The following is a 225,102-nucleotide window of genomic DNA, read 5'->3' as shown; positions in this document are numbered from 1 at the left end:
GAGCTGACCCAGCAGGGGAATGCCAGGCTCGAAATCCCGGCGCCGTTCTGGGACCGGCTCTACGCTGAATTGTGTCTCGTTGCGGCACATGCGCGCGAACTCGCGCGTCGCGCCGAAGCGCGGGTTCACTAAAGCGGTCACAGGGGCGTCACCGATACCGGTAACTTTACGTATCGGGGCATCCCCGGACTACGGCACGGCACTTTGCTGAGGCATTGGGACGATCGAACAGGGTCGAAAAAGAACAAGGGTCTTAGGCATGAATCTTCGCGACATCGGCCACGTTTCTGAGACCGCCGGCAAGACCTTCACGGTGACGCTGACGCTGAACGTGGAGGATGCGCAGGCGCTGTGGAGTGCCGCCGCGGACAAGGCGCTGCAGGCCGGGATGGCGCTTTCGGATGTGCTCGATACGATCGGGCCGCGCGAAGATCCCTCTGTCTCCGATTGCATCGCGATGCTGACCGCGCCAAACGCGGTCGCCGGCTGCGCGCTCGACGATTTCACCGTGCAAGTCGCCACCTCGGCCGAGCTGATCCAGCTCCCGCGGGATGCCGGCCGGCCGGTACTGTTATCCGTCGCCAGCTGAGCCCTCGGCTCGCCACTCCTCAAGTTTAGTAGGTTCAGCGCGTGGGGCGCAAAACGGAAGAGCCAGGCGGGTCGCGGACCAGCCTGGCTCTTGTCGTTTCGGGCCGCGGGGGAAAGGCGGCCTTCAAAGGGGGAGAAGAGACGAGCGGATCGCAGAGGGGATCGGAACGCCCACCCGTCTCTCTATCTTCATTATAGACGGGCCGCGAGTGAAGGACTGCTGCACAAGGGCGGGGAATCCCCGCTAAGTGCTTGTACGGAAGCGACATCATCCGGGCAAAAAGAAAGCGCCGGGACGGGGATGCCGCTCCGGCGCCATCAAGGCGGAAGAGACGCGCCGGCTCAGCCGATGCGCAGCAGATCGCCAGTCGGGACCTTGTTCCCGTTGATGGTGACCTGGACGACACCGTTCGACAATTCGACGTCGCTGACCTTGCCATAAGCGTGGGCGGTCGCGGTCACTGCGGTGCCCGACGCGTCCTTGCCGGCGAGCTCGAGCTTGTAGAGGCCCGGTTCGACCTTCTTGCCGGCCTTGGTAGTGCCGTCCCAGGTGAAGGCGCCGGCGGCGCCGGTCGCGTCGATCGGGAAGGTGTCGATGATCTTGCCCTTCTCGTCCTTGATCGTCGCGGTCATCGACGCGACATTGCGCGGTGCCGACCAGGTCCACTGCGCCGGGGTGGCTGCGCTGAGGCCCGAAACGGGCGAGTTGGTTTCGACCTGCGCGCCGATCATCGCGGAGGCCTGCATCAAATTCTGGGTGCCGAACGCGGCGAGCAGCGACTTGAGTGTCGAGGTCTGCTCGATCGACTGCTCGACCTGCGAATATTGCACCAGCTGCTGGGTGTATTGCGCGGTGTCCATCGGATCGAGCGGATCCTGGTTCTGCATCTGCGTGGTGAGCAGCTTGAGGAACATGTCGAAATCGGCGTTGAGCTTCGACGAAGCGGCGGCGGCCTTTGTGTCGGTCGTGGTCGACGCAGTGGTGGTCACGGTGGTCATGGCTGTTCCTCAGGCGAGAAGGTCGACCTGTCCGTCGCTGCGGACCGGGCGATAAATGGGTTCGGCGAGGGCTGCGTCGTCATCGGACGATGCGAACCGGCCGCGATTTTGCGATTGCTGCTGCTGGGCCTGCTGACCGCCACCGTCGCCGCCGCGATTCTCGAAGCGGAAGCTCTGCGCGTCGGTGCGGACGCCGGCCTGGTCGAGCGTGCGCGCGAGATCGGGTGCATCCTGACGCAGCAGGTCCATCGCCTGCGCGCTATCGGTGCGGACGGTCGCTTGCAGACTGCCCTTGTCGTCAAAGGCGAGAGTCACTTCGATCCGGCCGAGTTCGACAGGATTGAGGCGGATGCGCAGCGTTTCCTCGCCCAGTTCCACCTTCCGCGCAATCTCGACGCCAAGCGAATGGCCGAGATGCCCGGCGCGGGCCTCGATTACCGGCTCAGCGGAGACGGGGGCCGTTGCGCGGGCCGGATCGACGGGGGCTGAGCCAACGGCAGGCTGCGGCAGGATCGGTGCGGCTGCCTCGACCCTGGCGGTAGCCGCGGGCATGATTTCGGGCTGCGGCTGGCCGTCGGGGTTCGACTGCGAACCGGTGGAATCGCTCTTCATCGCGACGGCGCGCGCGAAGTCCGCGGTGCCGGTGCCGGTGCCGGGTGCAGCTTGCGCGGCATCCTGCCCCGGCGCGGCCAAGGCGGCGACCTTGCCGGTTTTCGATACGGTGGACCCGCCAGGCGCGCTTGTCGAAGCTTCGCGCGGTGTGGCCTGCTGCGGAAGGATCGGCTGCGGCACGGCGTTGATCGCGAGCGCCGCCGTCGGGACTGCCGGATTGGCATCGATCAGCGTCACGGGATCCGCCTCCGCCGCAGCAGCGCGACTGCGCACCGTCTTTTGCGGCTTTGACGACGGTGGGTTCTCCGCAGGCGCAGCGGTCGCCGGCGCGTTCGGCGGGGTATCGCCGTCAGGCTGCAGTTCGATATCGCCCTGGATCGGGACTGCCGGCGCTGCCACAGGCGCCGGCGCGGCAGGCGTCGTGGTCGCGGGTGCGATTGGCGCCGGGGCCGGCGCGGCGGTGGTGGGGGGCGCCGCCGCAAGCGGCGTGGGGGCGGGCGTGGTAATTTCGGGCGCGACCGCACTCGGATCGGTCTCGGCTGCGACAACGGGCAGCTCGACCATGACTGTATCGATCGCGGCAGCCGGCGCCGGTTCAGCGACGGGCAGCCTGGCCGCGGTGGCCATCAGCTCGGAAAGCGAAGTCGGCTGCTGGAGGCCGGGCAATATGCCGGGCGCCGGCATCGGCTGGGCCGGTGCCGCGAGCTGGGCCTGTTCGAGCAAAGTCTGCGCCAGCTTCGGACCGAAATTCGCAGGCGGCGTGACCGAGGCCTTGAGGGCCATCGGCTGCTGCGCAGCACCGCCGTCGAGGGCGAGCCCGAGCGCATCGACGAAACCGAGGCTCACGGCGCCATTTGCCGGCGCGGATTGCATCCCCGCGCCAAGCGGAAAGCCGAAGGGGTTGATCTGCATCCGGTCGCCTCTTGCTCGACCCGCAAGGGGCCGCTTTTCATTATAGGATGATTGTTGCGCGAACGGTCTCAACCGATCGTGCCGAGCGCCCGAATGCGTGCACGCGCGTGGATCTCGTTCTGCGACAGCACCACCGTCGCGGGTCGAACGCGCTCGATGATCGAGCGCACGAACGGCCGGATCGACGGGCTGGTGAGCAGGCAAGGGATCTCGCCGTCCTGCGCCAGCCGGTCATAGGTCTCGCGCACCGAGGCGATGAAGCGCTGGAGCGAGGAGGGCGCCATCGCGAGCTGGCGATCGTCGCCTTGGCCGAGGATCGATTCCGCAAACGCCTGATCCCATTCGGACGAGAGCGTCACTACCGGGATCGCCTCGCCGCGAACCTGCGACGCGCTGATCTGGCGGGCGAGCCGGCCGCGGACATGCTCGGTCATCTGGGTCAGATTGGCGGTCAGGGGCGCGGCCTCGGCGATGCCTTCGAGGATCGTCGGGATGTCGCGGATCGAGATGCCTTCCGACAGCAAATTCTGCAGGATGCGCTGGACGCTCGAGATCGAGACCTTCGAAGGGACGATGTCGGCGACGAGCTTCTCGGCGTCCTTGTGGACTTCGGTCAGCAGCTTTTGCGTCTCGGTGTAGGAGAGCAGATCGGCGATGTTGTCCTTGACCAATTCGGTCAGATGCGTGGTGATGATCGTGCCGCAATCGACCACGGTCAGCCCCCGGAAGCCGGCCTCGTCGCGCAGCTCGCGATCGATCCACAAAGCGGGCAGGCCGAATACCGGCTCCTTGGTCAGTTCGCCGGGCATGCCGACCGGACCGCCGCCCGGATTGATCAGCAGCAATTTCTCGAGCTTGATCTCGCCGCGGGCCGCCTCGGTCTCCTTGATCGTGATGACATATTCATTGGGCTTGAGGCCCATATTGTCGATGATTCGGACCGAGGGGAGGACGAAGCCGAAATCGGTGGCCATCTGGCGGCGCAGCGCGCGGACCTGATCGTCGAGGCGCGGCTCGCGCTGGTCGTCGTTGATCATCGGCAGCAGCGCATAGCCGATCTCGATGCGCACCGCGTCGAGCGCCAGCGTCTGCGAGATGGGCTGCTCGACCACGGCCTCGCGGGCCTGTTCCTGCACGGCGACGGCAATTTCGCGCGCCGCCTTGGCCCGCATGTTCTGGCTCATCTTCCACGCGGCATAGCCGGCAGCGGCAGCGAAGCTGGCGAAGGGCAGGAAGGGCAGGCCGGGCATCAGCGCCAGTGCGCCCATCAGGACCGCGACCATGCCGAAGGCCTTGGGGTAGCGGCCGAGCTGGTCGCCCAAAGTCGTGCCGGTCTTGCCCTTGATGCCGCCCTTGGAGACGAGCAGACCCGCGGCGATCGAGATGATCAGCGCCGGGATCTGGCTGACCAGACCCTCGCCGACGGTGAGCACGGTATAGGTGTGGAAGGCCTCGCCGATCGGCAGGCCGTGCGACGTGATGCCGATCGTCAGGCCGACGAGGATGTTGACTGCGGTGATCAGCAAGGCGGCGATCGCGTCGCCCTTCACGAATTTCGAGGCACCGTCCATCGAGCCGTAGAAGCCGCTCTCGGCCTCGATCTCGGCGCGGCGCTCGCGCGCCTGCTCCTCGCTGATCATGCCGGCGGAGAGATCCGCGTCGATCGCCATCTGCTTGCCCGGCATCGCATCGAGGCTGAAGCGCGCGGCGACTTCGGCAATGCGGCCCGCGCCCTTGGTGATCACCACGAAGTTGATGACGATCAGGATCATGAAGATGGTGAGGCCGATGATGACCTCGCCACCCATCAGGAACTCGCCGAACGCCCCGATCACGCCGCCCGCCGCGCCATGGCCCTCATGGCCATGCGTCAGGATCAGGCGGGTCGAGGCAAGGTTGAGGCCCAGCCGGAACATCGTCGCGATCAGCAGGATCGTCGGGAAGGCGCTGAGTTCCAGCGGCTTCTCGATGAACAGCGACGTCATCAGGATCATCACGGCGATCGTGATCGACAAAGCGAGGCCGAGATCGAGCAGCCAGCCCGGCATCGGCAGGATCAGCATGCCGATGATCGCGATGACCGAAGCGGCGAGCGCGAGGTCGCGGTTCAGGCCGAGGCGGTTCAAGATGTTGAGGACGGCGGGGGGCATGTGCGGACCCTGTTCGATTGCGGCTTCTGAAGCCCTCCCCATCAGGGAGGGAGAATGTCGGTGTTACGGCGCCGGGGCGACGGCGATGCCGGCCTCGATGAAGGTGCGCAGCTTGTTGCGCATCGTGCGCACCGAGATGCCGAGGATGTTCGACGCCGAGGTGCGGTTGCCGTGGCACCGCTCCAGCGTGTGGAGGATCAGCTCGCGCTCGACCTCCTCGACGGTGCGGCCGACAAGGCTCTCGATCTGCAGCCCGCCGGGTTCGGCGAGCTCGAGGTCGAGCAGGCGGGTGCCGTCCGAGCGGACGAGGTCGTCCGGCTCGATCGCGGTCCCCTTCGCGAGCAGGACAGCGCGGTGAATGCAATCCTCGAGCTCGCGGATGTTGCCCGGCCACGCATAGCGCGAGAGCAGCACCAGCGTCGCGTCGCTGAACGGACGGACGACGATGCCGTCGGCTTCGGAGAGCCGTTCGGCGAAATGCGTGGCGAGCTGCGCCAGATCGCCGCCGCGCGCGCGCAGCGGCGGAACCTCGACACGGACGAGGCCGAGGCGGACGAGCAGGTCGGCGCGGAAGCTGCCGGTATGGACCGCGGCTTCGAGGTCCATGCCGGTCGAGGCGATCAGCCGCGCGCGAAAGGGTACCAGTTCGTCGCCGCCGATGCGGGTGAAGCGTTGTTCCTGGAGCGCCGAGAGCAAGCGCGCCTGGATGGCGGGAGCGAGGCTGCCGACTTCGCGCAGGAAGATCGTGCCGCCGCCCGCGGTTTCGAGCCGGCCGATGCGCCGTGCGACCGCGCCGGGAAAGGCTCCGGTTTCATGCCCGAACAGCTCGGATTCGAGCACATCGGCGCCGATACCGGCGCATTCGACGACATGGAGCGGATTGGCACGGCCCGACGCTTCGTGGATCGCGCGCGCCATGACTTCCTTGCCGCTACCTTTCTCGCCGGTGACGAGGATGGGAGCGGCTGTCGGCGCCACGGCAGTGGCGAGCGCGAAAGCGCGGGCGAGGGCGGGGTGATCGCCGATGCGGACTGGTGCCTTGCGCTCGATCACCGAAGCGATCGCCGCGGCGATCAGCTCGCGCTGCGGGGGCAGCGGAACATAGTCGCGGGCGCCGGCGCGGATCGCAGCCACTGCGCGCTCGGCCGAGGCCTGGATGCCGCAGGCGAGCACGGGAATGGTGAAACGTTCGGCGCGGATGCTCGCCATGAAGCCGGCAATGTCGGCGTCGACGTCGATCATCACCATGTCGCCGCCGCCTTCGCGGAGAAAGTCGAGCGCCTGCGCCGGCGTATCGGCCATCGCCACGTCGGCGCCGGCGTCGCGCGCCATCTCCGCGGCGCGACGGAATTCGCTGCCCGGTGCGCCGACGAGGATCATACGGATAGTTCCGGGCATCAACGGTCCTGACGAACGATTTCAGTGAGCGTCACGCCGAGCGCGTTGTCGATCAGCACGACTTCACCGCGCGCGATCAGGCGATCGTTGACGAAGATGTCGACCGGCTCGCCGACGCGGCGATCGAGCTCGACCACGGTGCCCGCGGTCAGGTGCAGCAGCTCGCCGACGGGCATACGCGCGCGGCCGAGCACTGCCTGGACCTTGACGGGCACGTCATGGACCGCCTCGAGGCCTTCGGAGCCGGCAACGGCATGATCGCCGGTGGCAAAGGGCTCGAAATCTTCGAACACGGGGCCGCTCGCCTCTTCGGAATCTGCGGGGATGATGTCGTGGGGTTCGGTAGCCATCGTCATTTCCTTACGTGTTCATCCACTGGCGGATCACCGAGGCCGCTTCGGGCGGGCTCGCATGGATCGCATCGCCAATGCGCTTGAGGGCGGAGAGCTTGATGCGGCCGTCGACCTGGGCGAGCGCGATCTCCTGATCGAGCAGCGGCTGATCGGCGTTCATCGACTCGAGCTTCTTCATCGCGTCTTCGTCGCCGTCGGCGGCGCGCTCGGCGAGCGCGAGCATCTCGGGCGATTGACCGGTGATCGGCGTTTCGCCGGCCGGGCCCTGGAGCGCGGCCACTGCAGATTGCGGCATGAGCTTGGGCTTGATCATCCTGAGCGCGATCAGTCCGACCACGCCGATGATCAGGATCTGGAGGAGACCCCAGATCCGGTCCAGCGGAAGGCTCGAGAGGATGCCGGTTTCCTTGTCGGCGAGGCTGTCGTCATTGGCGAAGCGCATGCTCTCTACGACTACGCTGTCGCCGCGCTCGGCATCCATGCCGACCGCATTCTCGACGAGGCGCTGGATGCGCTGCATCTGCGGCTGGGGCAGGCCTTTCTCGCCACCGTCGACCATCACCGCGACGGTGAGGCGAGTGACCTTGCCGGGACCGCGCATCGTGACCGTCTTGGTCGAGCTGTTGTCGTAGGTGGTGTCTTCCGAGGTCTGGTTGCTGCGCGACTGGCGGCCGGTGCCCGGGGCGCCCGGCGGCTGCGCCTGGGTTTCGGGAAGCTGATTGCCCACCGACGCGGTCTTCGGCCCAGCATCCTGCTCGGTATTCTGCTCGCCATTCTCGACGCTGACCTGGCGCGAAATCACTTGCTTGTCGGGATCGAAGAGGTTGGATTCCTCGCGGGTCTGATCGCGATCGATCTGCGCGGAGACTTCGGCGCGGACCTTGCCCTGGCCGACGATCGGCTCGAGCAATGCCTCGACTTCCTCCCGCAGCTTGTTCTCGACCGCCTGCTGGCGTTCGTCGGCATCGGCGCCGCCGACCGAACCGGCTTCGCCGGCGCGGGCGAGCAAGGCGCCCGTCTGGTCGACGACCGATACGGCTTCGGGCGATAGCTCGGGGACCGAAGAGGAGACGAGATAGCGGATCGAGGCGATCTGCTCGGAAGAAAGGCGGCCCTTGGTCTTTACGGTCACCGCGGCAGTCGCCTTGCGGCTCTCTGCGGCGAACATCGCGCGCTCGGGCATCACGATGTGGACGCGCGCGGCGCTGACGTTCTGGATGGTCTGGATCGATTTGGAGAGCTCGCCTTCGACGGCGCGATTCTCGTTCATCTTGGCGCGGCTGGCGGAAACGCCGAAAGGCTGCTCCTCGTCGAGCACCTCATAGCCGATCTTGCCGCCCAGCTTTTCGCCGGCCAGCGACATGCGCAGCTCGGCGAGCTTGTCCTGCGGCGCCATCACCGAAGTGCCGTCGGCCGAAAGCCGATACTCGACATTCTGCCCCTTGAGCTTCTCGGTGATCGTCGCCGCGGCGGACGGATCGAGATCGGTGTAGAGATACCCCATCTGCGGATCGGAGCCGCGCGTCGCGACAAAAGCCAGGGCGGCGAACAGCGCAAGCGCCACACCCCCCATCAGCATCAGTCGCTTCGGGCCTAGCTGCCCGGCAAAATTCTTGATCGCTTCCAATGCCGCCCCGTGGTGTCGACCTGCGAAGGCGGAAATGCCTCCATGAGTGAATTATAGAGGGGCCGGGGGCGGCAGTTTGTGCCGGGTGGGAATTTTTTGCCTAGTGGTTTGAACTTACCCCCGTGCAAGGGCGGACGGGAAGTGGGCGCGACCCGGCGAAGGCCGGGAAGCCTTCGGAATGCGTGGAACAAGAAAAGGCCGGGCATCGAGCCCGGCCTTTTCTATCCACCCTGATCCCTCCCCGAAAGGGAGAGGAATGTCAGTTCGCGCCGGCGGCCGTTGGCAGCAGCGTCTCGAGCTCGTTCATGACCGCCTGGCGGCGGGCGTTCGCGTCGAGGGCGAGGCCGCCTTGTTCCCAGCCGATCAGCGCATCGCCGATCGCGACGGTCACATCGCCGATCACCATCAGGTTGAGCTTGCGGCGATCCTTGGACTGGCGCTCGGCGATGCGCGCCTCGATTGCTTCGATGAGGTCGGGATGGACCCGGATCTCGAGTTCGGTGCCGCGGGCGACCTGGCTGAGCGCCCGGCCGATCGCCGCGTCGATCGTCTCGGCAGGCGCGGTCTCGATCGCGCGGCCGGCCATCATGTCGGCGGCGGCGAGCGCGATCTCGGTGGCTTCGCCGCTGACTCGCTTCGACACGTCCTCGAAGCGCTCGTCGAGCGCCTCGATTCCGGCGTGGAGCGCATCGACCGCGCTGAGCAGCGCGACTTCGCGCTCGGCGCGCGCCTGGGCGATCCCGGCCTCGAAGCCTTCGGCGCGGGCAAGGTTCAGCTGTGCGTCCACGTCCGCGCGCAGCAAGGCGAGCTCGGCACGCAGCGCCGAGATCTCGAGCAGCATGTCGCCGCTCGGGATCGTCGCGCTCTCGCTCGCCGGAGTCGAGAAGATGCGGTCGAAGGCGAAGCGCTCGACGGTCTGGAAGTTCATGCCCATCTCAAATGATCATCGCATCGTCGGACTTGGGATCGACGAGCAGGATCTCGCCGCGATCGGCGAGGTTCTTGGCCAGCCGGACGAGCGAGGACTGCGCCTCTTCGCAATCGCGTGCGCGGATCGGGCCCATCGCCGCCATGTCCTCGCGCATCAGCTTGGACGCGCGCTCGGTCATCGCGCCGAAGAACATCTGTTTGAGCACATCCGGCGCACCCTTGAGTGCCAGCGCCATTTCGCGCTTGTCGGCATTGCGGACGATGATCGAGATCGCCGCTGGCAACAGATTGGCGAGATCCTCGAAAGTGAACATCAGAGCGCGGATACGCTCGGCGCTTTCCGGCGCCTTGTTGTCGAGGGCAGTCAGCATCGCCTCTTCGGTCGAGCGGTCGAGCGAGTTGAACAATTCGGCCATCGCCTCGTGCGGATCGCGCTTTTGCGAGCGCGACAGGTTCGTCATGAACTCGCTCTTCAGCGTCGCCTCGACCTGGTTGATCACGTCCTTCTGGACGGTCTCCATGCGCAGCATGCGCATCACCACGTCGACCGAGAATTCGCGTGGCAGCTCGGCGATCACCCGCGCGGCATGATCGGGGCGCAGCTTGGAAAGGATCACGGCGACGGTCTGCGGATATTCGTGCTTGAGCGCGCCGGCGAGCACGGACTCGCTGACGTTGGAGAGCTTGTCCCACATCGTGCGGCCCGAAGGACCGCGGATGTCTTCCATGATCTCCTTGACCTTGTCGCTCCCCAGGATCCCGCCGAGCAGCCGCTCGGTGGTCTCGTAGCTGCCGTGGAGCGAGGCCATCGATGCGACTTCGCCAGTGAACTGGATGAGCAGATGCTCGACCACCTGCGACGGAATGCGGCCGAGCCCGGCGATCGTGGAGGAAAGCTCCTTGATCTCGTCCGTGGTCAGCTGCTCCCAGATCGGCGCGCCATGCTGCTTGCCCAGCGCCAGCATCAGCGCTGCCGCGCGCTGCGGACCGCTGTACTTCTTCAGTTCGACCGGCTCGGCAATCGGCGCCATCAAGCTCATTCTGGACCCCTCGCAGAAAAATGCGGAGCTACGCACGGGAAAGTACGCAGTCTCGTCTATTATAGGAGCATGGGGGAAAGGTGCGGATCCGATGACAGTTAATTTATCAGGTAGCCTCATGGGGTTGAGCCTGTTGACGGGAGACTCTTCGGTCTTCTCGACGGCCTTCACTGCGATCCCGTATGACAGCAAGGCTGTCCGCCTCGCCAAGGCGCAGTTCACGCTCGCCGCGACCACCCCGCCGTGGAAGGAACCGACCAAGGGGACTTCGGTATCGGCCCAGCTCGCGTCGATCCTCGCGTCGAAGACGATCATCGACAAGACGAACAGCGGCACCCAGATCCTGCCCGACGACCTCAAGACCAGCTTCACTGCCTATAAGGCGCTCGAAAAGCTGCGCGTCCTCGCCGAGGCAGCCACCGTGAAGACCGCCTCCACGGCGCAGCGCGCCCAATATGAGAAGTCCTTCGCCAAGGGCCTCGCGGACCTGCAGGCCTATCTGACCACCGCGCCGTCCGACAAGGTGAACCTCTCCTTCGGCAAGCCCGCCTCGAGCGCGCAGTCCAGCAAGCTCGCCGCAACCAGGGCCTATGAGACCCAGGGCGAGGGGCTGGTCAAGCTGCGCTCGGACCCACTTCCCAATCTCACCGGGCAGGAGCAGTTCACCGTCAAGGTCGGCCGCGGGACGCTCAATGAGACGTTCACCGTCGATCTGTCGCAAGGCACCCAGCCGCCGACGCTCAACTCGCTGGTGTCTCAGCTCAACAGCGCGATCAGCTCGACATTGGTCTACAACACCGATGGAACGCCTAGGCTCGACGCCAAGGGCGAGCCGGTTACGCGCTGGTCGGCGCGGTTCGAGCCGGTCTATAGCGACGGCAAATGGGCGCTGAAGCTCGAGACGCCCGACGGCCTCGAGCAAGTGTCGCTCGACCAGATCGGCGCCAAGGATTCACTGGTAGTTGCGACCGGGCAGACCGCGCTCGACGCGCCCACCGCGACGCAGGTGTTTCGCCTCAACGATCCCACCGGCACCAATACCAAGGTGTCGATGGGCACGATCTCGGCGCTCGACCGCGAGGCGACCGCGCAGAACACGATGGCGGGCAAGACCACCACGATCACCACCACGGCCACCGACATGGACGGCAAGGTCAAGACCAGCACGACCAAGACGAGCAACGTCTACGCCAAGACCGACGCTGCCGCGATGGTCACCGACGGGCAGGGCAACAGCTATGTCGTCGGCACTACAGCGGGCGATCTCGGCGCCAACCAGTCCGACGGCGACAACAACCTCTTCCTCACCAAGATGGACGGGGTGGGCAATGTCGTCTGGCAGCGCAGCCTCGGCGCCAGTGGTTCCTCGACCGGCGCCGCAGTGTCGATCGGCGCCGATGGCAGCATCGTCGTCGCGGGCACCGTTACCGGCAGCTTCAACGGCGCGACTTCGGCCGATGGCGACATGGTCGTCGCCAAATATGCCGCCAATGGCGACGAGAAATTCTCGACCGTCATCCGCTCGGTCGGTACCGATGCTGCCAAGGCCGTGGCGGTCGGCGCCGATGGCTCGGTATATGTCGGCGGGCGCTCCGCCAGCGGCGGCGGCGACGCCTTCGTCGCGCGGATCGATGCCACGGGCAAGCTCGCGGAGCGCCGCACCATCGCCGGCGCGGGCTCCGACTCGATCAACGCCCTCGCGATGGATCAGGACGGCAATCTGCTGGCCGTGGTCAGCCAGGGCGGCAACGCCTCGGTGCGCAAGATGAGCGCATCGTCGCTGTCGACCGATCTCGCCAGCATCAATCTCGGCACCGCCGATGTCCGCGCGATCGCGGTGGCTGCCGACGGCACCATCGCGGTCGGCGGCGCGACCAGCTCGGCGCTCACCGGCGCGCAGGTCAACACGAAGAGCGCCGATCGCGACGGTTTCGTCGCGCGGATCGATGCCGGTTTGTCGGGCGCCAGCGTGACCTATCTCGGCTCCGCGGCCGACGATCAGGTCGACAGCGTCGCCTTCCTCGGCAACGAACTTTATGCCGGCGGCCGCACCACCGGCGATCTCGCCGCGCCGCGCCGTGGGCCGACCGACGGCTTCGTCGCGCGGATCGACGCCGCCACCGGCGCGATCGCGAGCACCAGCCAGTTCGGCCAGGCGCTGCTGCGTACCGAGCCGGTCCGCATCGCCGCCGACAAGGGCGGCGCGAATGCGATCTCCGCGCTCGGCTTCGGCCGCGGCACGATCAATCCCGCAGTGTCGGACAAGCTGACCACCCAGACGACTTTGCGCGCGGGCGACTTTTTCTCGATCAAGGCCGATAGCGGCGCGGTCCGCAAGGTCTCGATCGAGGCGGGCGACACGCTCAAGACGATTGCCGCGCGGGTGCAGGGAATGATCGGCGCCTCCAAGGGCACGGTCACCGCGACCATGCTCGACGGCGTCCAGCAGCTGCGCGTAACGATGAAGCCCGGCCACGATCTCGAGCTCATCCCCGGCGGCACCGATACCGACGCGCTCGCCAAGCTGGGTATCGAGCCGCAGCGGATCGCCACGCAGGCGATGCTGCCGAGCGGCGCACCCAAGGTCCGCCCGGGTGGCAATTTCGGCATGGACCTCAGCGAGGCGCTGAGCCTCTCAACTCTCGACAACGCGAAGATCGCAATGAAGAAGATCGAAGAGGGGATCTCGATGACGCAGACCGCCTATCGCTCGCTTTATTGGGACGACGGGAAGGCGAGGCTCGCCGACGGGGTCAAGAAACCCATCACCGGCACCCAATCGACTGCGCGCGAGAGCGCGCAGCTGGCCAATTACCAGGCGGCGCTGAACCGGCTCAATTCCGGCGCCTCCTCCACTCTGGGATTCTGATCGTCATGAATACGCCCCCGATCCTCGACGGCTTGCGCACCCGGATGCAGAACCTGTCCGAGCGGCAGCGCGTCGTCGCGCAGAACATCGCGAACAGCGAGACACCGGGCTACAAGGCCCGCGAGGTCTCCGAGCCGAGCTTCGCGGCGCTGATCGGCGGCAGTGGCGTGGTTGCCGCGCCGCGGGTGCAGCTGACCGAACGGATGAAGAGCCTCGGCGCGATCCAGCCGGCGGGCAGCGGGCTGATCTTCGACAAGGACATCACCGAGACCAAGCCCGACGGCAACAATGTGACGCTCGAAGACCAATTGCTCAAGATGGGCGAGATCCAGGCCGACTTCCAGGCGATGACCGGGCTGTACCGCAAGCAGATGTCGATGCTGAAAACCGCGGTGGGCGGCCGCGGCGGCTGATTTCGGACCGGGTAGAGTGGAAAGCGGTCGCTCGACTCATGCTTGGAAATCCGGGTCGAGCTTCAAAGGCGTAAGCGCCTCCAGACAATCGGGACCCGGCTGTTCCTCCGGCGCCTTTTTGAGTGCGGCAGAGATACAGGCACTGGCCCCGGCCACGACCTCCAGTCTCGCCGAATAGCGCCGCCCCAGGCACATTTCGACGAATTGGCCCTTGGCAATTATTTTGTCGCGATCGGGAAGTCGTAGCCATGGGAGTCCGGCGGTATCTTCGCCAGCAACCGGAGCAGCTCCATATCCGCCTTGTCGAGCTCTTGCACCGCGCGCTGCGTGCCTGCCTGAAGTTCCTGCAATTCGTCGATCGACTGCGCCCCACAGGGCGAACTCGATATCGCAAGTAGGCCAAGTGCCAATGCCGCGCACGACGGCCTGCCGGCGCGTGCGAGAGGGTGCGCGGCTATTGTAGCGCTGATTGATTTGCCCACCGCACCGAATGTAACAGGTGTCACAACGTCTGCATCCGGGGCAGAGGCGGCCTTCGCGCCGCGCTCAACATTATCCGCCGTCGGTTCCGGAAGAAGCTGCTCGCTCGCCTGCGTCGGGCGCCGCGGCATCGTCCAGGTGCCAGCCGCGACTGTCCTTGACCATGGCCCTGCCGCAGCCGATGCAGTGGCTGCGCACGAACGGGCCGTCATGCCGGGCGCGGCGCCTGTCGCGTTGGTGCAGTCCGAACAGACAACGCGGCAGTTGCAGGAGCTTCATCACCGATCTCCGGAACCCATGAAGGACTCCGTAGATCAGCATACATCGTCGAAGTGATTTCGTCTAATCGGCCGCAAGCACCGCTTCAACGCAGAATGCCGGCGGCGATTTCGCCTAGAGCCGCGCGTTGATCGAGATCGGGGCAGGGGCGTCCATGCCACCCAGTCCGCCGCACGCGCCATAAGTGGTGCTGCGGGTGCCGGTGAGGCGCTGCGCCTCGGCGGCGATCGCGCCCATCATCTCGACCGAGAGCTCGATCTGGCGCGACAGGATCTGCTGGTTGACCGCAGATGCGTCGCGCAGGTTGCGGCTGGCATCGGAAAGCTGGAGCCGGCTTTCCTCGTCGAGCTTCTCCGCCCAATTGGCGGACTCGCGCTTCAGGCGTGCGAAATCGGCTTCGATGCGGCCGGTGAGGCGGAGCTTCGCGTTAGCGATTTCGCCGAGTTCGGGCACATAGGCCTTGCGGGCGAGCTTCTCGCTCTCCTCTTCCATGAGGGCAGTGAGCGAGATCATCGCGTCGATGAGCTGAACGGTCATTATTTTCCCTGCTGGAGCTTGAGGATCGATTCGAGCACGGCGGGTGCAAGGCCGATGCCGCCGCGATTCGCCATCTCGGTGCCGAGCTTCTCGGCCAGCACGCCCTTGAACATCTCTTCGCCGGCGCCGCCGTTGATCTCGCCCTTGTCGACGCTTTCGAGCATCATCTTGGTCATCTGGCCGAGGAACATCGCTTCGAATTCCTTGGCGGTTTCGGCGTTCTTCGGGTCGACCTTGCGGACGGGAGCGGCAGCCGCGGTCGCTGAGAGGGCGTTGAGTTCGTTCATTACTGGACCTCGATCTCGGCCTGGAGCGCACCGGCGCTCTTTACGGCCTGAAGGATGGTGATCAGGTCCCGCGGGGACACGCCGAGCGTGTTGAGTCCGCTGACCAGCGACTGGAGCGAGGCGCCGTTGACCAAAGCGAGGCTGGCGCCGTTGCCGTCGTCGACCTGCACCTGGGTGCGCGGAACGACGGTGGTCTGGCCGTCCGACAGCGGCGCGGGCTGCGAGACCTGCGGGCGTTCGGAAACCGTGATGGTCAGGCCGCCCTGCGCGATCGCGACAGGCGTGATCCGCACATCGGCGTTCATCACGACGGTGCCCGAGGCTTCGTTGATGACGACGCGTGCCGGTTGGTCGACCTTGATCTCGAGGTCGCCGACGCGGGTGACGAGATCGATGACGTTGCCGACGAAGTTGGTGGTCGGCTGGAGTTGCACCGTGCCCGGATCGAGCACTTGCGCGCTACCTGGATATTTGCCGTTGATCGCGCCGGCGATGCGATCGGCGGTGGCGAAATCGGGGTTCTTGAGGGCGAGCTTGAGGCTGGTCGCCGATTGCAGCGAATAGGGCACTTCGCGCTCGACGATGGCACCGCCGGCGACGCGCGCCGATGTGGTCACGCCGCGGCTGACGCTCGCGGCGGCGCCCTGGCCCTTGAAGCCGGAAACGGCGACCTGGCCCTGCGCGACAGCGTAGATCTCGCCGTCGAGAGCGCGTAGCGACGACGCGATCAGCGTGCCGCCCTGCAGGCTGGACGCGTCGCCCAGTGCCGAGACCTGGACGTCGATCCGCGATCCCGAGCGCGAGAAGGGCGGCATGGTCGCGGTGATCGAGACCGCCGCGACGTTCTGCGTGCGCATGTTGGTGCCGCGGATGTTGACGCCCATGCGCTCGAGCATCGCCTGCATCGATTCCTCGGTGAAGGGTGCGTTGCGCATGCGGTCACCGGTGCCGGCGAGGCCGACGACGAGGCCATAACCGACGAGCTGGTTCTCGCGGACATTCTCGACATCGACGATGTCTTTGATCCGCGTCTGCGCAAGCGCATACGGGCTGGCGACCAACGCCAGCAGCGGGAGCAGGAACGAAGCGGCGATGCGCTGCATAAACCCTCAGACTAAGTGGAAAAACCGCGGTAACTTTCTTATAGAGGAAAGGTGGCCAATGCGGGCCGAGAGGACCTGATTTCGTGCGCATCGACAGCCTTACGCCGCTGATGGCACGCAGCCTGCTGGCGGCGCTGCCCAAGACCGCGCCCGGCTTTCCGGTGGCCGAAGAGGAGGCCGTCGCGCGGCCGATGCCGATGCAGGGCGCCGGCCCGAACCAGCCCGTGCCGTCGGTGGCGATGTTGGTGACGCTCGCAGCCGCCGATCCCTCGATCGAGCGGCGCCGCAAGCAGGCGGTGGATGCCGAGCGCGGCATCAACGCGCTCGACAAGCTCCACAAGGAGCTGGCGACCGGGACGCCCAGTGTCGAGCGGCTGCGCGAGATCGTCGAATGGTCGGAAAATCTGGAGCCGTCGGACGATCCGGTGCTGGCCGGCATCCTGTCCGACATCGATCTGCGCGTCCGCGTCGAACTCGCGAAGTTCGACGTTCAGGCCTGATTTCTACTTTTCCCCTCCCCCCAAGCAGGGAGGGGAGTTGATGTATCAGCGCGCCAAATCGAAGCGATCGGCGTCCATCACCTTGGCCCAGGCGCGTACGAAATCCTTGACGAACTTCCCGCCGGCATCGTCGGCGGCATAGACTTCGGACTGGGCGCGGAGCTGCGAGTTGGCGCCGAACACCAGATCGGTGCGCGATGCCGTCCATTTATGCGTGCCGGTCGCTCGATCGCTGCCGACGAACTCCTCGTCGCCGGTGTCGTCGACCTGCTTCCACGCCGTGCCCATATCGAGCAGGTTGACGAAATAGTCGTTGGTGAGCTGGCCCGGCCGGTCGGTGAGGACACCGTGCCGCTCCGCCTTGGGATGGTTGACGCCGAGCACGCGCAGGCCGCCGACCAGCACCGTCATCTCGGGCGCCGAGAGGTCGAGCAATTGCGCGCGGTCAACCAGCAATTCCTCAGTCGGCACGTTGAACTTGACCGAGAGATAGTTGCGGAAGCCGTCCGCCTTGGGCTCGAGCGGCTCGAAGCTTTCGACGTCCGTCCATTCCTGGCTGGCGTCACCGCGGCCCGAAGTAAACGGGACGGTCACGTCATGCCCCGCCGCCCTCGCCGCTTGCTCGACGCCGAGATTGCCGCCGAGCACGATCAGATCGGCGATGCTGACATTGCCGCGGAACCCCGCCTTGATGTCCTCATAGACGGCGAGCACCCGGGCGAGCGCGGCCGGCTCGTTGACTTCCCAATCCTTCTGCGGCGCAAGCCGAATGCGCGCGCCGTTGGCGCCGCCGCGCTTGTCCGAATTGCGGAAGGTCGAGGCCGAAGCCCAGGCAGTCTTGACCAACTGCCTGATGGTCAGGCCGGATTCGGCGATCTTGCCCTTGAGCGTGGCGACATCCGTGTCGCCGAGCGGCGTGCCGGCCGGGATCGGATCTTGCCAGATCAGATCCTCCTGCGGCACCTCGGGGCCGATGTACCGGCTCTTCGGCCCCATGTCGCGATGGGTCAGCTTGAACCAGGCGCGGGCGAAGGCGTCGGCGAAATAGCCCGGGTCGGCGCGGAATTTCTCGAGGATCTTCCGATACTCCGGATCGTCCTTGAACGCCTTGTCGGCCGTGGTCATCATCGTCGCGACTTTCTTGCCCGGAGTGTGCGCGGCCGGGGCGAGGGTCTCTTCGGGATCGCCGACCGGATGCCACTGATTGGCGCCCGCCGGGCTCTTGGTCAGCTCATACTCATGGCCGAGCAGCATATCGAAATAGCTCATGTCCCATTTGGTCGGCGTCGGCGTCCATGCGCCTTCGATCCCGGATGTGATGGTGTGGTCGCCCATGCCGCTCTCGTGGGTCGAGGCCCAGCCGAGGCCCATCTGCGCGAGGTCGGCGCCTTCGGGCTCGCGGCCGACCTTCGATGCGTCGCCCGCGCCGTGCGCCTTGCCGAAGGTGTGGCCGCCGGCGGTGAGCGCCGCGGTCTCCTCGTCGTTCATCGCCATGCGGCTGAAGGTTGCGCGCAAGTCGCGCGCCGAACCCCTGGTGTCGGGCTTGCCGCCCGGGCCTTCGGGGTTGACGTAGATCAAGCCGTGCTGAATCGCGGCCAGCGGCTCCTCGAGCGCCATGCCGGCCTCTTCGTCGATGCGAGTCTGGCCGAGCCATTCCTCCTCGGTGCCCCAATAGATGTCGCGCTGGGGCTCGAATATGTCCTCGCGGCCACCGCTGAAGCCGAACACCGGGCCGCCCATCGACTCGATCGCGACATTGCCGGTGAGGATGAAAAGGTCCGCCCAGCTGATCGCGGCGCCGTATTTCTTCTTGATCGGCCACAGCAGGCGGCGCGCCTTGTCGAGATTGCCGTTGTCCGGCCACGAGTTGAGCGGGGCAAAGCGCTGGCCGCCCGACGAGGAGCCGCCGCGGCCGTCGCCGGTGCGATAAGTGCCCGCGGCATGCCACGCCATACGGATGAAGAAGGGGCCGTAATGCCCGTAATCGGCCGGCCACCAGGGCTGGCTGTCGGTCATCAGCGCAGTCAGATCCGCCTTGAGCGCCTGATAATCAAGATTCTGGAATGCCTCGCGATAATCGAAGTCGGGGCCGTAAGGGTTGGGGGAAACGCCGTTCTGGGTGAGTATCTCGAGGCTGAGCTGCTCGGGCCACCAGTCGCGGCTGGTGCGGCCGAGCAATCTGCGGAGCGCCGCCGGCTGCTTTTGCGGATCGTTGATCGGGCTGCCTGTGGTCGGTGCGTCCATCGCTCGAATCCTTCTGTGGGAGATTGCCCGCAGGGTAGGTCGGCACGATGAATGACGGAAACGATTAAAACCGCTCACCGCAAGCGCGAAAATAAATGACGCAGTGCAGCGTCATCGCCTCGTCTTTGCGATCTTCATGACATAGCTGATCACTTCGGCGACTGCGGCATAATGCTCGATCGGGATCGGATGGTCGATCTCGGCCGAGGCATAGAGCGCGCGCGCGAGCGGGCGGTTTTCGACCAGCGGAATGTTATGCTCGGCGGCGACTTCGCGGATCTTCAGCGCGATCGCGTCGACGCCCTTGGCGACCACCACCGGCGCATTCATCGCGCCGTGATCATATTGCAATGCGATGGCGTAGTGAGTCGGGTTGGTGATGATCACGCTCGCCTTGGGGACGTTCGACATCATCCGGCCCTTCGCGCGCTGCATCTGGAGCTGACGGATCTTGCCCTTGATCTTGGGATCTCCCTCGCTCTGCTTATACTCGTCCTTGATCTCCTGCTTGGTCATCCGCATCTTCTTCATGAAGGCGAAGCGCTGCCAGGCGAAGTCGAACATCGCCAGCGCGCCGACCAGCAAGGCGATCGGGAAGAGCATCGCATAGACGATGTCGCTGGCCGCGGCGCCCATCGAGACGAGATCCGCGCCCACCAGCCGATCGATCGTCGCCGCATGCGGCCACGCGATCCACGCGCCGATGCCGACGACGAGGCAGAGCTTGGCGAGCGTCTTGAAGAACTCGACCAGCGATTGCTTGCTGAAGGTCCGCGTGAACCCGGTGACCGGATTGAGCTTGGACCATTTCGGCTTGATCCGGCTCGCCGACAGCATCGGCCGGCCCTGCAGGAAGCCGCCGAGCAAAGCGAAGCCGAACAATGCGGCGAGGATCGGAGTGAGGGTAGTGAAGATCGTGCCGAACAGCCCGGTCGCGAAATCCTGTGCGCCGACGGGCTCCATGCGGAAATCGTCGGCGCTGCCCCACAGGCGCACGAACAGCGATCCCATCGTCTGCATCGTCCACGTGCCGAGGCCCCCCATCACGACGAGCGCCGCGACGAACATCGCGGCGTGCTTCATCTCGGGCGCCATCGGCACTTCGCCGCGTTCGCGAGCGTCCTCCAGCTTCTTGTCTGTGGGATCTTCTGTCTTGTCTTCCTGGTCGGTATCGCCCGACATCACCAACCGCCCTGCATCGCGTCACCCATCGCAGTGGCGAAGACGGTGAGCATGGTGCCGATGGTGGCGGCGAAGATGGCGATGCCGAGCAGCAGGTTGAGCGGCTGGGCGATGAAGAAGACCTGGATCGCCGGGGCGATGCGCGCCGAGAGTCCGAGTGCGACGTTGAAGACGATGCCGTAGACGATCAGCGGCGCGGCGAGGCTGATGCCGAGCGTCATCGAGCGGCCGATCGCGGCGATCGCGAGCTGGGCGAAATCGTGCATCGGCGGAATGCCGCCGATCGGAAAGCTCTGATAGCTGTTGATGATCGACCCGAGCCATAGGTGATGGACCTGCATGCCCATGCACACGAGCGCGGCAGCGACCCCGACGAACTTGGAAAGGAGCGGCGCCTGGCTCGCCTGCATCGGATCGAAGATCACCGCGGAGGACAGGCCGACCTGCATGCTGACGATCGAGCCCGCCATCGAGATCGCGAAGAACAGGATCTTGACGATCATTCCCATCGCCAGCCCGGTCATCAATTCGGTGATGATGACGGCGGGGAGCACGGCGCCGCCCTGGAGCGCCGCGCGCGCAGGCTCGCCTAGCGCGCCGTAAAGCGCCGCCGACATCGCGAAGGCGATCATCAGCCGGATCCGGCCGGGGATCGAATCCTCGCCGAACACCGGCAGCAGCATCAGCACCGCGCCCACCCGGGCGAACACGATGAAGAAGGCGGAGACCTGGAATTCGAGATCGGGCGGCAGAATCATCCGGTGATGATCAGGTCGCTGATCTTGGCCATGAAGCCCGACAGCGCCTGCCCCATGGTGGGGAGCATCAGCAGGAAGACGAGGCCCATGGCGAGCAGCTTGGGCACGAAGGTGAGCGTGGTCTCCTGGATCTGGGTCAGTGCCTGGAGCAGACCGATGATCGTGCCGACGATCAGCGAGGTCAGCAGCAACGGGCCCACCACGGTGAGCACGAGCAGCAACGCCGCCTCGGAAAGCTGGATGACCTCGCTAGGCGACATACGTCAGATCTGCATCCGCATGATGTCGGTATAGGCGCTGACGACGCGGTCGCGGACGGCGACCATCGTGTCGAGCGCGGTCTCGGCGGCGCCGATCGCAGTGACCACGTCGATCAGATCGCCCTTGCCGGCGACCTGCATCGCCGAGGCCTGTTCGGCAACGCGCATCTGCTGGGCAGTGCCGGTGACGAGGTCCTCGACCATCGACCCGAAACCGCTCGCGCCGTCGGTCTTGCCGACGGGCGATTTGCCGAGGGCGTTACCGATCCCTGCGACCTTGCCATAGGCAGAAGTCGCATCAAGTGCTCCAATGGACATGGAAATTCCTCTTACTTGAGAAGGTCTATGGTGCGCATCGTAAGGCTCTTGGCGGCCTCGATGGCATTGAGATTGGCTTCGTAGCTACGCTGCGCCGCCTTCATGTCGGCGCTCTCGACGAGACCGTTGACATTGGGCTTGAGCACATAGCCTTCGCCGTCCGCGGCCGGGTGGCCGGGCTGATAGATACGCGTGAAATCGGAGCGGTCGTTCTCGATTCCCTGGACCTTGACTTCGGTGGCGCCGGTGGCGCGGTCGACCTCGGCTTTGAAGCTCGCGATGCGGCGGCGATAGGGATCGCCGCCGGGAGTCTGCGCGACCGAGTCCTGGTTGGCCAAATTCTCTGCGATGACGCGCATCCGGAGCGACTGGGCGCGAAGTCCGGAAGCCGAAACGCCGAGTGATGCCTTCAAGTCCATTTGGTCGAGCTCCACAACCGGCCGAGCGGCCATTTCCTCCATCATAGGCAATTCTTGCCGGGGGTGGGGCGGGGAGGCGGAAAAAACGTACCTAGGCAAAATTTGCCGGGTCCCGCGCCGGCTGTCGGGATTGCTTCCTATAAGACAGTCAGAAAGGGGCACGCATGTCCGTACTCGACGAAATCATGATCGACATGTCGATCGTCCTCGGCTCGGCCGAGATACCGATCCGGCAGATGCTCAAGATGAGCCGCGGGGCGATGATCCCGCTCGATTGCGGCCAGGACGATCCCAGCCTGGTCTATGTGAATGGCGAGCTGGTGGCGCGCGGCCGCATCCTCGTCGACGGCGAGAACATGTCGCTCGAAATCTCCGAACTCGTGAAGAAGTCGCGCAACTGATGGACATTCTTTCGATGCTGCGCACCTTCGGGGCGCTGGGTCTGGTGCTGGGCATGCTCGCCGGCGCGCTGTGGGTGGTGCGTCGCTACGACATCAAACTGCCTGGCCGCGTCTCGGGCAGCGGGCGCAAGCGCGTCGAGCTGGTCGAGCGCCTTGCGGTCGACGCCAAGCGTTCGATCGCATTGATCCGGCGCGACGGCTGCGAGCATCTGATCCTGATCGGACCCGAGGGCCATGTGACGCTCGAGACCGGTATCACGGCGCCCGTGCCGGTAGTCGCATCGGCTCCCGCAGAGCCCATGCCCGCCGCCAATTTTCAGGCTGACTTCGCCGCCTTCACCAACAACTTCGGCAAGCTCGTTGATCTCTCGCGCAGCAAGCTCGCAGCAGTGCGCGGCGCCAATGACGACGAATGCGACGACGGCCATGATGTCGACGACGACGGCGATGACGAGCCGACCGAAATGGCAGCTGCCGAAACAGCCACAGGCGACCTTCCCCAGACCGCGCCCCGCAAGCGCACCCGCCGTCCGCGCGATACCAAGCGCTGGAACCGCGCCGCGGTGCGCGAGGCGCTCAATGCGTAAACTTTTGATCGCCGCCATGGCTGCGCTCGTGTTGCTGCCGGTGGCAGCGCACGCGCAGGCGGCCGGCGGCACGACCATCAACCTCGGGGGGGCCACCGGCGCCGGCGGCCAGCTCTCGGCCAAGGCGATCCAGATGGTGCTGATGCTGACCGTGCTCAGCCTCGCTCCCGGGCTGCTGATGACGGTGACCAGCTTCACCCGAATCGTGGTGGCGCTGTCGCTGCTGCGTACCGGAATCGGCGCGCCAGGCGTGCCGCCCAACCCGGTGATCATCAGCCTCGCGATGTTCCTGTCGTTCTTCGTGATGGCGCCGACCTTCGAGAAGGCGTGGAGCGAAGGGGTCGACCCCTATACCAAGGGCAAGATCACCGAGCAGGTCGCTTTCGAGAAGACCGTCGCGCCGTTCCGCGTATTCATGCTGAGCCAGGTGCGCGACAGCGACCTCAAACTGTTCGCCGATCTGGCCAACAAGCCGATCACGAGCCGCGCCGAGGCGCCGCTGACGACGCTGGCGCCTGCGTTCATGATCTCCGAGCTGCGTCGCGCGTTCGAGATCGGCTTCCTGCTGCTGCTGCCGTTCCTCGTGATCGACCTCGCGGTGTCTGCGGTGCTGATGGCGATGGGCATGATGATGCTGCCGCCGCCGACGATATCCTTGCCGATGAAGATCATCTTCTTCGTGCTGGTCGATGGCTGGGCGCTGGTGGCGGGGTCGCTGGTGAAGAGTTTCGCGACGTAGCGAGTGGGCCGCACGCGCACTCGATACGAAAGGGCCTTGGGGAAAGCCGGGACCCTTTTCATTCGAGCACTGACGTGCACTCGGCGATCCTCCCCCTCGGGGCAGGATTGACGGCCTCTGCGTATCGCCGCTGGAAATGTAGGAAATGTTCTGCTTTCGTCCGGAGATGGACCGGCAACAGCTTCCGCATGTCATGGCGCCCGGTTTGCGCCGCCGGCCGGTATAGCGGTTGACTCGCAAATGCGAAAGCGAGTCAAGCGTCAGCAGGCCCGGTTCGCTTGACTCGGTTAAGATCGACGCAAAACCGTGCTTTTCGAGCCAACTAAAAGGTTGGTCTCGACCGCTGATCCAACCGCCCGGTTGGCTACCGACTTGCCATTCCCACGACCCTCAGCTGTCGAGGGTGCAGTGCTCGAGCCAGGGGCCGAGGTCGTTATAGGCGATCGGCTCGAGGAAGATCAGGCCGGCCTTGTCGTCGGTCGCCCAGCGCGTCGTGCAGCGGCGCGAGGGGAGGCCGGGGACCGACAGGATGATCTCGGTATCTTCGCGCGGCGGCTTGGGCATCGAAATGCGCGCGCCGCTCTGAGAGATGTTCTCGAGCGTCACGTCGATATGGCGGCCGAAGCAGCTGATCCGCGCGACGCATTCGACGTCGAAGCGCGGCGCGCGCGGCGCCGGGCCGCAGAAGCGCTCGAGGCTGGCTTTGGCTTGTGCGAGGATATGGTCGACGTTGATCGCCTCGGCGAACTCGACGCCGGCACGGCCCTCGCTGCTCCACGCGACGCTGCCTTGGAGCCGGTCGCCGTTACGCAGCTCGACCGTCACCCAGCTGCCATGACCGAGGGTATGGTGCGTCTCGAGCATCATGCCCGTCATCGAGATGTTGCGGATGCGGCACAGATGCTCGGCCGCGCCGCGGCTGAGCAGCTTGCCGACCAGCAACGTGGTGACCGTGCGCGGGGCGCGATCGGCGGCAAGCTCGGCTTCGGCGTTCTGGATCTGGGTCAGGTGCATGGCTGTCCCTCCTGGTCGATGGGATCCCCTCGCCGAGCCTTATTGGCATAAGGAAGGGAGGGCTGTGTCGTCCGTAAAATTACGCTCCGGGTCATGCCGGGTTGGCCTGCGTCACGGCGACTTTCCGGAGCACGCCGGCGCCGAATGCCTCGGGTCCGGCGTGCATGACGACTTTCCGGAAGGTCTCGAGATCGGGGATCAGCCCGTCGGGACCCGCCGCCATCGGCGTGCGATAGGTGCGCATGTTGATCGCGTGGAGCAGCAGCGGCATCCGTGCCGCGACGAACTCGGCCTTTTCGGCGGGAACTTCGAGCTGGATCTGGAACTGGACATAGCCCGACAGCCGGCCGTCGGCGAAGACCAGCGGTGCGAGTATCTTGCCCGCATCGACGAAAGTCTTGTCGGTCTCCGCCACATGTGCGGTCGCGGCCGCCGGCCCGGGGCCGAGGAGCATCACGGTCGCATAGGCAGCGCCGCCGCCGAGACCAAGGCCCGCGAGCAGAACGATGAGGAGGAACAGGATCTTTTTCATGTGTCCTCAGAATCTGAAGCTCGAATCGCTCGGCAGGGCCGAGGCCTCAGCCTTGAGCACCACGGTGATGCGGCGATTCTCGGGACGGTTGGGCTGGTCGGGATAGACCGGCCTGGTGGCGCCCATCGCGACGATCTCGGCGAAGCGGTCGGGCGTCATGCCAGAAGCGATCAGCGCCGACCGCGCGGCGAGGGCGCGTTCGCCCGACAACCGCCAATTGGCATCGCTCTGGATGCCGCCGGCGCCGTCGGTATGGCCTTCGATCGCGATCTGGGTGCCCGAGGTGCCGAGTTTGGCCGCGACCTTGGCGAGCATCGCACGGGCGTAGGGATTGAGCTCGGCGGTGTTGAGGCGGAACATCGACTGCTGGTCGGTATCCATCAGCGTGATGCGCAGCCCATCGCGGCCCGGATCGATCTGGACGTTCTTCTTCTGGCCCGAATCCCGCGACGAGGAATCGAGCGCGATCTGCAACTCGGAGGCGAGCACGCGCATCGACGCGTCGGGAACATTGGCGGTGCCGCCGCGTGCGGCGCCAGCGACGGCTGCCTCGCTGGTGGGCGTACCCTGTGCCTTGCTGCTGTCGGTGGAATTCTTGCGCGAACGGCCGCCGGCGCCTTCGGATGCGCCCTGCAGCGGAGTCGTGGGAGAGCTCTCGCCGACGGTGGGCGTGAAATATTGGGCGAGGCCCTTCAGCCGCTCCTTGTCGGGATTGGAGATCAGCCAGAGCAGCATGAAGAAGGCCATCATCGCAGTCACGAAATCGGCATAGGCGACCTTCCACGCGCCGCCATGATGTCCGCCGACGACCTTCTTGACCTTCTTGATGATGATCGGGCGATTGTTGCCGCCAAAGCTCGCCATGTCAGCAGCTTCTGAGCGCGGTGCGGATGCGGTTCTGCACCTCGCCGAGGCGAACATGGCTGATCGCGGTCAGCGAATCTTCGCCGCTGGCGATCCGATCGAGCAGGTTCACGCACTCGTCGGCATGCTGGATCAAATAGTCGAACGTCTGGAGTTGCTCGATATAGGAAGTTGCGAAATGCGCGTCGCCCACCAGGACTTCGGCGAGCCGCTCCAGCATGTCGCGCATCTCGCGCAGTTCGCCGGCCATCACGCTGTGGAGCGCGCCCGAATAGGGGTCGTAGCCGGGCATGGGCTCGACCGACGGCGATTGGGCGGGCACGGGCAGACACGACATCAAAACAGCTCCAGGTCTCCGCCGACGGGCGGCAGGGCAACGGGGACGGGTGGACGATCGGGAACGCGATCCGCGACCTTGGTGCAGCGGCTGCGGCCCTCTTGGGGAAGGAACTCGATCTTGCGCGCCGAAGTGCCGCCGACGTCGCTATGCGCAACCTCGATGCCTTCGGTCTTCATGAAGCGATGCGCGAACGCGGCGTTCGAAGAGCCGATCGAGCCGAGGCCCGAGACGATGTTGGCGCCGCCATATAAATGCGCGCGCAGCCGGGTGCGCATCGCACCCTTCTTCATCATCCCGTTGATCAGAAGCTCCATGGCGTGAACGCCGTAACGCTGCATGTCTCCGACCGAGACGCGGTGGTCCGCGCTGGGTTCGCCGAGAAGGAAGTGGTTCATACCACCCACCTTTGCGACGGGGTCGTAGAGACACGCCGCCACGCAGCTGCCGAGCAGAGTCGTGATGACGACGTCCGGCTCCGCCACGATGGCATTCTCGCCCTGGACGATCGCCACGCGTCGCATCAGGTCAGCTCGCCGAACACGCGTTCGATTTTTTCCTTGAGCGCGGCGGGCGCGAACGGCTTGACGACATAGTTGTTCACGCCGAGCGCGGCGGCCTTCTGGACGATCTCCTTGTCGGCCGAACCGGTGAGCATGATGAACACGGTCTTGCCGATCACTGGATCGGTGCGCACCGCCTCTAGGAACTGGAGACCGTCCATCTCGGGCATGTTGAAGTCCGAGATCACCAGATGGACGCGATCGGCCTTGATTGCCGAGAGCGCCTCGACTGCGCCCGGCTTGTCGCGCACGTCCTTGAACCCCAGATCCTGCAGCGCGCGACGGATCATCGCACGCATGCTGGTCTGGTCGTCCACGACCATCACCTTGATTGCTGCAGCAGCAGGCATCAGACGCTCCCAACCTTTTCACGGCATGCCTTGAGGATCGCCTCAGGCATGGCAGACAAACCAACTTCCTTCTCGACCGCGCCGAGCTCCACCGCCGCGCGGGGCATGCCCCACACGACGCAGGTGTCGCGGCTCTGGCTGAGTGTGCGGGCACCAGCCCGGCGCAACGCCAGCAGACCTTCGGCGCCGTCCTGACCCATTCCGGTCAGAATCACGCCCACCACCGAGGCGCCAAGCGGCGCCACCGAGCGGAACAGCACATCGACCGAGGGCCGATGGCCAGTGACGAGATCCCCGGAACGCAGTTTAATGCGCCCGGCGACACTGCCAGAGAGCTCCATGTGCGTTTCGCCCCCAGGTGCAATATAGACGGTTCCAGGCTGGACCGTCGCACCTTCCGTAGCTTCCATGACCCGAACCCGACATTCGGCGTCCAGGCGTTGCGCGAAGCTGCGGGTGAAGCTCGCCGGCATGTGCTGGACGATCAGCACCGGCGGGCAATCCGCGGGCAGCGCCGGCAGCAGCGAGAACAATGCCTCGACGCCGCCGGTGGAGGATCCGATCGCGATCAACTTGCCCGCACTGCCGCCGGCGACGCTGGGCTGCTGGGGGAGGCGGGCCGGCCCGGCGCGCGCGACCGAGCGTGCGGCGGTCTTGACCTTCTCGCACAGCAAAGCAGCGTCGCGCTCGATATCTTCGGGCGTACCGCTCGGCTTGGTGACATAATCGACTGCGCCGAGGCGCAGCGCCTCGATCGTGACTTCAGCGCCGCGCGCCGTGAGCGTCGAGCACATCACGACCGGCATCGGGCGGAGACGCATGATGCGCTCGAGGAACGACAGCCCGTCCATCCCCGGCATCTCGATGTCGAGCGTCAGCACATCGGGGTTGAGCTGCTTGATCATATCGCGTGCCGCGAACGGCTCGGGCGCCATGCCGACCACCTCGATCTCGGGATCGGCCGAAAGCATGCGCTTCAGCGTCGCCCGCATCGATGCGCTGTCGTCGACGATAAGGGTGCGTACCGGTCTCATCCCCTGGTCTCCGGCTTCGCGTAAATCGTATGGCCGCACGACTTCATCCGGCTCGCCGCCGGGCCGATCAGTCGTTCGGAATGGCCGATATAGAGATGACCGCCAGGCGCGAGCTGGTTGACGAAACGCTCCTCCAGCTCCTCCTTCGCAGGATCGCCGAAATAGATCATCACGTTGCGGCAGAAGATCACGTCATACTGGGCCTTTAGCGGCCACTTCTCAAAGAGGTTGAGCACCCGTGGGGTGACCATCTGGCGCGCCTCGTCGGCCATCACGAAGCCGCCCGGCGCGGGACGCATCCAGGTGCTGCGATAGGGCTCGAGAACCCCCGACGCGACATTGTCCGCATAGAAGCCGCGCTGGACGGACTCGACGACGTGCGGCGCGATGTCGGTCGCGAGCAGGCGGACGTCGGCAGTGCGCAGCCAGGTCGCCGACGTGCGATCAGGGCCCAGCAGGCACATCGCGATCGTGTAGACCTCTTCACCCGACGAGCAGCCGGCGGACCAGATCCGGACCGGCCCCTGTTTGCGCTTGAGCACCGGCAGGACCGTCTCACGGAAATGCTCGAAGTGATGCGGCTCGCGGAAGAAGTGCGTGTGGTTGGTGGTCAGCGCCACCACCATCGCATGCCGTTCCTGCGCGTCCGACTGGACCATCGCGACATATTCCGAGAACCGGCTGAGGCCATGCTCGCGCAGCCGCCGCGCCAGGCGCGACTGGACCAAAGTGGTCTTCGCTTCGCTCAGCTCGATGCGGGCGTCGCTGTGCATGATCGCGGCGATTGCGGCGAAATCGCGGGGCATGAGCTCCGCATTTGCCGCAGCCATCGCGTTGCCGCCGGCGAGCGCCACGGCGCCCCCGGCGCGGCTCACGCTGCCATATCCAGATGCTTGGTCAGGCTCAGCGCTTCGAGGTCGAGCAGCAGCACCATGGTGCCGCTCTCGTCGCGAGTGCCGTCCTTGGCGCGCGTGGTGATGCGCACCAGACCGTCGATCACGCTCGATTCGATCGTCTCGACCTCGGGGGCCGGCTGGATATCGCTGCGGCTGATCCCGACGATGTCGTTGACTTCGTCGACGAGGAAGCCCGCCTGCTTGCCCGCGATGCTGACGACGAGGATGCACGAGCGGGCATGGATCACGCTCGGCTCCCAGCCCAGCCGCTCGGCGAGGCCGACGACGGGGATCACGTTGCCGCGAAGGTTGCTGACGCCCTTGATGAACCGGGGCACGTTGGGGAGCGGAGTCGGTTCGTCCCATTCGCGGATCTCGATGAGCGCACCCATGTCGATTCCGAAAGTCTGCTTGCCGAGCGTGAAGGTGACGATCTTGCAGTCGCTCGCAGTTTCAGTCTTGGTGGTCATGCGGCCAGTCCTTTGGGAGTGTAGCGGTTACTGGAGGCGACGAGCGCCTCGATATCGAGAATGAGCGCGATCGAACCGTCACCGAGGATGGTGGCGCCGCCGAGCCCGCGGATCGGGTGGAGATTCTGGTCGAGACTCTTGATCACCACTTCGCGGCGGTCATCGATCGTATCGACGACCAGACCGACCTTGCCGTGCTCGCTCTCGACGATCACGACCAGCGAGTCCTCGACGAGACGATCGTCGTTGAGACCGAAAATCTCGGTCGCCCGCTTCACGGGGACATATTCGCCGCGCATGTCGATCACTTCGCTGTCGGGCGAAGTGCGCTTGACCTGGCCCGGCTCGGGCTGGACGGTCTCGAGTACATGGGCGAGCGGCAGGACGAAGCGCTGGCTGGCGAGCCGGACGATCATGCCGTCGAGGATCGCGAGCGTCAGCGGCAGAATCATCGTGAAGGTGGTGCCTTCGCCGGGAACCGAGTGGATCTCGACGCGGCCGCCAAGCGCCTCGACGTTCGAACGGACCACGTCCATGCCGACGCCGCGACCCGAGATGTTCGAGATCGTCTCGGCCGTCGAGAAGCCCGGTGCGCAGATCAGCTGGTCGATTTCCTCGTTCGAGAGGACGGCATCGGCCGAGATGATGCCCTTTTCGATCGCCTTGGACTTGACGCGTTCGCGATTGATGCCGCGGCCATTGTCCTGGACCCGCACGAAGATGCGGGCGCCCTTCTGCTCGGCTGACAGCTTGATCGTTCCAACGGGCGACTTGCCCGCGGCGATACGCTCTTCGGTGCTTTCGAGGCCATGATCCGCCGCGTTGCGGATCATGTGCGTCAGAGGATCGCCGATTTTCTCGATCACGCCCTTGTCGACTTCAGTCGTCTCGCCGACGGTCTCCAGCTCGATCTGCTTGCCGGTCTCGACCGAGAGGTCGCGCAGCATGCGCGGCACCCGGCTGAAGGCCTGCTTGATCGGCTGCGCGCGCAGCGACATGACATTGTCCTGGATCTGGCGTGTTAGGCGCGCCAGCTCGGGCAGTTCGACGCGTTGACGGTCGGCGGGCGACAGCCGGTCGGCGAGGATCGAATTGCGGATCACCAGCTCGCCGACCAGATTGAGCAGCAGATCGAGCTTCGACAAATCGACGCGGATCGTCTGCGACGCCTCGTTCACCTGCTTGGGTGCCGCGCTCTCCGTCGGGATCACCGGCGCGGGCGTCGGGGTCATCGGCGTGGCGGCGAGATCCGCCACCACTTGCTGGACTTGCGCGGTGAGGTCCTCGATCGAGGCAGTGACCGGCACGAACGGAATCAAATCCTCCACGGCCGGTTCCAGCTCGAGCACGGGTGCCGGAATGGGTTCGAACGCCGGGGCAGGGGCCTCGACTTCGTTGCGGGTGATTTCGATCAGCGAATCCGGGGAGACGAAGTCGAAGCAGTCGTCGATGTCGTTCCGGGGAACGTCGCCCGGCATGCTCAGCACCCAGGTGAAATAGGAGTCCTCGGGATCGAGATCGCGCAGCGGCGGCACATCCGACACGTCGACCGACTCGATCGTCGCACCGAGCGTCTCGAGCTCGCGGATGAGGAGCATCGGCTCGCTGGCATTGGCAAGTGCCGCGCGCGATGGCTTGAAGCGAATCGTCCAGCTCGCAACCGAAGCCGGCTCGGCCGGGGCATCGAAATCGTCGAGCGAGAAGGCGACCGGCATGAAGCCGAATTCGTCTTCCGCCGGCGCTACGGCGACGGGCGCGGCAGCAGGCGCAGGCGCAGGGGCAGGCGCAGCGGCAGCGGGCGCGCCGCCGTCTTCCGCGACACCCTTGTCGGCGAGCACCTTCTCAAGCGCGGCAAGCGCGGCGGCGTCGTTGGGACGCGGCGCCAGGCCCTTGGCGGTCTCGACATGGTCGGCGAGCACGTCGAACGAGCTCAGCATCACCTTCACGACGCCGGGTGTCGGAGCGATCTTGCCGGCGCGAACTTCGTCGAGCACGTTCTCGAACTTGTGTGCGAACGCAGTCAGATCGGCGTGGCCGAATGCGCCGGCGCCGCCCTTGATCGAGTGAACCGCACGAAACACGCCGGCGATCGTCTCGGCAGAGACGTCGCCGGCCTGCATCGCCGACAGACCCTGTTCGGCGGTGGTGAGACCTTCAGTGCATTCTTCGAAGAAGATTGCCTGGATTTCGTCGAGTTCGTCGCTCACGGGCAGACGCGGCGGATCGCCGCCCCCAGCTTGGTGGCTTCGAAGGGCTTGGTGATCCAGCCGGTGGCGCCGGCCGAGCGCGCGCGCTGCTTCTTCTCGTCCGAGAATTCGGTGGAGAGCACCAGGATCGGCGTGCCGCGGAACTGGCCTTCGGCGCGAACCGCCTCAATCAGCTCGAAGCCGTCCATCTTGGGCATGTTGATGTCGGTGATCAGCAAATCGGGCTGGACCTCGTGCATCCGCTCGAGGCCGTGCTGGCCGTCATTGGCGCTCTCGATGCGATAGCCCTGTGCGGTCAGCGACGTCTTGAGGAGCATGCGCATGCTCGCCGAGTCATCGACGGTAAGGATCAACTTGCTCACAGGACGTCTCCGGTTTCGAGTCCGATCGCGGCCGCCATGCGGCAGCTGGTCACGCGATTGACAAAGGCTTGGCTGGGATTGGCGATACGAAAGCGCTGGCCGTTAGCCATCGCCTCGTTGCGCGCGGCGACGAGGAGCTGGAGCACGGCCTGGCCGACGCTCTCGACCTCGGACGCATCGACTTCGATGGTGTCATCGAGGTCGGCGGCGAGGACGAAGCGGACGCGCAGGTCTTCCGCAGTGACGGTGGTGCCGTGCGCCGGCAGGCGCAGCGCGCGGTCATCCGCCGCCTCAGGCAGTGGCAGGGTTGAGTCCATTTTTCGCCTCGTCGAGTGCAGTTTCGAGTTGCTGGAAGCTCGGCGCATAGTCCGAGGGCGTCATGCGGCGGGCGATCTCGATCGCGACCTGAACCGGCTGGTTCTGGGCGTAAGCGACGATCGCTGTCTTTGCGATGAAGAAGGGTTTGGCGTCCGCCTCGATCGTCTCCATCAGCTTCGCGGCGAGCGGACCCACCACGCAATAAGCGAGAAGCACGCCGAGGAAGGTACCGACGAGTGCGCCGCCGATCATCGCGCCGAGGATCTCGGTCGGCTGATCGATCGAGCCCATCGTCTTGATGACGCCGAGCACCGCGGCGACGATGCCCAAAGCGGGCAGGCCGTCGGCCACGACCTGCAGCGCGTGCTGGGGTCCGGCCTCTTCGTGATGATGCTTCTCGATATCGGCATCCATCGCCGCTTCGAGCTGATGCGGATCCTCGAAGTTGACCGTCATCATGCGCAAGTAATCGCAGATGAATTCGATCAGGTGATGGTCCTTGAGAAGGCGCGGATAGGGCGTGAAGAGCGAGCTTTCCTCGGGCGCATCGAGATGCGGCTCGAGCATGGTCGCGCCGCCCTTCTTGAAGGTCGAGAGCACGGTGAACATCAGGGTCAGCAGGTCCTTATAGTCCTGCGCCTTCCATTTGCCGGCCTTGAAGGAACGCACGATGCCGCGGCCGGCCTTCTTCACCGTCGCCATCGAATTGGAGACGATGAAAGCACCGACCGCCGCACCCGCGATCGCCATCATTTCATGCGGCAATGCGTGGAGGATGATATCCATCTTCCCGCCAGCCAATATGAAGCTGCCGAAGACGCATCCGAGGATAATGAGGAAACCGACGCCGTTCAGCATGGTATTGCCGCTTTTCTTTCTCTGGTGTTTCCAGAATTATAGGAAGGATTTGGCAGATCGCGGCACACCGGGACCCGAATTGTTCAGGCGACCTGGCGATCCTGCCGATCGGTCGCCGCGAGAGGCAGCATGCTGCTCATGCGGAAGCTCCCGTGGCTAGAAGGGCGTTGTGGGCGGCAGGCGCGGGATTGGCCTCGCGCCTGGCGATCGGACGGAAGACGACGGCGAGCATCATCTGGCGGTCGCCCTGCCGCGGCGGCGGGGGCACCATCATGAACGAGTATTCGTCGGCGCACTTGAACAGATGCGGCGCGGCCTGGGTCATGCCTTCGAGCGATGGCGCCGCCTCGATTTCCTCGGTGCCCGGGAGCACCTTGTCGCTCAGGAAGCGATCGACGGGCATGAACACCGCGCTGTCGACCTGGACATAGTCGAACAGCTGGCCGAACTGGATGCCGACCGAGAAGCGGCAATCGCCCACCGGGATCGGCGCCATATAATAGCCGTCATGCGTCGGCGTTGCAGTAACGTTGCCGGTCGAAACTTCGCGCCCGTCCGCCACGATCAGCGGCAGCGAGATCGTCTGGTCGACGAAATCGGCATATTTGAGCGCCAGCCCGAAGCGTTTGTGCGCGAGCAGGCTGAGCTTGAGCGCCATGCCCTCGCCCTGCAGCTCGGCGGGCAAGTACATGCGGTCGGCACCCTTCATGTAGAAAAGGCCGCGCTGGCGCAGGCCCTTGCGCGCGATCTCGCTGTCGAACAGGGCGACCGTGTTGTCGACGCCGAGGTTCACGTCGTGCTCGAACTGGCCGAGCACTGCGAGTTCCTCCGCGACCGGCATATACATCAGCCGGCCGAGCACCGCGGCGGCGCCGCGGCGCCACATCGCGGCGTGATGGGCCGAAGCGGCCCGGATGGTGACATCGGCCTGGATGTGCGCGAAGCGGATTGCGCCCGCCTGGATGCGCTCGCGGATCGCCGACTGGCGCGACTTGATGCTGTTGCCCTTGCGGATCGCGGCGCCGTCGACGGCATAGTCGACCACCGAACCTTGCGCGGCGGTGCACAGCTGCTCGAGCACGGCGACGTTGGTGCACAGCGCTTCCAGCGTATAGCCGTCATAATGGTCGTGGCCGATAAAGCCCTTCTTGTCGAAGCCCGCGCGGAATTGCTCGCGCAGGAGCAGATAGCGTCCGGCGACATGAACGCCGAAGCTGCGCACGAGCAGCGCCTCGACTTCGTTCTGGACCGAGCCGTTATAGCCGAGATCGACCAGCATGAGCGTGTCGCCGGGTGCCGGATCGACCGTGCGGCGGACGTGCGCGACCAGCCGCCCGGCGAATGCATTCGACGCCTTCACGATGCGGCGCAGGCGCGACGGGATGGTGATGGCATTGGCGAACGCCGCCCCGCGGGTTGCAGCGTCGCCGCGCGGCAGCTTCTTGACGATCGTCTCGATCTCGTCCTTCGGCAGGAGCATCTGCTTGGCGACCACGAAGGGATCGCCCTCGACTTCGATTTCAAGATAGCGGCGGACCGCATTTTCGTCGACGAACGTCGAGGCAGTGGCAGTGAAGCGACTGATCTCCAGCGCCTGACCGGTCTGACCGCTGCTCGCCTGGTACATCAGCTGCGGCAGATAGCCGTCGCGCATCAGGAAAACGTGGTGGACCTTGCCGCCATGCTTCGCCTGCAGTGTCTCGGCCTCGTCTGCCAGCCAGCGATCGTAGCCATAGAGCACCGGGCCCAGGGTCGCGAAGCCGAACGCCTCGGCCGTGTCGGCAATCACCGGCTCCTCGAGCGAGAGCGCGGCGCGATGGGGCTGGTGGGTGAGGGCGACTTCGTTCGCCGCCGGGTGCAACATCGCGCCCACCGCGGCTTCGAGTCGAAGGCGCTGCTCGCTGCGTTCGGTGAACTGCTTGAGGTGGAGCGTGGGCACGCCGAACGGCGCGACTCCGTCCACATCGGCGCGCTTGTTGTCGCCGATGTGCAGGATCTCATGCGGCTGGACGGTCAATTCCTTGAGGATGAACTCGTACAGACCTTCGCTCTTCGCCTTGCCGTACGTGGCGGAACAGAAGACGCGGTCGATCATGCCGGCGACGTCTTCGCCCGCGGCGGCGGCGATCAGGCCGCGCAGCTGTTCGGGGTTCAGATAGGTGTCGGAGACGATGATGATCTGCAGTCCGCGCGCCTTGGCGGTGCGCATCAGCTCGACCGTCGGGCGAAAGGCGAAGCAATGTGCCGCCTCGGCCTGGATCTCGTTCTGCACGCCCAGCGTGCGGGCGTCGGTGCCGCCATTGGGCAGCAGCTCGCGATAGATTTCCTCGATGCTAACTTCGCCACGCTTGTAGCGCAGCTCCGCAGCGAGGCGGGCGCGCTCCTCGGCCCATTGGCGCTGCGTCACCGTGGTTTCGCAGAGCGCGCCGAATAGATCCTTGGGCGCGTGCGTGTCGCGCCACAAAAGGGTATCGAAGCAGTCGAGCGAGAGCAGCTTGATGCCGTCGCGCCCATCGAGAGCGCCCGGCAGTGCATGCGGAAGAATAGAATCGGCCAATGCAGTTTCCCTGGAAAATGCGTCCGCATCGGGTGGACGCATGATTCTTATAGGAAGAGCGAAGACCAGCTCGGCGAAATCTTCCTAGAATGAGACCGTCAGCAAAGGAGCCCGCATGACTCTCACTGCCTATCAGGTCGCCCGCAGCAGGGCGGAAACCCCCCGTTCGGCCGAATTTCGGCTGATGAGCGAGATCACCGGCGAAATGATGGACGCCGAGACCGCCGGTTTGAAGGGAGCGATGCTGATGCGGCCGCTCCACCGCAACCGCGAGATGTGGTCAGCCTTCGCCACCGATTGTGGTGCGACCGGCAACGGCCTGCCCAAGGAGTTGCGCGCCCAGATCATTTCGCTCGGTCTATGGGTCGAACGCTTCACCAGCGACGTTGTCGCCGGGCGCGAGCCGGTCGGCGAACTGATCTCGCTCAACCGCACGATCATGGAAGGACTGCGCGGCCAGCGTCTCGCGGCCTGAGCAGCACTTCCGAAATCAGAAAAGGGCGTCGCGGGAGGACCCGCGGCGCCCTTTTCCATGCCCTCAGATGCGCCGGGCAGCAGGTTTGCACTGCCTCGCTACAGGACGGCTATTGCTGATAGCCAAGCAGGTCTGCGGGCTGGCAATCCAGTTCGCGGCAGATCGCATCGAGAGTGGAGAAGCGAATGGCCCTGGCCTTGCCGGTCTTCAGGATCGACAGGTTGGCCAAGGTCAGGTCGACGCGCTCCGAAAGCTCTGTCAGCGTCATGCCGCGTCGCTGCAGCAATGCGTCGAGCGTGATCACGATCGGCATCAGACAGTCCCCTGCAGATCGTCGCGCATCGCGGCGCCGTGGCGGAAGACACGGGCGAGGATGAACAATGTCAGCGCAAGACCGAGCCCGCCGAGCGAGCTGCCCCCCTGAACGCTGAGTTCCTCGAGATGTTGCGACAGCCATGACACCACCGGCATCAGCAGCCACCCTGCGGCGGTCACGCCGAGGGCCAGCCAGCCCATGCGCGCGAGCCGATCGGCGTTCCCCGGCTCGAACGGATCGCCATCCTGCACGGTGCGGACAATGCGCCCGAGTTCTACCGCGAAGCGGAGGCTCATCACCAGCATTGCAATGCCGGTCGCGGCGCAGAACAGAATCACCGGCAAGGTGACCGAAGGGGCGGCGGCAAGCCGTTCGGCGAGGCTCGGGTTGGGAAAGAGGAGCAGCGCGACGAGCGCCACGGTCACCACGAGGATGGTGAGGGCAATGATGCCGATGGCAATGCGCAAGGCATGGCGCGAGATGGTCAGTAACAGGTCGCTGCGGCGATCGGGAGCCATGGGTTCATTCCTCTTCCCGGCAGTGCACCCTGCACCAAGCCTTCTCGATTATCGATAAACCGCGCACTTCATATCGTCAATCGATATTATTGAAATTCAATATGGAGAGCGCGTAGGTCCGACTATCTCTGCCGACGCGAGGGAGGACGAACGGAAAGGGGCACCGTGGCCTTCGCCGCGGTGCCCCTTGCTTTCCGGCCGATCAGGACCGGTCCTGAAGCTAGGCCCAGTCGCCCCCATTGGCCATCGCGGTCACAGGCAATGCCTTGACCGGCGAGACATAGCCCGAGGTCTTGGCGGCCGGCCTGGCCGGAGCGCTTGCCCGTGTCGCCACCGATCGTACGCCGGCGCCGATGTTGAACTTCGACGCCTGTTCGCCGAGCGCGGCGACTTCGCCGCTGAGGTTGCGTGCGGCGGCCGAAGTTTCCTCGACCATCGCGGCATTCTGCTGGGTCGCCTGATCCATCGTCCCGATCGCCACCGAGATCTGGGTGATCGCAGTCGACTGGGCCTGGTTGTCCGCGGCAATACCGCCGAGCAGGGCGTGAACCTCGCCCACGTCGCCCGAGATATCGGCGAGTGCGCCGTCGACCTTCTGCACCATCTCCACGGCGGCGACGATGTCGGTCTGGGTGGCAGTCAACTGATCGCGGGCGCGGCCGGCTTCCTCCTCGGCACGCATGGCGAGCGCAGAGACGAGATCGGCGACGACGGCGAAACCGCGGCCCGCTTCACCGGCACGGCCGGCTTCGACCGCGGCGTTCATCGCGAGAACGCGAGTCTGGAAGGCGATCTTGTCGAGGCCCTCGATCACGCTGTCGATACCCTTGGCGCTCTCGGCGACGCGCGTCATCGCCTGTACGGCTTCATCGGCAATCGCCCGACCGCCCGAGACCGTGCCGATCGCGCCATCGGCACGCCCCACCGTCTGGTTGGCGGCCTGGGCGGTCGCCTTGAGGCGCTGGTCCATCTGGGTGATGGCGGCGGCGGTTTGCTCGAGGCTCGCGGCATTGGCTTCGGTGCGCCGCGCAAGATCCTCGGAGGCCTGCGCGATCTCGCCCGAACCGGTGTGGATCGCCGAAGCGCTTTCTGTCACCGAGCCGATCAGGTCGCGCAGCGACGCGAGCGCCGCGTTGTAATTGGTGCGAAGCAAGGCATAGCCGGCGGGAAACCCATCGCCGATTTCGGCAGTGAGGTCGCCCTGGGTCAGCCGCTCGAGCTGGCTGCCCAGCCGCTGGACCGCTTCGTCCTGCTCGTGTCGGTTGCGCTGCTGCTCGAGCGCGGCGTCGCGGAAGGTGAGCATCGCCTTGGTCATGCGGCCGACGCAATCCTGATAGTCGGTGAACGCGATGTCGGAGGCGAGATCGCCGGCGGCAAGCGCTTCCATGCGTACGACAGTGGCGACATAGGGGTCGGCGATCGCGCTGCGATAGCGCGAGCACTGGATCGCGGCGCCGCCAATCAGGATGGCCACGATCGGCAGCGCTACGAAAGTCGGCGCCAGGAGCGCGACCAGGGTGGACAGGACCATCACGGCGAGTAGCGAATTGAACGCGGTCAAAAGCTTGCGGCGAATGGGCGCCACGGTCTGGAACCACTGCATGGTAAGTCTCCCTCTGCCTGACCGCCGGCATTTGCGACCCATGGTGCCGATTGCTCGGTTGGGCGGTCACGGGCGTCCTTGTTCGTTATAGGACATGAAACGGAAACATTCGCGGGGCGGGGAGCAATTAAGCTGGCTGGAGTTACCGGTCCTGGCTGCCCGCTATGTCGATCGGACGGAAAAGAGGCGCCGCAGCGATGCTACGGCGCCTCTTATCTGACGCGCGTCGGACAGGTCAGAAAGAAGTCCAATTGTCCCCTCCGGTGCTCGCCATCGCAGTCACCGGCAGCGCCTTGACCGACGAGACATAGCCCGTCGACCTGGCGGTCTTGGTTGGAGCGGCCGGGCGCGGGGAGCCAGCACGCCCGCTCGCGCCGACGTCGAATTTCGACGCTTGCTCGCTGAGCGCGGCGACTTCGCCACTAAGGTTGCGTGCGGCCGCCGAGGTTTCCTCGACCATCGCGGCATTCTGCTGGGTCGACTGATCCATCGTGGTGATAGCGATGCTGATCTCGCTGATCGCCGTCGACTGGGCCTGATTGTCCGACGCCATCTCGCCGAGCAGCTTGTGGACTTCGCTGACGTCGCCCGAAATGTCGGCAAGCGCGTGATCGACCTTCTGGACCATCTCCACTGCCGCGACGATGTCGGTCTGGGTGGCGGTCAGCTGGTCTCGGGCGCGGCCGGCTTCCTCTTCGGCGCGCATCGCCAGCGCAGAGACGAGATCGGCGACGACTGCGAAGCCGCGGCCGGCTTCACCGGCACGGCCGGCTTCCACGGCGGCGTTCATTGCCAGAACCCGCGTCTGGAAGGCGATCTTGTCGAGCCCCTCGATCACGCTGTCGATGCCCTTGGCCGAATCCGCCACGCGGGTCATCGCCTGCACTGCTTCGTCGGCAATCGCGCGGCCGCCCGAGACGGTGGCGATGGCGCCGTCGGCACGCCCGACAGTACGTCCCGCGGACGCGGCGGTCGCCTTGAGACGGCCGTCCATCTGGCTCACTGCCGCCGACGTCTCCTCGAGGCTCGCGGCATTGGCTTCGGTGCGCCGCGCGAGATCCTCCGATGCCTGGGCGATCTCGCCCGAACCGGTACGGATCGTCATTGCGCTTTCCATCACGGTGCCGATCAGGTTGCGCAGTTCGGAGACCGCGGCGTTGAAGTTGACCTTCACCGATTCGTACGCCGGCGAGAACGCGTCGTGGATCTCGCTGGTCAGGTCGCCCTGCGCCAGCTTGCCGAGGCTTGCCTCGAGCGTGTCGACCACGCGCTGCTGTTCGGCATCGGCGATCTTCTTGGCCGCGTCGGTCCGTTCCTTCTCGACTGCCGCCTCGCGGAACACCAGCACGGCCTTGGCCATCGCGCCGATCTCGTCGCCTCGATTGGTGCCGGGCACGTCGACTGCGTTGTTGCCTTCGGCAAGTGTTTTCATGCGCGCCTGGAGATTGGCGATCGGCGTGGTGATCCCGAGTCGGGAGACGACCTGACCGATGGCGATGGCGATGGCGATCGCAATCAGGCTGAAGATCAGCATCGTAGTTGAGGTGCTGCTCGCGGCGGTGGACAGCTTGGTCGAGAATGCCTGCGCGTCGGCGATGCGCCCGTCATTCGCTTTGATGAGTTCGCCCGCCAGCGTCATGGCTTTCTTGTCGAGCTCGGCGAGAATGGTCTGTGCGGCGTCCTTCTCACCGCGCGCAACATGGCTGATCGCTTCGAGGGCACCCTTGTGGATATCCTCGATCTCGGCGCGGTTCGCGTCGAGGTCGCGGGCAAGGCCGGGATCCAGCAGCTTGACTTCGTCGAGGATCTTCGCGGCACTCTGGTATGAAGTGCGCTCTTCCTCCACGGCATCGCGGCTTCCCGGAGACCCGCCCGGATACGTCATCACCCGATAGCTGGCATATAGCATCTGGCTGGCGAGGCGATTCACACGCGCAAGCCGCGTGGTGATCGGCAGCTTCTTGTCGACCAGCACCGAGTAATCTGCCGCAGTGCTGACAAGCGCGCGCGAACCGTAGAAGGATACGCCCAGCGTAACCAGGCCGAGCATCAACAAGAGGCTTAGAATCTTTACGGAAATCTTTATGCGGGCGAGGAGATCCGACATAGAATGTTCTTTCCTGTCAAGCTCGCCAGTCTTCGCTGCTCGCGATTGGGATTCACTATCTTATAGGGTGCCAGGTCGGCGGCCACGTGGATTACCCCTCCGGATTTCCCCTTAGTGACGGCCTTTGTCGGGCGTTGTCATGATCCGCGCCGCTTCTCCGTCTGCCCTGAGCTACCGCGCTACGGGGCGCGGTGTTACTCCTGCTAGGTACAAGACCTGACTGACCCTCTTACCTGCGCCGCAATAGCATTGCATGCCCGCGAGCAGGTCGCCGGGCTTGATCGTGAGGGCGCCGGTGCCCGGGACTGATCCGCTTGTCGTGGTGATTGTGCGGGAAGCTGCGATTCGCAGCACGCTGGTCGCGCGGCTGGCGATGAGCGGTGCCAATATGTGCACTGCGCAGCAATTCGACGAGCGGCATCCGGCATCGGCACGCGGTGTAGCTGCCATGCTCATCACCGACCGGGAGGCGATTGACGCGCATCCCGGCGGCGTCGCCGCACTGCTTCGCGATCCCCAATGGAGCAGGATCATCGTGCTGACGCGCGATGTCCCGGCCCAAAGCGAGGACCCGCGTCTTCTTTATGTCGACGCCGGCGAAGCCGCTGCCGCCATGACGTGCCTGCTCGCGGGCTGGCGGCGAGAGGATTGACCGAAGCTCAGCTCTTCGGGAACAGACCTGCCGCGAAGGCGATACGCAGCGCTTCCGACAGGCTGCGTACCTCGAGCTTCTCCATCAAATTGGCGCGATATATCTCCACCGTGCGCGGGCTGATGTCGAGTTCATAGGCGATGATCTTGTTCGATCGTCCCTCGATCAGTCCCTTGAGAACGTCGGTCTCGCGCGGGCTGAGCTTGGCGATCTTCGCCTCGGCCGCGTTGACCCGCGACGCCGCCTCATTGTCCTCCTCGAGGCGCGAGAAGGCGTTGTCGATCAGCTGGAGCAGAGTCTCGGCCTCATAAGGCTTCTCGATGAAATCGAGCGCGCCCGCCTTCATCGCCTGGACCGCGAGCCCGACATTGCCCTGGCCGGTGAGCACGATCGGGACGAAGCGGGGGCTGCTGTCCAGTGCGGTCAGCACGTCGAGGCCGGTGGCGCCGGGCATATGGAAATCGAGCAGCAGGACGCCCGGATCGAGTTCGCTCACGTCCTGGAGGAAGGCATCGCCCGAGCGGAAGCCTCGGACGATCAGATCCTGGCGCACGGACAACAAGCTGTGGAGCGACGCGCGGACGGCATCATCGTCATCCACGATGTAGATCGTTCTGCTCATGTTATTCCACACCCTCCTCTAAAGCAGGCAGAGTGAAGCGAAAACTCGCTCCTCCCTCGGGCCGGTTATCGGCACTCAATGTCCCGCCATGGGCCTCGATGATACGCTTGCTGATCGAAAGACCAATACCCATTCCGCCCCCGTTGCCTTTGGTGGTGGTGAAGCGCGAGAATAGATGCTCCAACACATGAGGGGGAATTCCGGGTCCGGAATCGCTCACCGCTATTTCGATCATCTGCTCGCTCAACTTGTGCGAAGAAATAGTGATGATGCGTTCCTGTTTTCCGGAGGTGCGCAGCGCTTCCATGGAGTTGCGGAGAAGGTTAACCAGAACTTGTTGTACTTGAATCCGGTCGGCGAAAATAAATGGTGCTTCGGGGTCAAGTTCATAGTTCACCCGAATGTGGAACTGCCCCGTTCCGACGAGCACGAGATCGGCGGCGTCGCGGACCGTCCGCTCCACTGACTCGGTCCGCATCTCGACTTCACCACGCGCCATGAAAGCCCGCATGCGGCGGATGATCTCGCCGGCGCGCTGGGTTTGCTCCGAGCCCATGCGCAGCAGATCGACGACGCGATCGGTGCCCTCGCCGCGCTCGATCAGCATCCGCGCAGCGGCGAGGAAGTTCGAAGTGGCGCTCAACGGCTGGTTGAGCTCGTGCGCGAGATCCGCGGCCAGCTCGCTCATCGCGCTCTGGCGCGAGACATGCGCGATCTCGGCGCTCAGCTCACTCAGCCGCTCCTCGGTGGCGATTTGGTCCGAAAGATTGCGTATGAAGCAGGTCAGCAGCGTCTGGCCGTCGCTTTGTGCCACGCCCGTACGAATCTCGATCGGAAATTTGCGTCCGTCTGCCGCTTCGGCGGTGCCGGTCATGACTTCGCCCACGATGCCGCTTCCGGTCTCCAGAAAGTGGTTGAGCGTAGCCATGTGGATGGCGCGGCGCTCCGCTGGCACCAGCATCGTCGCCGGGCGGCCGAGCACGTCGGTGGCGCTATAGCCCCACAAGGCTTCGGCGGCGGCGCTGAACTGAAGAATGGTGCTGTTCTGGTCGATCACCACCATCGCATCGGGAACCGTTTCGAGCACCGAACGAAGCTGCGCCTCGCGTCGGCGCAGGGCTGCCTCACGCTCGTCGCGTTCGGTGACGTCGAGGATCACGCCGACGGTGCGCACCAGATTGCCTTCGGCGTCGTAAAAGGCGCGCGACGAACCCTCTACCGCGCGAATGCCGCCCTGCGGTTGCAGGAAACGATAGCGGTAGCTGAACTTGTCGGCGCGATCGCGCACGGTGCGCGCCACCGTGTCGAGAACGCGCTGCACGTCTTCGGGCTCGACCTGGGCGCGCCAATCCTCGAAGTTGCTGATGGTGCCGGGAACGAGGCCCAGCCGTTGCTCCGTGCCGGGCGACCATTCGAGCCTGCCGCTCCGGACGTCCCATTCGAAGATGCCGAGCTCATGCGCCGAGGCCGCGATGGCGAGCCGCTCTTCGCTCACCTTCAGCGCTTCGACCGCGGCGACGCTCTGCGTGACATCGGCGACGTGGAGCACGATCACCGGCGATCGGCCCGGGCTTTCGACTCGCTGTGTGCGTTCCAGGATCGATATCTCGTGACCGTCCCGACACATCTCGAGCAGTTCCTCGCCGTCCTCGAGGCGCCCACGGGTCACTTCGGAGAGGCGGCATTGCGAGCGCAGGAGCGCGTATTTGTTCCGCCCCATCGCCTCGGCGGCGCTCCAGCCGTAAAGCTGTTCGCAGCCGCGCGACCAATGCATGATTTCGCCTTCGGGATTGGTGAGGACGACCGTGGTCTGCTCGAGCGCCTCGCTCAGCTCGACCATCGTCGCCTGGCCGCGCGCCACCCTTATCACCGCCCAATAAGCGATGAACGCGACGATCAGGATGTTGGTGAGCGCGACGAGCCCCTCGACTGCCAGAGGGGGCAGCATCGTGTGATGGCCCACGAGCTGCTCGAGGGCTGACGGAACGATCGGCAGTATGATCGCGGCTGGCAACAAGATGCGGATGGTGCGCCAGTCGCCGCTTCGCCGCATGAGCAGGCGAACCCATTCGAGCCTGCTGTGGAGAATGAGATAGGCCAGCGCGAGGAGAGACGTCGCGAAGGCGGAAGGCAGCGATACCGAGAACAGGCGTGTGGCGATGCTCCCCGGGGGAACAAAGACTGTTAAAACGCCCGCGACCCCGACGAGGCCAAGCGCCAGCGCCGCGAAGAAGGCGCCGGCTTCGCCCGAAAACCACTTGCGCACACGCCCGCCATAGCCGGCCAGTGCGAGAATGAGGAAGATTGCGCACGAATTTACGCCCGGCCGTCCGGGATGTTCGGCGTCATGCAGGGAAATCAGCGTGCCGAAGAGCAGCCGATCCACGCCGAAATCGAGGCCAAGGAGGGTCTGCGAAAGCGAAATTACCGCCATCGCGACGGGAATCAGCCACAGTGCCGCCGCCGTCCTGTCGCGGCCGGCTATCGACGCCAGGAACCCGAACGAAAGGAATGCGAAGCCGGCCGCGGTGAGTGGCCAGATCGGCGTCTTGTTGAGCCCGAACCCGCGCAGCAATGGCACGTCGAACAGCCATCCCGAGAACGAGATCAGGCTGCACAAGCTCGCCAGCGCAACAAGCAGTGTTGCGAGGTTTCTTGCCGAGGGCGGCTGCCTTTCGGTCAGCACGCCGGAACTGTTACTCACTCGCAAAATACCTGCCCCTGTACAGGGTAAAAGCGAAGCGCCCCTGCCTTAACACCGATTAATTCGTTGTGGAAAGCTCCGTACATCCACGATGGCCACTTATTCTTCGTGTCGAATTTTTCCATGGTATTTCAATAACGAAGCTGATGCTTGCTAAATTTTCTGTTTGCCACGATCAAGGCGCCGCGCCGCGGGCGTAACGAACAGGGAAGGAATCGCGCTTGTTTCGACCGGTCTTGATCTTCGCCAGCATGCTCGCGCTGGCCGGCTGTGCGGAAAATGACAGCGGCGCAAAGAGCGCGTCTTCCGAGCCGACGTCACCCGCGCCGGGCAGAGGCAAGGGCTATTCGCACGATCCCTTCCCTTCGACCTACCGCACCTATCCGGGCGCGCCGACCCTGGTGACCAACGTCACGATCTTCGACGGCGAGGGCGGCCGGATCGACAATGGCGCGGTGCTCTTTCGCGACGGCAAGATCGTCGAGGTCGGTCAGGCGCTGATCGCAGATGCCGGCGTGACGGTGATCGACGGGCGCGGCAAATATCTCACGCCCGGCGTGATCGATATCCACAGCCATCTCGGCGACTATCCCTCGCCGGGCGTCGAAGCGCTTTCGGACGGCAACGAAATGACGTCGCCGGTCACGCCCGAGGTTTGGGCCGAGCATAGCGTGTGGCCACAGGATCCGGGCTTCGCGCGGGCGCTTACCAATGGCGGCGTGACGACCCTGCAGATCCTGCCCGGATCGGCGAACCTGTTCGGCGGGCGATCGGTCACGGTGAAGAATGTCTACGCGCGCACCATGCAGGGAATGAAATTCCCGGGTGCGCCCTACGGCCTCAAGATGGCGTGCGGCGAGAACCCCAAGCGGGTTTACGGCAGCAAGGGGCGCGCGCCGGCCACCCGGATGGGCAACATTGCAGTCGATCGCCAGACCTGGGCCAAGGCTGTCGAGTATAAAAGGCGCTGGGACAAATATGAGGACAAGGGCGGCGAACCGCCGTCGCGCGATATCGCGATGGATACGCTGCGCGGCGTGCTCGAAGGCGAGATCCTCGTCCAGAACCATTGCTACCGCGCCGACGAAATGGCGGTCGTCATGGATATGGCCAAGGAGTTCGGCTATCGGGTGACGGCGTTCCACCACGCGGTCGAGGCCTATAAGATCGCCGATCTGCTGAAGGGCAATAACACCTGCGCCGCCGTCTGGGCCGACTGGTACGGCTTCAAGATGGAAGCCTATGACGCGGTCAACGAGAACCTCGCCATCCTCGAAAAGGAGGGGGCGTGCGCGATGATCCATTCGGACGACCAGAACGGTATCCAGCGGCTCAACCAGGAAGTCGCCAAAGCGCGCGCCTCCGGGGTCAAGGCGGGCTTCGATATCTCCGAGGCGCAGGCGTGGCGCTGGCTGGCGATCAACCCGGCCAAGGCGCTGGGCATCGCCGACAAGACCGGCAGCCTCAAGCCCGGCAAGATGGCCGATGTCGTGCTGTGGAACGGCAATCCGTTCAGCGTGTACACGCGGCCACAAATGGTGTGGGTCGACGGAGCATTGCTCTACGACGCCAATAACCCGAAGCTCCGGCCGGTTTCCGATTTCGAGCTCGGCCAGCCTGGCGAGGGGGATGTGAAGTGATCAACAAGCTGCTTCTTTCGGCGAGCGCGATGCTCGCTTTTGCCGCTCCCGCCGCTGCGCAGACGGTGGCGATCACCAACGCCAGGCTGGTGATCGGCGACGGTTCGGGACCTGCGGAAGGCGGCACGGTGGTGATCCGCGACGGTCGCGTCGTCGCGGCGGGCACGGGCGTGGTTGCGCCGGCAGGCGCACGCGTGGTCGACGCGGGCGGCCGCTGGGTGACGCCGGGCATCTTCGCGGGCTTCACCCGGATGGGAATCGTCGAAGTCGATGCGGTCTCGGGCACCAACGACAGCTCGGCGGGAAGCTCGCCGTTCAATGCCGCGCTCGACGTGGCGCCGGCGGTCAATCCGAAGAGCAGTCCTCTTGCGATCAACCGGCTCGAGGGCGTCACGCGCGCGGTTGTCGCGCCCGACAACAGCAACGGCTCGATCTTCGCGGGGCAGGGGGCGATCATCGATCTCGGCGTGGACATGGATCCGGTCACCAGGCCACGCGCCTTCCAGTTCATGGAATATGGCGAGGCGGGCGCACGCGCCGCAGGCGGCAGCCGGCCTGCCGCTTATGCCATGCTCAAGAACGTGCTGTTCGAAGTGCGCGATTATATCCGCAGCCCGGCAAGCTTTGCCGATCGTGGCAAGGATGCGTTGTTGACCCGCGCCGACGCCGAAGCGCTGGTGCCGGTGGTGCAGGGACGCGTGCCGTTGCTGGTCCATGCCGAACGCGGCTCGGACATCCTGACCTTGCTGATGCTCAAGAAGGAAGTGCCTGGGCTCCGGCTGGTGCTGGTCGGCGCCGCCGAGGGCTGGACCGTCGCGCGCGAGATCGCCGCGGCAGGGGTGCCGGTGATCGCTTCGGCGCTTGCCGATTTGCCCGAGAGCTTCGAGCAGCTGGCTGCGACTCAGTCGAACATCGGCCGGATGAAGGCGGCGGGCGTGCTCGTCGGAATCGGCACGATCAACCAGGATGAGGCGCGCCAGGCGCGGTGGGAGAAGCAATATGCCGGCAACCTCGTCGCATTGAGCAAGATGCCGGGTGCGAGCGGCCTCAGCTGGGGCGAGGCGTTCGCGACGATCACGTCGCGTCCTGCCGAGGCATTGGGAATGGGCGGCGAATTCGGCTCGCTGAGGGCGGGCCGGCACGGCGACGTAGTGATCTGGGACGGCGATCCGCTCGAGATCGGCAGCTCGGCGGTCAACGTCTTCATCGATGGTGTCGAGCAGCCGATGACCAGCCGCCAGACGCGGCTGCGCGATCGCTATTGGGATCCCAGGGAGGGTACGCTGCCCAAGGCGTATCAGCACTGACTTAGGGTCGTTGCGGAACCTTGATGATCGGCGCAGCATTGGCGGGACGTCGCATCGGCGACGGCGAATGGGAGAGATGCAAATGACGATGCGCATTGTCTGGCCGGTGCTTGCGGCGCTGGCGCTTGCCGGGTGCGGGTCTGCGGGCGACGAGCGCGGCGTGGCGAACGGCAATGCCGGTGCCGAGGCCAATGCCGTCGGCAACATGGCGGGCGGGGAGAATGCGCTCGCCGCGGTGCTCGCGATGTCCGATCGCCAGCGCAATGTGGTGTTCATCCGTGCGCTGATGGACGCAGGCATCGATTGCCAGTCGGTGGTCTCGTCCAGTCGCCTGCCCGATCAGGATGGCAAGCCGCTATGGCGCGCCAACTGCTCGGACAAGCGCTCGCACATGATCAGCATCACGCCCGACGGCACTGCTAACATCGTCAGCCGCACCGACCGCTGACAAAGAAAAGGGGAGGCGCCTTGCGACGCCCCCCCAGGCTGGCCGAATCCGGGCCGTAAGGTTCAGAGCGCCACTACGCCGCCGTCATCCTTGGTGATAACCGCCACCGCCGAACGGGGGCGGACACTGGCACCGGCGGTGCCGGTCGCCTGGCTGTCGGGCCAGTGGCCGCTCGGGGCGGCGAACGTGCCGCCGTCGCCGGGATGCTGGATGCCGACGAACAGCGTGCGGCCGTCCGGAGTCGAGTCGACGCCGGTGATCTCGCAGTCCAGCGGACCGACGAGAAAGCGCTTCAGCGTCGCCGCGGTCGGTGCGGCGCCGACACGGGTGGCCTGGGTCGCCGTCGCGCCGCCGGTGCCGGTGTTGGTGATCGTACGCGCGCCGCCGTCGCCGACGGTGCCCGGCATCGCCGCGAGCATCATGCAGTTGGTCACGTCGGTATAGGCGCCGTCGTCGGTCTGGATCCACAGCAGCGGCTTGACCAGGCCCGAAGCATTGGTCGGCCGGCTGAACCATAGGCCGTCGGGGCTCGAGAAGTCCTGGTCCGCAGTGAGGCCGGAGACGTTGACGTTCGCGGCATCGAGATCCGCGCCTGCGCCAAACAGATAGATGTCCCAGGTGAAGCTGGTCGCCTCGGTCGAGTCGTCGATTTCGCGCAGGCGGATGATGTGGCCGTTGGGGTTACCAAACTGCGCGCTGTTGGTCGGCCCGAACGGGTCGTTATAGTGGCGCGGATTGGCGGCGTCGGTGCCGTTCAGCGGACGGCCGGCGGCGTTGTTGTTGGTCAGTGTCAGATAGACATGACCGTTCGCCGGGTTGACCGCGGTCCATTCCGGACGGTCCATCGGAGTAGCGCCCACCACGTCGGCGGCGAGACGCGCATTGACCAGCACGTCGGCCTGATCGGCGAACGGATAGGCCGCGGCCGCCGCGGTGATGCCGTTTTGGCCGAACACCAACGGCACCCAAATGCCGGTACCGTCGGCATTGAACCTGGCGACATGGAGCGTGCCGGTGTCGAGATACTTGTCTCCGATCGCGAGGCGATCCGCAGCGGTTGCGTCGGCGGCCACCCAATTGGTCGCGGAGACGAACTTGTAGAGATATTCGCGCCGCGAATCATCGCCCATGTACCAGGCGGGCTTGCGGCCGGCGACGAACAGGCCGGGCCAGGCGCCTTCATGGCCGAGGCGGCCCAGTGCAGTGCGCTTGCGCGGCGTCGAAGTCGGGCTGTACGGATCGGTCTCGACGACCCAGCCGAACTGGTTGGGCTCGTTGCGGTAATCGGTGGTCGCCGATCCGCCTGCGGTCGCGCGCGCATCCCAGCGACGGAACAGCGTGTTGGTGCCGTCTGCCGGGACGACCGTCGACCAGCCATAGCTGCCGCTCGAGCTGGTTACGCCATAGCGGCTGAGCGCAGTGACTTCCTTGGCGGCCCGCAGCGCGTTGTCGCCGCTGCGCCGGAAATAGCCTGCCCAATTCTCTTCGCAAGTCAGGTTGGTTGCCCAGGGGGTGGTGCCGTTGGCGCAATTGTTGATCGTGCCGCGACCATCGGTACCGGCGGTCGAGAAGGGCGTCTTGAGCAGGTCCGAGCCACGCGCCGGCCCATTGAAGCGCATCGGCGTGGCGGGAGTGATGCGGCGGTTGAGGCTGCTGTTCTGCACCACCGTCCACGCCCGATTGGCGCCTTCGGTCACTTCGGTGACGCTCACGCCATGGCATTCCATTTCCTTGAGCGCCTCGGCCTCGGGCCGCACGCCGCCGACGCTCGTCGCACCGGCCGGATGAAGATATTGCTGAGTGATGTTCTCGTGGTTCTGCACGATCAGGCCGCGCGTCGAGCTGTTGTCGTCGCGCGCGGTGCCGGCGGCGGCGAGGCCGTACCAATAGAGCGCGTCGCCGTGATCGCCGATGCGCTGGGCGAAGTTGGCGTCGGTACCGTCGTTCTTGTAGGCGGGAACGCCGGCAGCGATCGGGTCGCCGGTGCGGTTGATCACCTGCACCTTGTAACCCGTCGGCACGCTGACGACGTCGAGCTTGTTCTTGGCGACTGCGGTGAAGCCGAGTTGTGCCGGGTTGACGGTGACCGTGGTCGTCGCGGTCGCGGCGGCCGAGCCGTTGGCGGCGGCGAACTGGAAGGTCAGCACCGTCGCATTCGCGACGCTGGGCGCTAGGAAAGTCACCGTGCTGCCGGTCGCGCCGTTGAGCGTGACCGCCGGGCCGCCGGTCTGGGTCCACGAGACCGCGGCGCCATCGCCGGCGGTGCCGGTCAAGGTCACCAGGCGGCCCGCGGTGGTGGTCGCGGCAGCGCCGGCGCTCACCGTTGGAGCGGGGTCGTTTTCGGCAGTAGCCGAGTCGCAGGCAGCGAGGACCGAGCTGCCGAGCGTCGCGGCGACGATCGCCGAGCCGCCGCGTAGCGTCTGCCGGCGCGAGAGGCGCCGCGCGGCCAGTTCGTTCAGCGTCAGGTTGTCGCTGTGATTGGTGTCGATATCGCCGTCGGTATAGCCAAAGGCATTGGGCGTCAGATCGTTCATGGAATCCCCCAGGCATGCGGGTCTCGGGCGACCCGGCGCACACTGCCTTTGGAAGGAGTGCTTTACCGCATGATGGAATGCGGGTTGCAGGTCGATGACTCTTCGCGGACCAGTTTGTGACGCTTTGCCCTCGGCGACCGCAGCGGCTAATCGGCAGGCGTCATGCAATCCGATGATCTCGAAACATCCGCTCCTGCGCCGAGCCTCGTCCACCGGCTGGTTGCGGTCGCGCGGCGCCGGCGCGCGGGCGCCGCAGGCACGCCTGCCACGACAGCCTGGCCACAAGGCCGCATCGCCGCGCTGGTCGGGGTGCTGATCGCGGCCGGGCCGTTGACGACGATCGCGGGGGCAAAGCTGCTCGCCGGCCAGCAGCGCGCCGCCGCGGCGAGGATCGAAGGGGACGCGTCACCGCGTATCGCGGCCGCCAAGGCGGCGACCGAGGCGCGCGCGCAGATCGATGCAGTGCTGCGCCGCGGGACGCTGGGCGCCACGATCGAGGCTCTGGCCCGGGCACTCCCCGCGGATGCGACACTGGTCCGCGCCGGGCGCACCGCACAAGGCGTGCTCGAGATCGAAGTGGCGGCTGCCGATCCGGACCGGCTCCGTGCCGCGCTGCGCCGCGCGCCGGCGTTCGCGCGGCTCCGCAACACCGGGCAGCGGCAGGCCGATGCGAAGATGATCGTTACGTTCGCAGGGGCCGCACCATGAAGATCCCGCCACTCGCGCTCGGGGCGGGGGCAGGGCTGCTCGTGCTTGCATTGCTCTCGCCCATGACCGGCAGAGCGCTGGGCGAACTAGCCGCCGCGCGTGCCGACCGCACACAACTCGCTGCGGCTGCAGCGTTGCCCAAACGCCGTACGCCGCTGGTCGCCGCGGGCCTGGCGCTCGCCGCGCCAGACACGGCGGCAGCCCGCGCGGCGATGATGGCCCGGCTCCAGCGGCTGGCCAGGGCCGGCGGCGTGCTGGTCGAGGAGACAGAAGCGATCGAGGCGCCCGAGGGGCTCGCGGCGCTGCGGATACGGGTGTCGGGGGCCGAGAAGGCCGTGCTCGCGCTGGCGGACGCCTTCGAGCGCGAACAGCCGCTGATGCGCTTCCGACGCTGGTCGATCGAACCGGTGGCAGGCGGTGTTCGTCTCGCCGCCGAAGCGGTGGCGGTGCAATGAGTGCGCGTCGCGTCGCGCTCGGCCTCGCCGGGGGATTCGCGGTGTTGATGCCGCTGGCGTTGCTCGTGCTGCGCGGGAACCCGCCGGACAAGGCCGCGGCCGTTGCGCCGCCGCCCGCACCGCTCGCCGCACCGGCAATGTCGCCGCCACTAGCCGCGGCCTATGAGCGTCCCCTGTTCGGGGCTGCGAACGACGCGGAGGATGCGACGCTGCCGGGCGATGCGCCGGCATTGGTGGGGATCGTCGGCCGGCTCGGTGCGGATGCGGTGGCGCTGGTGCGCACCGCCGACGGCGCGACGCGCGCCCTGCGGATCGGCGAAAGCGTCGATGGCTGGCAGCTCGCCAGCCTCGCGATCGATGCCGCCTTTTTCACCCGCGGCGCCCAGCGCGTCCGCGTGCCATTGCCCGTGAGTTAGTAGATCCCGTCGATCTCGACGGTCAGCCGCGGCGTGGGCGGCGCGAGCAGCAGGCTGGAACGGCGGGTATTGGCGATCTCGTCGGCGCGCAGCCGCGCATATTTGTCTTTCGCGGCAGCGGCCGCGTCGGCCGGATCGCGCAGGATCGTCGGCTTGAGGAAGATGAACAAGGTGCGCTTCTGCCGCGTCTCGCGCCGGCTCTTGAACAGTTCGCCGACGATCGGGATGTCGCCGAGGATCGGCACCTGCTGGCGCGAATCCTCCCGGTCGTCGGTGATCAGCCCTCCCAGCACGATCGTCTGGCCGTTGTCAGCGAGAACGGTGGTGTTGATCGCGCGGCGATTGGTCACGAGGTCGGAGGCTGCCGCGGTCTGCGCCGTTGCGATCGACGAAGCTTCCTGGTTGACCTGCAGCCGGATCGTGTCGCCGGCATTGACCCGCGGCAGCACGCGCAAGGTGATGCCGACGTCCTTGCGCTCAATTGTCGTGTAGGGCGCCACCGAAGTCGAATCGGTCAGCACCGATCCGGTGACGAACGGCACGTTCTGCCCCGAGACGAACTCCCCGGCGACATTGTCGAGCACCGTGATCTGCGGCGTCGACAGCAGATTGGCCCGGGTCGACGTGCCCAGCGCCTGGACGAGGATCGAGAAATCGTCGCCGATGCGGATATTGCCGGTGAGCCCGTTGCCGATCAGCGCACCGGCGGGCACATTGAGCGCCTTGAGGATCGAGCCGAGCGATGTCCCCGCCTGATCGAACGAAGTTCCGACGCCCTGCGGCTGGAGCGCGGCGCCGCTGGTGCCGAGCTGGACGCCGAGCGCCTCGGCATCGTCGCCGGTGATTTCAGCGATGGCCGCCTCGATCAGCACCTGCGGGCGCCGCACGTCGAGTTCGGTGATCAAATTCTCGATCGACGCGATCGCGGAGGGGGTGCCCCGTACCACCACGGCGTTGAGCTCGGGCGCGGGCTGAACGGTAAGGTCGGGCGTCGAGAAGCCCTGCGGCGTCTGCGCCGGCTGGTTCTGCATCACCGGTTGGGTCGCGGCATTCGCGGCCTGCATCGCATTGCCCAGCCCACTGCCGGTCGAGGCGGAACTGTTGGAGAGCGCCGTGATGCCCTGCGAACCGCCCAGCCGCGCGAACGGATTGCTGTTCGATCCCGAAAGGCTGCGCGCGATCGGATTGTCCGCCGCCTCGCCCTGGCCGAGCACACCGCGCAGCACGTCGGTCACGGTTTCGGCGTCGGCATAGTTCAGCCGGAACATCCGGGTGATCGGCGTCGCGCCGCCCGGCTGATCGAGCGATGCGGCGATCCGGCGCGCCTCGGCGACCGCGGCGGGGGTGCCGCGAATGATCACGGTGTTGCTGCGCGCATCGGCCGCGACGCGGGCTCCGGTGCCGCCCTGCGGATCGCCGAGGACGGTCTGGAGAGACTGGGCGACGTCGGCGGCGTTGCCGTTGCGCAGCGTGATCGTCGCGAAAGTGGCGCCGCTGCCGCCGTCCAGCTGGCGGGCGATAGCCTCTACCCGGCGGACATTGTCGGCATAATCGGTGATCACCACGGCATTGGGGCTGGTCAGCGGCTCGACACTGCCGAAAGTCGCGACCAGCGGACGGATGACTCGCGCGACGTCCGCCGCCGGCACGTTGGCGAGGCGAACCATGCGGGTTACCAGTTCCTGCCCGCCGGCGGCGCGGTTGGGCACGCCGCCGTCGCGCACCGCATTGGCCGCAGGGACGATCCGCCACGCACGGCCCGAACGGACCGCCGAGAAGCCGTTGGCGCGCAACACCGACTGGAACAACTCCCAGACGCCCGAGGGCGAAAGCGGGGTCGCCGACGTGACCGTCACCACACCTTTCACGGCGGGATCGAGGATCAAGGTGCGGCCGGTGATTCGCGAAATCTGATCGGCTACGTCGGCGAGCTCCACGCCGCGCATGTTGATCACGATGTCGCCCGGCTGGCCTTGGTCGGCCGCATTTTGTGCGACGGCGACGCTGTCGAGCGCGACGCCGGCAAGCGCGAGAGCGGCGAGAGTGGAGCGAATCTTGTGCACTATGGTCTCTTTATCGGAGCGGCACGGTAAGCGTCAGTCGCTTGCCGTCGCGGAGGATCTGGATCTGGGCATTGCCGCTCGCCTGAGCGGAGGCGAAGGCGGCATTGGCGGCGGCGGGATCGCCAAGCGAAGTCCCGTTGACCGACTGGATGACGTCTCCCGCGACCATGCCGGGCGGGCCGTTGTCGCCGATGCGAAAGCCGCCGCTGACCGGCGTCGCGTCGAAGCGCTGAAGGATACCGGCGGTGCTCGCGGGCGGTGCTGCAGGCGGGGGCGGTGCCCCGGGCGCCGGGGCGGTGCCGGGTTGCGGCGTCTGCGTTGCCTGGTTCTGCGCGGCCTGGCGCTGCTCGGGGGAGAGCGTCGGATCGGGAAAGGCGAGATACTCGCTGCGCCCGCCAACGGCGAGGATCACGCGGTCGCGCAGGATCGCCTCGATCGTCGCGCCGTTTACCGCTTCGCCGACATGGAAAGGAGTCGCTGCTGCACCGCTGACTGCGATGAACGCGGTCGACAGCGATGCAGGCATTGCGGCGATCACGCCCTTGAGCTCGAGCGGCAGGCTGGTGGCCTGCGCGGACTCGCCTGCGGACGCCTTGCCGAACGGCGCCAGCGCGATCGCAGGCGCGATGTCGGGCGCCACAGCCGGACCGCCGCGGCCGGAGGGCACCGTGATCGCGCCGGTGCCGGCATGGCCTGCCAGCCGCCAGGTGAGACCCGCAAGCGCCACGGCGACCGAAAGCACCACCAGCCCGGTAAATATATCGAGCGCGGTGCGCGTCTGACGCGGAGTGAGGGACAAAGCAGGGCTCATCCCTTGCGTCCGTCCACGAAGCCGTCGAGCGATGCAAGGGGCGTGCTTTCCTGCACCGGAAACACTTCGATGCGTACGCGCTGGATTTCGGGGTCGTCGGTGCCCCGCCGCGTCACGGCGATCCGCCATTGCTCGCCGAGCATCTCGACCCGATCGGCGCTGGCAGTGGGCATTCTGGTTTCGAGTTCGGCGAGCCGGTTTTCGGCGACCCACATCGCCGCGGTGCGTCGCTCGACCCCGCGCGTCGAATCGATGTGCGACTGGACGGTACGCATCAGGCCGACAGTGGCGATGGCGAGGACGGCGAGAGCAACGAGCGCCTCGATCAGGGAGAAGCCGTCGTCGTCGGCCACAATGGTGCTCCGGCGCAGGCCGGAGCCTTGGGTGGAGAGCGCACCGCTCGATCGCCAGAGCTCCGGCCTGCGCCGGAGCACAAGGAGAGGGAGCGCTGTCATGTCTTCGGCGCCGGCGCCGGGGCTGCGCGCGCGGTGAGGCCGTCATAGCTGACCAGCCAGCGCTGGTCGCCGCTCTCGACCACTGCGGAGAGGGGCCGTCCCGCACCATCGACGCCCAGGATCACCGGCGGACGGACGCTCAGTGTCACTACCATTCCGCCCGGCAGACGATGGAAACCCAGCGCGTCGTCGGTGCGCGCGGTCAGCTTGCCGTTGGCGCCGATGGTCGCGAAGCCATAGCCGTGCTTCTCGACAGTGAAGGCCATCATCCGATCGCCGAGCATCGCATCATCGGCTGCCGCCTGTAGCCGGGTGGCGAGGCGCCGCGCTTCGGTCTCGACGCTCGGGGCACGCGTCACGCTGCCGATGCCGAGCGTCACCGCTCCTGCCATCACTGCGATGACGACGAGCACGATCATCATTTCGAGCAGGGTGAAGCCCGCGTCGCGATCGATCGCGCTTCGTCGGGACCCCCGCATCGGGCTCAGCCCTTGCCGTCGATATCGGCGTCGACGCCTTCGCCGCCGGGTTTGCCGTCACGGCCAAGCGAGCGAATCGTGAAGGTCATCCCGTCGGACTGATAGGCATAGGGCTTCTGCCAGCCGTCGAGCGCCGGCGCCGAGAGATAGCCGCCCTGCGCCCAGCCGCCCGGCACCGGCGGTGCGGTGGGCTTCTCGATGAGAGCCTTCAGCCCTTGTTCCGAGGTCGGGTAGGCGCCGTTGTCGAGGCGGTACATCTTCAGCGCGCCCGTGATGCTGCTGATGTTGGATTTGGTCGTGGTGGCCTTCGCTTCGTCCGGCCGACCCATCACGTTGACGGTGACCAGGCCGGCGATGACCGCGATGATCACCAGCACGATCATCATCTCGAGCAGCGTGAAGCCCGCTTCGCCCTTGTTCAGGATTGTGCGGCGCTTGCTGTTCTGCCTAAGCAGTGCGATGTCACTAAATTGTTTCAAAACTATGCGCATCCCCGCCCCATGCGTCCTTCCCATGAAGCAAATGTGACAGCCTCCAGTCGCGCCCCAGGAGCGCCCGACGCGCCGGAATCGCTCGCCACGGGAGTGTGGACGCTGGCGGGCGATCGGCTGATCATAGCCGAGCGGGGTGGCCCTGCAACCATCGTCGTGCCGACCGGGCAGGTGCGCCTGCTCGCAGTGGACCTTCCGCTGGCGAGTCGCGCGAAACGGCTCGAGGCGCTGCCATTCGCGGTCGAGGAACTGATCGCCGAACCGGTCGAGTCGGTCCATCTCGCGCTTGGCGCCGAAGTGGCGCCGAAACGCTATCTGGTCGGCGTGGTGCGGCACGAATTGATGGCGGCGTGGGTCGACTCGGCGGAGGATGCCGGGCTCGGGCACGCCGCGATGGTCCCCGACGCGCTGGCGCTGCCACGGCCGGCCGAGGGCGAGTGGTCGGTCGATCTCGGCGCGGACCGGGCAGTGGTCCGCGCCGGCGACGGCACCGGCTTCGCGATTCCCCCGGCGATGCTACAGGCGGCATGGCAGGCCGCAGGACGCCCCGTCGCGCGCTCCTATGGCGCGCCGCTGCCTGCGGAGATGCTGGCCGCCGGATCGACGATCGAGCCCGCAACTCTTGCGGAGCGGCTGCTCGCGCCTGCGCTGGACCTGCGTCAGGGGCCTTATGCCCGCCGTCGTGCCGGGTTGCCCAATATCTGGCGGCGGCTCGGCTGGGTCGTCGCTTTGGGCGCAGCAGCGCATGTCGTGATCGCGACTGCCGACACGCTGATGCTGCGCACGATCGCGGATCGGCGCGAGGCCGATACGCGCGCGCTGGCAGCGGTCGCCGCGCCGGGTGCCAATCTCGGCGGCGATCTTGCCGCGACCATCGCCGATCTGCTGCCCACCGGGAGCAGCGCGCCACCCGATACCTTCCTGCCGCTGCTGAGCCGCGTCTCTGGCGCGCTGGGGCCGTTGGCGGGAGTGATCACCGTGCGCGCGATCAACTATCAGGCCAATGCCCTGACGCTCGATCTCGACGGGACCGATCCTGGCCTCGCGGGCCGTGTCGATGCCGCATTGCGCGCGTCGCGGGTGCGCGGCAGCGTTACCCGCTCGCCCGACGGCAGCATCCGCATTACGGCGAGTAACACATGAGAGTGGTGATCTCCCGTTTGCCGGCGCTCGACGCAGCGCTGATCCGCTTCGACACCTGGTGGGGCGGGCTCAGCCGGCGCGAGCAGATCCTTGTCGCGGGCGCCGGCGTGTTGCTCAGCCTGGTCGTGCTGGTCTTCGGCGTGGTCAAGCCGCTTCAGGCGGCGCGGGCAGATGCGCTGGCCGACATCCGCACCTATGAGACGCTGAGCGCGCGCATCCGCGCCGCCGGCACATTGACCACGACCCGCGTGCCGCGCCGGCAGGGTCCGCCCGCGCAGGTCGCCAGCAGCTCGGCTACGGCCTTCGGTCTGACGGTCGCGCCCGAGACGATTCCAGGCGGGGTGCGCGTCACCGTCGCCGATGTCAGTTACGACACGCTGCTGGCATGGCTCGCCGATTTGGGCGCGTCGAGCGACCTCAAGGTCCGGCGCCTCTCGATCCAGCGGCGGCCGACGGCGGGGCGCGTCTCGGCGAGCGTGGATTTGGGGGCATGAGCGAGACACTGATCCTGATCGACGACGCACCCGCGACCTTGCCGTACAGCTTCGCGCGCAAGAACGGCGTGTTGCTCCGTCGGGGTGCCGCGGGGGTCGAGTGCGTCCACCGCGCGAATGTGAGCCTCGACGCGCTCCTTGAAGTACAGCGGATCGCCCCCGCGGCGGCTTATGTGGCCGTCAGCGACGAGGCCTTCGATGCCGCGCTGAGCGCAGTCTACAGCGGCAGCGCGGGCGCCGCGGCCGATTTCGATCTCGGCGACATGGACCTCGCGGCACTCGCCGACAGCGCCGCATCGATCGACGATCTGCTGGATACCCGCGACGACGCCCCGGTGATCCGGCTGATCAACGCGCTGCTGCTCGAGGCGGTCAAGGAAGGCGCGTCGGACATGCATATCGAGACGCAGGAAAAGCGGCTCGTGGTCCGTTTCCGCGTCGACGGCGTGCTGCGCGACATGATCGAGCCGCCGCGCGCGTTGGCGCCGTTGCTGGTCAGCCGCATCAAGGTGATGGCCAAGCTCGACATCGCGGAACGGCGCGTGCCGCAGGACGGGCGGGTGACGTTGCGTATCGGCGGGCACGATGTCGATGCGCGCGTCTCGACCATCCCGACCCAGCATGGTGAGCGGGTGGTGATGCGCCTGCTCGAAAAAGGCTCGCTGCGGCTCGATATGGAAGCGCTCGGGATGAACGCGCGCGACCGCGCGGTGTTCAACCGGCTGCTCGAGCGTCCGCACGGCATGCTGCTCGTCACCGGGCCGACCGGGTCGGGCAAGACGACCACGCTCTATTCGGCGCTGAGCCGGCTCAATGACCGTAAGCGTAACATCATGACGGTCGAGGATCCGATCGAATATGAGCTGGCCGGGATCGGCCAGACCCAGGTCAATCCGCGCACCGACATGACGTTTGCGAGAGGTCTGCGCGCGATCCTGCGCCAGGATCCCGACGTGATCATGGTCGGCGAGATCCGCGATCACGAGACCGCGCAGGTCGCGGTGCGCTCGGCGATGACCGGCCATTTCGTGCTCTCGACGCTCCACACCAACAGCGCGATCGGCTCTGTGACCCGGCTGATCGACATGGGGGTGGAGCGCTATCTGCTGGCGCCGATGCTGGTCGGGCTGGCGGCGCAGCGGCTGGTGCGCCGGCTCTGCCCGAGCTGCCGGCGCGAGGATGTTGCGGGCGAGGCGGATTCGCTGTTGCTCGGCGGCGCGATCCGTCCCGGCGAGACGCTGTGGCGCGCCGAGGGCTGCGCCGAATGCCACAACGAGGGCTATCGCGGCCGGGCCGGGCTGTACGAAGTCGTCGCGGTGGACGAGCGGTTCCAGAAGATGATCCATGACGGCGTGTCGGAAGCCGATCTCGAGGCGCATGCCCGCAAGGACAATCCGAGCCTGCTCGACGACGGGCTGGCCAAGGTGCGCAGCGGGGTGACCACGGTCGACGAAGTCGCCCGCGTCGTGCGCGAAGAGGCCTGATGCCTGCTTACGCCTACCGCGCTGCCGACCGGAGCGGCGCCACGAAGCGCGGCATCATCGAAGCCTCGTCGCCCGCCGCGGCGCGTGCGCTGCTGCGCGAGCAGGCGCTGTTGCCTTTGTCGGTCGAGGTGGCGGGCGCGCGCGGCGCGTCGTTTGGAAGCATCCAGCTGCCCCGCTTTCGCCGCTCCGGCATCTCGTCCAAGGCGCTGGCGACGATCACCCGCCAGATCGCCACGCTCGCCGGATCGGACATCGCGATCGAGGAAGCGCTCCGCCTCGTCGCCACCCAGTCCGAACAGCCGCAGGTGAGTTCCTTGCTGGTCGACGTGCGCGGCGCGATTCTCGACGGGCGCAGCTTCGCCGCGGCGCTGGCGCAGCATCCCAAGGCCTTTCCCGAATTCTACCGCGCCTCGGTGGCGGCGGGCGAATCCTCGGGGCGGCTGCCGGACGTGCTCAACCACCTCGCCGAATTCGTCGAGAACCGGCAGGCCAACGGCCAGAAGCTCCAGCTCGCTCTGCTCTATCCGGCGCTGCTCGCTCTGGTCTCGGTGGGCATGATGGTGCTGCTGTTGATCTATGTCGTGCCCGACATCGTCCGCGTCTTCGTCTCGCGCGGCGCCGATCTGCCTTTGCTCACCCGGATGCTGATCGCGATCAGCTGGTTCCTGCAGAATTTCGGACTTTACCTGCTGCTCGCGTTCGCCGTGGCCGGACTGTTCGCGGCGCGCTGGATGCGCGTGCCCGCCAACCGGTTGCGGCTGCATCGCATGTTCACCGAGCGCCGGCCGTTCCGCCGCTTCAGCCGCCAGATCAACGCTGCGCGCTTCGCCGGCAGCCTGTCGACGCTGGTGGGGAGCGCAGTGCCTCTGGTCGAGGCGCTCCACGCGGCGGCGGCGGTGACTCCCAATCGCTGGGTGCAGGCAAAGGCGCTCGGCGTCGCCCAGCGCGTTCGTGAGGGCGTCAGCCTGCGCGCGGCGATGCAGGAGGCGGGGGTATTCCCGACGATGCTGGTCGCGATCGTCGCCAGCGGCGAAACCAGCGGACGGCTCGCGCCCGCTCTGGGCCGCGCGGCGCACGAGCTCGAGCGCGAGCTGGACGCGCTGGTGACGACCCTCGTCGCCTTGGTCGAGCCGCTGGTGCTGCTGGTAATGGGCGGGCTGGTGCTGCTGATGGTGCTCGCGATCCTGCTGCCGATCATCAACCTCAACAATCTGGTGACGATGTAGCCTAAAACCCTCCGCCGCTGCGCGAGGGAGGATTTGGGACTACATCTCGCCCTGGATCCGTGCCCCGGCCGGCAGTCCGACGAACGGCATCATCGTTGCGCCGTCCGGGGTGACCGAAATGTCGACCGCGCCGCTCTCCGCCAGCTCCAGCGTCACCAGCGTCCTGCGGCGTTGCGCCATCGGCGCAATGCGGACCAGGGTGCGGTTGCCGATGTGCTCGGCGGTGAGGATCAAGGCGGGCAGAGCCGAGGCCGCACCGCCATTCTTTCGGCGGCAGCTGCCGGGATCGGTGGTGGCGGTGCCGCTCAGCATCCGGCTTCCGCCGCCGATCGCGATCCGCTCCATCTCGACCTGCATCACCAGATCGCACGTGAAGGGCAGATTGGGCTGAAGCGCCTGGAGCAGGCTACCGTCGGCTGCGCCGCTCACCTTGTCGAGCAGCATACGTCCACCGAGATGCGCGAGAACGCGCCCGCCAAGATCGGTGTTCGGTCCGCTCGCCTTCCAGTCGGCCGCATAAGCGAGCGAGGTCAGCGCGCGGAGCGGCGCCATCTGCCATTCGAACTTCGCGCCGCCGGCAATGCCGACCTCGCCGTTCCAGACGGTCCCCGCCACGCCGGTGCGCCACGGGCGGTTCTTGAGCACCACGCTAGCCGGCAGCGTGAATAGCAAGGCGAGCAGATAGGCCCCTATGCCGAGGGCGACGAAGACGATAATACGCCGGCGTGCCACATCCCCCATATCCGGAGTCGGCAATGGACCGGCGGTCCCTGCTGCGCTTGCTGCAATCAGGCCTGGTCGCGTCAGCGGCATCGGTCGTGCTTCCCTCGCATGCATTCGCAACAGCCGGGAAGAAGGACAAGCGCCCGATCGCCCTGCTGGTGCCGCTCACCGGACCGCGAGCGCGGCTGGGGCTTAGCATGCGGCAAGCGGCGTTGCTCGCTGAAAACAGCCAATTTGTGCTGAGCTTCGACACCGGCGGAACGGCAGCCGGCGCCGCGGCCGCGGCGGGGCAGGCACTGCGCCGCAAGCCCGCCCTGATCCTCGGGCCGCTCTCGGCCGAGGAAGTGCCGGCGGTGAGCAGCAGCGTCGCGGGCCGGGTGCCGATCATCGCCTTCAGCAACGATGCCGTGCTGCGCGCGCCGGGCACCTGGATCTTCGGGATCACCGCACGGCAAGTTACCAGCGCGGTCCTGCGCTATGCCCGCTCGCGTGGCGTGAAGAGCGTCGCAGTGATCGACGATGGCAGCCCTTGGAGCGCCGCGGCGGCGCTGGCGGCGGGCCAGCTGGAGAGCGAAATCGGCGTGCAGGTGCGCGTGCTCGAAGTCAAAGCGGGGCAGCCGCTGCCTGCTGCCGGCGACGCGCCCGATGGCGTGTTGTTGCCCGGCAGCGGCGAGGCAGTGCTGGCCGCGGCGCGCAACCTCAAGGACAGCGGCATCCAGCTGCTCGGCACGTTGCAGGGCATCGACAATCGCCCGCAGGCGCTCGAGGCGCTCGACGGGGCGTGGATCGCCAGCCCGGATCCCGCCGCGTTCGGCACCTTCGCGAGCGAATTCGCTGCGCGCAACGGCGGCGATGCGGGGACGATCACGGCGCTCGCTTATGACGCGGCAGGAATCGCCAACGCGCTGCGCAATGCCAACACGCTCAATGCCGAGGGCCTGCTCGACGGCAAGGGCTTCCGTTGCGTGACCGGACCGGTGCGCTTCCGCACCGATGGTTCGGTCGCGCGCGACTTCGCGATCCTCGTGGCCCGGCCGCACGGCTATGAACCGGTGGCGGTGAGCTCGGGATCGTGAGCAGGCGCCCCGAAGCCGGCGAGGCCGGCTTCACGCTGATCGAGCTGATGATCTCGCTTGGGCTGTTCGCACTGATCGCAGTGGCGGGGCTAGCTTTGGTCGAAGGCATCATCAACGTCCAGGGGCGCACCGAAAAACGGCTCGACCGGCTCGCCGATTTGCAGCGGACGATGTTCGTCGTGTCGAGCGACGTCGAGCAGATCGCGGACGGCAGCCTCTCTGGCGGCGGCGCCAATCTCTCCTTCACCCGCGCGGCACCCGGCATGGGCGGCGCGGCGGTGCCGTTGCGCTACGGCGTGGCCGGCGGCGCGCTGGTCCGCACGGTCGGGCCTGTACCCCAGCTCGTGCTGGCCGGGGTGGCGAATGCGCGCTGGCGCTTTTGGGATGGGGCGTGGGTTGATCGCTGGCCGATCGACGAAGCCGGCAAGGACCGCTGGCCGCGCGCAGTGGCGCTCGAGATGCAGGTGGCGGGGCCGGGCGGCACCATGGGATCGCTGCGTCGGGTGATCGCCTTGCCGGTGCGGCCCGAGGAGCCGAAGCAATGACGCGCCGCCAAGGCGAAGAGGGCATGATCCTCGTCAACGTGCTGATGTTCGTCGCGATCGCGGCCGGGCTCGTGCTGCTGATGATCAATCGCGAGGAGCTGGCGCTCGATCGCGGGCTGCGCACCCGCGAGGCGGCACGGGCGCTCGCGATCGTGCGCGGCGGGGAGCTTTCGGCGCTGGTCGCGCTGCGCCGCGACGGCGAGCAATCGCCCGAAGTCGATCATCTCGGCGAGCCGTGGGCGAGGCTGTCGGAGAGCGGCGCGCCCATCGAGGGCGGTCGCTTCGATCTCGCAATCGCCGATGCCGAGGGACGCTTCAACATCAACTCGGTGCGCACCGGCGCGGTCGCCTCGACGATCCTGTTCCAGACGATCGGCAACGAAGTGGGGCTGACTGCGGACCAGATCGTCGCCGCGGTGGAATATGTCCGGTTGCGCGGCCCTGTCACCGACTTGCGGCCGTTGCGGATGGCGGGAATGGAGCCCAAGATCGCGGATCGGCTCGAGCGGCTGGTGACGGCGCTGCCCGGTACGACCACGCTCAACCTCAACGCCGCCGATCAGGAGATGTTGGCCCTGCTGTTCCGCGATCCCGTGGTCGCGCAGCGGCTGGTGGCAATCCGCGACCGGCAAGGGTTCCTTACCGCGAAGGATCTGACCGACCAGAATGTTTCGCTCCCCTGGGGCACGTCGTTCCGCTCGAATACCTTCTGGGTGCGTACCCGCGCCACCATCGGCGGAACCAGCCAGCAGGCCGCTACGCTGATCCAGCGCCGTCACATGCCTGACGGCGCAGTCGAGGTCGTGCCCGTCGAGCGCTGGCGCAACGCCGCGGTGCCGCCGGGAGCGCCGGCATTGCCTGCGGGGAAGAGCTGACCCCGTCGTCGTCATTCCGGTGAAAGCCGGGATCTCGTGCGGCTCTTGTCCCGCACCATCGCTGAGGTCCCGGCGTTCGCCGGGATGACGGATAAGAGCGGCCGGCCTTACAATACGATCCGGAACAGTGCGCCGCCGTCGGGCGCGTCGGTCACGTCGATGGTTCCGCCATGCGCGATGACGATCTGGCGGGCGAGGTTCAGCCCGACGCCGGTCCCGGTGGCGCGGGTTGTGAAGAAAGGCAGGAACACGTCCTGGCGCAAGCCCTCCGGCACGCCCGGACCATTATCCTCGATTTCGATCGCTACCGAATGCCTGTCGCCGGTCAGGCGCAGCGTGAGTTGCGGTTGTTCAGTGGCCTGCATTGCCTGCGCGGCGTTCTGCATCAGGTTGATCACCACTTGTGCAAGCAGGTCCGGATCGGCATCGAGCGCCAGCGTCTCGGGGATGATCGCTACCCTGAGCGGCACCTCGAATGCTTTGGTCGCGAAGATGCGCGCGAGTTCGTCAATCCACGGACACGCGGCGAAGCCCTGGCGCTTGATCTGGGGCGTTTGCGCCACCGCCCGATAGGCTTCGATGAAGTTGCTCAGCCCCTGCGCGCGGCGGGCGAGCGTCTCGACCGCCACCCGCGCATCGCCGACGCGCGGATCGGCGGAGAGATCCGGATCGCCCAGCAGGTCGGCGGCGGTTGCCGCGAGTGAGGTCACCGGGGTCAGCGAATTGAGAATCTCGTGCGTGAGCACTCGAACCAGATCAGTCTGCGCTGCCATCTCGACTGCGTCGAGCGTCCCCTGAATCGGCTGGACGCTGATCGCGCGGGTGCGCTGGCCGAGCCGTTCCAGCGTGGCGGTGCGCACCAGCATTCGCTGCGGGCGCCCGGCGATAGTGAGTATCAATAGCTCTTCTTGTTGCGAGTCGTTCGCGAGACGGCGCGCGAAGGTCGCTCCGTAAACGGCGAAATCTTCGGGTAACTTTCCATGCTCGCTGGTGAAGAGGCGCCGCGCTGCCTTGTTGGCGAGCGTGACATGGCCGGCGGCGTCGACGGTGAGCACCGCGACAGGCATGTCGTCGACGAGCGCGTCGAGGTAGCGCAATTCTCCGGCGATGCGGTCCTGGTCGGCACGAAAACGGGCGAGCACCTCGTTGAGCGCGCCGCCCAATTCGTCGAAGCCGGCACCGCCCTTCGCATCGAACTGGAACGCCGTATCGCCGAATTTGAGCGCTTCCAGAAAGCGCGCGACGGTGCGGTTGGTACGCGTGATGTGGCGCCACAGGCCCGCGAAGGTGGCGGCGACGATGGCGAGCGCGACGATCCGCGCCGCGCCGAGTCCTGGCGTCGCGAAGGCGGCGATGCACGCCAGCAGCACCGCGACCAAAGCGACGATCCAGGCGATCAGCCCGATCGTGAAGCGTTGATCAAAGCCCATGCTTCTCCATGCGCCGATACAGCGCGGCACGCGACAACCCGAGCTCGTGCGCGGCAAGCGAGATATTGTAGCCGTGCTTCCTGAGTGCCTCCTCGACCAGCCGTCTTTCGACTCGTTCGAGGTTGAGATCGTCGGGCGGGCGCGGCGCCACCACCGCGGAGGGCGCGATCCGCGGGGCGCTGGAGACGAGCGCGAAATCCTCGGGCTCGAGCGGCACGTCGCGGGCGAGGATCACCGCGCGTTCGAGCGCATGGCGGAGCGCGCGGACATTGCCGGGCCAGTCATGGCCGAGCAGCCCGGCACGTGCCGCGGCGCTGAGCTGGGGATGCGGACGCCCATAACGTTTGGCATAATGGTCGAGATAATGCTCGATCAGCTCGGGCACGTCCTCGAGCCGTTCGCGCAGCGGTGGCAAGTCGATCTCGACGGTGTTGAGCCGGAACAGCAGATCCTGCCGGAAGTGATTCTCGTCGCGCAATTTCTCGGGAGGGAGATTGGTGGCCGCGATGACCCGGATGTTGACCGGCACCGGCTTGTTGGCGCCGACCGGCGTGACCTGGCGCTGCTCGAGCACGGTCAGCAGTTTCGGCTGGAGCCGCAATGGCAGATTGCCGATCTCGTCGAGGAACAGGGTCCCGCCGTCCGCAGCCTGGATGCGGCCGACGCGATCGGTGCGCGCATCGGTGAAGGCGCCCTTCACATGCCCGAACAGCTCGGAATCGATCAGGTCTTCGGACACCGCGCCGAGATCGACGGTGAGCATCACCTGATCGGCGCGCAGCGACTGGCGGTGCAATTCGCGCGCCACCAGTTCCTTGCCGGTGCCGTTCTCGCCCAGGACGAGCACGTTGGCCTCGGTCGGCGCGGCGCGGCTGATCAGTGAGTGAACCCGCGCCATCGCCGGCGAATGGCCGAGCAGTGCCGTGCCGGCGGCGACCGACGCGGCTGAAACCGGGGCGGTGCCCTTGACCGCCACTGCGTTGCGCGAGCGGCGCAGCGACGCAGCGGTGCGCACCGTCGCGAGCAACTTGTCGTTCGACCACGGCTTGGAGACGAAATCGGTGGCGCCGCGCTTCATCGCCGCCACCGCGACCTGGACCCCGGCATGCGCGGTGATCATCACCACGACCATCTCGGGATCCACGCCAAGCAGTTTCTCGAGCCAGGCGAGCCCCTCGGCCGCGTCGGTCGCGCCGCGCGCGAAATTGGCGTCGAGCAGGACGACATCGGGCGTACGCGCCTCGACGAGCGGCAGCGCCTCGTCGGGGCTGCGCACCGTGGCCACGTCGGTGAACAACCGGCGCAGCAACAGCCGCGACGCCATCAATATGTCGTCGTCATCGTCGATCACGACGCAATAGTCGAATTCCGGCCCGCTCCCCATCCGTTCGCTCCCGTACAGCGGCTGTGCGAATTCGGACAATCAAAATACGTGCCAGGCTTTCGCGTGGGCGCTCCCAAGAGAGAAACTGGCACGGCTCCTGCTCATGGTTGGCCAACAGGGTAAGGTGGGATCACGCATGTCCGGGAACCAACGCGGAAAGTTGGCGCGAAATGCAGTGCTGCTGGCGGCACTCGCCGCCGCGATACTCGTGTTCGGCGGAAAGCCGCAGGCGACGCTCGACGTCGCGATACGCGCCCAAGGTGGCCACGCGATGCTTCGGCTCGGCTCCGCGTCGGTGCGGATAGCGTTCGATTCCGGACACGCCTGTCCGAATCCGAACGCTTGTGCAGGTTCGGTCCTGTGATCAGTCTCGCGCCGCGTCTCCGGGCTGTGCCTGGCACGGGCGTTGCTAAGTCATGGCCATGGACGTGGTTCGGATGCAGAAGAATGGGGGCGACCGCCCCGTCACCGGGAGCGGGATGGACGCAGTCGTCGAGACGCGAAAGCTGTCGACCAGGGCCAAGGCGGCATTGGGCGGAGCGGTGGCGCTGATCGGAGCCCTGCTGTTCTGGTGGTTCGCGCCCTCGGGTTCGAGCCAGACCGTCGGCGCCGATCAAGTCACGATTTCGACCGTGACGCGCGGCACCTTCGACGATTTCATTCCGCTCCGCGCCCGCGTCACACCCTTGCTCACCGTCTACATCGATGCCGTCGAAGGCGGCCGGGTCGAGAAGATGCTCGTCGAGGACGGCGCGACCGTGGCGCAGGGCCAGCCGATCGCCTTGCTGTCCAACGCTGAGCTCCAGCTCTCGACTCTCGCGCGCCAGACCGAGGTCGAGCAGCAGATCAACAACATGCGCAGCCAGGAACTCGCGCTCGCCCAGACCCGGCTCGCCAACGAGCGCGCCGTGCTCGAGGCCGATCTCGCGCTCGACAAGGCGCGGCGCCAGTACGAGCGCGAGAAGCCACTGGCGGGCAAGGGCTTCGTCACCGCCAAGCAATTTTCGGACACCGAGGCGGACTATCGCTATCGTGCCCGCAATCTCGCCGCGCTCCGGCGCAGCCAGGCGACCGACGCGCGGCTCCAGACCAGCCAGCTCTCGCAGCAGCAGGCCGCGGCGCAGTCAATGCAGTCGGGCCTGTCGATCGCTCGCGCCAATCTCGACGCCCTCCAGCTCCGCGCGCCGGTGGCGGGCCAGCTCTCGGGCTTCTCGGTCCAGGTCGGCCAGTCGCTCCAGCGCGGCGAGCGGGTCGGGCAGATCGACAGCCCGGGGCGCAACAAGCTGATCGCCGGCGTCGACGAATTCTATCTCGGCCGCGTCCAGCTCCAGCAGCGCGCCGGCCTCGATTTCGGCGGCAAGCGCTACGCGGCCAAGGTCACCAAAATCTACCCCCAGGTTCAGAACGGCCAGTTCCAGGTCGATCTGCAGTTCGTCGGCGCCGAGCCCGCGAACATCCAGCGCGGCCAGACGATGCAGGCGCGGCTCACGCTCGGCGATCCGGCGCCGGCTCTGCTCGTCCCGAACGGCGCCTTCTACAACGAGACCGGCGGCAACTGGATCTTTGTGGTCACCCCGGACGGCGGCAGCGCAGTCAAACGTCAAGTCCGCCTCGGCCGCCGCAATTCCGAATTCATCGAAGTGCTCGAGGGGCTCGAAGCCGGCGAGAAGGTGCTGACCTCGCCTTACACCGGCTATGCCGACAAGACGCGCCTGGACCTGACCAAATAATTCCAACGAAAGGGATTTTCATGCTGACGATGCGCGAGCTCTCCAAGGTCTACCGTGCCGACACGGTGCAGACGACCGCGCTGGACGCGATCGATCTCGACATCGCCGAAGGCGAGTTCGTCGCGATCATGGGGCCTTCGGGCTGCGGAAAATCGACTCTGCTCAACATGATCGGGATGCTCGATAGCCCGTCCTCGGGATCGTATTTGTTCAATGGCAAGGAAGTCGCCGGGCTCTCCGAGAGCAAGCTCGCCGATGTCCGCAAGGAGAGCATCGGCTTCATCTTCCAGAGCTTCAACCTGGTCGACGAGCTGAGCGTCCGCGACAATGTCGAGCTGGCCTTGCTGTACCACAATGTCTCCGCTTCCGAGCGCAAGCGCCGCGTCGACGAAGTGATGGACAAGGTCGGCATCGCCCACCGCGCCCGGCATCGGCCGAGCCAGCTTTCGGGCGGGCAACAGCAGCGCGTCGCGGTCGCCCGCGCGCTCGTCGCCAACCCCAAATTGATCCTCGCCGACGAGCCTACCGGCAATCTCGACACGCATCACGGCGAGGAAGTGATGCGGATGCTCCAGACGCTCAACGGCGAAGGCTCGACCATCGTGATGGTGACGCATTCGCCCGCGCACGCCGATTATGCCGGACGGATCGTCTCGATGCTCGACGGCCGCATCCTGCAGGAGCGGCGCCGGGCGGCGTGAAGAGGTCTCCTCGCTCGCTTGCGGGGAGAGGGGCGAAAAGGGGATACCGAATGTGGCGTAATTATCTGACGATAACGCTCAGGCTGCTCGCCCGGAACCGCGTCTATGCCGCGATCAACATCGGCGGGTTGGCGCTGGGACTGGCCGGCAGCCTGCTGATCCTCGGCTATGTTCGCTACGAGCGAAGTTACGACAGCTGGTTGCCGGACAGCGGCCGCGTATATCAGGTCCAGTCGGCGATCAACGTGCCGGGCCAGCCCGCCGTTCGCACGCAGGCGAGTTCGTTCCCGCTGCACGACGCGCTGCCGGCCGGATTTCCCCAGATCGAGGCGATCACCTCGGTCGCTCTGGGCAAGACCGTCACCGAGCATGACGGCCAACCGATGTTTCTCGAGGCGACGACGGTTGATCCAGAATTCTTCAAGCTGTTCGGCCTGCCTTTCGTGCAGGGTTCGGCGGCGACCGCGCTGCCGGACACCAATGCGATTGTGCTCACCCAGAGCGAAGCGATCCGCCAGTTCGGCACCCCTGATGCGCTGGGCAAGCTGCTGAGCCTCGGCGCCGGCCCCGGCAAGCGCGACTATCGGGTGAGCGGCGTGCTGCGCGATCTGCCGCGCAATACCAATCTGAAGCTGGGCATCGTCTTTCGCCGCGATCCGGGCCAGATCCAGTATCGCGGCTGGGGCAATTTCGACCAGCAACACTACGTCAAATTGCGCCCTGGCGCCGACGCGGCAGCGATCAACGCCGCGCTTCCCGCCTGGGAAAAGCGGGCGATCCCGATCGAGATCATCGAGGGAAAGCCGGCGACAATGTCCGACGTCATGGACTTCCGGCTGGTGCCGCTCGGCGACGTCCATCTCGGCGCGGTGCAGGAAAAGGCGATGACGCCCGGCGGTGATCCGCGCGCGCTGGCGACGTTCGCCGTCGTCGCCTCGCTGACGCTCGGCATGGCGGTGATGAACTTCGTCAATCTCTCCACTGCGCGCGGCACCCAGCGTGCGCGCGAGGTGGCGCTGCGCAAGGTGCTCGGCGCGTCGCGCCGCCAGTTGATCGTCCAGTTCCTCGGCGAGAGCGTGGTGATGGCCGCAGTCGCGATGTTGCTGGCGCTGACGATCGTCGAGCTGGCGACGCCGTGGATTGCCGCCTTGCTGGGCGCCGATCTTCACATCGCCTATTTCGGCGCGGGCGGCATGTTCTGGCCCGCATTGGGGCTATTCGCGGTCACCGGGTTGCTGGGCGGCCTCTATCCGGCATTTTACCTCAGCCGTTTTCAGCCCGCCAAAGTGCTCCGCGCCAACCAATCCTCGGTCGAGACGCCGGGCAACGGCCGGTTTCGGGCCGCGCTGGTGGTATTTCAGTTCGCCATTGCGATCGGGCTGATCGCCTCGACCTGGGTCATCTATTCGCAGACCCGCTATGTCGAGACGGTCGATCCAGGCTATCGCCGCGACGGGCTGATCCAGATCGCCAATGCCTGGCGCTTCACCCAGGGCTCCGAATATGAGGCCGCGCGCGTGGCGATGCTCGCGATCCCGGGCGTCACCGCCACCGGGCGTACCGAACTGGGCCTTGCCTCCTCGCTGAAGTCCCAGAGCCTGATGCGTTCGCAGGGCTCGAGCGAATATCTGTCGATGGGCGTGTTCGGAGTCGATGCCGCCTTCCTCCAGACGATGGGCGTCGACCTGCTCGCCGGCCGCTTGCTCGGTGATCGCTTTGGCGCCGATCGGATCAGCGGCCAGACGCCGGCCGCTCTGACGGAGCGCGGCATGAACGTCGTGGTCAACCGCGCCGCGGCGGCGAAGCTCGGCTATCGGAGCCCGCAGGCCGCGATAGGCCAGGTCGTCCAGATCGGGATCTGGGGCTTCAACATGGTTCCGGCGACGATTGCCGGCGTCGTCGAGGACACAAGGTTCCGCAGCGCGCGTGACGCGATCGAGCCGATGGTCTTCACTTATGATCCCGATCGCGCCAACACCGTGCTCGTCCGCTACGCTGCCGCGCATCCGGGCGAGGTGATGGCAGCGCTGAACAAGGTTTGGCGCAAGTTCGAGCCGGAAATCCCGTTCGAGGCGCGCTTTGCCGACGATATCGTCCGCGAACTCTATGCCACCGAGCGGGCACGGGGCGCATTGTTCGCCGCCTTCGCCGGACTGGCAGTGCTGATCGCCTGCCTCGGCCTCTACAGCCTCGCATCGTTCGCCACCGAGCGACGCACCAGGGAGATCGGCATTCGCAAGGTGCTGGGCGCAAAGGTGCGTGACATCGTGCGGCTGCTCGCCTGGCAATTCTCCAGGCCGGTGGTGCTCGCCAACCTGATCGCCTGGCCGGTGGCGTGGTGGGCGATGCGCGACTGGCTCAACACCTTCGACCAGCGCATCGCGCTGACGCCGGGACCCTTCGTGTTCGCGGGGCTGCTCGCGCTCGTCATCGCGATCGGCACCGTCGCCGGCCAGTCGCTGCGGGTCGCCCGCACCAATCCCATCCACGCGCTTCGCTACGAGTAGGAACCAGACCATGTGGCGCAATTACGTGACCGTCGGCCTGAGGGCTCTGGCCAAGAACAAGGTCTATGCCTTCATCAACATCTTCGGCCTGTCGCTCGGCATCGCCGCGTGCCTGTTGATCCTCACCTTCGTGCGTTACGAGTTCAGCTATGATAATTGGCTGCCGGGCGCCGCGAACGCCTATCAGGTTCAGGATTTCTACAAGCCGACGGCGAACGGCGGCGAGGAATATGAGCTGCAGATGACGAGCGTCGCTTCGCGCGTCGCCTTGCAGAAGGATTTCCCCCAGATCGTCAAGAGCGTCTATTTGGCGGACCGCGGTATCAATCTGATTTACAAAGGACAGGCCTATCGGCCGCGCGACGCCTATTTTGCCGACGGCAACATCTTCGAAATTCTCGAGATCCCATTTGTCCGCGGCGATCGCGCGCACGCGCTCGATGACCCCCATGGCCTCACGCTGAGCGAGACTGAGGCGAAGAAGTATTTCGGCAAGGCCGATCCGCTCGGCCAGACGATCACGGTGGTGAGCGACGATCTCAGGGAGGACTATCGCGTCACCGGCGTCTTCAAGGACCTGCCGAAGAACAGTCATCTCCGCCTCGACATGGTCGCGCGCTTCGATCTGCATAGCTATTATGCGAAAAATCCCGACTTTCTCACCTCGTGGAATTCGCAGGGCGGCTATGTCTATGTGAAGCTCCGCTCCGGAACCGACGTGAAGCAGATGGAGGCGCAATTTCCCGCCTGGGAGAAGCGCAACATTCCGAATGATCCTGCGGATGGCGGGCCGGTCACCAACCCGGGCACCGATCAGGATTGGCGCCTGACCAATGTGCGCGACGTGCATCTCGGCGAGGCGCAGCAGGCGGCATTGGCACCGGGAGGCGACAAGCGGACCATTCTCACTTTTGCCGTCGTTGCGCTGATGATCCTCGGCATGGCGTGCATCAACTTCACCAATCTGGCTACGGCGCGGGCATCGCAGCGTGCGCGCGAAGTCGCGCTGCGCAAGGTCCTCGGCGCCACGCGCAGGCAATTGATCGTGCAGTTCATCGGCGAGTCCATCCTTGTCGCCGGAATCGCGACATTGGTCGCGCTGGCGCTCGCCGAACTGGCGCTCCCGCCGCTCAACAACTTCCTCGATGCGACCATGGAGATCCATTATTTCGGCACAGAGGGGATCCTCGCGCCGGTGCTGTTGCTCGCATTGGTCGTCGGAGTGGCGGGTGGCGCCTATCCGGCGCTCTATCTCTCCCGCTTTCAGCCGGCGGTGGTGCTCAAGGCAAACAAGTCCGCTGCCGACGCCGAAGGCAATGGGCGCCTTCGCAACCTGCTCGTGGTGGGGCAGTTCGCAGTGTCGATCGGCCTCATCATCTGCACCACCATCGTCTATTCGCAGACGATCTACGCCCGCACGATGGACGCGGGGTACAAGCGCGACGGGTTGCTTCAGGTGCGCAGGCTCGACCAGCCGCAGGCGGAGGCCGTGGCGAAAACCTTCGCGGAAGAAGTTCTGCGATTGCCCGGTGTTTCGTCGGTCGCGCGGACTTCGATCGCCGTCAATCCGGGCAACAATTCGATGACCTCGGCGCGCCTGCCGGGCGCGACCGCGCAGGTCCAGCTCGGGGTCTATGCGATCGATCCCGGGGTGATCGACGCGCTCGGGATGCGATTGCTGGCCGGGCGTAATTTCTCCGAAGCGACGGCGATGGACGATGCGACGACGCCGTCACCGGTGGATTTCGCGGCCGAGCGTGCCCTGGTCGCGCGCGGCATCAATGTGATCCTTTCGGAATCAGCCGCGAAGCGGCTCGGCTTCGCGACTCCGCAGGCGGCGATCGGCAAGCAGGTTCAGGCCGGCTTCACTGTTCCCGAAGCTGGCAATTGGGTGCCCGCGACCGTCGTCGGTGTGGTCAGCGACGTGCGGTACCGAAGCGTCCGGGATCCGCTGCAGCCGATCCTCTATGTCTATCAGACGCGCGGCTATTCCACCTTGCTGGTTCGCCACGTCGGCGATGCGCGACTGGTGCGCGAGCGGGTGGAGGCGATCTGGAAGCGGCTTCTGCCCGAAATGGCATTCGACGCGCGGTCGGTCACCGAGACCGTCCACAACCTGTACAGCCGCGACGAGACGCGGGCGCAGCTGTTCGGGATGTTCGCGATCCTCGCGGTGGTGATCGGCTGCCTCGGGTTGTTCGGCCTCGCTTCCTTCACTGCCGAGCGCCGCACCAAGGAAATCGGTATCCGCAAGGTGCTCGGGGCGCGGACGCGGGATATCGTGCGGCTGCTGGTTTGGCAGTTCAGCCGGCCGGTGCTGATCGCCAATCTGATCGCCTGGCCGGTCGCGTGGTGGATGATGCGCGATTGGCTCAATCAGTTCGACGTCCGCGTCGGCCTCACGCCGACACCTTTCGTGCTCGCGGGCTTGCTCGCGCTGCTGATCGCGGTCGGCACGATCGCCGTGCACGCCTTCCGCGTCGCGCGCACCAATCCGGTCCATGCGCTGCGCTACGAGTAGGCGCGTCAGCGCAGGGCATGGCCGGGCGGGCGAGGGGGCAACCTCTCGCCCGCTTTCGTTTCGATGCCTGGAGCTTCACAGGCACATGCGGCGATTATCGGTCGCCTGCCGCTGGCATCTCGCTATCGTAGAAATGGTCGGGAAGAGAGGATTCGAACCTCCGGCCCCCACGTCCCGAACGTGGTGCTCTACCAGGCTGAGCTACTCCCCGACGGAGTATCGGTCCGGCGCCTCGACGAGGGCGAACCGATGCTGGAGCGGCGCCTATAACGATGGTGATTGAGTCGCGCAAGCGGCTGCGATCAGCCCCCGCGCGCGTCGAGCATCGCCTCGATGCTGGTGAATTTTTCGCGCGGGCTGCCGGCACGGGCGGCCGCAATTTCGGCGGTGTCGATCTTCTGCCAGTCGCGGAAGGTGACGACATCGACCTCGCGGTCGGCGAGCAGCGCGTCGAGTTCTGCGCGGCCCTGCTTGCCGGCGCCTTCGCCGATGTCTGCGGCGATCTTCTCGACAATCGCGAAGCCGTCGGGCCGGTTGGTGCCGATCGTTCCGGTCGGGCCGCGGCGCGCCCAACCGACCGCGTAGAGGCCCGGCAGCACCCGGCCTGCTTCGTTGGCGAAGCGGCCGGAGCGCTCGTCATAAGGCACCCCTTCGATCGGCGGGGTGCGATAGCCGATGCAGCTCACCACCAGCTGCGCGGGTATTGCATAGCGTTCGCCGGTGCCGCGCGCGCTGCCGTCCATTCCCAGCGCGGTCCGTTCGATCACTACGCGCTCGACCTTGCCGTCGCCCTCGATCGCGACCGGCATGGCGAAGAAATCGAAGACGATGCGGACCTGCTTGTCGGTGCGCGTGGCCGCCGCAAAGCTGCGCAAATGATTGACCGATTTCCGCTGGCCGGGATCCAGCGCCGCGTCGGCTTCGACAGGGGGCAGGTCGTCGGGATCGACTGACGGCGCAGCGCATTTGAGCGCGGCCAGCTCGCCCAGCTCCTTGGGGGTCATTGCGATCTGATGCGGTCCGCGGCGCCCGAGAAGCGTGATCCTGTCGACCTTGGCCAGCTTGAGTGCGGCCAAAGCGTGGCCGACAATGTCCGAACCGGCGAACTCGTCGTCGCATTTCGCGAGTATGCGCGCTACATCGAGTGCTACATTCCCATTGCCAACCACCACCGCCGACCCGTCGAGCGGGGGCGAGAGATCGGCATAGTCCGGATGGCCGTTATACCAGCCGACGAAGGCGGCCGATCCCACGACGCCGGGCAGTTCTGCGCCCGGGATCTCCAACAGGCGATCGTGCGGCGCGCCGGTCGCGAGCACCACGGCGTCGTAGAGGGTGCGCAATTCATCGATCGACACGTCCTTGCCGATCGTGACATTGCCGACGAAACGGACATTGTCGGTCAACGCGACTGCCTCGTAGCGCCGGGACACGCCCTTGATCGATTGATGGTCGGGGGCAACGCCGGTGCGGATGAGGCCGAACGGCACCGGCAGGCGATCGATGATGTCGACCCGTACCGAGTCGCCGAAGCTCTTCTGGCAGGCCTCTGCAGTATAATAGCCGGCGGGTCCCGAACCGATCACCGCGATATGCCGCATCCGCCATCCTCTCGCATTTTGGGACAGGGTAGCGTGACAATTCCGCAGGGCAACCCACTCGACCCCTGTGCAAAGTTGCTGCTAGGCCATGCCGCGTGAGCCCGATCGAAGCCGCCGCCACCCTGTTCGGGCTGATCAACGTGACGCTGGTGGTCCGGCGAAGCATGTGGAACTACCCGTTCGCGCTCCTCATGGTGTTGCTCTACGCGTGGATTTTTTTTCACCAGAAGCTCTACAGCGATGCGCTGCTCCAGCTCTTCTACGTCGTCGTGAACCTCTATGGCTGGTGGAACTGGTCGCGTTCGCGCGCCGACACTGGCGAGGTACGCGTCGAGCAACTCGACAACGCGGCGCGGCTCCGCTGGCTTGCCGGGTGCATCGCCGCGTCGGCGGCATGGGGCGCCTTGATGCACCGCTACACCGACGCCGCCTTTCCGTGGTGGGATGGCGGCATCGCGATGTTCAGCATTGCCGCGCAGATCCTCCAATCGAGGCGTAACTGGGAAAGCTGGGTGCTGTGGATCGCAGTCGATCTCGCCGCCGTCCCGCTATTCGCGATCAAGGGGCTTTGGCTCACCGCGGGGCTCTATCTCGTTTTCCTTGCCCTATCCGTCTGGGGCCTGATCCATTGGACCAAAGCCAAAGCATGACTCCGCGTACCATCTGCCTCCACGGCCCCGAGAGCGTCGGCAAGACCACGATGGTGCGGCGGCTGGCCCAGCATTTCGGCGGCGAACTGCTCGACGAATATGGTCGCGACTATGCCGAAACCCATGGGATCATGTTCACGATGCGCGATCTGATCGAGATCGCGCAGAACCACGACGCGGGCGCGAAGATGCTGCTCGCCGAAGGTGCGGATCCGTTGATCCTCGACACCGATCCGCTGATGACCGCGGTTTGGGCGGACATGCTGTTCGGCAAGCGGGACGCCTGGTTCGACGCGTGGACGGGAACCGCCGACTTCTATCTGCTGTTCGACATCGATCTGCCCTGGGTTGCCGATGGCACCCGCATCTTCGGCACGCCGCAACTGCGCCAGCGCTTCTTCGATCTCTCGAAGGCCGAGCTCGAGCGTCGTGGCGTTCGATGGGCACTGGTTTCCGGGCAGGGCGAGGCGCGCTATGAGCGCGCGCTGGCGGCGATCGACGCGGAAGCGCAGGCGCGCCGCCCGGCCTAGACCGTTCGCGCCCTCTTCGCATCGTGCGCCACCCCTGCTAGGGCCGCGCGATCATGGCGACCGAACTTTCAAAGATCCGCAACTTCTCGATCATCGCGCACATTGACCACGGCAAGTCGACCCTGGCCGACCGGCTGATCCAGCGCACCGGGGGACTCTCAGAACGTGAGATGTCTTCCCAGGTGCTGGACAATATGGACATCGAGAAGGAGCGCGGGATCACCATCAAGGCGCAGACCGTGCGCCTCGACTGGAAGGGCCATGTCCTCAACCTGATGGACACCCCCGGCCATGTCGATTTCGCCTATGAAGTCAGCCGCAGCCTCGCCGCCTGCGAGGGCGCGCTCCTCGTCGTCGACGCCGCGCAGGGCGTCGAGGCGCAGACGCTCGCCAATGTCTATCAATCGATCGAGCACGACCACGAGATCATCCCGGTGATCAACAAGATCGATCTGCCCAGCGCCGAGCCCGAAAAGGTCCGCCACGAGATCGAGGAGATCATCGGCATCGACGCCTCGAACGCGGTGCTCGCCAGCGCCAAATCGGGGATCGGCATCGAGGAGATCCTCGACGCGATCGTCGAGCGGATCCCCGCGCCCAAGGGCGATGCCGACGCCCCGCTCAAGGCGATGCTGGTCGACAGCTGGTACGATTCCTATCTCGGCGTCGTCATCCTCGTCCGGGTGATCGACGGGACGATCAAGAAGGGCCAGCAGATCAAGTTCATGGCCGCGGGCACGACGCATCTGATCGACCGGGTCGGCGCCTTCCGCCCCAAGATCGAGCAGCTCCCCGACCTCGGCCCCGGCGAGATCGGCTTCATCACCGCGCAGATCAAGGAAGTCGCCCAGGCCCGCGTCGGCGACACCCTCACCGACGCCAAACGCCCCACGCCGCACGCGCTTCCCGGCTTCAAGGAAGTCCAGCCGGTCGTCTTTTGCGGCCTGTTCCCGGTCGACGCCGCGGACTTCGAGAAACTGCGCGAAAGCATCTCGCGGCTGCGCCTCAACGACGCCAGCTTCAGCTTCGAGATGGAGACCAGCGCGGCATTGGGCTTCGGCTTCCGCTGCGGCTTCCTCGGCCTGCTCCACCTCGAGATCATCCAGGAGCGGCTGACCCGCGAATATGATCTCGACCTGATCACCACCGCGCCGTCGGTGGTCTACAAGATCAAGCTCACCCACAACAATGGCGAGATCGAGCTGCACAACCCGGCCGACATGCCCGATCCAACCAAGATCGAGGAGATCGAGGAGCCGTGGATCCAGGCAGTGATCTACGTCCCCGACGAATATCTCGGCTCGATCCTGAAGCTGTGCCAGGAACGGCGCGGCATCCAGAAGAACCTGACCTATGTCGGCGGCCGGGCACAGGTAACCTACGAGCTGCCGCTCAACGAAGTGGTGTTCGACTTTTACGACCGGCTGAAGTCGCTTTCAAAGGGCTATGCCAGCTTCGATTACGAACAGATCGGCCACCGCGCGGGCGATCTGGTGAAGATGGGCATCCTCGTCAACGAGGAGCCGGTCGATGCGCTGAGCATGATCGTCCACCGCGCCACCGCCGAAGTGCGCGGACGCGGCATGGTCGAGCGGCTGAAGGAACTTATTCCGCGCCATTTGTTCAAGATCCCGATCCAGGCGGCGATCGGCGGCAAGGTGATCGCGCGCGAGACGATCAGCGCGATGCGCAAGGACGTCACCGCGAAATGCTATGGCGGCGATGCCACGCGTAAACGCAAACTGCTCGAGAAGCAGAAGAAGGGCAAGGCGAAGATGCGCGAATATGGATCGGTGTCGATCCCGCAAGAGGCGTTCATCGCCGCGCTCAGGATGGGCGAGGAATAAGCACCCGAACGCCGCCCTTCGCGGTTGCGGCGGCGCGGATTTGCTGCGACGTGCCCGGCTCCGTTTAAAAGGGGAGTTCGAATGAAAAAGGCCATCCAGATTTTGTGCGTCGTGCTGATCGGCGTGACCGTGATGATCGGCTTTCGCTGGCATCGTTATGTCACGAGCTCGGACACGCCCTATGACGAAGTGGGCATCACGCTGAACGGCTACATGCCCGGCCCGTTGCGCACATGGGGCTGCCACAAGCTGAAGGAACGCTTCCCCGGCCAGCTGCCGCCTTATGGCTGCGCCGGCCCCGACGGGCGCAGCTGGGCCTGACGACCGCGCGGCCGGGCGGGGGTACCTCTCGCCCGGTCGCGCCTTACCGGCAGCGCGAATGTCCGGAACTGGTGGTTTGCTGACCGACCGCTTCCAGGAACTTAAGGCGGGATAGCTGCCGTTTCGCGGAAGCGCGGCCGGTCCGATGATGCGCCATCGGAGGCAGGTCACCGGCTTGGACGATTGCTTGTGCGGCTGACCTCGGCCAAGGCAACCCTCCGGCAGGAGAAAACACGTGCTCTTCCACACGATGGTTGGATCTAACGACATCGAGCGCTCTAAGCGCTTCTACGATAAAGTGCTCGGCGTCCTCGGCGTAAGTGGGGCTACGCTGAACATATCCAATAGCGGCCATACTCGCCTTTTCTACCGGCACGGGAATGGCACCAGATTCATTGTGACGCAGCCGATCAACAATGAGGCAGCGACAGTGGCAAACGGCAGCACCGTCGCGTTTTTGTGTGACTCGCCTGAGCAGGTAAAGCAGTTCCACGACGTCGCAGTCGCCAACGGCGGTACGTCGATTGAGGCGCCTCCTGGGTCTCGCAAGACGGCGCTGGGAGTGATTGAGCTAGCCTATTTTCGGGACCCGGACGGCCACAAGCTTTGTGGTATCCACATTCCTGCATGAGAACTCGAACCGCATAGCTGAGCAAGCCAAGCGCTCTCGCAGGTTGTATAACGCGGCCTCCAACCGTTTGTCTGCTAACATGCCGACGGCGAATGATCGTGAACGTCCGCGTGTGGGGCGTTAGCTGCCAGTCCGCTTTCTGCGCTCGGCCGCGCACGAATGCCCGCGATTGGCGGGAAGCACGTTGCCGCCGCGCGGGTCTTCGGCATACCATCGGCCATGGACAACGTCAGCACGCCCTGGTTCCCGCTTCGAGATCTGCCGCAACTACCCGTCGGCATCGAGATCGAAGGTAGCCCTGAGGAGGTCATACTCAGGTGTGTCTATTCGTTCTATGGGCATGAACAGGATCTGCTCATCGACATCGCCGCCGAGGTGTTTGGTTGTTTCAGCGAAACCGCCGGCCCGGTGACCCATATATCCGACGATTACCCGAGGCTGAAAAACCCGAAATTCGACAGATACCTATGGCCTTTGATGGAAGTCGAGAATTCTACCTGGCTAGCGCTTCACCGGGATAAGCTATGGTTTCCCGATCAGCCCTACAAACACTATCGGGTCGTTTCTGACGATGGGACTTTCGATGCTATTTCGGCGAACAGGATTTTTGCCCGATGGGTTCGCCCGAAGGATTGAGGCAGGGTTCCCCACCGGGGCGCCAGCTATGGTTCGCGGGCAGCGTTTCGCTTTCGCCAATGCGTCTTTGAGAGAGCCGAAGATGCCCTCTCGCGGGGCCGAGACGATCATCCACCATGGCTGCTATAAGGGAACCGGCACCTGTCAGACCCCCGCCATCGCGTTGGTCGCGGTGCCGAAGATGGTGGCGAGGTTCAGCCCGAGCGCCTGAAACGCCATGATGCAGGCGACCGCGATCAGCGCGGCGATCAGCCCATATTCGATGGCAGTGGCGGCGGTTTCGTCGCGGATTAGATTGCGCATGTCTGGTCCCCCTCTTGCGGGAATTGTCGGTCAGGAGGGGTTGCCGAGGGATTAACCTGCACCAATTGGTATTGCGGCTCTAAGTCTCGCTGCTTGCGCCTTCGCCGCTGCGGCGGGCCTTCCACTCGGCCCAGCTGTCCTCGCGCGCCGCAGCCTCCCACTCCAGCTGCGCCTCGGCAATGCGGCGCTCTGCGGCAGTCTGTGCGTGCTGCCGCTCGTCGAGCGTCTCACCGGGACCCATATTGGTGCGAGGCAGGGTTTCGCACAGAGGGAGGGCGGGGCGGTCCGGCTCTCCGCATTCTTCCCATACGGCGCGGCGGAAAAGGTCGAGCTTGCGGCTGAGCGGCGATGCGAACAGCGCCTTCGGGCCATATGCATGCTCGTCCTCCCCGGATGTCAAATGCTCGATGAGATCGAGGCCGAGGCCGCCGCAATCGAGGATGAGTTCGATGTGAGTCAGCTGGCGCAACGTGAAGTCGGCAGCGACGGTTCGGCCGGTCAGGCGATAGTATCGCTCCGACCGGATCTTGGCCTTGTAGCGCTTGAGGATTTCGGCGAACCACGCCTCCCTCCGCTTCTCCTGTTCTGGAGTCGCCGTCTGCTCCGATTGCGAGGCGTCGGCGCGCGCCCGACACACCGGACAATTCTCTTGCGCTTCCCGCGCCACCGTTGCGGGGTTCCGCGTGCCTGCGGCGAGCGCGCCCGCGCCGAACCTGCCGGGCAGATAGTGGCGCAGGATGAAGGTGATGAGGCGGTCATTGTACCAGCGCCGCTCGCCGCACTGCTCGCCCTTGTAGAAGATCGGGACGGGCACGCCCTCGCGCGCACGCTCGATGGCGATGTCGGCAAGGCTTTGAACGCCGTGCGCGAGGGCGGCTTCCCAAGCTGCCCGAAAGCTCTCCGAACCGGGGGCAAGCCGGAGTTGGTAGGCGCCGACCGACGCCATGTTCACGCGCTTCGCGGCGGCGAGCACCGAGCCCGTTTCTGCAAGCGCGGCGATGAAGGCGCGCTGACGCTCGGCTGTCCAGCCGTCGTAGCGGTACTTCCTCGGCACCGGCGTGAAATCCGGAACGATGAGGGTGGATGGGACCAGGTTTCGCATCCGCCATTATATAACCAAATCGGTTCGTGTAGGAAAGGATTTTGTTCCTTTTATGTTCAGCGTGTTGGGAAGCCCCTTCAATCCATTGCCGCCGGCATCCGCCCGGCGATTAGCCGTGGCCGGTCTGCCGCTCCTTGACCAGCGACAGGAACGCCTCAAGGTTCATCAGCCAGCCTTGCTGCGCCGGACGATAGGTGACGTGGAGCCGTGAAGGCAGGACCAGCTGAAGATGCCGAGCCTGCATCTCGCGCGTCTGGTTTTCGGAAATGCCCGGTTCGAGCGTGAGCAGATGCTTTTCGGGAATGCGGTCGGCTTCGGAGAGGATCTGCCGCCAGCGGTCCTTGGCGGTCGATTTGGCGCCGAGCATGGTCAGCCGCGAGGCGGGGAAGGCCGGATCGCGATACTGCATCGGCCCGGGGAACAGAAAATCGGGCTTGTTGCGGTTCTCGGTCGCGGCGCCACGGCGATGCTCGACGCCATGCGCGATGAATATCGCCTCGAGATGGTTCTCGAGCGCTTGCCCGGCGCGGGACTTGCGGCGGTTCTGCACACTGAGCGAGAAGGACAGGAATCCGTCCACATCCGCGCCGTCCGGCGCCATGAAGCCCGCGGCGATGCGCTCGGCCACGATCCGGCGTTCGAGGCGACGGAACAATTGCTCCTCGCGATCCATCCATTCGACCAGCACCCGATCCGGATCGTCGGGCGCAGAGAGGTGGGGCAGCGACGATCGCGCGAGTTCCGAGAAGGTGCGGGTCGGCGGCATGGTGAGCCCGAAAGGTTCGATGAGCGTATCGAGCTCTCTGGCGTCGGGCTCACCCGGCGCGATGCCGAGTTCGCTGAGAATATAGCGTGCGATGTAGTCCAGCTCGGCGTCGCTCGATCCTTCGATCGGCTGGAAGGTAAAGCCGAACATCGGCTGGTCGTGCAAACCGAACAACCAGAGGAGCTGGTTCTGGATTGTGCTTTCCGCTGGCGTGACGACGGCGAGCAGCGAGCCGTCGCGTGCGAGCGCGATGAACAGCATGTCGTCCGCCCGCATCATCTCGGTGACCGCGTTGGTCGAGTAATAAAGGTGGAATTCCGGCGCCCGCGGCTTGCCTTTCCGCACGTTGGACCAACTCATGAAACCGTCTTCGGTCAGCGCCTCCTGCTCGCCGGAGAGCCAGATGAAGCGCGTCGCCACGCCTCGGCGATCCTCGACGCCGAGCAATTGCCGCAGCGGCAGCGTACCCTGAAATTCGTGCTGGTTCGATTTCTCGGTGATCGTTTCGACAAGGGTCAGTCGCTTGGCGACGACTCCTGCGAACAGATCCGAAAGAAATCCACGCCGCATCAACTTCCCCTGATTTCGAGCCGCGGGACCTCCGATCTGATCCATTCCGCGCAGGATGCCAACACGTCTTCGATCGGCAATCGCGTGCGGCCTTTCAAGGCACACTCCCAGATCACCGCATAGCGCCAGTCGGTCTTCGCCAGCGTCGCCTCGGCTTTCGCATCGAGTTCCTGGTTGCGCGCGATCTTGGCGCGCCAGAACTCCTCGCGCGTCTTGGGCCATTTGAACAAATGGCAGTCATGCCCGTGCCAGAAGCAGCCATGCGCGAAGAGGACGGCGCGGTGGCGCGGCAGAACCACGTCCGGAGTTCCCGGAAGCGATTTGTCGTGCAGCCGGAACCGGAAGCCGCGCGCATGGAGCCCCTTGCGAAGCAACAGCTCCGGATTGGTGTTCTTGCCCTTGATGCCCGCCATCATCCGGCTGCGGACCGCAGCCGAGACCACGTCAGCCATGGGCGAACGCCGGCTCCCGATCGGGTCGCGAGACGGTGACGGGGGGTGTATGCCGGCCGTCCGGCCGCGCCAGCGCGGTTGCCAGATGGGGCTTCATCGCCTGGGCGAGGAATTCCACCACCGGCACGACCACGGCATTGCCGAACTGCCGATATGCCTGCGTATCCGACACCGGGATGTGCCAGCGGCGCTCGCCGCGGTCGAAGCCCATCAGCCGGGCGCATTCGAGCGGGGTGAGGCGGCGCGGACGCTTGCCGGGCTGCGCGATCAGGATCTCCGAGCCGTCCTTGTAATAACGGGCGGAAAGGGTGCGGGCGACGTCGCCCGGGCCGAACAGACTGTAACCAAAGCCATTGCCCTTCGACGCGTGCTTCGCCTTATACGCCTGGAGATAGTCCCAGAGGCGCGGGGTGAGGGTGTATTTGGGATCGACCTCGTCGTGCGGCTGCAAGATGCTGCCGAGCTTCGGGCCGTCGCCCGGGAGTTCGAGTGCCTTGAGATTGAATGCGGTCTTTTCGCGGAAGCCGACGATGAAGATCCGCTCGCGCTTCTGAGGCACCCAATGCTCGGAGCTGATCACGCGCGTCTGGACGTGATAGCCGAGCTCGTTCTCGAGCACGTTGATGATCGTCGCGAAGGTACGGCCCTTGTCGTGCCGCTCGAGATTCTTGACGTTTTCGAGCACGAAGGCGGCGGGGCGGTGGTGCGCGATGATCTGCGCGGTATCGAAGAACAAGGTGCCCTGCGTGTCGCAGAGAAAGCCGTGCGGGCGGCCTAGCGCATTCTTCTTGGAGACCCCGGCGATCGAGAAGGGCTGGCACGGAAAGCCGCCGAGCAGCACGTCGTGCTCCGGAACGCGCTGCGGATCCTCGGCGAAGGGGCGGATATCCCCGGCGAGCGGATGATTGTCGCGGAAATTGCGCGAATAGGTCTCCTGCGCCTTGGCGTCCCATTCCGAAGTGAACACGCAGTGCCCGCCGATCGCCTGGAAGCCGATCCTGAGGCCACCGATCCCCGCGAACAGATCGATGAAACGAAAGGCTGCGTCGTTGGATGCGGCGGGGGTCAGTTTGGCGATCATCTCCAGCGTTCGATAGATCGGCGCCTTCGGCTCGATCTCACCGCGTTCCCAGCGATATACGGTGCTGGCGGAATAGCCGAGCTCTCCGGCCAGTTCCTCCACGCTCATCCCGGTCTGCTGCCTGAGTTGGGAAAAGCTGAGCGGACCGTGCATCGAACACCTCTGGGACAATTTCTGGCATTTTGATCGAGAGGTTCACAGCGCGCAAGAACAAAAGAGGATCGTCTGCGCGCATTTCTGTGGATGGCGGGGCGCGTTCGGCCCCGATCCTCACCCCATCGCCGCCCGCAATTCCGCCATCCGCGCGTCGAGCGGCGCGATCCGCTGCTGGTCCTCGGGCGAGAAGAGCGGCAGCACGTCCATCCCCGGCTCCCAATAAGGCCGCGTGATCTCGCCGCGCTTCGCGACGAGCGCGATATATTCGCGGACCAGTTCCTCATGACCGTCGGGCGCCATGATGTTGGGCCGGAACGTGGTGGGATCATAAGGCGCGGAAGGATCGGGCAGGAACAGGACGCGGGCGGGTTCGCCGGGCTGTGGCGTGACGTCGAGCAAGTCGCCCGCGGGGCTGCGCCAGACGGCGTGGTGCTCGGCCTCGAACCAGCGGCCGGGCCAGCGCCAGATTGCCCAGCCATAGACCGCCTCGCCGCCATGGGCCTCGGCGTGGGTCACCGAATTGTCGAAGCAATAGGCCGGCTTCGACGCGGGGGCGGGGTGGACGGGGACGTAGCGGGGGGTCTCGGGCGAGATCGTCGCGCAAAAGGCGAGCGTTGCCGAATCGAGCTGTTCCGGAGGACCGAGGATCATGGCACCGGGCTAGCCCGCGCGCGGGGCCGCGTCCATGCGGGGCGCGATAGCTTTACGAAATGGAAGGTTCGGCGCGGCTAGGATCGCGCGCAATCGCGCCGGTGCGTCCGGCGAGCATGGAACTGGGGAGTGTCTATGGATCGGCTGCCGTTGATCGCGCCGCGTCCGCCGAAGCTGAGCCTGATGGGCGAGGCGCTGGCGGAAATCGAGGCGCGCGGAGTCTATTCGAACGGCGGGCCGGTGGTGCGCGGCTTCGAGGCGGCGGCGACGGCGCAGCTGTTTGGCGGGGCGGGCGACTGTCTCGCGGTGGGCAATGCGACTTTAGGGCTGATGCTGGCGATCCGCGATGCCGCGGGACCGCGCGCGGGGAAGGGCTGTTTCGCATTGATCCCGGGCTTCACTTTTGCGGCGACCGGGCACGCGGCGGAATGGGCGGGGCTGACTCCGCTGCTGTGCGACGTCGACCCTGAGGATTGGGCGGCGAGCGCCGAGGCCGAGGCGCGGGCGTTCGAGAAATATGGCGATCGGATCGCGGTGGTGGTGCCCTATGCGACCTTCGGGGCGGGGATCGATCTGGCGCGCTACCGGGACTATGCCGCGCGGGGCGTGGGCGTGGTGATCGATGCGGCGGCTTCGCTGGGTGCGCTGGATGCCGAGGGGCGGCAGTTCGGCGCGGGGGCGCCGTTCGCGGTGGTGTACTCGATGCACGCGACCAAGGTGTTCGCGACGGCCGAAGGCGGGCTGATCCATTCGGGCGACGCGGCGCTGATCGAAAAGCTGCGGCGGATGAGCAATTTCGGCTTTGCCGGCGGGCGATCGGCCGAGGGGCCGGGGATCAACGCCAAATTGCCCGAAGTGCTGGGGCTGGTGGCGCGGGCGAAGCTCGACGAGATCGAGGGCGTCGCAGCGCACCGGATGCGGCTCGACGCAGTCTATCGCGCGGCTTTGGGCGGGTTCGCGGCGGAGAAGGGATTCGAGTTTCAGGAACTGCGCGGTTCGCGGCCGGCGCTGCAATTCCAGTCGCTGCTGCTGCCGCGCGCTTTTGCCGGGCACAGGCGCGCGATCATCGAGACGCTGGCCGGGCAGGGGATCGGCGCAGGCAGCTATTTCAGTCCGCATCTGGGCGAGCAGCCCTGGTTCCGCGCGCACGGCGTGAGCGAGCCGCTGCCGGTGTGCGACGATTTGGGTGCGCGGGTGCTGTCGCTGCCGGTGACCGACGGGATGACCGAGAGCGATGTCGAACGGGTGTGCGCGGCGCTGATCGACGCGTGCGCGGCATCGGGGCTCAAAGGGCTGCCAAAGGCCGAGCGGCGCGGCGGGCATGTTCACGCGGCGCTGATCGTCGGCGGCGGGCCGGCGGGGACGGCGCTGCTGACCGCCGCGAGCAAGAGCGACGCGCTGGTGCGGCTCGCCGAGGCGGGGCTGGCTGTGGTCGAACGCGACGCAGTGCTCGGCCGCGGCGAGATCGGGACCTATGCGATCACTTCGGACAGCACCGCCGAGACGTTCCTGACTGCGGTCAAGGGCAATGGCCATGCGGGCATCGCGGCGCTGGAGGGGCATTCGTCGGGGCAGGAAGTCGCGATGCATGCCGGCAAGCTCGGGGTGCCGCTGGCGCGGACGACGCCGTTTCTGGAGGCGACCGGCGCCGAACTGGCGGCGATCGTCGCGGGGCGCGGGGGCATCGTGGCGACGCGCAGCGAGGTGGTCGAGGCGCGGCGCGTCGATGGAATCTGGGCAGCACGGGTGCGCAATCTGGTGACCGGGGACGTGCGGGTGATGCGTGCCAAAAAGCTGGTGATCGCCACCGGGGGCTATCAGACCCGCGCCAATATCTATGCCGAGAAGGTGGCGGGCGCCGCGCTGGGCGATCTTGCCGGCGAGCGGCTGATGAGCGGGGACGAGTTCCTGCGGATCGGCGGGCTCGACGCGTTGCGCGCACGGATCGCCGGGGTGCCCGCGCCGCAGATCGCGATCCTCGGCGGGTCGACCAGCGCGCTGGCGGCGGCCGCATTGATCCTCAAGGCGGCGCCGGCATTGCCGCTGGGGGCCGGGGCGCTCGCGCTCTACCACCGCCGGCCGCTGCGGCCTTTTTATCCTTCGGTCGAGGCGGCGCGGGCGGACGGGTTCCGCGATTTCGGCCCGCAGGACATCTGCCCGGTGAGCGGCTTCGTCTATCGGCTGGCGGGCTTCCGGCTCGAGGCACGCGAACTGGTGCTGCGGATGCTCGGCGTCGGCGGGCGTGCCCCCGATCCGCGGATGGCGCTGCGGCAGATCGGCGAACTCGAGGACGCGGCGGTGCGCGCCGAGATCGAAGGCGCGGACGTAGTGATCGGCGCGCTCGGCTATCGCCCGCGGGCGCTGCCCCTGTTCGACGTAGACGGGAATCGCATCACGCTCGCCGCCGATGCGCCCGGCCGGCCACGGCTGGTCGACCAGCAATGCCGGGTGATCGATATGGAGGGACGGCCGGTGCCCGGCGTGTTCGGGATCGGGCTCGCTTCGGGGCATGTCCCCGACGGACGGCTGGGCGGCGAAGCGAGCTTCAGCGGCAAGGCCAACGGGCTGTGGCTGTGGCAGAACGACATCGGCCAGATGATCGTCGAGCAATTGTTCGACGCGCAGGCGCAGGCGGTCGCATGAGCGTGCCCGCCGTCTCGGTGATCATGGCAGTATACAACGGCGCGGCTTTGCTGCCCGAGACGTTGGCGAGCCTGCGCGCGCAGACGCTGCAGGATTGGGAATTGATCGCCGTCGACGATTGCTCGACCGACGACAGCGTCGGCGTGCTCGAACGCTTCGGCGACCCGCGGGTGCGGGTGATCCGCTCGGCGAGCAATGGCGGGCCGGTGGTCGCGCGCAACCGCGCCTTTGCCGAGGTTCACGGGCGTTATGTCGCGGGGCTCGATCAGGACGATGTCAGTCTGCCCGAACGGTTCGCGCGGCAAGTGGGGTATCTGGACGCGCAACCCGACGTGGCGCTGGTGAGCTGCGCGACCGACTTTCTGGTGGAGGGCAAGCGGCTGCCCGGCCATTGGCCGCGGCCGCTGACGCCGATGCTGATCGACTGGCTGATGCTGGTGCAGAACCCGATCGCCTGGTCTTCGGTGATGTTCCGCGCCGATGCCGCGCGCCGGCTCGACCCGTTCGAGCGCCCGGCGATGCGCTATGTCGAGGATTTCGACCTTTATCATCGGCTGCGGCCGTTCGGTCGGATCGCGCAGATCGACCAAGTGCTGATGCTCTATCGCTGCCATGCCGGCGGCGCTTCGCAGATGTTCAACGCGACGATGCGGGCGCATGCCGAGCTGTTGCTGCGCGAGCGGCACGCGGCTTTGCTCGGCGATGCGGCGGCCGATATCGCCGGACTGCTCGTCCGCCATGTCATGGCGCGCGAACCGGTATCCGATGTCGAGACACTCAACCGGCTGTTCGACGGCATCGCGGCGCTGCGCACGGCGTTCGGCGGCGCGAACCCGCATGAGGATCTCGCCGCGGTCGATCGCGAGATTTCGCAGCTCTGGTGGCGCATCTGCCGGGCGAGCGTGCGCTCGGGATCGCTGCTGCTCCACCGCACGCTCGGCACCCGGCCGCTGCCGCTGGGGAAGGCGGCGGACCTCGTCGCCAGCCAGATGATCGGCGGAGTGCGCGCAGTGAAGCGCGGGCTGACCGGGCGCGGGTGACGGGATCCTCCCCTTTGCAGGGGAGGGGCAAGCAGGGGGCGCCAGCCGGGCCGTAGACCCATAAAAAGCGGTCAGTCTGCAAGCGCCCCAATAGCGGATATGCAGCATCGCCGCGCCGCTGCCCGAAAGCAGACATGCGTTCAGCGTGGGGGTGAACGGCCCGCTAGCCGCTTCATTAGCGGGCCAATCCACACTCCCAGAGTGAATTGAAGCGCCGCTTTCGCGGCGCTTCAATGTTCAGCTATTGAACGATATGGTACGCGAAACGCTCGACCCCCGCGGCGGGAGTGCCAGTTCCAAGCGCAACATTGAAACCAGTGCCTGACACCGTCGCGAGCGGCCAACGGCCTGCCATCAGAGTGGCGAAATCTGCAGTCGTCGCCTTCAAGAATATCTGAGCGTTTGGAGCGATGCCGCCGTGGTTCACATGCGTGGTTAGCCCCGCGGCGCAACTTGCCTCTGCGGTGAGCGGTTGCCGGGTGTACATGTTCCCCGCTGTATCACTTGCGCTGCTCAGTCCCGCAACCCCGATCGTGCCGACTTCGGTAGCAGAGTTGTCGAGCCAACGGTTATAGGCGCCGCCATCTTCAACGAGGAAGTGTTTGGATATGTCGCTGCCTTTGTTGTGGGAAACCAGCGAATCGATTACGCGATTGAGTACGACTCCATTTTGAAGCGTATTTCTCAGATTGTTTCCGGCCACCACCGCACGACGCACTGAATGAGGCGATAAGACCCTGATGCGAATCAGGCCTTGTTCCTCAACCGGATCAACCTCGGCCGAAGCAAAGTTGACCACCAGATTGTCCTTTACTTCCAAGTCGGTGCAATCGGCACCCTTCAGGTCGAACATAATACCGTCTGCTAGCGCATTCCCAGTTCCCGCCAAATGGTTACCAATTACCTTTGAGGAGCTATGGTCGCCCACTTGCGATACGCCAAAATAGATACCGGTTTGCGTAAGGTTATAAGCATTGTTGAAACTGATATCATTGTCGCTGCCATCGTAGACCGACACTGCACCCTTGCCTCCCCAAATTCGATTGCGAAGAACGCGATTTCTCGAACCGTTGATGCGGATCGCGTCAGTCTTTGAACCGATAATCACGTTGTCGGCAACGAGATGCTCCTCGCCATGGCCATAGAAGAGCTTCTCGTGTACTTTAGCGAAGCAATTACGCACCGTGACCCGATTCGCAGCCGCTAGTCCGAAAGTGCGGATGGCCGTTACGTACCGCGCGTCGCTACCCACCTCGCCGAAATCGGACTCGATAAGATGATCGCCGCCGCCGGACATGCGAATGGCGAAATAGGCGGTTTCGCCATTCGTGTGCGTCGTGGGCCCGCCAATGAAGCGGCCGGCGATCTTTGCGCGTCGGCAGCCGACCAGATAGATTCCGACCTTCGGCGGCGAGTCTATCGTCACGCCCTCCAACTCGAAATTATCGCCCTCAACGTAGAGAAGTCCCGGCATCTGGATGCGGTCGCCTTCGTCGAGATTGGCTGCGTTGAGGGCGCCATCGCCGATGAGAGCTCCGGCGCCACGAAATGTCACGCCGTCGGCCACGACTTTGAAGATATAGGGAGGATTGGGCTGAAAAGCGCCAGAGGTGGCGGTCAGGCTTCCATCGATCCGAACGGTCATCGGCTTGTCGATGACGATCGCATCGAGCAGCCCGGGTGTTGCAACTACATAATGTCCGTTTATGTGAAGGGTGCCACCTTGTAATGTGGCAAGAACGGCTGCCTTTAGCGCCACGAGATTTTGCTCTGGCGTGTTTCCAGGGCTGGCACCGTGGTCGCTGGCATCGACGTGGAAAGACATATTATGCTCCTGCTTTGGGAACATATAGAGAACAGCCGTAATCCTACATTGCAAGCCTCTTTGCTCGATCGTTCGATCGGGTGTGCTGGGGGAAGGCACTCCGGCTGAAAGCTGCCTGTCAGCTAACCACCCATAGTCGGTCGCTCAGCCCTTGCGCCGAAAGCGCTCGTTTATGGGCTCACGACCTAATCCGCGCGGGCGAATTTGGCCACCAACGCGTCGGGAAGCAGTCGGGCGGCGGCGGCCTTGATCTTGCCGGTCAAGGCGGGGGCGATGACATGGTCCTTGCCCGCGAGCATCGCTTCGTAGCCGGCGCGGGCGACCGTTGCCGGATCGGCCTTGGGCTCGCTCGCAGTGAGCGAATCCGGATCGACCCCTGCGCGTTCGAAGAAGCCGCTCTCGGTGAGGTCGGGCATCAGCGCCGTGATCGTCACGCCGCTGTCGGCGATCTCCTCGCGCACCGCCTCGGCGAAGTTGCGCAGGAAGGCCTTGGTTCCGGAATAGACCGCGAGCTTCGGCGAAGGGCCGAGCGCCACGACCGACGAGGTGATCAGCACCCGGCCCGACCCGCGCGCGACCATCGCCGGCAGGAACAGCTTGGACGACTGAACTATTGAAGTGACGTTCACGGCGATCGACTGGAGCTCGAGATAGAGATCGCTCTGATCGACAAAGTCCCCCCAGGCGCCGGTACCGGCATTGAGGCAGAGAAAGTCGGGCAGGCCGGCGAACCTTTCGGTCTCATGGAAGAGCTTTGCGCCGGCGTCGGGGGCGCCGAGATCGATCGACCATGCATCGACCTGTGGCGCACCCGCTGCGCGCAGCTCGGCGGCGGCGCGATCGAGCTTGTCGCGGTCCTGCGCGACGATGATCAGCCGATGGCCGTCCCCGGCGAAGCAGCGGGCGAGTTCGAGCCCGATTCCGCTGGATCCTCCGGTGATCAGGGCCAGACCCGGTTGCGTCATGCGAATATCCTTTCGCATTGCACAACCGGCGAGACAGGTGCGAGGTCCTTCGCGGTTACGCGACGGCCCGGATCAGGCCGTTTTGGCCTTGGCCCGCAGCACCAGGCAATAGCCGATCGTCACTGCCATCCCCGCCAGCACCGCGGCGCACCCGCCGATCACCGCAATCTGGAACGGGGCGAACGCCCAAAATCCGGCATAGAGGAGGCCGCTCAGCACCAGCGACCAGCCGCCGACCCGGTGGACGCGCCGGGCGAGGATGCTCGGCACGAAGGCCTTGGGCATCCGATTGCCGAACCAGGCGATCATCAGCCCGTTCATGCCGATCACCACGCGGGTGAGCGTGTCATTGTCGACATAGCCCATCTGGCGCGCGGCGGTCCCGCCGAGCGCCACCGCGAGGATGCCGCCGGCCCAGGCCAGGCTCCCGATCAGATCCTTGTTCATCGTGCAGTCTCCTTGCTGGCCTTCGGCGACTCGGCGCCGAGGCTGAAAGAATCGACGAAGCCCAACAGCGCTTCTTCGAGCACCGAGAGCTTCAGGTGATAGATCACGGATTTTCCGGCCTTTTCGGCGTGCACCAGATCGGCCTCCCTGAGCACGGCGAAGTGGGCCGACATCGTCGGTTTCGACACATCGAACTGGCCACTGAGCTCGCCCGCGCTCATGGGCCCCTTGCGCAGGAGCTGCAGTACCCGCCGGCGGGTGGGGTCCGACAACGCTTTGAAGACCTGGCTCATATTGCGATAATTAGCTAAACATCTAATTGAGTCAAGGGTGATGTTCGATCGGGCGGAGGGGTGGCGCAGGCCGAGGCGGCTCTGCTGCTTCTGGATGTGGTCCCAATCCTCCGGTTGCAGCCATGTAGTGCTCCTGGGAAAGCAGGAGCCCAAGGTCGTGCAGCCCTTCATTATCCTGGGCTCTGCCTTCGCAGGAGCACGCGTTGGGGACGGTCCTTGCCCTGCACGTGGCGCCTGCGTCATAGCGGTCGCGACGAGGAGGCGAGGCATGCGGGTCGACCGGCGCGAATTCCTGATCGGTACGGCCGCGACCCTAGCGCTGGCGCCGCGTGCCTTCGCGGCGCAGCGCGCGCCGCTGGTGCTGGCGGCGGCGAGCCTGCAGGAATCGCTGGGCGCCGCCGCCGACGCCTGGGCACGGCTTGGCCATGCCCGCCCGGTGCTGTCGTTCGCCGCGTCCTCGGCGCTGGCGCGGCAAGTTGCCGCCGGAGCGGCGGCGGACCTGTTCATCTCCGCCGACGCGCCGTGGATGGACGATGTCGCGCGCCGCGGGCTGATCGCGCCGGGGAGCCGGGCGAATCTTGTCGGCAACCGGTTGGTGGTGGTGCAGCCGTCGACCGCGCGACCGGCCGGGGCGGCGCCCTTGTCGCAATTGCTGGCGAACGGGCGGATCGCGCTGGCGGACCCGGCTTCGGTGCCGGCCGGGCGCTATGCGCAGGCGTCGCTGACCCGGCTGGGTCTGTGGAACGCCGTCGCGCCGCGGGTGGTGCGCGGCGAGAATGTCCGTGCGGCGCTGGCATTGGTCGAGCGCGGGGCAGCCGAATGGGGCGTGGTCTATGCCACCGATGCGCGCGCTTCGCGGCGCGTGCGGGCAGTGCGAATGCTCCCCGCGGCGAGCCACCCGCCGATCCGATATCCGCTGGCGCGGCTGCGGGCATCGACCAGCGCAGACGCCGAGGGGTTTCGACGATTCCTGCTTTCGGGGGCGGGGAGGGCGATCTTCGCGCGCTTCGGGTTCACGGCGGCGTGACATGCTGACGCCTGAGGAATGGGGGATCGTCGCGCTGTCGCTCAAGGTGGGCGGGGTGGCGGTGCTGGTCAGTCTGCCGCTGGCGTTTGCGCTGGCATGGCTGCTCGCGCGGGGGCGCTTTCCCGGCAAGGTGTTGCTCGACGCGGTGGTGCACCTTCCCCTGGTGGTGCCGCCGGTGGTGACCGGCTGGCTGCTGCTGCTCGCCTTCGCGCCCGCGGGGCCGATCGGCAGCTGGCTGGCGAGCTGGTTCGGCGTCAGCGTGCTGTTTCGCTGGACCGGCGCGGCGGTGGCGGCCGGGGTGATGGCGCTGCCGTTGATGGTGCGCGCGATCCGGCTGTCGATCGAGGGCGTCGACCGGCGGCTCGAACAGGCGGCGCGGACACTGGGCGCGGGGCGCTGGCGGACCTTCCGGACCGTGACCCTGCCGCTCAGCCTGCCGGGGGTGATCGCCGGCGTGGTGCTCGGCTTCGCGCGGGCGCTGGGCGAGTTCGGCGCGACGATCACATTCGTCTCGAACGTGCCCGGCGAGACCCAGACCTTGCCGCTGGCGATCTATGCCGCGCTGCAGACGCCCGGCGGCGAGGCTTTGGTGCTGCGGCTGGCGGGGGTTTCGGTGCTGCTCTCGCTGGCGGCGCTGATCGTCTCCGAACTCATCGCGCGGCGCGCGGGGCGGGGGCTGCATGTCCTTTGAAATCGATGTGGCCAAGCGGCTGGGCGAGGCCGAGATCGCCTGCCGGATCGAGGGCGGCGACGGGCTGACCGTGCTGTTCGGCCCCTCGGGCGTGGGCAAGACCAGCGTGCTGAATATGGTGGCGGGGCTGGTGGCGCCCGATCGCGGGCATGTCCGCGTCGGGGGCGAGGTGCTGTTCGACGCCGCGCTGGGCGTGGATCTGCCCTCCGAGCGCCGCCGGGCGGGCTATGTCTTTCAGGAGCCGCGGCTGTTCCCGCACCAGCGGGTGCGCGCCAATTTGCTCTATGGCTGGCGGGCGGGGCAGGGCACCGTCGATGTCGACGAGACGATCGCCTTGCTCGGGCTGGCGGGGTTGCTCGACCGCTGGCCGCGGACGCTCTCCGGAGGCGAGGCGCGGCGCGTGGCGATCGGGCGGGCGTTGCTGTCGAACCCGCGCTTCCTGCTGCTCGACGAGCCCCTGTCCTCGCTCGATCGGGCGCGGCGCGACGAGATCATGGCACTGATCGAGCGGCTGCGTGACGCGCTCGGGCTGCCGATCCTGATGGTGACGCACGATCGCGGCGAGGCCGAGCGGCTGGGGAGCCGGATCGTGGAGATTTAGCCCCTCCGTCACCCTGGCACTTCGGCCGGGGTGACGGTTACGGGTGCACCGCCGCCCCCAGCACCGCCGCCAGCGCCCGGTTCAGCGGCGTCGCGATGCCGTGCTTCTCCCCCAGCCGCACGATCACGCCGTTGCGCGCGTCCAGCTCCATCGGGCGGCCCGCGACGAAATCGGCGTGGAGCGAATTGACCGAGTCCGGATGCGCTTTCCGCGTCCATTCGACCACCTGGTCGGCGAGCTTGTCGGGCAAGGTCGCACCCTCGGCGCGGCCCACCGCGATGCACTCGCGGACAAGGCCGCGCATCACCTCGGCGATGCCCTCGTCGTTCGCGACTTCGGCCGCGCGGCGCGTGATCGCGCTGACGATCCCCGAACAATTGATCGCGAGCTTGCGCCACGCCGCGGTGGCGAAATCGGGAGTGGTCTGCGCATCGATCACCGTGCCGGCGAACAAGGCGACCAGCGCTTCGCCGGCCGCACCTTCGGGCACCAGGATCGTGCCGTCGCGGCGCTGGACGATGCGGCCGGGGGCGGTGCGCTCGGCGGGCAGGTCGATGATCACCGGCACCGTGCGTTCGGCGGGGACCGTCGGGAAGCGCTCGCTTTGCTCGACGCCGTTCTGGATCACCGCGAGCCGCGTGCCGGGACCCATCAGCCCCGGGAGCCACGCTGCGGCGGCGGCGCAATCATAGGTCTTGGTGGTGGTCAGCACCCAATCGACCGGAGTCGCCGCGGCGGGATCGGTGAGGATGCGCGGCGTGGCGCGGATCACGGCCTCGGGGGCCTCGATCTCGAGATCGGCGAGCGGGGTACGCGCGCAGACGATGACCTCGTGCGTTTGCGCCAGCCACGCGGCCAGCGTCCCGCCGATCGCCCCCGCGCCGATGACCGCGACCCGCGTCATCCGATACCGCCCAGATAGTCCATCTTGCCGAGCGGCACGCCCTTGTGGCGCAGGATGGCGTAGGCAGTGGTGAGGTGGAAATAGAAATTGGGCAGCGCGAAGCCGAGCACATAGCCGCGGCCCCTGAACTGGAAGCTGCGCGACGGGGTCTTCAGTTCGACATCGGCGTCTTCGCGGCCGTCGATCGACTCGCGCGGGACCGAATTGAGGAAATCGACCGTGGCGGCGATGCGCGCCTGGAGCTCGTCGAAGCTCGCTTCGGTGTCGGGCATTGCGGGAGCTTCGACCCCGGCGAGGCGCGACGCGGCGAACTTTGCGGCGTCGCTCGCACGCTGGATCTGTGAAGCGAGCGGCGCCATGTCCTCATAGAGCCGGGCGGTGAGCAGGTCTTCGTGCGCCACGCCGTGTTCGTCGGCATGGGCGCGGGCCTTTTCGAGGAACGCGGCCATCGCCTTGAAGCCGCGGAGGAAAGCGGGGACCGTCAGGTCGTAGAGTTCGGTTGCCATGCGGGCCAGATAAAGCGGCCGACCCGACTTGGCTACACCCACGAAAAAGCCGCCGCCCGGTCTCCCGGACGGCGGCTTTTCTGTTTCAGCGTCCGAGCCGCCGAACGAAAGCGATCACTCGCTCTCGTTCAGATACTCGCCGGCGTCCGCGTCGGTGCCGTGGCCCGAGGGGACCACGCTGGCCAGTGCGTCGTCGCCGGTGCCGCCGGCGTCGCGGGCCGAGCGGGCCAGTTCGGCTTCATGCTCTTCCTTGGCCGAGTTCGGCGCGATCAGCGTTGCTTCGTTCATGCGGCGCTGGGCCACCCGAAGCGCCGCGTCACGCGACGAGGCTGCGACACGCAGGCGGTTCATGCCCGCGCCGGTACCGGCGGGGATGAGACGGCCGACGATCACATTCTCCTTGAGGCCGAGCAGAGTGTCCTGCTTGCCCTGGACCGCCGCCTCGGTGAGGACGCGGGTGGTCTCCTGGAACGACGCCGCCGAGATGAAGCTGCGGGTCTGCAGCGACGCCTTGGTGATGCCGAGCAGGATCGGCTTGCCCTGTGCCGGGGTCTGACCCTTTTCGAGCTTGGCATTCTGCTCGTCCATTTCGTCACGATCGAGCTGCTCGCCCACCAGCAAGGTGGTGTCGCCGGACTCGATGATCTCGACCTTCTGCAGCATCTGGCGAACGATCACCTCGATGTGCTTGTCGTTGATCTTCACACCCTGCAGTCGATAGACTTCCTGGATTTCCGACACGAGATATTCCGCGAGCGGCTCGATGCCGAGCACTTCGAGAATGTCGTGCGGATCGGGGCTGCCGCCGATCAGGTTGTCGCCACGCTTGACGTAATCGCCTTCCTGAACGTCGATCACCTTCGATTTCGGCACCAGATACTCGACGACCTCGCCACCGTCCTCGGGCATGATCCCGATCTTGCGCTTGGCCTTATAGTCCTTGCCGAACACGACGCGGCCCGAGACCTTCGCGATGATCGCGTTTTCCTTGGGCTTGCGTGCTTCGAACAGCTCGGCGACGCGCGGCAGACCGCCGGTGATGTCGCGGGTCTTGGCGGACTCGCGGCTGACACGGGCCAGAACGTCGCCGCCATGGACCTGTGCACCGTCCTCGACCGAGAGCACTGCGCCTGCCGCCAGCATGTAACGGCCGGCCTCCTCGGCGCTTCCGCCGGTGAGGGTCAGGCGCGGACGCAAATCCTCCTTCTTGGCGGAGATGCCGCGATTCTCGGTGATGACGCGCTGGGCGATGCCCGTCGCTTCATCGACCTGCTCGGTCATCGTCTTGCCTTCGATCACGTCGACATATTTCACGATGCCGGGGTTCTCGGTGATCACCGGCATGGTGAACGGATCCCACTCCGCCATGCGATCGCCCTGCGAGACGATGTGGCCATCGTCGAACAGCACATACGCACCGTAGGGAATGCGGTGCACCGCGAGTTCACGGCCGTCCATGTCGACGATCGCCAGCTCGGCCGAACGCGAGGTGACCACGCGGCGGCCACGCTGATCGACGATCATGCGGACGTCGCGGAATTCGACCTTGCCGTCGATCGGCGCTTCGAGGTTCGACTGCTCGTTGAGCTGCGCCGCGCCGCCGATGTGGAAGGTCCGCATCGTCAGCTGGGTGCCGGGCTCGCCGATCGACTGCGCCGCGATGACGCCGACCGCTTCACCGATGTTCACCGGGGTACCGCGGGCGAGATCGCGCCCGTAGCACTTGCCGCAGACACCGATCCGCGCTTCGCAGACCAGTGGCGAGCGGATCTTCATCCCCTGGATGCCAGTGGTCTCGATCTGCGTGATCATCGCCTCGTCGAGCAAGGTGCCCGACGGGATGAGGACCTTGCCGTCCTTGTCGACCACATCCTCTGCCGTGGTGCGGCCGAGGATGCGCTCGCCGAGCGACGCGATGGTCGAGCCGCCCTGGACGATGGCACGCATCTCGAGCGCGCGCTCGGTACCGCAATCGTCTTCCATGATGACGCAGTCTTGCGACACGTCGACCAGACGACGGGTGAGGTACCCCGAGTTCGCCGTTTTCAACGCGGTGTCCGCGAGGCCCTTACGGGCGCCGTGGGTCGAGTTGAAATATTCGAGGACGGTCAGGCCTTCCTTGAAGTTCGAAATGATCGGCGTCTCGATGATCTCGCCCGAAGGCTTGGCCATCAGGCCGCGCATGCCGGCGAGCTGCTTGATCTGCGCCTGCGAACCGCGGGCACCCGAGTGGGCCATCATGTAGATCGAGTTGATGTCCTTCTCGCGGCCGGTCACCGGATCGCGCTTAACCGCCTTGATCTCGTCCATCATGGCGCTCGCCACCTGATCGCCGCAACGGCTCCAGGCGTCGATCACCTTGTTGTACTTCTCCTGCTGCGTGATCAGGCCGTCCTGGTACTGCTGCTCATAGTCCTTCACCTGGCCGCGAGTGTCGTCGACGAGACCCACCTTGGCGTCCGGAATGATCATGTCGTCCTTGCCGAACGAGATGCCCGCCTTGAACGCGTGGCGGAAGCCGAGTGCCATGATCGCGTCGGCGAACAGCACGGTCTCCTTCTGGCCGGTGTGGCGATAGACCTCGTCGATCACGTCGCCCACGTCCTTCTTGGTGAGGAGGCGGTTGACGGTCTCGAACGGCACCTTGTGCGACTGCGGGAGCGTCTCGCCGAGCAGCATGCGGCCCGGCGTCGTCTCGTAGCGCTTCATCGACATCACGCCGGCTTCGTCGGTCTGCGGCACGCGGCTGATGATCTTGGTGTGCAAGGTCACCGCACCGGCGTTGAGCGCCTGATGGACTTCCGACATGTCGGAAATCATCATGCCCTCGCCGGGCTCGCCTTCCTTCATCATCGACAGATAATAAAGGCCCAGCACCATGTCCTGCGACGGCACGATGATCGGCTTGCCGTTGGCGGGGGACAGGATGTTGTTGGTCGACATCATCAGGACGCGCGCTTCGAGCTGGGCCTCGAGGCTCAGCGGAACGTGGACGGCCATCTGATCGCCGTCGAAGTCGGCATTGAACGCCGAGCAGACCAGCGGATGGAGCTGGATCGCCTTGCCTTCGATCAGCACCGGCTCGAACGCCTGGATGCCCAGACGGTGAAGCGTCGGCGCGCGGTTCAGAAGGACGGGGTGCTCGCGAATGACTTCGTCGAGAATGTCCCAGACTTCCTTGCGCTCCTTCTCGACCCACTTCTTCGCCTGCTTGAGAGTCATCGACAGACCCTTGGCGTCGAGGCGGGCGTAGATGAACGGCTTGAACAGCTCGAGCGCCATCTTCTTCGGCAGGCCGCACTGGTGCAGCTTGAGCTCAGGCCCGGTGACGATCACCGAACGGCCCGAATAGTCGACGCGCTTGCCGAGCAGATTCTGGCGGAAGCGGCCCTGCTTGCCCTTGAGCATGTCGGACAGCGACTTGAGCGGACGCTTGTTGGCGCCGGTGATCGTGCGGCCGCGGCGGCCGTTATCGAACAGGGCGTCGACGGCTTCCTGGAGCATGCGCTTTTCGTTGCGGACGATGATGTCCGGCGCGCGCAGCTCCATGAGGCGCTTGAGGCGGTTGTTGCGGTTGATCACGCGGCGATAGAGATCGTTGAGATCCGACGTCGCGAAGCGGCCGCCGTCCAGCGGCACCAGCGGGCGCAGCTCGGGCGGGATGACCGGAACGACATCGAGGATCATCCACTCGGGGCGATTGCCCGAATCGATGAAGCTTTCGACGACCTTCAGACGCTTGATGATCTTCTTGGGCTTCAGCTCGGACTTGGTGACCGCGAGCTCGTCGAGCAGCTCCTTGCGCTCGCCCTCGAGATCGAGGTCGATCAGCATCTGCTTGACCGCTTCGGCGCCGATGCCGGCCGAGAAGGCGTCCTCGCCATATTCGTCCTGCGCGTCGAGCAGTTCATCCTCGGTGAGGAGCTGATACTTCTCGAGCGGGGTCAGGCCCGGTTCGATGACGATATAGGCTTCGAAATAGAGCACGCGCTCGAGCTGCTTGAGCTGCATGTCGAGCAACAGGCCGATGCGCGACGGCAGCGACTTGAGGAACCAGATGTGCGCGACCGGGGCGGCGAGCTCGATATGGCCCATCCGCTCGCGGCGAACCTTCGAGACGGTGACCTCGACGCCGCACTTCTCGCAGACGATGCCCTTGTACTTCATGCGCTTGTACTTGCCGCACAGGCACTCGTAATCCTTGATCGGCCCGAAGATGCGCGCGCAGAACAGGCCGTCACGCTCGGGCTTGAACGTGCGATAGTTGATGGTTTCCGGCTTCTTGATCTCGCCGAACGACCACGAGCGGATACGGTCCGGGGACGCGATGCCGATCTGGATCTGGTCGAAGGTCTCCGGCTTGGCCACCGGGTTCGCGAAGTTGGTCAGTTCGTTCATTTCTGTTTCCTCATGGGAGGACAAATCTCTGGGCGGGGGAGGGAAGGGAGCATCGGTTTTGTAAACCGACGCTCCCCGGTTCCCTTATTCCGCCGCGATCTGGACGCCGTCGCTGTCGAAGCCCGGTTCGTCGGTCTTGAGTTCGACGTTGAGGCCCAGCGAGCGCATTTCCTTGACGAGCACGTTGAAGCTCTCCGGGATGCCGGCCTCGAAGGTGTCGTCGCCCTTGACGATCGCTTCGTAGACCTTGGTGCGGCCGACCACGTCGTCGGACTTCACCGTCAGCATCTCCTGCAGGGTATAGGCTGCGCCATATGCCTGCAGAGCCCAGACTTCCATCTCGCCGAAGCGCTGGCCGCCGAACTGCGCCTTACCACCCAGCGGCTGCTGCGTGACGAGGCTGTACGGCCCGATCGAACGCGCGTGGATCTTGTCGTCCACGAGATGGTGAAGCTTGAGCATATAGATGATGCCCACAGTCACCTTGCGATCGAACGTGTCGCCGGTGCGACCGTCGTACAGCGTCGACTGGCCCGACGTATCGAGACCCGCCAGCGCCAGCATCTCGGAGACGTCCGCCTCGCGGGCGCCATCGAACACCGGGGTCGCCATCGGCACGCCCGGCTTCAAATTGGTCGCCAGCTCGATGATCTGGTCCGACGTGCGCGCCTCGATCTCGGCGACATAGTGATCGCCGTAAACTTCCTTGAGGCGCGTCTTGACTGCATCGGGCATCTGCCCGCCGACCGCGTCGGGATTGGCATGACGCCAATCTTCGAGCGCGACGCCGATCTGCTGGCCGAGCTGACGCGCGGCCCAGCCGAGATGGGTCTCGAAGATCTGACCGACGTTCATGCGCGAAGGCACGCCCAGCGGGTTGAGCACGAGGTCGACCGGCGTTCCATCGGCGAGGAACGGCATGTCCTCCGCCGGCAGGATGCGCGAGATGACGCCCTTGTTTCCGTGACGGCCGGCCATCTTGTCGCCCGGCTGCAGCTTGCGCTTCACCGCCACGAAGACCTTGACCATCTTGAGCACGCCAGGCGGCAGCTCGTCACCACGCTCGAGCTTCTCGCGGCGATCCTCGAACTTGTCCTTGATGCGCTTCACGGCCTCGTCATACTGGCCCTTCACCGCTTCGAGGTTCGCCTGCATGGCGTCGTCCTGCACCGAGAACCTCCACCATTCGTGGCGGTCGACCGAGTCGAGCAGGTCGGCGTCGATCGTCGCACCCTTGCGGAGGCCCTTCGGCGTCGCAGTCGCGACCTGACCGATCAGCATTTCCTTCAGGCGCGACCAGGTCGCACGGTTGAGGATGTTGCGCTCGTCGTCCGAGTCCTTCTTGAGGCGCTCGATCTCTTCGCGTTCGATCGCCAGCGCGCGCTCGTCCTTGTCGATGCCGTGGCGATTGAAGACGCGAACGTCGACGATCGTGCCGGCAACGCCCGGGGGCAGGCGCAGCGAGGTGTCGCGCACGTCCGAGGCCTTTTCGCCGAAGATGGCGCGCAGAAGCTTCTCTTCCGGCGTCATCGGGCTCTCGCCCTTCGGCGTGATCTTGCCGACGAGGATGTCGCCCGGCTCGACCTCTGCACCGATGTACACGATGCCGGCTTCGTCGAGGTTGCGGAGAGCTTCCTCGCCGACGTTCGGGATGTCGCGCGTGATGTCCTCGGGCCCGAGCTTGGTGTCGCGGGCCATCACTTCGAACTCGTCGATATGGATCGACGTGAACACGTCGTCCTTGACGATCCGCTCGGAGATGAGGATCGAATCCTCGTAGTTGTAGCCGTTCCACGGCATGAACGCGACGAGCGCGTTGCGGCCGAGCGCGAGCTCGCCGAACTCGGTCGACGGGCCGTCTGCGATGATGTCGCCGGCGTTGACCACTTCGCCCACCTTCACCAGCGGACGCTGGTTGATGCAGGTCGACTGGTTCGAGCGCTGGAACTTCATCAGCGTGTAGATGTCGACGCCGCTCTGGGTGGCTTCGACATCACCCGATGCGCGGATGACGATACGCGTCGCATCGACCTGATCGACGATGCCCGAACGGCGTGCGCCGATCGCGGCACCTGAATCGCGGGCGACGGTCTCTTCCATGCCGGTGCCGACGAAAGGCGCTTCCGCCTTCACCAGCGGAACGGCCTGGCGCTGCATGTTCGAGCCCATCAGCGCGCGGTTGGCGTCATCGTTTTCCAGGAACGGAATGAGCGATGCGGCGACCGAGACGAGCTGCTTGGGGCTGACGTCCATCAGCGTGATCTGCTCGGGCAACGCCATCAGGAATTCGCCTGCCTGACGTGACGAGACCAGTTCCTCGGTGAAGCGGCTCTCCTCGTCGAGCTCGGCCGAAGCCTGCGCGATCGTGTGCTTGGCCTCTTCCATCGCCGACAGATAGACGACGTCGTTGGTCACCTTGCCGTCGATGATGCGACGATAGGGCGTCTCGATGAAGCCGTATTTGTTCACGCGGCTGAACGACGCGAGGCTGTTGATCAGACCGATGTTCGGGCCTTCCGGCGTTTCGATCGGGCAGATGCGGCCATAATGCGTCGGATGCACGTCGCGGACTTCGAAGCCCGCACGTTCGCGGGTGAGACCACCCGGCCCGAGCGCCGAAACGCGACGCTTGTGCGTCACTTCGGAAAGCGGGTTGGTCTGATCCATGAACTGCGAGAGCTGCGACGAGCCGAAGAACTCGCGCACCGCGGCGACCGCGGGCTTGGCGTTGATCAGGTCGTTCGGCATCACCGTCGACACGTCGACCGAGGACATCCGCTCCTTAACGGCGCGCTCCATGCGGAGCAGGCCGACGCGATACTGGTTCTCGAGCAATTCGCCCACCGAACGCACGCGACGATTGCCGAGATTGTCGATGTCGTCGACTTCGCCCTTGCCGTCCTTGAGGTCGACGAGGGTCTTGACCACCGCGAGGATGTCCTCGGTGCGCAGCGTCGTGACGGTGTCCTCGGCGTCGAGATCGAGGCGCATGTTGAGCTTGACCCGGCCGACGGCCGAGAGGTCGTAGCGCTCGGGATCGAAGAACAGGCCGCTGAACAGCGATTCCGCGGTCTCGAGCGTCGGCGGCTCGCCGGGGCGCATGACGCGGTAGATGTCCGACAGCGCCTGCTCGCGCTCTTCGGCCTTGTCGACCTTGAGCGTGTTGCGGATCCACGGACCGGTCGAGATGTGATCGATGTCGAGCAGCTCGAGCTTTTCGATGCCTGCCTTGTCGAGCAGTTCGAGATTCTCGGCCGACACTTCGTCGCCGGCCTCGATGTAAATCTCGCCGGTCGACTCGTTGATCAGATCGAACGCGCTGTAGCGGCCGAAGATTTCCTCGGTCGGGATCAGCAACGTCTCGAGACCGTCCTTGGCGGCCTTGTTCGCGGCGCGCGGGCTGATCTTCTGCCCGGCGGGGAACACGATCTCGCCCGACTTGGCGTCGACGATGTCGAACATCGGCTTGGCGCCGCGCCAGTTGATCGGATCGAACGGGATCTGCCAGCCGCCCGGACCGCGGACATAGGTCACGCGGTTGTAGAAGTAATTGAGGATGTCCTCGCTGTTCATGTTCAGCGCGTAGAGCAACGTCGTCACCGGCAGCTTGCGCTTACGGTCGATACGGACGTTGACGATGTCCTTGGCGTCGAACTCGAAATCGAGCCACGAACCGCGATACGGGATCACGCGGGCGGCGAAGAGATACTTGCCGCTGGCGTGGGTCTTGCCGCGATCGTGATCGAACAGCACGCCCGGCGAACGGTGCATCTGCGAGACGATCACGCGCTCGGTGCCGTTGATGAAGAAGGTGCCGTTGCCCGTCATCAGGGGCATGTCGCCCATATAGACGTCCTGCTCCTTGATATCGAGCACCGAACGGGCTTCCGTATCGGGATCCACCTCGAACACGATCAGGCGCAAGGTAACGCGCATCGGCGCCGCATAGGTGATGCCGCGCTGACGGCATTCCTCGACGTCGAACTTGGGCTGCTCGAGCTCGTAATTGACGAAATCGAGTTCGGCGGTGCCGGCGAAGTCGCGGATCGGGAAGACCGAGCGCAGGGTCTTTTCGAGGCCCGAGACATAGCCGATCGAGGGATCGCTGCGCAGGAACTGCTCGTAGGATTCGCGCTGAACCTCGATCAGGTTCGGCATCTGGACCACTTCGTGGATGTTGCCGAACACCTTGCGGATGCGGCGCTTCATCGTGCCGCCCGAGCCCGGGCGCTGTGCGCCGTCTTCGATCGCTTTGGTAGCCATGGGTGTTTTGTGCCTCGTCAGCCGTAATTTCGGTGCCCCTTTCCGGGCCGGGACGTGCGAAAGGACGCGAAAAGGCTGCACGACTCCCTGTGCGGGTTTCGGCAGCTTTCAGCGTCCTATGAACTCCACAACGCCAATTCGCACGATGCACTGCGCGACTGCGCATCATTTCCCGGTGCTGTGGTGTGAGAGCGATATAGGTGGCGAGGGCGCGCGTGTCAAACCGGGGCAGGGAACCTTTTTCGCGCTCGCAAGTGCGGGGATCCACTTGCTGAACCTTGAATTAATCCGGTTGTTCGTCGCGGATCGGCAACGGCTGGGCGCACCTGACGGGGCGAGTTGCGGGTTCCACTCGTTTAACCTGCGATATGATGAAGAAGCACCTCGTCCGCCCCCGCGCCGCACTGTTGATCGGTGCCGCGCTCCTTGCCACCCCGGCTTTCGCGCAGGAGGCGTCGACGCAGACCGTCACGCCACCACCGATTGCGGTCACGCCCGCTCAGGCGCCAGCGTCCGCACCGCGCATCGAGATGGCGCCGTCGGCGCCGATCGTGCAGCCCGCGCCGCCGCCCGGACCCCGCCCCGATACGGTGACCGAAGCCGCCCCGCGAGCCGAGCGCGCCGAACGATCGGCCACCCGCACCACGCAGAGTCGCCAGACCGTGCGGCAGACGACGCGTGCCGCAGCACCGGTCCGCGAGGCGGCACCGGCACCGGCACCGGCACCGGCAGCCACGCCAGTAGCCCAGTCGCCGGCACCCGCCGCCGAGGCGCCCGCGCCCGCGCCGATCGCCGCTGCGCCTGCGCCTGAAGCTGTGCCGCCCCCCGCCGAAACCACGACGACGCAGACCGCGACAAGCAGTGGATCCAGCTTCGCCTGGCCGTGGTTGCTGGGCGGGTTGCTGATCCTCGTCGCCGGTGCTGCCGTTCTGCTGCTGATGCGCCGCCGCTCCGACGAGACCGACACCGTCGAAGAACGAGTCTTTGAAGAGCCGGTCGCGCCGCGCGCTTATGAGGCGCCGATTGCGCCTGTCACCGCCGCGCCGATTATCGAGCCGCGTCGCGAGCCCGAGCTGAGCCCGTTCATGGCGGCGACCGCTGCCGCCACCATTGCCCCTGCGGCGATCCCGTCGCCAGCGAACGAACTCGCCGAGGCGCATGTCGAGGCAGAAGTGACCGAGGCTGAGAGCGAGGACCTTGCCGGTGTGACCGATGCCCCCGCGCCGGTCGCCAATCGCCCATGGCTGGAATTCGGCCTGCGTCCGGTCCGCGCCGGCACCAGCGAGGAAGAGGCGCTGGTCGATGTCGAGCTGACCGTCGGCAATTCGGGGGACGTGTCCGCGCGCAACGTCCGGATCTCTACCTTCATGCTCGCCGACGCCGAAGGAAGCGAGATGGACAACCTGTTGGCCGGGCGCGCCGCGGATACCGCGGTTCCGCCGGTGACGATCGAGCCGGGCGACGGCACGCGCATCGACGCGCACCTCGCGGTGCCCAAGGGCGAGATGGGTCGCGTGTTCAACCCGGTCGTCATCGCCGAGGCGCGCTACACGCTCGCCGACGGCAGCGAGGGCCGCACCTCCGCGGCGTTCAAGATCGGCCGCCCGAGCCCGGTGAACGACGGCGTCGGCCCGATCGGCGCGACCCGGCCGCACATGGTCGAGGATGTCGAGGCAGAGCTGCTCGGGGCACCCGAACACGCCTGACCTACTCCCGCACCCTTTGGGAGCGGGAAGGGGCCTGCTCGCGAAGCGCGTAGGAAGGGTGAGGGTCAACGGTACGCTGCCGGTCGACCCTCACCCTTCCGCCGCTTTCAGCGGCTCCCTCCCTCTCCCGACGGGAGAGGGAATTTCCTTTCATGTGTTACTATTCCGGGTCTATCGACGGCGCTTCCACACAGGGAGCCACGGTCGTCCATGAACAAGCTGCTCACCGCGTTTCTCGCGGGTACCGCAATCCTCGCATCGCCCGCGCTGGCGCAGCAAGCAGAGCCGTTCAACGACATTCCGGCGAAATTCTCGCCCCCGACGCAGGCTTCGGACTTCATCAAGCGCGAAGTGATGATCCCGATGCGCGACGGCGTGAAGCTCTATACCGTCATCGTCATCCCGAAGGGCGCGAAGAACGCGCCGATCCTGTTCACCCGCACCCCCTATAACGCCGCCGGCCGCGTCAAGCGCACCGACAGCACCACGATGCTCAACGCGCTGCCCGAAGGCGACGAGGTGTTCGTGCGCGACGGCTATATCCGGGTGTTCCAGGACATTCGCGGCAAATACGGTTCGGAGGGCGACTATGTCATCACCCGGCCGCCGGTCGGCCCGCTCAACCCGACCAAGGTGGATCACACCACCGATGCGTGGGATTCGATCGACTGGCTGGTCAAGAACACCCCCGAGAGCAACGGCAAGGTCGGCATGCTCGGCTCGTCCTATGAGGGCTTCACTGTGGTGATGGCGCTGCTCAATCCGCACCCGGCGCTCAAGGTCACCGCGCCCGAGAGCCCGATGATCGACGGCTGGATGGGCGACGACTGGTTCCATTACGGCGCCTTCCGCCTCGCCAATATCGGCTGGATCGGCGCGCAGACCGGCTACAAGGGCGACGGGAAGGCGCCCAACCGCCCCGAATGGGACGATTACGATACGTTCCGCCGGATCGGCTCGGCCGGCGATTGGGCGAAGCAGTTCGGCTACGACCAATTGCCGGCGTGGAACAAGATGAGCCAGCACGTCGCCTATGACGCATTCTGGCAGGGCCAGGCGCTCGACAAATTGCTGGCGAAGAACCCGTCGAACGTGCCGACGCTCTGGGAGCAGGGCATCTGGGATCACGAGGACATGTACGGCGCGATCACGACCTTCGAGGCGATGCAGAAGACGAGCCAGGCCGACAAGAACTTCCTGCTGATGGGGCCGTGGCGCCATTCGGGGTTCAACTATAACGGTTCGAAGCTCGGCCAGCTCGAATTCGAGGGCGACACCGCGCTCCAGGCGCGGCGCGATATCCTGCTGCCGTTCTTCAATGCGTATCTCAAGGACGGCGCGCCGGCGTTCACCCCGGCAAAAGCGAGCTTCTACAATACCGGCGAGAATCGCTGGGAGTATCTCAACAAATGGCCACTCGCCTGCGAGACCGGTTGCGACGCCAAGCTTACCCCCATTTATCTCAAGCCTGCCGAAGGCCTCGGCTTCGAAAAGCCGGGGCAGGGGTCGGACTCCTATGTCTCCGATCCGGCCAAGCCGGTCCCACATCTGCCGCGGCCGGTGAATTTCAGCGACGGGCGCTGGTCGACCTATCTCGTCACCGATCAGCGCTTCGTCGATGGCCGCACCGACGTCCTGACCTACGTCACCGACCCGCTGACCGTGCCGGTCCGCGTCTCGGGTGCGCCGCTGGCGGATATCTTCGCGAAGACGACGGGCACCGATGGCGACTTCGTCGTCAAGGTGATCGACGTCTATCCGGACGAGATGGCGACGAAGAAGGAGATGGGCGGGTTCCAGCTGCCGATCGCGATGGACATCTTCCGCGGTCGATACCGCAATTCCTTCTCAAAGCCCGAGCCGATCCCCGCGAACAAGGTCCAGCAATACAAGTTTCGTCTGCCGACGGTGAACCATGTCTTCCAGCCCGGGCATCGGATCATGGTCCAGATCCAGTCGAGCCTGTTCCCGGTCTATGATCGCAACCCGCAGAAATATGTCGACAACATCTTCTTCGCCAAGAAGTCGGACTATCAGAAGGCGACCGTGTCGATCGTCTATGGCGGGGTGCAGGCGAGTTCGGTGCTGTTGCCGGTGGTGCCGCTCGATCAGTCGGCGGTGATGGCGAAGTAGTCGCAAGGCCCGACTTGCCGAGACCCTTGCCCAGCGATAGGCTTCTGATGGGCAAGGGGGGCATATGTTCAGGTTTATTTTGGCGCTGGTGCTGGCGATTGCGCCGTCATCGGCATTCGCGGCATGGCACGTGGCAACGTCGCAGCACTTCACGGTCTATGCGGCCGGCAGCCAGAGCGCGGCTCGCGACGCCGCGATCCGGCTCGAGAAATTCCACGTCGCCTTGCGCTATCTGTCGGGCGCGACCGCGCCTTCGACCCCGATCCGGGTGACGGTATTCCTCGTCGCCGACATGGATGCGGTGCAGGAAGTCAGGCCCTTCGGGGGGGAGGCGTCGCCGGCTTCTACGATACCACCCTGCGCGGTCCGTACACGGTCATGACGCGGACCAAGATTCGCGGCAGCAAGGGGTCGCGCGGCGAAGTCTATATCGCCGATATGGAGCCGCAGCAGATCCTGTTCCATGAACTCACCCACCACTTCATGCACCAGTATTTCCCGGCGGCGTACCCTGTCTGGTATTCCGAGGGGTTCGCCGAATATATGGGATCGATCGAAATCGATGCGAGCGACACCGTCGTGGTCGGTAACCGTCTCGAGTCCCGATATCCTGCCTTGTGGTACAATCAATGGATTCATATGCGGCAATTGCTTGCCGCGAAAAGCTACAGTGACGTCAAATCTAACCTTGGTCTGCTCTATTCAGAGGGCTGGCTGCTCGTTCACTATCTCAGCAACGCCGGAGTGCGGCGCGGGCAATTGCAGAAATATCTCGCCAGCGTGAACAAAGGCGTCGCGTTCGAAAAGGCCGCGCAGGGCGCCTTCGGAGACCTCGACAAGCTCAACGAAGAGCTGCGCACCTACTCGGTGAAGTTCAAGCTCAACGCGCTCGCGCTGCCCTTCAAGAAGCTCGACTCCGGCTCAATCACCACGCGCAAGGTGCGCCCCGCGGAAGAGGCGATGCTGTCGTTCGACATGAGGCTGTATGCCGGCGTGCCCGCGCGCGAGGCCGCCGCCTTTGCCGACAAGGTCGTAGACGCGGCGAGGGACCATCCGTCGGATGCCTACGCGCTGCGGCTCGCCTTCGAGGCGCAGCGCCTTGCCGGGCGCGACGAACAGGCGGCGGAATTCGCCGCTCGCTGGCTCCAGGCCGCCCCGGACGACGGTTTAGCGATTGCTGCCAAGGCGGATATGCTGACCGACCGGCTCGCCGCCTCGGGCAACAAGGAACCCGCGGCCTGGACCGCTGCGCGCACGCTTTATGGCGAGGCCGCAAAGAAAACTCCCGACGATCCGCGCATCCTCCAGGGCTTCTACAACAGCTTCGTCAAAGCCGGACGTCTGCCGCCAGAACCGGCGCAGAACGCGCTCTACCGCGCGTTCGAGCTGATGCCCCAGCACGATGATCTGCGGATGCAACTCGCCGCCGATTTCGAGGCGCGCGGAATGATCGACGAGGCGATCGCAATCATTCGCCCCGCCGCGTTCCTCGCGATTGATCCCACCGAGCTGAGCGAAGCCAGGCAAAAGCAGCGCGCGGCCGACAAGGTGAAATACAGGATCGCAGGCGTGACCGACGGCGAGACAGCGCGCGAGATGTTCAACCGGCTCGAAGCGCGAAAGGCGAAGGCTGCCCAATAGACGGCTGCCCAATAAGCGCGTCACCGTACCGGTTCGAAATGATCGGTCGAGCGTGCTCGCCGGCTGGCGTGTCGCCGCGTCTGGCACCGGGATGACGAGCGCCTGCCCTTGGGGAAACGGGATCGCGCGTCCGGTCCTGACATGCGTCAAGCGCGCTTCCCACCCTATCGGCGTGATGCTACGCCAACACACATCCCGATTCTTTCGAAGAGGTTCTCCGGCATGAAGAAATGGAGCCTCGCGCTCGCGCTCGCCGCCACGGCCCTGTCGGTGCCCGCGCTTGCCCAGCCGGCCCCGGCGACGGCGCAGAAACTGCACGTCGACATGCAGTATTTCACCCTGCCCAACGGCCTCAAGGTCGTGCTGGCGAAGGATCAGATCGCGCCCACGGTGACGATCGCGGTCTATTACGGCATCGGCTTCCGCGTCGAGCCGCGCGAGCGCACCGGTTTCGCCCACCTGTTCGAGCATCTGATGTTCCAGGGATCGAAGCACGCCCCCAAAGGCGTGTTCGACAAGACGGTGACCAATTCGGGCGGGATCAACAACGGCTCGACCCGCTTCGACTTCACCAATTACTACGAGGTGCTGCCGTCGAGCGCGCTCGATCGGATGCTGTGGCTCGAGGCCGATCGCATGGCCAATCCGGTGATCGACCAGACCGTGCTCGAGAACCAGCAGGGCGTCGTCGGCAACGAAGTCAAGGTCAACGTCCTTAACCAGCCCTACAGCACGTGGCCTTGGATCGACCTGCCGATGCTGGCCAACACCAATTGGTACAACAGCCACAATTTCTACGGCGATCTGAAGGAGATCGAGGCGGCGACTGTCCCCGACGCCAAATCCTTTTTCGACGCCTTTTATCGCCCCAGCAACGCGGTGATGGTGATCGCCGGCGACCTCGATTACGCGGCGACCCGCGCGACGATCGAGAAATATTTCGGGCCAATCCCGAAAAAGCCGGCGGTGGTCCAGCCCGACATCTCCGAGCCGCGTCAGACTGCCGAGAAGTTCAAGAGCCGCGTCGATGCGCTCGCCCCCAAGCCGGGTTATGCCGCGGGCTATCACGTGCCGGGTCGGGGCACCCCGGAATGGTATGCGATGGGGCTGATCGACCAGATCCTGCTCCAGGGCGACGACAGCCGGCTCTACACCAGGCTGGTCCAGCAGACCGGCATTGCCGGCGAGATCAGCGGCGGGATCAATGGCGATCTCGGCAACATGTTCAATTATCGCGGGCCGATGCTGTGGAGCTTCAGTTTCACGCACGATCCGACGCATACGCCCGCGCAGATCACCAAAGCCGTGGACGACGTGATCGAGGCGCTGCGCAGCACGCCCGTCTCGGCCGCCGAGCTCGCCCGCGCCAAGACCAAGATGCGATCGGACCTGTATGGCGAGATCGACGGCGGGGGCCGCGTCGGGCTGGTCGATCTGCTCGCGGTCCACGCGCTGTTCGACGATGATCCGCAAGCGATCAACCGCATCGAGGACGGCTTCGCCAAGGTGACTCCGGCGTTGATCCAGAAGACCGCGCAGGAATATCTGCGCAAGACCAATCGCTCGGTCTACGTGATCGAGCCGGGTGCCGCCGCCAAGGGCACCGCTGCACAGGGAGGCAAGTGATGAAGCGCGCGCTGCTCGCACACCTGCTGGCGTTTGCCGTCGTCACTCCGGCGCTCGCGCAGGATTTTCCGCCGCCGCCGCCGGTCGGCGAGCCCAAGCCGTTCAAGCTGCCCGCGACCGAGAGCTTCACTTTGCCCAACGGCATGCAGGTGACCTTGGTCCCTTATGGCATCGCGCCCAAGGCAGTGGTGTCGCTGCGCGTCCGCGCGGGCAATGTCAGCGAAGGCGAGACGACATGGCTCGCTGACCTGACCGCCGCGACGATGAAGGAAGGGGCAGCGGGGCGCAGCGCCGGCCAGCTGGCCACCGCTGCTGCCGACATGGGCGGCGACCTTGGCGTTAGCGCGGGCCAGCAGACCACCCAGATCACGATGAACATCCTGTCCGAATTCGCGCCCGCCGCGGTGGCGCTGATCGGTGATGTGGCGATCCGCCCCGATCTGCCGCCAGGCGAGCTCGCCCGGGTCAAGGCAAATCTCGGCCGCCAGCTCAGCGTCGGGCTGTCACAGCCGGGCACGCTCGCCGATATCGCGCTGGCGCGGACGATCTACGGCCCGAACCATCCTTATGGCCGCGTCGTGCCGAGCCAGGCGCAGCTCGCCGGTTATACGATCGACCAGGTCAAGGGCTTCCACCGTGATCAGTTCGGGGCGAAGCGCGCGCATCTCTACGTCGCCGGCAAGTTCGATGCCGCCGCGGTCAAGGCGGCGATCACCCGGACATTCGGCGGTTGGGCCGCCGGCCCCGAGCCGCTCACGCTCGCCGCGCCGCATCAGCCTGGGCCGCGCGTGATCCTGATTGACCGTCCCGATGCGCCGCAGACCACCTTGCGGCTGTCGTTCGACGCCGCCGTCGCCGGCAGCGCGGCCGACATTCCGCAGCGAGTGACCAATTCGCTGCTCGGCGGCGCGTTCAGCTCGCGCATCACCACCAACATCCGCGAGACCAAAGGCTATACCTATTCCCCGGGCTCGGGGGTGGCATTCAATCCCGGCGACGCGTTGTGGACCTTCGATGCCGACGTGACGACCAACGTCACCGGCGCGGCGCTGACCGAAGTGTTCAAGGAGATCCGCCGGATGCAGAACGAGCCGGCGCCGATCGAGGAGTCGAAGGGCATCCGCACCTATATGGCGGGGCTGTTCGCGATTTCGAACTCGACCTCGCCGTCGCTGGTCAACACGCTGGCGACGCGGGACCTGCTGGGTCTCCCCGCCGACTGGACCGATCGCTATGTGCCGGCAGTGCTAGCGGTGAGCCCCGAGGCGATGCAGGCCTCGGCCAAAGCGAGCTATCCGCTGGAGAAGCTGGTTCTGGTGGCGGTCGGCGATCTCAAGACCGTCGAGCCCCAGCTCAAGGCGCTCCCCGAGCTGGCCAACGTGCCGTTCCAGCGGGTGTCTGTTCCCTAGGTGGCGCCACTGGCGGGCGGAGGGCGAGGCGCAGGCCTGATGCGAACCCTGTCTCCGGCGGGATGGTTCGGGTTCGCGGCAACCTCGCTCTGCGCCACGGTGCTGGCATTCTTCTGGCCGGGCGTCGCGCACTATGACAGCGTGGCGCAATATCAGCAGGTCGTGTCGGGCGCCTATTATGACTGGCACCCGCCGGCGATGGCGCGGCTCTGGACGGTCTTCTATCGACTGGGCTGGACGGGGCAGGCGCCGATGTTCGCGCTGCAGACCCTGTTCTACTGGATCGGCCTGGGCCTGGTCGCGGCGGCACTTGCCCGCAGCGGCGCGCGGAAGGCGGCCTTAGGCGTATTCGCGCTCGGGTTGTGGCCGCCGCTGCTCGGCTGGCAGGCGCTGGTGGTCAAGGACGGCCAGATGGCGGCCGCGTTGCTCTGCGCAACCGGGCTGGTCGCGTGGAAGCGGTTGCAGGGGAGGCCGCTCGGCTGGTCCGGGACGGCGGCGCTCGTCCTGTTGCTCGGCTATGCGGCGCTCGTCCGCTCAAACGCGATCTTTGCCGTGGCTCCGCTCGCGGTGGGGCTGTTCGCGCCATGGCGATGGCGTGACTGGCGCCGGCGGTTCGTGCTGATTGGCGCCACGACACTCGCTGTGCTCGCGCTTTCCCCGATGATCAATCACGGCCTGTTCGGGGCAGAGCCGAGCGACGTCGAGGCGACCCAGCCACTCTTCGATATCGCCGGCATCGCCCATCGTGCCGGTCCCGAGGCGGTGCCGCTGCTCCCGACGACGACGTGGCGCCGGATCGAGGCCAAGCGCTGCCATTCGTCGGTGCTGTGGGACATATTCTCGATCGGCAAACGCTGCGACTTCATCCAGCGCGGTCTCGCCGGCCGCCCGCGCCGGGAGATATTCTCGGCGTGGGCGCGCGCGATCGGCGAACATCCGGGGTCCTATCTTTCGCACCGGTTCGCGCATTGGAACGCCACGACACGCTGGTTCGTCCCGTGGCACTTTCCGCAGGCAGTGCCGCAGGCGCAATCCTTGCCAAACCGACTCGCGCTCGGTTCGCCGGGACGGCAATTGGTGGTCTATAACCGCTTTGCCGGCTGGCTGGCCAACAGCCCAGCCGGCGCTCCGATTCTCGCGCTGGGTGTGGCCCTGGCAGTGCTTGCGCTGGCGCGGCCGGCCCAAAGTGCCGCGCACGGGCTGGCAGTGCCGCTGGCATTGTCGGCGACGGCGATGGAGCTGAGCTTCCTCTTCGTCAGCATCGCGAGCGATTGGCGCTACCATCTCTGGTCGATGCTCGCGGCGTGGCTGTCGGCGATCCTGCTCGTCACCGAACCGTTGCCGAAGCGCCGCGCGTGGATCGCACTGGCGGGGCTGGCATTGATCGCGCTCAGTGCGCTCGCGGCGCGGCTAATGCTGCCGCAGATCGGCGACGATTATCAGGCCCTGATCCGTTGAGAAATGCTTCACCTGCGGTGGATGGCCGCTAAAAGGCGGCGCGTGCAGCTGTAATTCACGTTGGAGGCAGTAGAGAGATAGTGGTGAAGCGCGGGAAACATCGGATCGGCGGTTTGTTCGGCATCGCCGTGGTGGCGGGGACGGCCGGCGCTGCGCATGCGCAGCAGACCACGCCGACTCCGGTTCCCCTGCCGTCGCAGGCGCGCCCGAGCACCACGCTGCCCAATGTGGCGCCCGAGCGCTTCACCTTGGCGCCCCCCGCGGCAACGCCCACGCCGAGCCCTGTCGTCGCGCCGCCGCCGATAGCGGTCCCGATCCCCACCGCGACGGCGACGCCGCGGGCGACGGCTCCAGCCCGTTCGACGCCGGCTTCATCGACAACGAGAGCTTCGTTGGGCCAGCCTGCACCGGCCCCCGTGGCGACGCCGACTCCGGCGACGGTGCCCAGCCCGGTCGCCACCGCTGCCGCGATCCCGCCAGTCGCGGCACCGTCACCCCAGCCCTTGCCCGAAGCGGTGACGTCGTCGCCGCCGGGCATCCCGGGCTGGCTATGGGCACTGGTCGGCGCCGGCGCCACCGCGCTGGCCTTTGGCGGCATCTGGATGTTGCGGCGCCGACGCCGTGCCGTGGAGGATGCGGAGCCATACGAAGCTCCCGCCGCTGCGCCGCTGCCTGTTCCAGCTCCCGCTATGCCTGCGCGCCCGGTTGCGCCGCCGCCCGGTATCTCGCCCCCGCCGCCGCCCGCGGCGCCCTCCGGCGAGCCCTTCGAAATTCTGCTTCACCCCGGCCGCATCGAAGTCACCGAGCGCGAGGTGGTGCTCGATTTCGAACTGCTGGTCGGTAACTCCCAGTCCTCCGCCGCCGAGAATATCCGCGTGCTGATGGCGATGATGAGCGCCAATCCCGATCAGGATCGCAACATCGCCGGCTATCACGCCAATCCGTTGGCCGATTCGGCCGGCACCCCGTTCGATCTCGCCGCCGGCGCGGGCGGGCGGATGCCGGTGCGGCTCGCGCTCCCGCGCGAACTGATCCATGTCGTCCAGGTCCATGGCCGGCCGATGTTCGTGCCGATGGTGATGGTCGAACTCAAATGGCGCGCGGGGATCAGCATCCGCCGCTTCGGCATGGATTTCATGATCGGCACGCCGGGGCAGGGCGGCAAGCTCGGCCCGATCTGGCTGGATCGCAACCAGCAGGCGAGCCAACTGAGCGCGACGCGCTACCTCCCGCGTCAGGCGGTCGCAGCCTGAGCCGCTGGCGGCTCAGTGCCGCAGCTTGTGGATCTGATGCAGAGCCAAGGCGATAGCCCCGCCGATCACGAGCCCGAACACGCCTGAGGCGGCCGCGGTGACCAGCCAGCCGGTGAAGCCGCCCAGCGCGCCGCTGGCATGGGTCACCGCTTCGGCGGCATGGTGGATCGAGCCTGCGGGCTCGTGGACGCCGAGCACGTCGAGCCCGTGGACGAGGATACCGCCGCCGACCCAGATCATCGCCGCGGTGCCGACGATCGACAGCGTCTCCATCAGCACCGGCATGCCGCGCACCAGACCGCGGCCGATCGCGCGGGTCGTGGCGGCGCGACGCTCGGCGAGGTGGAGCCCGATATCGTCCATCTTCACGATCAGACCGACCACGCCATAGACGCCGATCGTGATGCCGATTCCGACAACCGCAAGGATCACGCCCTGGTGGACGATCGACGATTTCTCGATGTCGGCCAGCGCGATCGCCATGATCTCCGCCGACAGGATCAGATCGGTGCGGATCGCACCGCTGACCTTGGATTGCTCGAGATGCGCCGCCTCCATCGGCGCTTCCTCGACTTCTTCATGGCCGCCTATGCCGAGCGCCTCGAGCACCTTCTCGGCGCCCTCGAAGCACAGGAACGCGCCGCCCAGCATCAGCAGCGGCGTGATCGCCCAGGGCGCGAAGGCGCTCAGCAGCAGCGCCGCGGGCAGCAGGATGAGCAGCTTGTTGCGCAGCGATCCCATTGCGATCTTGAAGATGATCGGCAATTCGCGCTCGGGGCTGAGCCCGACGACATAGCGGGGCGTGACCGCGGTATCGTCGATCACCACGCCGATCGCCTTGCTCCCGGCCTTGCCCGCGGCGGCGCCGACATCGTCGAGCGACGCCGCGGCGAGCTTGGTGATCCCGGCGATGTCGTCGAGCAGAGCTACAAGTCCGGAGGGCATGCGAGTTCCTGTCAGGCGAGCGCGAGGCGTGCGAATCGATCCGCCCTCATCCCCGGATGCCGCCTCCGCGGCAAGGCTTGCGGGCAAGAAAGCGTTTGTCGCCCGATCCTTCGGGGCTAAATCGGACGAGGACCGGCCATCGAAACGAAGCGGACAGCGCGCCGTGGCCGCGGGCCAGCCTGCCTAGCGCAGGCGCGAAATCCGGTTGGCCGCCCCGACGACATTGAGACGCGGTTTGGCGGTACCGGGTGCCCGCCAGCGAATTTCATTGTCCGCGCCCTCGACGCGAATTGTGGAAACCTTGCCCAGATCGATCGTGATGCGATTGCTCGCTCCCATGAGCCGGAGGCTGGTGCATGCGCCGGTGATGGTCAGAACATTGCTCGCGCCCTCGATCGTGACGCTGCCCCCGTCGCAATCGAGTTCCGACGTCTCCCCCGCGCCGGTAAACTCGGTTTGCGCCTGTGCAGGCAGGGCGGCGAACACCGCCGCCGAGGCCACGATCAGAAACGCCGCCCGTTGAAAATCCCGCATTCCCTTTTCTCCACTCGTTACGCAGCCGCAAGGTTACGCATGACGTGAAGCAGGGTTCCATCGGGTCGAGCCGCGCAGCCATGCCGCAACGAAAAAGGGCGGCCCCGAGGGGCCGCCCTTTCGTTCTCTGCCGTGAAGCAGAAGAAGCTTACTTGATCTCGACGGTGCCGCCGGCTTCCTCGATCTGCTTCTTGATCTTGTCGGCCTCTTCCTTGTTGACGCCTTCCTTGATGGCCTTGGGAGCCGATTCAACGAGCGTCTTGGCTTCGGTCAGACCGAGGCCGGTGAGAGCGCGGACTTCCTTGATGACGTTGATCTTCTTGCCACCGTCGCCGGTGAGGATCACGTCGAACTCGGTCTTCTCTTCGACGGCCGCAGCCGCGGCGCCGGCGCCGCCAGCGGCAGGTGCTGCAACCGCAGCAGCGGCCGAAACGCCCCACTTCTCTTCGAGAAGCTTCGAGAGCTCGGCGGCTTCGAGAACGGTCAGCTCGGAAAGCTGGTCAACAAGTGCGTTAAGGTCAGCCATGATAAACTCCAATTAAATCAGATGTGTAGGGAACAGGTCTCGAATAAGGTCCGCTTACGCGGCTTCCTTCTCCGCATATGCCGAAAGAACACGCGCGATCTGCGCGGCCGGTGCCTGGGTGAGAATGGCGAGCTTGGTCGCAGGTGCCACGATGAGCCCCACGATCTTCCCACGAAGTTCATCCAGCGACGGCAGCGTCGCGAGCGCCTTCACGCCTTCCGCATCGAGCAGCTGCGCGCCCATTGCTCCGCCGACGATTTCGAGCTTGTCGTTCGTCTTGGAGAATTCCACCGCGATCTTGGCCGCAGCCACGGGATCGGCGGAGGTGGCGAGCGCCGTCGGACCCGTGAGCAGGTCCGCGAGCACCGCATAATCGGTGCCCTCTGCGGCAATCTTGGCAAGCTTGTTCTTCGAGACCTTGTAGCTCGCACCGGCTGCGCGCATCTTGTTGCGGAGGTCCGTCGATTGCTTGACGGTCATCCCGAGATTGCGGGTGACAACCACCACGCCGACCTCGTTGAAGGTGCGATTCAGCTCGGCAACGGCATCAGCCTTCTGGGAACGATCCATGCCGGTCTCCTCGTTATGAAGCACCCAATCGGGGGCTCCGGTTACAAATTGTCCGAGGGGCACGATCGTCGCGGCCAGGGGCTTCCCCGGCGTGACCCGAACGCTCCGCGCAAGGCGGGCCGTGTCGGTAAAAAATCTGTCCCCGTCTTGGCGAGAAATCAAGACCGGCAAATCCCGGTCACTCGCTGTCTCGGACGGAACGCAGACGAGGCAAGCCCCATCTGCGAAGGCGCGCACATAACGAAATGCAGGGCGGAGTCAACCGGTAGGGACACTCGGCGCATCAGCGCCGGGGCTGACCGATCGACGAAACAGGGCTAGCCCGGATACCCGCCTACGTCCCGCTCGTCGTCGATCACCCGACCCTTGCCCCCGCGTACCTCGGTGACGATCCGCCGATCGACGGCGTCGCGCTGCCACGGCCGCGCGCCGGCATCGGCCAGCACCCGATCTTCGACCTCCCCGGACGGCCATGCCGGCAGGCCGGCCGGCCAGAATGGTGGACGGGGCAGGGCGATCACCCTGGGGTTCCGGTTCGAGATCATTCCCAGTGGCGCCATCGCCCGCCCATCGGCGTGGGTACACAGATTGTCGCGGGCATGGAGCTCGAGATCGCCTTGTCCCTCAAGGATCAGAAACGGCAGGTCCTTGCGCGTCGACGGACCGCCGCGCACCACATTGCCGACGATCGCCAGCCGTCCGACCGTCCACTGGTGGCCGAGCCACTCCTCTTCGTTGAGCGCATAATGCATGCAGCGATTGCCGGGATTGTAGATCAGATTGTTCACCGTCACTGCCTGCGCGCCGCCCTTGAACAACTGGTTGCGCTCGTAATTATGCGCATAGAGATTACCGGCGATCAGCACTTGCGTGACATTGTCGTGGATCAGCGACCCCTTGGAATGCTCGCCCTTGGCGTGGCTCGAATGCGACAGGCCCTCGGCGACGATGTTGTTGGTGAAGCTGATCCGCCGCGAGGTGTGCTGGCGCCAGGCTTCCACAGTGTCGCCGCCGGCGAAGCGCGGACCCGAGGCGGAGAGATTCTCGTCGGTCGCCCAGGCGAACGAGCAATGATCGACGATCACGTCGTGCGCGGCGCTGGTCGACAGCCCGTCGACTTCCCAGCCGCTTTTGGACGGCGCGCCGTCGGCCCCGGCGCGCACCCGGATATGGCGGATCACCACGTCGTGCGTCGAAATTCCGATCCCGCCGCGGATCAGCGTGATCCCCGGGGGCGGGGCGCTCTCGCCGTCGATCGTCACGAACGGCTCGCGGATCGACAGGCTGTCGCGGCGCAGGTCGATCACGCCGCCGACCGCGAAGACGATCTGCCGCGGTCCTTTCACTGCCAGCGCCGCGCGCAAACTGCCCGGCCCATCCGAGGCGAGGCTGGTCACGCGCAGCACTTGCCCGCCGGTGCCGCCCCGGGCGCTGGCCCAGCCGCTGGTCGGCGCGATCATGGGTTCCTGCGCGAGCAGCGGGGCATGCCCCGCCGCCAGCGTCGCGCCGAGGAAGCTTCGCCGGTTCAGCCGCAAATCCGCTCTCCCTTTGGCCCTGCGATCGCATGCTTAACGACATGCCGAGCTGTGCCCCTGCGGAACAGTCCAAAAACCATGCTAGCCAGCGGGCGTTTCGCCAGCAATATCGTCGCGCATGAAGACTCGACTCATGCTCCGCAGCCTGCTCCTGCTCCTCCTCGCGTCGCTGCTGATACCTGCCGATGCGGCCGCGGCCGCGGCCGTCGCACCCAAGGGCCCGATCGTCCTCGCGATCCTGACCCCCGACAGCCCGCTCGAGGAAGGCGAATATCTCTGGGAGCCCGAGCGCGCCGCCGCGGGCAAGCTCGAGATCGTCGCCGACGTCGCGCGCGACACGCTCTACGTCTATCGCGGCGGAGTCGAGATCGGCCGGACCATCCTGATCTACGGCGTGGACGAGAAGCCGACGCCGCTGGGATCCTTCCCGATCCTGCAGAAGAAGAAGGATCACATCTCCAACCTCTACAATGCGCCGATGCCCTATATGATGCGGCTGACCTGGGACGGCGTCGCGCTCCACGGCAGCGGCGATACGGTCGACAATCGCTACGCGACGCATGGCTGCATCGGACTGCCCGACGAGTTCGCCGCGTTGCTGTTCCGCGCCGCCAAGCTCGGCGATCGCGTGACGGTCACGCGCAACTGGTTGCCGCAATTCTACGGCGCCTGAGGGGGCTCAGCCCAAAGCGGCAAGCTGTTCGGGGGCGATCCCCAGCCGCCGAAGCGCGCGCGGCACCACGCCATGGCGCAGTGTCGCGGCGGCGGTGAACACCTCGACTGCCCTGAACGGCCCGCCCGACGTCTTGTTGGCAGCCATCGCCTGCAGCAGCGCCTGAGCCGAGCCCGAGGCGTTGAACAGCCCCGCAGGAACATCCTCCGGCAGTGGATCGACATCGCCGGTAGCGTCGGCATCCACGCCGATCGAAGCCAGCGCCTCGGCATATTGCCCGGCGATTGCCGCGTGCAGCGTCTCACGGCTTTGCCCGAGCGCAGCCCAGGCGCGGGCGGCGCTGCCGTCGGGCATGTCGAGCGAGGCGAGCAGGAAATGTTCGGCATCGGGCTCGGCGAGGCCTTCGGTGCGCGCCACTGCCTCGGCCGCCCGGCAAAGCGCGGCGATGCCTGCCATGTCGCGCGCGCGGCGGCGAAGTGCTTGAAACATCATTGGTCTCCCTTGGCAATGAGATGGGCCAGCCGCTTGTGCGCGGCCTGACGGGTCACCCCCAGCGCCTCGGCGACGTCCGCCCAACTCCAGTCGGCGGCGAGCGCCGCACGCACCGCGCGACGTTCGAGTCCGTCGGCAAGCCGGCGCAGCGCGAGCACCGCGGCCAAAGCGGCTTCGGGATCATCAGGGGAGGGGAGGTCGACTGGGGCCATGAGTGTCAACTAAGGTTGACGGAATGGACTGTCAACTGTGGTTGACGAAAACGCGGTGGGCAGCTCTGGTCCGCCGCTTGCCTGGCATCGTCTGCCGGTTCCAATTCTTCCCTCGCGAAGCGGGGAGGGCCACGAAAGGGGTGAGGGGGGCGTGCTGCGAGCGACGTACTGGCGGACAGGCCCCTCCGTTACGCTGCGCGTGACGCCTCCCCCGCTTCGCGAGGAGGATTTTTGCCAATTCGCTGCCGTGCCGTAGCTTCAGAAGTTTGGTTTGCGCAGCAGCCGTTCGCGCAGATCCTGCATCGCGATGCCTTGCGCTGCCGCCACCCGATCGGGCGCGCCGAGTACATTGCCGAGATGCTCGAGGATCTGGCTGGCGCGGTCGAGATTCTGGAGCACGCGCAAATGGCGCTGGAGCATCGCCGGGTCCTCGACCAATTCCTCGCCAAGGGCGTCGATCAGCCGCTGAACGTGAATGACCTCCTCGGCGACGCGCTGCTCGAGCGCTTTCGCGCTCAGGGCACCTGCCGGCGGGGGCGCAGCTTCGGCGGGCAGTGCCGCGCCCGCGCGGACTTCGCTCTGGATCGCATCGACCCGCGCCTGACCAAGTTTGCCGTGGAAGCTCGGCGGGCGCCTACCGGTGATCCACTCGTCCACCGTCGCGGCAACCGAATCGAAGTGGATGCCGCAGCGGCCGCCTTCGCGCCAGACCACCGTCGCCCCGACGGTGATCTCGGCGCGCACCAGCGTGAGCGCCGCACCGGAATTGGGGAGCGTCGCGCCGTCGAGCATCGCGCCGGTTTCGGAGAGATTGCGAATGCGCACCTGCGCTCGCGTGCCGTCGCACTCGATCGTCGCCGCCAGCATCAGATTCTTGCGCTGCGGGCGCGGCTGTTCGCCGCCGGCGGCGCCGTGCGTTCCGTCAGAATTCGAAATGGTCACAGCGTGCCTGCATCGTCCAGCCGATAGGCGGATCGACGTGCCGACGCCATTACGGAAATTTCCGCGCGGATACGAAAAGGGCCGAGGTTTCCCCCGGCCCGCTTCTTATCGGTTTGTCGCAAAATCAGACCGCGGCGATTTCCGCGGCGTCGACCTTGACGCCCGGGCCCATCGACGAGCTCAGCGCGACCTTGCGCAGATACTTGCCCTTGGCGCCGGCCGGCTTGGCCTTGATCACTGCGTCGACCAGCGCGTCGAAGTTCGCGCGCAGGTCTTCCGCCGGGAACGACACCTTGCCGATCCCCGAATGGATGATGCCCGCCTTCTCGACGCGATACTCGACCTGACCGCCCTTGGCGGCCTTGACCGCCTCGCCGACGTTCATCGTCACGGTGCCGAGCTTCGGGTTCGGCATCAGGCCCTTGGGGCCGAGCACCTTGCCGAGACGGCCGACCAGACCCATCATGTCGGGGGTGGCGATGCAGCGGTCGAAATCGATCTTGCCGCCCTGGATCGCTTCCATCAGATCCTCGGCACCCACCACGTCCGCACCGGCGGCAGTGGCTTCGTCGGCCTTGGCGCCGCGGGCGAAAACACCCACACGGACGTCCTTGCCGGTGCCCTTGGGCAGCGTGACGACGCCGCGGACCATCTGGTCGGCGTGACGCGGATCGACGCCGAGGTTGAGTGCGATTTCGACGGTCTCGTCGAACTTCGAGGTCGCGTTCGCCTTGACGATCGCGATCGCCTCATCGACGCCGTGGAGCTTGTCGGCTTCGACAGTCCAGGTCTTCTGCTTCTTGGTCAGCTTTGCCATGGTCTCAGCCCTCCACAACCTGGAGGCCCATCGCGCGAGCGGAGCCTTCAATGATCTTCGTTGCCGCCTCGATGTCGTTGGCGTTCAGGTCCTTCATCTTCGCTTCGGCAACCGCCTGGACGGCCGAGCGCTTGATGGTTCCCGCCGAAATCTTGCCCGGCTCCTTCGAGCCCGACTTCAGGTTCGCGGCCTTCTTGAGCAGATAGGTCGCGGGCGGGGTCTTGGTCTCGAACGAGAACGAACGGTCCGCATAGACGGTGATCACGGTGGGAAGGGGGGTGCCCTTTTCCGTGTCGCCGGTCTGGGCGTTGAACGCCTTGCAGAATTCCATGATGTTGACGCCGCGCTGACCCAGCGCGGGGCCGATCGGCGGAGACGGGTTTGCGGCGCCGGCGGGCACCTGCAGCTTGATATAGCCGGTAATCTTCTTTGCCATGTCACTCTCTTTCAGGGAGCCCAAGCGGGCCCCGATCAAGTTTAGCGGTTCAGACGGACGCCGAGGCGTCCTCCCGCAGGGTCTCCATTGCTATAGCTTTGGAAGGGCGCGCCCCTAACCCAAAGCACGACGAAACGCAAATGCCTTGTCCTCAACGGTGCCTGTACGTTGCGGAAAGTTGACCGGAGGCAAATAAAAAGGCCGGAGCGTTTCCGCGCCGGCCTTTCGAGAACCCTCAAGCAGGACCATATTGGACCCGCTTACTTCACCCGTTCGACATCCTCGAAACCCAGCTCCAGTGGCGTGGCGCGGCCGAAGATCGAGATCGAGACCTTGACCCGGCTCTTGTCGAAATCGAGCTCCTCGACGATCCCCGAGAAGGTCGCGAAATTGCCCGAGGTGACCTTGACCGTGTCGCCGATGTCATAGTCGACATGGACGCGCGCCTTGGGCGCCGCGGAGGCAGCCTCTTCCTTGGTGTTGAGGATGCGTGCGGCCTCGGCCTCGGTGATCGGCTGGGGCTTGCCCGACGATCCGAGGAATCCGGTCACCTTCGGCGTGTTCTTGACGAGGTGATAGACGTCGTCGTTCATCTCGAGCTTGGCGAGCACATAGCCCGGGAAGAACTTGCGCTCGGACTGGATCTTTTTGCCGCGGCGAACCTCGGTGACGGTCTCGGTCGGGACTTCGACCGCCTCGACCAGACGGTCGAGACCCAGACGGGTCGCGTCGGCGAGGATCTGGTCGCGGACCTTGCCCTCGAAGCCCGAATAGGCGTGGATGATGTACCAGCGCGCCATGCGTGTCGTATTCCTTACTGGGCCAGACGGAGGAGCGAACGGACGACGAAATCGAAGAACGAATCGACGCCGAGGAAGAAGATGCCGAGCAGAGTCGCCATGATCAGCACCATGACGCCGGTCATGATCGTCTCACGGCGGCTCGGCCACACGACCTTTGCGGTCTCGGCGCGCACCTGGCGCATGAATTCGAGGGGACTGGTCTTCGCCACCGGGGGCATCCTCGTCAAAAAAAGGTCCCTTCAGCGAGGCATGGGTCCGCCGCCGCTCCTTCCGGGGGAAGGACCGGCGTGTTCCCATCACGCTGTCGGATTGGAACGGGTATCTAGCGAGGGCAGGGGGCAAAAGCAAGCGGCGCGCTGCTGTTCAAAACGCTCTTGCCGGGAGCGAGGGGAAGTAGCCCTAAACGAAAGAGGCGCTCCGACCTGAACGGAGCGCCCCTCATCTCTCATCGGCCGCAGCGTCTCCGCTCGAGCCTAGGGGCTGTCGGGTTCGTCGTCGCCGAAGATGTTGATCACGCCGGTCACTTCGAGCAACGCCACCACCGCTACGATACCGATGATCGCGAACAGCGGGGTGCCCACGAGTTTGCTTTCCTTCTGCGCAGCCGTGCTGGTGCGCGCTTCGGCCGCGGGCGCGTTGCGCAGGCTGAGTGCAGAGGCCGAACCCGCCTGTGCCGCCGTCGTTGCCAACAGCATGGACGAAGCGGCTACGATCACCGCCAGTTTCTTGAACATATACGGTCCCCTTCAGAAGTGTTCTGATCGTCTAAAGCATTGCCACCGCGGCAAAACCGCCGACGAGCAGGATCAGGAAGCCCCAGGCGAACAAATTCAACCTTTTTTCGATGAACGCCTGCACGGGTTCGCCGAACCGCTTGAGCAATGCGGCGATGAGGAAGAATCGCGCGGCGCGCGTAATGGTTGCAAGCAATATGAAAAGTGGAAAATTGAAGTGGAAAAGTCCGCTTGCGATGGTAACCAGCTTGAAGGGGATCGGGGTCAGGCCTTTGACCAGGATGATCGCCGCGCCATATTGATCATAGCCGTGGCGCAGCGCCTCGATCTTGCTTTCCATATGGTAGAGCTGGACCAGCCACTGGCCAACGCTCTCCATAAGATAATAGCCGATCGCATAGCCGAATATGCCGCCGAGGATCGAAGCGATCGTGCACACCGCGGCGATCCGATAAGCATGCTCGCGCCGTGCGAGCACCATGGGGAGCAGCATCACGTCGGGCGGGACGGGGAAGAAGCTGCTCTCGGCGAAGGAGACGAGCGCGAGGCTGCGCAGCGCGTGGCGATGATGCGCCATGCGCAGCACCCAGTCGTACATCGGGCGAAACATGCGGTCTCCGGAATGGTTTGGCGGTTCCTGCCGCATTCGCAGCCGCAGCGAAAGCCGCAAATGCGCCAGTCCGGGAGATGTTCGGGAGGAGCCCGATCACATCGGGCAAGGCGCGAGCGCTCAGCCCGAATAATTGAGCGCCGAGACGACCTTGGCCAGATCCGGCGTTCCCGCGGCAGTCAAAAACATGTCTCCGCCGATCTTCGCCGGCGTGGGTCCGAAATCCCGTATCAGGTGACCGCGCATGACCGGCGAGATCAATGCCTCGTCCTGGACGAACTGGGGGCGGGACATCAGCGATGCGGCATGGGCATCGTCGGCCTGCTTGTCGCCGGTGAGATCGCCGAGCCGCTCCATTACGATCGGAGAGGCCGACGGATTTCGCATCGCGTTTCCGGCGGTCAGCAGGATGCCGTACATCAGCACGATCTTCGGCATCGTGACGATATTGAAGATCATGTAGCAGGGAAGATGCCGGAGGTGTCGGTGGCGATCACGAAGACTGGCCTTCGATCGGCAATATCGAGCCGACGTAACGAACATCGGGACCGCCGAGCTCGAACCCGAGAAGCCCCGAATCGCCGAGCCGGGTCATGCCGTGTTCGTGTGCGGCATCGACCAGTTCGGCGTCGCTCGCCCCGGGTTTGGCGAGCCGCAGATTTGGCGCGGATCAGCGGCTCGGGATGCGCGCCGGTGTCGATCACCGTCGTCAGCCCGAACTGGTGCGCCACCTGTGGGCCGTGGGCGCCCTTGAGGAAGATCGCATCGACTTGCCGCGCAGCAAAGCGGCGACTTCCTGAAGCCGCTGCTCGCGCCGCTGGGCCGCGACGACGATGTCATTGTTCCCGGTGCGGGAGGAATCGTCCTCGGGATCGGGCGCGACGACTTCCTCGGTCTTGGTCTCAGGCTCGCCGCCGCTGGCCATGTCCGGGATAATCGCTACAGGTCCCGCGCCATGTCTCAGTTCGCAGCGCATCTCGCCGATCTCGAACAGCTGGACGCGCGTGGCCGCCTGCGGTCGCTGCGGCGGCGCGCGGGTGCGGATTTCGCTTCGAACGACTATCTGGCGCTCGGCACCGCGCCGCGCCTCCATGCTGCGGTGCAGGAGGCCATCGCCCGCGGAGTACCCGTCGGCTCGGGCGGATCGCGGCTGCTGCGCGGCAACGACCCCGAGCACGAACTGCTCGAGGCCGAGGCGGCGGCGTCCTTCGGCGCGGACACGGCCTTGTTCTTCTCGAGCGGCTATGCCGCCAATGTGGCGGCCTTCGCGACGCTCCCGCAACGCGGCGACCTGGTGGTGTACGACGCACTGATTCATGCCAGCGCGCATGACGGCATGCGCCTCGGCCGGGCCGAAACCGCTCCGGTGCCGCACAATGACGCCGATGTCTTCGAGGATGCGATCCTGGCCTGGCGCCGCCGCGGCGGAACCGGGCGTCCGTGGATCGCAGTCGAGAGCGTCTATTCGATGGACGGCGATCGCGCGCCGCTCGACGATCTCTCCGCGATCGCAGCGCGGCACGACGGCTTCCTTCTCGTCGACGAGGCCCATGCGACCGGCGTGTTCGGCGCGGACGGCACCGGGCTTGCCCGCAATCTCCACGGCGCGGAGAATATCATCACGCTGCATACCTGCGGGAAGGCGCTCGGGTGCGAGGGCGCGCTGCTCTGCCTGCCCGGCGTGCTTCGCGATTTCATGGTCAATCGCGCGCGTCCCTTCATCTTTTCGACCGCGCCGTCACCGTTGATGGCGGCTGCGGTCCGCGAGGCGCTTCGGTGCCTCGCGGACGAGCCGGAGCGGCGCGGGGCACTCACCGCGCTGATCGCGCATGCCGAGCGGGTTCTCGCGCCTTGCGGCGTGGTGCCGACCGGCAGCCAGATCCTGCCGCTGATCATTGGCGAGGACGAGGCGACCATGGCGCTCGCCGCGGCGCTCCAATCCGCGGGCTTCGATGTCCGGGGCATTCGCCCGCCAACGGTGCAGGTCGGCACCGCACGGCTGCGCATCTCGCTCACGCTGCATGCTACGCCGTCCGCTGTGGAGGCGCTCGCGGCGGCGATCGTGGCGGCGCAGTGACGGACCGGCGCGCCATCGTAGTCACCGGGACCGACACCGATATCGGCAAGACTGTGTTCGCCGCCGGCCTCGCGGCGGCCATGAGGGCGACCTATTGGAAGCCGATCCAGGCGGGGATCGAGGAAAGGGGCGATACGGCGCGCGTCCAGGCGCTGGGGGTCGCGCGCGTGCTGCCCGAGGCGTATCGCCTCGCCACGCCGTGCTCGCCGCATCGCGCCGCAGCACTCGACGGCATCCGCATCGATGCGCAGTTGCTGGCGCTCCCCGCGGTGGCGGGAACGCTCGTGGTCGAAGGCGCGGGCGGCGTGCTCGTACCGATCGATGGCGAGTTGCTCTATGCCGACCTGTTCGCGCGATGGGCTGCGCCGGTGGTGCTCGTCGCGCGCACCGCGCTCGGCACGATCAACCACAGCCTGCTCTCGCTGGAGGCGCTGCGCAGCCGCGGCGTGCCGATCCTCGGCATTGCCTTTGTCGGGCCGGCGGTACCCGATAGCGAGGAGACCATCGTCCGGCTTGGGCGCGTGCGACGCCTCGGGCGCCTGCCATGGCTCGATCCACTGACCGCCGGGACGCTGGCGGCGGCCTTTGGCGAGGGCTTCGATCTGGGGGCCTTCGCGTGAGCGATTCGCCGGTCTGGCACCCGTTCACCCAGCATGGGCTCGGCGAGCCGATCCCGCAGGTGGTGCGAGCCGAGGGGGCGGCGCTCTATACGGCCGACGGGCGGCGGATCGTCGATGCCATCTCGTCGTGGTGGGTCACCACCCATGGCCATTGCCATCCCGCGATCATGGCAGCGATCCGCGAGGCGGCCGGGCAGCTCGACCAGATCATCTTCGCAGGCTGGACGCACGCACCCGCGGAGGCGGTCGCGCAGGGGCTGCGGGCGCTGATGCCGCCGGCGCTTACGCGCGTGTTTTTTTCCGATTCGGGATCGACCAGCGTCGAGGTCGCGCTCAAGATGGCGCTCGGCTACTGGCGCAATCGCGACGAGCCAAGGCACCGGATCATAGTGATGGCGCACAGCTATCATGGCGACACGATCGGCGCGATGTCGATCGGCGCGCGCGGCGTCTTCAACCAGGCCTATGCGCCCTTGCTGTTCGACGTGGCGACGATCCCGTTTCCCGCGGCCGGCGCTGCACAGGAAACGCTCGATGCGCTCGAGGCCTATTGCCACGAGAAGCCCGCGGCGCTGATCGTCGAGCCGCTGATATTGGGCGCCGGCGGGATGCTGGTCTATCCGGCATGGGTGCTGGCCGAGATGCGCCGCATCTGCACGGACCATGGTGTGCTGTTCATCGCGGACGAGGTGATGACCGGCTGGGGCCGGACGGGTAGTTTACTCGCCTGCGAGCAGGCCGGCGTGGTTCCGGACATATTGTGCCTTTCCAAAGGTCTGACCGGCGGGGCAGTGCCGCTGGCGGTGACCATGGCGACCGAGCCGATCTACGCCGCGCACTACGCCGACGACCGCGCGCGGATGTTCTTCCACTCGTCCAGCTATACCGCCAATCCGATCGCCTGCGCGGCCGCCGCGGCGAACATTGCGATCTGGCGGGAGGAGCCGATTCTTGCTCGCGTCGCCGGGCTCGCGCGGCGGCAGGCCGACCGGATCGAGGCGCTGGCGGGGGTTGCGGGTGTGCACAATCCACGCGTCCTCGGAACGATCGCCGCCGTGGAGCTCGGGGGCGGGGAGGGGGCGTATCTGTCCGAGCTCGGACCGCGGCTCTTGGGCTTTTTCCGGGACCGCGATCTGCTGCTACGGCCGCTGGGCAACACCGTCTATGTGATGCCGCCTTACTGCATCGAGGATGCGGATCTGGATGCGATCTACGAAGCGATTACGGCTGCGGCCGGGCTCGTCTGACCGGATCGCCTTGGGTTGCCGAACCGCGCATAGAGCGTCGGCAGCACGAACAGGGTGAGCAGCGTGGCGCTGATCAGCCCGCCGATCACCACCGTCGCCAACGGCTTCTGCACTTCGGCACCGGCGCCGTGCCCGAGCGCCATCGGAACGAAACCGAGGCTCGCCACCAATGCCGTCATCGCCACCGGACGGAGCCGGGCGAGGGCACCTTCGCGCGCCGCAGTCGCACGATCCATTCCTTCGGCCACGAGCTGCTGGATCGAAGTCAGCATGACCAGCCCGTTGAGCACCGCGATCCCCGACAATGCGATGAATCCGACCGCGGCCGAGATCGAGAACGGCATTCCGCGCAGTACCAATGCGAGCACGCCGCCTACGAGCGCGAGCGGCACGCCGGTGAACACGATTGCCGCATCGCGCAGGTTGCCGAGCGCGCCGTACAGCAGCAGCAGGATCAGCGCGAAGCATGCCGGCACGACCAACGCCAGCCGGTGCCGCGCCGAGGCGAGGTTCTCGAACTGGCCGCCCCATTCGAGCCAGATGCCCGCGGGAAGCTGCACGTCCTTTGCAATCGCCGCGCGCGCATCGGCGACGACGCTGGCGACGTCGCGGCCGCGGACATTGGCCTGGACGACGACGCGGCGCTTGCCGTTCTCGCGACTGATCTGGTTCGGCCCGTCGACCAGCTGGATGTCGGCGACCGAGGCGAGCGGCACGAAGCTCCCCGCCGGCGTCGGCACCGGCGTCTGGCCGAGCGCATCGAGATCGGCGCGCGCCGCGTCGGCGAGGCGGATGACCACCGGGAAGCTGCGATCCCCCTCGTAGATCCGGCCCGCCTCGCGTCCGCCGACCGCGGTGGCGACCGTATCGGCCACGTCCTGCGCGCTCACCCCGATCCGCGACGCGCGATCCTGGGCATAAGCGATGTCGAGCATCGGCAGGCCTTCGGTCTGCTCGACCTTGACGTCTTCGGCGCCGGCCGTGCGGCGAAGCACGCCGGCGATCTTCGCGGCAGTCGCGTTCATCTCTGCGAAGTCGTCGCCAAATATCTTCACCGCCACGTCCGATCGCACGCCCGCGATCAGCTCGTTGAAGCGCATCTGGATCGGCTGGGTGACTTCATAGGCATGGCCGGGGACCTGCGCGAGCCGCGTCTCAATCCGCTCGACCAGCGTGGCCTTGTCCTCGGAAGGATTGGGCCAGTCCTTGCGGTCCTTGAGCATGATGAAGGTGTCGGTCGCGTTGGGCGGCATCGGATCGGACGCGACCTCGGCGGTGCCGGTCCGCGAGAAGACCGTGCGGATCTCGGGCATGCCCTGGAGCGCATGCTCGATCTGCGCCTGCATCTTCTGGCTCTGCTCGACCGAAGTGCCCGGCACACGAAATGCGGAGATGAGCACGTCGCCCTCATCGAGCTTGGGCAGGAATTCCTGGCCGAGCGTGGAGTACCCGCCCGCAGCCAATGCCAATGCGCCCAGCGCGACGCCGAGAGTCAGGCTCGGCCGCTTCATGGCGCGATCGAGGTTCGGCTCGTAGCGACGGCGCAGCCAGCCGATGACGCGCCCTTCCTTCTCCTCGACCGGACGCGACAAAGCGATGGCGATCGCCGCGGGGACGAAGGTGAGCGACAGGATGAAGGCAAACACCAGCGCGATGATCACGGTGAGCGCCATCGGCTCGAACGTCTTGCCCTCGACCCCGGTCAGGGTCAGCAAGGGCACATAAACGAGGATGATGATCGCCTGGCCGTAGACCGAGGGCCGGATCATCTCGCGCGCCGCGCCCGAGACGACGGCGAGCCGCTCGGGCAGGGTCAGGGTTCGCCCCTCGGCATGCTGGCGCCCGGCGATACGGCGCAGCGCATTCTCGACGATGATCACCGCGCCATCAACGATCAGTCCGAAGTCGAGCGCGCCGAGGCTCATCAAATTGGCGGAGACGCCGACGCGCAGCATGCCGAAGCCGGTGAGCAGCATGGTGATCGGGATCACCAGAGCCGCGATCATCGCCGCGCGGAAATTACCGAGCAGCAGGAACAGAACCACGGTGACGAGCAATGCGCCTTCGGCGAGGTTCCTGGTGACGGTGGTGATGGTCGAATTGACCAATTTTGTGCGGTCCAGCACCGGTTCGATCACCACGTCGCGCGGCAGGGAGGGTGCGATCGCCTTGAGCTTGGCGTCGACCCCGGAAGAGACGGTGCGGCTGTTCTCGCCGATCCGCATGATCGCGGTGCCGGTGATCACCTCGCGGCCATTCTCCGACCCCGCGCCCATGCGAACGCCCTGGCCGAGCCGCACCTCGGCCACCTGGCCGAGCGTGATCGGCGTGGCTTCGCGATTGGCGATGACGGTGCCGCGTAGCTGGGCGAGGCTGCGGATGCGCGCGTCGGCGCGGACCGCGAGGCCTTCGCCGTTGCGGTTGACCGTACCGCCGCCGGTCGCGACATTGTTGCGCTCGAGCGCGGTGGCGAGATCGCCGAGCGAAAGCTTCAGCGCCGCCAATTGCTGGACGTCGGGGACGACGAGATATTCCTTCTCGTAGCCGCCGAGCGAGTCGATCCCCGCGACGCCGTCGACCGTTTTGATCTGCGGCGCGACGATCCAGTCCTGCACGGTGTGGAGATAGGTCGCCTTGTCGGCCTCGCTCGCCAGCCGATCGCCTTCGGGGGTGATGTAGCTGCCGTCGGGCTGGAGCCCGGGCTCACCGGGACGATGTTGAGCATGTCCCCGCCCGGCATAGCGCAGGGTCCAGATATAGACTTCTCCGAGGCCGGTCGCGATCGGGCCCATTTCGGGCTTCACGCCACCCGGCAACGCCTCCTGCGCGGCGGTCAGGCGTTCCTGCACCTGCGCCCGCGCGAAATAGATGTCGGTCGAGTCCGAGAAGATCGCTGTGATCTGCGCGAAGCCGTTGCGGCTGAGCGAACGGGTGTTCTCCAGCCCCTTGATCCCGGCAAGCGCGGTCTCGATCGGGAAGGCGACCTGCTTCTCGATCAGCTCGGGCGAAAGCGCCGGGGCGATGACGTTGACCTGCACCTGGTTGTTGGTGATGTCGGGCACTGCGTCGATCGGCAGGCGCGCGAGCGAGATGCCGCCGATGATCGCGGCGATGGCAGTGAGCAGCAGGACCAGCCAGCGCCGGTCGACTGCCCACGTGACGATATGGTCGATCATGGCTCAGTCCTCATGCCCGGCTTCGGCCGCGCCGAGCGCGGACTTGAGCGTGAAGCTGTTGGCCGCGGCGATCCGCTCGCGCCCGGTGAGGCCGGCGGTGACCACGACCATCGCGCCGTCCTGTCGTCCGAGCGTGACCGGAACGGCACGGAAGCCGGTGTCGGTGCGCACGAACACGACGGTTCTTCCCTCCACCGTCTGGACGGCAGTCGAGGGCACGCGGATCGCGCCATCGCCGGTCCCCGGAAGCTGGATCGCGGCGGTGACCGGTTCGCCCGCGCGCCACTGCCCGGCACGATTGTCGAGCATCGCGATCGCGGGCACCTGGCGAGTTGCGGTGTCGAGGGCGGGCGAGACGAAGCCTATCCGCGCCGCTTGGCTGCGTCCGGGCGCGGTGACCTGCACCGTCATTCCCGGCCGCACGCGTCCGGCATCGGCGGGCGACAGCGAAAGCGTGACGCTCAGCCGATCGAGGCGCGCGACCCGGAAAAGTTCAGTCTCTGCCGCATCAGCGGCGAAGGTCTGGCCCAGCATTGCCGAGCGCGCGATGACCTGGCCCGAAATCGGCGCCGCGATCACGATGCGGTTGTAGCTGCCGCCGCGCGCGCCGCTGGCCGCAACCTGTTCGCGCGCAAGCCGCAGCGCCACGTCCGCCTGTTTGGCGGCGGCGCGTGAGATCTGGACTTCGCGCAACGGCCGGAAGCCCTTGGTGTAGAGCGCTTCGTCCCGGGCGAGCGTGGTTCGCGCCAGTTCGGCGCCGGCGGCGGCACGTTGCACTTCGGCCTGCAGGCCCGCCGCCTCGCGGCTTTCGAGCACCGCCAGCGTCTCACCCCGCCGGACGCTGTCGCCGAGATTGTGACGGAGTTCGACGATGCGGCCGGGCACGGTGGCAGCGACGATCCGCGTCGCCTGCGGATCGCTTTCCAGCAATGCGGGGCGCTCGATCGCGCCGCCATTGCCGCCGATCGTCGGGCTGACGACTTCGATCCCCGCCGTGGCGATCTGCCGGGGGGTGAGGGAGATTACGCCTTCTTCGCCATGCCCGACTTCGGCCTCGGCATGGTTCTGGACGGGTTCGCTACCGTTGCCGCAGGCGGCGAGCGTGAGCACGAGCGGCAAGCCCGCGAACGTGATCTTCATGGATCGGCTCCCTTGATCGCGGGACCTCCCCGCCGATCGAGCTATGAATCTGGGCGAGCGCGAATGCGCGGGATCAGCTTCGCGGCGGCTCGAGCGCGGGATCGATCGTGCGCCGGGCAAGCCGCGACGCGCCGGATGCGTCGGGTGCCTCGCGAACGATCGTCATCGGCGAGAGCGAAGCCGAAGCACTCGTCGCCGTCAGATTGTGCCCGTGGCACGTGCCATGATGGTGGGGGACGGATCGGTCGCCGTCGGCAGGAACCTCGTCCGCGTCGCCTTCGGCATGTGCCGCACCGCCGCAGGAGAATTCCGCCGCGCTGTAACTCTCCTGCGCATGCGCGGTCGTCGTCGTCATTAGCGACGACGCGATCAGGCACAGGAGCAGGAGCCATGCGGTGCGAAGCATCGTCAGGGGATAGCGGCGCGCGATGATGCTGTCATCACAATGTCGGCGGGTCGATCGCCAAGGTGGAACCACGCGTCGGGAAGCGAAGTTTCTCGGCCACATGCCGGGAAATTCGAAGGTGCTGGGTCTTCGGCTGATACGCCTCTTTGCGAAACCCTGCGACTGGGTCAGCGAACAGCAGCCATCGAGGCTCTCTTCTCGGTTCGCGCATTGCGCCACTCGACATCGGCGTCGATAGTGCGCAGCTCAGGAAGAAGGGAGAATCATGAAAGCTTACGCGGTCGCGCTCGTCTCGCTGGTTGCACTTGCCGCGCATCAGGCTGCGGCCCAGGTCGCGCCTCCCTCACAGCAAAAGCCGGTGCAGGAGACCCAGTCTCCCGAAGACGAGATCGTCCGCCCGATCGAGCAGCAGACGCCGCAGCCGACCGGCGCGCCCGTGGCCGCGGCACCCGCTGCGCCAGCGACCGTCGCGAAGAGCGACAAGCCGGCCAAATGGGACGTCAATGCACCAACCGGGGCCAGCATCCGCCAGATCCCGATCCGCGTCTCCGAAGGCAGCTGGATGGACCTCGACGTCAGCCCGGATGGCCAGATGATCGCGTTCGCGTTGCTGGGCGACCTCTATACGATGCCGATCGCCGGGGGCGCGCCGAGGCGGATCGCGGAGGGGCTCGCCTGGGAAGTCCAGCCGCGCTTCTCGCCCGATGGCCGGCGGATCGCCTTCACTTCGGACCGCGGCGGCGGCGACAATATCTGGGTGATGAACCGCGACGGTTCGGACAAGCGGCAGGTGACCAGGGAGGAATTCCGGCTGCTCAACCAGCCGAGCTGGAGCCCGGACGGGCGCTATATCGCCGCCAAGAAGCACTTCACCACCGGCCGCTCGCTCGGCACCGGCGAAGTCTGGCTGTACCATGTCTCGGGCGGCGGCGGCGTGATGCTGGTCAAGCGGCCCAACGAGACTCACCAGAAGGAATTGGGCGAGCCGATCTACTCGAAGGACGGCAAGTCGATCTTCTACACGCGCAACGTCACCCCCGGGCCGATCTTCGAATATGCCCAGGATTCGAACACCGAATTGTTCGACATCGAGCGGTACGACCTCGACACCGGAGAAGTGAGCAGCGCGGTGAGCGGTGCCGGCGGCGCGGTGCGGCCGACGCCCTCGCCTGATGGCCGGAAAATCGCGTTCGTGCGGCGCGAGGCGACTCGCTCGAAGCTCTATGTGAAGGACCTCGTCTCGGGCGAGGAGCGCAAGATCTACGACGATCTCGATCAGGACGTGCAGGAGACCTGGGCAGTCACCGGAGTCTATCCCAACATGGCGTGGACGCCCGATGGCAAGTCGCTGCTGTTCTGGGCCAAGGGCAAGATCCGGCGGATCGATGCGGATGGTGCGAACGCCCGCGAAATCCCGTTCACAGTGAACGATACCCGCGGGGTGATCGATGCGCCGCATCCGCAGATCGCCGTTGCGCCCGATCGCTTCACCACCACGATGCCGCGTTTCGCCACAGTATCGCCCGAGGGCGACCGCGTGGTGTTCGAGAGCCTCGGCAAATTGTGGGTCAAGTCGATGGGCGGCGGCGTGGCGAAGCGGTTGACCAGCGGCGGCGACGGCTTCGAGCTGTTCCCCAGCTGGTCGCGCGACGGACGGACGATCGCGTTCGTCGGCTGGACCGACGCGGGGCTGGGACGCATCCGCACCGTCGCGGCCAGCGGCGGAACGCCGCGTGATGTGACCAGCCAGCCCGGACATTATGCCCGCCCGCGCTTCTCGCCCGACGGTAAGACGATCGTGTTCGAGCGGGTTGGCGCCGGCAATCTCACCAGCCCCAATTGGACACAGGATCCGGGCGTGTACCGCGTCGCGGCGTCGGGCGGCGAGCCGGTGCGCGTGGCCAAGGGCATGGCAGCGGCTCAGTTCGGAGCCGCCAACGACCGCATCTTCATGATCGGCGAGGAAGGCAAGGACGGCAAGAGCGAGCGCCAGCTGATCAGCACCGATTTAGGCGGCCAGAACAAGCGCGTCCATGCGAGCGGCGAGATGGTCACCGATTATTCGGTGGCGCCGAGCGGCGAATATGTCGCGTTCCGCCAGAACTATGCCGCGTTCGTCGTGCCGCTGATGCCTGGCAACCAGTCGGTCGGACTGGCGAGCGACGCCAAGGCGCTGCCGGTTACCCGGGCGAGCGCGGGCGGCGCGGATTACATCCACTGGTCGAACGACGGCAAACGGCTGCACTGGAGCCTCGGGCCGACGCTCTACACCGCCGAGACGGCGCAGCTCTTCCCCGACGCGCCGCGGGCCGAAGGCGCCCCCGCGTTCGTTCCGCCGACCAGCGGGGTATCGCTGGCGCGCGAAGTCGCCGCGACAAGGCCCGGCGGGACGGTGGCCATCACCGGTGCGCGGCTGGTGACGATGGCGGATGCTGCGGGCGGGATCATCGACGACGGCGTGGTGGTGATCCGCGGCGACCGGATCGTCGCAGTGGGGCCGCGCGCTTCAATCGCGGTGCCCGCCGGCGCAACCGTGATCGACGCGGCGGGCAAGACGATCATCCCGGGATTGATCGACGCGCATGCCCATGGCCCGGCGGGGAACGACGAGCTGATCCCGCAGAACAATTGGTCGATGCACCAGAATCTCGCGCTGGGCACTACGACGATTCACGATCCGTCGAACCGCTCGAGCGAGATTTTCGCGGCGGCTGAGATGCAACGCGCCGGGCTGATCCTCGCTCCCCGCATCTTCTCGACCGGCGAGATCGTCTATGGCGCCAAGGCGGCCGACGTTTACGCGCAAATCGACAGCCTCGACGACGCGCTGGCGCATGTCCGGCGATTGAAGGCGCAGGGGGCGAACAGCGTCAAGAACTACAACCAGCCGCGGCGCGAACAGCGCCAGCAGGTGGTCGAGGCGGCGCGGCGCGAGAACATGCAGGTGGTAGCCGAGGGCGGATCTTTGTTCGGGATGGACATGAACCTCGTCGCCGACGGCAACTCGACGCTCGAGCATAATGTGCCGCTCGAGACCTTCTACGAGGACGTGCTGCAGTTCTTCTCGCAAACGAAGACCAACTACACGCCGACCCTGGTGGTAACTTATGGCGGACTGGCCGGTGACCCCTATTGGCGGCAGGCGACCGACGTCTATGCCCATCCGCTGCTGCGCGCGCACACGCCGCCCGCGGTTCTGCTCGCCGACAATGCGCGGCGGATCAAGGCGCCGGAGGACAATTTCGTCGACGACGACAATGCCCGTGAAGCCAGCAAGCTGGCGAAGCGCGGCGTGCTCGTCTCGATCGGCGCACACGGGCAGCAGGCGGGGATCGGCGCGCATTGGGAATTGTGGTCGTTCGTGCGCGGCGGCATGACTCCGATCGAGGCGCTGCGCGCGGGAACGATCGTGCCGGCGCAATCGCTCGGCATGGCACGCGACATCGGCTCGCTCGAACCGGGCAAACTCGCCGACCTCGTGGTGCTGGACAAGGATCCGACCACCGACATCCGCAACAGCGACAAGGTGTCGCGAGTGATGCTCGGCGGACGGCTCTACGACGCCGCAACGCTCGACGAAGTGGGGACCGGCACCGCGAAGCGCGGCGCTTATTGGTGGGAAAAGGCGGGGCGGTAGGGACTCGTCGCCCGTCATCCCGGCGAAAGCCGGGATCTCAGGCGGAGGCGCGATGCGGCACGAGATCCCGGCTTTCGCCAGGATGACGAAAAGGGAGAGTGAAGTGGATCGTCGTCTCTTTCTATGTGGAGCGAGCGCAGTGTCGCTCGTCGGCGCATTTCCCGCCGTTGCCGTACCGCGCAGCCAGGCCGCAGCCGACAAGAAGCTGTCGGCGCTGCTCGACCGCTTCTTCTACGATCGGCTGAACGACGATCCCGAAGGCGCGACACGGCTGGGGCTCGATACCGGCGCGCGCGCCGGATTGCGCGCGAAGCTCGCCGACAATTCGGAGACCGGGCTGGCAAAGGCGGCGGCGCGCGCGAAACGCGAGCTGGCCGAACTACGCGCCATCGCCCCCGCGACCTTGTCGCCGGCGGCGCGGCTCGACCAGGAAGTCGTTGCCTGGCAGCTCGAACGCAACATCGCGGCGACGACGCGCTTCCGCTACGGATCGAACAGCGACGGTTTCTCGCCCTATGTGCTGAGCCAGCTTGGCGGCGCGTATCGCGACCTCCCCGATTTCCTCGACTCGCAGCACCGGGTCGAGAATGCCGCGGACGCCGACGCCTATCTCGCGCGGCTGGAGGCCTTCCCCCAGGCAATCGACAATGACAGCGCCCGTCAACGCGACGATGCGGTGCGCGGGGTGTTCGCGCCCGACTACATCCTCGATACCACGCTCAAGCAGATCGCCGCGATGCGAGACCAGGCGGCGGGCGATACGGTGATGGTGACGTCGCTGGCGAGCAAGCTCGCAGCGGCGAAGCTGTCGTCGGATCGCGTGGCGAAGGCTGAACGGCTCGTCGCCGAGCGCATCTACCCGGCGATCGACCGGCAGCGCGCGCTGGTCACCGAGCTGCGCGCCAGGGCGGTGCACGATGCCGGGGTGTGGCGACTGCCCGACGGCGATGCCTATTACAGCGCGGCGGCGCAGGCGGCGACCACCACCAGCCTCACCGGCGCGGAGATCCACCAGCTCGGGCTGGAGCAAGTCGCCGAGATCGGCGCGCGGATCGACGCCATCCTTAAGGCACAGGGCATGGGGCAGGGGACGGTCGGCGAGCGACTGGTGGCGCTCAACAAGCGTCCGGACCAGCTTTTTCCCAACACCGACCCGGGCCGCGAAGCGCTGCTCGAGGCACTGCGTGCACAGGTCGTGGCGATGCAGGCGCGGCTGGGTGAGCAATTCCGGTCGCTGCCCAAGGCGCCGGTCGAGGTGCGGCGGGTGCCCGAGTCGATCCAGGCGGGTTCGCCGGGCGGCTATTACCAGAACGCGTCGCTCGACGGCTCGCGGCCGGCGATCTACTTCATCAATCTGCGCGACACCTTCGATCGGCCCAAATTCGGACTGGCGACGCTGACTCATCACGAGGCGGTGCCCGGCCATCACCTGCAGGTGACGCTGGCGCTGGAGTCGCCGAACATCCCGCTGATCCGCCGCCGCGCGGACTTCAACGCCTATACCGAAGGCTGGGCGCTCTATTCGGAGCAATTGGCCGACGAGATGGGAATGTACGCCGGCGATCCGCTGGGGCAGGTCGGCTATCTGCAGTCGCTGTTGTTCCGCGCTACCCGGCTGGTGGTCGATTCGGGGCTGCACCACAAACGGTGGTCGCGCGAGCAGGCGACCGACTATTTCATGGCGACCACCGGCATCGCACGCGGCCGCAGCCAAGGCGAGATCGACCGTTACACGGTGTGGCCGGGACAGGCGTGCAGCTACAAGATCGGACACACCATGTGGGTGCGCCTGCGCGACAAGGCAAAGGCCGCGCAGGGGGCGAAGTTCGATCCGCGAAGCTTCCACGACGTGTTGCTCGAAGGCGCGATGCCGCTCACGGTGCTCGAACGCGTAGTGGACCAGCGCCTGATGAACGGGTTGGCGAGCCTTACCTGGGCGGACGGCTTCTCCCCTGTGATGCGCAGCTGACCGAGGTTGCGGGCGAATATAGGCGGTAGGTCAGCCGGTTCGGCGCGACGTCGATGACCTGATACGCCTGGGTGCGCGACGCCGTTTTTCGGGCCCAGGCGAGCGGCGCGACCTCGTACATCTTCGGGCCAGCCACCGAGACGGCATAAGTAGAGCCGGCCTTGTCGGCGGACGGACCGTTTGGCCCGATTGCGCCGCGTGCATATCCATGGTCGTGGCCCTGCAGCACAAGATCGACATGGTATTTGTCGATCAGCGGCTTCAACGCCGCGCGCACCTTCGGATTGTCGCGGCCGGGATCACTCGAAAACAGCGGGAAATGCAGGAAGAGCACCGTCCAGCGGTTCGGATTGTGCGCCAGCAACCCGTCGAGCCACGCCACGATCGACTTGCGCGCGACCTCGTCCCGATCGACCTGCATCGAATCTACCGAGATCAGCCGAAGTCCCTGATAATCGGTGTACCAGTTGGTCTCTCGCCCCGCCGGCAGATCTGCAGGGCCGTTATCCGGCAAGGTGAACTGACGGCGGCACTGGCGCGCCGTGCGGAACTGGAACCATTCGGACTATTGCGCGCCGTCGCCGACACGAAATTCGAACTCTCTGCGGGAAGAGGCAGGCGATGTCGCTGCTCGGGTGCTCAGTCTTCGCTTGATAGGCGCCCTGGCTCCGGCAAAAGCCGAGTCGGACGATTGCGGAACGGCCGCAATGCGCCGGTGGGTTCAACAGGCCCGCTGTAGACGGCGGACCAAGCTGGAGCGGGTCCGGCGCGTGCGATCTCATTTCATGGTCGACAGAGCGCGTGCTGCCCGATTCTCGAGAGCGCGATCGATGGCGGCCCGCGCGAGCGGGGTTATGATCTCGAAGCCCGGCCGATTGGGATGGAGGCCGTCATTGGACAACCCGTCCTTTATCCCGAGTTTCCCGTCCACCAGCGGGCTATGGTAATCGACATAGATCAGGTCGTTCTTCCTGGCATAATCCCGCAGCCAGCGGTTGAGCCAGACGATATGCGGACCCGGCATCTTGTCGCGCGCGCGTTGGAAGAAGGAAGCGGGCGTGACTGCCCCCAGGATCACCGTGATGCCATGCGCCCGAGCCAGCTCGACCATGGATTCGAGGTTCGATCGGGTAAGCGCGGTTCCGGACGGGTGGGAGATATCGTTGATGCCGCCCATGATGTGAACGACCGCGGGATGAAGATCGATCACGTCGGTGCGGAAGCGCGCCAGCATCTGGGTGGTGGTTTGTCCCGAGACGCCGCGATCGAGCACGTCACCGGTGAAGAGCGAGGGAATGGACGGCTTCCAGGACTCCGTTATCGAATCTCCCACGAAGATGACGCGACGGTCCGTGGCAGGCGGCAGCGATCGGTTCTCTTCCCGGTACCGGCACGCACCGTCGGGATCGATCCTCGACCATCGCATGTAATTGGCGCGGTCGCTTTCGCTTGCGGGAGGCATGGTCGTGATGTGCGGCTTCGGTTCGACGATCAGCGCCATCCGCTCGGGGCTGACCACGGGCATCGGCGGGCATGGCATTTCGTCCAGCGACCGGGGTTGCGTTTTGGACGAATTGTCCTGGGCATGGATCGGCGAAACCGGGATCGCGATGGGCACTGCCACCAGAACCGACAATGCGACGATGATTTTCATTTCCACTCCACGGGACCGTTCCGCCCTGAATAGCGGGACGGCTCGAATATCCAAATGCGAGAGGCGCCTGCGCCCGCCGAAGCAGGAACGAACCGCTGCGGCAGGTGCGGCTCTCATGCCGTCAATGCGGCGGGCAAGACTCCCGGCGCGGTTGTTCGGACAAGTTCAGCACTTCCCCTGACAGGGCGGTCAATTCCGCTTGTCGAGACTGGCCGTCACGTTCCAGCCGTTCGAAGCGCGAGATGATGTCGGCATAGGGATCGTAGTCCAATGCCGAGGCGAGCGCTTCGAATTTGAGCCAGATCGCACGCGCGGTTTCCTGCAGCTTCATCGCGATTGCTCCCTGTCCAAAGCGCTTGATCGACCGGTGCCTTGTGCCGGAACTGGCGCATCGCGCGTTTCCGCCCGCCAGCGCGAAAGGGCATCCAGCGCCGGTCTCAGGCCAGCGGCCAGATCGGCGAGCATGTAGATCTGGCTGGCGTACGGTGGGGGCAAATGGCGCCGCTCGACGAGCCCCGCGCCTTCCAGGGCGCGAAGCCGGTCGGTAAGGATGTTCGCACTGACTCGCGGAATCGCCGCCCTAAGGTCCGAGAACCGATGCTCGCCCGCGTTGAGACGGAGCAGGATCTGCAACGTCCAGCGTCCTTCGATCTTCTCGAGCGGATCTTTTCTCATGACGGTGCGGTGGTCGGAGATTGTCAGGCTGCTCGAGCGCAGCGCCGCCAATGATCCGCTCTCGTGGCAAGACGTCGCAATCGGCTCATCGGATTCAGGCACGCTCATGCTGTCGCCACCGCTGCCGGAGCCGGGGACGGGCTCTGCGCATCGGGCTTGATCCGGTACCAGAGCGTGTAGAGCGCCGGCAGGAAGACGAGAGTCAGGATCGTTCCGACCAGCGTCCCGCCGATCAGCGTGAAGGCCATCGCGCCCCAGAATACCGAATGGGTGAGGGGGACGAAGGCGAGGACCGCGGCCAGCGCCGTCAGGATCACGGGACGGGACCGCTGCACGGTTGCCTCCACCACGGCATCGAAGGGCGTCCGGCCCTGCTGCCGGTTCTCCTCGATCTGGCCGATCAGGATCAGCGTGTTGCGCATCAGGATGCCGGCCAGCGCGATCATCCCGAGGATGGCGTTGAAGCCGAAGGGCTGGCCGGTCAGCAGCAGTGTCGGCACCACCCCGATCAGCCCCAGAGGCGCAGTCAGCAGCACGATCGTCATGGCCGAGAAGCTGCGTACCTGCAGCATGATGACGATCATCATCAGCAGGATCATGATCGGGAAGATCGGCGCCAGCGCCGCATTGGCCTTGCCCGCCTCCTCGATCGAGCCGCCCATGACGATGTGATATTCCGGCGCCAGCGTGTCGATGACCGGCTGGAGCTTTTTGAACATGGCGGTCGAGACGTCGGGGGGCTGCAGACCGTTGGCGATGTCCCCGCGCACGGTGACGGTCGGCACGCGGTCCCGGCGAAGCAGGATCGGATCCTCCATGCGCAGCTCGAGCTTGCCGATCTGGCTGATGGGAACGCGCTGGCCGTTCGTAGCGGTCAGCGTGAAATCGCCGATGCGCGCCGGATCGAGCCGTGCCTTCCCGGCGGAGCGCGCGACCACGTCGACGGTGCGGATATCCTCGCGAACCTGGCTGACCGTCACGCCGGAGAGCAGGAATTGAAGCTGTTCGCCGACATCGCCCGAGGTCAGGCCCATGGCGCGAAGCCGATCCTGATCGAGCACGAAATGCAAGGTCGGCACCCGCTCGCCCCAATCGGTGTTGACGGTGCGCATCATCGGGTCCGCGACCATGATCGCGTGAACCCGGTCGGAAATGGCACGCACCTTGTCGACATCGGGGCCGCTGACGCGGAATGCCACGGGGTAGGGTGAGGGGGGGCCGAAGACGAGCTGGGTCACGCGCACTCGCGCCGCAGGAGCGAGGCCCCCGGCCACGGCGCCGCGCAGGCGCTCCTTCAGCGCGTCGCGGGCCTCTTCCGATGGTGTGCGGACGACGATCTTGGCGAAGGACGGATCGGGCAGTTCAGGTGAAAGCGACATGAAGAAGCGCGGCGCGCCCTGCCCGACATAGGCGGTGATGACCTTCGCCTCGGGCTGCTTGCGAAGCCAGGCCTCGACCTGTTCCGTCGCGGCGCTGGTCTGCTCGATCGACGTGCCCTTGGGCATCTGGACTTCGACCAGAACTTCGGGCCGGTCGGAGGCCGGGAAGAACTGTTTCTTGACCAGCACCATGCCGGCGCCCGCGACAAGGAAGGCTGCCAGCGTTGCGAGCGTCACCAGCCGGTTGCGCGTCACTGCCCAGCGGACCCAGCTGCGCAGCTTCCGGTAGCGCGGCGTTTGGTAGATCGCCTCGTGGCCGCCCGCGACCGGTTTGATCGCCGGCAGCAGCTTCACGCCCATATAGGGGGTGAAGACGACCGCGACGACCCAGGAGGCGAGGAGGGCGAAGCCGACGACCCAGAAGATGTTGCCGGCATATTCGCCGGCGGTCGAACGGGCGAAGCCGACCGGCATCAGCCCGATCACCGTGACCAATGTGCCCGCCAGCATCGGCGCCGCGGTGTGGCTCCAGGCATAAGACGACGCCTTGATGCGATCGAAGCCCTCTTCCATTTTCACGACCATCATCTCGATGGCGATGATCGCGTCGTCGACGAGCAGTCCGAGGGCGAGAATCAGCGAGCCCAGCGTGATGCGGTCCAGCACCCGATCGGTCGCCCACATGATTATGAGGGCGATCGCGAGCGTCAGCGGCACCGCGCCCGCCACGACGAGACCGACGCGCCAGCCCAGCGCGATGAAGCTGACCACCAGCACAATCGCCAGCGCTTCGAGGAAGGTCCGCATGAACTGATCGACGGCCTCGGAGATGTTCACTGCCTGGTCGGATACAGGTGCGAAGGACATGCCCAGCGGCAGCTCCGACGCGATCGCCTCGACTTCTGCCTTTAGCGATTTGCCGAGATCGAGCCCGTTCCAACCCTCGCGCATGACGACGCCCAGCAGCAGGGCCGGTTCGCCCTGGCTGCGGATCAGGAAGCCGGCGGGATCCTCGTAACCGCGCCGGACTTCGGCGACGTCGGAAAGACGCAAAGTCTTGCCTTCGGCGACGATCGGCAGGGCGCGGATCTTTTCGAGATCGTCGAACGCGCCGTCGAGCCGGATCAGAACTTGCGGTCCGTTCGCTTCGATCGCGCCCGCGGGCGTGATCAAATTCTGCTGCGCCAGCGCGGTGAATATCGCGCGTGGCGCGATACCCAGCGTCGCCAGCCGGTCCTGCGCGAACTCGACGAAGATGCGCTCGGGCCGTTCGCCGACGATGTTGATCTTCTTGACGCCGGGCACGTGCAGCAGTCGCTGGCGTAGCGTCTCCGCCTGCCGGGCAAGATCCCGCGGCGCCTCCCCCTTCGCCTTCAGCGCATAGAGCGCGAATGTCACGTCGCCATATTCGTCGTTGACGAAGGGACCGGCGACGCCGCGGGGCAGCTTCGGCGCCTCGTCGTCGATCTTCTTGCGCGCCTGGTAGAATTCCGCCTGGACCTCGGATGGGGGCGTATTGTCGCGCAAGGTCAGCGTGGTGAATGCAAGGCCGGGGCGGGTGAACGTCTCGCTGCGATCGTACCAGCGCAGCTCCTGCAGGCGCTTTTCGAGCGGCTCGGCGACCTGATCCTGCATTTCCTGCGCGGTGGCGCCGGGCCAGGCGGTCACCACGGTCATCACCTTGATGGTGAAGCCGGGATCCTCGGCGCGACCGAGGTTGAGGAACGCGACGATCCCGGCGAGGGTGATGGCGACGATGAAGAACAAGGTGACCGCCCGCTCGCGCACCGCCAGCGCGGAGAGGTTGAACCGGCTCTTCTGCTCGGGAAGGTCGCTCAACGGACCGCTCCCGCGTCGATCCGGACTGCCTGACCCTGGTGGAGCATGTGCGCGCCGAGCGCGACGAAGCGCTCGCCCGGCCGCAAGCCCGCCGACACGATTGCTGTCTCGTCGGTGATCGTGGTGAGGCGCACCGGGCGCCAGCTGACCTTGGGACTCGCCCGGTCGGCGACGACCCACACGCCCGGCCCGTGCCCGCGATCGTAAATGGCGCCGAGCGGGACCGAGATCGCGGCCTGCTGGCCGGGGATATCGAGCCGGACGGTGACGGTCGAACCCAGCGGTGCGTTCGCGGGCGTGCCCGCAAGGACGAATCTGGCCTCGAACGTCCGGGTCGCCGGGTCGGCGGCGTCGCTCAACTGTCGCAGCTGCGCTTTGCCGGCCAGCCCGCCATAGGTCCGCGCTTCCGCCACTGTGCCGAGCGCGGGGTGAAGCGTTTCGGGCAGCGCGACGATCGCCTCGCGCGGACCGGACCGCGCGAGCCGGACGACGGTCTGGCCCGCGCCGACCACTTGCCCCGGTTCGGCCAGCGTCGCGGCGACGATGCCGTCCGCGTCGGCGACCAATGTGGTATAGCTAGCGTCGTTCCGGCTGACGCGCGCCTGCGCCTCGGCCGCAGAGAGTTGCGCACGGGCGGCAAGGGCGGCTGCCTTGGCCTGATCATAGGCAGACGCGGAGACCGCGCCCGCCGAAACCAGATCACGGTAACGCTGTTCGTCGGCGCTGGTCTGGACCGCGCGGGCGCGCGCCGCCGCGACCGTGCCGGCCGCCGCCTGCGCCGCGAGCGAATAATCGGTCGAGTCGATCCGCATCAGCTGCTGGCCTCGACGCACGGCCTGCCCGGCGTCGACCAATCGGGCCACGACCTTGCCGCCCACGCGGAAGGCGAGATCGCTCTGCACACGCGCACCGACGACTCCGGTGAACTCGCGAGCGCTTCCTTCAGCCACGCCGGCGGCGGCGATCCGCACCAGTGGCGCCGCGGTGCGAGGGTCCGCATCGGACCGCCCACACTCGGCCAGCGCGCCGGCCATCATGCCAATGACTATGACCGTCCGTGCGGAAAGCAATGTCGACACGCTGGTTTCTCCTGTTCAGGCGGAACCAGATGTCACCTAGTGACCAATATGTCAACTAGTCACATTGAACCTAGGGCGAACCTAGGGCGCGAGACTGCGCAGGACGAGGCCGGTCACTTCGACCTGCGCGTCGGGCAGGAGATCGAGGCTGCGCTCGAGGAAGAGCGGATCCATGAAAGGCATCAGCGCATAGAAGATCGATCGGCGGGTCTCGTCGAGCGGAGTCTTGCGCTCGAATTCGCCGCTTTCGCGACCCTGCTTCAGAATGTCTTCGAGCAGGCGCTGCAGGCGCTCCTTATAGGCCTGCGTCGCCGCCCATTTTTCCGACGAGGCATGTGCGGCGATCTCGTAGAGCTTGCGATCCGAGAAGAACAATTCCACCCCGGCGCCGGTCACCGTCTTCGCGAACCGGCGGAATTTGTCGGTCGCGTCCTGGCCCTGCTCCACCGCGTCGCGGACCTGAGTGAACACCTGGTCGAGGCAATCGGCGCAGATCGCCTCGCCGATGGCCTGCTTCGATTCGAAGAACCGGTAGATATAGGCTTTGGAGAAGCCGATCTCTCGCGCGAGGTCGGCGACCGTCGTCTTGGCATAGCCGTAATGCGCGAAATAGTCGTGCGCCGCCGTGACGATCTGGTCGCGGACCGAATGTTCCGCCGGCCCGCGGGCGGCGATCTTGCGTGCGTTCTGTATACTCATTGCCGAGACTTAGCGTGAATGTGCCCGATTGACAAACTGTGACTAATAATGTCAATAGTCACATCTAACTTTGGGCGGACCCGACCATGCGAATCTCACCTTTGTCCCTGATTGCGGTCTCGACCGCGGCCCTGCTCGGGGGCTGCGCCGTCGGCCCGGCCTATGTCGCGCCGCAGATGACGGCGCCGCCGGCCTATCTGGGCGGGGCTGCCGTCGACGCGAAGGCGGAGGGGGCGGCGGCGGTCGATCTGGTCCATTGGTGGCGGTCATTCGATGACGCCCTGCTGGCGAGCCTGGTGGAGCGGGCGCTGGCCCAGAATCTCGACCTGCAGCAGGCGCGCGCCCGGGTCGGGCAGGCGCGCGCCGCGCTGCGCCACGCCAATGCCGACCTGCTTCCCGCCGGCCAGGTCAGTGGCCAGGCAAGCGAGTCCTGGCAGTCGCTTGAGACGCCGCAAGGCAGGATCGCTTCCGCCTTGCCGGGGTTCGAGCGGGAGGCGCAGGGCTATGAGCTGAACCTCGGCGCGAGCTGGGAGCTCGACCTGTTCGGCGGCAAGGATGCCGCGCGCGACACCGCGCGGGCGGATTGGCAGGCATCCGCGGCGGCGGCCGTTGCCGCGAGGCTCGCCGTCGCGGCGCAGACTGCCGACACCTATGTCGCGGTTCGCGGCCTGCAGGCCCGGCTCGCCGTCGCGCGCGGTCAGCAGGACGTCCAGCAGCGGCTGGTCGATCTCGTCGCGCTGCAAGTTCGCAAGGGCGTGGCGGCGGAACTGCAGTTGCGGCAGGCGGAGGGTGCCCTGGCCCAGGTCAGGGCCGCGGTGCCTGAACTCGAGCAGGGTCTCGAGATCGCGATGAACGCGCTGGACATACTCCTCGGTGTCCAGCCGGGATCGACCCGGCCCGAGCTCGCGGCCGCCGCGCCGATCCCGGTTCCGCCCGCAGTTTCGAGCGCGGGCGGGCCGCCGGCCCTGCTGCGCCGGCGCCCGGACATCATTGCCGCCGAACGCACGCTCGCGGCCTCGAACGCCCGGATCGGCGTCGCGATGGCCGAATATTATCCCAAATTCTCGCTCGGCGGGCTGCTCGGTACGGCAACCATGGGGCTCGGCGGATTGTTCGGCGGCAATGCCACCCAGGCCAGTGGCATTCTCGGGCTGCGCTGGCGGCTGTTCGACTTCGGCCGTATCGATGCCGAGATCGCAGCTGCGCGAGGCCGCAATGCCGAGGCATTGGCCGCGTACCGTCTCACCGTCCTTCGTGCTTCGGAAGATGTGGAAAATGCCTTTTCGGGCCTCGTCAAGCAACAGGCCCGCGCGCAGATCCTCAGCGAGGGCGAGCTTTCGCTGGGCAAGGCCCGCGCGTCGGTTTTTGCAGCCTACAAAGGCGGGGTCTCCAGCCTGCTCGATGTGCTCGACACCGAACGGCGCCTCCTCGAAAATCGCGACAGCGGAATTCAGGCACGGGCGGCTGCTGCGCGCGCTGCCATCGCTTCCTTCCGCGCCCTGGGGGGCGGGTGGGACGCTCAGGCGACGTTCCGCGGAGCCGCTGCGTCCGGTCATTGAGCTCCAACGCTCACTCCGGAAGGAACGTAGGGGGGTCGGCTTCATCTGTGCGAGGAGAAATGGTGGCGCGCTCGCGCGCACGCTGGTTGCGATTGCACACGCGGTCAGACTGGCGCGTCAAGGGGTTGCGAGCACATTCAGGAACCGCGCCGAGCGAATAGGAGGGTGCGTCAGCGGGCGCCCGGCACGATACCATCGGCAAGTGGAAAACGGTCCGCGCGGCATAACGGCTATGCCCGGTGGTAGACGGCGCTCGTCTTCAAGATGCAATCTTGCGGGAGCAGATCGACGGCTTCGGATCCGGCTTACTCGCAGGGCACAATGTACCTGACGCTTCCTCTCCTGCTCGCTTCCGCCAACGTGGCGCCGGTCCAGCTGGCTAGCCCTGCCGCCATTTCCGGCCTGCCGCGCTATCAGAACGGCGGTACCTGGGACTCCGGGCACGTGCAGGGCATCGCGGTCGACGTGCAAGGCGGCTACATCTATTATTCCTTCACCAATCTCATCGCGAAATATGATTTCAGCGGGAAGCTCGTCGGCACGCTGGTTGGCTGGACGGGTCATCTCGGCGATCTCGACTTCAACGCCGCGAACGGGAAGCTCTACGGTTCGCTCGAGTATAAGAAGGACAAGGCCTTCTACATCGCGGTGATCGATGTGCGCAGACTCGACCGAATCGGGATCGAAGCGAGCAAGACCGGAATCTTCCGCACAGTCTATCTGCCCGAAGTCGCTCGGGACTATTCGGCAGACCTCGATGGGGACGGCAAGTTCGACGGCGACATCGCCGCGACGCCCGATCATCGCTACGGATGTTCTGGCATAGATGGAGTGGCGTTCGGTCCGGCGTTCGGACGCAGCGACGGTAAACGCTACCTCACCGTCGCTTACGGCATCTACGGCAACACCGGCCGGGCCGACAACGACCATCAGGTGCTGCTCCAGTACGACATCGCCGATTGGGACCGCTATGCCAGCCCGCTCACCGAGGTGGCTCCGCATCGCCATGGACCCGCCATGGCGCATGGCAAATATTTCGTCCGTACGGGCAACACGCAGTACGGCGTGCAGAACCTGTCTTATGACGAGATGCTGCAGCGATGGTTCCTCGGCGTGTATCGGGGGAAGAAGCCTTCCTTTCCCAATTACCTGCTGTACGCCGTCGACGCGCGCGAAAAGCCCGTGCGCGCCGATCTTGTCGGAGTGCCGGGTTCCGGCGGCAAAGGCCGGGAGCAGGGTATGCTGCTCCGCCTTGCCCAGGACGGGCTCAAGGACCCGGCCACCAGCATCCGCGGATGGAACCAGAAAGCCGATGTCGGCTCGCAGCCCGTCGGCCAAGGGCTGTTCTACTTCTCCGTCAACTCCGGCGGCAAGGGACAGCAGAGCGCCGACCTCACGCTGATGCGCTGGACCGGCGACGCGCAAAGGCCGTTCGTTCCGGCGACGGGGGAGGAGCGGCAATGACCGGCAAAGGCTCCGGCCGGCGGTGGAGCAGGCGCGTTCGAAGCCTGAGTGTCACAATCGCGGGCTAGGCATCGCCTCGAATCAAGCGGTGCCGTCCGGTCGTCCTGACCGGCTTGCTCCGCAAGCGGACGAATGTCCGGTCAGGGTCAGGCATGAACGGCACCGACAGGGAAAGAGCACGCTGGCTGCTGCGCAATATCCTGCCGCACGAGCCTGCGCTTCGCGGCTGGCTGGTCCGGCGCGTGCTGCCGGGGCTCGATGCCGACGACATCATCCAGGAAGCCTATACGATCCTCGCCGAGCTCGAGACCGTCGACACCATCCGTTATCCACGCGCCTATTTGTTCCAGGTCGCGCGATCGGTCATCACCCGCCATGTCCGCCGCACCCGGATCGTCCCGATCCATGCGGTCGACGATCTCGAACGGTTCGATCCTCCGGACGACGCGGCCTCGCCCGAACAGCATGCGATCGCCCGGGACGAATTGCGCCAGCTCGCCCGCGCGCTCGCGGCGATGCCGGCCAAGACGCGCGAGGCTTTCATCCTTCGCCGTGTCGAAGGCTTGCCACAGCGAGAGATCGCAGCGCAGATGGGCATATCGGAGAATACGGTCGAAACGCATATTTCACGAGGCATCCGATTCTTGATTGATTGGTTCGGGCGTGGCGGAAAGGCACCGTTCCGAACCTCTAGGCAGATGGAACCGGAGATTGCCGCGTTAGATGGCCGAGCGAGAAACCAGTCGAGACATTGATCAGGCGGCGTCCGAATGGATGGCGCGACTGGATCGTGGGCCGCTGACCCCGGAGCAAGGCGAAGCCTTTCAGGCCTGGCTGCAGGGCGATCCCCGCAGCAAGGGCGCGTTGCTGCGCGCGCAGGCGCTGTCGATGCTGAGCGAGTCCGCACAGGCGCTTGGACCCGATTTCGACCCCGCTCCATTCGAGGAGCCCCGGCAGTCGCCCCCGGGCATCTCCCGCCGCAAGACGCTGATCTGGGCGGGCGGGGCAGTGGCTGTGACCACTGTGGTGGCTCTGGGGCTCAACATTCCTCCGGCGGGGGCAATGATAAGCACCGGGAGGGGAGAGATTCGTCTGGTGCCGCTCAAGGACGGCTCGACCGTGCTGCTGAACACCGCGAGCAGCATCCGGGTCAAGGACGATGCGGAAGCGCGCCGCGTCACGTTGCTCGAGGGCGAAGCCTATTTCTCGGTAGCGCGCGATCCGCGGCCCTTCACCGTCGACGTCGACGGACGCCGGCTGCGAACGACTCAGGCGGGGTTCCGCGTCCGCAAGCTCGGCGGAAGCCCCGTCGACGTGCTGGTGGATCGCGGCCACGTCGATCTTGCGGCGCCGAACCGGGTCGACGTGGCGCTCGGCGCCAATACGCGGCTGCTTCTGTCCGACGATCGGTCCGCGGCCGAGCGGCCGCAGCTCATCGCGCCGGAGATCGTCACGCGTGAGCTTTCCTGGCGCGAGGGCAAGCTGGCTTTCGAAGGCGAGACGCTGAAGCAGGCGGCGGACACCTTCGCACGCTACAGCGACATCCGCATCCAGATCCACGATCCCGAGCTCGCGCGCGAGCCGGTGACTGGATTGTTCGCCGCCAACGATCCCGTGGGGTTCAGCCGTGCCGTCGCGCGCGTATTCGATGCCACGCTCGAACAGCAGGGCGACAAGATCGTCCTGGCGCGCAATGGTGCAGCGCATTAAAAATCTTCTGCTCTGATAGCGGAACCGGCCGGCTGACGGCTCTCAATCCCCGAACGTCGCGACCAACGCGACGATATTGGGGGTCGACCAAATGCATTCTCGTCATTTCCTCCGCTGTGGAGTTGCCGTTGTCGCGCTTGCGATCGCTGTGCCTGCCGTTGCGCAGGAGCGCATCTTCGATATCCCGGCGCAGCCGGCGGTTCGCGCCATTCCGGCACTCGCCCGCCAGGCGCAGGTGCAGATCGTCGCGCCGGCGCGCGACCTGCAGGGGATTTCGACGCGGGCGGTCAAAGGCCGGATGGACGTTCGCACAGCGCTTCGCCGCCTGATCGCGGGCACGCCGCTGCGGATCGACACCGACGACGGCCAGATCATCACGCTGCGATCTTCGAAAGGCGCATCGACGGGGGCAGGGCAGGTGCAGAGCGTCGGCACCGGCAGTGTGCGCGGCCGTGTCTTCAACACTGCGACCGGCGAGTATGTCCGCAACGCCGAGGTCCGTGTCGAAGGCACGACGATCGGCGTCCTCTCCGCGGATGACGGCGATTTTCGGCTGATCGGCGTGCCGGCGGGCGAAGTGACCGTCGTGGTCCGGTACACGGGTCTTCAGGAGGCGCGTGCTGTCGCCAATGTCGTCCCTGGCGAGGTCGCCACGCTCGACATCCAGCTGCAGGCATTTTCCGATACGGCCAGCGTGGCCGACGACAATGAGCTGGTGGTCACCGCGGTTCGCTCGGGCCAGGCCAGCGCGATCATGGAGCGCCGTGCCGCGCCGAACGCCAAGAACGTCGTCGCCGCGGATAATTTCGGCGCGCTCACCATGGGCGACGTGGGCGAGTTCATGAAGAATATGCCGGGCATCTCGCTCGATTATACCGAGGTGGACGCCACCGCGGTGCGCATCGGCGGCCTAGATCCCAAATATTCGACTTTCACCACCGACGGCGCCCGCATGGCGACGGCCACGTCGAACAACAATAACGGCCGGCAGAATTCGTTCGAGCAGATGTCGATCACCGGCATCGACTCGATCGAACTCAACAACACGCTGACTGCGAGTATGGACGCCGACTCCCCAGGCGGTAATATCAACCTGCGCAGCAAATATGCGTTTCAGCGCAAGGGGCGGCTGCTGCGCTTCCAGCTGGGCGGTGTGGGCACTTCGGATTCGGGCCTCTCCTCGGCCTATTTTCCCGACGACAAAAAGCATGCGCGGATCTATCCGTCGGCGCAGATCGGGTATGCGGACGTCTTTCTCGACGGCACGCTCGGCGTGGCGTTCAATGCCAGCTACAACGCCAATTACGTCCAGCAGGACCGCATCCAGACCGACTGGTCGTACCTCGCCAATGGGCGGGTGATCCCATACCAGGTGATGTGGCGCCCGGGTCCGAAATTCACCCATCGCAAGGCCGCCAATCTGAGCCTCGATTACAAGGCCAGCGACAAGCTCACGCTCTCGCTGCGCAGCAATTACTCTCTCTACGACGTCGAATATTTCAACCAGTACACTTTCCTGATCTTCGGAACGACCACGTCGACGCGCGCGACTGCGGATTCCACGCCGATCCATATCGTGGTCAACCCCAACGGAACGACCGCCACCCGGCTGCACACCCAATATTCGCACCGCTATGCCGGCACCCCGGCATGGCTGGTGGCGCCCAAGATCGAGTATAAGGACGACAGTTTCGAGGCGGTGCTGCGCGGCAGCTATTCGAGCTCGGAATTCAACTTCCGCGACAATTCCAAGGGCTTCTTCCAGCGCACCGACAGCTGGCTGACCCGGATCGGCTTCACGATGGACCGCCCCTCGGTGGATTCCAATGCGTGGACGCTGACCCAGACCGCCGGCCGCCCCTGGGGCGACCCGAGGAGCTTCAATCGCGACGACGATATCAACAACAACGTCCGCACGTCCGAATCCAACGCCGTGAACGAGATGTATGGCGGCAATCTCGACCTGAAGAAGAAGTTGGATGTCGCCGGTGTGCCGTTCACGCTGCTGGGCGGCGGGGGGCTTCGCCGCAACGACTGGCGCACCAATGAAGGCTCCTTCAACCAGTTCCAATATGTCGGCTCCACTGGTGACCTGACCCAGCGGGCTCCCGAAGCGGTGATCCCCTGGACGCAGAACTACCAGTTCCAGATGCTCGGCTTCGATGCGGGCAATATGAACGCGCAGAACTGGCGCGCCGACAGCAACTACGCGACCTACGACATCTTCAAGGCGCATCCGGAATATTTCGTGGCCGACACGGTCGGCAATCTGAAGCGCGACCTCGACAACAACAAGCGCGTCAAGGAAGACGTCTTCGCCGGCTATTTCGAGGTTCAGGCGCGCACGGGCCGGGCGCGGTTCGATCTCGGCCTGCGCTACGAGAAGACGAAGACCGGCGCGAAGGTCGCCAATATCCGCCCGGTCAAGGACGTCACTGCGGCCGGCCTCTCGATAAGCACCGTCGAGGGCCTGCTATACCAGTATAATGGCGGCACCTATTCGACGCGCCACGGCGAGTATGACGACTGGTTCCTGAGCGGCGGGATCAAGTACGACTTCACAGACAATCTGGTCGGCCAATTCGCCTACAGCCAGTCGATCCTCCGGCCAGATTACGGCAATCTCGGCGGCGTCGTCTCGGTCAACGACGACACCCAGATCGTCAGCGTGCCGAACACGCTGCTCAAGCCCGAGCATTCCACCAAATATTTCGCCGGGCTGCAATATTTCCTCGAGCCCTCGGGCGTGGTCGGCGTGTCCTATTACCGGCTCGACATCAAGGACATGCAGGTGACCGGGATCACCGTCGATCCGCAGGATGTCGGCTACAGTGCGGGCGATTATCCCGGCTACATCTTCCGCAGCGCGCAGAACGCGCCGGGGATCAGCACCAACGAAGGCGTGATCTTCGAATACGATCAGCAGTTCAGCTTTCTGCCCGGCGCGCTCAAGGGCTTCGGCATGCGCGCCTCGCTGACTGTGATCGATCCCGATGGCGAGCGGGTGAACATGCCCAAAAAGGCAGCGAACTGGGGCTTCCGCTACAGCTATGACGGGTTTGACGTGCAGTTCACCGGCAACTGGCAGGACAAGTATCGCACCAGCGCGCTGAGCAACACGCCGACCACCGCGAATAACGGCATTCTCTACCACGCCCCGCGCGAGCTGTGGAATCTCAGCGCCAGCTACAAGATCGACAAAAACTTCGAAGTGATGCTGGCGGGGCGCAACGTCTTCAACGCGCCCGACGTGATCTATTCGAACGTCCCCGGCCGGGTGCAGCAATACACCATCTACGGTTCGATGTGGAACCTCGGCATCAAGGGTACTTTCTGATGGCGCTCAATATCGATCGCCGCAGTCTCATCGTCGGCGCGGGTCTCGGGCTGGGCGCGCTCGTGCTGCCCGCGGGCCGGGGCCTCGCGCAGCAGATCCTCGGCGCGAAGGGCTTCACGCACAATGTGGCGAGCGGCGAGCCCGGCCCGGATTCGATGCTGTTGTGGACGCGCTATGTCCCCGCGGCCGACGATCACACGGTCCGGCTCGAGGCCGAAGTCGCGCTGGACTCCGATTTCGCCAGGCCGGTCTCTGGCGGCAGTGTGCAAACCGGTCCGTGGCGTGACTGGACCGCGAAGATCACGGTCGACGGGCTGAAGCCGGGAACGGTCTATTGGTACCGCTTCGTCGCGCCCGACGGCAGCAAGTCGCCGGTCGGGCGCACCAGGACGCTGCCGGTGGGCGACATCGGCCGCTTCGGGCTCGGCGTGTTCTCGTGCTCGAACCTGCCATATGGCTGGTTCAACGCCTATGGCCATGCCGCCGCGCGGCAGGACCTCGATCTCTGGCTTCATGTCGGCGATTACATCTACGAATATGGCACGCCGGCAGCGACCGACGTCCGGGTGCTCAACGAACGTGCGCTGGCACCGGGGCACGAGATCCTGGCCATTGCGGACTACCGCATGCGCTACGCCTGCTACCGCGCCGATGCCGATCTCCAGCGGCTACACCAGATGGCGCCGATGGTGGCGTTGTGGGACGATCACGAATCCAGCAACGACAGCTGGGAAGGCGGCGCGCAGAACCACCAGCCGGCAAAGGAGGGGGACTGGAACCCGCGCCGCGCCGCCGCGATGCAAGTCTATCGCGAGTGGATGCCGGTGTCCGACGAGCCATGGAAAGCCTATCCGATCGGAACGCTCGCTACGCTCTACCGGACCGAATCCCGCCTGCTCGCGCGCACCCGGCAGGCCGATATCGGCGCGACGTTCAACGCGGCCGATCCCGACGCCGCGCTCAAGGCGTTCCGCGACGGAATCTGGCAGGACCCGTCGGCGACGATGCTCGGATCGACGCAGGAAAGCTGGCTGGCGCATGCGCTGAAAGCCAATGCACGCGCCACCGCCTGGCAGCTGCTCGGCATGGCAACGATTCTCGGGCGGACGGTGATGCCGCAGGAAGCGGTGAACTGGCTTCGTCCCGATGCCAGCGAGAAGAACGTCGCGAGCTTTCGGAACAATGCGCGCGCAGCGAAGCTGGGCCTGCCGATGTGGATGGATCGCTGGGACGGCTATCCCGCGGCACGTTCGCGGCTGCTCAAGGCGGCGCAGGCGGCGGATGCGGATCTCGTCATGCTCTCCGGCGACAGCCACAATGCCTGGGCCTATGCGCTGATCGAGGACGGCAAGCCCGCCGGCGTGGAGTTCGCCGGCCATAGCGTCACTTCGGGAGGAATGGAGGGCAGCATGGCCGCCGATCCCGCCATCGTCTCCCGAGGATTCATCGCCGCCAATCCCGAACTGAAATGGGCGGATACCAGCCAGCGCGGGTATATGATGCTCGAAGTCACGCCCGAGCGAGTCACCGGAGAGTGGCTGTTCCTGCAGACGATCAAGACCAGAAACCCGGCCCTTGCAGGCACGCACCGGATGCACGTCCGACGCGGGCAGAGAGCCTTCGCGGACTAAGTCGGAACAAGCTTGGACGGGTTCTGTCGCGGCAGCTCTCCAGGCTCATTTCCCATAAGCTGCCAGACCGGTGACGGCTCAATATCCGACGACCGAGTAAGGAAGGGAGCAGCATGGCGCAGAGCTCCATCAACGCGGCGCGAAAGGTCTCACGGCGTCGCAGAGTGTCCGCTACCTTTAGTGCTACGTTGGAAGATGACCGCGGCTCGCGATGGGCGCCAAGTCATTGAAAATGGCGATGGGCGCGTTTGAGTTCGACCAATGACCCGCTGATCGAAAAGAGCAGGTGCAGGGCTACAAGGGTTTCTCGACGAGCGGCAACAGGATCAGCGTGATCCGATCGTGACCGACCGCGATATCGAGCGTCTCACCCGCCACCACGTCGATCGGTTCGGGAAAGCTGTGCAGCACCTGGAGCCATCCGCCGTCGGTGTAGCGATCGGGGTGATTGTCGAACGACACGCCTTGCAACAGATCGATGTGCATCCACTGGACGATGCCAATCGCGCGCCCGCTCACGGTGACCGGTATGCGCAACCGTGCAAGCATGGCGTCATGCTTCTTCTGCGTCAGGTCAAGGCGTACCAGTTCCAGATCATCCGACAGGCGGTCCCATGCTGTCATCGTGCCGTGAAGCGGCAGGCGTTGTGGAGCGAAGGCAGTGAAGGCGGAAAGATCGAACCCGGACACGCTGCCCACAAAGGCATAGTCGGCGAGGTTTTCGCTCGCCACAAGGCATCCCATCGCGCTTGCCGCGCGCGGTATCACGATTGCTTCAGGCGCGAGCAGGCGGCGATGGGCGTCCTCGAAGGTGTCGAGCACTTTTTCCGTCAGCAGATCGCTCGAAAGGATTTCCGAGACGAGGATATCGGCCGGCGCGTCGAGTTCCGCGCCAACGGTGAGTTCAGTCGACGGCTTGGCATGGACCGTGATGCGATCAGCATAACCGTTTTGGGCGACGATCTGCTGCGCCATCTCGGCGATCATGGGCTCCATCTCGCACGCCACCACTTTTTGTGCCCCGGCACGCGCGGCCATCAGGGACAAGAGGCCGCTGCCTGCGCCGATATCGAGCACGCACGCCCCGGGGCCGGCGACGCCGATCGCGCCCTTTATGGCGGCCTCGAACGCATCGTTGCGCGGCGCGTCGTTCATCATCGGGATGTGCCAGAAAGGCACCGATCCCGAGCCGAGCCGTCGAATCTGATGGCGCAGGTGCAGATTGTCGGGTTGCAGCGCGAGCGCGCGGCGGAAATGCCGGATGGCTTCAAGGTTTCGACCCGCATCCGCCAGGACCACGGCCAGATTACCGATTGCGATCGGATTGTCGGGATCGATCGCACAGGCCCGCTCGAGCGTGGCGATCGCCTCAGGGGTGCGGCCGAGCCAGTGCTGCGTCAGCCCCTTTTCATGCAAAGCCACGGCATGATCGGGCTCGATCGCGAGAAACTGGTCCCAAGCGGCGAGGGCATCTTCGGCGCGCGAGAGACGCCCGAGCAGGCCCGCAAGCAAAGGCAGCACTTCGGCTGCGCGGTAACCCTGCGCCAGCACGTTACGATAACCCGATTCGGCGCCTTCGAGATCCCCCTGCTCGTGCAGCGCCATCGCTTCGGCGAGCGCCGCGCGTGCCTCGGTCAGGTGGTCAGGGGAACGCAGGTCGGTCACGTTGATTGTCCTTGAAGTCGGTGTCGAGGCGCGTCCTGCTCGATATGCCAATCGCTGCCGCTAGTGATAGCCTCCGTATAACTTGTCCGCTGACCCGAAAGCCCCGATCGCTCAGCGGTTCGGTGCGGTCATCGCTGCCACGACCGATTGACCGTCTGCTTTTCCCACACGAGCGCCTGAAAGCCGCCAGTCGGCAACCGGCCCATGAGCCGCCGGGGCGCTGTCGCGCAACGTGCGCACGTGCGCGGCGCGAAGGATTGCTTCACCGACATTGCAGTGCTGGCCGGCGTCCACCGCAAGTGGCGTGCGATGCTGCGCCACGGCGCAGAGGCAGGCGACGCCGATGCAGCGGTGCGAGCCGCCATGGAGGCTGCGATCCGTACAGGCCGCCCATTAGGGGGACGAGATGTTTGTCGAGCATCTGGAAGCCGCTTCCGGCCGCGCCTTGAAGCGCCGCAAGCCCGGACCCAGACCGAAACCGGATCCGTGAATTTAGTATAGTGTCCCGGAATTACAGGACGCGCTCTTCAACGCGCTAACGGAGGAATTAGGGCCGCGAGCGGAAGTTCGCGCGAGACTGCAGATACGATTCGATGCCGATTTCGGCCATATGAAAATGGTGCTGCGTTATTGTTGATCGCCAGGAACGCCCGGAAGCGGTTCATGGGCGTCGACTTGACCGCCAAAAACACCTGCTTTCGGTGGTGCTTTCGAACTGCTGTTATCGTCACCGGAAGCTTTCGACAGTCTACCGAAAACCCTTTGATGTTCTTGTAGAAATCTGCCCGTCGCCGAGTGGCCTGGCGCCCGCGGGAAGGGCAAAATCGGACCGAGTCCGAAGTGGCAGGGGCGCTCGGATTCGAACCGAGGGCCTTCGGTTTTGGAGACCGACGCTCTAACCAACTGAGCTACGCCCCTGTGCGGTTCGCGCCTTTAACCCCGGCGCGCGGGTCCGGCAAGAGGCCTCAGGCGGCAGCGCTGCTGCCCGTCGCGTGCATTGCCAGCACGCGCGCTTCGTGGACGGGAAGCGGCCTGCCGAAATAATAGCCCTGGACCTTCGAGCAGCCGAGCTGCTGCACCATCAGATGCTCTTCTTCGGTCTCGACTCCTTCCGCGGTCGTCGCCATGCCGAGGCTGTCGGCCAGCGCCACCACGGCGCGGATGATCGCGATGGCCTCCTTGGTGCCCTTGGACGCGCCCTGGACGAAGCTGCGGTCGATCTTGATCGAGCTGAAGCGGGTATGGGCGAGATAGCCGAGCGACGAATAGCCGGTGCCGAAATCGTCGAGGCTGAGGCGGACGCCGAGATCGAGGATCTTCTCGAGCACTTCGATCGCCACAGTGCCTTCGCGCATGAACACGCTCTCGGTCACTTCGAGCTCGAGCCGCTCGGGCGGGAGGCCCGATTGGGCGAGCGCTTGCGCGACGACGCTGACGAAAGCGGGATTATGCAGCTGCTCGGGGCTGACATTCACGGCGATGCGCACGGGTATGTCCCAGCGCGCGGCCTCGTCGCAGGCGGTGCGGAGCACCCATTCGCCGATCGGCGCGATCAGCCGCGCTTCCTCGGCCAGCGGGACGAACTTCACCGGCGAGACATTGCCGAACTGCGGATGCGTCCAGCGCAGCAGCGCTTCGAAGCCGGTGAGCTGGCCGGTGGCGGCCACCACCACCGGTTGATAGGTGAGATGCATCTCGCTGTTTTCGACCGCGCTGCGCAGCGCGATCTCGAGCACGCGACGTTCCTCGGCGGCCATATGGAGCTGGGGCTCATAGGAATGGAAAACACCGCCGCCTGCGTCTTTCGAGCGGTAGAGCGCAAGGTCGGCGGAGCGGATCAGCATCTCGGCGGTGCGCCCGTCGCGCGGGCCCACTGCCAGCCCGACCGAGGCGCCGATATAGAGCGTGTGCTGGTCCACTTCATAAGGCTGGGACAGCGAATCGATGATCGTCTGGGCGAGTTGCTCGGTGCGTTGGGTGTCGGTCGCGTCGCGCACGACCACGGCGAATTCGTCGCCGCCGAGCCGGCCGATCATCTCGTTCTCGGTGATCAGCAATCTCAGCCGTTCGGAGACACGGCCGAGCAGCCGGTCGCCGACCGGGTGGCCGAGCGTGTCGTTGACTGCCTTGAAGCGATCGAGATCGATCATCATGAAGGCGCAGCGCGAGCCCCATTTGTCGGCATCCGCCATCGCGCGCGAGAGCGTCTCGTTGATCAGCAGGCGATTGGGCAGCCCGGTCAGGGTATCGAAGCGCGCCATGTGGTTGATCTTGTCCGCCGATCTGCGCGCCTCGGTGACGTCCGAGCCGACGCCGCGGAAGCCGATGAAAGCGCCGCGTTCGTCGTAGCGCGGGCTGGCGGACATCTCCCACCAACGCTCGTCGTGATTGACATAAACCGGCAGAAGCAGATCGCGGAAGGGATCACGTGCCTTCAACCGCTCCGCGAGCTCGCGCAGCCCCGGCGCGAAATTGCCGTCCTCCCAGGTGGGTCCCGCGAGCACCTGCAGGAACGGGGTGCCGTTGATCGTCTTGGGATCGGCGCCGAGCGAGACCGCAAATCGCGGATTGGCGCGCGCGACGCGGCGCTGGGCGTCGATTTCCCATAGCCAGTCGGATCCCGAATCCTCGAACTCGCGCAACAACAGGCTCACTGTCTCGTCGCGCTCGGCGAGGGCCATTTCATTGGCGCGAATGACGACCAAAGCGCGCCCGCGCCCGAACGTGGCGATGGCAAGGAGCGTGGTGAACAAGGCGGCGGTGGCGGCGAGCACGGGTGGGCCGGAAAGCGCCAGCATCGTAGCGACCGCTGCGCCCACGATCGCCACGAATGCGATCGTCGCCAGCGGAAGCGCGGCCATGGCAACCGCCGAGGCGGTCATCAGCAGCGAGAGCACCACCCAGAGACCAAGCACCGCATCGGCATCGGCGGCATGGCCGAAGGCCAGCGGCGGGATCGACCAGATCGCACCGAGCGAAATTCCGTCGAGTACCGTCTCGCGGACGTCCTTGAGCGACCCGGTGACCGCGTCGCGATGGTGTTTCGCCAGGCGCCGGAAGGCCACCGCGCAGGCGACCGCAGCGACCACGGCGCTCCAGCTGGCGAGCTGCCATAGCGGCACCAAAGGCGCGAGCAGCATGGTGATGAGCGAGGCGCCGACGACATTGGCCGCCAGCATGAACAAGGCGAGCTGGCTGCCGGCATGCAATTGCGCCGCGCGAATCGGGCCCCAATCGATGGTGTCGGCCGGATCGTAGAGTCCAAGCAGCGCTCGCGCGTCGATACGCGGCCTGGCGAATTGGGAAGTCGTCTGGCTGGTCACCCGACGGGGATAGCCCAGCGGAGGTTAGCGAGAGGTTAGGTTCCCGGCGAAAACGGAGGAAACTTGGCTTCCGGCGGGCCGGCGGACCGATCGGGCCGGTCCGCCGCCAGCCTCACGCCGCGAGGTCGTAAGGCTTGATCTCGCCGTTGAGATAGAGATTGCGCGCCTTGGCGCGGCTGAGCTTGCCCGAACTGGTGCGCGGCAGCGTGCGCGGGGGGACGAGCTCGATCACGCAGTTCATGCCGGTGACCGAACGGACCCGCTCGCGAATCTCGTCGCGAAGCCGGATGCGCTCCTTTTCGTCCGAGGTGCGGCACTGGACCAGCACCGCCGGGGTTTCCTCGCCGCCGGGGGTGGTGATCGCGAACGCCGCGATATCGCCCTGCTTGAAACCGGGCAGCTGCTCCACTGCCCATTCGATGTCCTGTGGCCAATGATTGCGGCCGTTGACGATGATCATGTCCTTGGCGCGGCCGACGATGTAGACGTAACCGTCGGACATATAACCCATATCGCCGGTGTCGAGCCAGCCACCGGCCATGCATGCGGCGGTCGATTCGGAGTCGCGGAAATAGCCGACCATCACCGACGGGCCGCGGCACCAGACCTTGCCGATCGCCTTTTCGGGAAGCGGCGTACCGTCTTCCTCGCGGATCTGGACTTCCATGTCCTTGACCGGCTTGCCGCAATTGACGATCGCCCGGAAACGCTGCGGCCGATCGGCACGCGCGACATCGCCGCCCGAGAGCTGGGTTTCCTCGACCAGTTCGACCACGATGCCTTCGCCCGGCGGCATGATCGAAACCGCCAACGTCGCTTCGGCGAGGCCGTAGCTGGGAAGGAAGGCCGAAGCCTTGAACCCGGCATCGGCGAACGCATCGACGAACGACTGCATCACGTCGGGGCGGATCATGTCGGCGCCGTTGCCGGCAACCCGCCAGCGCGACAGATCGAACCGGTCGCTCGCCTTGGTCTGGCTCGACATGCGGCGCGCGCAGATATCGTAGCCAAAGGTCGGCGAGTAAGAGAGGGTGGTGCCCTGGTTTCGGCTGATCAAATCGAGCCATGCCAGCGGGCGTCGCGCGAAATCCTCGGTTTTCAGATAATCGGTCGAAACCTGGTTGGCGACGACCGACAGGAAGCAGCCGACCAGGCCCATGTCATGGTACCAGGGCAGCCACGAGACGCAACGATCGCCGTCCTGGAGCTGCATGCCGTGGCTGTGCGCCGACAGATTGTTGAGCAGCGCGTGATGGGTGATCGCGACGCCGTGTGGAAAACGCGTCGAACCGCTCGAATATTGGAGATAGGCGATGTCCCCGGTCTTCGCCTCGGGCAGCACGACCTCCGCCGCGGCGCGCTGGCCGAACTCTGACCAGTCCACCCCCTCCACCCCGGTAATCCGTGCAGCTTCGGCACACATCGCGCCGATTTCGGGCGGATAGATCAGCATCGATGGATCGCAGCTTTCGAGCTGGACGCGGAGCTGATCGATATAGGATTGCGCGCCGCCGAAGCTGGTCGGCAGCGGCAGCGGCACCGGCCAGGCCCCGGCATAGACCACGCCGAAGAACAGCGAGGCGAACTCGATACCGGTCTCCGCGATCAGCGCGATCCGGTCCTCGGGCTTGACGCCAGCGGCGATCAGTCGCCGTGCCTGCGCCAGCGCATCGCGGCGCAGCTCGGAGAAGCGATAGGGCCGCGTCAGATTGCCGCGGGCATCGTGAAAGTTCAATCCGCGAGCGCCCTCTGCCGCATAATCCAGCGCCTCGCCAAGCGTAGCGAAGTCCGCAAGGCGGCGGGGGAGATTGTCGTCGGTCGGGGTAGGGACGATTTCCGCCTCCGTGATACCCTCGTGCGATCCCGTTTCGTCCAATACCATTCTTTATCTCGTGCCCCTGTGAGCTGACAGGCCGTTCTGCCCCGCCACCGCATACCAAATACGAACGGCTCTGCTACGCACTGGCGTTCAAAATCGGTTGCCACTGTGGCACAATCATGGCGCATGACTCATCCGAGGCGCCCGCTCACCCCCCTCAATGCCCCGGATCTGGAGCGGTTCGCACTGCGCTACGTCGAGCGATACGCGACCACGCGCGTTCGATTGGCGGACTATCTGAAGCGCAAAATTCGCGAGCGGGGATGGAGCGGGGAGGCTGCGCCCGACCTGGCAGCGCTCGCCCAGCGTATGGCCGATCTGGGCTATGTGAACGATCGCCTGTTCGCCGAGTCCAAAGCAGGAGCGATGGGCCGGCGGGGGCTGGGCGCCCGGCGTGTCGGTCAGGCGCTGCGGGATGCGGGGGTCGAAGACTCCGATCTCGACGCAGTGGCGCCAGCGCTGGAGGGGAGTGCGATATCGAGTGCGCTTGCCTTCGCCCGGCGCAAGCGCATCGGCCCGTTCGCACTCGAAGCTGCGGAGAGGCCGGTCCAGGAAAAGCAATTGGCGGCGATGCTGCGCGCCGGCCATGCCTTTGATCTGTCTCGCAAGATCGTCCGCATGTCGCCCGGGGAGGATATTGAGGCCTTGCTTTAAGGAGCAATCGTCCCTGACCGGGACCGAATTTTATTGAACTCTGAAGACCGAATCTAACAAAGCAATTCCACATTTAGAAAATGCTGTGTTAAATACGGTCCCTTGGGGGACTAGGATAATGCGTGCTGAACAACAGCTTGCGCCCAGCGATCACGGAATCGCGCCGCCGGAGGAAGAGGGGCTGAGGGCGGAAACGGCGTCGGAAGGCCAGGTTTATTGCGGTGTCGTCAAATGGTTCGATGTGACCCGGGGGTTTGGGTTTCTCGTCGCCGACGATAGCGAGGCTGGCGATATATTGATCCATTTCACCGTGCTGCAGGAGCACGGCAGGCGGAGCCTTCCCGAAGGCGCGCGAGTCGAATGCATCGCGGTTCCCCGGCAACGCGGGCTGCAGGCGAAGCAAATCCGCTCGATCGATTTGACCGAGGCCGTCGAGCCGCCGAAGCGACCGACCGACCGGGTCGACAGGGTACGGCTGATCGACGATGCCGGCCCGTTCGAGGCGGTGACCGTCAAATGGTTCAATCGCCTCAAGGGCTATGGATTTCTCGTGCGCGACGCGGACTCGGCGGATATATTCATCCACATGGAGACCTTGCGTCGCGCCGAGATCGAGGAAGTGGAGCCTGGCCAGCCGCTCAGCGCGCGCATCATCGAAGGTGACAAGGGGCCGCTGGCAGTGGCCGTCGAAAGGACCGGTTGAGGCGATGATTTTCCGGCGTAAGGTTCGCGCGGCGTTTGCCGCGGCAGCGCTGCTGGTGTCGGGGGTATGCGTCGGGAACGCGGTTGCCGTTGGCGTAGCAGCGCAGGGTGCCGCCAAGGTCCTGGCGACGGTCCAGACCAAAAGCGGCCCCAGGCAGTTCAACGTAGAGGTCGCCCGAACCACCGCCGAGCAGGAACGAGGGCTGATGTTCCGCACCAACATCCCCGCGGACGGCGGCATGATCTTCATACCCTATCCGGCAGCGGGCGGCGGCCCGCGCGAGGCGAGCTTCTGGATGAAGAACACGCCGACCCCGCTCGACATCCTCTTCATCCGTCCCGACGGCACGATCGCGGCGATCGCCGCGAATGCGATTCCCTATTCGGAGACACCAGCCAAATCCGGTGAGCCAGTGAACGCGGTGCTCGAGATCAACGGGGGTAAGGCGGCGGAATTGGGGATCGCACCCGGGGACAAGGTGCGCTGGACCGGCCAGGGCGAGTGATGCCGGCGGCGTACCCATGGCGGATTTGATTGCCTCGATCCGCACCCGGGGCTAATCGGCGCGCATGAGCCTGAATCGCAATCCCTTCACCTGGTGGAACGGCGCTACCTTCGGCACGTGGTTCGGCCTGCGCGGCAAGACCAGGATCGGCGAGGATTCGCTCGGCAACGTCTATTGGGCGGGCGGGAAGGACCCCAACGGCATCACCCGCCGCTGGGTGATCTATAACGGCCCGAACGACGCCAGCCGGGTTCCGCCCGAATGGTTCGGCTGGCTGCACCATCAGATCGACGCTGCGCCCGATCAGGTGCTGCCCGCGCCGCGAAGCTGGGAAAAGGCGCCCGAGCCCAACCAGACCGGCACCCGCGCCGCCTATCGCCCGTCGGGCGCGCTCGAGGCGGGCGGGCAACGCGCCCGCTCCACCGGCGACTACGAGGCCTGGACTCCCGACGCATGAAGCGCGGCGCCGCAACGGCGGCAGCGCTGCTGCTGCTCGGTCTCGGCGCGTGCAAGGGCGGCGAGGACGCCGGCAACAACACCGCCGACGATTTGGTGATCACCACCGGACCTGGCAATGCATCGGGCGGCACCGAAGTGGTGGCGATCGGCCCCGATACCAGCGTGCTCAACGCCGCGGCGACGCCGATGAACGAGCGCGAGGCTGTGCTCGGCTTGCTCAACAAGCGCAACGGCGTGGCGCGCGAATTCAAGCTCAAGCCCGGTCAGGCGGCGCGGATCGGCGACGTGATCATCCGCCTGCGCGCCTGCGACAAGACCGCGCCGTGGGAAGCCGATCAGCTCACCGGCGCGTTCGTACAGGTCGATGTCGAGCAGCTCGACAAGAGCTGGCGGCGGGTCTTTTCAGGCTGGCTCTACAAGGAGCGACCGGCGCTAAACGTCGTCCAGCACCCGATCTACGACGTGTGGCCCAAGAGCTGCGCGATGACTTTCCGTGACAGCGGACCCGACACCGTGCCGGCGCCTGGCGCGGCCGACCGGTCAAGCGCGAAGAAATCGCCGTCAACCAGGGGGACGCCGAGCGAGAGCCCGGCGGCCGAATCGCCTAGCGCGGCGCCCAGCAACGCGACGTAATCGTCGCGCGGCAACTCGACCGCGCCGAGCGTGGCGAGATGCTCGGTCTGGAATTGACAATCAAGTAAAGTGAAGCCGCCCGCTTTCAACCGCGCCACCAGATGGGCGAAGGCGACCTTCGACGCGTCGCGCACGCGGGTGACCATCGACTCGCCGAAGAAGGCGCGGCCGAGCGCGAGCCCGTAAAGCCCGCCGGCGAGTCGATCGCCGTCCCAGCATTCGATCGAGTGGGCAAAACCGCGGCGATGAAGTTCGACGAAGACGCGCTCGATCGGCCCGTTGATCCAGGTGTCGGGCCGGTCCACGGCCGATTCGGCGCAGAGCCGGATGATCTGTTCGAAGGCAGTGTCCAAGGTGACGGTGAACCGCTCGGCGAGGACGGTCTTGCGGAGCGAGCGCGACAGATGAAACGCATCGAGAGGTAGAATGCCGCGTAATTTGGGTTCGACCCAATAGACGCTCGACGCCAGCCGGTGATCGGCCATCGGGAACACGCCCATCGCATAGGCGCGCAGCACGAGATCGGGATCGAGATCGAGATCGAGTTGGGGCGGAAGCGGATGGCTCATCGCGGCATCAACGCACGGAGACGAGCTGGCGTTCGATCGCCTGCCACAAGGATGCGAATGCCTGCGCGGCGGGGCTTCGCGGGGCGAAAGCGCCGATCGGCCGGCGCTGCACGGTCATGGTCTCGACGATGCTCGCCATCGGGATCACCGGCCAGTCCGGATGCGCGGCCAGCGCTTCGGCGTGGAGCTTGCGGCGCCGGTCGACCATGGAATGGACCGGCATGAGCGGCACCTTGCCGCCACGTCGTCCGAGATGGGCCTCGACCTCGGCCAGGGCACGCATCGACAGCGGGGAAGGGATGACCGGCACGATGATCAGATCGGCGGCGCGCATCACCTGTTCGCTCGTCTCGGTGAGCCCCGGCGGACAATCGAGCAGCACCCGGTCATAGGATTCCGCGAGCGCGCCGAGCAGCTTGGCGAGCCGCTTCTTCTTGTCGAGCTCGTGAAAAATGCGGTCGAGCGCGCGCAGCGAGCTATCCGCGGCGATCAGATCGAGCCGATCGACCGCCGTATGCCGCGCCAGCCTAGCGGGTTCGACGTCGCGGGTGAAGATCGACTGGGCCTCGTTGCGGCCGCTCGCGCGCCCGTCGAGCAGGAAAGTCGATGCCGCCTGCGGATCGAGATCCCACAGCAAGGTCCTGCGCGCCGAGCGGGTCGCAGCCATCCACGCCAGATTGACCGCTAGGCTGGTCTTACCGACGCCACCCTTCAGGCTGTAAATCGCGATCGTAGCCAAGCGAGTCCCTCCCGTCGCAAAGCGCAGGCTGACATGAAAAAGGGCCGACGGGGAAGCCCCGCCGGCCCTTGGAAACTGGAGATGTGCCGCGCCTCAGGCGTGGCAGGTCTTGGCGGGCTTGCCGGGAAGCGTCACGCTGACGTTCTTCGGGGTGCCGGTGAGCTTGTAGCCGCCGGCGGCCTCGAACGGCTGGCCGGCTTCGGGCGCCTTGAGCATCGTCGCGGGACCGGCCTTGTCGGTCTTGAGCTGGACCTGCTTGTTGCCCTGGAAGAAATCGAGATAAACGAGGCTGTTGTCGCCGCAGCGCAGCGTAACGGTCTCGGCGATCGCGGGCGGAAGCTCGACCGGCGCGGCGTTGGCGAGCTGCGACGCCATGGGATCGGGCGCAGTGCTGGTCACTTCCTCTGGCTTGTTCTCACATGCGGCGAGCGACAGGAGCGCAACGACGGCGGCGGCGATAAGGGGAGGGTTCTTCATAGCGGCTCGTGCTTTCGGACAGGTGGCAAGAATCGTCAAGCGATTCGTGATACAAGGTCACATTATTGTGCTGCAACGCAACGTAACACGCTGATTGTTTCTCCCATGTGAACCCTATTCGTGGAATTCGTCCAAGTCCGGGATTCTCCCGAAGGCGATCTTGGTGCCCACCGCGTCGATCCGCCCGCCGTTCAACGGACCGACGCTGACAGCATGCCGCCCGAACTTTTCGTTGATCCGGTCCATCGCACGGCTGAGCGAAAGCGTACGGGTTTCGCGCGCCAGCGGATCGTCGGGATCGAGTGCGGCGAATAGCGATCCCTGCTCTCCCTCCACGGTTTCGATTTCGCAGAGCGTGACCCCGACCATGCGCAGCCGGAACCCACCGGCGCGCTGCCGCCCGGCCTCGGCGAGGCGCGGAAAGAGCGCGTCGAGCGCCGAGAGGATCACGAAGCTGTCCTGCGTGTTCGGCAGCCGACACGCGGCGCGCCAATTGGACTTGTCGTCCTCGAACTTGCCGTGGAGAACGAGCAGCCGGCTGCGATAGCCTTTCCGGCGCAACCGGCTCGCCGCCTTTAACGCGAGGCGGCGCGCGGTGAGGCGGGTGGGCTCGAGCCCGCGCTTGCCTGGACTGAGGACATGGCTGTGCCCGATGGTGCGGCTCTGGGTCGGCTTTTCGGGGAGTTCGACGCCGTGGAGAAGATACCAGAGCCGGTCGCCATTGGTGCCGCCCCACGCGGTGCCGGCGTCGCGCGGGCGGCGCTCGCAGAGCTGGCGGATGTCGAGGATGCCGTCCTGCGCGAGCCGGCGCTCCATCTTCGCGCCGATCCCGGCGATCTCGCGCAGTTTGAGGTCGTACAGGCCGTGGGGGAGCTGATCGGCGGTGAATATTATCAGCCCATCGGGTTTCTGCAGGTCCGAGGCGAGCTTGGCGAGCAGCCGGTTGGGCGCGATGCCGACCGAACTGGTCAGGCATTCGCCGACATTGGCGCGAACGCCCGCCTTGATCCGCTTCGCCAGCGCCACCGCCGCTTCGGGCGAATTTTCATTGTCGAGCAGCCGGCAGGCGACTTCGTCGATCGAGCAAACGTGCGTCACCGGAATGTGCTTCCAGATCTCGGCGACGATCGCCTCGTGGAACTCGACGTATTTCTCGTGCCGCGCCGGCGCGATCAGGAGATCACGGCATTTGCGCTTCGCCTCCCAGACCGGCGTGCCGGTCGAGATGCCGTAGCTTTTGGCCTCGACCGACGCGGCGATCGCCACGGTGGTGTCGGCATCGACCGGTGCGACGATCACCGGGCGTCCACGCAGCGCCGGATCGAGCTGTTGCTCGACGCTGGCGAAATAGCTGTTGAGATCGAGGAACAGCCAGCGCAGCGGGCGTGGCGGGAAAGCGAGAATGTTGGAAGGCGCGGGCGCAATTGCACCCTCTCGCCGGGGATCTTGAACAAAAGCTCCAGGCGCAGGACAGATTTTTGCTCCACTCGCGGCCCCTGCGGAGGATCGAGGCGGGAGGCGAATCACGAAGGAACAATAGCAGAACATTCGTGTGCAGGAAATGGGGCTTGATGTAGCGGGACCACGACAAACAGGAAGGCTGTGACAGGACGATCTGGAGCACTCACCCCAAGCGGTCGCCGGGCACATGGCGCGGATTTCTGCAATGAGCGCGGCCTTGAGACTCTAATCATCGCGCGAAGGTAGGCCCTTCCGATACGGCCGATCTGGTCGCTCGCAGGCGACGTTGCCTCTCGAGGTCGTCCATCGGCCGAGAGACGTCCGTCGTTATCCCGGCCCCTCCGGGCTGATGTGTCGCCTAACACTTGACCCGTGGGCCTCGGGTTCGCAGACCGGCCGGATGGAGGAAGGCATGCGGCTGTTTTTGACGATGGGACTGGCACTGGCGCTCGCTGCATGCGGCGGGGGCGACGAAGTGGTGAACAACAGCGTCACGCCAGCGCCGACTCCGACGCCTGGGCCGATGCTGGGCGGGGTCGATCTCAGCAAGCCGGTCCGCGCTACGGGGACAGGGGTGCCCTGGTCGATGGACATCGCGCCGGGGACGATCGCGTTCCTTGCTGCCCCCAAGGCGGCTCGCGCCGACTTCTATCCTGTGAGCCCGAAGCTGGCGGAGGGCCGCGCGGTCTTCGAGACCCAGACGCCTGAGGCCGAGCCGGTGACGATCACGATGACTGGCGAGGCCTGCACGGCGGGCAAACGGAGGCTGCCGCTTGCCGTCGCGGCGCGCATCGGTACGCGAACGCTGCAAGGCTGTGCGGGGCCGATAGACTATGTCGGGCAGCCCTGAGGCACTGTCGATTGCGGCTTGACGCAAAGTGGCCGTTCTCGGGGCGGTTCAGGCGAGATAGTGCGCGAGCGCCTGCCAGGTCGGCAGCTTGGCAGCGAGCCCTACGGTATGAAGCGGGCTGCTCGAAGGGAGCGCGACGACTGCGTAGCGCTCCGCCACGGTGCCTAGTTGCTTCAGCCCGTGGCGTAGCGCGGTGGCTCCGTTGAAGGCGATTGCGCGGAGTTGCGGTAGCGTTCCGGCGAGTGCGGCGATGTCGTGCCCTTCGATGTCGCGCATCGCGGCGTCGGTGCTCCCTGCGCGGTGCGCACTGGCGACCACGTCCCACAGGCCGATTTGCGCTTCGAGCAGCGCCGCGAGGCGGGCCGCATAGGGAAGAGCGGCCAGATCGCGGCCGGCGGCGGGGGCGATCAGCCGCCAGAACTGGTTTTGCGGGTGCGCATAATAGCGCCGCTCGGCCAGAGACCGCTCACCCGGGAGCGAGCCGAGGACGAGTAGGCGGGTGCGCGGATCGACGACGGGCGGGAAGCTGTGCTTGCGTTCGCTCACGCGGCCGCAGCGACGTCGGTATGGACGAAGTCGTCGCCTTTGAAGAGCAGAGGCTCACCGGTCGCCTTGGCGAGCGCGTAGGCGAAGCAATCTCCGAAATTGAGGCGGGCAGGGTGGCCTGTGCCCCGTCCATAGGCTCGATAGCCATCCCGCCCAAGCCGGGCTTGCTCGGACGTAACATCCACGATCGTGAGCCTGATGCTCCGGAGCAGAGCCTCTATCAGATGCGCCTTTTCAGGATGCTGCCGGGCGATGACGGTTGCCAGTTCCATCCAGGTGCCGGCGGAGATTCGGCGCTCGCGCGCTTCCAATATCCTGCGCAGCATCGCATCCCGTTCGGGCTCTTCGAGCGCGATCGCCAAGATCGCCGACGTATCGACGATCACTTGGGCAAGCCATCCTCGTCATACATATCGTCCATCCATTCCTTCGAAGATTTGCCGCGCATTTCGGGCGGCATGGACGCGATGAATTCGCGACTGATTTCCTTCACTTTCGCCAAGACCTCGGCAAACTCTTCCTCGCGGCGCTGCACTTCGCGCTCGAGCGCCAGGCGGATCACTTGCGTGACGGGCTGGCCCGTTGCATCGGCCAACTGCCGCGCGAGGCGAACAGTTTCGGCGTCCTTGATGTTCAGCTGCACGCCCATCACTCTACCTCCGTCGCCCGGCTTTCTACCATGGCTTGCGTGCGGCTGAAAGAAGCGTAGTCTCGGTCCATGGCGCGCACGATCACCCGCTATGACGACTTCTGGCCCTATTATCTGCGCGAGCATGCGAAGCCCGAGACGCGGCGGCTGCATTATATCGGGACGGTATTGACCTTCGTGTTCCTGGCACCCGCGTTGATGCAGGGCGGCTGGTGGTGGCTGCTGGTGCCGCTCGCCGGGTACGGCTTCGCATGGGGGGCACATTTCGGAGTGGAGAAGAACCGGCCGGCGACCTTTACCTATCCGCTCTGGTCGCTCTTCTCGGACTATCGCATGTTCTTCCTGTGGCTGAGCGGACGGCTGGGACCGCATCTCAAGCGCGCGGGCGTGGCCGCATAGTTTCGCTTGCTTGCGGATCGAGGGTGAGCACCCCTATCTAGCCGGTATGCATGTGACATCCGATACGCTGGGCCTGATCGGCAACACTCCGCTGGTGCGGCTGAAGGGGCCGAGCGAGGCGACCGGCTGCGACATCTTCGGCAAATGCGAGTTCGCCAATCCCGGAGCCTCGGTGAAGGACCGCGCGGCCTTGTTCATCGTGGCCGATGCCGAAGAGCGCGGGGCGATCGCGCCGGGCGGGACGATCGTCGAGGGGACTGCGGGCAACACCGGCATCGGACTGGCGCTGGTCGCCAATGCCAAGGGCTACAGGACGATCATCGTGATGCCCGAGACACAGAGCCGCGAGAAGATGGACACACTGCGCGCGCTCGGCGCCGAACTCGTGCTGGTGCCGGCCGCGCCTTATTCGAATCCCGGGCATTTCGTCCACACCTCGCGCCGCATCGCCGAGGAGACCCCCAACGCGATCTGGGCCAACCAGTTCGACAATATCGCCAATCGCCGCGCGCATATCGTCGGCACTGCCGAAGAGATCTGGAGCCAGATGGACGGCCGGATCGATGGGTTCACCTGCGCAGTGGGGACGGGGGGCACACTCGCGGGTGTCGGGCTCGGGCTCAAGGCCAAGGACGAGAAGGTCTGCATCGCGCTGAGCGATCCCTATGGCGCCGCGCTGTACGATTATTATGCGTGCGGCGAATTGAAGTCGGAAGGTTCGTCGGCGGCCGAAGGGATCGGGCAGGGGCGGATCACCGGCAATCTCGAGGGTGCGCCGGTCGATACCCAGTTCCGCGTCTCCGACGCGGAGGGGCTCGAATGGGTGCGGCGGCTGCTCGACGACGAGGGGCTGTGTCTCGGGCTCTCGTCGGGGATCAATGTCGCCGGTGCGGTGCGGCTGGCGAGGCAATTGGGACCGGGCAAAAGGATCGTGACGATCCTGTGCGACACCGGCTTTCGCTACCTCTCGACGCTCTACAATCCCGAGTGGCTGCGCGAGAAAGGCTTGCCCGTTCCCGAGGGGATGGAGGCCAGCTGACGGCGCGCCTCGACAAAGGCCGGGCGAGGCGTTACATTTATGCCACAGCTATGAAGTCGGGATCGCAAGACTCACAGCAGGCGATGCAGCGTGTCCGGGTCGGTATGACCGGGCTGGCGATGGTGCTGGTGCTGATCGGATTGGCCAGCGCGATCTTTTCCTCGGCCAATCGCGACGATCCGGTGTCGGCGATCGGCGCGCCCAATGCATCGGTCGTCGCCAATATGACCAACGAGGGCGGCAATGCCAGCGCCGAAAAGGGCAAGGACGAGCCGCTCGCCGAGCTCGGCGTGGCGCCCAGCACCTCCTCCACCGACGCGCCCGAGGGGCAGCCTTCCCAAAACTGAGATTCTCCGCGGAAGTCACGGAGGGTTCGCTTGTCGCCTTGTGCTCCAGCTTTTGCAGGAGCACCGGTTCAGGGTTGCGGTGTGGAATGAAACGGCAGACGCCGGGACGGCGGCTGTTCCGTTCCGCCGAGTCGCCGACGCTCCGAGGCGGTTGATACGCCGTTGTCGCAGATTTGCGGCGGAAGTTGCTGCTAACCAACAGATAGTTTGAGAGATGGAGCGTTGTGCTGTGCAATCGCCTTGCTTCGACATGCCCGGAAACAAAATAGGAACATATATAGATCGTAAGTAAAACACGTGTATTTTAAGAGGCAAAGTGGGGGTAAATCCCGCTCTATCCCCATATTTTCCGTTGTGTCCCGGTAACGTTTGTGATCAAAGGTGATGCTTAGGGGGCACGAACCCTGTCACCGTGAAAGCAAGCGCCGGAGTTGCCGGGAGACCGCGATTTCGGAGACGGGGAAGGCGTGCCCAAAAGGGGTTTGGGCGTGGCGGACAGGGAGCTCTTCGAGGGATTTGCGCTCCAGGCGGTGGACCAGAAGGGCCGCGTCGCCATTCCCGCAGACCTGCGCGCCGCCGCCGAGCGCAATTCCGACATCCGCCAGATCGTCGTCGGCCTCCACCCGGAGGATCCGTGCCTCTCCGCGCACGACCTGAGCTGGTCGAAGGAGAAATACGACCGGATCGACCGCAAGGAGGCGCTCGCCGAGGAGCGCGGGGCCGAGGTCGACGCGCGCGCCAAGCGCCGCGCCTTCGGGCAGGTCGAGAAGGCGCCGTTCGACGAGAGCGGCCGCTTCGTGATCCCGCCTTTCTTCCGGATGAAGGCGAAGATCGGCAAATGGGCCTTTTTCAACGGCAGTGGCGAGACGTTCGACGTGTGGGCGCCCGAAGTGCTGCTCGCCGACGACAATGCCGATCCGGGCCTGCGCGAGATCTGCGAATATCTGTGCCAGTCGAAGGGCGTGAAATTGTGAGCGCCCCCCATATCCCGGTGCTGCTCGATGAAGTGGTCGACGGCCTCGCCATCGTGCCCGGCGAGCGCCATGTCGACGCGACCTTCGGAGCAGGCGGTTACACCGACGCCATCCTCGAGCGGGGTGCCGAGGTGGCCGCTTTCGATCGCGACCCTCATGCGATCGAAGGCGGCCAAACTCTGGTGGCGGAGGCGGGCGGGCGGCTGATCCTGATCGAGGCGCCGTTCAGCCAGATGGAAGGCGAACTCACGCGCCGCGGCCTCGTGCCGGTCGACGGCGTGACGATGGATATCGGGGTCTCGTCGATGCAGATCGACCAGGCCGAGCGCGGCTTTTCGTTCCAGAACGACGGACCGCTCGACATGCGGATGAGCCAGGAAGGGGTGACCGCCGAGGAGTGGCTCAACACCGCCGACGAAGAAGAGATCGCTAACGTTTTATTTAACTTTGGCGAGGAGCCCAAGTCGCGCCGAGTCGCCCGCGCGATCGTCTCCGCACGACCCCTTAAGCGGACTTCCGAACTGGCGAACGTGGTTAGAAAATCATTAAACCATAAGCACTACGACAAGAAGGACCCGGCCACCCGGACCTTTCAGGCGATCCGAATCCATCTCAACCGCGAGCTCGACGAACTCGCGGAAGGGCTGGCTGCGGCCGAGCGCGTGCTCAAGCCCGGAGGCAGGTTGGCGGTGGTCACGTTCCACTCGCTCGAGGACCGCATGGTGAAGCGGTTCCTGCGCGAACGGAGCGGCAGCGAGCCCGCCGGCTCGCGGCACCGGCCAATGGCCGGCCCCCGGGCCGAGCCGAGTTTCGAAACCCCCGCCAAGGCCGTGCGGCCCGGCGAGGAAGAAGTAGCGCGTAACCCGCGCGCCCGGTCTGCGACGCTGCGTGTGGCACGTCGGACGGCCGCGGCGCCCTGGGGTAGTGAGGGAGTGAACTGATGGGAGTGCAGGGCTTCAAGGGACTGGGATGGTTCCTGTGTGGCGTTGTCGTGGCGCCCGCATGCTACCTCGTAAACTCGCACGGCGCCGCCGAACAGGCGAAGCTCAACGCGACCAAGCTGGCGATCGTCCAGGCGCAGCGCGACATTCGCGGGCTCGAGACCGAATTCAACACCCGCGCCAACCTCGCCCAGCTCGAGCGCTGGAACGGGGATGTGCTCGCGCTGGCCGCGCCTTCGGCGCAGCAATATCTCGCGAACGAAATGGCATTGGCGAGCATCGGCCAGCAGCCCGCCGAGGTTCAGGTTGCCGCATTGATCGTGCCGTCGGGCGCGCCCGCGCTGCAGACCGCCGCCGCAGTGGTGGTGCCCGCTGCCAATCCAGTGCAGGCGGTGCCGCAAGCCGCCGCGGGCAAGAGCGTCGCGCAGCAGGACGGGGAGCTTCGCAAGCTGATGAAGAAAGCAGACCGCCGGGCGATCGCTTCGGTGGATCGTGGCGTATTGAGCGCGGGCACGATCGACGATCTGCAGAAGCTGGCGAAGCGCGAGAAGCTGGCGCTCCGTTGATCGTCGTCGTCGCCCCGCCGGCCCGGCAGGGTCGCACGGGCGGTGCCCGTCAGGCGCTCGTCGCCATCGCCCAGGTGCGGCTGATGGTGCTGTCCTTGCTGTTCGGCTTCGGCATGCTCGTGGTGGTCGGCAAGCTCGCCTTGCTGGCATTGTGGGCGGAGCCCGCTGTCGCGCGCGACATGGCGCTGGCGCTGATCCCGCCGCGCGGCGACATCGTCGACCGCAACGGCGCACCGCTCGCGCGCAGCATCGATGCGTGGTCGATCGCGGTGCACCCCAACCAGCTGATCGGCGACAAGACCGTGCTCGCGCAGAAGCTCGCCGAGCTGATCCCCGACAAGAATGCGAGCCAATATTACGCCTTGCTCAATTCGGGCGGCAACTTCGCCTATCTGAAGCGCCGGGCGATGCCCGAGCTGGTCACCGCGATCAACGCGCTCGGCGAGCCGGGGATGGAATTCCAGCGCGAGCCCGACCGGCTCTATCCGCAATCGAACATGGCGGCGCATGTCCTCGGCTTCCTCGATGCCCAGGGGCGCGGCGTCTCGGGAATGGAGAAGATCCTCGAGCAGCAATTGAGCGATCCCGCGCGGCGCGGCAAGCCGGTGGCGCTGTCGATCGATACCCGCGTCCAGGCGGCGCTGGAGAACGAGCTCGGCCGCGCGATGACCGACCTGCAGGCGCGCGGCGCCGCAGGGGTGATCCTCGACGTGCACACCGGCGAGATCGTGGCGATGACCTCGCTGCCCAGCTTCAACCCCAACGCGCTGCCCGGCGCCGCGCCGCCCAACAACGTCACCCAGAGCGTCTATGAGCTGGGCTCGACTTTCAAGCCGCTCGCGGTGGCCGCAGCGATCGATTCGGGCGCGATCACGTCGATGGCGCGACGCTTCGACGCCACCCGCCCGCTGCAGGTCGGCCGTTTCACGATCAACGACGATCCCGGCGACGAGCAGTTCCGCTGGCTCAACATCCCCGAGACGCTCGTCTATTCGTCGAACATCGCCACTGCGCGGATCGCCGACGAACTGGGCGCGGCGAGGATGCAGGACCTGTTCCGCAGGCTTGGCTTCGACCGGCGTCCCTCGATCGAAGTGGGCGGCGCGAAACCGCTGTGGCCGACTTATTGGGGTCGTGTAACGGTGATGACCACGGCCTATGGCCACGGCATCGCTGTGACGCCGCTGCATCTGGCCAATGCCTATGCGGTGATGGTGAATGGCGGTATCCTGCGCCCGACGACCTTGCTCAAGGTCGATCCGAACAAGGTGCCCGCCGGCGAGCGCGCGCTCAAGGAATCGACCAGCGCGCGGATGCGCCAGTTGCTGCGGTTGATCGTGACCAAGGGCACCGGCCGCAAGGCCGACGCCCCTGGCTTCCGCGTCGCCGGCAAGACGGGGACGGCCGAGGCAGCCTCGGTCGGCGGATATGACAAGCACCGCAACGTCTCGACCTTCGCAGCGGCTTTCCCAATCGACGCGCCGCGTTATGTGGTGGTCGCCATGCTCGACTCGCCCAAGGCCAATGCCAATACGCCGCGCACCACCGCGGGCTGGACCGCTGCTCCCGTCGTCGGACGCGTGATCAGCCGCACCGGCGCGCTGCTGGGGGTCACCCCCGACAACAACCGGGATATCGACGAGAGCGACTTGCTCCCGTTGATCTGGCAAGGGCCGGGCGCGCCGAAGGCGGCCCGGTGAAGCTGGGTGCGCTAACCGGGGGCGACGAGGCCGCTGCGATCACCGGGTTCGCGATCGATCACCGCAAAGTGGCACCAGGAACGGTGTTCGGGGCGTTCGAGGGCGCGCGAGTCAATGGCGAGGATTTCATCCCGGCGGCCGTGAATGCGGGCGCTGTGGCGATCGTCGCGCGGCCGGGTGTCGTGGTCGAAGGTGCCGTTCACATCGCCGATGCGAACCCGCGCGAGCGCTTTGCGCGGCTTGCGGCTAAATTCTTCGCGCCGTTCCCCGAAATCGCGGTGGCAGTGACCGGGACCAACGGCAAGACCTCGACCGTCGAGATGACGCGCCAGTTGTGGCGCATGGCGGGGCAGCATGCCGCGTCGATCGGCACTTTGGGCGTGACGACTTCCGACGATACTGTTTCCACGGGGCTGACCACGCCCGACGTGGTGACCTTCCTCGCCAATGTCGCGGGCCTCGCACGGGAAGGGGTCACGCATGTCGCGTTCGAGGCCTCGTCGCACGGGCTCTCGCAATATCGCACCGAAGGGCTGCCGGTGCGCGCCGCCGCCTTCACCAATCTGAGTCGCGACCATCTCGATTATCATGGCGACATGGCCGCCTATTTCCACGCCAAGCTCCGGTTGTTCGCCGACGTGCTCGACATGGACGGCGCGGCGGTGGTCTGGGCCGACGATCCGCATGCGATGCGAGTCGAGGAGCTGGCCCGGATGCGCGGCAACAAGCTGATCACGGTGGGCGAGCATGGCGAGACGCTCAAGCTGGTCGGCCGCGATCCGACCTTGCTCGGGCAGGGACTGACGATCGAGGCCGAGGGCAAGATCCACAAGGTGATGCTGCCGCTGATCGGCGCGTACCAAGCGGCGAACGCGCTGACCGCAGCGGGGCTGGTAATCGCGACGGGCGGCGATGTGAGCGCGACCATCGCCAATCTGGCAAGGCTGCAGCCGGTGCGCGGACGGCTCGAGCGCGCGGCGATCAACCGCAGCGGCGCGCCGGTCTACGTCGATTATGCGCATACGCCCGACGCGCTGGAGGCGGCGATTGCAGCGCTGAAGCCGCATACCAACGGGCGATTGATCCTCGTGTTCGGTGCCGGGGGCGACCGCGATACCGGCAAGCGCGAGCCGATGGGGCTGGCGGCGGCGACGGGTGCCGATGTGGCGATCGTCACCGACGACAACCCGCGTAACGAAGATCCCGCGGCGATCCGCGCCGAAGTGCTGAAGGGCGCACCCGACGCCACCGAGATCGGCGGGCGGCGCGAGGCGATCGCGGCGGCGATCGCGATGGCCGCGGCCGAAGATATCGTGCTGATCGCTGGCAAGGGGCACGAGCAGGGCCAGATCGTCGGCGACCGCGTGCTTCCTTTCGACGATGTGAGCGTTGCCCGGGAATGCGCGGCGTGACGCTCTGGACTTCCGGCGAGATTGCAGACGCCACTGGCGGCAAGGCTTCCGCGGCGTTCGACGTTTCGGGCGTCACCTTCGACTCCCGCGAAGTCGGTCCCGGTGACCTGTTCCTCGCCTTGAAGGGTGAGACCACGGACGGACATCGATTCCTCGATCAGGCGTTCGCGCAGGGTGCGGCGGGCGCCCTGGTATCGGACGAGACCGCGCGGCCCAACGTCCGCGTCGCCGACACGACGGCCGCACTCGACGCGCTCGGCAGGGCGTCCCGCGCGCGAATGAACGGCAAGGTGATCGGCGTCACTGGATCGGTCGGCAAGACCGGCACCAAGGAGGCGCTGTTCGCGGCGTTCGACCGGGTCGATCCGGGTTGCGCGCATCGTTCGGTCAAGAGTTACAACAACCATACCGGAGTGCCGCTCAGCCTCGCGCGGATGCCGGCGGCTACGCGGTTCGGGGTGTTCGAGATGGGGATGAACCATGCCGGCGAGCTTGCCCAGCTGACCCGGCTGGTGCGCCCGCATGTCGCGATGGTGACGACGATCGCGCCGGCGCACATGGGCTTCTTCGCCAGCGAGGCGGCGATCGCCGACGCCAAAGGCGAGATATTCGAGGGGCTCGAGCCCGGCGGCGTCGCGATCGTGCCGTTCGACAGCCCGCACCGTGACCGATTGATCGCCGCTGCCGAGCCGCATGCTTCGAAGATTGTCACCTTCGGCCTGAACGACGGCGCCGATTTCCGCGCGGTCGAGCGGATGCGGACGCGGACCGGCGGGACTTTCGTCACTGCGCGCTTCGATGCGCGCGAATTGAGCTTCACTATCTCGCAGCCGGGCGAGCATTGGGTGTCGAATGCGATGGCGATCCTTGCCGCAGTCGATGCCGCCGGGGGCGATCTCGAACTGGCGGGGCTGGCGCTCGCCGAGATGGGCGGGCTTGCGGGGCGCGGCGCACGGTTCATGGCGGAATTGCCGGACGGCGAGGCGCTGGTGATCGACGAAAGCTACAACGCTAACCCCGCCTCGATGCGCGCGACGCTCGCGGTGCTTGCCCTTGAGCCGGGCCGCAAGATCGCAGTGCTCGGCGAGATGCGTGAGCTGGGCGGGCATTCGGACGCGTTTCATGCCGCGCTCGCCGAACCGATCGTGGCGGCCGACGTCGGCTATGCCATTCTCGTCGGCGAGGCGATGGGCGCACTGGCGAATGCGCTTGAGGGCAGGATCGATTTCGTCCATGTGCCCGACGCCGCAACCGCGCGCGAACGGCTATATGCCGTGCTGGCGCCGGGCGATGCGGTGCTCGTGAAAGGCTCTAACGGCGTGCGTCTCTCAGGCGTCGTGGCGGCATTGGCGGAAAGGGCGATGGCCTGATGCTCTACTGGATCGCGGAACAGCTGGGCTTCCCGGGGCTTCTCAATCTCATCCGCTATCTCTCGTTCCGTACCGGCGCGGCGGTTGCCACCGCGTTGCTGATCGGGCTGATCATCGGGCCGAAGTTCATCGGCTGGTTGCGCGTCCGTCAGGGCAAGGGGCAGCCGATCCGCAGCGACGGCCCGCAGAGCCACCTCGCCAAGCGCGGCACGCCGACGATGGGCGGGCTGATGATCCTGACCAGCCTGATGATCTCGCTGTTGCTGTGGATGGACCTTGCCAATCCGCTGGTCTGGGCATGCATGTTCGTGACCTTCGGGTTCGGCGCGATCGGCTTCCTCGACGATTACGACAAGGTCCGGAAGGCGAGCACTGCGGGCGTGTCGGGCAAGGTTCGACTGCTCGGCGAGTTCGCGATCGCCGGCATCGCCAGCTGGGTGATCATTTCGCAAACCGGCACGCAGCTCTATGTGCCGTTCTTCAACTGGATTCATCCCGATCTCGGCTGGTTCTACATCCCCTTCGCCGCGTTCACGATCGTCGCGTTCGGCAACGCAGTGAACCTCACCGACGGACTCGACGGGCTGGCGACGATGCCGGTGGTGATCGCCAGCATGGCATTCATGCTGATCGCCTATGTCGTCGGCAACAAGGTGTTCGCGACCTATCTCGGCATCCCCTACGTCCACGGCGCGGGCGATCTCGCGATCTTCTGCGGCGCGATCGTCGGGGCTGGACTCGCTTTCCTGTGGTTCAACGCGCCCCCCGCGGCGGTGTTCATGGGCGATACCGGCAGCCTCGCACTCGGCGGTGCGCTCGGCGCGATCGCGGTTTCGGCGCAGCATGAGCTGGTGCTCGGGATCATCGGCGGGCTGTTCGTGGTCGAGGCGCTCTCGGTGATCATCCAGGTTTTCTTCTTCAAGCGCACCGGCAAGCGCGTCTTCAAGATGGCGCCGATCCACCATCATTTCGAACAGCTCGGCTGGTCGGAGCCGACGGTGGTGATCCGCTTCTGGATCATCGCGTTCGTGCTGGCGCTAGCAGGGCTATCGACGCTGAAGCTCAGATGATCACGAGCCCGGCCTGGCGCGGCAAACGCTATGCGGTGCTCGGGCTTGCGCGGTCGGGGCTGGCGACGGTGCGCGCGCTGCTGGCGAGCGGGGCCGAGGTGGTGGCGTGGGATAGCAACGAGACGGCCCGCAAGGTTCTGGCCGGTGACGATCACCAAGGAGCCGGCGATCATCTAGTAATCACGGACTTTCCTGCTTCCGACAATTTCGAGGGCTTCGATGCCGTCGTCGTTTCGCCTGGCGTACCGATCAACAGGCATGTAGTCGCAGAGAAAGCTCGGACGGCGGCTGTGCCCATCGTCGGCGATATCGAGCTGTTCGCGCAGGCACGCGCCGAGCTGCCCCCGCACCGCGTCGTCGGCATCACCGGGACCAACGGCAAGTCGACCACCACGGCGCTGATCCACCATATTCTCGAGACCGCCGGCATCCCCGCACGGCTGGGCGGCAATATCGGGCTGCCGATCCTCGGACGCGATCCGCTTCCCGAAGGCGGCGTCTATGTGCTCGAGCTGTCGAGCTACCAGATTGATCTGACCTTCAGTCTCGACTGCGACGTCGCGGTGTTGCTCAATCTCACGCCCGACCATCTCGACCGCTATGACGGGTTCGAGGGCTATGCCGCGTCCAAGGCGCGTCTGTTCGCGATGCAGTCCAGCGGGCACACCGCGGTCATCGGGATTGGCGACGCGGCCTCCGCCGCCATTGCCCGGCAGGTCGCGGTGTCGGGACGCTCCGAGGACGTCACCAAGATCGCGCCGGGGGTGTGCATGGACCAGTCGCGCTGGCCGGCGCTGCAGGGGCCGCACAACGCGCAGAATGCGCTTGCCGCGATCGCCGCCTGCGAGGCGTTTGGGGTCGACAAGGCCGCGATCGACAAGGGGTTGGAGACCTTCCCCGGCCTGCCGCATCGGATGGAGCGCGTCGCGACGCGGAAGGGCGTGCTGTTCGTCAACGACAGCAAGGCGACCAACGCCGATTCGACCACGCCGGCACTCTCAGCCTATCCGCGCGTCCACTGGATCCTGGGCGGGCGGGCCAAGACCGACAGCCTCGAGGCGTGCCGCCCCGGCTTCGGTCATGTCGTCAAGGCGTACACGATCGGTGAGGCGGGCGAATTGTTCGCCTCGCTGCTGGAAAGCGAGATGCCGGTCGAGCGCTCGGGCACCCTCGAAGCAGCGGTCAAGAGCGCCGCCGCCAACGCCGCGCCCGGCGACACCGTATTGCTCTCGCCCGCCTGCGCTTCGTTCGACCAGTTCAAGGATTACGAGGCGCGCGGTCAGGCGTTCCGCGACGCCGTGAGCGCGCTGGGATGAGCGATGCCGCCGAAACCGAAAACCCGAATGGCGACGTCCGGCGGCGGGTGAGCAAGCAACTCGGCCGCGCCAATATTTCGCGCGCGGGGATGTGGTTCTGGGAAGTCGACCGGATGCTGCTGTTGCTCGCGATGCTGCTGATCGCGATCGGGCTGGTCGCGGTCGCCGCGGCCTCGCCTGCGACGGCGCGGCGCTATTCGGATGCGACCCACATTATGCCGTCGATGCACTATTTCTGGCGGCAGGTGATATGGGCCTGTTTGTCGGTGCCGGTGCTGATCGGCGTTTCGATGCTTCCCGTCACATTCGCGCGTCGCTTCGCTTTGGTCGGCGCGGCGTTCTTCCTGTTGCTGCTCGCATTGGTGCCAATCGTCGGTTCGGAGACCAACGGCGCGCGGCGCTGGCTCGATCTCGGCATCTCCGATCTCCAGCCCTCCGAGTTCCTCAAGCCGTTCTTCATCGTCGCGACTGCGTGGATGCTGTCGTTCCGCGCCAAGGATCCCGAGCTGCCGGTGCTGTTCATCACCGGCGGGATGACCGCGGTGATCGCAGTGCTGCTGATGCTCCAGCCCGATTTCGGCCAGACCATGGTGTTCGGGACGGTCTGGCTGATCCTGCTGACCATCTCGGGGATCTCGACCTTGGCGATCGGTGGGCTGCTCGGCACCGCGGTGGCCGGGGTGGTCGCCGCCTATCTGTTCTACGGCACCGCGCGGACGCGCATCGACAATTTCCTGTTCCCGACCAAGGAGGCCGCGCTCGCCGACCGCTATCAGGTCGACATGGCGCACCAGACCTTGAGCGCGGGTGGGCTGACGGGAGCAGGCCCGGGCAGCGGGCAGGTCAAGTTCAAGCTGCCCGAGGCGCATACCGACTATATTTTCTCGGTCATCGGTGAGGAGTTCGGGCTGCTCGCCTGCGCGGTGATCGTATTGCTCTATGCCGCGATCGTGATCCGGGTGTTCATGAAGATGCTCGACGAAGAGGACGCATTCCGGCTGCTCGCCGCCTCCGGCCTCGCCGCGCAATTCGGGGTGCAGGCGCTGATCAACATGGCGGTGAACACCGGGATCGCGCCGTCCAAGGGGATGACCCTGCCGTTCATCAGCTATGGCGGATCGTCGATGATCGCGCTGTCGATCGGTTACGGGTTGCTGCTCGCCTTCACGCGGCGAAACCCGTATCTGAAGCGCTCGCCATATACGGGTCGGTGGAGTAAGGGATGACGAATTCGCGCAGCTATGTTCTGGCAGCAGGCGGGACGGGGGGGCACATGGTGCCCGCCGCCGCGCTCGCCGCCGAGCTGGCGAACCGGGGACACAAGGTCTCGCTGGTGAGCGACGATCGCGGAGTGCGCTTTCCGGGCCTGTTCGACGGAATCGATACGCATGTGTTGCCCGCCGGGCGGCTGGGCGGCGGACCGCTCGGCTATCTCCGCGCGGCGGGGCGTATCATGACGGGACGATCGATGGCGCTGCGGCTGTTCAAGGAACTGCGTCCTGCGGCGGTGATCGGCTTTGGTGGCTATCCCGCCTTGCCGACGTTGCTCGCGGCGTTCCGCGCGGGCGTGCCGACGGTGATCCACGAGCAGAACGCGGTGCTGGGCCGGGTCAATCGCTTCGTCGCGGGGCGGGTGAGCGCGATCGCCACCTCTTATGACGCAGTCGAGCGGATGAAGCCGCGCTGGGCGCCCAAGACGCATCTGATCGGCAATCCGGTGCGCGAGGCGGTGCTGGCGCTGCGCGACCGGCCCTATCCGATCCTCGACGAGGAGGGCATTTTCCGAGTGCTCGTCACCGGCGGCAGTCAGGGCGCGACAGTGCTCAGCCGGGTGGTCCCTGACGGGCTCGCGTTGCTCCCCGTCCATTTCCGTCGACGGTTGCAGGTGACGCATCAGGCGCGGATCGAGGACATCGATGCGGTGCGCGCGAAGTATCAGGCGCACGGCATCCCCGCCGACGTCTCGACCTACATCACCGACATGCCCGAAGCTTTGGCTTGGGCGCATATCGTCATCGCCCGCGCCGGCGCCTCGACCATCGCCGAGCTGACCGCGGCGGGGCGCCCGGCGATCCTCGTGCCTTTACCCAGCGCGACCGACGACCACCAGACCTCCAACGCCCGCGAGATCACCAATGCCGGCGGCGCGCGGACGATCTCGCAGCGCGCGTTCAATGCGACTGAGCTTGCCAAGCAGATCCAGAAGCTCGGGCTCGATGCGCAGGCACTGGAGAATGCGGCGGGGCGCGCCAAGAGTGTCGGCCGCCCGCATGCGGCGAGCGACCTCGCCGATCTCGTCGAATCGATTCACGCCCCGACCGCACCGATCAAGGTGCGTCGCGCGGCAATTCAGGGAAGGCTCGCTCACGCATGAAGGGTGTCGCAACCGATATCGGCACGATCCATTTCGTCGGGATCGGCGGGATCGGCATGTCGGGAATCGCCGAAGTGATGCACAATCTCGGTTACAAGGTGCAGGGCTCGGACGTTGCCGAAGGCTATGTCGTGCAGGGCCTGCGCGACCGCGGCATTCCGATCACGATCGGGCACAAAGCCGAGAATATCGGCGACGCGGCGGTGGTGGTGGTGTCGACTGCGATCGTACGCACCAATCCCGAAGTCGAGGCCGCTTATGAGCGCCGCGTGCCGGTGGTGCGCCGCGCCGAGATGCTGGCCGAACTGATGCGGCTGAAATCGACCGTCGCGGTGGCGGGAACGCACGGCAAGACCACGACCACGTCGATGGTCGCGGCGTTGCTCGATGCGGGCGGGGTGGATCCAACCGTGATCAACGGCGGGATCATCAACCAATATGGCTCGAACGCGCGGCTCGGCGACAGCGACTGGATGGTCGTGGAAGCCGACGAAAGCGACGGCAGCTTCCTGCGGCTCGACGGCACGATCGCAGTGGTCACCAATATCGATCCCGAGCATCTCGATCACTATGGGTCGTTCGACAAGGCGAAGGACGCCTATGTCGAGTTCGTCGAGAATGTGCCGTTCTACGGCGCGGCTTTGCTGTGCCTCGATCATCCCGAAGTGCAGGCGATCATTCCGCGGGTCCGCGACCGGCGGATCGTGACCTATGGCTTTGCGGCGAGCGCCGACGTGCGCGGGGTCAACGTCACCCCGCATTCGGGGGGCAACCGCTTCGAGGCGATCATCCGTAACCGCGACGGCAGCACGCGCTCGATCGAGAATATCGAGTTGCCGATGCCCGGCCGCCACAATGTTCAGAACGCGCTCGCCGCGATCGGTGTGGCGCTCGAACTCGGCATCCCCGACGTGACGATCCAGAAGGGCTTTGCGCGCTTCGGCGGCGTCAAGCGCCGCTTCACCAAGGTCGGCGAGACGCAGGGCGTGACCGTGATCGACGATTACGGGCACCATCCGGTCGAGATCCGCGCAGTGCTCTCCGCGGCGCGCGAAAGTGCCGAGGGCAGAGTGATCGCAGTGGTCCAGCCGCACCGTTATTCGCGGCTCGGCAATCTGATGGACGACTTCGCCCAGGCGTTCAACGACGCCGACATGGTGCTGGTCGCGCCGGTTTATGCCGCGGGCGAGCAACCGGTCGAGGGCGTCGATTCCGATACGCTGGTCGAAGGCATCAAGCGCCGTGGGCATCGCTCGGTGGCGGCGGTTGCCGACGCCGACGCACTGGCGCGGGTCCTCGCCGAGATGGCGGTGCCGGGCGATATGGTCGTGTGTCTCGGCGCGGGCGACATCACCAAATGGGCGGCGGGCCTCGCCCCGGCGATCGAGCAGGCGCGGCAGGAAGTCGCGGCATGAGCGACTGGTTCTCCACTGCGGTCGAGATGCAGCGCGAGATTCTCCGGGCGCAAAAGGCGCAGATCGACGCGGCGCAGAAGATGCTCGACGCGGGCAAGCAGATGAGTGCGCTGCAGCAGGCCGGGCAGAAGGCGGCAGTGGCGAACCTTGCGGCGTGGAAGCAATGGGCCAGATTGTGGGGCTGGAAGTGAGCGTCTGCTATGCGCTTCCGCCGGTACGTGGACGGCTCACTCACGGCGCGCCGCTTGCGCCACTCGTGTGGTTCAAGAGCGGCGGGGCGGCGGAATGGCTCTTCGAGCCCGCCGATGCCGATGATCTCAGCAATTTCCTCTTTGCGCTCGACCCCGCCGTACCAGTCATGGGGCTGGGATTGGGATCGAACATGATCGTGCGTGACGGCGGGGTGTCGGGCGTGGTGGTACGGCTCGGCAAGGCGTTCGCAACCGTAGAGCAGCTGGATCCAACTATGCTCAAATGCGGCGGTGGCGCGTCGGGCATATTGGTGTCGTCCAAGGCGCGTGATGCGGGGATTGGCGGCGTCGAATTCCTGCGTTCGATCCCGGGAACGGTCGGCGGATTCGTGCGGATGAACGGCGGCGCTTATGGTCGCGAGACGAAAGACGTTATGGTCGAGTGCGAAGTCGTCCTGCGCACGGGGGAACGCCGGACCCTGAGCGTCGCCGATCTCGGCTACACCTATCGGCACAGCGAATTGCCCCGCGGCGCGCTTGTAATCAATGCGACCTTTCGCGGACATGTCGACGAGCCCGCTGTAATACAGATCGAGATGGATCGCATCGCCGCCGCGCGAGAGGAATCTCAGCCGTTGCGTACCAAGACCGGCGGCTCGACCTTCAAGAATCCCGAAGGTCACAAGGCTTGGGCGCTGATCGACGCCGCCGGCTGCCGCGGCTTGCGGCGGGGCGACGCGCAGGTCAGCGAAAAGCACTGCAATTTCCTGCTCAACCTTGGCAATGCTGCCTCAGCCGACATCGAGGCGCTGGGTGAGGAGGTCCGTGCCAAGGTGAAGGCGCAGTCCGGCGTCGAGCTGGAATGGGAAATCCAGCGCATCGGGGTGATGAAGTGAGTGCGTTTATCCGTCATCCCGGCGAAGGTTGGGACCTAGAGCCAAGCACCGTGTCGCCCGTGATTCTGGACCCCGGCCTTCGCCGGGGTGACCATCAAGGGGGCTGCGCATGACCGGGGGCCTCCACATCGCCGTGCTGATGGGTGGTTGGTCCGCCGAGCGGGAAGTCTCGCTGATGTCGGGGAACGGCATCGCCGATGCGCTCGAGAGCCTCGGCCACCGGGTCAACCGCGTCGACATGGAGCGCAACGTTGCGGTCAAGCTCGCCGAATTGAAGCCCGATCTCGTGTTCAACGCGCTCCACGGCACCCCCGGCGAAGACGGGGCGGTGCAGGGCATGCTCGATCTGATGGGGCTGAAATATACCCATTCGGGGCTCGTCACCTCGGTGATCGCGATCGACAAACAGCTCACCAAACAGGCGCTGGTGCCGCACGGAATCCCGATGCCCGGCGGGCGGATGGTACGCAGCGAGGAATTGTACGAGCGCGATCCCCTGCCGCGGCCTTATGTGCTCAAGCCGGTCAACGAAGGTTCGTCGGTAGGCGTGGCGATCGTCACCGCCGAGGGCAATTACGGCAATCCGATCGGACGCGACGTGCGTGGGCCGTGGCAGGAATTCGACGAATTGCTCGCCGAACCCTTCATCCGCGGACGCGAGCTGACCACGGCGGTGCTCGGCGATCAGGCGCTCGGCGTCACCGAATTGAAGCCCAAGAGCGGCTTCTATGATTACGACGCCAAATATACCGAGGGGCTGACCGACCACATCTTCCCCGCCGACATCCCAGAGGACGTCGCGGATGCGTGCAAGCGGATTGCGATCGATGCGCATCGGCTTCTCGGCTGCAAGGGCTGCTCGCGCTCGGACTTCCGCTGGGACGACAGCCAGGGCGTCGACGGGCTGTTTCTGCTCGAGGTCAATACTCAGCCGGGGATGACGCCGCTCAGCCTCGTCCCCGAACAGGCGCGCCATCTCGGCATCTCCTATGCCGAACTGGTCCAGCGCATCGTCGACGAGGCACTCGCTTGAGCCGCAAGCCCGTCCAGCGCACCGCGACCCGACGCGGCGCGGCGCCCAGGAAGAAGGCCGGCCCGCGCCGTCCGAAGCGGCCGACCCTGCTCGATCAGGCAGTCGCGGCGCTGCCGTTCAGCCAGGCGACGCTGACCCGGATCGCGACGTGGAGCATCGTGGGCACCGTCGGCGCCGTGGCGCTGGCGGTCGCGACGTGGTTCGGCGTGCCCGCGATGGCCGGCGGCGCGATCGCCGGCGTGGTGGGGGATGCCGGACTCAAGGTCGACGAGATCCAGATCGACGGCATCAAACGAATGGACAAGATGACCGTGCTCACCCAGGCGCTCGACCAGGATTCGCGCGCGATGCCGCTGGTCGATCTGGCGCTGGTCCGCGAGCGGCTGCTCAAATATCCGTGGGTCAAGGATGCGCGGGTCTCGCGCCGGTTGCCCAACACCTTGCGTATCTACATCATCGAGCGTGAGCCGGCGGCGATCTGGCAGAGCCACGGCCAGCTGATGCTGGTCGATCCGACCGGCGTGCCGCTGGAACCCGTGTCCACCGATGCGATGCCCGATCTGCCGCTGCTGATCGGCGAGGGGGCCAATGCGCAGGAGCCGGTGCGGCGCAAACTTCTTGACGAGGCACCGGCGCTCAAGCCTTTGGTCAAGGCGGCGACGTGGATCGGCAATCGCCGCTGGGACCTGACCTTCACCAGCGGCGAGAAGCTCCAACTTCCCGAGGGTGAGGAAGAAGCGGTCAAGTCCTTACGCAAATTCGCAGAGTTGGATGCGGCGCAGGGTCTGCTACGGAAGGGTACGATACGCTTCGATATGCGCGTGCCGGGTAATTTGGTGATGCAGCGGCCGTTGGGGCAAACGGCCACGACCAGCGTTGAGACAGGGGAATAGACGATGGCCAAGGCAGCACCCGAGGGGTTGATCACGGCGCTCGACGTCGGATCCTCGAAAGTCTCTGCGCTGATCGCGCAGCGTACCGATGACGGCCAACTCGTCGTGCTCGGCACCGGCCAGCGCGAGAGCCGCGGCGTCAAGCGCGGCTATGTCGCCGACATGCACGCCACCGAACTTGCCATCCGCGAGGCGGTCGAGCAGGCCGAGCGCATCGCCGGCACCAATATCGAGGACGTCTGGGTCAGCTTCTCCGCGGGCGGTTTGCTCTCCGACGTGGTCAAGCTCGAGGCCGATCTGGGCGGCCACCGCGTCGAGCAGGCAGATATCGACGAATTGCTCAAGGCCGGCCGCGACGCGATCGATCCGCAGGGCAAGATGGTGCTCCACGCCCAGCCGACCTGCTACACGATCGACGGCCTTGCCGGGGTCAAGCGCCCGCTCGGGCTGCACGCCGATCGCCTCGGCATCGACATCCACGTCGTCTCGACCGAGGGCTCGCCCGTACGCAATCTCGACCTTTGCGTCCGCTCGGCACATCTCGAGGTCCGTTCGATCATCGCCGCGCCGGTGGCGACCGGGCTCGCCTGCCTCACCGACGAGGAGCGCGAATTGGGCGTCGCTTTGGTCGAGATCGGCGCAGGGGTGACCAACGTCTCGGTGTTCGCCGGGGGCGTGCTCGCCGGGCTGGCCTCGATCCCGATGGGGTCGTCCGACATCACCGACGATATCGCCTCGGCCTTCGGCACCGCGCGCACCTGGGCCGAGCGCACCAAATGCTTCCACGGCTCGGCCAACCTCAGCCCGCGCGACAACCACGAGATGATCGACGTCCAGCCGGCGATACCCGACGACGGCGCCGAGGGGCCGCGCATCACCAAGGCGCAATTGAACGCGACGATCCGCCAGCGACTCGAACGGTTGATGACCGAGATCCAGAAGGAGCTGCGGAAGCTCGGCTTCCAGGATCCGATCGGCCGCCAGATCGTCCTCACCGGCGGCGGCGCCGAGCTTAAGGGCATCGCCGATTATGCGCAGCAGTCGCTTGGCAATGCAGTGCGCGTCGGCCGCCCGAAGGGGCTGATCGCGCTTCCCGAGGCGCATGCCGGGCCAGCTTTCGCGACGCTCGCGGGTCTCGCGCGCTTCGCCGCGATGGACCCGATCGATCTGCGTGCGCTCGAGCCTGCCGGCCATCAGATGGTCACCAAGGCGAGCCCGGGCGCGGTTCTTCAGCGGTTGATGGCGGCGTTCCGGTCGAATTATTAAAGAAATACGACCGGAAGGGCTGTTTCCACTAGAGTCGCACCAGCCCTTGGTGCATCACAGGGCCAATGGGTGCCGCCTCCAGCGCGATGGCGGCGCCGTGGGAGATTATGGAATGAGCATCGAATTTCTTCCGGCTGACGTCGACGAACTGACGCCCAAGATCACGGTGATCGGTGTCGGCGGCGCGGGCGGCAACGCGATCGCAAACATGATCCGCGCCGATGTGCAGGGGGTCGAGTTCCTCGTCGCGAACACCGACGCGCAGGCGCTCAAGCAGTCGTCGGCCGGGCATCGCATCCAGCTGGGCGCGAAGATCACGCAAGGGCTGGGCGCAGGGTCGCGTCCCGAAATCGGTCGCGCCGCCGCCGAAGAGACGATCGATCAGGTCCAGAAGGCGCTCGAAGGCGCACATATGTGCTTCATCGCCGCGGGCATGGGCGGCGGCACCGGCACCGGTGCGGCGCCGGTGATCGCCAAGGCCGCGCGCGACATGGGCATCCTGACGGTCGGCGTCGTCACCAAGCCGTTCGCGTTCGAAGGCCGCCGCCGCCAGCAATCGGCCGATGCCGGCATCGAAGAGCTGCAGAAATATGTCGATACGCTGATCGTCATTCCCAACCAGAATCTCTTCCTGATCGCCAACGCCAACACCACGTTCAAGCAGGCGTTCGAGATGGCCGACGAGGTCCTGCAGCAGGGCGTTCGCGGGATCACCGACCTGATGGTCATGCCCGGCCTGATCAACCTCGACTTCGCCGACGTCCGCTCGGTGATGCAGGAGATGGGCAAGGCGATGATGGGCACCGGCGAGGCCGATGGCGACGACCGCGCGCTGATCGCAGCGCAAAAGGCGATCGCCAATCCGCTGCTCGACGGCGTCTCGATGAACGGCGCCAAGGGCGTGATCGTGTCGATCACCGGCGGCGAGGACATGCGCCTGCTCGAGGTCGACGAAGCCGCGAACCATATCCGCGAGCTGGTCGATCCCGATGCCAACATCATCTGGGGGTCGGCGTTCAATCCCGATCTCGAAGGAAAGATCCGCGTGTCGGTCGTCGCGACCGGCATCGATGCCGATGCGCAGGCCCGTGCCGCGCCGGCGATCGAGCAGCCGCGCGTCTTCTCGTTCGCAACGCCGCGCCGCAGCGGCGGCGCCGCGGCGGCCGAGCCCGCAGCGCCCGTCGAGCCGGGGTTCTCCGAAGCCGACTACGCAACGGACGAAGTCCCCGAGCCCGAGGCCGAGCCGCTCGAACTGGAAGCCCCCGACGCGATCGCGTCCGAGGCCGAGCCGGTCACGAGCTATGACGATGCCGGCGATCCCGACGAATTGCTGCTGGGCGAAGCCAGCGCGGTGCCGCTCGAAGCGCCCGCGTCCGAACCCGAGCCGGCACCGGCGCCCGAGCTCACCAGCCGGCGCCGCTGGCTGACCGGCGGCGGCGACGACGAGCCCGCGCCCGAGGCCAAGCCGGCGGGTCGCCGCGCCGGCGGCACCCTGTTCGAGCGCATGGCATCGCGCGGTGCCGCAAAGACGGCGGACGACGACGACAAGGATCCGCTCGACATTCCGCGCTTTCTGCGCAGCCAGAACAACCAATAGGGCGTTCGTCGCCGGCGCATCTCGCTTCGGCGAGACGCCGGCGACGCGTCATTGGCGGTTCAGCCAATGCCGTGTCTGGCTAATCGCTTGATGAAGCAAATCCGATCCCTGCGCTCGATTGCGCTGGCATTCGCGCTTGCCGCGGGTGCCGCGCCGGCGCTTGCCCAGACCGGGCTGGTGCCCGCGCCCAATCCCGAGGCGGACCGGCTGGCGCAGGAAATGCGGGTGCTCGCCGCCGATCCCCGCGACGTGCGCGCCTTGCTCGAAGCCGGCAATCTGAGCGCCCGGCTGGGCGACACCGCCGCCGCGCTTGCCTTCTTCGCCCGCGCCGAGACGATCGACCCGACCAATCCGCGCATCCTTGCCGGACGGGGTTCGACTCTGGTGCGGATGGAGCGGCCGGGCGAAGCGCTGCGGCTGTTCCAGACCGCCGAGGCGCGCGGGCTGCCGGCACGCGAATATGCCGGCGACCGCGGCTTCGCCTACGATCTGCTCGGCCAGCCGATCCTCGCGCAGGGCGACTACAAGCTCGCGCTGCAAGGCGAACGTGACGACGAGATGGTGCGCCGTTACGCGCTGTCGCTCGGCATCTCGGGCAACGTCGAGGAATCGATGCGCCAGCTCGATCCGCTGCTGCGCAAGAGCGACCGTGCGGCATGGCGCGCGCGTGCCTTCATTCTCGCGATGAACGGCGACATGCCCGGCGCCGAGCGGATCGCGGCGAGCATGATGCCGGGCAATATGGGGCATTCGCTGGCACCGTTCTTCCGCCGGCTCGCCAATCTCGCGCCCGCCGATCGCGCCTTCGCAGTGCATTTCGGCCAGCTTACGCCGGCCGCGGCGCGGCTTGCCGATGCGCGGCAGGCACCGCCGCTGCCGCAATTTGTCGCGCCGACGCGTCCCGCCCAGGTCGCGCAGGTGCAGCCCCAGCCGGCGCGCGCTTCGCCCGAGAAACCGCAACGCGATCGCCGGTCCCGCCGCGAACGCGAGCGCGATGCGCGCGAAGTCGCGCCGCCGGCGCGTCGTGTGGTGCAGGCGCTGACTCCGCCGGTACAGACCGCTGCCGCCGCGTCGCTGCCCGGTCCGCCGGTCGTGGCGCGGGAGCAGGCGCCGCTGGTCCAGCCGCTGCCCAAACCGCGTGCCGAAGAGATCGACGCGCCGATCCGCCAAGCAGCCGCGCCGGTCGAAGCCGCGCGCAGCGCAATCACCGGGCCCGGCCAAGGCAGCCCGGCGGCGACCTCTGTCGGCGATACTGCGCGGGCTGAACCTGTGACCGCCGCGCCGGCCCCCACGACCGACGTCGCTGCAACCCCCGAGCGGCAGCCCGCCGAGACCCTGCCCGAGGCCGCACGCCCGGCGCCGGATGCGGCGAGCTCTGGCCCCGCGGCGGTCGCAGCATCGAAACCCGAACCTGCACCGCCGGGCCCGGCGCGGGTGGGGCAGGAGGATACGGTCCTTGCCTCGATCGTCGCCGGGATCACCATCCCCGGCGAGGAGTTGCAGATCGTCAACGCGACGCCGGTCGATCCCGTCCCCGAGCCGGTACGCGTCGCGGCGGCGGTGCCCGAGCCGGTGCGGCCGACACCGACGCCCGCGGCCAAGCCCGCCGCGAAACCGAAGCCCGAAACCGTCAAACCGGAGCCGGTCAAGGGCAAGGACACGAAGAAGCCCGAGCCGGCCAAGCCCGATCCCAAGGCCAAGAAGCCCGATCCCAAGGCCAAACCTCCTGCCAAGGCCGATCCCGCTCGCATCTGGGTGCAGGTGGCCGGGGGCGCGAATGCGGCGAGCCTGCCCAAGGCATGGAAGGCCGTGACCGCGAGGGCGCCAGCGGCGTTCAAGGGCAAATCGGGCTGGTGGACTCCGCTGCGTGCCACCAACCGCGTGCTCGCCGGCCCGTTCAAAACCGCTGCCGAGGCGCAGGCCTTCGTCAACGCGCTGCGCAAGTCCGACGTATCGGGCTTCGTGTTCACCAGCGAGACCGGGCAGAAGGTTACCAAGCTCGCGGATTGAGCGCTCGTTCGTGAGGCAGTTGATGACCGCTCGCGAATATCAAGCCCTCCCCTCAACAAGAGGGGCCAGGAAGGAAGCCTCACCATAAGGGACGAGCGGCGCATCCGGTCCGGATAGCTCGCAAGCCTTCGACAAGCCTGCGCCGACCCGCTAGAGCCCCTCGCGTGAGAGCGATTTCCTCCTGGGCGTGCACACCGGAAAATAGTCGCGGGCGCCTCCATGGAGAACAAAGCGGGACTGCCCGTGGCCCGCGCGACGCCTTTCAGCGCGATCGCGACCGGATCATCCATTCGATCAGCTTTCGGCGGTTGCGGCACAAGACGCAGGTGTTCATGGCGCCCGACGGCGATCATTTCCGCGTGCGCCTCACCCACAGCCTCGAGGTCGCGCAGATCGGCCGGACGATCGCGCGCGTGCTCGGGCTCAACGAGGATCTGACCGAGGCCTTGTGCCTCGCGCACGATATCGGCCACCCGCCCTTCGGCCATGCCGGTGAGGACGCGCTGGAGGCGGCGTTGGCTGGGCAGGGCGGGTTCGACCATAATGGCCATACGCTGCGCACGCTCACCGAGCTGGAGCGCCCTTATCCGGCATGGAACGGGCTCAATCTCAGCTGGGAGATGCTCGAAGGGCTCGCCAAGCATAATGGGCCGATCGTCGCGCCCGAATGGGCGCTCGCTGCGGCGGACGCGCAGTTCGATCTCGAGCTGCACCGCTGGCCTTCGCTCGAGGCGCAGGTCGCCGCGCTTGCCGACGACATCGCCTATGACAATCACGACATCGACGACGGGCTGCGCGCCGGGCTGCTGACCCTCGACCAATTGATGGAAGTGCCGATGATCGCCGAAGGATGGCGCCGCGTCGAGGCGAGGTTCCCGGGGGTTCCGGCGCGGCGGCTGGTGGGCGAACTGGTCCGCTCGCAGATCGGTGAGATGGTCAATGATCTGATCGTGTCGACACAAGCGCAGGTGTGCGCGGGCGGAATCGAGACGATCGAGGATGTTCGTGCCGCCGGCCGCTGCCTCGCCTGCTTTTCCGATGGAATGCGCGAGGCCGAACGCGGGCTCAAGCGCTTCATGTACGCCAATCTCTACCACCATCCGAGCCAGCTTGCCGCGGCGGAAGCGGCGCACAATGTGGTGGCGGGGCTGTTCGCCGCTTATGCCGCGGATCCGGCGCGGATGCCAACCGAGTGGCGCGAGGCGCTGCCGGACGAGGAGCCGTGGCGGAGCCGGCACATCGCCGACTTCATCGCCGGCATGACCGATCGCTATGCGATCGCGCGCTATTGCGAAATTGTCGGTCCGATCGCGCTGCCCGAGGGCTTTTGACGCGAAAGGGGCCTCCTGGGAGGCCCCTGAAAAGTTCAGCGCTGGGCGACGAGGACGGCACCGGCCGCTTCGCGCTTCGGTGCGCGGAACGAGACGCGCGCGCCGCCGGCATAGCCGTTCACCCAATCGCCCTTGACGACGAGGCGGAACTTGCCGCCCTTCGAGGCCTTGCCTTCGAGGACGAGCGCGTCCGCGGTCGGCGTGGCGGTATAGGCATAGGTCACGCCTTCATGCGTGAACACGCGATCCTTGGCGACAGCGGGGGTAGCGAAAGCAACGGTGGCGGCAGCGGCCGCGATCAGAAAACGAGTCACGATCTATCTCCTTCAATACTTCGAAAGAGCCGGACCGGCATCCCTGTGTGTCTTGTTCTGTTCTCGAAACGAATAATGCTGCGGCGCAACAAAATCGGCAATCGCAAAGCGCGGCTACAGCGGTTGCAATCCGTGCACGAATCGCGACGAACCGAAAGCGTGACAAACTTCTGCGACAAGTCGTGCGTATCAACGGTGCGGACAAGGAGAAGGTGATCGCATGGCCAAGGCAAGCATCGCGCTGAACCGGTTCGGCTTGGGCGCCCGCCCCGGCGAAGCGCCCGGCATCGATCCGGAGCGCTGGCTGCTCGCCCAGTTCGACGCCTATGAGGCACGGCCGCAGGCAGTCGCCGGGCTCGCCTCGAGTCACCAGATCGCCAGCGAATTGACCGACTATCTGCGCGAAGTGCGCGTGCTCCGGCGCGAGAAACGCAGGAATGCCGCGGCACAGCCCGAGATGGAGACCGAGCCGGCGATGCGCGGCTGGGCGATGCAGCCGATGCCGGAGCCGCAGGACAGGGTCGACGATCCGGTTGCCCGGGCGCGGCGCATCGCACGGCAGCAAGCCCGCGACCATTATGCCGCCGCGGTGTCGGCGCGGGCACTGACTGCGCTCAACGCCCCGGCGCCGTTCGTCGAGCGGCTGGTGCATTTCTGGGCCAATCACTTCGCGGTATCGGCGGACAAGCTGGAAATGATCGGGCTTGCCGGCAGTCTCGAGTTCGAGGCGGTCCGCCCGCATGTGCTCGGCAAATTCGGCGACATGCTTCACGCGGTCGAGCGGCACCCGGCGATGCTGGTCTATCTCGATCAGGCGCAATCGGTGGGGCCGAACAGCGCGCTCGGTCAGACCGCGGGACGGCGCGGGCAGAAGGCCGGGCTCAACGAAAATCTCGCGCGCGAGATATTGGAGCTGCACACGCTCGGAGTGCGCACCGGCTACAGCCAGGCCGATGTGACGGAGTTCGCGCGGGCGATGACCGGCTGGACGATCGCCGGGCTGGGGCGGGGCAGGGGAGCTGCGTATGCCGACGCGGGGCAGCCGGGTAACTTCGTCTTCGCAACCCGGATGCACGAGCCGGGGACCCGGACGATCCTCGACAGAAGCTGGCCGCAGCAAGGCGAGGCGCAGGCGGCGGCGGTGCTCGACCTGCTCGCCACCCATCCGGCCACCGCCCGCCATGTCGCCACCAAATTGGCGCGGCATTTCGCGGGCGACGAGCCGCCGCCGGCTTTGGTCGGCAGGCTCGAGACTGCATTCCTGCGCTCGGGCGGCGATCTGCCCGCTGTCTATCGCGTGCTTGTCGAGGCGCCCGAATGCTGGGCGCCGCAGCCGGTCAAGTTCAAGTCGCCCTGGGAGTGGACGATCTCGGCGCTTCGCGGCCTGGGCTCGCAGCAATTGCCGCCGATGGCGATGAACGGGCTGATGACCCAGCTCGGCCAGCCGGTGTGGAAGCCGGGGTCGCCGGCGGGCTGGGACGATATGGCGGCAAGCTGGGCCGGGCCCGACGCGGTGATGCGCCGTGTCGAGGCGGCGGAGCGGCTGGCGCAGCGGACCCGCGACACCGTGGATGCGCGCCAGCGCGCCGCCGAACTGATGCCCGAGGCGCTCAGCGAGAGCAGTGCGCAGTCGATCGCCCGCGCCGAAAGTCCGGCGCAGGGCGTCGCGCTGATGCTGGTCGCCCCCGAATTCATGCGGAGATAGCAGATGATCACGCGTCGCAACTTCGTCGCGCTCGGCGCCTCCGCAGTTCTCACCTCGGGATTGGGCGCGCGGATGGTGCTGGCCAAGGCCGCCACCGAGCGCCGCTTCGTCTTCATCATCCAGCGCGGCGCCGCCGACGGGCTGGGAACGCTCGCCCCGCTCGGCGATCCGGCCTTTGCCGGGCAGCGCGGGGTGCTGGCGCAGGATTTCGCGAGCGCGCCACGGCTTGATTCGCTGTTCGCGCTGCACCCGGCGATGACCAACCTGCACAGCCTGTATCAGGCGAAGCAGGCATTGTTCGTCCACGCGGTCGCCTCGCCCTATCGCGAGCGCTCGCATTTCGACGGGCAGAACGTGCTCGAGACCGGCGGGAGCAGCGCCTACGCGCTCAAGGACGGCTGGCTCAACCGGCTGCTCTCGCTGCTGCCTGCCGACGACAGAGCAATCGCCCTCGCCGCGACGATTCCGATGGCGCTGCGCGGATCGGTGGAGGTGGCGAGCTACGCGCCCTCGGCGCTGCCCGACGCTTCCGACGATCTGCTCGCGCGGGTCTCGGCGATGTACCGCGAGGATTCGCAGCTCCATGCGATCTGGGAACAGGCGATCGCGACGCGGATGCTCACCAGCGACCTGGCATCGGACAATGGCCGCAACGCCGCCGCGACCGGATCGCTGGCCGCGAGGCTGCTCAGCGCCGAGGGCGGCGCGCGGATCGCGATGATCGAGACCGGCGGCTGGGATACCCATGCCCAGCAGCGCGGACGGCTCGCCGGGCAGCTCAAGGGCCTCGACGCGATGGTGGGGGCGGTCCGGCAGGGGCTGGGGCCGCTCTGGTCGGAGACGATATTGGTGGTCGCCACCGAATTCGGGCGGACGGTGAAGGTCAACGGCACTCAGGGGACCGATCACGGCACCGGCGCGCTGGCGATGCTGATGGGCGGCGCGGTGAATGGCGGCCGGGTGGTGGCCGATTGGCCGGGGCTGGGCGATGCGGCGCTGTACGAGGGGCGCGATCTTCGCCCGACGACCGGGCTGGATACGTTGATAAACAGCGCGGTGGCTTCGCATTTCGATCTGTTGCCGACGCGGACGGCGCAGAAGCTGTTCCCGGACATGAAGAGCGCGGGTGTGCTGAAGGATCTGGTGCGCGCCTGAGCCGTGTCGCGAAGCGCTGGATCTTGACACTAGCTTGACACTAAAACGTGTTTTCGCGCGGAAGTGGCGGGTTCGCGCCCGGCAAGCGCCAGCGACGCGGCGGGCACGCGACACTTGCGCGTCACGGGCGCGCCACTGACGCCACACTTACGCGCCGTGCGCGCGTCGCCGACGCGGCACTTGTGCGACACCAACGCTACAACGACGCGGCGATCGGGCGCCAGGACGGCGACACCGGCGCGCCCGTGCCAGGGGCGGCTTGCGATTCGATACGATCGATGGATGGCGCGCTGTTGCGGCATAGTCCGAACAAAAGCAGAGCAAATCCTACTTTACCAGCGGATTTACGTGTCTGCTTCCGCCCCAGTAGCGGACGCGTGAGCCTTGTGGCAAAATCATCTCATGGATGGTTTCAGGGACAGGTTCGGCCGCTTCATACCGCCGCGTGAGTGGGAGCTATGCCTGTTCGGACTAGCGCTGTTCGCTCTCGCAAGTGTGCCTATTGCGTGGCTTTTGCATGGATTTGGCGGGGTGGGCGGCGCTTGGAACGTTCTCCCACCAGCGGCCTTCCTGATTGGCACGGGATGGTGGCTCAGGCGCAAGCGTGTGACGAACAGCAGGCCATTCCTGCGCAGCATTGACGACCGCTAACCACCCATCTCGGACATTCGCGGCGACGCAGCGCGCTCCCTGAACCTGTCGTTCCGCTTTCGGGCAGGAAACGTTTCAGGCACTATTTGCCGTTTCGGGCCGCGTGATAAGCACGACGCACCCGGTTCGGCATGCGCTGGAGGAGCATGAGGCGCGCAGCTCCAGGACAATTCCGAGCGCTGGCAAGCCTGACGTCGAAAATCATCCTTTGGTCCTGAGGGTCGTAGCTTTGGCAGAAGTCCGCCGCGGATTGCGCAACGCGCATGGCCAGTTCCGTTCGGCCCTTTCCAGTTTGCAGCTGGAGATCATGATAGGCGACCGCCATCACCGGAACCGGCCGATCCACATAGCCGGGGCTGACGCAGGCTGCCGCACCCAGCAAAGGGAAAAGCGCTAGAATTTTCATGACGGCCATCCCATTGCGATTACATCTGTAGTCGTAGTATCGACTACGTTTGTAATCGTCAACGGATTGCGTGTTGCTGGCTCAGGACTCGTTGATCTTGGCCAGAAGATGATGGTGGCTGCGAGTGCGACGCGGAGAAGAAAGCCATCGGACATTCGCGGCGACGCCGGAGTGCGTGCGCTCTCTAAATCTGCCGTTCCGCTTTGAGGCGGGAAACCTGCCGGTCGGCCAACGCGCCAGCACGGACGTTCGTCCTCTAGCCCTCTCCCGCTTTTGCGGGAGAGGGCTTTAGAAAGAATGACCGCTTTCCACCAACAGCCGCCGCCCGCGACCCGCCCCATGCGCCAATTGTCCCCGCGCGCCCCATCCGCTAAGGCGCGCGCTCTCGTTCACTGTTGGAAGCGCAATGACTCTCTACGTCCGTTTTGCCGCGCACCTTGATGCCGCTCTCGACGCGCTCGTCGCCGCCGGCGACCTGCCTGCCGGGCTGGAGCGACGCGCGGTCACGGTCGAGCCGCCGCGCGATGTCGCCCATGGCGATCTCGCGACCAACGCGGCGATGGTGCTCGCCAAGCCCGCGGGTACCAATCCGCGCGCATTGGCCGAGAAGATCGCGGCCGAGCTGGAGAAGCTCGATGCGGTTTCCGCGGTTTCGGTTGCCGGACCCGGCTTCATCAATTTGACCTTGACCGATGCCACGTGGCGCGACGAGCTCGACTCGATCCTCGAGGCCGAGGGTGATTACGGCCGCTCGGCGATCGGCGCGGGCGCGACGGTCAATGTCGAGTATGTCTCCGCGAACCCGACCGGGCCGATGCACATGGGGCATTGCCGCGGCGCGGTGGTGGGCGACGCGCTGGCGACTTTGCTCGAATTCGTCGGGCACAAGGTGGTGCGCGAATACTACGTCAACGACGCGGGCGGGCAGGTCGACGTGCTCGCGCGCTCGGCGCATCTGCGCTACCGCGAGGCGCTCGGCGAGACCATCGAGATTCCCGAGGGCCTCTATCCGGGCGAATATCTCAAGCCGGTCGGCGAGAAGCTCGCCGCCGAATATGGCGACAGCTACCTCGGCAAGGCCGAGGAGGAATGGCTGGCGCTGTTCCGCAAGGAAGCGGTCGCGTCGATGCTGGTGATGATCAAGGCGGATCTCGCCTTGCTCGGCATCCACCACGATCTGTTTTCCTCCGAGGCCGAATTGCAGGCGGCAGGCAAGCCCGAGGCGGCCGAGGCGTGGCTGCGCGAACGCGACTTCGTCTATGACGGAGTGCTCGAGGCGCCCAAGGGCGAGACACCCGAGGATTGGGAGCCGGTGGAGCTGCCTTTGTTCCGCTCGTCCCGGTTCGGCGACGATCAGGACCGGCCGATCAAGAAGTCGAACGGGCAATGGACCTATTTCGGCGCCGATCTGGCATATCACTTCCAGAAGGCCCAGAGCGCCGATCAGCTGATCGACATCTGGGGCGCCGACCATGCCGGGACGGTCAAAAGGATCGTCGCCGCGGTGCAGGCGCTGACCGAGGGCAAGACGCGGTTCGACGTCAAATTGGTGCAGATGGTGCGGCTGCTGCGCGCGGGCGAGCCGGTGAAGATGTCCAAGCGTTCGGGCAACTTCGTGACGCTCGCCGATGTCGTGAGCGAAGTCGGCAAGGACGTGGTTCGCTTCACCATGCTGACGCGCAAGGCCGATGCCCAGATGGACTTCGATTTCGCCAAGGTGGTCGAGGCATCGAAGGACAATCCGGTGTTTTATGTGAACTATGCCCACGCCCGGATCGCGTCGCTCCATCGCAAGGCGGCGGAGGCAGGGATTTCGTGCGAGATCGCCGATCTGTCCCTGCTTGATACGGAAGAGCTGGCGCTGGTGAAGCTCGCGGCGCAGTTTCCGCGGGTCGTAGAGGGGGCCGCGCTTGCCCGCGAGCCGCATAGAATTGCTTTCTATCTCTATGACTTGTCAGCATCTCTGCATGCCTTGTGGAATGTCGGCAACGACCGGCCCGAGCGGCGCTTCTTGCTCCCCGACCAGCCTGCACTGACCTGCGCGCGGCTGTTCTTGGCGCGGGGCGTGGGACAGATTATCCGTAATGGGTTAGGCCTCATGGGTGTCGAGGCCGTGCAGGAGATGCACTAGAATGAACCTGCGAACCGGCGAATATGACGAGCAGGATCGCCTGCCCTGGCTCGAAACGGCCGAGGAGGAGTATCCGCAGGACCATTCGGTCGCGCGCTTCATGCTGCTCGCGGTGCTGGCGCTCGCGGTCATCGGGTTCATCGCGGTCGGCTATCTCTGGTATCAGCGCCAGCAGACGGTGGGCGCGGGCAATGGCGAGCTGATCAAGGCCCCGGCGGGCGACTATAAGGTCAAACCCGACGAGCCCGGCGGGATGAAGGCCGAGGGCGAGGGCGACGCGGTGTTCGCGACCAGCCAGGGCGCGGCGAGCAATTCGAGCATCAATGTCGGCGCGATCGCCGAGGCGCCGGTTGAGGGCACCCGCGCCACTGCGCCCGGGAGCACGGCGCCGGGGACCAAGAACGTCAAGCTCGCGATTCCCGGTGCTACCAATGCGGGCGCCAATGCGCCGGCGGCGGGTGCGCGGCCGGCGGCGGCGCGGCCAGGTTCCGGCTCGCTACTCCAGCTCGGCGCGTTTCCGAACGAGGCCGGCGCCAATGTGGCGTGGGCGCGGCTGTCGAAGCGCTTCGGCTATCTCGCGCCGCTCGGCAAATCGGTCGAGCGCGGCGACGCCAATGGTCGCACGGTATGGCGGTTGCGCGTCAACGCGGGCAGCAACCCGCAAGCGCGCGAGCTGTGCGGGCGGCTGAAGGTCGCCGGCGAGAACTGCTTCATCGCGAATTAAATCCTCTCCCGGAGGGGGAGCATTGCGTAAAGAGAGACCATGAAACCCGTCATCTTCGGCGTCTCCGGCCATGCACTGACCTCCGACGAGCGCGCCTTTTTCCGCGATGCTGATCCGCTCGGCTACATCTTGTTCAAGCGCAATTGCGGCGATGTCGCGCAGATGAAGTCACTGACCGACAGCCTGCGCGATCTTTCCGGCCGCGCCGACGTGCCGATCCTGATCGATCAGGAGGGCGGTCGGGTCGCACGGATGGTGCCCCCCGAATGGCCGGCCTTCCCGGCAGGCGCCGCATTCGATGCGCTGTACGAGCTGGCGCCGATCTCGGCGATCGAGGCGGCCCGGGCGAACGGGCAGGCACTGGCGATGATGCTCGCCGAAGTCGGCGTGACAGTGAATTGCGCGCCTTTGCTCGACGTACGCCAGGCGGATGTCACCCCGGCGATCGGCGATCGCGCCTTTGGCGGCGATCCGATGCGCGTCGCGGCTTTGGGGCAGGCGATGCTCGTGGGGATGCGGCGCGGCGGCGTAGTCGGCGTGGTCAAGCACATGCCGGGCCACGGCCGGGCGCTGGTCGACAGCCATTACGACCTGCCGCACGTCAAGACGGATGCCGAGGCGCTCGAGATGGATATCGAGCCGTTCACCCGGCTCAACGATGCGCCGATGGGAATGACCTGTCACGTCGTGTTCGAGGCATGGGATGCCGAACGCCCGGCGACGCTGTCGCCCAAGGTGATCGCCGGAATCATCCGCGGCCGGATCGGCTTCGACGGCCTGCTGATGACCGACGATATCGACATGAAGGCGCTGTCGGGCACCGCGGGGCAGAAAGCGGCGCAGGCGCTCGCCGCGGGGTGCGACGTGGTGCTCGATTGCTGGGCGCGGATGGACGAGATGGTCGAGATTGCCGGGTTGATCGGCGATGCGACGCCGGAATGTCTGGCACGGCTGGAGCGGGCGATGGCGACGATCGCGGGCGGAGCGGAGCCGGCGGATTTCGGAATGCTGGTGGCGAAGCGGGACGAACTGCTGGCGCTGGCCTGACCATCCTCCCCCTTGCGGGGGAAGATAATAGGCTGCTTAACTCGCCCGCAATGAGCGAAGCCGAGGCTACCGACACTCTCAAGATCGATATCGAGGGCTGGGAAGGTCCGCTCGATCTGCTGCTCGCGCTCGCCCGCAACCAGAAGGTGGATTTGCGGCAGATATCGATCCTCGGACTGGTCGAGCAGTATCAGACCTACGTTAATCAGGCGCGCGCGCTGCGGCTGGAGCTGGCCGCCGATTATCTCGTGATGGCGGCGTGGCTGGCGTACCTCAAATCGGCGCTGCTGCTGCCGCGCAACCCCGAGGAGACGCCGAGCCCCGAGGACCTCGCGCTGCGCCTGCAGTTGCGGCTCGAACGGCTCAATGCGATGCGCGAGGCGGGCGCCAGACTGATCGCGCGCGACCGGCTGGGCCGCGACGTCTTCCTGCGCGGCAGTCCCGAGGGGCTGCGCGTGATCCGCAAAGGGCGATACGAGGCGGAGATATACGATCTGATCGCGGCTTATGGCCGGATCAGCGCGCGGACGCGCCCGGTGATGCACGTCGTGGCGGTGCGCGACGTGATGACGCTGGAAGAGGCGATCGAGCGTGTCTATACGCTGATCGGTACGCGGATCGAGTGGAGCACGATCGAGACCTTTCTCCCCGAAGGCGCGAGCGGCACCTATCGCAAATCGGCTTTGGCCTCGTCCTTCGTCGCGGCGCTCGAGCTGGCGCGGCAGGGGCGGCTCGAGCTTCGGCAGAAATCGGCATTCGCCCCCCTGTATCTCAAGGCGAGCGCATGACACCGCAGGACGATCTCGGCCGCGCTGTCGAAGCGGTGCTGTTCGCATCGGAAAACCCGATGACGGTGGAGGAAATCAAGGCGCATATCGGCGCGGAGGCGGATGTGCGCGGCGCGCTGGCCGGGCTGGAAGCGCTTTACGCGGGGCGGGGGATCGAACTCGTCCGCCGCGGCGAGCGCTGGCATTTCCAGACCGCCGCCGATCTCGCCCATCTGCTGCGGCGCGACCGCGAGGAGGCGCGCAAGCTCAGCCGCGCGGGGATCGAAACGCTGGCGATCATCGCCTATCACGAGCCGGTCACCCGCGCCGAGATCGAGGCGATTCGCGGCGTGCAGATCTCCCGGGGCACGATCGACGTGCTGATGGAGGCGGGCTGGGTGCGCCCGGCCGGTCGGCGTGAGGTGCCCGGCCGGCCGCTGACCTATGCCACCACCGCGGGGTTTCTGAGCCAGTTCGGACTTGCCAGCCGGCGCGACTTGCCGGGGATCGACGACCTCAAGGCGGCGGGGCTGCTCGATCCGGTCGACCTCGCCTTCGAGGCCGAAGCGAGCGAAACTGTCACGGAAGACGAATAGGGCTCGCCAACCGATTCTCGGGGTGGCGGTGCTAGCCGTTGCCCCCGGCGCGCGCCGCGCCTAGATAGACCCCGATAGAGGAGAGTTCCCATGGGTAGCATGAGCCTGATGCACTGGCTGATCGTCGGTGTGCTGGTCATTTTGTTGTTCGGCGGCAGCCGTTTCTCCAACATGATGGGAGACGTCGCCAAGGGCATCAAGCAGTTCAAGAAGGGCATGGCCGAGGACGACGAGGAGAAGCCGGCGCCGACGCGGATCGAAGGCAAGCCCGCGCCCACGCCCGACGCCAGCTTCCAGACCGAAGCCGAGCGCACCCGCGAAGAGCGCTGAGCTCTTCGCGTCCATCCAAGTTTGATCCGCGCCTCGCGAGGCGCGCCCGAGGCAGTGCCGAATGTTAGACGTAGCGCCGACCGAGTTGCTGCTTGTGGCCGTGGTGGCGCTGCTGGTGATCGGACCCAAGGACTTGCCCAAGGCGATGCGCTTCGTCGGCAAATGGGTCGGCAAGGCGCGCGGCGTGGCGCGCCAGTTCCGCTCGGGCTTCGATGCGATGGTCCGCGAGTCCGAGCTTGCCGAGATGGAGAAGCAATGGGCCGCGGAGAATGAGCGGATCATGCGCGAGCATCCGACTCCCTCGCTCCCCGCACCGCAGCCCGAGCATTTCGCTGCCGAACATGTGGCCGATGCCGGGTCGGTTGACGCCGAACCGCTGATGGTCGAGCAGCCGGCGCTGTTCTCCGAACCAGCCGAAGCGCCGGCGCCGAAGCCGAAGCGTACCCGCAAACCCAAGGCCGCAGCCCCGGACGAGTCGCAATCGTGAACGAGATCGACGACACCCAGGCACCGTTGCTCGACCACCTGATCGAGCTCCGCCGGCGCCTCCTCTGGTCGCTCGCCGCCTTGGTGGTGGCGTTCGGCGGCTGCCTCTATTTCGCGCGCCCGATCCTTGGGGTGCTCGTCGCGCCGCTCAAGGCGGCGGGGCAGGTGACGATCATCAATACCGCAGTGACCGGCGGATTCATCGTCGAGCTCAAGGTGGCGTTCTTCGCGGCGCTGATGATTGCTTTTCCAGTGATCGCCAATCAATTGTGGCAGTTCGTCGCCCCTGGGCTCTACCGCAAGGAAAAGCGCGCGTTGTTGCCGTTCCTGCTCGCCACGCCGGTGCTATTCATCGCCGGTGCGAGCATGGCCTATTTCATCGCGATTCCGGTTGCGCTCAAATTCCTGCTCGGCTTCCAGGGCGAGCTGGCCGGCGTGACGCAACAGGCGCTGCCGGAAGTGAACGAATATCTCAAATTCGTGATGCAATTCATCTTCGGCTTCGGAATCTCGTTCCTGTTGCCGGTGCTGCTGATGCTGCTCGAGCATGCCGGGATCGTCACTTTCGAGCAGCTGCGCGGCGCGTGGCGCTATGCCGTGGTGGGCGCGTTCGCGGTGTCGGCGGTGCTGACCCCGCCCGATGTCGGCTCGCAGCTGCTGCTCGCGGTGCCTTTATGCGCGCTCTATTTCCTCGCGCTGGTGGCGATCTGGTTCACCCGGCGGCGGCGCGAGCGGACAGCGGAAACCGAAGTCGCGTCTTGATACGAAAAGCCCTCCGCAAGCGGAGGGCTTTCCTGAAAGCAAATTGCGGTGCGTTACTTCGAGTCGTCGGCAGTCTTGGCGACCGTGTCGCCGGCCGAGGAAACGTCACGGCCGACACCTTCGACGGTGTTGCAGGCCGAAACGAGGATTGCGCCGGCAAGGGCGGCACAGGTCAAAATCTTGCGCATTGAAACTCTCCAGCTTGTGGCAGGGAAGAAATGCCCGGACGGGTGAAATCGTTCCGCGGCAGGCACGATGCTGCCGGCGGCTGTGCAGAGATTTCGATGTCAGAAGAAAGTGTTAGGCCCGGAAGCGTCACCGGGGGGGGGAGGGTTGACGCTTCCGGGCCCATGTCTTGGATAGCGAGAGCGGGGGGGCAAAAGGTCACTATCCGAGTAGCAAAACGTGCATTCCGGAACCCGGTTCCCGCCGCGTCAGATTTTTTTCGAAAAAAATTCAGGCCAGTTAAATTACGGGCGCCCGGTGATTGCGATCGAGGCCTCATAGGCGCCGACCAGCGGGTCGTGATGCAGCCGGGTCCGCAGCTGCCGCGCGAGGCCCTCGATCACCCGGCCATAGCGGCTCGCCAGCAATGCATCGAGTTCGGCATTCTCCACCAGTGCAGGCGAATTGACGCGAAGGATCGCGCGATCGGGCTCTTCGCCGGCCTTGACCGATATGCGGACCTGGGTGGACGCATTGCAGTTCACCGCCAGCTCGACCAACTCGGTGATGAGGAAGGCGACGGCGATCGCGACGTCCTGGTTGACCAATAGCGGCTCGATCTCGAGCGTGATGCCGAGGCCCACCGCGCGTTCGGGGGCGGTGGCACGGATGTTCGCCGCAAGTTCGCCGAGGATCGAACGCAGATCAAGCCCGCGATTCTCCTCCATCTCGGCATAATGATGGCGATGGACGACCGCGAGCGCGTCGACGCGGCGCTGGATCGAGGCATAGGCCTCGGACGCCTCGGCGCTCTTCGCGCCGCGGGCGTGGAAATTTATCAGACTGGAGATGACCTGAAGGTTGTTCTTTACGCGGTGATGGACCTCGCGAGTGAGCTTGGTCTGGCGCACCAGCCCGTCGGCGAGGTCGGTCTCGTGGAGCTGCACGGTGCGCGTGATCTGCTGAAAGGTTTCGCCGAGCTCGCGGATTTCCTGCGCCGGGATCGCGCCGAAGCGCCGCATGTCGAGCACTTCACCCGGCTGATAGCGCCCGACGCTGGCGCGTAACCGGCGCAGAGGGCGGATCAGCAGGATGTCGACGACGAACCAGCCGATCCCGGCGGCGGCGATCCACATCAATACGAGGAGGACGGTGGTGATGATCAGCGGCGAAGTGACCGGCGCGCCGGGCATGACCATCTCGAACGCGAGGCGGTCAAGCGAGAGATCGCTGCGGGCAGTCTCGCGGCGCCCAAGCGGCCCGGCGACGCCGCCGAGATCGCGCAACGTCAGTCGCTCGCTGCCCCGCACCAATGCTGCGCCATAGTCCGGAACGAACCCGCTCGGACGGGCGAGCGCCGACAACACCGATACCGGGTACCAGACGGCCGCGGTCATGCCGGAACTGCCGGCGATGCGAACGGCAAGGCCGTCGGCGAGCAAGGACGCACGCATTTCGCCCCGGCGGAGCGGTGCGGCTCCCGGGATCGCGAAGCGCTGGCCGCACAGCACGCGTCCCTGCGCATCCGCGATCGCGAAGCGTGCGCCGCCTTGCGCGGCAAAGCTGCCGGCGAGGCGCACGCAGCTGGCGGCGTCGTGGGGATCCTGCTCGAGCGCCGCGAGCACCTGGCCCAGCTGGCTGACTTCGTTGGTGAGCACATTCTCGACCGCCCCCGAACTCTCGTCGGCGATCGCATGCAGCCGCGCGCGCGCTTCGGTGTCCGCGGTGCGCGTGGTCTGGATGGTGGTGAACAAGGCGATCAGCGCGAGGGGAAGGAGCGCGCCGACGAGGATCAGGAACACCTTGGCGCCGGTCGGCATACGCGCCAGCGCCGCCGCGACACCCTTGGCACGCGGCTCCAGATCCGTACTGCTCATGTGCCTTGGCTAGTCGAGCTTCTTCAGAAGGTCGAGCAAATCGTCCGGCACCGTCTCGCGGACCGCCTCGTCATAGGCCTGGCGCAAAGCATCGCCCACGCTGCGGCTGGGTTTGCTGCTCTCCGTCCCGCCTTTTGGCTTGGGCGGCTTCTTTGTCTCATCCTTTGCGGAACGCACCAATTACCCCCGTGAGGACCCGAGTTGTCCGGGACCCGGACTGTGAATACGCATCGGTACCAGATGTCCGATTAACGCCATGACGCCAGAGCGCAAGCGTTCCCGTAATAGAGTGCGCAAGCGCTCCCGTGATGCATTGCACACCACGCGGCTTGGGCGATGAAACCAAATAGCGCGTCGATTGTTCCACAGGCGATGCGAAATCGGGGGAGGGGCTCCTTCGGACAGCAGAAGTGTTTGCAATACCTGCGTCGGGGCGCGAGAAAGCCACCCCGCGCACTCGAAGGAGAAGAATTCCCTTATGTCGCTTGGACAGCAACTCGCGCCGCACCTTCCCTTGCTTCGCCGTTATGCGCGTGCGCTCACCGGCAGCCAGGGCGAGGGTGACCGTTATGTACGTGCGGCGCTCGAGGCGATCGTCGCCGCGCCCGATCAGTTTCCCCGCGACGTCGATCCGCGGCTGGGCCTCTATCGCACCTTCCAGGCGATCTGGCAGTCGACTCATCTCGAGGAAGACGATTTCATCGAGGATAATTCCAACGCCGCTGAATCGATCGCGCGCAAGCGGCTTTCCCGCCTCACGCCGCTTTCGCGTCAGGCGCTGTTGCTGACCACCGTCGAAGGCTTCAGCATCGAGGATGCCGGCTATCTGATCGAGGAAGACCCCACCCAGGTTTCGTCTCTCGTCGCCGAGGCGGTCGCCGAGATCGAGCGTCAGACGCGTACTCGCGTGATGATCATCGAGGACGAGCCGCTGATTGCGATGGATCTCGAACAGATCGTCCGCGATCTGGGCCATGAAGTCACTGGCGTCGCGGTGACGCGCGACGAAGCCGTGGCACTGGCGATGGAAGATCGTCCGGGCCTGGTGCTCGCCGATATTCAGCTCGCCGACGACAGCTCGGGCATCGACGCGGTGAAGGACATCCTCGCCGAGTTCAGCGTGCCGGTGATCTTCATCACCGCCTTCCCCGAGCGGCTTCTGACGGGCGAGCGGCCCGAGCCGACCTTCCTGATCACCAAGCCGTTCCAGCGCGAAACGGTGAAGACGACGATCAGTCAGGCATTGTTCTTCGATCAGGCGACGGTGCCCGCCGCGGCCTGAAAAAATCGGCGCGGTTCCATATGATACGGACCCAAAACGGTTTTGACGGGTTTAGGGGACATGGCTGAGAACGAAGAACCCATCCATGTCTCCACCGACCGCGCCCGCGCCGGTACCACGCCGCACATGACCCGCTATGTGCTGGGCTTCGGCCTGGCGCTGGTGATCATCGCCTTTGCCGTCATTCTCTGGTCCTGACCTTTTCGCGGACAGTTCCAAAAATACTGGCAATCGCTCTTGCGGCGCCTATCTCCAATCAGCGCAGCATTATGGCACGCGCAAGTGAACGGGATCGAATGACTGAGACCGAACTGCCCGACGATCGCGAGGACGCGGCAGCCGAGCCGCCGCGTGAGCACGTCGCGCTATCCGATCCCGAGTTCAAGAAGCAACTCGCGACCGTGATCCCGCATCTCCGCGCGTTCGGGCGCTCGCTTTCGGGCAGCCGCGATCTCGCCGACGATCTGGTGCAGGAAACCCTGCTCAAGGCGTGGGCGGCGCGTCTGCGTTTCCAGGCCGGCACCAATATGCGCGCCTGGACCTTCATCATCCTGCGCAATCTCTATCTTTCCCAGATGCGCCGCGCGCGCTTCAAGGGGGAATGGGACGATCTGGTGGCGGATCGGCTGCTCGCCGCGCCCGCCAGCCAGGACCGGCATGTCGAACTGAACGACATGCAGCGCGCGTTGCTGCACTTGCCGCAACCCCAGCGCGAGGCGCTGATCCTCGTCGGCGCCGGCGGCTTTGCCTATGAGGAGGCCGCCGAGATCTGCAACGTCGCGGTCGGCACGATCAAGAGCCGCGTGGCGCGCGGCCGCGTCGCGCTCGAGGCGTTGCTCACCGAGGGGCAATTGCCGTCGCGGCGTGACAGCTTGCCCAATCCCGGCGGCAAGAGTGCGCTCGATACGATCATGGCGGAAGTCGACGATCTCAGCCGCGATCGTTAGTCGACGATCGCCGGCAGCTGCCCCTCAATGCCTGGTCAGCATGAACCCGTTCAGCCGACCCAGCAGCGCCGCCATGTCTTCGGGTAGCCCGGAGTCGCGCTCGAACGCATCGCGCAGCGAAAGTGCGATCGCGTCGCTGGCGCGCGGGCGCTCTACGCGATAAGCGCGCAAGCGGGCCTCAGGGGCGGAGAAGGATGACGGGCGGTTCACGGTACAAAAACGTCCTGACTTCACATTTGTTGCTTGACATCCGCAAATGTGTTGTTCCGCTCGCGCATCTGCAAGAGGGTTTCGCATGAATTGCGAGGATTTGCAGCGCGCAGTTGATCTTGCCCGTCTGCACGCTCCGTTTCTGGCGATGCTGCTCGATCGCGAGTCGGAACTGCTCGGCGATCTGGAGCAGGCGCTGGAAAACCCGTTGAAAACCGCGCGTCTTTTCGATGGCGAAATGACCGTATCGCGGCGTTTGCGGATCGAGCGGCGGCGGCTGGCGCTGCTGGTGGCGCTCGGCGATTTGTCCGGACGGTTCGATCTGACCCGAGTCACGACGCTGCTCAGCGACTTTGCCGACGATGCGCTGGACCGTGCGATCCGCGCGGCGATCCGGGAGCGCACCCCCGACGCCGAACCGCGGGGATTTGCCGCCATCGCCCTCGGCAAGCTGGGCAGCCGCGAACTCAACTACTCGTCGGATATCGATCCGATCCTGATCTTCGATCCGACGACCTTGCCGTGCAAGCCGCGCGAAGTGCCCGAGGAGGCGGCAGTGCGGATCGGCCGGCGAGTGATCGAGCTGCTCCAGTCGCGCGAGGCCGACGGCTATGTGCTGCGGGTCGACCTGCGGCTGCGGCCATCGCCCGAAGCCACGCCGATCGCGCTGCCGGTGGAGGCTGCGATCTCCTATTACGAATCGCAGGCACTTCCTTGGGAGCGTGCCGCCTTCATCCGGGCGCGGGCTTGTGCAGGCGACCATGCACTGGGCGAGCTCTTCCTCGAGGCGATCCGGCCGTTCGTATGGCGGCGTGCGGTCGATTACGGGACGATCCGCGAGATCCGCGACATCTCGCGCCGGATCCGCGACCATTATGCGCAGGCACAGGCATTCGGCCGTGGCTATGATCTCAAGCGCGGGCGCGGCGGCATCCGCGAGATCGAGTTCTTCGCCCAGATCCATCAGCTGATTCACGGCGGACGCGATCCGGCGCTGCGGGTGCCGGCGACGCGCGATGCGTTGGCCGCGCTCGCCGCCGACGGGCGGATTGATGCCGACGACGCCGCGGCGCTGACTGCGGCCTATGTCGAGTTCCGTACGGTCGAGCACCGGTTGCAGATGGTAGACGACCTCCAGACCCATACGCTGCCCGCGGGGCAGGAGGCGCTCGACAATGTCGCGGCGCTGCACGACCTCGCCGACGGGGCGGCGCTGATCGAACGGCTGCGGCCGCATGTCGAGCGGGTGGGCCGCGTCTATGACGCGCTCGCCGGCGAGGAGGAGCCGCGGCTGCCGAGCGATCACGCGACGCTGGAAGCGCGGCTCGGCGAGGCGGGGTTCGACAATCCGGCGGGCGCGCTGCGGATCGTCGAGGGCTGGCGCGGGGGCAGCTATCCGGCGCTGCGTTCGCCGCAGGCGCGCGAGGCGCTCGAGGCGCTGCTGCCGGGGCTGATCGAGGCGTTCGCGCAGGCGCCCGACAGCACACATGCGATCACCCGCTTCGACGCGATGCTCTCGCGATTGCCGAGCGCGATCAACTTCTTCCGCCTGCTCGAGGCGCAGCCAGGGCTCCGCCAGCTGATGAGTGCGATCCTGTGCCACGCGCCGACCCTGGCCGAGCAATTAGGACGGCGCGCCGAACTGCTCGACGGGCTGATCGATGCGAGCGCGCTGGAGCCGGTCGGGGAAGTTCCGGCGCTGATCGCGGAAATGGCGACGCGCGAGCGCGGCGCCGATTATCAGTGGCAGCTCGAACATGTCCGCCGGCTGGTCGGCGAGCGGCGCTTTGCCCTGGGTGCGCAGATCATCGCGGGGGCAAGCGATCCGCTCGACGTCTCGCACGGCTATGCGCGGATCGCCGAAGCGGCGATCGAAGTGCTCGCCGCCGCGACCGTAGAGGAATTCGTGCGCACCCATGGCCAGGTGCCGGAAAGCGAATTGGTGATCCTCGCGCTCGGCCGGATGGGCGGGCAGGCGCTCACCCACGCCTCCGACCTCGATCTCGTCTATCTGTTCACCGGCGATTATGCGGCCGAATCCGACGGGGCCAGGCCGCTCGGCGCAGTGACCTATTACAATCGGCTGGCGCAGCGGGTGACCGCGGCGCTGTCGGTCGCCACCGCGGCGGGGCCGCTCTACGAAGTCGACACGCGGCTGCGGCCTTCGGGGGCGCAGGGGCCGCTCTCGGTGTCGCTCGACGCGTTCGCGCGCTATCAGCATGCGGACGCATGGACCTGGGAGCATATGGCGCTGACCCGCGCCCGCCCGGTGTTCGGATCGCAGGCCGCGCGGGCGGCGGTGCAGGCGATCGTCGATGATGTGTTGCACGGCGCGCGGCCCGAACGCGACATCCTCGCCGATGCGGCGAAGATGCGCGACGAGATGGCGGCGCACAAACCGCCGGCGGGGCCACTCGATGCCAAGCTGCTGCCCGGCGGACTGGTCGATCTCGAATTCGCCGTACACGTGCTCCAGCTGCGGCATCGCACTGCGTTTGCGCCGCAGCTGCGCACGGCGATCGGGCTGCTCGTCGACGAGGGGCTGCTGCCGGCGACCATGGCGGATGCCTATGGCCTGCTCTCGCGGCTGCTGGTGACGCTGCGGCTGGTCGCGCCCGATGCGCAGCCGCCCGGAGAGACGACACAGGCGCTGATCGCGCGCGCAGTGGGCCTGGGCTCGTGGGAGGAGGTGGTTGCCTCGCTCGAACGGACCCGGCAGGAGGTGCGCGATTGCTGGGCGGAGATCCGCGCCGGCGGCTGACGGAAGCGAAGATGATCGAGCCCGGAGATGCGCTGCCGGCAGGGATGCTGGAAGGGAGTGAAGGCCAGTTCGCGCTCGCGGATCGCAAGGGGCCGCTGGTGCTCTATTTCTATCCGAAGGACGATACCGCGGGCTGCACCCGCGAGGCACAGGACTTTTCAGCCCTGCTGCCCGACTTCGTGGCGCTCGGCGTGGAACTTCTCGGCGTGTCGAAGGACAGTGCCGCAAAGCACCGGAAATTCTCGGAAAAATATGAACTCACCGTGCCGCTCGCGAGCGATGACGGAACGGTGATGGCAGCGTTCGGCGTTTGGATCGAAAAGCAGCTCTACGGGCGCCGTTACATGGGCATCGACCGCTCGACTTTCCTGTTCGGCGCGGACGGCAGGCTGTTCCGTGCGTGGCGCAAGGTGCGTGTGCCGGGACATGCCGAGGCGGTGCTCGCCGCGGCGAAGGAGATGCTCGGCACGTGACGCGCAGCGTTGCCGAAGCGGCGCGAGCGGTGCTCGACGCGGCCGAGCCGCTGGCCAAGATCAAGGCGGCGCGCGCGGCGGCGCGCGACTGGCGGCTGGGACGGCTCGACCACCGCTTCGACGTGACGATGCCGGCGCGACCGGCACGCCCCGAACATCCCGAATTGCTGCCGCCCAACCGGATGCCCAAGCGCGGCAAGGGCGGATCCGAGCGAGGACGCGTCGCGCTGATCCACGCGCTGGCGCATATCGAGTTTGCGGCGATCGATCTCGCCTTCGACGCGGTGGGGCGGTTCGGCGGACAATTCCCGCGTGCCTTCACCGACGACTGGATGCAGGTCGGCGCTGACGAGGCGATGCATTTCGCGCTTCTCGATCGACGGCTGAAACAGCTCGGCAGCCATTATGGTGCGCTGCCCGCGCATGACGGATTGTGGGATGCAGCGGCGGCGACTGCGCACGATCCGCTGGCACGGCTCGCAGTGGTGCCGATGGTGCTCGAGGCGCGGGGGCTCGACGTCACGCCGGCTGCGATCCTGCGATTCGAGACCGTCGGCGATAGCGCTACCGCACGCATTTTGACGCGGATCCTCAGCGACGAAATCAGGCATGTGGGAGCGGGTACGCGGTGGTTCGAATCGCGGTGCGATGAACAAAATATTAACCCCGAAACGACCTGGCAGGACCTTGTCCGCACGCATTTCCGTGGGCTGATTAAACCTCCATTCAACGACTCAGCGCGCGACTCAGCCGGTCTGACGCGTGGTTACTATCAAGCCCTTGCGGTTCCCTGATTTCTCAGGCCAAACCCCGACACGTCCAGAAGGCGGAGGGGCTGCTCCATGGACATTGATATTTTTGTAAGCCGATCACCGGGTCGCATCGGTGCGTGCTTGCCTTGAATTGTCGGGGACTCATGGCCAACGCAACCAAGTCTAACAATGCGAACCTGGGCACTCGGTTCCGCAAATTTTTCACTACCCGCGATTTCATTTTCCATGACGGCCGCGATCTGCGCCGGTTCAGCATCGCTGGCCGCACCCAGGCGCTGCTCGCCGGTGCAGCTGCGGTGACCGTGTTGTTCTCTGGCTATGGCGTTTCGCAGGCGATGGCCGGCGCGATCGCCGTCAGCGGCGTGAGCGCGGTTGCCGGTTCGCCCGAGGCGCAGGTCGCCAAGATGCGCGCGCAGGTCGCGAAGATGCAGGCCGAAGTCACCGCCGCGAAGCAAGCCGCGAAGCTGCAGGCCGCTCGCGTCGAGCAGCGCCAGGCGCTGATCGCGGCAGTGCTTTCCGGCAAGGCCGATGCAGCGGCGCTCGACAGCGCAGTGGTCCATGCGACGCCGCAGACCAGCGCCGTTGCCGATGAAATGCTCGCGCCGCTCCGCGAAGTCGAGCAACGCCAGGTCGCGCTCGCCGACAAGGCGCGGGTCGCCGGCGAAGCGCGTTACCAGCTGACCGCCAGCCATTTTCGTCGTCTCGGCCTCGCCCCCGAGCGCTATGTCCAGGTCAGCGGCGGCGCGATGGGCGGCCCGTACGAGCCGATGGACGACAACAACGACGGCGCTGCGGGTTCGGATTCGGCCGAAAGCGCCGATGCCCAGTTCCGCGCATTGTTCCTGACCTGGAAGAAGCTCGACGCGCTGGAGCAGACGGTGATCTCGATCCCTTCGATGCAGCCGGTCGACAAATTGCTTTTCACCTCGAGCTTCGGGGTGCGTTCGGATCCGTTCCGCGGCACTGCGGCGATGCATGCCGGCGTCGATATTCCCGGCACGATCGGCACCCCGATCTACGCCACCGCCGACGGCATCATCAGCCATGCCGGGCGCCAGGGCGGCTACGGCAACCTCGTCCAGATCAACCATGGCCGCGGCATCGAGACGCGCTATGGCCATCTATCGAAGATCCTCGTCGCCGACAACAGCCGCGTCCGTCGCGGCCAGATGATCGGCCTGATGGGCTCGACCGGCCGCTCGACCGGCAGCCATCTCCATTACGAAGTCCGCGTCGACGGGAAGGCGGTCAATCCGATCCCGTTCCTGCAGACCGGCGAATATTTGACCGCGGTCCAGAACCGCGCGCAGGGCGGCCTGGGCGGCCCCGCGAAGTAAGAGGCAGGAGAGGAGAGGGGTCGTCCGTGAGGCGGCCCCCACCGCTCTGCTCTGCAACCAGGGTAAAGCAACCACGCTAAATTAGTCACCCCGGCCTTGTGCCGGGTCCACTTGTCCGCTGGCCGAGGACGTCGCCTCGGCCGGATGTCTGAGCCGATGACCATAGGCAGGGTATCCGGCTGCCTGCGCGCCTTTCGAAAGACACTTCCTTTGCAGAGACGTGGACCCCGGCACAAGGCCGGGGTGACGGAATTGAGAGTGGCGAGCGGCTGGGGCCGCCAACACATTGCCCTCCCGCGTTGTGCATCCTATCTCCGCCCTATGGCTATTGTCCTCACTCCCGAGATCGCGTTGACCCCCGCCGCCGCCGCGCGGGTGGCGGTGATCGCGGCGAAACAGGGCAAGCCGGCGATCCTGCGCCTATCCGTCGAGGGCGGCGGCTGTTCGGGCTTTCAGTACAAATTCGGGATGGCCGAAGCCGTGGAGGCCGACGACACCGTCGCGGAGACCGACGGCGTCCGTCTCGCGGTCGACTCGATCAGCCTCGATCTGGTCCGCGGCGCCCAGGTCGATTTCGTCGACAATCTCGGCGGCGCGCATTTCGCAGTGACCAACCCCAACGCGGCTTCGGGCTGCGGCTGCGGCACCAGCTTCTCGGTCTGATCCCGACGCCGCTACGGCTGGCGCTGCGCCGCGCGCGCCGCTAACCAGCGGGGATGAAGATCGTCAGCTACAACGTCAACGGGATCAAGGCGCGTATGGAGCGCCTGCTGGAGTATCTCGACGAGCAGAAGCCCGACCTGGTGTGCCTGCAGGAACTCAAGGGCGCCGACGAGACGCTGCCGGTCGGCGACATCGAGAAAGCGGGATACGGTGCGGTCTGGCACGGCCAGAAGGGCTTCAACGGCGTCGCGGTGCTCGCCCGTGGCCAAGAGCCGGTCGAGCGTCAGCGCGGCCTCGCCGGGGACCCCGAGGATGCGCATAGCCGCTATATCGAAGTCGAGCTGGGCGATCTGATCATCGCTTCGATCTATCTGCCCAACGGCAACCCGCAGCCGGGACCCAAATTCGACTATAAGCTGAAATGGATGGACCGGCTGGCCGAGCGTGCACGCGCGCTGCTCGCCGAGGAGCGCCCGGTAGTGCTCGCGGGCGACTTCAACGTCATTCCCAACGACGACGACACTTTCTCGGTACGCGCGATGGCGAGCGATGCGCTGATGCAACCCGAATCGCGGCAGCGCTATCGCAGCCTGCTCGCACAGGGCTGGACCGACGCGCTGCGCACCCGCTTCCCGAGCGGCGGGATCTGGACCTTCTGGGACTATCAGGCCGGTTGCTGGCAGCGCGATGCCGGGTTCCGGATCGACCATCTCCTGCTCAGCCCGCAGGCGGCCGACCGGCTGACCGGCGCCGGCGTCGACAAGGAGTATCGTGGCCGCGAACGGGCCAGCGATCATGCCCCGACCTGGGTGACGCTACGCTGATCGGCTGATTTGGGGCCGGGCTCGGCCGCGTGGTCGTTTCCGGACACTGGCATTGTCCTTTTTCGGACACTCGCCGGGAGAAATTGCCAACTCTTGGTGTGTACCGCCGTACTATAGCGCAGTCTCGCAACTGCAACAAACGTAACTCATTGAAATTGAACAACTCTGCTGTTTGGCACGACCGATGCAATGCATGGGGAGCAGGCGGAACGAGGGAGCGCCTGGGTGTCTAAAAGCAGAGGAGTAAAGGGAATGATCACTCGTACCACTGGCCGCGTCTCGAGCGTTGCCGCCGCCATGATCGCCGCCGCCATTCTGGTCGCGGGCGCCACTGCGCCGGCTTATGCCGCCGATCCGACTACCGAAGCGCCGAAGGCGGCCGCGAAGATGGAGAAGGCCGATCGCTATTGCGTCGTCGAAACTCCCACCGGCAGCCATCGCCGCCAGAAGATTTGCCGCACCCGCGCCGAATGGATCGCGCGTTCGGGCATCGATCCCGCCAGCGAAGCGCGCAAGTAACCCAAACAAGGGCCCGCGGCGCCGGCGTTCCCGCCGCGGGCTCGTCCTCAGATCGACTTCCGGTAGATCACATATTCGCGATTGATCCGGCTCTCGATCGTGTCGGCGATCGCGATCATCCCCTGATTGTCGTCGAGGACCCAGCCGATCTCGCCCCGCGTCGCGCCATAATTGGGAACCGCGGAGCGCCGGATATATTCGATCATCATGAAGGCCAATTGGCTTGCCATGCGCGAGCTTTGCAGCCTTTTGACCACCCCCATCAGCGGCACGCGCATTGTCCTCGCTTTTGGCTTGCGCAGCCAGAGCAGCAGCTTCGCCCAGCCGAACGGGAGCAATTTCCCCTTGAGCGGCTTGAGCGGCTCGTTGAAGTCGGGGAGAGTGACCATGAACGCCACCGGCTCGCCTTCGAGCTCGGCGATCATGATCAGATCCTCGAAGACCAGCGGCTTGAGCTTCTTGCCGACATCGTCGATCTCGGGCTGGGTGAGCGGGACGAATCCCCAATTGTCCGCCCATGCATCGTTGAGGATCGCGAGGATGATCGCGGCCTCCTCGTCGAATCGCGCCTTGTTGACCTTGCGGATGCGGATCTTGGCATTCTTCTCGCCTGCCGCGATGATGCGCTGGACGAGCGGGGGAAAGCCTTGGGTGATGTCGAGATCATAGGTCAGCAGCTTCTTGGCGGGGGTGTAGCCCGCCGCCTCGATCCAGCCCTGATAGCGTGCCGGATGATGCCCCATCAGCACCGTCGGCGAATGGTCATGGCCCTTGACCAGCAATCCGGGCTCTTCCCAGATCGACAGGCTCACCGGCCCGAGCGCGCGAGTCATGCCCTTGCCCTTCAGCCATTGCTCGGCCTGCGCGATCACTGCGGCGGCGGTCTCGGCATCCTCGGCCTCGAACAGGCCCCAGAAGCCGGTGCCCGGCCCGAACCCCTGTTCGGGCGGCATTTCGAGCGCGAGGCGATCGATATGCGCCGAGATACGACCGACCACCTTGCCGTCCCGCTCAGCGAGGAACAGCTGCGCTTCGGCATGGCTGAACCAGCCATTTTTCTTCGGGTCGATCGTCGCTTTCACTTCGTCGCGGAGCGGCGCGACCCAATGGGGATCGTCGCCGTTGATGCGATAGGCGAGTTCGACGAAGGCTTTGATATCCGCCCTGGTGACGACGGGGCGGATGGCGGGTGCGGGCATGAACGCGAGCCTTTGACAGAGGTGCGCCGAAGTCCCGCTTGAGGACGGTGCTTGTCAAGCGGAACCTGCCGCGCCGCGGCATCCCCCTGTTATTGCCCCATCCTGGCCACTATCTGGAGGCAATGGATGCACTTATGAACAGCTCTGTTGCATTGAATCTGCGCGAAGCCGCGACACCTGCGCGCGCCGCAGCCGGGCGCATCGCCGACGACAAGGCGATGTTGCGCGCCGCGGCCGAGATCGCCCGTGACTTGCACAAGGCGCGCCCCGCCATCTTCTGGACCGACATGCTGGCCTCGGCCGCGCTCGGCTATGGCGCGCTCGCGGCCGCGATCTTCGCGCCATCCGCGGGCTGGGCGCTGCTCGCCGCGGCGGTCGCGGTGCTCGCGCTCTATCGCGCCTTGCTCTTCATCCACGAGATCAGCCACCTCAAGCACAGCAATCTGCCGGGCTTTCGGCTGGCATGGAATGCGCTTGTCGGAGTGCCGCTGATGGTGCCCTCGTTCATGTACGAGGGCGTCCACAATCTGCATCACGCGCGCACCCGCTACGGCACGGTCGACGATCCCGAATATCTGCCGCTGGCGTTGATGAAGCCGTGGTCGCTGCCGCTGTTCGTGCTGGTCTCGGTATTGGCGCCGATCGGGCTGCTGCTCCGCTACGCCGTGCTGTCGCCGTTGTCGCTGGTGGTGCCGCCGCTGCGCAAGCTGGTGTTCGAGCGCTATTCGGGTCTCGTCATCAATCCGGCCTTCCGCCGCCGCCCGCTCGAAGGTGCCGATCGTACCCGCTGGCTGGCGCAGGAAATCGCGACCAGCGTCTGGGCGATCGGGCTGATCGCGCTCACCGCCGTTGGCGTCATCCCGCTCGAGGCCTTCCTGATCTTCCTCGGCGTGATCAGCGCGATCACAGTGATCAACCAGATCCGCACGCTGGTCGCGCATCTCTGGGAGAATGAAGGCGAGGCGATGACGGTCACCGCGCAATATCTCGACAGCGTCAACGTGCCGCCGCCGGGATTGCTGCCCGCGCTCTGGGCGCCGGTGGGTCTGCGCTATCACGCGCTCCACCATCTGCTGCCCAGCGTGCCCTACCATAATCTCGCCGAGGCACATCGCCGCCTGACCGCGATGGTCGAGCAGGATTCGCCCTATCACAAAGCGAGCTATGCGGGGTTGCCGGGGCTGGTCCACCAGCTGGCACGAAGCACGATGGGCGCGCGCCGCTAAACGGCGCTGTTCGGGCTAGCTGACATTCGGCGATGCGGCGTGCGCGAGGCGAAGCGGTCTGGTCAGTCGAACCGCGCCATAGGCCGCCACGACGACGATCAGCCAGCTGAAGGCGAGCGCCTTCCACCAGCCGAGGCGCAGATAGGAACCGAGCGACAAGCCCAAGGTGGTTTTACCTGAGGGGAAGGCGTAGCATTCCGTCCATTCGCCTCTCCAGAAAGACAGGACAAAGCGATCCGATGCCGACTTTGTGAAGGAAGCATCATCGCACCGTGAGGCGCTCATCGAAACGGGATGGATCGAAGGGTTCTCGCCTTGTGATCGCGGAATACGGACCGCCACCTGTGCCGGAGCCTGGCCGGCTCGGTCGAGATAGCGGGCAGCCTGCTCGAATTGTTGATAATAGATGCGATCTTCTCGCGCTTGCGACGCCAGGTCAAACGGCAGGAAAACGCCGATGATTGCGCACAGAACCGCGACAATTACGAGCAGCATCGACAGGAAAGTCCGTACAGCCCAGCCATGAGGCCAGCGGGTCTCCGCGCTTCTCATTCCCGGATAGTGCAGGTTTGCGGGGACGGCTGCAAGGAACGCCGTGGAAGGGCAGTAGGGGCAGCCTCCTCCGGGGGCTTCTTGCGCCGACCTTTCGGTTGGCAGCCGGTCCGGTCGCTTATTCCTCGGTCCTGAGCAGCACCGCCTCGCCGATCATCAGGAACAGCAGGAACGGCGCCCAGGCGGCGAGGAAGGGCGGGTAGGCACCGAGATTACCCATAGCCAACGCGAAATTGTCGGCGACGAAGAACAGGAAACCGAGCGCCATGCCGATTACGGCGCGGACGAACAGCTTGCCCGATCGGGCGATGCCGAACGCTGCGACTGCGCCGAGCAGCGGCATCAGTACCGACGAGAGCGGCCCCGACAATTTGTGCCAAAGCGAACCCTCGAGTGCCTTGGTCGGCCGGCCGGCGAGCTTGAGGTCGTCGATCACTTCGCGCAGTTCGCCGAACGACAGTCCATCGGCATTGATATGGCTGAGCGTGAACTGATCAGGCCGTACGCCATCGGCGATACGCATGGGGGCGAGCGACGTCATCGTCCCCGCGGCGACATCGAAGCGCTGGACGCCGTCGACGCGCCAGCCCCTGCCGTCGCGAACGCCGCGCTTCGCGGTCAGGATCGCGCGGAGCGACTGGCCGCTGCGTTCATAGACGGTGACGTCGTAGAGCTGCGCCGCGTCGCCTTTGCCGCGAATCTGGTCGACCACGATCAGATTGTTGCCGTCCTTGACCCAGACGTTCGAACGGTCGCCCCGATCGATCGGCAGAGGCCCGTACTCGACCTTCTTCCATTGTTCGAGCGTGGTGGTGGCGCGCGCGACGATCCGGTTGTTGAACGTGAAGGACAAGGCCGCGACGCCGAGCGCAGTGAGCAGCAAGGGTGCCAGCACCTGATGCGCCGAGAGGCCCGACGCCTTCATCGCGATGACTTCGCTGTTCTGGTTGAGCTGCGAGAGCGCGAGGATCGTGCCGAGCAGCACCGCGAAGGGCAGGAACGTCGCAACGAGCTGCGGCGTCCGCAAGCCGACATACCGCCAGATCTCGGCATCGCCATTGCCGGCATAGGCCATGATCTTCCCTGATTCGCTCAGAAGATCGAGCGACTGCAGGATGAGCACCAGTCCCGCCAGGATGGCGAAGGTGCGCACGAGGAACATCTTGCCCATGTAGAGCGACATCGTGCGCGACGGGAAGAAATTGACCCAGTTCACGCCGGGATCTCCATGGTCTTGCGGCGGCGGCGGCCGGGGAGGCGGCGGCGGATCGCTGCCCAGATCTTGGCGAACACCTTCTCCAGCCCGCCGATCGGCTGGCCGCCGGGGACATAGGCGACCGTATGGTACATCCACAGCACCAGCCCCGCGAAGATCGCGAACGGCACCCACAAGGCAATGATCGGATCGATCCGGCCGAGGCTGCCGATCGCCTGCCCATATTCGTTCACCTTGTGATAGGTGACGATCATCACGATCGACAGGAACACGCCGAGCGCCGAAGTGGAGCGCTTGGGCGGAATGCCGAGCGCCGCGGCGAGCATCGGCAGCAGGAACATCGAGACGACTTCGGCAAGGCGGAAGTGGAAGGCGGCGCGGCTGGTGGCGCGCAGCTCGCTGGCGGCGCCGGGATCCTTGCCGAGCACGGCGAGCTCGGGAAGCGTGCGCTCGAGGCTCTTGTCGCCGCGCTTGCGGAACTGCTCGTATTTGGGAAGCGGGATCGGCAG

The 225,102-nt window shown here is 66.0% G+C and carries 217 protein-coding genes, 2 tRNA genes and 1 pseudogene (2 of these 220 only partly in view); 107 read left to right on the top strand and 113 right to left on the bottom strand.

Annotated features, from left to right (window positions below; genetic code table 11):
• Positions 1-132, top strand: partial view of a hypothetical protein gene (locus CVN68_RS08890; RefSeq protein ID WP_100281884.1) — the 3' portion only. The gene continues 270 nt to the left of window position 1, outside the view; the window shows 132 of its 402 coding nt (coding positions 271-402); its start codon lies beyond the left edge, outside the window; it ends in the stop codon at positions 130-132.
• A gap of 127 nt (positions 133-259) precedes the next feature.
• Entirely contained in the window at positions 260-589 is a 330-nt protein-coding gene (locus CVN68_RS08885; protein ID WP_100281883.1) for a hypothetical protein, read from the top strand.
• A gap of 341 nt (positions 590-930) precedes the next feature.
• Here the strand turns inward: CVN68_RS08885 and CVN68_RS08880 are convergent, their stop codons facing one another.
• The 8 genes from CVN68_RS08880 to CVN68_RS08845 form a co-directional block, all read right to left on the bottom strand.
• Positions 931-1,587, bottom strand: coding sequence for a flagellar hook assembly protein FlgD (locus CVN68_RS08880; RefSeq protein WP_100281882.1), 657 nt, complete (start codon positions 1,585-1,587; stop codon positions 931-933).
• Positions 1,588-1,596: 9 nt separating this feature from the next.
• Entirely contained in the window at positions 1,597-3,111 is a 1,515-nt protein-coding gene (locus CVN68_RS08875; RefSeq protein WP_100281881.1) for a flagellar hook-length control protein FliK, read from the bottom strand.
• A gap of 68 nt (positions 3,112-3,179) precedes the next feature.
• Positions 3,180-5,261 (bottom strand): flagellar biosynthesis protein FlhA, encoded by a 2,082-nt coding sequence (gene flhA, locus CVN68_RS08870; RefSeq protein WP_100281880.1) that lies wholly within the window; start codon positions 5,259-5,261, stop codon positions 3,180-3,182.
• 63 nt (positions 5,262-5,324) lie between these two features.
• A complete protein-coding gene (locus CVN68_RS08865) occupies positions 5,325-6,659 on the bottom strand; it encodes a sigma-54-dependent transcriptional regulator (protein ID WP_100281879.1) in 1,335 nt (444 codons plus the stop codon).
• Positions 6,659-7,009, bottom strand: coding sequence for a flagellar motor switch protein FliN (gene fliN / locus CVN68_RS08860; protein WP_100284304.1), 351 nt, complete (start codon positions 7,007-7,009; stop codon positions 6,659-6,661). Before fliN ends, CVN68_RS08865 begins: the two co-directional genes overlap by 1 nt.
• A 10-nt stretch (positions 7,010-7,019) precedes the next feature.
• Positions 7,020-8,639 (bottom strand): flagellar basal-body MS-ring/collar protein FliF, encoded by a 1,620-nt coding sequence (gene fliF, locus CVN68_RS08855; RefSeq protein WP_100281878.1) that lies wholly within the window; start codon positions 8,637-8,639, stop codon positions 7,020-7,022.
• A 259-nt stretch (positions 8,640-8,898) separates the two neighbouring features.
• Positions 8,899-9,567: a FliH/SctL family protein gene (locus CVN68_RS08850; RefSeq protein ID WP_100284303.1), complete on the bottom strand. Its 669-nt coding sequence runs from the start codon at positions 9,565-9,567 to the stop codon at positions 8,899-8,901.
• 7 nt (positions 9,568-9,574) lie between these two features.
• Positions 9,575-10,609, bottom strand: coding sequence for a flagellar motor switch protein FliG (locus CVN68_RS08845; RefSeq protein ID WP_100281877.1), 1,035 nt, complete (start codon positions 10,607-10,609; stop codon positions 9,575-9,577).
• Between the two features lie 133 nt (positions 10,610-10,742).
• Here CVN68_RS08845 and CVN68_RS08840 point away from each other — a divergent pair, with 133 nt between their 5' ends.
• Both CVN68_RS08840 and CVN68_RS08835 read left to right on the top strand, forming a co-directional pair.
• Entirely contained in the window at positions 10,743-13,478 is a 2,736-nt protein-coding gene (locus CVN68_RS08840) for an autotransporter outer membrane beta-barrel domain-containing protein (protein ID WP_324871598.1), read from the top strand.
• Positions 13,479-13,483: 5 nt separating this feature from the next.
• The gene (locus CVN68_RS08835; RefSeq protein WP_100281875.1) at positions 13,484-13,891 is read left to right on the top strand and encodes a flagellar basal body protein; all 408 of its coding nucleotides are present in this window, start codon (positions 13,484-13,486) and stop codon (positions 13,889-13,891) included.
• 218 nt (positions 13,892-14,109) lie between these two features.
• On the opposite strand, the gene CVN68_RS24180 is transcribed toward CVN68_RS08835, so the two are convergent.
• The 5 genes from CVN68_RS24180 to CVN68_RS08810 all read right to left on the bottom strand — a co-directional run bounded on the left by CVN68_RS24180 (position 14,110) and on the right by CVN68_RS08810 (position 16,577).
• Entirely contained in the window at positions 14,110-14,241 is a 132-nt protein-coding gene (locus CVN68_RS24180) for a hypothetical protein (RefSeq protein ID WP_267893753.1), read from the bottom strand.
• A gap of 202 nt (positions 14,242-14,443) precedes the next feature.
• Positions 14,444-14,692 carry a hypothetical protein gene (locus tag CVN68_RS08825; RefSeq protein WP_100281873.1) on the bottom strand — a complete coding sequence of 83 codons (249 nt, stop codon included), beginning with the start codon at positions 14,690-14,692 and terminating at the stop codon, positions 14,444-14,446.
• A gap of 72 nt (positions 14,693-14,764) precedes the next feature.
• Positions 14,765-15,187 (bottom strand): flagellar protein FlgN, encoded by a 423-nt coding sequence (locus tag CVN68_RS08820; protein WP_100281872.1) that lies wholly within the window; start codon positions 15,185-15,187, stop codon positions 14,765-14,767.
• Positions 15,187-15,474 (bottom strand): rod-binding protein, encoded by a 288-nt coding sequence (locus CVN68_RS08815; protein ID WP_100281871.1) that lies wholly within the window; start codon positions 15,472-15,474, stop codon positions 15,187-15,189. The genes CVN68_RS08820 and CVN68_RS08815 overlap by 1 nt, the downstream gene beginning before the upstream one ends.
• On the bottom strand, positions 15,474-16,577 hold the full coding sequence (locus tag CVN68_RS08810; RefSeq protein ID WP_100281870.1) for a flagellar basal body P-ring protein FlgI: 1,104 nt from the start codon (positions 16,575-16,577) through the stop codon (positions 15,474-15,476). The genes CVN68_RS08815 and CVN68_RS08810 overlap by 1 nt, the downstream gene beginning before the upstream one ends.
• A gap of 83 nt (positions 16,578-16,660) precedes the next feature.
• Here CVN68_RS08810 and CVN68_RS08805 point away from each other — a divergent pair, with 83 nt between their 5' ends.
• Positions 16,661-17,077: a flagellar assembly protein FliX gene (locus CVN68_RS08805; RefSeq protein ID WP_233503648.1), complete on the top strand. Its 417-nt coding sequence runs from the start codon at positions 16,661-16,663 to the stop codon at positions 17,075-17,077.
• A 45-nt stretch (positions 17,078-17,122) separates the two neighbouring features.
• Here CVN68_RS08805 and katG read toward each other — a convergent pair whose 3' ends face one another.
• From katG to flgC, 6 genes are all read right to left on the bottom strand, one after another.
• Positions 17,123-19,321 carry a catalase/peroxidase HPI gene (gene katG / locus CVN68_RS08800; RefSeq protein ID WP_100281869.1) on the bottom strand — a complete coding sequence of 733 codons (2,199 nt, stop codon included), beginning with the start codon at positions 19,319-19,321 and terminating at the stop codon, positions 17,123-17,125.
• 111 nt (positions 19,322-19,432) lie between these two features.
• Positions 19,433-20,503 (bottom strand): flagellar biosynthesis protein FlhB, encoded by a 1,071-nt coding sequence (gene flhB, locus CVN68_RS08795; RefSeq protein WP_100281868.1) that lies wholly within the window; start codon positions 20,501-20,503, stop codon positions 19,433-19,435.
• Positions 20,503-21,261 (bottom strand): flagellar biosynthetic protein FliR, encoded by a 759-nt coding sequence (fliR, locus tag CVN68_RS08790; RefSeq protein WP_100281867.1) that lies wholly within the window; start codon positions 21,259-21,261, stop codon positions 20,503-20,505. The genes flhB and fliR overlap by 1 nt, the downstream gene beginning before the upstream one ends.
• Positions 21,258-21,521: a flagellar biosynthetic protein FliQ gene (locus tag CVN68_RS08785; protein WP_100281866.1), complete on the bottom strand. Its 264-nt coding sequence runs from the start codon at positions 21,519-21,521 to the stop codon at positions 21,258-21,260. Before CVN68_RS08785 ends, fliR begins: the two co-directional genes overlap by 4 nt.
• 3 nt (positions 21,522-21,524) lie before the next feature.
• Positions 21,525-21,839 carry a flagellar hook-basal body complex protein FliE gene (locus CVN68_RS08780; RefSeq protein ID WP_100281865.1) on the bottom strand — a complete coding sequence of 105 codons (315 nt, stop codon included), beginning with the start codon at positions 21,837-21,839 and terminating at the stop codon, positions 21,525-21,527.
• 11 nt (positions 21,840-21,850) lie between these two features.
• Positions 21,851-22,258: a flagellar basal body rod protein FlgC gene (flgC, locus tag CVN68_RS08775; RefSeq protein WP_100284301.1), complete on the bottom strand. Its 408-nt coding sequence runs from the start codon at positions 22,256-22,258 to the stop codon at positions 21,851-21,853.
• Positions 22,259-22,422: 164 nt separating this feature from the next.
• Between flgC and CVN68_RS08770 the strand changes: the two genes are divergently transcribed.
• From CVN68_RS08770 to fliP, 3 genes are read left to right on the top strand one after another with little or no spacing between them, the layout of a single operon-like run.
• Entirely contained in the window at positions 22,423-22,659 is a 237-nt protein-coding gene (locus tag CVN68_RS08770) for a FliM/FliN family flagellar motor switch protein (RefSeq protein WP_100281864.1), read from the top strand.
• The gene (locus CVN68_RS08765) at positions 22,659-23,246 is read left to right on the top strand and encodes a FliO/MopB family protein (RefSeq protein WP_100281863.1); all 588 of its coding nucleotides are present in this window, start codon (positions 22,659-22,661) and stop codon (positions 23,244-23,246) included. The genes CVN68_RS08770 and CVN68_RS08765 overlap by 1 nt, the downstream gene beginning before the upstream one ends.
• Positions 23,239-23,985, top strand: a complete 747-nt coding sequence (fliP, locus tag CVN68_RS08760; RefSeq protein ID WP_100281862.1) for a flagellar type III secretion system pore protein FliP — start codon at positions 23,239-23,241, stop codon at positions 23,983-23,985. The genes CVN68_RS08765 and fliP overlap by 8 nt, the downstream gene beginning before the upstream one ends.
• A gap of 390 nt (positions 23,986-24,375) precedes the next feature.
• On the opposite strand, the gene CVN68_RS08755 is transcribed toward fliP, so the two are convergent.
• The 14 genes from CVN68_RS08755 to CVN68_RS08690 all read right to left on the bottom strand — a co-directional run bounded on the left by CVN68_RS08755 (position 24,376) and on the right by CVN68_RS08690 (position 36,347).
• Entirely contained in the window at positions 24,376-24,999 is a 624-nt protein-coding gene (locus tag CVN68_RS08755) for a PilZ domain-containing protein (protein ID WP_100281861.1), read from the bottom strand.
• A gap of 91 nt (positions 25,000-25,090) precedes the next feature.
• A complete protein-coding gene (locus CVN68_RS08750) occupies positions 25,091-25,531 on the bottom strand; it encodes a hypothetical protein (protein ID WP_100281860.1) in 441 nt (146 codons plus the stop codon).
• A 6-nt stretch (positions 25,532-25,537) separates the two neighbouring features.
• Positions 25,538-26,395 (bottom strand): flagellar motor protein MotB, encoded by an 858-nt coding sequence (locus tag CVN68_RS08745; protein ID WP_100281859.1) that lies wholly within the window; start codon positions 26,393-26,395, stop codon positions 25,538-25,540.
• A 1-nt stretch (position 26,396) separates the two neighbouring features.
• On the bottom strand, positions 26,397-26,732 hold the full coding sequence (locus tag CVN68_RS08740; RefSeq protein ID WP_100281858.1) for a hypothetical protein: 336 nt from the start codon (positions 26,730-26,732) through the stop codon (positions 26,397-26,399).
• Complete coding sequence (locus CVN68_RS08735; protein WP_100281857.1) at positions 26,732-27,256, bottom strand: chemotaxis protein CheD; 525 nt, start codon at positions 27,254-27,256, stop codon at positions 26,732-26,734. The genes CVN68_RS08740 and CVN68_RS08735 overlap by 1 nt, the downstream gene beginning before the upstream one ends.
• Positions 27,256-27,645, bottom strand: a complete 390-nt coding sequence (locus CVN68_RS08730; protein WP_199560239.1) for a response regulator — start codon at positions 27,643-27,645, stop codon at positions 27,256-27,258. The genes CVN68_RS08735 and CVN68_RS08730 overlap by 1 nt, the downstream gene beginning before the upstream one ends.
• Entirely contained in the window at positions 27,645-28,679 is a 1,035-nt protein-coding gene (locus tag CVN68_RS08725; RefSeq protein WP_100281856.1) for a protein-glutamate methylesterase/protein-glutamine glutaminase, read from the bottom strand. The genes CVN68_RS08730 and CVN68_RS08725 overlap by 1 nt, the downstream gene beginning before the upstream one ends.
• Positions 28,676-29,554 carry a CheR family methyltransferase gene (locus CVN68_RS08720; protein ID WP_233503647.1) on the bottom strand — a complete coding sequence of 293 codons (879 nt, stop codon included), beginning with the start codon at positions 29,552-29,554 and terminating at the stop codon, positions 28,676-28,678. Before CVN68_RS08720 ends, CVN68_RS08725 begins: the two co-directional genes overlap by 4 nt.
• Positions 29,551-30,045 carry a chemotaxis protein CheW gene (locus tag CVN68_RS08715; RefSeq protein WP_100281855.1) on the bottom strand — a complete coding sequence of 165 codons (495 nt, stop codon included), beginning with the start codon at positions 30,043-30,045 and terminating at the stop codon, positions 29,551-29,553. The genes CVN68_RS08720 and CVN68_RS08715 overlap by 4 nt, the downstream gene beginning before the upstream one ends.
• On the bottom strand, positions 30,042-32,252 hold the full coding sequence (locus CVN68_RS08710; protein ID WP_100281854.1) for a chemotaxis protein CheA: 2,211 nt from the start codon (positions 32,250-32,252) through the stop codon (positions 30,042-30,044). Before CVN68_RS08710 ends, CVN68_RS08715 begins: the two co-directional genes overlap by 4 nt.
• Positions 32,249-32,614 (bottom strand): response regulator, encoded by a 366-nt coding sequence (locus CVN68_RS08705; RefSeq protein WP_100281853.1) that lies wholly within the window; start codon positions 32,612-32,614, stop codon positions 32,249-32,251. Before CVN68_RS08705 ends, CVN68_RS08710 begins: the two co-directional genes overlap by 4 nt.
• Positions 32,611-32,931: an STAS domain-containing protein gene (locus CVN68_RS08700; protein ID WP_100281852.1), complete on the bottom strand. Its 321-nt coding sequence runs from the start codon at positions 32,929-32,931 to the stop codon at positions 32,611-32,613. The genes CVN68_RS08705 and CVN68_RS08700 overlap by 4 nt, the downstream gene beginning before the upstream one ends.
• Entirely contained in the window at positions 32,906-33,790 is an 885-nt protein-coding gene (gene motA, locus CVN68_RS08695) for a flagellar motor stator protein MotA (RefSeq protein ID WP_100281851.1), read from the bottom strand. The genes CVN68_RS08700 and motA overlap by 26 nt, the downstream gene beginning before the upstream one ends.
• Positions 33,791-33,926: 136 nt before the next feature.
• Entirely contained in the window at positions 33,927-36,347 is a 2,421-nt protein-coding gene (locus CVN68_RS08690) for an HAD family hydrolase (protein ID WP_100281850.1), read from the bottom strand.
• Positions 36,348-36,462: 115 nt separating this feature from the next.
• Here CVN68_RS08690 and flaF point away from each other — a divergent pair, with 115 nt between their 5' ends.
• Positions 36,463-36,822, top strand: a complete 360-nt coding sequence (flaF, locus tag CVN68_RS08685; protein ID WP_100281849.1) for a flagellar biosynthesis regulator FlaF — start codon at positions 36,463-36,465, stop codon at positions 36,820-36,822.
• 109 nt (positions 36,823-36,931) lie between these two features.
• Here flaF and CVN68_RS08680 read toward each other — a convergent pair whose 3' ends face one another.
• The 4 genes from CVN68_RS08680 to CVN68_RS08665 all read right to left on the bottom strand — a co-directional run bounded on the left by CVN68_RS08680 (position 36,932) and on the right by CVN68_RS08665 (position 41,309).
• Positions 36,932-37,135, bottom strand: a complete 204-nt coding sequence (locus CVN68_RS08680; RefSeq protein WP_100281848.1) for a helix-turn-helix domain-containing protein — start codon at positions 37,133-37,135, stop codon at positions 36,932-36,934.
• A complete protein-coding gene (locus tag CVN68_RS08675; RefSeq protein WP_100281847.1) occupies positions 37,135-37,656 on the bottom strand; it encodes a DUF2975 domain-containing protein in 522 nt (173 codons plus the stop codon). Before CVN68_RS08675 ends, CVN68_RS08680 begins: the two co-directional genes overlap by 1 nt.
• A gap of 220 nt (positions 37,657-37,876) precedes the next feature.
• Positions 37,877-39,259 carry a methyl-accepting chemotaxis protein gene (locus CVN68_RS08670; RefSeq protein ID WP_100281846.1) on the bottom strand — a complete coding sequence of 461 codons (1,383 nt, stop codon included), beginning with the start codon at positions 39,257-39,259 and terminating at the stop codon, positions 37,877-37,879.
• Positions 39,260-39,494: 235 nt separating this feature from the next.
• The gene (locus CVN68_RS08665) at positions 39,495-41,309 is read right to left on the bottom strand and encodes a methyl-accepting chemotaxis protein (protein ID WP_233503646.1); all 1,815 of its coding nucleotides are present in this window, start codon (positions 41,307-41,309) and stop codon (positions 39,495-39,497) included.
• A gap of 340 nt (positions 41,310-41,649) precedes the next feature.
• On the opposite strand from CVN68_RS08665, the gene CVN68_RS08660 reads away from it, so the two are divergent.
• Positions 41,650-42,018, top strand: a complete 369-nt coding sequence (locus tag CVN68_RS08660) for a hypothetical protein (RefSeq protein ID WP_158298802.1) — start codon at positions 41,650-41,652, stop codon at positions 42,016-42,018.
• 7 nt (positions 42,019-42,025) lie between these two features.
• Here CVN68_RS08660 and CVN68_RS08655 read toward each other — a convergent pair whose 3' ends face one another.
• Complete coding sequence (locus CVN68_RS08655) at positions 42,026-42,640, bottom strand: response regulator transcription factor (RefSeq protein WP_100281843.1); 615 nt, start codon at positions 42,638-42,640, stop codon at positions 42,026-42,028.
• Position 42,641: 1 nt separating this feature from the next.
• Entirely contained in the window at positions 42,642-45,344 is a 2,703-nt protein-coding gene (locus tag CVN68_RS08650) for a PAS domain-containing sensor histidine kinase (protein WP_233503645.1), read from the bottom strand.
• A gap of 251 nt (positions 45,345-45,595) precedes the next feature.
• Between CVN68_RS08650 and CVN68_RS08645 the strand changes: the two genes are divergently transcribed.
• From CVN68_RS08645 to CVN68_RS08635, 3 genes are all read left to right on the top strand, one after another.
• Positions 45,596-46,984, top strand: a complete 1,389-nt coding sequence (locus CVN68_RS08645) for an amidohydrolase (RefSeq protein ID WP_100284297.1) — start codon at positions 45,596-45,598, stop codon at positions 46,982-46,984.
• Positions 46,984-48,291: an amidohydrolase family protein gene (locus CVN68_RS08640; protein WP_100284296.1), complete on the top strand. Its 1,308-nt coding sequence runs from the start codon at positions 46,984-46,986 to the stop codon at positions 48,289-48,291. Before CVN68_RS08645 ends, CVN68_RS08640 begins: the two co-directional genes overlap by 1 nt.
• An 82-nt stretch (positions 48,292-48,373) precedes the next feature.
• Entirely contained in the window at positions 48,374-48,739 is a 366-nt protein-coding gene (locus tag CVN68_RS08635; RefSeq protein ID WP_100284295.1) for a hypothetical protein, read from the top strand.
• 62 nt (positions 48,740-48,801) lie between these two features.
• On the opposite strand, the gene CVN68_RS08630 is transcribed toward CVN68_RS08635, so the two are convergent.
• The gene (locus CVN68_RS08630; RefSeq protein WP_100281842.1) at positions 48,802-51,273 is read right to left on the bottom strand and encodes a PhoX family protein; all 2,472 of its coding nucleotides are present in this window, start codon (positions 51,271-51,273) and stop codon (positions 48,802-48,804) included.
• A 162-nt stretch (positions 51,274-51,435) separates the two neighbouring features.
• Between CVN68_RS08630 and CVN68_RS08625 the strand changes: the two genes are divergently transcribed.
• From CVN68_RS08625 to CVN68_RS08615, 3 genes are read left to right on the top strand one after another with little or no spacing between them, the layout of a single operon-like run.
• On the top strand, positions 51,436-51,981 hold the full coding sequence (locus CVN68_RS08625) for a hypothetical protein (protein ID WP_100281841.1): 546 nt from the start codon (positions 51,436-51,438) through the stop codon (positions 51,979-51,981).
• The gene (locus CVN68_RS08620; RefSeq protein ID WP_100281840.1) at positions 51,978-52,436 is read left to right on the top strand and encodes a hypothetical protein; all 459 of its coding nucleotides are present in this window, start codon (positions 51,978-51,980) and stop codon (positions 52,434-52,436) included. The genes CVN68_RS08625 and CVN68_RS08620 overlap by 4 nt, the downstream gene beginning before the upstream one ends.
• Positions 52,433-52,852, top strand: coding sequence for a hypothetical protein (locus CVN68_RS08615; RefSeq protein WP_100281839.1), 420 nt, complete (start codon positions 52,433-52,435; stop codon positions 52,850-52,852). Before CVN68_RS08620 ends, CVN68_RS08615 begins: the two co-directional genes overlap by 4 nt.
• On the opposite strand, the gene gspD is transcribed toward CVN68_RS08615, so the two are convergent.
• From gspD to gspG, 5 genes are all read right to left on the bottom strand, one after another.
• Positions 52,849-54,915: a type II secretion system secretin GspD gene (gspD, locus tag CVN68_RS08610; protein ID WP_233503644.1), complete on the bottom strand. Its 2,067-nt coding sequence runs from the start codon at positions 54,913-54,915 to the stop codon at positions 52,849-52,851. The genes CVN68_RS08615 and gspD overlap by 4 nt on opposite strands.
• A gap of 10 nt (positions 54,916-54,925) precedes the next feature.
• Entirely contained in the window at positions 54,926-55,726 is an 801-nt protein-coding gene (locus CVN68_RS08605) for a type II secretion system protein N (protein WP_100281838.1), read from the bottom strand.
• The gene (gspI, locus tag CVN68_RS08600) at positions 55,723-56,079 is read right to left on the bottom strand and encodes a type II secretion system minor pseudopilin GspI (RefSeq protein WP_233503643.1); all 357 of its coding nucleotides are present in this window, start codon (positions 56,077-56,079) and stop codon (positions 55,723-55,725) included. The genes CVN68_RS08605 and gspI overlap by 4 nt, the downstream gene beginning before the upstream one ends.
• A 98-nt stretch (positions 56,080-56,177) precedes the next feature.
• Positions 56,178-56,660, bottom strand: a complete 483-nt coding sequence (locus tag CVN68_RS08595; protein ID WP_100281836.1) for a prepilin-type N-terminal cleavage/methylation domain-containing protein — start codon at positions 56,658-56,660, stop codon at positions 56,178-56,180.
• A 5-nt stretch (positions 56,661-56,665) separates the two neighbouring features.
• Positions 56,666-57,139 (bottom strand): type II secretion system major pseudopilin GspG, encoded by a 474-nt coding sequence (gene gspG / locus CVN68_RS08590; RefSeq protein WP_233503642.1) that lies wholly within the window; start codon positions 57,137-57,139, stop codon positions 56,666-56,668.
• 45 nt (positions 57,140-57,184) lie between these two features.
• On the opposite strand from gspG, the gene gspL reads away from it, so the two are divergent.
• From gspL to CVN68_RS08570, 4 genes are read left to right on the top strand one after another with little or no spacing between them, the layout of a single operon-like run.
• Complete coding sequence (gene gspL / locus CVN68_RS08585; RefSeq protein ID WP_233503641.1) at positions 57,185-58,294, top strand: type II secretion system protein GspL; 1,110 nt, start codon at positions 57,185-57,187, stop codon at positions 58,292-58,294.
• Positions 58,295-58,299: 5 nt separating this feature from the next.
• Positions 58,300-58,788 carry a type II secretion system protein GspM gene (gene gspM / locus CVN68_RS08580; protein WP_407695539.1) on the top strand — a complete coding sequence of 163 codons (489 nt, stop codon included), beginning with the start codon at positions 58,300-58,302 and terminating at the stop codon, positions 58,786-58,788.
• Positions 58,785-60,272, top strand: coding sequence for a type II secretion system ATPase GspE (gspE, locus tag CVN68_RS08575; RefSeq protein WP_100281832.1), 1,488 nt, complete (start codon positions 58,785-58,787; stop codon positions 60,270-60,272). The genes gspM and gspE overlap by 4 nt, the downstream gene beginning before the upstream one ends.
• Complete coding sequence (locus CVN68_RS08570; protein ID WP_100281831.1) at positions 60,272-61,498, top strand: type II secretion system F family protein; 1,227 nt, start codon at positions 60,272-60,274, stop codon at positions 61,496-61,498. The genes gspE and CVN68_RS08570 overlap by 1 nt, the downstream gene beginning before the upstream one ends.
• Positions 61,499-61,537: 39 nt before the next feature.
• On the opposite strand, the gene CVN68_RS08565 is transcribed toward CVN68_RS08570, so the two are convergent.
• On the bottom strand, positions 61,538-62,230 hold the full coding sequence (locus tag CVN68_RS08565) for a hypothetical protein (protein ID WP_233503640.1): 693 nt from the start codon (positions 62,228-62,230) through the stop codon (positions 61,538-61,540).
• Positions 62,231-62,253: 23 nt separating this feature from the next.
• Between CVN68_RS08565 and CVN68_RS08560 the strand changes: the two genes are divergently transcribed.
• Genes CVN68_RS08560 through CVN68_RS08550 form a run of 3 tightly spaced genes read left to right on the top strand, consistent with a single transcriptional unit; the run spans position 62,254 to position 64,717 of the window.
• Complete coding sequence (locus CVN68_RS08560; protein WP_100281830.1) at positions 62,254-63,297, top strand: ABC transporter substrate-binding protein; 1,044 nt, start codon at positions 62,254-62,256, stop codon at positions 63,295-63,297.
• Positions 63,294-63,842: a type II secretion system protein GspJ gene (locus tag CVN68_RS08555; RefSeq protein WP_100281829.1), complete on the top strand. Its 549-nt coding sequence runs from the start codon at positions 63,294-63,296 to the stop codon at positions 63,840-63,842. The genes CVN68_RS08560 and CVN68_RS08555 overlap by 4 nt, the downstream gene beginning before the upstream one ends.
• On the top strand, positions 63,839-64,717 hold the full coding sequence (locus tag CVN68_RS08550; protein ID WP_100281828.1) for a type II secretion system minor pseudopilin: 879 nt from the start codon (positions 63,839-63,841) through the stop codon (positions 64,715-64,717). The genes CVN68_RS08555 and CVN68_RS08550 overlap by 4 nt, the downstream gene beginning before the upstream one ends.
• Before the next feature lie 107 nt (positions 64,718-64,824).
• Here the strand turns inward: CVN68_RS08550 and CVN68_RS08545 are convergent, their stop codons facing one another.
• The 3 genes from CVN68_RS08545 to CVN68_RS23130 form a co-directional block, all read right to left on the bottom strand.
• Positions 64,825-66,147 carry a sensor histidine kinase gene (locus CVN68_RS08545; protein WP_100281827.1) on the bottom strand — a complete coding sequence of 441 codons (1,323 nt, stop codon included), beginning with the start codon at positions 66,145-66,147 and terminating at the stop codon, positions 64,825-64,827.
• Positions 66,137-67,531 (bottom strand): sigma-54-dependent transcriptional regulator, encoded by a 1,395-nt coding sequence (locus CVN68_RS08540; protein ID WP_100281826.1) that lies wholly within the window; start codon positions 67,529-67,531, stop codon positions 66,137-66,139. The genes CVN68_RS08545 and CVN68_RS08540 overlap by 11 nt, the downstream gene beginning before the upstream one ends.
• A 130-nt stretch (positions 67,532-67,661) precedes the next feature.
• Positions 67,662-67,853, bottom strand: coding sequence for a hypothetical protein (locus CVN68_RS23130; RefSeq protein ID WP_158298801.1), 192 nt, complete (start codon positions 67,851-67,853; stop codon positions 67,662-67,664).
• Positions 67,854-67,968: 115 nt separating this feature from the next.
• Here CVN68_RS23130 and CVN68_RS08530 point away from each other — a divergent pair, with 115 nt between their 5' ends.
• The 4 genes from CVN68_RS08530 to CVN68_RS08515 are packed head-to-tail and all read left to right on the top strand — an operon-like array spanning position 67,969 to position 74,990.
• Positions 67,969-69,261, top strand: coding sequence for an efflux RND transporter periplasmic adaptor subunit (locus CVN68_RS08530; RefSeq protein WP_233503639.1), 1,293 nt, complete (start codon positions 67,969-67,971; stop codon positions 69,259-69,261).
• A gap of 20 nt (positions 69,262-69,281) precedes the next feature.
• Positions 69,282-69,962 carry an ABC transporter ATP-binding protein gene (locus CVN68_RS08525; RefSeq protein ID WP_100281824.1) on the top strand — a complete coding sequence of 227 codons (681 nt, stop codon included), beginning with the start codon at positions 69,282-69,284 and terminating at the stop codon, positions 69,960-69,962.
• Positions 69,963-70,012: 50 nt separating this feature from the next.
• Positions 70,013-72,469, top strand: a complete 2,457-nt coding sequence (locus CVN68_RS08520; protein WP_100281823.1) for an FtsX-like permease family protein — start codon at positions 70,013-70,015, stop codon at positions 72,467-72,469.
• 10 nt (positions 72,470-72,479) lie between these two features.
• Complete coding sequence (locus CVN68_RS08515; protein WP_100281822.1) at positions 72,480-74,990, top strand: ABC transporter permease; 2,511 nt, start codon at positions 72,480-72,482, stop codon at positions 74,988-74,990.
• A 134-nt stretch (positions 74,991-75,124) separates the two neighbouring features.
• Here the strand turns inward: CVN68_RS08515 and CVN68_RS08510 are convergent.
• Positions 75,125-75,201: transfer RNA gene (locus CVN68_RS08510), tRNA-Pro, on the bottom strand.
• Positions 75,202-75,292: 91 nt separating this feature from the next.
• The gene (locus CVN68_RS08505) at positions 75,293-76,591 is read right to left on the bottom strand and encodes an FAD-dependent oxidoreductase (RefSeq protein WP_100281821.1); all 1,299 of its coding nucleotides are present in this window, start codon (positions 76,589-76,591) and stop codon (positions 75,293-75,295) included.
• Between the two features lie 95 nt (positions 76,592-76,686).
• On the opposite strand from CVN68_RS08505, the gene pnuC reads away from it, so the two are divergent.
• The 6 genes from pnuC to CVN68_RS08475 all read left to right on the top strand — a co-directional run bounded on the left by pnuC (position 76,687) and on the right by CVN68_RS08475 (position 81,206).
• Complete coding sequence (pnuC, locus tag CVN68_RS08500; protein WP_100281820.1) at positions 76,687-77,241, top strand: nicotinamide riboside transporter PnuC; 555 nt, start codon at positions 76,687-76,689, stop codon at positions 77,239-77,241.
• On the top strand, positions 77,238-77,771 hold the full coding sequence (locus CVN68_RS08495; RefSeq protein ID WP_100281819.1) for an AAA family ATPase: 534 nt from the start codon (positions 77,238-77,240) through the stop codon (positions 77,769-77,771). Before pnuC ends, CVN68_RS08495 begins: the two co-directional genes overlap by 4 nt.
• Positions 77,772-77,824: 53 nt before the next feature.
• Entirely contained in the window at positions 77,825-79,618 is a 1,794-nt protein-coding gene (lepA, locus tag CVN68_RS08490) for a translation elongation factor 4 (protein WP_100281818.1), read from the top strand.
• 81 nt (positions 79,619-79,699) lie between these two features.
• Positions 79,700-79,939 carry a hypothetical protein gene (locus tag CVN68_RS08485; RefSeq protein ID WP_100281817.1) on the top strand — a complete coding sequence of 80 codons (240 nt, stop codon included), beginning with the start codon at positions 79,700-79,702 and terminating at the stop codon, positions 79,937-79,939.
• A 235-nt stretch (positions 79,940-80,174) separates the two neighbouring features.
• Positions 80,175-80,570: a VOC family protein gene (locus CVN68_RS08480; RefSeq protein ID WP_100281816.1), complete on the top strand. Its 396-nt coding sequence runs from the start codon at positions 80,175-80,177 to the stop codon at positions 80,568-80,570.
• 219 nt (positions 80,571-80,789) lie between these two features.
• Entirely contained in the window at positions 80,790-81,206 is a 417-nt protein-coding gene (locus CVN68_RS08475) for a hypothetical protein (RefSeq protein ID WP_158298800.1), read from the top strand.
• A 144-nt stretch (positions 81,207-81,350) separates the two neighbouring features.
• Here CVN68_RS08475 and CVN68_RS08470 read toward each other — a convergent pair whose 3' ends face one another.
• The 6 genes from CVN68_RS08470 to CVN68_RS08445 form a co-directional block, all read right to left on the bottom strand.
• Complete coding sequence (locus CVN68_RS08470) at positions 81,351-81,509, bottom strand: Flp family type IVb pilin (protein WP_100281814.1); 159 nt, start codon at positions 81,507-81,509, stop codon at positions 81,351-81,353.
• A 79-nt stretch (positions 81,510-81,588) separates the two neighbouring features.
• Positions 81,589-82,611, bottom strand: coding sequence for a hypothetical protein (locus CVN68_RS08465; RefSeq protein WP_100281813.1), 1,023 nt, complete (start codon positions 82,609-82,611; stop codon positions 81,589-81,591).
• A 109-nt stretch (positions 82,612-82,720) separates the two neighbouring features.
• Positions 82,721-83,947 carry a type II restriction endonuclease gene (locus tag CVN68_RS08460; protein ID WP_100281812.1) on the bottom strand — a complete coding sequence of 409 codons (1,227 nt, stop codon included), beginning with the start codon at positions 83,945-83,947 and terminating at the stop codon, positions 82,721-82,723.
• On the bottom strand, positions 83,947-84,399 hold the full coding sequence (locus CVN68_RS08455; protein WP_100281811.1) for a very short patch repair endonuclease: 453 nt from the start codon (positions 84,397-84,399) through the stop codon (positions 83,947-83,949). Before CVN68_RS08455 ends, CVN68_RS08460 begins: the two co-directional genes overlap by 1 nt.
• Positions 84,392-85,633, bottom strand: a complete 1,242-nt coding sequence (gene dcm, locus CVN68_RS08450; protein ID WP_100281810.1) for a DNA (cytosine-5-)-methyltransferase — start codon at positions 85,631-85,633, stop codon at positions 84,392-84,394. Before dcm ends, CVN68_RS08455 begins: the two co-directional genes overlap by 8 nt.
• A gap of 117 nt (positions 85,634-85,750) precedes the next feature.
• Positions 85,751-86,287 (bottom strand): hypothetical protein, encoded by a 537-nt coding sequence (locus CVN68_RS08445; protein WP_100281809.1) that lies wholly within the window; start codon positions 86,285-86,287, stop codon positions 85,751-85,753.
• A 135-nt stretch (positions 86,288-86,422) separates the two neighbouring features.
• On the opposite strand from CVN68_RS08445, the gene CVN68_RS08440 reads away from it, so the two are divergent.
• Together CVN68_RS08440 and CVN68_RS08435 are read left to right on the top strand one after the other, a co-directional pair.
• Positions 86,423-88,930, top strand: a complete 2,508-nt coding sequence (locus tag CVN68_RS08440) for a DegT/DnrJ/EryC1/StrS family aminotransferase (RefSeq protein ID WP_100281808.1) — start codon at positions 86,423-86,425, stop codon at positions 88,928-88,930.
• The gene (locus CVN68_RS08435) at positions 88,927-89,970 is read left to right on the top strand and encodes a glycosyltransferase family 2 protein (protein ID WP_100281807.1); all 1,044 of its coding nucleotides are present in this window, start codon (positions 88,927-88,929) and stop codon (positions 89,968-89,970) included. Before CVN68_RS08440 ends, CVN68_RS08435 begins: the two co-directional genes overlap by 4 nt.
• Before the next feature lie 241 nt (positions 89,971-90,211).
• Here CVN68_RS08435 and CVN68_RS08430 read toward each other — a convergent pair whose 3' ends face one another.
• From CVN68_RS08430 to CVN68_RS08415, 4 genes are all read right to left on the bottom strand, one after another.
• The gene (locus CVN68_RS08430) at positions 90,212-91,795 is read right to left on the bottom strand and encodes a NosD domain-containing protein (protein WP_158298799.1); all 1,584 of its coding nucleotides are present in this window, start codon (positions 91,793-91,795) and stop codon (positions 90,212-90,214) included.
• A 185-nt stretch (positions 91,796-91,980) separates the two neighbouring features.
• A complete protein-coding gene (locus tag CVN68_RS08425; protein ID WP_158298798.1) occupies positions 91,981-92,760 on the bottom strand; it encodes an SDR family NAD(P)-dependent oxidoreductase in 780 nt (259 codons plus the stop codon).
• Positions 92,761-92,832: 72 nt separating this feature from the next.
• Positions 92,833-93,207, bottom strand: a complete 375-nt coding sequence (locus tag CVN68_RS08420) for an SdpI family protein (protein WP_199560238.1) — start codon at positions 93,205-93,207, stop codon at positions 92,833-92,835.
• A complete protein-coding gene (locus CVN68_RS08415) occupies positions 93,204-93,500 on the bottom strand; it encodes an autorepressor SdpR family transcription factor (RefSeq protein WP_100281804.1) in 297 nt (98 codons plus the stop codon). The genes CVN68_RS08420 and CVN68_RS08415 overlap by 4 nt, the downstream gene beginning before the upstream one ends.
• 268 nt (positions 93,501-93,768) lie before the next feature.
• On the opposite strand from CVN68_RS08415, the gene modA reads away from it, so the two are divergent.
• From modA to CVN68_RS08400, 3 genes are read left to right on the top strand one after another with little or no spacing between them, the layout of a single operon-like run.
• Positions 93,769-94,527 carry a molybdate ABC transporter substrate-binding protein gene (gene modA, locus CVN68_RS08410; protein ID WP_100281803.1) on the top strand — a complete coding sequence of 253 codons (759 nt, stop codon included), beginning with the start codon at positions 93,769-93,771 and terminating at the stop codon, positions 94,525-94,527.
• A gap of 1 nt (position 94,528) precedes the next feature.
• Entirely contained in the window at positions 94,529-95,218 is a 690-nt protein-coding gene (modB, locus tag CVN68_RS08405) for a molybdate ABC transporter permease subunit (RefSeq protein ID WP_100281802.1), read from the top strand.
• Positions 95,208-95,819 carry an ATP-binding cassette domain-containing protein gene (locus tag CVN68_RS08400; RefSeq protein WP_100281801.1) on the top strand — a complete coding sequence of 204 codons (612 nt, stop codon included), beginning with the start codon at positions 95,208-95,210 and terminating at the stop codon, positions 95,817-95,819. Before modB ends, CVN68_RS08400 begins: the two co-directional genes overlap by 11 nt.
• Before the next feature lie 37 nt (positions 95,820-95,856).
• On the opposite strand, the gene CVN68_RS08395 is transcribed toward CVN68_RS08400, so the two are convergent.
• The 4 genes from CVN68_RS08395 to rpoB all read right to left on the bottom strand — a co-directional run bounded on the left by CVN68_RS08395 (position 95,857) and on the right by rpoB (position 105,890).
• On the bottom strand, positions 95,857-96,723 hold the full coding sequence (locus tag CVN68_RS08395; protein ID WP_100281800.1) for a 2-dehydropantoate 2-reductase: 867 nt from the start codon (positions 96,721-96,723) through the stop codon (positions 95,857-95,859).
• A complete protein-coding gene (locus CVN68_RS08390) occupies positions 96,720-97,229 on the bottom strand; it encodes a DUF1993 domain-containing protein (protein ID WP_100281799.1) in 510 nt (169 codons plus the stop codon). Before CVN68_RS08390 ends, CVN68_RS08395 begins: the two co-directional genes overlap by 4 nt.
• A 114-nt stretch (positions 97,230-97,343) precedes the next feature.
• The gene (rpoC, locus tag CVN68_RS08385; protein ID WP_100281798.1) at positions 97,344-101,627 is read right to left on the bottom strand and encodes a DNA-directed RNA polymerase subunit beta'; all 4,284 of its coding nucleotides are present in this window, start codon (positions 101,625-101,627) and stop codon (positions 97,344-97,346) included.
• An 84-nt stretch (positions 101,628-101,711) separates the two neighbouring features.
• Positions 101,712-105,890 (bottom strand): DNA-directed RNA polymerase subunit beta, encoded by a 4,179-nt coding sequence (gene rpoB / locus CVN68_RS08380; RefSeq protein WP_100281797.1) that lies wholly within the window; start codon positions 105,888-105,890, stop codon positions 101,712-101,714.
• Positions 105,891-106,261: 371 nt separating this feature from the next.
• Here rpoB and CVN68_RS08375 point away from each other — a divergent pair, with 371 nt between their 5' ends.
• The 7 genes from CVN68_RS08375 (at position 106,262) to CVN68_RS08345 (ending at position 115,863) form a co-directional block, all read left to right on the top strand.
• A complete protein-coding gene (locus tag CVN68_RS08375; protein ID WP_158298797.1) occupies positions 106,262-107,596 on the top strand; it encodes a hypothetical protein in 1,335 nt (444 codons plus the stop codon).
• Between the two features lie 210 nt (positions 107,597-107,806).
• Positions 107,807-109,729 (top strand): CocE/NonD family hydrolase, encoded by a 1,923-nt coding sequence (locus tag CVN68_RS08370; RefSeq protein WP_100281795.1) that lies wholly within the window; start codon positions 107,807-107,809, stop codon positions 109,727-109,729.
• Positions 109,730-109,793: 64 nt separating this feature from the next.
• Positions 109,794-110,111, top strand: coding sequence for a hypothetical protein (locus tag CVN68_RS08365; RefSeq protein WP_100281794.1), 318 nt, complete (start codon positions 109,794-109,796; stop codon positions 110,109-110,111).
• Positions 110,108-111,370: a tetratricopeptide repeat protein gene (locus CVN68_RS08360; protein WP_100281793.1), complete on the top strand. Its 1,263-nt coding sequence runs from the start codon at positions 110,108-110,110 to the stop codon at positions 111,368-111,370. The genes CVN68_RS08365 and CVN68_RS08360 overlap by 4 nt, the downstream gene beginning before the upstream one ends.
• Positions 111,371-111,592: 222 nt before the next feature.
• On the top strand, positions 111,593-112,996 hold the full coding sequence (locus tag CVN68_RS08355) for a M16 family metallopeptidase (RefSeq protein ID WP_100281792.1): 1,404 nt from the start codon (positions 111,593-111,595) through the stop codon (positions 112,994-112,996).
• The gene (locus tag CVN68_RS08350) at positions 112,996-114,405 is read left to right on the top strand and encodes a M16 family metallopeptidase (RefSeq protein ID WP_100281791.1); all 1,410 of its coding nucleotides are present in this window, start codon (positions 112,996-112,998) and stop codon (positions 114,403-114,405) included. Before CVN68_RS08355 ends, CVN68_RS08350 begins: the two co-directional genes overlap by 1 nt.
• Positions 114,406-114,444: 39 nt before the next feature.
• Entirely contained in the window at positions 114,445-115,863 is a 1,419-nt protein-coding gene (locus CVN68_RS08345; RefSeq protein WP_158298796.1) for a hypothetical protein, read from the top strand.
• 55 nt (positions 115,864-115,918) lie between these two features.
• Here CVN68_RS08345 and CVN68_RS08340 read toward each other — a convergent pair whose 3' ends face one another.
• Positions 115,919-116,461 carry a hypothetical protein gene (locus tag CVN68_RS08340; RefSeq protein WP_158298795.1) on the bottom strand — a complete coding sequence of 181 codons (543 nt, stop codon included), beginning with the start codon at positions 116,459-116,461 and terminating at the stop codon, positions 115,919-115,921.
• 91 nt (positions 116,462-116,552) lie between these two features.
• Here CVN68_RS08340 and CVN68_RS08335 point away from each other — a divergent pair, with 91 nt between their 5' ends.
• Positions 116,553-117,116 carry a hypothetical protein gene (locus CVN68_RS08335; protein ID WP_158298794.1) on the top strand — a complete coding sequence of 188 codons (564 nt, stop codon included), beginning with the start codon at positions 116,553-116,555 and terminating at the stop codon, positions 117,114-117,116.
• Positions 117,117-117,128: 12 nt separating this feature from the next.
• Here the strand turns inward: CVN68_RS08335 and CVN68_RS08330 are convergent, their stop codons facing one another.
• The 5 genes from CVN68_RS08330 to CVN68_RS08310 form a co-directional block, all read right to left on the bottom strand.
• A complete protein-coding gene (locus CVN68_RS08330; RefSeq protein ID WP_100281787.1) occupies positions 117,129-118,061 on the bottom strand; it encodes a DUF808 domain-containing protein in 933 nt (310 codons plus the stop codon).
• 183 nt (positions 118,062-118,244) lie between these two features.
• Positions 118,245-118,595 carry a DUF3060 domain-containing protein gene (locus CVN68_RS08325; RefSeq protein WP_100281786.1) on the bottom strand — a complete coding sequence of 117 codons (351 nt, stop codon included), beginning with the start codon at positions 118,593-118,595 and terminating at the stop codon, positions 118,245-118,247.
• A gap of 148 nt (positions 118,596-118,743) precedes the next feature.
• Entirely contained in the window at positions 118,744-119,121 is a 378-nt protein-coding gene (gene rplL, locus CVN68_RS08320) for a 50S ribosomal protein L7/L12 (protein ID WP_100281785.1), read from the bottom strand.
• Between the two features lie 54 nt (positions 119,122-119,175).
• The gene (gene rplJ, locus CVN68_RS08315; protein WP_100281784.1) at positions 119,176-119,691 is read right to left on the bottom strand and encodes a 50S ribosomal protein L10; all 516 of its coding nucleotides are present in this window, start codon (positions 119,689-119,691) and stop codon (positions 119,176-119,178) included.
• A 317-nt stretch (positions 119,692-120,008) separates the two neighbouring features.
• Positions 120,009-121,226, bottom strand: a complete 1,218-nt coding sequence (locus tag CVN68_RS08310) for a pectate lyase family protein (RefSeq protein ID WP_100281783.1) — start codon at positions 121,224-121,226, stop codon at positions 120,009-120,011.
• A 118-nt stretch (positions 121,227-121,344) separates the two neighbouring features.
• Between CVN68_RS08310 and CVN68_RS08305 the strand changes: the two genes are divergently transcribed.
• Positions 121,345-121,899 (top strand): L,D-transpeptidase family protein, encoded by a 555-nt coding sequence (locus tag CVN68_RS08305; protein ID WP_233503638.1) that lies wholly within the window; start codon positions 121,345-121,347, stop codon positions 121,897-121,899.
• A gap of 6 nt (positions 121,900-121,905) precedes the next feature.
• Here the strand turns inward: CVN68_RS08305 and CVN68_RS08300 are convergent, their stop codons facing one another.
• From CVN68_RS08300 to CVN68_RS23645, 11 genes are all read right to left on the bottom strand, one after another.
• Positions 121,906-122,388 carry a Clp protease N-terminal domain-containing protein gene (locus CVN68_RS08300; RefSeq protein WP_100281781.1) on the bottom strand — a complete coding sequence of 161 codons (483 nt, stop codon included), beginning with the start codon at positions 122,386-122,388 and terminating at the stop codon, positions 121,906-121,908.
• Positions 122,388-122,603: a MarR family transcriptional regulator gene (locus CVN68_RS08295; RefSeq protein WP_100281780.1), complete on the bottom strand. Its 216-nt coding sequence runs from the start codon at positions 122,601-122,603 to the stop codon at positions 122,388-122,390. Before CVN68_RS08295 ends, CVN68_RS08300 begins: the two co-directional genes overlap by 1 nt.
• A gap of 258 nt (positions 122,604-122,861) precedes the next feature.
• Positions 122,862-123,545, bottom strand: coding sequence for a PilZ domain-containing protein (locus CVN68_RS08290; RefSeq protein WP_100281779.1), 684 nt, complete (start codon positions 123,543-123,545; stop codon positions 122,862-122,864).
• Positions 123,546-123,669: 124 nt separating this feature from the next.
• Positions 123,670-124,362, bottom strand: a complete 693-nt coding sequence (rplA, locus tag CVN68_RS08285) for a 50S ribosomal protein L1 (RefSeq protein ID WP_100281778.1) — start codon at positions 124,360-124,362, stop codon at positions 123,670-123,672.
• Between the two features lie 4 nt (positions 124,363-124,366).
• Positions 124,367-124,798, bottom strand: coding sequence for a 50S ribosomal protein L11 (gene rplK / locus CVN68_RS08280; protein ID WP_100281777.1), 432 nt, complete (start codon positions 124,796-124,798; stop codon positions 124,367-124,369).
• Between the two features lie 260 nt (positions 124,799-125,058).
• Complete coding sequence (nusG, locus tag CVN68_RS08275; RefSeq protein WP_100281776.1) at positions 125,059-125,598, bottom strand: transcription termination/antitermination protein NusG; 540 nt, start codon at positions 125,596-125,598, stop codon at positions 125,059-125,061.
• Between the two features lie 14 nt (positions 125,599-125,612).
• A complete protein-coding gene (gene secE / locus CVN68_RS08270; protein ID WP_100281775.1) occupies positions 125,613-125,810 on the bottom strand; it encodes a preprotein translocase subunit SecE in 198 nt (65 codons plus the stop codon).
• Positions 125,811-126,074: 264 nt separating this feature from the next.
• Positions 126,075-126,335: a hypothetical protein gene (locus CVN68_RS08265; protein ID WP_100281774.1), complete on the bottom strand. Its 261-nt coding sequence runs from the start codon at positions 126,333-126,335 to the stop codon at positions 126,075-126,077.
• 31 nt (positions 126,336-126,366) lie between these two features.
• Complete coding sequence (locus tag CVN68_RS08260) at positions 126,367-126,945, bottom strand: YqaA family protein (RefSeq protein WP_100281773.1); 579 nt, start codon at positions 126,943-126,945, stop codon at positions 126,367-126,369.
• A gap of 120 nt (positions 126,946-127,065) precedes the next feature.
• Positions 127,066-127,404, bottom strand: coding sequence for a hypothetical protein (locus CVN68_RS08255; protein ID WP_100281772.1), 339 nt, complete (start codon positions 127,402-127,404; stop codon positions 127,066-127,068).
• Positions 127,405-127,654: 250 nt separating this feature from the next.
• On the bottom strand, positions 127,655-127,870 hold the full coding sequence (locus CVN68_RS23645; protein WP_199560237.1) for a hypothetical protein: 216 nt from the start codon (positions 127,868-127,870) through the stop codon (positions 127,655-127,657).
• Between the two features lie 30 nt (positions 127,871-127,900).
• Between CVN68_RS23645 and CVN68_RS08245 the strand changes: the two genes are divergently transcribed.
• Genes CVN68_RS08245 through CVN68_RS08235 form a run of 3 tightly spaced genes read left to right on the top strand, consistent with a single transcriptional unit; the run spans position 127,901 to position 130,889 of the window.
• Positions 127,901-129,022: an 8-amino-7-oxononanoate synthase gene (locus CVN68_RS08245; RefSeq protein ID WP_100281771.1), complete on the top strand. Its 1,122-nt coding sequence runs from the start codon at positions 127,901-127,903 to the stop codon at positions 129,020-129,022.
• Positions 129,019-129,642 carry a dethiobiotin synthase gene (bioD, locus tag CVN68_RS08240; RefSeq protein WP_100281770.1) on the top strand — a complete coding sequence of 208 codons (624 nt, stop codon included), beginning with the start codon at positions 129,019-129,021 and terminating at the stop codon, positions 129,640-129,642. Before CVN68_RS08245 ends, bioD begins: the two co-directional genes overlap by 4 nt.
• Complete coding sequence (locus CVN68_RS08235) at positions 129,639-130,889, top strand: adenosylmethionine--8-amino-7-oxononanoate transaminase (RefSeq protein ID WP_100281769.1); 1,251 nt, start codon at positions 129,639-129,641, stop codon at positions 130,887-130,889. The genes bioD and CVN68_RS08235 overlap by 4 nt, the downstream gene beginning before the upstream one ends.
• Here CVN68_RS08235 and CVN68_RS08230 read toward each other — a convergent pair.
• The 3 genes from CVN68_RS08230 to CVN68_RS08220 form a co-directional block, all read right to left on the bottom strand.
• Positions 130,853-134,065, bottom strand: a complete 3,213-nt coding sequence (locus tag CVN68_RS08230; RefSeq protein ID WP_100281768.1) for an efflux RND transporter permease subunit — start codon at positions 134,063-134,065, stop codon at positions 130,853-130,855. The genes CVN68_RS08235 and CVN68_RS08230 overlap by 37 nt on opposite strands.
• Before the next feature lie 3 nt (positions 134,066-134,068).
• On the bottom strand, positions 134,069-135,205 hold the full coding sequence (locus CVN68_RS08225; RefSeq protein ID WP_100281767.1) for an efflux RND transporter periplasmic adaptor subunit: 1,137 nt from the start codon (positions 135,203-135,205) through the stop codon (positions 134,069-134,071).
• 73 nt (positions 135,206-135,278) lie between these two features.
• The gene (locus tag CVN68_RS08220) at positions 135,279-135,611 is read right to left on the bottom strand and encodes a hypothetical protein (RefSeq protein ID WP_100281766.1); all 333 of its coding nucleotides are present in this window, start codon (positions 135,609-135,611) and stop codon (positions 135,279-135,281) included.
• Positions 135,612-135,876: 265 nt separating this feature from the next.
• On the opposite strand from CVN68_RS08220, the gene CVN68_RS08215 reads away from it, so the two are divergent.
• Together CVN68_RS08215 and CVN68_RS08210 are read left to right on the top strand one after the other, a co-directional pair.
• Entirely contained in the window at positions 135,877-139,248 is a 3,372-nt protein-coding gene (locus CVN68_RS08215) for an amidohydrolase family protein (RefSeq protein ID WP_100281765.1), read from the top strand.
• Positions 139,249-139,351: 103 nt separating this feature from the next.
• Positions 139,352-141,217: a DUF885 domain-containing protein gene (locus CVN68_RS08210; RefSeq protein ID WP_100281764.1), complete on the top strand. Its 1,866-nt coding sequence runs from the start codon at positions 139,352-139,354 to the stop codon at positions 141,215-141,217.
• On the opposite strand, the gene CVN68_RS08205 is transcribed toward CVN68_RS08210, so the two are convergent.
• The 7 genes from CVN68_RS08205 to CVN68_RS08175 all read right to left on the bottom strand — a co-directional run bounded on the left by CVN68_RS08205 (position 141,177) and on the right by CVN68_RS08175 (position 148,542).
• On the bottom strand, positions 141,177-141,731 hold the full coding sequence (locus CVN68_RS08205; RefSeq protein ID WP_158298793.1) for a metallophosphoesterase family protein: 555 nt from the start codon (positions 141,729-141,731) through the stop codon (positions 141,177-141,179). The genes CVN68_RS08210 and CVN68_RS08205 overlap by 41 nt on opposite strands.
• 264 nt (positions 141,732-141,995) lie before the next feature.
• Entirely contained in the window at positions 141,996-142,988 is a 993-nt protein-coding gene (locus CVN68_RS08200; RefSeq protein ID WP_100281762.1) for a GDSL-type esterase/lipase family protein, read from the bottom strand.
• Between the two features lie 4 nt (positions 142,989-142,992).
• Positions 142,993-143,202, bottom strand: a complete 210-nt coding sequence (locus CVN68_RS08195; RefSeq protein ID WP_100281761.1) for a hypothetical protein — start codon at positions 143,200-143,202, stop codon at positions 142,993-142,995.
• On the bottom strand, positions 143,199-143,654 hold the full coding sequence (locus CVN68_RS08190) for a winged helix-turn-helix transcriptional regulator (protein WP_233503637.1): 456 nt from the start codon (positions 143,652-143,654) through the stop codon (positions 143,199-143,201). The genes CVN68_RS08195 and CVN68_RS08190 overlap by 4 nt, the downstream gene beginning before the upstream one ends.
• Entirely contained in the window at positions 143,651-146,764 is a 3,114-nt protein-coding gene (locus CVN68_RS08185; protein ID WP_100281760.1) for an efflux RND transporter permease subunit, read from the bottom strand. Before CVN68_RS08185 ends, CVN68_RS08190 begins: the two co-directional genes overlap by 4 nt.
• Positions 146,761-147,843, bottom strand: a complete 1,083-nt coding sequence (locus CVN68_RS08180; protein WP_233503636.1) for an efflux RND transporter periplasmic adaptor subunit — start codon at positions 147,841-147,843, stop codon at positions 146,761-146,763. Before CVN68_RS08180 ends, CVN68_RS08185 begins: the two co-directional genes overlap by 4 nt.
• Positions 147,844-147,924: 81 nt before the next feature.
• The gene (locus tag CVN68_RS08175) at positions 147,925-148,542 is read right to left on the bottom strand and encodes a TetR/AcrR family transcriptional regulator (RefSeq protein WP_100281758.1); all 618 of its coding nucleotides are present in this window, start codon (positions 148,540-148,542) and stop codon (positions 147,925-147,927) included.
• Positions 148,543-148,643: 101 nt separating this feature from the next.
• On the opposite strand from CVN68_RS08175, the gene CVN68_RS08170 reads away from it, so the two are divergent.
• The 6 genes from CVN68_RS08170 (at position 148,644) to CVN68_RS08145 (ending at position 158,243) form a co-directional block, all read left to right on the top strand.
• Positions 148,644-150,101, top strand: coding sequence for an efflux transporter outer membrane subunit (locus CVN68_RS08170; RefSeq protein WP_233503635.1), 1,458 nt, complete (start codon positions 148,644-148,646; stop codon positions 150,099-150,101).
• A gap of 321 nt (positions 150,102-150,422) precedes the next feature.
• Positions 150,423-151,565, top strand: a complete 1,143-nt coding sequence (locus CVN68_RS08165) for a hypothetical protein (RefSeq protein WP_100281756.1) — start codon at positions 150,423-150,425, stop codon at positions 151,563-151,565.
• A gap of 152 nt (positions 151,566-151,717) precedes the next feature.
• Positions 151,718-152,320: an RNA polymerase sigma factor gene (locus CVN68_RS08160; protein ID WP_100281755.1), complete on the top strand. Its 603-nt coding sequence runs from the start codon at positions 151,718-151,720 to the stop codon at positions 152,318-152,320.
• 19 nt (positions 152,321-152,339) lie between these two features.
• Positions 152,340-153,275 (top strand): FecR family protein, encoded by a 936-nt coding sequence (locus CVN68_RS08155; protein ID WP_233503634.1) that lies wholly within the window; start codon positions 152,340-152,342, stop codon positions 153,273-153,275.
• A 148-nt stretch (positions 153,276-153,423) separates the two neighbouring features.
• Positions 153,424-156,612 (top strand): TonB-dependent receptor domain-containing protein, encoded by a 3,189-nt coding sequence (locus CVN68_RS08150; RefSeq protein ID WP_233503633.1) that lies wholly within the window; start codon positions 153,424-153,426, stop codon positions 156,610-156,612.
• Positions 156,612-158,243, top strand: a complete 1,632-nt coding sequence (locus tag CVN68_RS08145; RefSeq protein WP_100281752.1) for an alkaline phosphatase D family protein — start codon at positions 156,612-156,614, stop codon at positions 158,241-158,243. Before CVN68_RS08150 ends, CVN68_RS08145 begins: the two co-directional genes overlap by 1 nt.
• A 294-nt stretch (positions 158,244-158,537) precedes the next feature.
• On the opposite strand, the gene CVN68_RS08140 is transcribed toward CVN68_RS08145, so the two are convergent.
• From CVN68_RS08140 to CVN68_RS08125, 4 genes are all read right to left on the bottom strand, one after another.
• Positions 158,538-159,908, bottom strand: coding sequence for a protein arginine N-methyltransferase (locus tag CVN68_RS08140; protein ID WP_100281751.1), 1,371 nt, complete (start codon positions 159,906-159,908; stop codon positions 158,538-158,540).
• An 841-nt stretch (positions 159,909-160,749) separates the two neighbouring features.
• Positions 160,750-160,826: transfer RNA gene (locus CVN68_RS08135), tRNA-Trp, on the bottom strand.
• Positions 160,827-160,873: 47 nt separating this feature from the next.
• Positions 160,874-163,231: a putative bifunctional diguanylate cyclase/phosphodiesterase gene (locus tag CVN68_RS08130; protein ID WP_100281750.1), complete on the bottom strand. Its 2,358-nt coding sequence runs from the start codon at positions 163,229-163,231 to the stop codon at positions 160,874-160,876.
• A gap of 112 nt (positions 163,232-163,343) precedes the next feature.
• On the bottom strand, positions 163,344-165,113 hold the full coding sequence (locus tag CVN68_RS08125) for a fatty acyl-AMP ligase (RefSeq protein WP_100281749.1): 1,770 nt from the start codon (positions 165,111-165,113) through the stop codon (positions 163,344-163,346).
• Between the two features lie 123 nt (positions 165,114-165,236).
• On the opposite strand from CVN68_RS08125, the gene CVN68_RS08120 reads away from it, so the two are divergent.
• The 5 genes and pseudogenes from CVN68_RS08120 to CVN68_RS24280 form a co-directional block, all read left to right on the top strand.
• A complete protein-coding gene (locus tag CVN68_RS08120) occupies positions 165,237-165,764 on the top strand; it encodes a regulatory protein RecX (protein ID WP_100281748.1) in 528 nt (175 codons plus the stop codon).
• Positions 165,765-165,882: 118 nt separating this feature from the next.
• The gene (locus CVN68_RS08115; protein ID WP_100281747.1) at positions 165,883-166,467 is read left to right on the top strand and encodes a cold-shock protein; all 585 of its coding nucleotides are present in this window, start codon (positions 165,883-165,885) and stop codon (positions 166,465-166,467) included.
• A 4-nt stretch (positions 166,468-166,471) separates the two neighbouring features.
• Positions 166,472-166,972: a DUF192 domain-containing protein gene (locus CVN68_RS08110; RefSeq protein ID WP_100281746.1), complete on the top strand. Its 501-nt coding sequence runs from the start codon at positions 166,472-166,474 to the stop codon at positions 166,970-166,972.
• A 64-nt stretch (positions 166,973-167,036) separates the two neighbouring features.
• Entirely contained in the window at positions 167,037-167,429 is a 393-nt protein-coding gene (locus tag CVN68_RS08105) for an NADH:ubiquinone oxidoreductase subunit NDUFA12 (RefSeq protein WP_100281745.1), read from the top strand.
• Positions 167,426-167,851 (top strand): annotated as a pseudogene (locus CVN68_RS24280) (DUF2155 domain-containing protein); the annotation flags it as partial. The gene CVN68_RS08105 and the pseudogene CVN68_RS24280, both read left to right, overlap by 4 nt.
• A gap of 35 nt (positions 167,852-167,886) precedes the next feature.
• On the opposite strand, the gene aat reads toward CVN68_RS24280, so the two are convergent.
• From aat to CVN68_RS08080, 4 genes are all read right to left on the bottom strand, one after another.
• The gene (gene aat / locus CVN68_RS08095; RefSeq protein WP_100281744.1) at positions 167,887-168,633 is read right to left on the bottom strand and encodes a leucyl/phenylalanyl-tRNA--protein transferase; all 747 of its coding nucleotides are present in this window, start codon (positions 168,631-168,633) and stop codon (positions 167,887-167,889) included.
• A gap of 7 nt (positions 168,634-168,640) precedes the next feature.
• Positions 168,641-169,372, bottom strand: a complete 732-nt coding sequence (locus CVN68_RS08090; RefSeq protein WP_100281743.1) for a ParA family protein — start codon at positions 169,370-169,372, stop codon at positions 168,641-168,643.
• A 93-nt stretch (positions 169,373-169,465) separates the two neighbouring features.
• On the bottom strand, positions 169,466-169,849 hold the full coding sequence (locus tag CVN68_RS08085) for a hypothetical protein (protein WP_100281742.1): 384 nt from the start codon (positions 169,847-169,849) through the stop codon (positions 169,466-169,468).
• 114 nt (positions 169,850-169,963) lie between these two features.
• The gene (locus tag CVN68_RS08080; RefSeq protein WP_233503632.1) at positions 169,964-171,376 is read right to left on the bottom strand and encodes a Y-family DNA polymerase; all 1,413 of its coding nucleotides are present in this window, start codon (positions 171,374-171,376) and stop codon (positions 169,964-169,966) included.
• Positions 171,377-171,722: 346 nt separating this feature from the next.
• On the opposite strand from CVN68_RS08080, the gene CVN68_RS08075 reads away from it, so the two are divergent.
• On the top strand, positions 171,723-172,160 hold the full coding sequence (locus CVN68_RS08075) for a hypothetical protein (RefSeq protein WP_158298791.1): 438 nt from the start codon (positions 171,723-171,725) through the stop codon (positions 172,158-172,160).
• A gap of 48 nt (positions 172,161-172,208) precedes the next feature.
• On the opposite strand, the gene CVN68_RS08070 is transcribed toward CVN68_RS08075, so the two are convergent.
• The 3 genes from CVN68_RS08070 to CVN68_RS23125 are packed head-to-tail and all read right to left on the bottom strand — an operon-like array spanning position 172,209 to position 173,355.
• A complete protein-coding gene (locus CVN68_RS08070; RefSeq protein ID WP_100281739.1) occupies positions 172,209-172,706 on the bottom strand; it encodes a DNA-deoxyinosine glycosylase in 498 nt (165 codons plus the stop codon).
• Entirely contained in the window at positions 172,703-173,092 is a 390-nt protein-coding gene (locus CVN68_RS08065) for a type II toxin-antitoxin system VapC family toxin (RefSeq protein ID WP_100281738.1), read from the bottom strand. Before CVN68_RS08065 ends, CVN68_RS08070 begins: the two co-directional genes overlap by 4 nt.
• The gene (locus tag CVN68_RS23125) at positions 173,089-173,355 is read right to left on the bottom strand and encodes a type II toxin-antitoxin system VapB family antitoxin (RefSeq protein WP_158298790.1); all 267 of its coding nucleotides are present in this window, start codon (positions 173,353-173,355) and stop codon (positions 173,089-173,091) included. Before CVN68_RS23125 ends, CVN68_RS08065 begins: the two co-directional genes overlap by 4 nt.
• Positions 173,356-173,424: 69 nt before the next feature.
• Here CVN68_RS23125 and CVN68_RS08055 point away from each other — a divergent pair, with 69 nt between their 5' ends.
• From CVN68_RS08055 to CVN68_RS07950, 22 genes are all read left to right on the top strand, one after another.
• On the top strand, positions 173,425-173,754 hold the full coding sequence (locus CVN68_RS08055; protein ID WP_100281737.1) for a DUF962 domain-containing protein: 330 nt from the start codon (positions 173,425-173,427) through the stop codon (positions 173,752-173,754).
• A 46-nt stretch (positions 173,755-173,800) separates the two neighbouring features.
• Entirely contained in the window at positions 173,801-174,793 is a 993-nt protein-coding gene (locus tag CVN68_RS08050) for a cysteine synthase A (RefSeq protein ID WP_100281736.1), read from the top strand.
• Positions 174,794-174,876: 83 nt separating this feature from the next.
• Positions 174,877-175,140 carry a hypothetical protein gene (locus CVN68_RS08045; RefSeq protein ID WP_199560289.1) on the top strand — a complete coding sequence of 88 codons (264 nt, stop codon included), beginning with the start codon at positions 174,877-174,879 and terminating at the stop codon, positions 175,138-175,140.
• A gap of 488 nt (positions 175,141-175,628) precedes the next feature.
• Positions 175,629-176,114, top strand: coding sequence for a division/cell wall cluster transcriptional repressor MraZ (locus CVN68_RS08040; protein ID WP_100284288.1), 486 nt, complete (start codon positions 175,629-175,631; stop codon positions 176,112-176,114).
• The gene (gene rsmH / locus CVN68_RS08035; protein WP_407695538.1) at positions 176,087-177,055 is read left to right on the top strand and encodes a 16S rRNA (cytosine(1402)-N(4))-methyltransferase RsmH; all 969 of its coding nucleotides are present in this window, start codon (positions 176,087-176,089) and stop codon (positions 177,053-177,055) included. The genes CVN68_RS08040 and rsmH overlap by 28 nt, the downstream gene beginning before the upstream one ends.
• Complete coding sequence (locus CVN68_RS08030; RefSeq protein ID WP_100281733.1) at positions 177,055-177,621, top strand: hypothetical protein; 567 nt, start codon at positions 177,055-177,057, stop codon at positions 177,619-177,621. Before rsmH ends, CVN68_RS08030 begins: the two co-directional genes overlap by 1 nt.
• On the top strand, positions 177,618-179,321 hold the full coding sequence (locus CVN68_RS08025; protein WP_100281732.1) for a peptidoglycan D,D-transpeptidase FtsI family protein: 1,704 nt from the start codon (positions 177,618-177,620) through the stop codon (positions 179,319-179,321). The genes CVN68_RS08030 and CVN68_RS08025 overlap by 4 nt, the downstream gene beginning before the upstream one ends.
• Positions 179,318-180,733, top strand: a complete 1,416-nt coding sequence (locus CVN68_RS08020; protein WP_100281731.1) for a UDP-N-acetylmuramoyl-L-alanyl-D-glutamate--2,6-diaminopimelate ligase — start codon at positions 179,318-179,320, stop codon at positions 180,731-180,733. The genes CVN68_RS08025 and CVN68_RS08020 overlap by 4 nt, the downstream gene beginning before the upstream one ends.
• Positions 180,721-182,103, top strand: coding sequence for a UDP-N-acetylmuramoyl-tripeptide--D-alanyl-D-alanine ligase (locus CVN68_RS08015; RefSeq protein ID WP_100281730.1), 1,383 nt, complete (start codon positions 180,721-180,723; stop codon positions 182,101-182,103). Before CVN68_RS08020 ends, CVN68_RS08015 begins: the two co-directional genes overlap by 13 nt.
• Positions 182,103-183,173 (top strand): phospho-N-acetylmuramoyl-pentapeptide-transferase, encoded by a 1,071-nt coding sequence (gene mraY, locus CVN68_RS08010; RefSeq protein WP_100281729.1) that lies wholly within the window; start codon positions 182,103-182,105, stop codon positions 183,171-183,173. The genes CVN68_RS08015 and mraY overlap by 1 nt, the downstream gene beginning before the upstream one ends.
• Positions 183,170-184,489 (top strand): UDP-N-acetylmuramoyl-L-alanine--D-glutamate ligase, encoded by a 1,320-nt coding sequence (murD, locus tag CVN68_RS08005; RefSeq protein WP_100281728.1) that lies wholly within the window; start codon positions 183,170-183,172, stop codon positions 184,487-184,489. Before mraY ends, murD begins: the two co-directional genes overlap by 4 nt.
• Positions 184,486-185,715 (top strand): FtsW/RodA/SpoVE family cell cycle protein, encoded by a 1,230-nt coding sequence (locus CVN68_RS08000; RefSeq protein WP_100281727.1) that lies wholly within the window; start codon positions 184,486-184,488, stop codon positions 185,713-185,715. The genes murD and CVN68_RS08000 overlap by 4 nt, the downstream gene beginning before the upstream one ends.
• The gene (gene murG / locus CVN68_RS07995; RefSeq protein WP_100281726.1) at positions 185,712-186,863 is read left to right on the top strand and encodes an undecaprenyldiphospho-muramoylpentapeptide beta-N-acetylglucosaminyltransferase; all 1,152 of its coding nucleotides are present in this window, start codon (positions 185,712-185,714) and stop codon (positions 186,861-186,863) included. The genes CVN68_RS08000 and murG overlap by 4 nt, the downstream gene beginning before the upstream one ends.
• The gene (gene murC, locus CVN68_RS07990) at positions 186,860-188,278 is read left to right on the top strand and encodes a UDP-N-acetylmuramate--L-alanine ligase (RefSeq protein ID WP_100281725.1); all 1,419 of its coding nucleotides are present in this window, start codon (positions 186,860-186,862) and stop codon (positions 188,276-188,278) included. The genes murG and murC overlap by 4 nt, the downstream gene beginning before the upstream one ends.
• Complete coding sequence (locus CVN68_RS07985; RefSeq protein ID WP_100281724.1) at positions 188,275-188,469, top strand: hypothetical protein; 195 nt, start codon at positions 188,275-188,277, stop codon at positions 188,467-188,469. The genes murC and CVN68_RS07985 overlap by 4 nt, the downstream gene beginning before the upstream one ends.
• Positions 188,442-189,365 carry a UDP-N-acetylmuramate dehydrogenase gene (gene murB, locus CVN68_RS07980; protein WP_100281723.1) on the top strand — a complete coding sequence of 308 codons (924 nt, stop codon included), beginning with the start codon at positions 188,442-188,444 and terminating at the stop codon, positions 189,363-189,365. The genes CVN68_RS07985 and murB overlap by 28 nt, the downstream gene beginning before the upstream one ends.
• A 109-nt stretch (positions 189,366-189,474) precedes the next feature.
• A complete protein-coding gene (locus CVN68_RS07975; protein WP_100281722.1) occupies positions 189,475-190,398 on the top strand; it encodes a D-alanine--D-alanine ligase in 924 nt (307 codons plus the stop codon).
• Entirely contained in the window at positions 190,395-191,291 is an 897-nt protein-coding gene (locus CVN68_RS07970; protein WP_100281721.1) for a cell division protein FtsQ/DivIB, read from the top strand. The genes CVN68_RS07975 and CVN68_RS07970 overlap by 4 nt, the downstream gene beginning before the upstream one ends.
• A gap of 3 nt (positions 191,292-191,294) precedes the next feature.
• Positions 191,295-192,557, top strand: coding sequence for a cell division protein FtsA (ftsA, locus tag CVN68_RS07965; RefSeq protein WP_100281720.1), 1,263 nt, complete (start codon positions 191,295-191,297; stop codon positions 192,555-192,557).
• Between the two features lie 112 nt (positions 192,558-192,669).
• Entirely contained in the window at positions 192,670-194,154 is a 1,485-nt protein-coding gene (gene ftsZ, locus CVN68_RS07960; protein ID WP_100281719.1) for a cell division protein FtsZ, read from the top strand.
• 90 nt (positions 194,155-194,244) lie between these two features.
• Positions 194,245-196,164, top strand: a complete 1,920-nt coding sequence (locus CVN68_RS24175; RefSeq protein ID WP_100281718.1) for an SPOR domain-containing protein — start codon at positions 194,245-194,247, stop codon at positions 196,162-196,164.
• A gap of 164 nt (positions 196,165-196,328) precedes the next feature.
• Complete coding sequence (locus CVN68_RS07950; protein WP_100281717.1) at positions 196,329-197,495, top strand: deoxyguanosinetriphosphate triphosphohydrolase; 1,167 nt, start codon at positions 196,329-196,331, stop codon at positions 197,493-197,495.
• Between the two features lie 35 nt (positions 197,496-197,530).
• Here CVN68_RS07950 and CVN68_RS07945 read toward each other — a convergent pair whose 3' ends face one another.
• Positions 197,531-197,809 (bottom strand): hypothetical protein, encoded by a 279-nt coding sequence (locus tag CVN68_RS07945; protein ID WP_100281716.1) that lies wholly within the window; start codon positions 197,807-197,809, stop codon positions 197,531-197,533.
• A 220-nt stretch (positions 197,810-198,029) separates the two neighbouring features.
• On the opposite strand from CVN68_RS07945, the gene CVN68_RS07940 reads away from it, so the two are divergent.
• Together CVN68_RS07940 and CVN68_RS07935 are read left to right on the top strand one after the other, a co-directional pair.
• On the top strand, positions 198,030-199,514 hold the full coding sequence (locus CVN68_RS07940) for a DUF1800 domain-containing protein (RefSeq protein WP_199560235.1): 1,485 nt from the start codon (positions 198,030-198,032) through the stop codon (positions 199,512-199,514).
• A gap of 3 nt (positions 199,515-199,517) precedes the next feature.
• A complete protein-coding gene (locus CVN68_RS07935; protein WP_100281715.1) occupies positions 199,518-200,669 on the top strand; it encodes a DUF1501 domain-containing protein in 1,152 nt (383 codons plus the stop codon).
• A gap of 733 nt (positions 200,670-201,402) precedes the next feature.
• On the opposite strand, the gene CVN68_RS07930 is transcribed toward CVN68_RS07935, so the two are convergent.
• Positions 201,403-201,726, bottom strand: coding sequence for a UrcA family protein (locus CVN68_RS07930; RefSeq protein ID WP_100284286.1), 324 nt, complete (start codon positions 201,724-201,726; stop codon positions 201,403-201,405).
• Positions 201,727-202,132: 406 nt separating this feature from the next.
• Here CVN68_RS07930 and argS point away from each other — a divergent pair, with 406 nt between their 5' ends.
• The 8 genes from argS to tatC all read left to right on the top strand — a co-directional run bounded on the left by argS (position 202,133) and on the right by tatC (position 208,569).
• Positions 202,133-203,857 carry an arginine--tRNA ligase gene (argS, locus tag CVN68_RS07925; RefSeq protein ID WP_100281714.1) on the top strand — a complete coding sequence of 575 codons (1,725 nt, stop codon included), beginning with the start codon at positions 202,133-202,135 and terminating at the stop codon, positions 203,855-203,857.
• A 1-nt stretch (position 203,858) separates the two neighbouring features.
• A complete protein-coding gene (locus CVN68_RS07920) occupies positions 203,859-204,581 on the top strand; it encodes an SPOR domain-containing protein (protein ID WP_100281713.1) in 723 nt (240 codons plus the stop codon).
• 39 nt (positions 204,582-204,620) lie between these two features.
• The gene (gene nagZ / locus CVN68_RS07915) at positions 204,621-205,628 is read left to right on the top strand and encodes a beta-N-acetylhexosaminidase (protein ID WP_100281712.1); all 1,008 of its coding nucleotides are present in this window, start codon (positions 204,621-204,623) and stop codon (positions 205,626-205,628) included.
• 50 nt (positions 205,629-205,678) lie between these two features.
• Positions 205,679-206,416 (top strand): segregation and condensation protein A, encoded by a 738-nt coding sequence (locus CVN68_RS07910; RefSeq protein ID WP_100281711.1) that lies wholly within the window; start codon positions 205,679-205,681, stop codon positions 206,414-206,416.
• Positions 206,413-206,991 carry an SMC-Scp complex subunit ScpB gene (scpB, locus tag CVN68_RS07905; RefSeq protein ID WP_100281710.1) on the top strand — a complete coding sequence of 193 codons (579 nt, stop codon included), beginning with the start codon at positions 206,413-206,415 and terminating at the stop codon, positions 206,989-206,991. The genes CVN68_RS07910 and scpB overlap by 4 nt, the downstream gene beginning before the upstream one ends.
• A gap of 90 nt (positions 206,992-207,081) precedes the next feature.
• Positions 207,082-207,321 (top strand): twin-arginine translocase TatA/TatE family subunit, encoded by a 240-nt coding sequence (locus tag CVN68_RS07900; protein WP_100281709.1) that lies wholly within the window; start codon positions 207,082-207,084, stop codon positions 207,319-207,321.
• Positions 207,322-207,382: 61 nt separating this feature from the next.
• Positions 207,383-207,808 (top strand): Sec-independent protein translocase protein TatB, encoded by a 426-nt coding sequence (tatB, locus tag CVN68_RS07895; protein WP_100281708.1) that lies wholly within the window; start codon positions 207,383-207,385, stop codon positions 207,806-207,808.
• Positions 207,805-208,569 carry a twin-arginine translocase subunit TatC gene (gene tatC, locus CVN68_RS07890; RefSeq protein WP_100281707.1) on the top strand — a complete coding sequence of 255 codons (765 nt, stop codon included), beginning with the start codon at positions 207,805-207,807 and terminating at the stop codon, positions 208,567-208,569. Before tatB ends, tatC begins: the two co-directional genes overlap by 4 nt.
• Before the next feature lie 53 nt (positions 208,570-208,622).
• Here tatC and CVN68_RS07885 read toward each other — a convergent pair whose 3' ends face one another.
• The 3 genes from CVN68_RS07885 to CVN68_RS23120 all read right to left on the bottom strand — a co-directional run bounded on the left by CVN68_RS07885 (position 208,623) and on the right by CVN68_RS23120 (position 210,788).
• The gene (locus tag CVN68_RS07885; protein WP_100281706.1) at positions 208,623-208,757 is read right to left on the bottom strand and encodes an entericidin A/B family lipoprotein; all 135 of its coding nucleotides are present in this window, start codon (positions 208,755-208,757) and stop codon (positions 208,623-208,625) included.
• Positions 208,758-209,039: 282 nt separating this feature from the next.
• Entirely contained in the window at positions 209,040-210,611 is a 1,572-nt protein-coding gene (locus CVN68_RS07880; protein ID WP_233503631.1) for a sensor histidine kinase, read from the bottom strand.
• A 9-nt stretch (positions 210,612-210,620) separates the two neighbouring features.
• A complete protein-coding gene (locus tag CVN68_RS23120; protein ID WP_158298789.1) occupies positions 210,621-210,788 on the bottom strand; it encodes a NepR family anti-sigma factor in 168 nt (55 codons plus the stop codon).
• 301 nt (positions 210,789-211,089) lie between these two features.
• Here CVN68_RS23120 and CVN68_RS07875 point away from each other — a divergent pair, with 301 nt between their 5' ends.
• From CVN68_RS07875 to CVN68_RS07870, 3 genes are all read left to right on the top strand, one after another.
• On the top strand, positions 211,090-211,893 hold the full coding sequence (locus tag CVN68_RS07875) for a response regulator (protein WP_100281705.1): 804 nt from the start codon (positions 211,090-211,092) through the stop codon (positions 211,891-211,893).
• A gap of 60 nt (positions 211,894-211,953) precedes the next feature.
• Positions 211,954-212,091, top strand: coding sequence for a hypothetical protein (locus tag CVN68_RS23640; RefSeq protein WP_199560234.1), 138 nt, complete (start codon positions 211,954-211,956; stop codon positions 212,089-212,091).
• A gap of 98 nt (positions 212,092-212,189) precedes the next feature.
• A complete protein-coding gene (locus CVN68_RS07870) occupies positions 212,190-212,840 on the top strand; it encodes a sigma-70 family RNA polymerase sigma factor (protein WP_100281704.1) in 651 nt (216 codons plus the stop codon).
• Positions 212,841-212,864: 24 nt separating this feature from the next.
• On the opposite strand, the gene CVN68_RS23115 is transcribed toward CVN68_RS07870, so the two are convergent.
• Positions 212,865-213,011, bottom strand: coding sequence for a hypothetical protein (locus CVN68_RS23115; RefSeq protein ID WP_158298788.1), 147 nt, complete (start codon positions 213,009-213,011; stop codon positions 212,865-212,867).
• 187 nt (positions 213,012-213,198) lie between these two features.
• Between CVN68_RS23115 and CVN68_RS07865 the strand changes: the two genes are divergently transcribed.
• The 7 genes from CVN68_RS07865 to CVN68_RS07835 all read left to right on the top strand — a co-directional run bounded on the left by CVN68_RS07865 (position 213,199) and on the right by CVN68_RS07835 (position 220,400).
• Positions 213,199-215,811, top strand: coding sequence for a bifunctional [glutamine synthetase] adenylyltransferase/[glutamine synthetase]-adenylyl-L-tyrosine phosphorylase (locus CVN68_RS07865; RefSeq protein ID WP_233503630.1), 2,613 nt, complete (start codon positions 213,199-213,201; stop codon positions 215,809-215,811).
• A gap of 11 nt (positions 215,812-215,822) precedes the next feature.
• Positions 215,823-216,284: a peroxiredoxin gene (locus tag CVN68_RS07860; RefSeq protein WP_100284284.1), complete on the top strand. Its 462-nt coding sequence runs from the start codon at positions 215,823-215,825 to the stop codon at positions 216,282-216,284.
• Positions 216,281-217,078, top strand: a complete 798-nt coding sequence (locus CVN68_RS07855) for a ferritin-like domain-containing protein (RefSeq protein ID WP_233503629.1) — start codon at positions 216,281-216,283, stop codon at positions 217,076-217,078. Before CVN68_RS07860 ends, CVN68_RS07855 begins: the two co-directional genes overlap by 4 nt.
• A gap of 122 nt (positions 217,079-217,200) precedes the next feature.
• A complete protein-coding gene (locus CVN68_RS07850; RefSeq protein ID WP_100281702.1) occupies positions 217,201-218,394 on the top strand; it encodes a M23 family metallopeptidase in 1,194 nt (397 codons plus the stop codon).
• A 321-nt stretch (positions 218,395-218,715) separates the two neighbouring features.
• Entirely contained in the window at positions 218,716-219,057 is a 342-nt protein-coding gene (gene erpA / locus CVN68_RS07845; RefSeq protein WP_100281701.1) for an iron-sulfur cluster insertion protein ErpA, read from the top strand.
• A gap of 53 nt (positions 219,058-219,110) precedes the next feature.
• Positions 219,111-219,881, top strand: coding sequence for an exodeoxyribonuclease III (gene xth / locus CVN68_RS07840; RefSeq protein ID WP_100281700.1), 771 nt, complete (start codon positions 219,111-219,113; stop codon positions 219,879-219,881).
• 252 nt (positions 219,882-220,133) lie between these two features.
• Positions 220,134-220,400: a hypothetical protein gene (locus CVN68_RS07835; RefSeq protein WP_158298787.1), complete on the top strand. Its 267-nt coding sequence runs from the start codon at positions 220,134-220,136 to the stop codon at positions 220,398-220,400.
• A gap of 47 nt (positions 220,401-220,447) precedes the next feature.
• Here the strand turns inward: CVN68_RS07835 and CVN68_RS07830 are convergent, their stop codons facing one another.
• Positions 220,448-221,599 carry an N-acetyltransferase gene (locus tag CVN68_RS07830; protein ID WP_100281698.1) on the bottom strand — a complete coding sequence of 384 codons (1,152 nt, stop codon included), beginning with the start codon at positions 221,597-221,599 and terminating at the stop codon, positions 220,448-220,450.
• Positions 221,600-221,733: 134 nt separating this feature from the next.
• On the opposite strand from CVN68_RS07830, the gene CVN68_RS07825 reads away from it, so the two are divergent.
• Positions 221,734-222,825: a fatty acid desaturase family protein gene (locus CVN68_RS07825; RefSeq protein WP_100284282.1), complete on the top strand. Its 1,092-nt coding sequence runs from the start codon at positions 221,734-221,736 to the stop codon at positions 222,823-222,825.
• Positions 222,826-222,840: 15 nt separating this feature from the next.
• Here CVN68_RS07825 and CVN68_RS07820 read toward each other — a convergent pair whose 3' ends face one another.
• The 3 genes from CVN68_RS07820 to lptF form a co-directional block, all read right to left on the bottom strand.
• A complete protein-coding gene (locus CVN68_RS07820; RefSeq protein ID WP_100281697.1) occupies positions 222,841-223,320 on the bottom strand; it encodes a hypothetical protein in 480 nt (159 codons plus the stop codon).
• Positions 223,321-223,495: 175 nt separating this feature from the next.
• On the bottom strand, positions 223,496-224,560 hold the full coding sequence (gene lptG / locus CVN68_RS07815; RefSeq protein WP_324871812.1) for an LPS export ABC transporter permease LptG: 1,065 nt from the start codon (positions 224,558-224,560) through the stop codon (positions 223,496-223,498).
• Between the two features lie 29 nt (positions 224,561-224,589).
• Positions 224,590-225,102, bottom strand: the 3' portion of a protein-coding gene (gene lptF, locus CVN68_RS07810; protein WP_199560233.1) for an LPS export ABC transporter permease LptF. 693 nt of this gene lie beyond the right edge of the window; the window shows 513 of its 1,206 coding nt (coding positions 694-1,206); its start codon lies beyond the right edge, outside the window; the stop codon is at positions 224,590-224,592.

The sequence above is a fragment of the Sphingomonas psychrotolerans genome (genome assembly GCF_002796605.1).
Taxonomy (GTDB): domain Bacteria; phylum Pseudomonadota; class Alphaproteobacteria; order Sphingomonadales; family Sphingomonadaceae; genus Sphingomonas; species Sphingomonas psychrotolerans.
Note: the sequence above shows the minus strand (reverse complement) of the source record. Positions and strands in the feature narration are given on the sequence as shown.

Excerpts from the sequence above, each read along its gene's own strand:
- CVN68_RS08885 (WP_100281883.1), top strand. The coding sequence starts at position 260 with ATGAATCTTCGCGACATCGGCCACGTTTCTGAGACCGCCGGCAAGACC.
- CVN68_RS08880 (WP_100281882.1), bottom strand. The coding sequence starts at position 1,587 with ATGACCACCGTGACCACCACTGCGTCGACCACGACCGACACAAAGGCC.
- CVN68_RS08875 (WP_100281881.1), bottom strand. The coding sequence starts at position 3,111 with ATGCAGATCAACCCCTTCGGCTTTCCGCTTGGCGCGGGGATGCAATCC.
- flhA (WP_100281880.1), bottom strand. The coding sequence starts at position 5,261 with ATGCCCCCCGCCGTCCTCAACATCTTGAACCGCCTCGGCCTGAACCGC.
- CVN68_RS08865 (WP_100281879.1), bottom strand. The coding sequence starts at position 6,659 with ATGCCCGGAACTATCCGTATGATCCTCGTCGGCGCACCGGGCAGCGAA.
- fliN (WP_100284304.1), bottom strand. The coding sequence starts at position 7,009 with ATGGCTACCGAACCCCACGACATCATCCCCGCAGATTCCGAAGAGGCG.
- CVN68_RS08850 (WP_100284303.1), bottom strand. The coding sequence starts at position 9,567 with ATGAACTTCCAGACCGTCGAGCGCTTCGCCTTCGACCGCATCTTCTCG.
- CVN68_RS08845 (WP_100281877.1), bottom strand. The coding sequence starts at position 10,609 with ATGAGCTTGATGGCGCCGATTGCCGAGCCGGTCGAACTGAAGAAGTAC.
- CVN68_RS08835 (WP_100281875.1), top strand. The coding sequence starts at position 13,484 with ATGAATACGCCCCCGATCCTCGACGGCTTGCGCACCCGGATGCAGAAC.
- CVN68_RS08825 (WP_100281873.1), bottom strand. The coding sequence starts at position 14,692 with ATGCTGATCTACGGAGTCCTTCATGGGTTCCGGAGATCGGTGATGAAG.
- CVN68_RS08820 (WP_100281872.1), bottom strand. The coding sequence starts at position 15,187 with ATGACCGTTCAGCTCATCGACGCGATGATCTCGCTCACTGCCCTCATG.
- CVN68_RS08815 (WP_100281871.1), bottom strand. The coding sequence starts at position 15,474 with ATGAACGAACTCAACGCCCTCTCAGCGACCGCGGCTGCCGCTCCCGTC.
- CVN68_RS08810 (WP_100281870.1), bottom strand. The coding sequence starts at position 16,577 with ATGCAGCGCATCGCCGCTTCGTTCCTGCTCCCGCTGCTGGCGTTGGTC.
- katG (WP_100281869.1), bottom strand. The coding sequence starts at position 19,321 with ATGGACGCACCGACCACAGGCAGCCCGATCAACGATCCGCAAAAGCAG.
- flhB (WP_100281868.1), bottom strand. The coding sequence starts at position 20,503 with ATGTCGGGCGATACCGACCAGGAAGACAAGACAGAAGATCCCACAGAC.
- fliR (WP_100281867.1), bottom strand. The coding sequence starts at position 21,261 with ATGATTCTGCCGCCCGATCTCGAATTCCAGGTCTCCGCCTTCTTCATC.
- CVN68_RS08785 (WP_100281866.1), bottom strand. The coding sequence starts at position 21,521 with ATGTCGCCTAGCGAGGTCATCCAGCTTTCCGAGGCGGCGTTGCTGCTC.
- CVN68_RS08780 (WP_100281865.1), bottom strand. The coding sequence starts at position 21,839 with ATGTCCATTGGAGCACTTGATGCGACTTCTGCCTATGGCAAGGTCGCA.
- flgC (WP_100284301.1), bottom strand. The coding sequence starts at position 22,258 with ATGGACTTGAAGGCATCACTCGGCGTTTCGGCTTCCGGACTTCGCGCC.
- CVN68_RS08770 (WP_100281864.1), top strand. The coding sequence starts at position 22,423 with ATGTCCGTACTCGACGAAATCATGATCGACATGTCGATCGTCCTCGGC.
- CVN68_RS08765 (WP_100281863.1), top strand. The coding sequence starts at position 22,659 with ATGGACATTCTTTCGATGCTGCGCACCTTCGGGGCGCTGGGTCTGGTG.
- fliP (WP_100281862.1), top strand. The coding sequence starts at position 23,239 with ATGCGTAAACTTTTGATCGCCGCCATGGCTGCGCTCGTGTTGCTGCCG.
- CVN68_RS08755 (WP_100281861.1), bottom strand. The coding sequence starts at position 24,999 with ATGCACCTGACCCAGATCCAGAACGCCGAAGCCGAGCTTGCCGCCGAT.
- CVN68_RS08750 (WP_100281860.1), bottom strand. The coding sequence starts at position 25,531 with ATGAAAAAGATCCTGTTCCTCCTCATCGTTCTGCTCGCGGGCCTTGGT.
- CVN68_RS08745 (WP_100281859.1), bottom strand. The coding sequence starts at position 26,395 with ATGGCGAGCTTTGGCGGCAACAATCGCCCGATCATCATCAAGAAGGTC.
- CVN68_RS08740 (WP_100281858.1), bottom strand. The coding sequence starts at position 26,732 with ATGTCGTGTCTGCCCGTGCCCGCCCAATCGCCGTCGGTCGAGCCCATG.
- CVN68_RS08735 (WP_100281857.1), bottom strand. The coding sequence starts at position 27,256 with ATGCGACGCGTGGCGATCGTCCAGGGCGAGAATGCCATCGTGGCGGAG.
- CVN68_RS08730 (WP_199560239.1), bottom strand. The coding sequence starts at position 27,645 with ATGCCTGCTGCTGCAGCAATCAAGGTGATGGTCGTGGACGACCAGACC.
- CVN68_RS08725 (WP_100281856.1), bottom strand. The coding sequence starts at position 28,679 with ATGAGACCGGTACGCACCCTTATCGTCGACGACAGCGCATCGATGCGG.
- CVN68_RS08715 (WP_100281855.1), bottom strand. The coding sequence starts at position 30,045 with ATGACCACCAAGACTGAAACTGCGAGCGACTGCAAGATCGTCACCTTC.
- CVN68_RS08700 (WP_100281852.1), bottom strand. The coding sequence starts at position 32,931 with ATGGACTCAACCCTGCCACTGCCTGAGGCGGCGGATGACCGCGCGCTG.
- motA (WP_100281851.1), bottom strand. The coding sequence starts at position 33,790 with ATGCTGAACGGCGTCGGTTTCCTCATTATCCTCGGATGCGTCTTCGGC.
- flaF (WP_100281849.1), top strand. The coding sequence starts at position 36,463 with ATGACTCTCACTGCCTATCAGGTCGCCCGCAGCAGGGCGGAAACCCCC.
- CVN68_RS08680 (WP_100281848.1), bottom strand. The coding sequence starts at position 37,135 with ATGCCGATCGTGATCACGCTCGACGCATTGCTGCAGCGACGCGGCATG.
- CVN68_RS08675 (WP_100281847.1), bottom strand. The coding sequence starts at position 37,656 with ATGGCTCCCGATCGCCGCAGCGACCTGTTACTGACCATCTCGCGCCAT.
- CVN68_RS08670 (WP_100281846.1), bottom strand. The coding sequence starts at position 39,259 with ATGCAGTGGTTCCAGACCGTGGCGCCCATTCGCCGCAAGCTTTTGACC.
- CVN68_RS08665 (WP_233503646.1), bottom strand. The coding sequence starts at position 41,309 with ATGCTCGGCCTGGTTACGCTGGGCGTATCCTTCTACGGTTCGCGCGCG.
- CVN68_RS08655 (WP_100281843.1), bottom strand. The coding sequence starts at position 42,640 with ATGAGCAGAACGATCTACATCGTGGATGACGATGATGCCGTCCGCGCG.
- CVN68_RS08645 (WP_100284297.1), top strand. The coding sequence starts at position 45,596 with ATGCTCGCGCTGGCCGGCTGTGCGGAAAATGACAGCGGCGCAAAGAGC.
- CVN68_RS08635 (WP_100284295.1), top strand. The coding sequence starts at position 48,374 with ATGACGATGCGCATTGTCTGGCCGGTGCTTGCGGCGCTGGCGCTTGCC.
- CVN68_RS08630 (WP_100281842.1), bottom strand. The coding sequence starts at position 51,273 with ATGAACGATCTGACGCCCAATGCCTTTGGCTATACCGACGGCGATATC.
- CVN68_RS08625 (WP_100281841.1), top strand. The coding sequence starts at position 51,436 with ATGCAATCCGATGATCTCGAAACATCCGCTCCTGCGCCGAGCCTCGTC.
- CVN68_RS08620 (WP_100281840.1), top strand. The coding sequence starts at position 51,978 with ATGAAGATCCCGCCACTCGCGCTCGGGGCGGGGGCAGGGCTGCTCGTG.
- CVN68_RS08615 (WP_100281839.1), top strand. The coding sequence starts at position 52,433 with ATGAGTGCGCGTCGCGTCGCGCTCGGCCTCGCCGGGGGATTCGCGGTG.
- CVN68_RS08605 (WP_100281838.1), bottom strand. The coding sequence starts at position 55,726 with ATGAGCCCTGCTTTGTCCCTCACTCCGCGTCAGACGCGCACCGCGCTC.
- CVN68_RS08595 (WP_100281836.1), bottom strand. The coding sequence starts at position 56,660 with ATGCGGGGGTCCCGACGAAGCGCGATCGATCGCGACGCGGGCTTCACC.
- gspE (WP_100281832.1), top strand. The coding sequence starts at position 58,785 with ATGAGCGAGACACTGATCCTGATCGACGACGCACCCGCGACCTTGCCG.
- CVN68_RS08570 (WP_100281831.1), top strand. The coding sequence starts at position 60,272 with ATGCCTGCTTACGCCTACCGCGCTGCCGACCGGAGCGGCGCCACGAAG.
- CVN68_RS08560 (WP_100281830.1), top strand. The coding sequence starts at position 62,254 with ATGGACCGGCGGTCCCTGCTGCGCTTGCTGCAATCAGGCCTGGTCGCG.
- CVN68_RS08550 (WP_100281828.1), top strand. The coding sequence starts at position 63,839 with ATGACGCGCCGCCAAGGCGAAGAGGGCATGATCCTCGTCAACGTGCTG.
- CVN68_RS08545 (WP_100281827.1), bottom strand. The coding sequence starts at position 66,147 with ATGGGCTTTGATCAACGCTTCACGATCGGGCTGATCGCCTGGATCGTC.
- CVN68_RS08540 (WP_100281826.1), bottom strand. The coding sequence starts at position 67,531 with ATGGGGAGCGGGCCGGAATTCGACTATTGCGTCGTGATCGACGATGAC.
- CVN68_RS08530 (WP_233503639.1), top strand. The coding sequence starts at position 67,969 with ATGCAGAAGAATGGGGGCGACCGCCCCGTCACCGGGAGCGGGATGGAC.
- CVN68_RS08525 (WP_100281824.1), top strand. The coding sequence starts at position 69,282 with ATGCTGACGATGCGCGAGCTCTCCAAGGTCTACCGTGCCGACACGGTG.
- CVN68_RS08520 (WP_100281823.1), top strand. The coding sequence starts at position 70,013 with ATGTGGCGTAATTATCTGACGATAACGCTCAGGCTGCTCGCCCGGAAC.
- CVN68_RS08515 (WP_100281822.1), top strand. The coding sequence starts at position 72,480 with ATGTGGCGCAATTACGTGACCGTCGGCCTGAGGGCTCTGGCCAAGAAC.
- CVN68_RS08505 (WP_100281821.1), bottom strand. The coding sequence starts at position 76,591 with ATGCGGCATATCGCGGTGATCGGTTCGGGACCCGCCGGCTATTATACT.
- CVN68_RS08495 (WP_100281819.1), top strand. The coding sequence starts at position 77,238 with ATGACTCCGCGTACCATCTGCCTCCACGGCCCCGAGAGCGTCGGCAAG.
- lepA (WP_100281818.1), top strand. The coding sequence starts at position 77,825 with ATGGCGACCGAACTTTCAAAGATCCGCAACTTCTCGATCATCGCGCAC.
- CVN68_RS08485 (WP_100281817.1), top strand. The coding sequence starts at position 79,700 with ATGAAAAAGGCCATCCAGATTTTGTGCGTCGTGCTGATCGGCGTGACC.
- CVN68_RS08475 (WP_158298800.1), top strand. The coding sequence starts at position 80,790 with ATGGACAACGTCAGCACGCCCTGGTTCCCGCTTCGAGATCTGCCGCAA.
- CVN68_RS08470 (WP_100281814.1), bottom strand. The coding sequence starts at position 81,509 with ATGCGCAATCTAATCCGCGACGAAACCGCCGCCACTGCCATCGAATAT.
- CVN68_RS08465 (WP_100281813.1), bottom strand. The coding sequence starts at position 82,611 with ATGCGAAACCTGGTCCCATCCACCCTCATCGTTCCGGATTTCACGCCG.
- CVN68_RS08460 (WP_100281812.1), bottom strand. The coding sequence starts at position 83,947 with ATGCGGCGTGGATTTCTTTCGGATCTGTTCGCAGGAGTCGTCGCCAAG.
- CVN68_RS08455 (WP_100281811.1), bottom strand. The coding sequence starts at position 84,399 with ATGGCTGACGTGGTCTCGGCTGCGGTCCGCAGCCGGATGATGGCGGGC.
- dcm (WP_100281810.1), bottom strand. The coding sequence starts at position 85,633 with ATGCACGGTCCGCTCAGCTTTTCCCAACTCAGGCAGCAGACCGGGATG.
- CVN68_RS08445 (WP_100281809.1), bottom strand. The coding sequence starts at position 86,287 with ATGATCCTCGGTCCTCCGGAACAGCTCGATTCGGCAACGCTCGCCTTT.
- CVN68_RS08440 (WP_100281808.1), top strand. The coding sequence starts at position 86,423 with ATGGATCGGCTGCCGTTGATCGCGCCGCGTCCGCCGAAGCTGAGCCTG.
- CVN68_RS08435 (WP_100281807.1), top strand. The coding sequence starts at position 88,927 with ATGAGCGTGCCCGCCGTCTCGGTGATCATGGCAGTATACAACGGCGCG.
- CVN68_RS08430 (WP_158298799.1), bottom strand. The coding sequence starts at position 91,795 with ATGTCTTTCCACGTCGATGCCAGCGACCACGGTGCCAGCCCTGGAAAC.
- CVN68_RS08425 (WP_158298798.1), bottom strand. The coding sequence starts at position 92,760 with ATGACGCAACCGGGTCTGGCCCTGATCACCGGAGGATCCAGCGGAATC.
- CVN68_RS08420 (WP_199560238.1), bottom strand. The coding sequence starts at position 93,207 with ATGAACAAGGATCTGATCGGGAGCCTGGCCTGGGCCGGCGGCATCCTC.
- CVN68_RS08415 (WP_100281804.1), bottom strand. The coding sequence starts at position 93,500 with ATGAGCCAGGTCTTCAAAGCGTTGTCGGACCCCACCCGCCGGCGGGTA.
- modA (WP_100281803.1), top strand. The coding sequence starts at position 93,769 with ATGCGGGTCGACCGGCGCGAATTCCTGATCGGTACGGCCGCGACCCTA.
- modB (WP_100281802.1), top strand. The coding sequence starts at position 94,529 with ATGCTGACGCCTGAGGAATGGGGGATCGTCGCGCTGTCGCTCAAGGTG.
- CVN68_RS08400 (WP_100281801.1), top strand. The coding sequence starts at position 95,208 with ATGTCCTTTGAAATCGATGTGGCCAAGCGGCTGGGCGAGGCCGAGATC.
- CVN68_RS08395 (WP_100281800.1), bottom strand. The coding sequence starts at position 96,723 with ATGACGCGGGTCGCGGTCATCGGCGCGGGGGCGATCGGCGGGACGCTG.
- CVN68_RS08390 (WP_100281799.1), bottom strand. The coding sequence starts at position 97,229 with ATGGCAACCGAACTCTACGACCTGACGGTCCCCGCTTTCCTCCGCGGC.
- rpoC (WP_100281798.1), bottom strand. The coding sequence starts at position 101,627 with ATGAACGAACTGACCAACTTCGCGAACCCGGTGGCCAAGCCGGAGACC.
- rpoB (WP_100281797.1), bottom strand. The coding sequence starts at position 105,890 with ATGGCTACCAAAGCGATCGAAGACGGCGCACAGCGCCCGGGCTCGGGC.
- CVN68_RS08375 (WP_158298797.1), top strand. The coding sequence starts at position 106,262 with ATGAAGAAGCACCTCGTCCGCCCCCGCGCCGCACTGTTGATCGGTGCC.
- CVN68_RS08370 (WP_100281795.1), top strand. The coding sequence starts at position 107,807 with ATGAACAAGCTGCTCACCGCGTTTCTCGCGGGTACCGCAATCCTCGCA.
- CVN68_RS08365 (WP_100281794.1), top strand. The coding sequence starts at position 109,794 with ATGTTCAGGTTTATTTTGGCGCTGGTGCTGGCGATTGCGCCGTCATCG.
- CVN68_RS08360 (WP_100281793.1), top strand. The coding sequence starts at position 110,108 with ATGACGCGGACCAAGATTCGCGGCAGCAAGGGGTCGCGCGGCGAAGTC.
- CVN68_RS08355 (WP_100281792.1), top strand. The coding sequence starts at position 111,593 with ATGAAGAAATGGAGCCTCGCGCTCGCGCTCGCCGCCACGGCCCTGTCG.
- CVN68_RS08350 (WP_100281791.1), top strand. The coding sequence starts at position 112,996 with ATGAAGCGCGCGCTGCTCGCACACCTGCTGGCGTTTGCCGTCGTCACT.
- CVN68_RS08345 (WP_158298796.1), top strand. The coding sequence starts at position 114,445 with ATGCGAACCCTGTCTCCGGCGGGATGGTTCGGGTTCGCGGCAACCTCG.
- CVN68_RS08340 (WP_158298795.1), bottom strand. The coding sequence starts at position 116,461 with ATGCCGCCAAAGGCCAGCGCGGTGGCGCCGGCGCCGACCAGTGCCCAT.
- CVN68_RS08335 (WP_158298794.1), top strand. The coding sequence starts at position 116,553 with ATGCCTGCGCGCCCGGTTGCGCCGCCGCCCGGTATCTCGCCCCCGCCG.
- CVN68_RS08330 (WP_100281787.1), bottom strand. The coding sequence starts at position 118,061 with ATGCCCTCCGGACTTGTAGCTCTGCTCGACGACATCGCCGGGATCACC.
- CVN68_RS08325 (WP_100281786.1), bottom strand. The coding sequence starts at position 118,595 with ATGCGGGATTTTCAACGGGCGGCGTTTCTGATCGTGGCCTCGGCGGCG.
- rplL (WP_100281785.1), bottom strand. The coding sequence starts at position 119,121 with ATGGCTGACCTTAACGCACTTGTTGACCAGCTTTCCGAGCTGACCGTT.
- rplJ (WP_100281784.1), bottom strand. The coding sequence starts at position 119,691 with ATGGATCGTTCCCAGAAGGCTGATGCCGTTGCCGAGCTGAATCGCACC.
- CVN68_RS08305 (WP_233503638.1), top strand. The coding sequence starts at position 121,345 with ATGAAGACTCGACTCATGCTCCGCAGCCTGCTCCTGCTCCTCCTCGCG.
- CVN68_RS08300 (WP_100281781.1), bottom strand. The coding sequence starts at position 122,388 with ATGTTTCAAGCACTTCGCCGCCGCGCGCGCGACATGGCAGGCATCGCC.
- CVN68_RS08295 (WP_100281780.1), bottom strand. The coding sequence starts at position 122,603 with ATGGCCCCAGTCGACCTCCCCTCCCCTGATGATCCCGAAGCCGCTTTG.
- rplA (WP_100281778.1), bottom strand. The coding sequence starts at position 124,362 with ATGGCAAAGCTGACCAAGAAGCAGAAGACCTGGACTGTCGAAGCCGAC.
- rplK (WP_100281777.1), bottom strand. The coding sequence starts at position 124,798 with ATGGCAAAGAAGATTACCGGCTATATCAAGCTGCAGGTGCCCGCCGGC.
- nusG (WP_100281776.1), bottom strand. The coding sequence starts at position 125,598 with ATGGCGCGCTGGTACATCATCCACGCCTATTCGGGCTTCGAGGGCAAG.
- CVN68_RS08265 (WP_100281774.1), bottom strand. The coding sequence starts at position 126,335 with ATGTTCAAGAAACTGGCGGTGATCGTAGCCGCTTCGTCCATGCTGTTG.
- CVN68_RS08260 (WP_100281773.1), bottom strand. The coding sequence starts at position 126,945 with ATGTTTCGCCCGATGTACGACTGGGTGCTGCGCATGGCGCATCATCGC.
- CVN68_RS08255 (WP_100281772.1), bottom strand. The coding sequence starts at position 127,404 with ATGATCTTCAATATCGTCACGATGCCGAAGATCGTGCTGATGTACGGC.
- CVN68_RS23645 (WP_199560237.1), bottom strand. The coding sequence starts at position 127,870 with ATGGCCAGCGGCGGCGAGCCTGAGACCAAGACCGAGGAAGTCGTCGCG.
- CVN68_RS08245 (WP_100281771.1), top strand. The coding sequence starts at position 127,901 with ATGTCTCAGTTCGCAGCGCATCTCGCCGATCTCGAACAGCTGGACGCG.
- CVN68_RS08230 (WP_100281768.1), bottom strand. The coding sequence starts at position 134,065 with ATGATCGACCATATCGTCACGTGGGCAGTCGACCGGCGCTGGCTGGTC.
- CVN68_RS08225 (WP_100281767.1), bottom strand. The coding sequence starts at position 135,205 with ATGAAGATCACGTTCGCGGGCTTGCCGCTCGTGCTCACGCTCGCCGCC.
- CVN68_RS08220 (WP_100281766.1), bottom strand. The coding sequence starts at position 135,611 with ATGCTTCGCACCGCATGGCTCCTGCTCCTGTGCCTGATCGCGTCGTCG.
- CVN68_RS08215 (WP_100281765.1), top strand. The coding sequence starts at position 135,877 with ATGAAAGCTTACGCGGTCGCGCTCGTCTCGCTGGTTGCACTTGCCGCG.
- CVN68_RS08200 (WP_100281762.1), bottom strand. The coding sequence starts at position 142,988 with ATGAGAGCCGCACCTGCCGCAGCGGTTCGTTCCTGCTTCGGCGGGCGC.
- CVN68_RS08195 (WP_100281761.1), bottom strand. The coding sequence starts at position 143,202 with ATGAAGCTGCAGGAAACCGCGCGTGCGATCTGGCTCAAATTCGAAGCG.
- CVN68_RS08190 (WP_233503637.1), bottom strand. The coding sequence starts at position 143,654 with ATGAGCGTGCCTGAATCCGATGAGCCGATTGCGACGTCTTGCCACGAG.
- CVN68_RS08175 (WP_100281758.1), bottom strand. The coding sequence starts at position 148,542 with ATGAGTATACAGAACGCACGCAAGATCGCCGCCCGCGGGCCGGCGGAA.
- CVN68_RS08165 (WP_100281756.1), top strand. The coding sequence starts at position 150,423 with ATGTACCTGACGCTTCCTCTCCTGCTCGCTTCCGCCAACGTGGCGCCG.
- CVN68_RS08160 (WP_100281755.1), top strand. The coding sequence starts at position 151,718 with ATGAACGGCACCGACAGGGAAAGAGCACGCTGGCTGCTGCGCAATATC.
- CVN68_RS08155 (WP_233503634.1), top strand. The coding sequence starts at position 152,340 with ATGGCGCGACTGGATCGTGGGCCGCTGACCCCGGAGCAAGGCGAAGCC.
- CVN68_RS08145 (WP_100281752.1), top strand. The coding sequence starts at position 156,612 with ATGGCGCTCAATATCGATCGCCGCAGTCTCATCGTCGGCGCGGGTCTC.
- CVN68_RS08125 (WP_100281749.1), bottom strand. The coding sequence starts at position 165,113 with ATGGTATTGGACGAAACGGGATCGCACGAGGGTATCACGGAGGCGGAA.
- CVN68_RS08120 (WP_100281748.1), top strand. The coding sequence starts at position 165,237 with ATGACTCATCCGAGGCGCCCGCTCACCCCCCTCAATGCCCCGGATCTG.
- CVN68_RS08115 (WP_100281747.1), top strand. The coding sequence starts at position 165,883 with ATGCGTGCTGAACAACAGCTTGCGCCCAGCGATCACGGAATCGCGCCG.
- CVN68_RS08110 (WP_100281746.1), top strand. The coding sequence starts at position 166,472 with ATGATTTTCCGGCGTAAGGTTCGCGCGGCGTTTGCCGCGGCAGCGCTG.
- CVN68_RS08105 (WP_100281745.1), top strand. The coding sequence starts at position 167,037 with ATGAGCCTGAATCGCAATCCCTTCACCTGGTGGAACGGCGCTACCTTC.
- aat (WP_100281744.1), bottom strand. The coding sequence starts at position 168,633 with ATGAGCCATCCGCTTCCGCCCCAACTCGATCTCGATCTCGATCCCGAT.
- CVN68_RS08085 (WP_100281742.1), bottom strand. The coding sequence starts at position 169,849 with ATGAAGAACCCTCCCCTTATCGCCGCCGCCGTCGTTGCGCTCCTGTCG.
- CVN68_RS08075 (WP_158298791.1), top strand. The coding sequence starts at position 171,723 with ATGCGGCTGTTTTTGACGATGGGACTGGCACTGGCGCTCGCTGCATGC.
- CVN68_RS23125 (WP_158298790.1), bottom strand. The coding sequence starts at position 173,355 with ATGGGCGTGCAGCTGAACATCAAGGACGCCGAAACTGTTCGCCTCGCG.
- CVN68_RS08055 (WP_100281737.1), top strand. The coding sequence starts at position 173,425 with ATGGCGCGCACGATCACCCGCTATGACGACTTCTGGCCCTATTATCTG.
- CVN68_RS08050 (WP_100281736.1), top strand. The coding sequence starts at position 173,801 with ATGCATGTGACATCCGATACGCTGGGCCTGATCGGCAACACTCCGCTG.
- CVN68_RS08045 (WP_199560289.1), top strand. The coding sequence starts at position 174,877 with ATGCAGCGTGTCCGGGTCGGTATGACCGGGCTGGCGATGGTGCTGGTG.
- CVN68_RS08030 (WP_100281733.1), top strand. The coding sequence starts at position 177,055 with ATGGGAGTGCAGGGCTTCAAGGGACTGGGATGGTTCCTGTGTGGCGTT.
- CVN68_RS08015 (WP_100281730.1), top strand. The coding sequence starts at position 180,721 with ATGCGCGGCGTGACGCTCTGGACTTCCGGCGAGATTGCAGACGCCACT.
- mraY (WP_100281729.1), top strand. The coding sequence starts at position 182,103 with ATGCTCTACTGGATCGCGGAACAGCTGGGCTTCCCGGGGCTTCTCAAT.
- murD (WP_100281728.1), top strand. The coding sequence starts at position 183,170 with ATGATCACGAGCCCGGCCTGGCGCGGCAAACGCTATGCGGTGCTCGGG.
- CVN68_RS08000 (WP_100281727.1), top strand. The coding sequence starts at position 184,486 with ATGAGCGATGCCGCCGAAACCGAAAACCCGAATGGCGACGTCCGGCGG.
- murG (WP_100281726.1), top strand. The coding sequence starts at position 185,712 with ATGACGAATTCGCGCAGCTATGTTCTGGCAGCAGGCGGGACGGGGGGG.
- murC (WP_100281725.1), top strand. The coding sequence starts at position 186,860 with ATGAAGGGTGTCGCAACCGATATCGGCACGATCCATTTCGTCGGGATC.
- CVN68_RS07985 (WP_100281724.1), top strand. The coding sequence starts at position 188,275 with ATGAGCGACTGGTTCTCCACTGCGGTCGAGATGCAGCGCGAGATTCTC.
- murB (WP_100281723.1), top strand. The coding sequence starts at position 188,442 with ATGGGCCAGATTGTGGGGCTGGAAGTGAGCGTCTGCTATGCGCTTCCG.
- CVN68_RS07975 (WP_100281722.1), top strand. The coding sequence starts at position 189,475 with ATGACCGGGGGCCTCCACATCGCCGTGCTGATGGGTGGTTGGTCCGCC.
- ftsA (WP_100281720.1), top strand. The coding sequence starts at position 191,295 with ATGGCCAAGGCAGCACCCGAGGGGTTGATCACGGCGCTCGACGTCGGA.
- ftsZ (WP_100281719.1), top strand. The coding sequence starts at position 192,670 with ATGAGCATCGAATTTCTTCCGGCTGACGTCGACGAACTGACGCCCAAG.
- CVN68_RS24175 (WP_100281718.1), top strand. The coding sequence starts at position 194,245 with ATGAAGCAAATCCGATCCCTGCGCTCGATTGCGCTGGCATTCGCGCTT.
- CVN68_RS07940 (WP_199560235.1), top strand. The coding sequence starts at position 198,030 with ATGGCCAAGGCAAGCATCGCGCTGAACCGGTTCGGCTTGGGCGCCCGC.
- CVN68_RS07935 (WP_100281715.1), top strand. The coding sequence starts at position 199,518 with ATGATCACGCGTCGCAACTTCGTCGCGCTCGGCGCCTCCGCAGTTCTC.
- CVN68_RS07930 (WP_100284286.1), bottom strand. The coding sequence starts at position 201,726 with ATGAAAATTCTAGCGCTTTTCCCTTTGCTGGGTGCGGCAGCCTGCGTC.
- argS (WP_100281714.1), top strand. The coding sequence starts at position 202,133 with ATGACTCTCTACGTCCGTTTTGCCGCGCACCTTGATGCCGCTCTCGAC.
- CVN68_RS07920 (WP_100281713.1), top strand. The coding sequence starts at position 203,859 with ATGAACCTGCGAACCGGCGAATATGACGAGCAGGATCGCCTGCCCTGG.
- nagZ (WP_100281712.1), top strand. The coding sequence starts at position 204,621 with ATGAAACCCGTCATCTTCGGCGTCTCCGGCCATGCACTGACCTCCGAC.
- CVN68_RS07910 (WP_100281711.1), top strand. The coding sequence starts at position 205,679 with ATGAGCGAAGCCGAGGCTACCGACACTCTCAAGATCGATATCGAGGGC.
- scpB (WP_100281710.1), top strand. The coding sequence starts at position 206,413 with ATGACACCGCAGGACGATCTCGGCCGCGCTGTCGAAGCGGTGCTGTTC.
- CVN68_RS07900 (WP_100281709.1), top strand. The coding sequence starts at position 207,082 with ATGGGTAGCATGAGCCTGATGCACTGGCTGATCGTCGGTGTGCTGGTC.
- tatB (WP_100281708.1), top strand. The coding sequence starts at position 207,383 with ATGTTAGACGTAGCGCCGACCGAGTTGCTGCTTGTGGCCGTGGTGGCG.
- CVN68_RS07885 (WP_100281706.1), bottom strand. The coding sequence starts at position 208,757 with ATGCGCAAGATTTTGACCTGTGCCGCCCTTGCCGGCGCAATCCTCGTT.
- CVN68_RS07880 (WP_233503631.1), bottom strand. The coding sequence starts at position 210,611 with ATGAGCAGTACGGATCTGGAGCCGCGTGCCAAGGGTGTCGCGGCGGCG.
- CVN68_RS07875 (WP_100281705.1), top strand. The coding sequence starts at position 211,090 with ATGTCGCTTGGACAGCAACTCGCGCCGCACCTTCCCTTGCTTCGCCGT.
- CVN68_RS23640 (WP_199560234.1), top strand. The coding sequence starts at position 211,954 with ATGGCTGAGAACGAAGAACCCATCCATGTCTCCACCGACCGCGCCCGC.
- CVN68_RS07870 (WP_100281704.1), top strand. The coding sequence starts at position 212,190 with ATGACTGAGACCGAACTGCCCGACGATCGCGAGGACGCGGCAGCCGAG.
- CVN68_RS07865 (WP_233503630.1), top strand. The coding sequence starts at position 213,199 with ATGCTGCTCGATCGCGAGTCGGAACTGCTCGGCGATCTGGAGCAGGCG.
- CVN68_RS07860 (WP_100284284.1), top strand. The coding sequence starts at position 215,823 with ATGATCGAGCCCGGAGATGCGCTGCCGGCAGGGATGCTGGAAGGGAGT.
- CVN68_RS07850 (WP_100281702.1), top strand. The coding sequence starts at position 217,201 with ATGGCCAACGCAACCAAGTCTAACAATGCGAACCTGGGCACTCGGTTC.
- erpA (WP_100281701.1), top strand. The coding sequence starts at position 218,716 with ATGGCTATTGTCCTCACTCCCGAGATCGCGTTGACCCCCGCCGCCGCC.
- xth (WP_100281700.1), top strand. The coding sequence starts at position 219,111 with ATGAAGATCGTCAGCTACAACGTCAACGGGATCAAGGCGCGTATGGAG.
- CVN68_RS07835 (WP_158298787.1), top strand. The coding sequence starts at position 220,134 with ATGATCACTCGTACCACTGGCCGCGTCTCGAGCGTTGCCGCCGCCATG.
- CVN68_RS07830 (WP_100281698.1), bottom strand. The coding sequence starts at position 221,599 with ATGCCCGCACCCGCCATCCGCCCCGTCGTCACCAGGGCGGATATCAAA.
- CVN68_RS07825 (WP_100284282.1), top strand. The coding sequence starts at position 221,734 with ATGAACAGCTCTGTTGCATTGAATCTGCGCGAAGCCGCGACACCTGCG.
- CVN68_RS07820 (WP_100281697.1), bottom strand. The coding sequence starts at position 223,320 with ATGCTGCTCGTAATTGTCGCGGTTCTGTGCGCAATCATCGGCGTTTTC.
- lptG (WP_324871812.1), bottom strand. The coding sequence starts at position 224,560 with ATGTCGCTCTACATGGGCAAGATGTTCCTCGTGCGCACCTTCGCCATC.